This window comes from Cobetia sp. 3AK (genome assembly GCF_029846335.1).
In the GTDB taxonomy this organism is placed as follows: Bacteria; Pseudomonadota; Gammaproteobacteria; order Pseudomonadales; family Halomonadaceae; genus Cobetia; species Cobetia marina.
The window spans coordinates 1-227,264 of the sequence record NZ_JARWKR010000007.1; the positions used below are offsets into that span (position 1 = coordinate 1).

The following is a 227,264-nucleotide window of genomic DNA, read 5'->3' on the forward strand; positions in this document are numbered from 1 at the left end:
CAGCCCAGCTGCAGGGGCGGTTCTCTTTGTGCGCGGAAAAAGTCGTGCTCGGAGAGGTACACGCGCTGCGTGAGAAGGGCGAGTGAGAAGGGCGAGTGAGAAGGGCGAGATAGGAGATAGCTCTGCCTGGACGGTGTTTCTCCCTGTAAGAATCGCGGGTGGCCGCCCCACGACCGTCATGCAAGGCTCGTCAGGCACTTGTACCAAACCGCCCCTGTAGCCCCGCTGCAGGGGCGGTCTGCGTTGGGGCATCGAGGTGGGCAGAGTACGGTAAAGCGGGAGGGCGCTTCGTCGAGGTAGTGACGCAACGTTATGCAGAACCGCGGGGAGAGCGGTTGTGGACAGGTGGGCGCCAACCAGGAAGACAAGTTGTCCACACCCTCTGGCGGCGCGAGAGCGTCCCGACTTACGGGGCAACTGTCGCTGATACATGGCGCTGTCCCGGAAGAGCGGCAGGGTCTTGGCGGACATCGGACCCGCTAGAGGCTGACGCGAAGACGCCCTGCCACACAGTGCGTGGCAGGGCGTCTTGAGTTGCCTTCACTGATCAAATGAAGATGCTACGGATCGGTGGCAGAGCCGTGGTTCATGACCTGGCCAGCCAGAACCACCAGACGATGGCAGCGATCAGGCCAAGCCCTATCAGATTGACGAGTATGCAGATCATGCTGACTCTCCTTGTGGCATGGTGGAAGAATTTCCTGTGCTGTCCGTACGTGACCGAGCTGCCCCCGGGGGAGTGAACCCCCGCAGGCGGTTGGCGTTCGTCACGACCGTCACGGAAGACAGTGACATGGCCAGCCCGGCGATCACCGGCGACAACAGCATGCCGGTGAAGGGATAGAGAATGCCTGCCGCAATCGGAATGCCGATCAGGTTGTAGCCGAAGGCACCCACCAGGTTCTGCTTGATGTTGCGCAGCGTGGCCTGGCTGATCGCGATCGCGTCCGCGACCCCTGCCAGGGAGGGCTGCATCAGCGTGATGCCGGCCGTCTCGATGGCGACATCAGTACCTTCACCCATCGCGAAGCCGACATCGGCCAGCGCCAGCGCCGGCGCATCATTGATGCCGTCGCCGACCATTCCCACCACATGGCCTTCCTGTTGGAGGCGGGCGATCTCATCGTGCTTGTCATCCGGTGAGACGCCGGCACGATAGTCATCGATCCCGGTCTCACGGGCCACGGCAGCGGCCGTGTGCTGATTGTCACCGGTCAGCATGATCACCTTGAGGCCAACGGCATGCAGGCGAGCGATGGCGTCGCGGCTATCGTCACGCAGCGGGTCGGCCAGCCCGAAGACGGCGATCAATGCATTGTCACGTGCCATCAGGATCACGGTGCGGGCATTGTCTTCCAGCGACGTGATCTGCTCACTCAGCGGTGCAAGGCTGATACCTGCATCCTCCAGCATGGCAGCGTTGCCCATGCGCCAGGTGCGGCCTGCATCGTCCTGAGCCTGAATGCCGCGCCCGCTGATGGTCTGGTAGTCATTGAAGGCCTTGCTGCGCGAGGCCTCGGGACGCTGTGCTTCGATATGTGCCAGCAGCGCGGTGGCCAGGGGGTGCTCGGAGCCCCGCTCCAGGGCATGGGCGGCATCCAGCACCTCCTGCTCGCTTTCCCCCGAGACCCGATGCGTTTCAGTGACTTCCGGCTTGCCGCGCGTCAGGGTACCGGTCTTGTCGACCACGAGTGCGGTCAAGCGACTGGCGGTCTGCAGTGACTCACCGCTGCGTACCAGCACGCCATGTTCCGCTGCCTTGCCGACCCCGATCATGGTCGAGATCGGCGTCGCCAGACCCAGTGCACAGGGGCAGGCGATGACGAGAACCGCCGTCGCGACCACCAGCATATGCACGCCAGTCGGGGCGGGCCCGACGTTGAACCAGAGAAGCGCCGCGACGATGGCGATGATCATCACGCTGGGCACGAATACGCCGGAGATGGTATCGGCCAGCCGTCCGATCGGGGGGCGCGAGTTCTGCGCCTGACGCACCTGACTGATGATGCGGCCCAGGCGTGTCTCGCTGCCGATGCGCTCGACCTCGAAGACCAGACTGCCACGCGTGTTGAGCGTGCCGGCAGCCACGTCATCGCCGACACCACGTGAGACAGCCAGTGGCTCACCGCTCAACATCGATTCATCGATGTGGCTCTGTCCTTCGATCACCTTGCCATCCACCGGGATGCGCTCACCGGGGCGAATGCGCACGTGGTCACCGCTGCGTACGTCGTTGACATCGATCTCGCGCTCTTCGCCCTCGCGAATGACCCGAGCGGTACGGGTCTGCAGATCCAGCAGCGTGCGCAGTGCTTTCTGTGTACGCCCGCGGGCTCTGACCTCCAGTGCCTGACCAAGACTGATCAGGCCGATGATCATGGTCGAGGCTTCGAAGTAGAGGCCACGAGCCGCCTGAGGCACCGTCTCGGGGAAGATCAGCACGCCCATGGAATAGAGCCATGCCGCCCCGGTACCGAGTGCCACCAGCGTGTCCATGTTGGCCTGATGATGGGTGAAGGCCTTCCAGGCGCTGGTGAAGAAGCTGCGTCCTGCGGTGGCGAGCACACCCAGCACCGCGACCCCGATGGCCAGCCACACTCCACGTTCGAGACCTTCGAAGCCGGGATGATGGAAGAACATGCTGATCATCAGCGGGATACCGATGCCCAGTGACAGCGCGCTGTCACGGATGCGAGAGCGATATTCCTGGTCAGCCTCTTCCTGCTGTTGCGCGTCATTGGCGCCCGGGTCTTTCACCACGCTTGCCCCATATCCCACGTCTTCGATGGCCGCGATGATCTCGGTGGTCGCAAGCTGGCTTTTGACCTGTGCCGTGCGCGAAGCGAAGTTGACCTCGGCATGTTCCACGCCATCCAGGCCATCCAGTGTCTTCTGGATAGTGGCGACACAGCTGGCGCAGGTAATGCCGGACAGCGAGAGCTCAAGACTTCCGCTATCCGTCGGGCTGGCCGGAGAGGGTTCTGCTGCCGATGGAGCCGCCGTTGCGTGATCCTCCGTGGTGTCGTCGGACTCAGTGAGATCCGCTGATGTGTCGCCCTCGGCAGGAGGTTCCAATGCATAGCCCGCCTCGACGACAAGACGTTCAAGCAAGGCTTCCGGCAGCCAGCTGGAGACCTGCAGGACGTTGTCTGCCGGCGTACCGCTGACGGTCGCGGACGAATCCCAGTGCTGAATGGCATTGCGCAGCTTGGCGACGCATTTCTGGCAGTGCATGCCGTAGACGTTGATCTCGAGGTTCGCAGGGGTGGCCGGTGCTGCCGGGGTGAGCGGATAGCCGCTGTCCTGCGCCACCTTCGCCACTCCTTCCTCACCCAGCCTCGTGTGTACCAGCAGCAGCTGGGCCTGGGGAGCGCCGACCAGTTCGGCCTGATCATCCTGTGCCAGCAAGGCCTTGCGAATCCTGGTGACACACCCCTGGCAGCTGATGCCGTCAGTGTTCATCACGCTGATCGTGGCAATGGGGTCGTGGCTCATGAGGTCCTCCCGGTGTCAGGGGTGTACGTTCCGTTCTCTTCTGAGGGGGGCGGGAACGATTGCCCCTCGATCAGGCAGCACACGCTGTTGCCATCCGGCACGCCGTCCGGCATGTCCTGCCAGCTCTCCATGGCATGCTCCATGCGCTCTGCCAGGGCTTCCAGCTCGCGGATGCGCTCACGCACTCGGGGCAGATGTTCCTTGAGCAGGTCTCTCACCATGGGGCAGGGGGAGTCATGCTGGTCAGCCTGCTGCAGAATCTGCTTGATATCGGCAAGGCTGAAGCCCAGCTGGCGTGCCTGACTGATGAACTTGAGGCGTACCAGCGCCTGCTCATCGAAGCGCTGGTAGTTGTTGACGGGATCACGTCGGGCCGTGATCAGCCCCTGGCGCGTGTAATGGCGAACGGTTTCGGCGGTGACGTTTCCTTCGCGGGCCAGTTCAGCGACTTTCATTGCATCATCTCCTCGTGATCAAGAGTGGCGGAGAGAGCATTCGGCTGCCCTGAAGGTCTGTCGGCAGCCAATGTTCCGTGAATGATCCTCAGTGTAAGACCTATGTGCAGGACATAGGTCAAGCGACCCACTACATACGAAAAACCTGATGTTCGACCAATAGGCTAGAGAGGAAGGCGAGAGCCCCGCCATGTTTTAAACGCTGGCGAACAGACGCTAAATGATCGCCAGGACATGGGGTTAGCAACACGATGACAGTGCAGACATGAATGAAAGTTCCCCAAATACTAGAAATCTCCCTATTCAAACAAACGTTCGCCCTTGACTTGAGCGGGCGACTCGCCCAAAACGTAGGTGTCAGGGCTATGCATCAACGAACGATAACAACAACATGCAGCTCTCCAAGCCATCTGCAATGGGACGCCATCCATAATGAAAAACAAGATGAACAAACTCACCCTCGGGGTCGCGCTGGCAGCGGCTGCCACGGCTTATGCCGGTGGCGTTCACGCGGGGGCCTTCCAGCTCAACGAGCAGAGCGTCAGCACTCAGGGGACGTCCTTCGCCGGGCGCGCCTCGAATGCCAACGATGCTTCCACCGTCTTCGGCAACCCGGCTGGCATGTCCTTCCTGGATCGCGCCCAGATCACCGGTGGGGTGACCTATCTGGACGTCAATACCGATATCGATGTCGCCAGCGCGAATGATGCACTCGGTCGGCCAGTCTCTGGCGGAGATGACGGCGACATGGTGCCGGGGGCGGCAGTGCCTTCCTTCTATTATGTGCAACCGATGAACGATCAGGTCGCGCTGGGCTTCGGGGTCTATGCGCCCTTTGGTGTGATCACCGATTATGGCTCTGATTTCCGTGGCCGTTATTTCGCCAATTACAGTGAAGTCGAGGTGGTCACCGCCCAGCCGACCATCTCCTACCGCATCAATGACAAGTGGGCCATCGGCGCCGGTGTGACCTACAACAGCATCAAGGGTGAGCTGACGTCGAATACTGTCGATGTCGGCGCAGGGGATGGCAAGGTCAAGATCAAGGGCGACGATGCCGCCTGGGGCTACAACGTCGGGGTCATCTTCCAGCCGGTGGAAAGTACCCGTCTCGGTCTGTCCTATCGCTCCAAGGTCGACTACAGCCTGGAAGGCGAGGCCAAGTACAACAATGTCTTCACTGGCACGGGCTTCGCGAATACCGAGCAGGATGCGTCGCTGGACGTGACCTTGCCGGAAAGCATCGACTTCTCCGTGACGCACAAGCTGGATGATCGCTGGACGCTGATGGCGGGCGTGACCTGGGTGCACTGGAGCCGCTTCGACGAGATCGCGGTGGAAGTCGACAACATGAACGACATCGTCGAGGAGCAGGGCTACGAGGACAGCTGGCAGTATGCGGTCGGTCTGAGCTATCAGCTCAATCCGCAGTGGGTGCTGCGTACCGGCATGGCCTTCGATGACAGCCCGACCGTGGACGAGCATCGCAGCGCGCGTATCCCGTCCGGGGACCGCACCATCTTCTCGCTGGGGGCCGGCTGGACGCCGATGCCGGAGCTGACCATCGACATGGCCTACACCTACCTGTGGGAAGAGACGGCCACCGTCAGCCTGAGCGAGCCCAACCGTGGGACCTATGAAGCTGATTACGAGAATGAAGCGCATGGCTTCGGTCTCGGCGCGACCTATCGCTTCTGAGTACGTAAGCGGCTGAAACGCTGAGCGGATCTCAGGACAACCAATACAGAAACGCCCGGTCACATGACCGGGCGTTTTTTGTTGCCCCTGCCGGAGGCCATCCGGCAGGGGCGGGACCATCGCCTCAGCGCGAGCATCGGCGGTCCGTCACCAGCGCCTGACATGACGATCAGAAGTCGTAGCGTGCCAGGAACATCAGCTGGTCCCGGTCAGCGCTGTACTCGCTGCCGTCTGACTGGCGGCTGTTGTCGAAGCGGTACTCGGTGGCCAGCGTCAGGTCCTTGACTCGCCAGGCCGCGCCCAGGATCTGATAGGCGTAGCGGGCTTCGCTGTCGGTGTCTTCCAGGTGGTTCAGGCCGCCATAGAGCTCGACGCTGTCATCGCCCCAGATGACCTCCTTGAACTTGTAGTTGACCACGAATTCCGCGCCGCGCGCCTTGTCGACGAAGGCTTCCGAGGAGTCCAGAGTGCTGCCGGCGATGTGGTTGCGATATTCCCCGCCGACGAGCGCGATGTACCAGTTGCCCGGCGACCAGTGACCGCCGAGCAACCAGGCATCGACATCGCCGTTCTCGCTGTTGCCGCTCTCGTAGTCGCTCAGCTCCGTATGGTGGAAGACCCCGCCCACCGTGACGTCCTCGTTCGGATGCCAGTTGAGCGCGGCTTCATAGCTGTAGTCGCGCTCATAGCCTGAGTACTCGGTCTCGGTGGTGAAGACGCCGTCCTCGAAGAGCGAGGTCTCGTTGCTGTGCTGGCCATCATGACTGAGCTGGTAGAGCAGGCCGACGGTGAACTCTCCGAAACCCTTCTTCCAGTACAGCGAGTTGTCCGGGCGTCCCGTGCCATGCAGACCACCATCTCCGCTGCGGCCTTCGAAGGTACCGGACGCCTCGCCACCATTGATCCAGAACCAGTCGGTGTTGACGGCCACCATGTCGTACCAGGGGCCATACTGCTTGCCGACCGTGAAGCTGCCCCATTTCTCGTGTGCCGCCCCAGCGTAGAGCATGCGCTTGTAGTGAGCATCGGTGCCATCCTTGAACCAGGGGTCGAAGCCCCATTCGGCCCGGATGATCGAGCTCCAGCCTTGCTGGAACTGATGCTCGTGGATCAGGCGAATCCGCGAGCCACCGTTGTAGATCTCATCGTGTGCGCCATCCTGGATCACGGCAAACGCCGCCAGGCGGCCACTGAACTCGACGCGGTCGGTATCCGTCTTGTAGACCTCGATGGCCTGAGCCATGGGGCTCATGCTCAGCAGTCCCGTGCCGAGCAGGGCTGCGCCAATCGCGTGACGCAGACGAGGGTGAGTGAGAAGGGGGATGCTGGCTGTTGTTGTAGGTTGCATCGTCATCCTGTGCATGTCTTTCCATCGGTGTGGGGAATGCCGGAGCATCCTGCTCCGGCCTCGGTCGGGTGCACGCACCCGGTTGGCAGCCAATGTCGATTCGCGTGACCGACTCGGCTGTCCTTGCCTGAGCCTTTTCTCAGGCAAAGCGGGGTCTTGATGGGCGCCGAAGCGCCCATCAGGCATGTCGTCGTGTTCAGGGTGTCAGTGGTGCGCCTGGCCCAGGTCCGGGGCGAAGGCAGCCTGCATCAATTCACGGGTGTAACGCTCACGGGGCGCCTCGAAGATGGCGTGGGTACTGCCGCTTTCCACCACCTCGCCTTCCTTCATCACGATGAGGTGGTCTGACAGTGCACGCACGACCGCCAGGTCATGGCTGATGAACAGGTACGTCAGGCCATGACGCGCCTGCAGGTCGCGCAGCAGGTCGATCACCGTGACCTGTACCGAGCGATCCAGCGCCGAGGTCGGCTCATCCAGCAGCAGGAATTCCGGCTTGAGCACCAGGGCGCGAGCGATGGCGATACGCTGGCGCTGGCCGCCGGAGAATTCATGCGGATAGCGATTGCGCATGCCGGGGTCGAGGCTGACCTCACAGAGTGCCTCACAGACCTGTGCGTCGCGTTGGGCGCGATTGAGCTCTGGATGATGCACGCGCAGGCCTTCGCTGATGATCTCGCCCACGGTCAGGCGCGGCGACAGGGAGCCGAAGGGGTCCTGGAAGACGACCTGCATGCGCGAGCGCAGCGGTCGCATGCCGGACTTGTCCAGCGCGGCGATGTCCACGCCATCGAAGTCGATGTTGCCCTGGCTCTTGAGCAGGCGCAGCAGGGCACGACCCAGCGTGGACTTGCCGGAACCGGACTCGCCGACGATGCCGATGGTCTGGCCGCGTCGGACCTCGAGATCGATGCCGCGCACGGCCTCGAAGGCGACCTTGGGGCCGAACAGCGGCCGCTTGATGGTGAAGCTGACGCGCACATCGCGTGCCGAGAGCAGCACCGGCGCATCCGCCGCCACCGCGGCCTTCTCGCCGGCCGGTTCGGCATCGATCAGCATGCGGGTGTAGGCGTGCTGCGGGTTGTCGAAGACCTCGTGGGTGGTGCCGGTCTCCAGAAGCTCGCCGTGGCGCATCACGCAGACGCGGTCCGCGAAGTGGCGCACGATGCTCAGGTCGTGGGTGATGAACAGGATCGCCATGCCGTAGCGTTGCTGCAGCGACTTGAGAAGCCGCAGGATCTGCGCCTGCACCGTGACGTCCAGCGCGGTGGTCGGCTCATCGGCGATCAGCAGGTCCGGCTCGCAGGCCAGCGCGATGGCGATCATCACGCGCTGACGCTGGCCACCGGACAGCTCATGGGGATAGCTGTCGATACGCCGCGCCGGCTCCGGGATGCCGACCTGCTCCAGCAGTTCCAGCGCCTTGTGACGAGCCGCGCGGCCCTTGAGGTCACGATGCAGTGCCAGTACCTCGATGATCTGGCGCCCGATGCGATGCAGCGGGTTGAGCGAGGTCATCGGCTCCTGGAAGACGGTGGCGATGCGGTTGCCGCGCAGCTCGCGCATGCGCCGCGTCGAGGCACTCAGCAGGTCTTCGCCGCGCAGGCGGATGGCGCCCTTGATCTCGGCGAGTTCCGGCAGCAGGCGCAGGATGGCGGTCGAGGTCACCGACTTGCCGGAGCCGGACTCGCCGACCAGCGCCAGCGTCTCGCCCTTGTTGAGGGTGAAGCTGACGCCCTTGACGGCGGGTACCGCGCCATCCGGGAGCTGGAAGTCGACCTTGAGGTCATCGACTTCCATCAGCGGCGGTGTGCCCGGCGCCTCGGCCGCCAGTCCCAGGCGAGTCAGGGTGTCGGCGCGAGCCTGGTCGGCGGCGTTGCGCGCTGGCGGCAGGCTGGAGGCGGTGCCGGAGGGTGAAGGTGAAGAGGTCATGATCAGCGCTCCGGTTCAGCGAGTCTTGGGGTCGAGGGCGTCACGCAGGCCATCGCCGAGGAAGTTGAGGCAGAACAGGGTCGCGGCGAGGAAGGCCGAGGGCACCAGCAGCATCCAGGGCGCGGTCTCCATCATGTCCTTGCCTTCGGAGATCAACACGCCCCAGGAGGTCAGCGGTTCCTGCACGCCAAGCCCGAGGAATGACAGGAAGCTCTCCAGCAGGATGACCTTGGGCACCGTCAGCGTGACGTAGACGATCACCGGGCCCAGCGCGTTCGGAATCAGGTGACGCGTCACGACCTGCAGATCACGCACGCCGAGTGCATGCGCCGCCTCGACGAATTCGCGCTTCTTGAGTGCCAGCACCTGGCCGCGCACGATGCGCGACATGTCCAGCCACTCCACCGCACCGATGGCGGCGTAGATCAGGAAGATGTTGCGACCGAACACCACCATCAGCAGGATCACCAGGAACATGAACGGCAGCGAATACATGATGTCGACGAAGCGCATCATCAGGTTGTCGGTGCGTCCGCCGAAGTAGCCGGAGACAGCGCCGTAGAGCACGCCGATCACCAGACTGACGAAGGTGGCGACCAGCGCCACCGACAGCGAGATCTGACCGCCATGCAGGGTACGGGTCAGCAGATCACGCCCGTTGACGTCGGTGCCGAAGATGTGGCCGGAGGCCAGGTCCGGGCCGGTGCCGATGGCGTTCCAGTCGACCTCGTCGAGTTCGAAGGGCGTCAGCCATGGGCCGATCAGGCAGGCCAGCACGACGAGGGTCATCACCACCAGACTGCACATGGCGGCGCGGTTCTGCTTGAGACGACGCCAGGCATCGCGGGTCAGGCTGTCGCCTGCCGGTGCCGCAGGGGGCTGGCCGTCGAAGGCACTGGCAGCGCCGGTGCCGTGGGGGGCGGGAGTTGTCTGTGACATGTCAGGGCCTCGGGTCAGTCGTCGTAGCGGATCTGCGGGTCGAGCATGCTGTAGAGCAGATCGACGATCAGGTTGAGCAGCAGGATCAAGGCGCCATAGAAGACCACCGTGCCCATCACCAGGGTGTAGTCACGATTGAGCGCACCCTGCACGAAATAGCGCCCGATGCCGGGAATGCCGAATATCTGCTCGATCACCACCGAGCCGGTGATGATCCCGGCGATGGCCGGGCCGAGGTAGGAGACCACCGGCAGCATCGCCGGTCGCAAGGCATGGCGCAGAATCACCTTCCACTCGCTCAGCCCCTTGGCGCGGGCGGTGCGGATGTAGTGACTGCCCAGTACCTCGATCATGCTGGCGCGCATCATGCGGGCGATGTAGGCGATCTGCTGGATGGAGAGTGCCACCACCGGCAGCAGCAGGTTCTGCCAGGCGCCACCGTTCCAACCGCCGGCCGGCAACCAGCCGAGCAGCACGCCGAATACCAGCGCCAGCAGCGGGGCGATCACGAAGTTGGGCACCGCGATCCCCGCCAGCGCAGTACTCATCACCACGTAATCTGCCGTCGAATTGCGCCGGATGGCCGCGATCACCCCCAGCGGCACCCCGATCAGCAGCGCGGCCAGAATCGCCCACATGCCCAGCTCCAGACTGGCCGGGAAGCCCTGGCTGATCAGCTCGCTGACGTCGAAGTCCTTGTACTTGAAGGACGGGCCGAGATCGCCCTGTACCAGATCACCCAGATAGCGGATGTACTGCATCGGCAGCGGTTCATCCAGGTGATAGGCCGCGCGCAGGTTTTGCTCGATTTCCGGCGGCAGGCGGCGTTCGCCATCGAAGGGGCCGCCCGGGGCGACCCGCATCAGGAAGAACGACAGGGTGATCACGATCAGCAGGGTGGGAATCGCCTGCAGCAACCGTTTGAGGGTGTAGCTCAGCATCCAGTGCTCCGTTCGGGCCGCTGCCCGGGTGTGTCGTTGTTATGGGTGGCTGTCATCGGTCAGTGCGAGGTGTCGATATGCAGATAGCGACTCGGGTGCACGTCCAGCGCATTGGGCGCCCAGCCACTGATGGCGGGGTCGACAAGGCTGGAGGTGACATAGTCGTAGAGCGGCAGCACCACATCGTGGTCGAGCAGATACTGCTCGGCATCGTGCAGTTGTTGCCGGCGAGCATCGTCATCGCCCTCGCGCGCCGCCGCCTCGATCAGCGCATCGTAGGCCGGTGAGCTGAGCCCGGGTGCGTTGGAGGTGTTGTCGCTGCTGAAGGCGTTCAGGAAGTCGTAGGCATCGGCGATGGTCGCGATCATGCCGTAACGGCCGACCTCGAAATCGCCCAGCGCCAGATCCCGGTAATGCACCGCGGCCTCGGTATTGGTCAGCGTCACGTGCACGCCCAGCGGCTTCCACATCGCTCCGAGCGCCACGGCGATCTTCTTGTGGTCTTCCAGGGTGTTGTAGCGCAGGGTCAGCTCAAGCGGGTGGTCTGGCCCGTAGCCCGCGTCTGCCATCAGCTCGCGGGCCTTTGCCATGCGCCGGTCCATCGACCAGTCAGCGAAGTCGAAGCGCGCGCCCTGATGTTCACTCAACGCCTCGGGCACGAAATGCCAGGAGGGGATCTGGCCCATGCCGAGAATGCGCTCGGTGATCACCTCACGACGCGTGGCCAGATTCAGCGCGCGACGAATGCGCCGGTCCGCCACGGGCGAGCCCTCGCGCAGATTGAAGACATAGAAGTACTCGCCGAGGATCGGGTAGGTGTGCAGGGCCTCGGCCAGATTGTCCTGAATCCACGCGTAGTGGCTGGCGGGTACGCCATAGGCGATCTCGACTTCACCCGCACGGAAGCGATTGAGCGCGGCATGGCTCTCCTCGATGGGCAGGTAGACCACCTCGTCGAGAGTGACGTTCTGTGCGCCGTGATAGCGCGCGTTGGGTGTCAGCGTGATATGCGACTGCGGCGCCCATTCCTTGAGCACGAAGGCGCCCGAGGTGACCATGTTGGCCGGCCGCGTCCAGTCAGCGCCATTGGCCACGATGACATGGCGTGGCAGCGGGGCGGCTTCGCTCATCGCCAGCGTCTGCGCCAGTGTTGCCGACGGATGACTGAGCGTGATGGTGAGCGTCTGCGCATCGGGCGCGGCCACGCCGAGCTGATCCGGGGGCAGCGCGCCGGTATTCACCGCGCGGGCATTGACGATCGGGTAGTAGAGGGTGGCGTTGTGGGCCGCGGTAGCCGGTGTCAGCAGGCGGCGCAGCGCAAAGACTGCATCCTCGGCGGTCAACGGCGTGCCGTCTGACCACTCAAGCCCCGCGCGCAGATGGAAGGTCCAGATCCGTCCATCGGCGGACGACTCCCAGCGCTCTGCCAGCCCGGGAATCAGCTCGCCGTCGGCGGAGTAGGCGATCAGCGGCTCGAACAGATCACGCACGATGCGTGTCTCCCAGGTGCCGCTGGTCTGTTGCGGGTCCAGCGAGCCGGGTTCGGCGCCGTTGGCGATGCGCAGGATCTGTTCGTCCTGGCTTGCGGGGCTTGCGGGGCTTGTGGAGCTGGTGGATTGTGCGGCCATGGCGCTGCTGGAAGCGCTCATGGACACGGAGAGAACGGACAGCAGCAGGCCTGCGCCGAGGCTTGCCGCGCATTGCATCGAGGAAGTGGGGGACATGCGTCGACTCCTTGCCACGCCCGTGGGGCGCGACGGCATCTTCTGGTGCCATCCTTGGCAGATGCCACGCGGCTGCCCCGGTGGACAGCCGCGTGAACCCATGACATTCGAGAGAGCGGCGAGCCTGGTCAGAGGCTCAGCAGGCTCGCCTCACTCGGAGAACGAGACCCAGCGCGAGCGGTGGATATCCTCGATGTTGCCCTGCCAGCCGCTGAGCTTGGGATTCACCAGGTTGCGTGACACGTAGTAGTAGATCGGTAACACGGCGTAGTCATCCAGCGCCTTGCGCTCGGCGTCCTGCATCAGGGCCTCTCGGTCATCCATGTCGAGGGTATCGGCGGCCTTTTGCATGTCGTCATCCAGCGCCTTGTTGGAATAGGCGCCGTAATTGTTGGGCACGCCGGTTTCCAGCAGGTTGAGGAAGTTCTGGGCGTCGTTGTAATCGCCGATCCAGCCGGCGCGACCGACATCGAACTTGCCCTGGCGCATGTCCTCGTAGTGCACCGCGACCTCGGCATTCAGCAGATTGACCTTCACGCCCAGCGGCTTCCACATCGCGGCGGCGGCAATGGCCACCTTCTTGTGGTCTTCGCTGGTGTTGTAGCGCAGGGTCAGCTCCAGCGGGTTGTCCGGGCCGTAGCCGGCGTCTTCCATCAGAGACCTGGCCTTCTGCATGCGTTCATCCATCGACATGTCCTTGAAGGGCATCTCCTGGATGTCGTAGTGGTTCACGCCGGTGGGCACGAAGCTGTAGGCCGGCACTTCGCCGGTGCCGAGAATCTTGTCGGTGATGATGCTGCGGCGGATGGAGAGGTTGAGCGCCTCGCGCACCCGCGGGTCTGCCGTGGCATGGCCGTCGCGTGAATTGAGCACGTAGTAGTAGATGCCCAGGTAGGGCGCGACGTGGGTGGCGTCCGGCAGGTTGTCCTTCAGCCAGCCGTATTGCTGGGTGGGGAATTCGCGTGCGATGTCGATCTCGCCGGCGCGGAAGCGCTTCAGGGCGCTGTTGCGCTCCTCGATTGGGTAGTAGATCACCTCATCCAGCGCGACCTCCCTGGCATCGTGGAATTCAGGATTCTTGAGCGCGACGATGCGGGTCTGCGGCTGCCACTCGCTCAGCTCGAAGGCGCCGTTGGAGACCATCTTGCCGGGGTCGGTCCAGTCCTTGCCGTACTTCTCCACCACATGTTTCGGCAGCGGGTAGGCGGTGTAATGCGAGAGCTGGTCCAGGAAGTAGGGCGTCGGGCGCTCGAGGGTGATCTCGAGAGTGTGGTCATCCACGGCTCGCACGCCGAGGGTATCCGGCTCGGCCTCGCCGCTGTTGATGGCCTTGGCATTCTTGATCGGATACAGGATATAGGCGTAATCCGAGGCATTCTCGGGTGTCATGATGCGCTTGAGCGCGAACACGAAGTCCTCGGCGGTCACCGGCTCGCCGTCGGACCACTTGCCGTCCTGACGCAGCGTGAAGGTGTAGGTCTTGCCGTCCTCGGAGATGTTCCATGACTCGGCCGCGCCGGGGATGCGCTCGCCATCGGCGGCTTCGGTGACCAGCCCCTCGAAGAGATCGCCCACCACGTCATTTTCCCAGGTGCCGGAGATCTGCTGTGGGTCCAGCGAGGCCGGTTCCCCCATGATCGCCAGCTTGAGGGTGTCGGCCATGATGCCCGGGGAAGCGGCGATGCTCCCGGCCAGCAGCAGGGAGCTTGCCAGGCGTTTGAGCGCGAAGCGTTTGGGGAGCACCGGGGTGTGAGAGGGGGAGTGCAGTCGTGCCATGATAGGGAGGCTCGCTATTGTTGTTAGGGGTAATACGAGTGTCGCCTTCTACCATCGAATCTTTTGCTGCCCGCTGTCCATGTTAAAAAATGGATGGCTTATGCATGCATTCGATAAACGTCATGCAAGGCGTGGAAAATCGGGCCATTCGGGGCTGACGGACGTTTGAATGACTTTGGTCGTATTCGCCGCCTGCCCGCTGAGGGGCGGCATGCCTGACAGCCGAGAGCCATTGCTTGCCAGCTGCCCACGGATGATGGGCCGGGCATGGTCGCCACGCCGGGAAATGGCTACAATATCGGGCTTTGCGCGCTGTCGATCTGCACATCCACCTTCGGGTGGCATGTGGCGGAACCCGTCGCTTGCGACAGGATCGCCGCGCACCCATTCACGCATCATCGCCTCAAGACAGGACGAACATGCAAGAGATCAATCCGATCACCAACCTCATCAAGGACCTGTCCGAAAGGGCAGAAGTCCTGAGGGGGTACCTTTGACTATGCCGAAAAGCAGGATCGGCTAGAGGAAGTCACTCGCGAGCTCGAGAATCCGGATGTCTGGAATGACCCGGACTACGCGCAGAAGCTCGGCAAGGAACGTGCGTCGCTGGAGCTGGTCGTCAAGACCCTCGACGACATGAGCAACGGTCTGTCCGACTGCTCCGACCTGCTGGAAATGGCGGTCGAGGAAGAGGACGAAGGCACCGTGGACGAAGTCGTCCGCGAGCTGGACCAGCTCAAGGCCAGTCTCGAGAAGCTCGAGTTCCGCCGCATGTTCTCGGGTGAGATGGACGCCAACAACGCCTACCTCGACATCCAGGCAGGCTCCGGCGGTACCGAAGCGCAGGATTGGGGCAACATGTTGCTGCGCATGTACCTGCGCTGGGCCGAGCATCACGGTTTCAAGACCGAGATCGTCGAGGCGAGCGCCGGTGAAGTCGCCGGCATCAAGTCCGCGACCATCCACGTCGAGGGCGATTACGCCTTCGGTTGGCTGCGCACCGAGCTTGGCGTGCACCGTCTGGTCCGCAAGAGTCCCTTCGACTCCGGCGGCCGTCGTCACACCTCGTTCGCGTCCGTGTTCGTGTCGCCGGAAATCGATGACAACATCGAGATCGACATCAATCCGGCCGACCTGCGCACCGATACCTATCGCTCCTCCGGCGCCGGTGGTCAGCACGTCAACACCACCGACTCCGCGGTACGTATCACCCACGTGCCGACAGGCATCGTGGCGGCCTGCCAGACCGAGCGTAGCCAGCACTCCAACCGTGACCGCGCCATGAAGATGCTGAAGGCGCGTATCTACGAAGCCGAGATGCAGAAGCGCAACGCCGCCAAGCAGGAACTCGAGGACTCCAAGTCCGATATCGGCTGGGGCAGCCAGATCCGCTCCTACGTCCTCGATGACCAGCGCATCAAGGACCTGCGGACCAGCGTCCAGTCGAGCAACTGTGACAAGGTGCTCGACGGCGACCTCGATGACTTCATCGTCGCCAGCCTCAAGATGGGGCTCTGACCGCGAACAACCTCGCGGCCTAGCGCCTCTCGCCTCCGTCGGTACCGCCGGCGGAGGCCACGAATCCCCGTATCGCGGTCAGTACTGATGGTCACTATCGTCAGGCTGATCATGATCTGTCGTGGCCCAGGCCATGACCCTTTGACACGAGACAGGCCCCTCCATGTCGACAGAGCAGACCCCCGCCATTGATGAGCAGCAGGCCGCCGAACAGGCTCAGGAAGAGAACCGCCTGATCGCCGAACGTCGCGCCAAGCTGAACGCCCGCCGCGAGCAGGCCGCCGCCGAAGGCAAGAGTGCCTTCCCGAATGATTTCCGTCGTGACAGCCTCGCCGCTGACCTGATGGAAGAGCTGGGCGAGAAGGACAAGGCCGAGCTGGAGACGCTGGACCGCAAGGCCGCCGTCGCCGGGCGTATCATGCGCAAACGTGGCCCCTTCATCGTGCTGCAGGAAGTCTCCGGCCAGATTCAGCTCTACGTCGACAAGAAGGGCCTGCCGGAAGCGCTGCTCGAGGACATCAAGAGCTGGGACATCGGTGACATCGTCGGTGCCAGTGGCCCGGTGCACAAATCCGGCAAGGGCGATCTGTACGTCATGATCGAAAGCGCCCAGCTGATGACCAAGAACCTGCGCCCGCTGCCGGACAAGTTCCATGGTCTGTCCGATCAGGAAATGCGCTATCGCCAGCGTTATGTCGACCTGATCATGAACGAGCAGTCACGTCGCACCTTCGCGCTGCGTGCCGGCATCGTCGCCTCCATCCGTCGTTTCCTCAGCGATCGTGGCTTCATGGAAGTCGAGACGCCGATGCTGCAGCAGATTCCGGGTGGCGCGACCGCGCGTCCGTTCATCACGCACCACAATGCGCTGGACATGGAAATGTACCTGCGCATCGCGCCGGAGCTTTACCTCAAGCGTCTGGTGGTGGGTGGCTTCGAGCGCGTGTTCGAGATCAACCGCAACTTCCGCAACGAAGGGCTGTCGACGCGTCACAACCCCGAGTTCACCATGCTCGAGTTCTACTGGGCCTACGCGGACTACCGTGACCTGATCGCGCTGACCGAAGACATGATCCGCACCGCCGCCCAGGAAGTGCTCGGCACTACGCAGATCACCTGTCAGGGCAGCGAATACGACCTGAGCCAGCCGTTCATCCAGATGACCATGCGCGAGTCGATCATCAAGTACGGTGATGGCATCACCGAAGCCGACCTGGCCGATTACGAAGCCGCACGCGCCACGGCGGAGCGTCTCGGTATCCAGGTCAAGCCGATCTGGGGGCTGGGCAAGCTCGAGACCGAGATCTTCGAGGAAGTCGCCGAGCACCGTCTCGACCAGCCGACCTTCATCACCGAATATCCGGCCGAAGTCAGCCCGCTGGCGCGTCGCAACGATGCCAACCCGCACGTGACCGATCGCTTCGAGTTCTTCGTCGGTGGCCGCGAGATCGCCAATGGCTTCTCGGAGCTCAACGACGCCGAGGACCAGGCCGAGCGCTTCCAGGCTCAGGTGGCCGAGAAGGACGCCGGTGATGACGAAGCCATGTTCTACGACGCCGACTACGTGCGCGCGCTGGAATACGGCATGCCGCCGACCGCCGGTGAAGGCATCGGCATCGACCGTCTGGTGATGCTGCTGACCGACAGCGCCTCCATCCGCGACGTGCTGCTGTTCCCGGCGATGCGTCCGCAGCAGGGCTGAGCAGCAGGCCGCCAGCCCCTCATGATGCGTCAGCGTGATGCGCCATCGTGAGGGGCCACGCTGATGGCACCCACAACGCCTCCGATTTCTGATCGGGGGCGTTGTGGTCTCTGCCTCACACGAATGACTGATGATAAGTGCCTCGCGGGGCATGCTCGGGGTTGATGAGGTAAGGCGGCGCTTGGCTTTGTTGCCCGCGAGCGGCCATAATGGTCGGCGTCCAGTCTGCTGGCGCCCTGGCACTGCCAGAGTGGTGCGCTGGACACCTCGAGGCTCACCCGCATCGCGTGCCTGCTTCATGAGCGGCGCTGCCATCCACGGTGTGTCCTGTCTCGGAATTGTCCCTGAATGTCCTGGAGAGTGCAGAATGAAGCTGCTTAACCGTTCCGCCCTGAGCGTCAAGCCGACCCAGGCGTTTGTCGACTGGATCAACTCGCTGGAATCCGAAGGCGAGGGAGGCGAGGATCTGGCGCTGGAGGATGTCAATCAGGAGAGCACCGTCTACCTGATTCCCGAGATGGACACGCGTGAGGCGCTGGACGGCTTCGTCTCCGAGCGCTGGCTGGACGTGCTGGAAAGCGAGCTGCGCGCCTGGGAAGAAGACACCCGCCATTGGCCGGAGCCGATGGACAAGGCACTCTTCGAGCGCTTCCTGACCGTCGAGCACAGCTATCTGGCGGTCGACCTGGACGACGAGGCACCGCTGGAAGTCAGCGAAGTCGATGACGAGCTGCTGGCCGATCTTGACTGACTTTCCGGCATGATGGCCGCCGTCGCCGCACTTTCCGCAAGAGCTGTCAGCAAGCGCCGTCAGCAATGACTGTCAGTGATGGCGACAGACGCTACAATGGCCTCGGGCATAATGCCCGAGGCCATTTGCGTTGTGACGATCGCATCGTCACCCTCAATTTTCCGCATGTCCGTCGTGCGGCTTCCCCCCTTCAAGGAGATTGCGCATGAGCATCCAGACCCAGATAGACACCAAGCTCTCGACGCTTGACCCGTTGATGGTCGAAGTCGTCAACGAGAGCCATATGCATAGCGTGCCGGCCAATTCCGAGACCCACTTCAAGGTCACCCTGGTCAGCGACCGCTTCAGCGGCCTGTCGCGGGTCAAGCGTCACCAGCAGTTATATTCATTGCTCAGCGAAGAGCTGGATGGCCCGGTGCACGCACTGGCGCTGCACCTGTACACCGCGCAGGAGTGGGCGGCACGCGGCGGCGAGATTCCGGATTCCCCCAACTGTCTGGGCGGCGGCAAGCACTGACCATGACCCCTGAACCGCAACGCCTGCAATATCTGGACGCGATGGGACTGACCGCCTGGGTCGGTCGCTATCAGCTGCCCAATGCCTTGCCCACCCAGGCGTGTGACTGGCCCGAGCCGCAAGCGGCGGAGGCGGTCGCGCCTCAGGCGCGCCTGCACGCGCTGATCGATGAGGCGCCGCGTCCGGCTGCTGCCCACCAGGCGGCGAATGCCAGTCATGCCTCCTCCGCCCAGGCCGGCAGCGCAACGCCTCGCCCGGCAGGACCTTCTCCGGCCTCGAGTGCACGCGCCTTGCTGGGCATGGCGCCGGCCGAGGCCTCCGTGGCCACGGCCGTGGCGACGGGGGACGAGTCAAGCAGCACGGCCTCCTGGGGAACGCCACCTGCTCAGGCGACGACGGAGACAGTGGTCGAGGCGCAGGTCACGCCTCCGGCCGACCAGCCGCCGCTGCGATTCAGCGTACAGCTGGCAGCACTCGACGGACGCTGGTTGGTCATGTTGCCCGGTGATGAGGCGCCGCATCTGGAAGGCGAGGCGTTGCTGAAGGCATTGTGGCGGGCGGCAGGCATCACGCCGACGACAGACCTGACGTTCAGTCACTTCCGCTGGCCATTGCTCGCGAACCTCAAGGCCAGTGCACCGCTGGATGAGGCTCGGGAGGGATTGCGGGCCTTCCTGAATGGCCCCGCACGCCGTGATTGGCAGCCCGAGCGGGTCCTGATCTTCGGCAATCGCGAAGACTGCGCGACCCTGCGTGAGGTGCTGGGCATCACCTCCTCCTCGGGAGACGCCGAAACCTCAAGCCTGCTGGACATTCCCGTCTGGCAGGGGCCTGAGCTTGCCACGCTGGCGCGCTCCAGTGATGCCAAGCGCCAGCTGTGGCCGCTGCTGATTCGCTGGGGAAAGGCGTGGTCCCGCGGGATGACGGAAGGCACGTCGTCATGAGCGGGGCTGACGGCGAGACGGGCGCGGTGCGCAAGCTGGTGCTGGACGATGCGACGCTGGCGGCATTGCAGGCCATCGAGAGCACCCAGGCGCATGGGCTCTCCAGATGCCAGCTGGCGGATGTGCTCAGCGATGCCTCACGCTGCATTCTTGGCTGGCATGCGCCAGCCACGCCTGAGCGGTTGGCGGGATTCGTGGTACTGGCGCGCGGTCCTTTCGAGGCCGAGATCGAGGCGATCACCGTGCATGCTGACCTGCGCGGTCAGGGTATCGGGCGGGTCCTGTTGCAGGCGGCGATCGAGTGCGCCAGACAATGGCATCATGCCACTGGGCTGGAGCGCCTGTTGCTGGAGGTGCGCGCAGGCAATGACGCGGCGCGTGCGCTCTATGCGCATGCCGGGTTCCATGTGGATGGCGTGCGGCGCGGCTACTACCCGGCCTTGCCTCCTGCGCCCTCGGGAACTCGCGAAGATGCGCTGCTGATGTCGCTGTCACTGGAGTGAGGTGCCGGCAGGACGTCTCTTCAGAGGCTGGCCTTCTGGGGCACATCGCAAGCGACTGCTGACAGAGACGACAACGCCGCCGACAGGAGACTGTCGGCGGCGTTGTCGTGCAAGGCCAGAGTGATCAGGCGCTCTGGGTCTCGCTCTCGTTCTCGCTGAAGCGGGCGATCAGGCCTTCCAGACGGCTCGCCCACTGGTCGCGCTCTTCCTGCAGGCGCGCATTGGTCTGACGCAGCTGCTCCAGTTCCTCGCCCTGGCCTTGCTTGGCGTCGCTCAGACGCTGGTTTTCTTCCTTCAGCTCATCGACTTCCATCTTCAGCATCTCGATGGAGTCGATCGCCTGGCCGACTTTCTGCTCAAGCTGGGTAAAGAGTTCAGTGCTCATGCTATCTCCTTGTCGGGCCCCAAGGGCTCGAGGGTGTTCGTTGAGGGCGGTAAAAGTATGCGGTGAATGCTGGTGCGATGAAGATCGGCCACCCCGGCAGTCCCTGCCGGAACGGCGCAGCGATACCCGCCTGCAGGCAGACTACGATGCTGCCTTTATCGACACAAGCGCGAAAGGTGCTCAGGCCGGTTGCTGGCGTCGATAGAGGCGTCCGTGACTGTCGCCGGCGCGACTCTCGCGATGCAGCTGCCAGTTGGCGGGGACCTGAGGCGTCAGCTCCGCCTCGACTTCCAGGTAGATCATGGCGCCATCCTTCAACCAGCCCCGCGACTCGAGCAGCTCGCAGCTCTCGGCGGCGAGTCCGAGCCGGAAGGGCGGGTCGAGCAGGACCAGATCCACGCCCTCCTCGGGCGGGGTGCCGCTCTGTAGCCAGTGGATCACGTCGGCGGTGATGACCGTCGCCGGCAGCTGGCCTTCATTGCTCAGGGTCGTGATGTTGTCGGCCAGCGCCCGAGCGACACGGCTCTCGCGTTCCACGAAGGTGACCTGGGCTGCCTCCCGTGACAGCGCCTCGAGTCCCAGTGCGCCGCTGCCGGCGAACAGGTCCAGTACTCTGGCGCCACCGACATGAAAGCCGAGCCAGTTGTAGAGTGTCTCGCGAACGCGGTCTGGCGTCGGTCGCAGGCCGGGCGCCTCGATCACGGTCAGCAGGCGGCGCTTGAAACGTCCGCCGATGATTCGCAGACGCCCCGCTGGCCCTGCCTTGCCAGAGCGCGAGGGGGCTGAGGATTTGCCCCGTGCGGGGCCTTTGTGAGGTGCGCGTTTTTTCATGCCGCGAGTCTAGCATGTGCGACGCCGGATGCCGCGTGGTGCGTACCTTAAGGCCTGAAGGGATGGTAGGATGACGCCACTTTCACGAGTTCAGGACTGTCTCGCCATGTTCGGTTTTTTCAAGCGCAAGAAACACAAGGCTCAGGAGCAGCAAGCCTCCGAGCAGCAGGCCCTCGAGCAACAGGCTCTTGAACAGACACAAGATGCCACGCCCCACGAGCAGGACTCAGGCAAGCAGGACACTGCCGAGCAGGCAGCCCGGCTAGAGGCCGAAAAGGCGGAAGCCGAGCGCCTGGCCGCCGAGGAAGCCGCCCGTGTCGAGGTTGAAAAGGTTGCAGCTGAAAAGGCGGCAGCTGAGAAAGCCGAAACCGAGCGCCTGGCCGCCGAGGAAGCTGCCCGTGTCGAGGCTGAAAAGGCGGCAGCTGAGAAAGCCGAAGCCGAGCGCCTCGCCGCCGAGGAAGCCGCCCGTGTCGAGGCTGAAAAGGCGGCAGCTGAGAAGGCCGAAGCCGAGCGTCTCGCCGCCGAGGAAGCCGCCCGAGTTGAAGCTGAGAAGGCTGAAGCTGAGCGCCTCGCCGCCCGCGAAGAAGAAGAGCGCCTGGCTGCCGCGCAGCTGGCCGCCATCGAGGCCGAAGAACAGGCCGCGCTGGAGCAGGCTCGCCTGGAAGAAGAGGCCCGTGCTGCCGAAGTCGCCGTGGCGGAGGCTGATGCCACGGTGGACGATGAGGATGCCCGCGATACGGCGCGCGATGGACGTGAGAAGCCGCGTCGTGGCTTCTTCGCGCGCATCAAGGCAGGTCTAGGCAAGACGCGCGCCAACCTGACCGAGGGTGTCGCCAGTCTGTTCCTCGGCAAGAAGCAGATCGACGATGAGCTGATGGAAGACCTCGAGACCCAGCTGCTGATGGCAGATGTGGGCATCGAGGCCACCACCGAGATCATCGACAACCTGACCGCGCGCATCTCGCGCAAGGAATTGAAGGAGCCGCAGGCGCTCTATGAAGCGCTGCAGGAAGAGCTGCGCGTGATGCTGGCGCCGGTCGCGAAGGATCTCGAGCTGCCGGCCAAGGGCGATGGCCCCTTCGTGATCCTGATGATCGGGGTCAACGGGGTCGGCAAGACCACCACCATCGGCAAGCTGGCCAAGCGCTACCAGAGGCAGGGCCGCAGCGTGATGCTGGCGGCGGGCGATACCTTCCGTGCCGCAGCGGTGGAACAGCTCAAGGTCTGGGGCGAGCGCAACAAGGTGCCGGTCATCGCGCAGCACACCGGTGCTGACAGCGCCTCGGTCATCTATGACGCTCTGGAAGCCGCCAAGGCGCGTAACGTCGATATCCTGATCGCCGATACCGCGGGCCGTCTGCACAACAAGAGCCACCTGATGGAAGAGCTCAAGAAAGTGCAGCGCGTGATGGCCAAGCTGGACGTCGCCGCGCCCCACGAAGTGATGCTGGTGCTGGATGCCGGTACCGGCCAGAACGCGCTGTCACAGGCCTCCACCTTCCATGAAGCGGTCAACATCACCGGCCTGACGCTGACCAAGCTGGATGGTACCGCCAAGGGTGGCATCATCTTCGCGCTGGCCAAGCAGCTCAATCTGCCGATTCGCTACATCGGTGTCGGGGAGGGAGTGGATGATCTGCGGCCCTTCGCGGCGGACGATTTCGTCAACGCCCTGTTCGCGCGTGCCGGAGAGGAAGAGGATGCACGTCCGGCGGATGGCGCGGAGACACGCGAGGCATGATTGCCTTCGAGCATGTGGGCAAGCGCTATGGAGGGCGCTTCGATGCACTCGCCGGGCTCGATTTTCGCATCGAGCGTGGCGAGATGGCGTTCCTGACCGGGCATTCCGGGGCAGGGAAGAGCTCATTGCTCAAGCTGATCATGCTCCTCGAGCGTCCCTCGCGTGGCCGTATCCTGGTGGCCGGGCACGATATCGGACGCCTGCATGCCTCGCAGGTGCCTTACTACCGCCGCCAGATCGGTGTGGTCTTTCAGGACCATCAGCTGCTGAGCGATCGCAACATCTACCACAACGTGGCGCTGCCCCTGATGATCCAGGGGGTCACGCCGCGCGAGCAGGCGCGTCGCGTGCGTGCCGCTCTCGACAAGGTGGGCCTGCTGCATCGCGAGAAGGCGCTGCCCATCGAACTCTCCGGGGGGGAGCAGCAGCGCGTGGGCATCGCGCGTGCGGTGGTCAACAAGCCAGCCTTGCTGCTGGCGGATGAGCCGACCGGCAACCTGGACCCGAAACTCTCGACCGATATCATGCGTCTGTTCGAGGACTTCAATCGCATCGGTACCACGGTGATGATCGCCAGTCATGATCTGGCGCTGATCGCGCGTCTGCACCATCGCACGCTGGAGCTTTCCGACGGTCGCCTGATTGCCGACAAGGAGGCCCGATGAGCCCTCCCCGCACTCACCACGAGTCCTCGTCCGACAAGCGCCAGGCGGGAAGAGGTCGTTCCGGCAAGGCCGCCTCGGACGCTGTCGAATCCACGGAGTCTGTCGAGCGTCAGGCGCGCAAGGGCGCGCGCTCCAGCCGGATTTCCGTCGAGAGTCGCTATCGCAGCTGGCTGCGTCATCATGGCGCCATGGCGCGTGACAGCGCACGCCGTCTGCTGGTCACTCCGGTCGCCAGCTTGCTGACCATGCTGGCGATCGCCATCGCGCTGACACTGCCTGCCGCGCTGTGGCTGGCGCTGGACAGTGCGCGCCTGCTGGACAATGAGCTCAATGACAGCGCTCAGCTCACCCTCTATCTCGAGACGTCGGTCGACGAGAGCCAGGCACTGACGCTGTCGGACTCGCTGCGCGGCGCCCCGGGCGTCGGAGGCGTACGTCTGATCACTGCCGCCGAGGGCATGCAGGAATTCGCCCAGGCACTCGATCTCAAGCGCTCACTGAGCCTGCTGGACGACAACCCCTTGCCGGCCAGCATCGTCATCACGCCGCTGGATACCTCGCCGGAATCCGTCCGCGATCTTGCCGCACGCCTCGAGGGCGAGCCGGGCGTCGAGAGTGCACGACTGGATCTGGCATGGCTGGAGCGTCTGCGTCAATTGAGTGAGCTGGGTCAGAAAGTGACGCTGGGACTTGCGCTACTCTTCGGACTGGGAGTGCTGCTGGTGGTAGGCAATACCATCCGGCTGTCGGTGGAGAGCCGCCGGCAGGAGATCGAGGTCGTGACCCTGATCGGTGCGACCCACGCCTTCGTGCGGCGTCCCTTCCTTTATAGCGGTGCCTGGTATGGCCTGGGCGGCGGGTTGCTGGCGTGTGGCATTCTGGCGCTTGGCGGTAACTGGTTGGCGGCACCCGTGACGGCTCTTGTACAAAGTTATGGCGGCAACTATGTGTTGCCCGCACTGGGCATCACAGGGGGTACCACGCTGCTGTTTTCGAGTACAATACTGGGTTGGTTGGGGGCCTGGATCGCGGTCGGACGTCATCTGGCGAGTATTTCTCCGCGCTGATGCCGATCTTTTTTCGCGGTTTTCCGCCAGTGTTCCTCTCCAGAAAGGTCATCAGTTACGCTCCGGCAACAATTGCGCCGGGCGTCAGTGAAGGGGCTGGTGGGTGGTTAAACGTACCGCACACCCGCTGGCGTTACGAAGCGCTACTCGTCATGACAATTGTACACGTCATGTACAGCTATTGACGGGAACCTGTCGCAACCTTCACAGTCTCACTACTTGCATGCGTGTTAGGCAACCATGGAGACATCTGCATTATGAGCACCAGTCTTCAGCCACTTGGCCACCTGTCACCGGGTCAAGATCTAAACGGCTATATCCAGTCGGTGAACCGTATCGCTGTGCTTACTGCTGAAGAAGAGCATGAGCTTGCCCTGCGGTTGCATGAAGAGAATCATCTGGAGTCGGCCCGTCGACTCGTCATGTCGCACCTGCGTTTCGTGGTACATATCGCGCGCAGCTACAGCGGCTATGGCTTGCAGCAGGCGGACCTGATCCAGGAAGGCAATGTCGGCCTGATGAAAGCGGTCAAGCGCTTTGACCCCCATCAGGGCGTTCGCCTCGTGTCCTTTGCCGTGCATTGGATCAAGGCCGAGATTCACGAGTTCGTGCTGCGCAACTGGCGCATCGTGAAAGTCGCGACCACCAAGGCCCAGCGCAAGCTGTTCTTCAATCTTCGCGGTGCCAAGAAGCGTCTGGCATGGCTGAACAATGAAGAAGTGGACGCCATCGCAGGCGACCTGGACGTCAAGCCATCGGTGGTACGCGAGATGGAAAGTCGTCTCTCGGCACACGATGCCGGCTTCGATGCGGGTCCCAGTGATGACGAGAGCTCCGCTTACCAGGCGCCGGTCAATTATCTCGAGGACCACAGTCTCGATCCGGCGGCTCAGGTCGAGCAGCAGGATCTGGAAGATGACTCCCACGGGCGTCTGCTCAAGGCACTGGCAGCATTGGATGAGCGTTCGCGCGATATCCTCCAGCAGCGCTGGTTGAGCGACAACAAGGCGACGTTGCACGAGCTGGCAGACATCTACAGTGTCTCGGCAGAACGTATCCGTCAGCTGGAAAAGAACGCCATGAAGAAGCTGCGTGAATCGATGGGTGACATGAGCGAAGGGTTCGCTGCCTGACACTCCCTCGCTGACTTCCCGCAGTAGATGAAGCCCCGCCGGTGTTCCGGCGGGGCTTCTGTCGTTGAGGGACAGTGAAACGACCGGCTATGGCAGTAGACAGTTGTATCGTGCAACAGAATGTTTCATTCTGTTGCTCTACGCTAAGCGGTCATTTCCCTTCCTCATTGGTGGCTATGTGGACCCGATTACCTCGCGTCAACCAGGCACACATTCACTGTGGCGCATCCTTGGCATCAATGTCGCTTTGCTGGTGGTGTTGGGCGGGCTGTTTCTGGCGGGACAATGGTTTGATGTCCGCGAACAGGAGATGCAACGCCTCGAAGCGCTCGATACGCAACTGCACATCTCGACTGAACAGCTCGTGGCGGATGTCGCCCGCGAGATGATGGTGCTCGAGCGTGTGTTGCACGAGGAGACACCAAGGCAGTGGAGAGGCTCGCTCGAGAGTGCGCTGGGGCGTCATCCGGCGCTGGTCTCCCTGATGATGGTGCCGTTCGCCGATTATCGTGGCAGCAGCCTCAATCAGATCGGTGTCGGGCGCAGCTGCAAGTGGCAGCTCTCGCAGGCCGAGGCGCAATCCCTGCCCGGCAGAAGCAATCTGTTGTTCGGTTCGGCACTGCCTCTCGGGTCCGGACAGCCCGGCTTGCCTTTCTATCGCCATATGCAGCTCGAGGACAAGGCGTGGCTGCTGATCGGGTGCCTGGATTTCTCGGAGTCCAGAAGTCTGCTGGCCAATCCGGGGGCGGATGACGGGCAGCGCCTGCGCCTGTTCTCGACCAACGGACTGCTGCTGTTTTCCAGCCCCCAGGAGCACGCGCTGGGGGTGACGGGAAAGTTGCCGTTGCCGACGCTGGCCAACATGGGCAAGTACATCTCCGAGCGTGGCGTGCGGCGCTATCACGTGGACGGCTTTGATGGCCGTCCGCGCATGGCGGCGGGCAGTTTTATCGCACCACTCAAGCTGTTCAGCGTCGTCAGTCAGCCCGTCTCGAGCCTGTGGTGGGTCTGGTGGCAGCGTATCTGGTTCGGTCTGCTGCTGGGAGGCATCTTCCTGGTGGTGCTTGGCGTGATGATCGCGCGTGCCGAGCGGCAACGCAGTGAGCGCCACGATGAGCTGGAGGGCGAGCTCGAATCGATGGCGGCGCGCTCGCGTACTCTGGTGACCTTGATGGATAACCTGCCCGGTGTGGTGTATCGCATCGAGGTCAACACCGGCACGCTGACCTTCATCAGCAGTGGCGCCGCGGAATTGTTCGGACGTTCGGCCGAGTCTCTGGTCGGGGCCGGCATCACTCTCAATGAGCTGATCCATCCCGAGGATCGCCCGTCCGTCGCGTCGGCGCGTCACTGGGCGATGTGCGCTCAGATGCGTCATGAACAGGTGTTCAGAATCGTCGCGGATCACGAGCGCTGGGTGCTGGACCGCAGCGTGATGATCGAGGGAGAGGAGGTCGTACGTTACTGGGAAGGCCTGCTGCTGGACATCAGCGCCCACAAGGAGTCGGAGCGTCAGCTCGACTACCTGGCGCGCCACGATGCCTTGACGGGGCTCTACAACCGCAAGGCCTTCATGGCGGCGGCGGATGAGCGGGTCGCGATCGGAGGCGTGATGATCTATGCCGACATCGATCGCTTCTCGACGGTGAATGATGGCCTGGGGCATGAGGCGGGGGATCAGCTGCTGGTCTCGATCGGTGAGCGCCTGCGGCGCATCCTGCCGCCCGGTGGCCTGGTCGCGCGTCTCGGGGCGGATGAGTTCGGCCTCTACTTCCCTCAGGTCGGCGAGCAAGCCGAGCAGATCGTGGCCGATGTCCAGCAGAAGCTGGAGCGCCCCTTCACGATTCTCGGGCGCCCCTTGATCATCAGCCTGACGGCCGGCTACTCCCTGGCCGAGGCAGATGGTGACGCCCAGGCGTTGATGCTCAATGCGGACGTGGCGCTCTATCATGCCAAGTCGCGTGGCGATCATGCCCTGCGCTGGGAATCCTCGCTGGACAAGCATGTCGCCTCGCGCATGACGCTGGAGCAGGACCTGCGTCAGGCCATCGAGCGCCAGCAGCTCTTCCTTCACTACCAGCCGCAGCTGAACGCGGCGGGAGAGCTGTTGGGGGTCGAGGCGCTGCTGCGCTGGCACCATCCTGAGCTGGGCATGATCTCTCCGGCCCAGTTCATTCCGCTCGCGGAAGAGACGGGGCTCATCTTCCGGCTGGGGCGTTTCGTGCTGGAAGAGGCCTGCGCCCAGATGGTGCGCTGGCAGGAAAGCGGCCTTTACATGCCGCGCATGGCCGTCAACCTCTCGGCGCGTCAGCTGACTTCGGGCTATGAGCATGAAGTGATCAGCGTGCTCGAGAGTCAGAATCTCGCGCCGACGCGCCTGGAGGTCGAGGTCACGGAGACCCTGTTGATCCAGGACATGGAGGGTGGGCTCAGCGTGCTGAGAGCACTGCGGGAGCTCGGTGTGCGTGTGGCGCTGGATGACTTCGGGCAGGGATACTCGTCACTGTCCTATCTGTCTTCCCTGCCGCTGGATGTGCTCAAGGTCGACCGCAGCTTCGTGATGAAGATGGACGCCCTGGCGGAAGATGCGTCCGAGCAAGGGCGCGGCGGTCAGGTGGCCAGCGAGCAGGGAGCCAATGAGCAGGCCATCCAGCTGGTAGGTGCCATCATCAGTCTGGGGCATTCGATGGGGCACGAGATCGTGGCGGAAGGGGTCGAGACACAGGCCCAGTTCGAGGGGCTCAAGCGATTGCGCTGCGACAGTTATCAGGGCTACCTGCTGGCACGCCCGATGACGGCGACGGCCATCGTCGAGCGCTATGGGCCTGGCAACTGAGTCTGCACGTGAAGGTGGCATGAAAAAGCCCCCGTCTCTTCGAGGCGGGGGCTTTTCTTTTGCTCATGCGGAGGGCCGTCAGACGGCAATCCGCTCCTGGCTGCTCAGCAGCAGGTCGCGACTCAACAGTCTCCACTGTTCTTCCCAGTGCTCGGTGGGTCGCTTGCGATAGTCGCTGCGGACATACTGTCCGATGCGGCCTTCGGCACTGGCCAGCAGGAGATTGGCTGCGGCTGTCACGGTAATGGCAGGCCGCAGGCCTTCACGAGGCTCGGCCTCGCGCAGCACCTGCTTGAGCTGGGTCTCGAGACGTTCGAACAGCTGCGCCATGCGCACGCGCAGACGAGCCGTCTCCCCGGTCAGGGCATCGCCGTTGAGCAGGCGGCACAGTCCGGGATTCTTCTCGGCAAAGCCAAGCAGCAGGCTCAGGATATGGTGCACCCTGGCATGAGCCGTATCGTTGTCCTGCAGAATCAGCGCGATGCGCTCGAACAGGGTGCTCTCGATGAACTCGATCAGCCCTTCGAACATGCGCGCCTTGCTGGGAAAGTGACGATAGAGTGCAGCCTCGGAGACGCCGACCTGACGTGCCAATGCCGCGGTGGTGATACGTTTGCCGCTGTCCTCTTCCAGCATCAAGGCAAGTGCCTGGAGGATCTGTTCGCGACGTGATTGTTTTGGATTCGCCTGCGTCATGGAATCTTGTCATTTCTCGCGGCCTGCAGCGATGTGCTGCGGGCGGGTCCGTGTCCTGAGGCGTGTCGCTGGCCTCGCGCGAATCACCGGAAGTCTGGCCCCGGCTTTATGCTCTTCATGCCTTGGAGGTGTCCGGATCAGCATTGCTGATCAAGGTGCCGACACCGGCATTGGTGAAGATTTCCAGCAGGGTGGCATGCGGTACGCGACCATCGATGATGTGTGCACTGCGCACGCCCTGCTTGACGGCATCCAGCGCGCAGCTGATCTTGGGCAGCATGCCGCCATAGATGGTGCCGTCCTCGATGAGTCCATCCACCGCTTCGGTGGTCAGCCCCGTCATGACTTCGCCCTCGGCGTTCAGAAGGCCGGCGACGTTGGTCAGCAGCATCAGCTTCTCCGCCCCCAGCGCTTCTGCGACCTTGCCGGCGACCAGGTCGGCATTGATATTGTAGCTGCGTCCCTCATCGTCGACGCCGATCGGCGCTATCACCGGAATGAAGTCATTGCGGGTCAGCAGCTCGATCAGATCCGTCGAGACATGCTCGACTTCACCGACGTGACCGATATCGATGATTTCCGAGGCATTCATGCCCGGCATATGGCGGGTGACCTTGAGCTGGCGCGCGCGAATCTGGCCGCTGTCCTTGCCGGTGACGCCGATGGCCTTGCCGCCGCACTGGTTGATCAGATTGACGATGCCCTTGTTGACCAGGCCGCCCAGTACCATCTCGACCACATCCATGGTCTCTGAGTCGGTCACGCGCATGCCGTCAACGAAGCGTGATTCGATGTTCAGCTTCTTGAGCAGGGCGCCGATCTGAGGGCCGCCGCCGTGCACGACCACCGGATTGATGCCGACTTCCTTCATCAGCACCATGTCGCGGGCAAAGGAGTCGATCAGGGTATCTTCGGTCATGGCGTTGCCGCCGTATTTGACCACCACGGTCTTGCCCGAGAACTGCTGGATATAGGGCAGGGCTTCGGACAGGACCTCGACCACCTGGTGCGGGTCGCGGTTGGCGTGGCTCATCAACGTATCACTCCACAGAAATTGGGTCCGAAAGGAGAGTTCGGACACTGTCACTCGAGACTATCACTTGCGTTACGCCTGCGCGCACCACGTCATGGAAAGAGGTGATGGCAACCGGCGCTGCCATGGGGAAGAGTCACCCGGGCCGGGGAGTCAGCGGACCGGCACGGCGGTCATCCTGCTGCCGCGCCGGTCGTTGATCGCCTGCCCGGGCCGATCAGAACGCCTCGATCAGAACGGGGCGGTGATGCTTGGCTCGGCCTGCTTCAGTGCGGCGCGGAAGCTGTCCTTGATGCGCTCCAGCGCCGCCTCTGACTTGCCTTCGAAGCGCAGTACCAGCACCGGTGTGGTGTTGGAGGCGCGGCACAGGCCCCAGCCGTCGGCGTAGTCGACGCGAATGCCATCCAGCGTGGTCTTCACGCCGTCGTCACCGAAGTCACCTTCGCTGGCCAGTCGCTCGACGATAGCGAACTTGGTCTCATCGGTCACTTCCACGTTGATCTCGGGGGTGCCCAGATCCTGCGGATAGCGTGCGAAGAAGGTGTCGGCATCGACATCCTGCTTGGCGAGGATTTCCAGCAGGCGCGCCGCGCCGTAGAGGCCGTCGTCGAAGCCGAACCAGCGCTCCTTGAAGAAGATGTGGCCGCTCATCTCGCCGGCCAGGGCCGCGCCGGTTTCCTTCATGCGCGCCTTGATCAGGGAGTGGCCGGTGCGCCACATTTCCGGTGTGCCCCCCGCCTTCTCGATCACGGTGGCCAGGTTGCCGGTGCACTTGACGTCGAAGATGATGCGCGCGCCCGGTACACGTTCGATGAGGTCTTCCGACAGTGCCATCATCAGACGATCGGGATACAGGATCTCGCCCTTGGGCGTGACGACGCCGAGGCGATCGCCGTCGCCATCGAAGGCCAGACCGATATCCGCGCCGGTTTCCTGCATGGTTCTGATCAGGTCCTGCAGGTTTTCCGGCTTGCCCGGGTCCGGGTGATGGTTCGGGAAGTTGCCATCGATCTCCTCGAACAGCGGGATGGTCTCGACACCGAGGCGACGGATCAGCTCCGGGCCCAGCTCACCGGCCACGCCATTGCCGCAATCGACCACTGCCTTGAGCGGACGCTTGACGACCACGTCGCCGGTAATCTGATCCAGGTAGCGTTCGCGCACGTCTTCTTCACGCAGGCTACCTTCGCCTTGCGCCAGATCGCCTTCCTGCAGGCGGCGATAAAGGTCGGTGATGGTGTCGCCGGACAGGGTCTCACCCGCCAGCACGATCTTCAGACCGTTGTAGTTGGCCGGGTTGTGGCTGCCGGTCAGCATCACGCCGGAGCGGGTGCCTTCCAGGATGTTGGTGGCGTAGTAGAGCACCGGAGTCGGCACCATGCCGATGTCGATGACATCACGGCCGGCATCGCGCAGGCCGGCAATCAGCGCCTTGGACAGGCGCGGTCCGGAGAGGCGACCATCGCGGGCGACCACGACGGTGGACTCACCGCGTGCCGCGGCTTCGCTACCGATGGATTGGCCGATGGCGCGCACGCCGTCTTCGGTGAGGGTCTCATCCACGATGCCACGGATGTCGTAGGCGCGAAAAATTGAAGCGGGTACCTGACTCATGGTGCATCCCTGTCGGTTGAATCAATCGTGAGAAGTCATGGCCGGCATGCCGTGCGAACACTATCGCGGCATGCCGACGGGTGCGGCTAGCAAGCGGTTCCATCTGTCACGGAGCGCTGTCGGGTTTCGGTGGCGAGTCGTCTGCAATGAGCTGTCAGTGACGGCCTGTCAGTGACGACCCGTCAATGACGACCAGAATGGCCAAAGCCGCCTTCACCGCGCTGGCTGGCCTCGAATTCCGTGACCTCGACCAGTTCGGCCTGTACAACCGGGACTAGCACGTACTGTGCCAGTCGCTCACCGGGTTCCAGCACGAACTCGCTGTCGCCGCGGTTCCAGACCGAGATCATCAGTTCGCCCTGGTAGTCGGAATCGATCAGACCGACCAGATTGCCCAGCACGATGCCGTGTTTATGCCCCAGACCGGAGCGCGGCAGGATCATGCCGGCCAGCGCCGGGTCGGCGATATGGATCGCCAGGCCGGTACGCACCAGCTCACAGGCGCCCGGGGCCAGTGTCAGCGGGGCATCCAGCAGTGCGCGCAGGTCCATGCCGGCACTGCCGGGAGTCGCATGGTGGGGTAGCGGGTAATCGCGAACGCGCTCGTCGAGGATCTTGAGTTCGAGCCGGGGGCGGGTCATCTAAGGTGTTTCCTGGTCATCGATGGCGGAGGTCGCCATGTTCAAATTGGCGGCACCATGGAGGGCGCCGTCTTGATGCAGTGCCAGTGCGCGCTCGAGAATCGCACGCGCCAGCGCAATCTTGGGGCAGGCCGCGATGGCCTGTTCATGCAGTCTGTCATTTGCCTGGCCGGGGTGTCGCCACACCAGGGTGGCGGCATTGCTGTCACTGCCGAACCCCAGTCCCGGGGTGCTGACGTCATTGGCCACGATCATGTCGAGACGCTTGCGTGTCAGCTTGTCGCGGGCATAGCGAAGGACATCGCGAGTCTCGGCGGCGAAGCCGACCACCAGCGGAGCGGGCTGTCCGCTGGCGCGCCGCGCCTGACTCTGCTCGGCAATGCCGGCAATGATATCGGGATTGCGGATCAGATGGACCTGCATCTGTTCTTCGCCGGCCTGCTTCTTGAGCTTGTGCTCGGCGACATCGGCAGGTCGGAAGTCGGCGACGGCGGCGCAGCCGATGAAGACCTGGCTATCCTGCAGCGCCGCTTCGGCAGCGCCTTGCATCTGCAAGGCTGACTCGACATCGATGCGCTCGACGCCAGGCGGTGTGGGCAGGGCGACAGGCCCACTGATCAGGCGAACTCTTGCGCCCAGTGCCGCGGCTTCGCTGGCCAGGGCATACCCCATCTTTCCGGAGCTGTGATTGCTCAGATAGCGCACCGGATCCAGCGCTTCCCGGGTCGGACCGGCGGTGATGGTGATGGTCAGGCCCGCTGCCGGCAATGGTGCCGGCTCGCCCTCATCGAGCAGCGCGCTCAGACCGGCGACGATCTCCTCTGGCTCGAGCATGCGCCCGGCTCCCACGTCGCCACACGCCTGTTCGCCGCTGGCCGGGCCGAGCAGCGTCCAGCCATCGGCACTGAGCTGCCGGGCGTTGCGCTGGGTGGCGGGGTGCGCCCACATCGCCTGATTCATCGCCGGGGCCACGACCCAGCGTGCGCTGTTGGCCAGGCACAGGGTAGTGATCAGATCATCGGCACGGCCATGGGCCAGGCGGGCCATGAGGTCGGCAGTGGCGGGGGCGATGAGAATGACCTCCGCCCAGCGCGCCAGCTCGATATGTCCCATGCCGGCCTCTGCCTCAGGATCGAGCAGCGAGGTATGCACGGGATTGCCCGACAGCGCCTGCAGGGTCAACGGCGTGATGAAGGCCTGGGCACCTTCGGTCATGGCGACGCGTACCTCGCACCCGGCCTTTTTCAGCAGACGAGTGATGAGCGCCGCCTTGTACGCTGCGATACCGCCGCTGATGCCCAGCAGAATGCGCCGTCCGGCGAGTGAGTGCATGGTGTCCTGCATCCCTGATCCGTCAATGTCAAAGCTCTCGCGTTCGCCTCTACCATATCACCGTGATGCAACCTTGCGTAGCGTCGCTGGCCGGGCACGCCGTCTGTCGCGGGTGCGGACACTGACCTGTCGCGGTACGACGAGCCGCGAGCCAGGAAGGCTCAGCCAGCCAGAAAGCGCGCCAGGCATGCAAGCGTTGAGAGTGACGCTGGCGGCAGTGACGGGCGAAGACCACGCTTCTCAGTCCAAATGCTGATGTCGCGTCATGCTCCTTGGCGTGTCGGTGGGCCTGCCCTGAGGCAGGCGTGGCCACTCTCGTGGCGCGCCGGATGTCAGCATCACTGTCACGAGAGGAGAATGTGCATGGGCATCAGGGAGTGGCCAATCGGGGAGCGGCCCCGTGAGAAGCTTCTGTCATCGGGGGCTGCTGCGCTGTCAGATGCCGAGTTGCTGGCAATCTTCCTGCGAGTGGGAATCAAGGGGCGTTCGGCGGTGGACCTGGCGCGCGATCTGTTGACCACCTTCGGCGGGCTGCGCCCACTGCTGGAAGCCAGTCAGCAGGATTTCTGTGCCGCGCGAGGCCTGGGAGATGCCAAGTACGTACAGTTGCAGGCATCGCTGGAGCTGTCCCGTCGACATCTGGAAAGCCTGTTGATGCGCGGGGCGGCATTGACCTCACCGCTGCTGGTACGGCGCTACCTCTCCTCTCATCTGCGTGATCTGCCACATGAGGTCTTCGCCGCACTCTTCCTGGATAGTCAGCATCGCGTCATTCGCTTCGAGACACTCTTCACCGGCACGCTGGATGCTGCTGCCGTCTACCCGCGTGAAGTGGTCAAGCGGGCGCTGGCGCTCAACGCGGGCGCCTTGATACTCGCCCACAACCATCCCTCCGGAGTGGCGGAGCCCAGTGATGCCGATCGTCGTATCACCCAGCGCCTGGAAGAGGCGTTGGGACTTTTCGATATCCGGGTGCTGGATCACTTCGTGGTGGGGGACGGCGAGGTGATTTCCTTCGCCGAGCGTGGCTGGTTGTGAGCCAGGCATCGCCTCGGTCTTGCGCGACCTCTTTCGACAAGGCGCTGAGACGAGAGCAGGGGGTAAGAGAAGGAAGAAGAAGGAGCGGATGGGAAGGAGGCGCCCTGCGGATGTCCGGTCTGGTCAATTGTCGGGCCTGCCGGGTGACAGGGATTGCAAAACAGGGCGTCGATTGTGGTAATGTTGCGCCTCCCGTACCACCCACCACAGAATTCGCGACCACTCTGGCCGACATTGGCTGAGTGAAGCGTCTGGCTAAGCAAGCGTCTGTACCGATGTGACAGCTCGGGCGAAGCGTGTTGGCGAAAAAAATCCGTCTTGGGCGTGCTTTCGCGTTCCTCTTCGGGTAAAATGCTGCGCCTGCACGTTCCAGTACCCTGAAGCTTGTCTTCCGGAATGGACGTAACACACTTTGAAATCAGGGCATGAGGCGGCGCCTGCCACTTCCGGTTTGCCCGACAGGTTTTGAACAACTTAGCCAACGCAGCGGTTGGAGGCTCCAATGTCCAAAGTATGTCAGGTTACCGGCAAGCGCCCGGTGACTGGTAACAACGTTTCTCACTCCCAGCGCAAGACTCGTCGCCGGTTCCTGCCGAACCTGCACACCCACCGTTTCTGGGTTGAATCCCAGCAGCGCTTCGTCAAGCTGCGCGTCTCTACCAAGGGCATGCGCATCATCGACAAGAAGGGTATCGACGAAGTCCTCAAGGACCTCACTGCACGTGGCGAGCGCTTCTAAACACTAGAAGACAGCCCCTGTAGCAATGGCAACCGAGCCGAGGGCAACGCTCTCAATCGTTCGGTGAATGCGACTGTGGAAGGAAACTGAAAATGCGTGACAAGATCAAGTTGGTGTCAAGTGCCGGTACTGGCCACTTCTACACCACCGACAAGAACAAGCGTAACACTCCGGACAAGCTTGAATTCAAGAAGTACGATCCGGTCGTTCGCAAGCACGTGATGTACAAGGAAGCCAAGATCAAGTGATCTTGTCTCCCGCCAGCGTGCTGTCGGAACCCTCGAAAACCCGGTCCTGACCGGGTTTTCGAGTATCTGGATGTCGGAGTTCCGGCATCCTGCAACAGGGTGGCGGCTTCTGTCGTCACCCTGTTGTGCGTCTGGCGGTCAGTCGAGGAGGAAGCATGCCCGAATTACCGGAAGTCGAGACGACTCGCCGTGGTATCGCACCATTGGTCGAGGGCCAGGAGGTCACCGAGGTGATCGTGCGTCAGCCACGGCTGCGCACGCCAGTACCGAGTGAGCTGGCGGAGTGGCTGGTGGGGCAGCGTTTCGGTGAGCTCTCGCGCCGTGCCAAGTACCTGCTGTTGCCGATCGCCGATGGCCACCTGCTCTGGCATCTGGGCATGTCCGGCAGTCTGAGGCTGGTACCCATCGGCACGCCGCCCCGTACGCATGACCATGTCGATGTAGTGCTGGGCAATGGCCAGGTGTTGCGCTATCACGACCCGCGTCGCTTCGGTTTCGTCGACTTCGTGCGCGGTGACCCGCACGCTGACACACGTCTGGCGAGGCTCGGGCCGGAGCCCTTGTCGGACGCCTTCACCGGTGAGCTTCTCTTCGCGCGCTCGCGCAAGCGACGCGTGGCGATCAAGCCTTTCCTGATGGACAACGCCAATGTGGTCGGCGTGGGCAACATCTACGCCAGTGAGGCGCTCTTCATGGCCGGCATCGACCCGCGTCGTCCGGCGGGGGAGACCTCTCTGGAGGAATATGAGCGCCTCGCCGAGGCCTCGCGCAGCGTGCTGGCGGCTGCCATCGAGCAAGGCGGTACCACCTTGCGTGATTTCGTCGGTGGTGATGGCAAGCCCGGCTACTTCGCCCAGCGCCTCAACGTCTATGGGCGAGGGGGCGAGCCCTGCCGTGAGTGTGGCCATGAGATCATGAGCCTGGTGCTCGGGCAGCGTGCCAGCTGCTTCTGCCCTCATTGCCAGAGCTAGTGCCGTTCGTGCCGGCACGGGTCAGACATGTCTCGCTGGCCCTTGATGATCACTTGACCGGAGGCTCCGTGACCGGGGCCGCCATGACGACTAGAATGGCCCCATTCGGGCGCGCCCTGTCGTCGTCCTGTCCCTTTCCCTGTCTTATGGATGATTCCCGTGACTGAACGTCTGCGCCTGAAGAAGAATGCTGATCGCCGCCTCAAGGCTGGCCATCTGTGGCTGTACTCCAATGAAGTCGATACCGTCGCGACGCCGCTCAAGAACTTCGAACCGGGCGCCCAGGCGATCATCGAGGCCAGCAACGGCCGCGCGATGGGCGTTGCCTACGTCAACCCGAACTCGCTGATCTGCGCGCGTATCGTCTCGCGCAACCCGGAACAGCGTCTGGACCGCTCGCTGCTGGTGCATCGCTTCAACCAGGCGCTGTCGCTGCGCGAGAGCCTCTATGACAAGCCGTTCTACCGTCTGGTCCACGGCGAGGGCGACCTGCTGCCGGGTCTGATCGTCGATCGCTTCGGCGACGTGCTGGTCTGCCAGCTCAACACCTTCGGCATGGAGCGTCTGGCGGAAGTGATCGTCGATGCGCTCTTGAAGGTCGTCAAGCCGACCGCCATCGTGTTCAAGAACGATTCCAGCGGTCGCCGTCAGGAACAGCTCGAGCGCAACGTCGAAGTCGTCTATGGCGAGCTGCCGGAAAGCGTGCTGCTGGAAGAGAATGGGGTCCAGTTCAGCGCGCCGGTACTGGATGGCCAGAAGACCGGCTGGTTCTATGATCACCGCGACAACCGTGCCTGGCTGAATCGTCAGGTGGCAGGCAAGCGCGTGCTGGACCTGTTCAGCTACGTCGGTGGCTGGGGTGTGCAGGCGGCGGCGCATGGCGCCAGCGAAGTGCTGTGTGTCGACGCCTCCGGTGCGGCACTTGAGCGTGTCTCGGGCAACGCCGTGCTCAATGGTGTCGAGGATCGCGTCTCCATCGCGGAGTCGGATGTCTTCGAGGCACTGACGGCCCTGCGCGCGGAAGGCGAGCAGTTCGACGTCATCATCGCGGATCCGCCCGCCTTCATCCGCAAGCGCAAGGACATCACCAACGGTGAGCGCGCCTATGCACGCCTCAACCGTGAAGCCATGCGCCTGCTGGGCCGCGACGGTCTGCTGATGTCCGGCTCCTGCTCCATGCATCTCGCGCCGGAGCGCCTGATGGATGTGGTGCGTGGCGCCGTGCGTCACCAGGACCGCCACGGTCAGGTCATCTTCCAGGGCCATCAGGCCAGCGACCACCCGGTGCACCCGTCCATCCCCGAGACCTCCTACCTCAAGGCACTCGGTGTGCGCGTCTATCGCGACTGAGATCGAGTCTCGGGTCGCGACCAGGAGCGCGATCGGGATCGCGAGCGATGAACGCGTCCTTTGGCACGAACGACAACGCCGCCCTTCGGGGCGGCGTTGTCGTTGATGGCTTCCGTAGCGCCCGGACTCTGATAGTCTGACGGCATGTATCGACGACTGACATCCCATCACAATCTCGTGCTGCTGGATCACTGGCGCAACCTTCTGGAAAGCGAGGGTATCCCGTGCGAGCTGCGCAACCGTCTGCTGGGTTCGGCAGCCGGGGAGTTGCCCGTCAACGATTGCGAGCCGCAATTGTGGGTTGCCGAGCACAATCTCGCCCGCGCTCGCCAGCTGCTGGCACATATCGAGGCCGCGCCTGCGCAGCCGGATTGGCAGTGCGCCTGCGGGGAGCGTCTCGAAGGCAGCTTCAGTGAATGCTGGTCCTGCGGTGCCAGTGCGCCCATGCGTGATGATGCAGGGCCCCGCGAGCAGGATGATGACACGGAGTTCGTGGCATGACGGACGTACAGGCATCGGAGACCGTCATCGGCAACACGGCCCCCTTGCGGGAAACCTGTGAAGGGTGGGCGCTGCCGTCTCCCTTCCTGCTGCCGATCGCGGTAAGTGTCGAGGCGCTGGATGGCTATGGCCATGTCAACAATGCCGAATACGTGCGCTGGCTGGAGAGAATCAGCTGGGCACATTCCGAAGCGTTGGGGCTGGGCCTTGAGCACTATCGTGCCCAGGATCGTGGCATGGCGGTGCACCGCCACGAGATCGACTATCTGGCCAGCGCACGGCTTGGCGATTCGCTGATGCTGGCCACCTGGCTGGTGGCGTGCGATGGCCGCCTGAGCCTGACGCGCCGCTTTCAGCTGCGTCGTCGCTCGGATGGCCTGACGCTGTTGGAGGCGCACACGCGCTTCGTCTGCATCGAACTCTCGAGTGGGCGAGCCAGACGCATGCCTGAGGCTTACCGTGAATGCTATTCGGCGGCGCTGGTGAGCGAGGATGCTGCCAGCCAACGATGATTCCCTGCATTCCACTGCATTGCTGTCGTGTTTTGGTGAATCTTGCTGGCATCTGATTGGCGCGACACTGACGAGTCTGCTGTGCTTGTAGGAGGTGTCGAGGTGACATCGCCATATTCCGCCAGAAGTGCAAGGAGCTCGTCATGCAGATCGCCGTGCCGAAGGAAATCAAGAACCACGAATATCGTGTCGCTCTGACGCCCGCCGGGGTGCGAGAGCTGATTGCCCATGGCCATGACGTCATCGTCGAGCGTGGTGCGGGTGAGGGTAGTGGGTTCAGTGACGCCGAGTACCAGGGGGTCGGGGCTCGTCTTGAATCGGATGTCGAGCAGGTCTTTCGTGAGGCCGAGCTGATACTCAAGGTCAAGGAGCCTCAGCCGGCCGAGGTGGCACGTCTCACCAGCGGCCAGACATTGTTCACCTACCTGCATCTGGCCGCCGCCCGTGAGCTGACCGAAAGCCTGCTGGATAGCGGGGTGACCGCGATTGCCTACGAGACCATCACCGACACCGCCGGTGGTCTGCCGCTGCTGGCACCCATGAGTCGCGTTGCCGGGCGCATGGCGATCCAGGCCGGCGCGCATGCGCTGGAGAAGGCGCAAGGCGGGATGGGGGTGCTGTTGCCCGGTGTGCCTGGCGTGCCACCGGCGCGGGTCACGGTGATCGGCGGCGGCGTGGTGGGGGAGAATGCGGCGCGCATGGCGCTGGGGCTGGGCGCCGAGGTGGTGATTCTCGATACGTCATTGAACCGCCTCGAGACGCTGGATCACCGCTATCAGGGACAGATTCGTACGGTCTATTCGACATCCGAGGCGCTGGATGAGGCGGTACGCCATTCGGCATTGATCATCGGGGCCGTGCTCGTGCCCGGTGCCGCGGCTCCCAAGCTGATCCGTCGCGAGCATCTGCGCAACATGATGCCCGGTGCGGTACTGGTGGATGTCGCGATCGATCAGGGCGGATGTTTCGAGACCAGTCGCGCCACGACCCATGCGGAACCGACCTATCTCGTCGATGGTGTCGTGCATTATTGCGTGGCCAACATGCCGGGGGCCGTGGCGCGTACCTCGACCCAGGCACTCACCAGCGCGACGCTGCCTTATGTGGTGAAGCTCGCCAATGGCGGCTATCGCAAGGTATTGCGGGAAGATCGTCACTTCGCGGCAGGCCTCAACGTGCATGCCGGCCAGCTGACGATTGCGGAAGTCGGCGCTGCCTTCGGCATGCCGGTGATCTCGCTGGAAGATGCACTGGCAAAGGGCTGACACCTGCCGGTGGGCACATGGCGTGCATGGGGCGCTGGTCGTCTGTCCGGCCCTTACGAAGGCCATGCCCCTCAGGGTAAGATGAGTGCAATGCAGCGGCAGGACATGGCGGGTTCATCGCATCGTGATGCGCGCCGTCGTGCCCTGTCGTGATTCATTGTGAGCAGGTCCCGCCAAGTGGCACGCTCCCCGACTCAGACGCCCAAGAAGTGCATCCATGACCAAGACCCGCGTTCTTACCGGCATCACGACCACCGGCACCCCTCACCTCGGCAACTATGTCGGCGCCATCAAGCCCGCCATCGAGGCCAGCCAGGACCCGACGGTCCAGTCCTTCTATTTCCTCGCCGATTTCCATGCTCTGATCAAGTGTCAGGACCCGAAGCGCGTGCAGGAATCCCGCCGTGAGATCGCCGCCACCTGGCTGGCGCTGGGGCTGGACACCGACAACGCCATCTTCTATCGCCAGTCGGATGTGCCTGAGATTCCGGAGCTGATGTGGTTGCTCAACTGTGTCTGCGCCAAGGGCCTCATGAATCGTGCGCATGCCTACAAGGGCGCCGTGGCCGAGAACGAGGAAGCGGGCATCGAGGACGTGGATCGTGGCATCAGCATGGGGCTGTTCAGCTATCCGGTGCTGATGGCGGCGGACATCCTGATGTTCAATGCCCACAAGGTGCCGGTGGGGCGTGACCAGATCCAGCATATCGAGATGGCGCGTGACATGGCCGGGCGCTTCAACCACCTCTTCAAGGGCAACTACTTCACCATGCCCGAGGCGGTGACCGACGAGAAATCCCAGCTGCTGCTGGGCCTCGATGGCCGCAAGATGTCCAAGAGCTACAACAACACCATTCCGCTGTTCGGCACCGAGAAGCAGCTGCTCAAGAGCGTGCGCAAGATCAAGACCAATTCGCTGGAGCCGGGGGAGCCGAAGGACCCGGATACCTGTTCGCTGTTCCAGATCTATTCGGCCTTCGCCACCGAGGCGGAAGTCGCCGCCATGCGTGAGCAGTACGCCGCCGGCATTGGCTGGGGCGATGCCAAGAATCAGCTGTTCGAATACCTGAACGACCATCTCAAGGCGCCGCGTGAGCGTTACGTCGAGCTGATGGAAGATCCGGCACATGTCGAAGCCATCCTCAAGCGTGGTGCCGAGCGTGCGCGCGATGAGGCCGCGCCGATGATGGAGCGCCTGCGTCGTGCCGTCGGTCTGGGCAACTTCGTGTAATCTCGAGGACACCCCGCACAGCCCGGCACCAGACGCCCGCCATCGCTTTCGATGGCGGGCGTCGTCGTCTGGGAGGTGAGCTGACGGGGGTGACTTATATTCCATGGCGGAATGGATGGCGTGCTGAAAATTCGTTCACAGCTATAAGGCAACGCGTTAGGCTTGCCGCATTGATGAACGCGACATGACGACTTCGTTCAAGGAGCAAGACATGAGTCACGATGCGATACCCGGCAAGGCCAGCCAGTCCGGCCTGCCGACGACCGCCATCAACCCGAAGGCCATTCTGGCCGGAGGCTTGCTGGTGGTGGCTGCCATCCTGCTGGGGCTGGTGTCCGGCTGGCGCCAGGGCTTGCTGATGCTGGTAGGGGGCGCGCTGGGCGTGGTGCTCTACCACGCGGCCTTCGGCTTCACCTCCGCCTGGCGAGTCTTCATCACCGAGCGCCGAGGACGCGGCCTGCGTGCCCAGATGCTGATGCTGGCGATCGCCGTGGTGCTGTTCTTCCCGGTGCTGGCCTCGGGCAGCCTGTGGGGGCAGGAGGTGTCCGGCTTCGTCTCGCCGCTGGGTATCTCGGTGGTGGTCGGTGCCTTCCTGTTCGGGCTCGGCATGCAGCTGGGCGGCGGCTGCGCCTCGGGCACGCTGTTCACCGTCGGTGGCGGCAATGCGCGCATGGTGATCACCCTGATCTTCTTCTGCGTCGGCTCGGTGATCGGCACCGCGCACTTCAGCTGGTGGCAGAGCCTGCCGTCGCTGCCCGCCGTCTCGCTGGTGGACAGCTTCGGCGCGCTGGGTGGCATCATCGTCAGCCTGGTGCTGTTCGCCATCATCGTGGTGGTGACACGCACGCTGGAGAAGCGCCGTCACGGTGAGCTCGAGAAGGCCGCCGTGACCGACAGTCAGCCGCGTGGTCTGTCACGCTTTCTGCGGGGCCCCTGGCCGCTGCTGGCGGGTGCCGTGGCGCTGGCGCTGCTCAACTTCGTGACGCTGGCGCTGGCCGGTCGCCCGTGGGGCATCACCTCGGCCTTCGCGCTGTGGGGCACCAAGGCCTATACCGCGCTGGGCTTCGATGTCAGTGACTGGGGCTACTGGCAGGCGGCGGGCAATGCCAAGGCGCTGGCCGCACCGCTCTATCAAGACATCACCACGGTGATGAACATCGGTATCGTGGTGGGGGCGCTGGCGGCGGCGCTGCTGGCCGGCAAGTTCGCGCCGAAGTGGAACATTCCGCTGCGCTCGGTGGTGGCTGCCGTGCTGGGTGGTCTGCTGTTGGGCTACGGCGCGCGCCTGGCCTTCGGCTGCAACATCGGTGCCTACTTCGGCGGCATCTCCTCCGGCAGCCTGCATGGCTGGCTGTGGCTGGTGATGGCCTTCGCCGGCAACATGCTGGGCGTGAAGCTGCGCCCGTTCTTCGCGCTTGCGCCGCGCAAGCCGGCATCGCGTGCCGATCTGGCCTGAGCCATTCTCAGTACGTGATCGCGAACGCCTCGCTCCTTCCCCGTCAGGGGGATGTGCGGGGCGTTTCTCGTCATGCAGCACCCTTGTCTGCGCAACGCACGTCGACCCTGCACAGGCTGCCGGAGATAGCACTGCGCGTGCTATCATCATGCCTTGTTCGCACGTGGAAACTGCACGTCGAAAGGTCCCTCGGACGCCCGGTTGCCAGCAGGTCTTCTGCGGTGCTTCAGCGGGCATGCTGCGCGTGTCTGCCGGCATGCCGAGAAGCTTGCCGAGCGTGAGGTCGTCCCCACTGATTCAAGAGTCTCGCCATGACGGATACTTCCAAGCGCGCCCTGTACGTTCCCTATGCCGGCCCGAGCCTGCTCGAGATGCCGCTGCTCAACAAGGGCAGCGCCTTCAGCCTCGAGGAGCGTGTCAGCTTCAATCTGATGGGCCTGCTGCCGCAGAATGTCGAGAGCATCGAAGAGCAGGTCGCGCGCGTCTACAGCCAGTATCAGCAGTGCGCCACCGACCTCGACAAGCACATCCTGTTGCGCTCGGTGCAGGACGACAACGAGACCCTGTTCTTCCGCGTGATCGAGGAGCACCTCGAGGAGATGATGCCCATCATCTACACCCCGACCGTCGGTCAGGCGTGCGAGGAGTTCTCCAACATCTACCGCAACCACCGTGGCCTGTTCATCTCCTACCCGGACCGCGAGCACATGGATGACATCCTGCGCTCCGCGACCAAGGACAACGTCAAGGTCATCGTCGTCACCGATGGCGAGCGTATCCTGGGCCTGGGCGATCAGGGCATCGGCGGCATGGGCATCCCCATCGGCAAGCTGTCGCTGTACACCGCCTGTGGCGGCATCAGCCCGGCCTACACCCTGCCGATCTCGCTGGACCTGGGCACCAACAACCAGAAGCTGCTCGACGACCCGCGCTACATGGGCTGGCGTCACGAGCGTGTCACCGGTGATGACTACAACGCCTTCGTGGCCGAGTTCATCACTGCCGTGAAGCGTCGCTGGCCGAAGGCCATGATCCAGTTCGAGGACTTCGCGCAGGCCAACGCCATGCCGTTGCTCGAGCGTTACCGCGATGAAGTCTGTTGCTTCAATGACGACATCCAGGGCACCGCCTCCGTCGTGGTCGCGACCCTGATGGCGGCCTGCAAGGCCAAGGGCGAGAAGCTCTCCGACCAGCGCGTGACCTTCCTGGGTGCCGGCAGCGCCGGTTGTGGCATCGCCGAGATGATCGTGGTGGCGATGGTCAAGGAAGGCATGGACGAGGCCGAGGCCCGCAAGCGTGTCTTCATGGTCGATCGCTTCGGCCTGCTGACCAACGACATGGAAGGCCTCTACGACTTCCAGAGCCGTCTGGCTCACGACGTCGAGAGCGTGGCCGACTTCGGTGACCGCGGCCTGCTGGATGTGGTCAAGGCCGCCAGGCCGAGCGTGCTGATCGGTGTATCCGGCCAGCGTGGCCTGTTCAGCGAAGACGTGATCCGTGCCGTGCAGGCCGGTTGCGAGAGCCCGCTGGTGATGCCGCTGTCCAACCCGACCTCACGCGTCGAAGCGACACCGGCGGAAGTCATCGAGTGGACCGACGGCAAGGCACTGGTCGCCACCGGCAGCCCGTTCGCGCCGGTCGAGCACAACGGCCACACCCACGCGATTGCCCAGTGCAACAATGCCTACATCTTCCCGGGCATCGGTCTGGGTGTGCTGGCATCCAGCGCCTCACGCATCACCGACAACATGCTGATGGCCGCGGCCAATGCGCTGGCCAACAACGCTCCCATCGTCCTGAAGGGCGAGGGCGCGCTGCTGCCGTCACTGGGCGACATCCAGGACATCAGCCGTCAGATCGCCTTCGATGTAGCACGTCAGGCTCAGGCCGACGGCGTGGCGCTGACCTCCAGCGATGAGATCATCCAGGCCAACATCGAGAAGAACTTCTGGCAGCCGCGTTACCGCGCCTACCGTCGCAAGGCGTTCTGATCGCGCCTGCGCCGTCAGTGAGCGCATGAAGCAGATTGCCTGAAACAGAGTGTGCAAATGAAGAAGCCTCCGCAGGCCATGCCTGCGGGGGCTTTTGTATTGCGGTCAGCGCTGCGATCAGCGGCTGGCGGGTTACAGCATGCCGCGCAGCACGTAGTGGAGGATGCCGCCGTGGCGGTAGTACTCCAGCTCGTTGTCGGTATCGATGCGGCACAGCGCCTCGATCTTCTGCTCACCCTTGTCGCTCTTGAAGGTGACCTGGACCTTGCCGCCAGCCGTCAGGTCATTCAGACCGCTGATGCTGATTTCCTCATCACCGGTCAGGCCGAGAGACTGGCGACTCTCGCCTTCGGGGAACTGCAGTGGCACCACGCCCATGCCGATCAGGTTGGAGCGGTGGATGCGCTCATAGGACTCGGCAATCACCGCACGTACGCCCAGCAGCAGGGTGCCCTTGGCGGCCCAGTCACGTGAGGAGCCGGTGCCGTACTCCTTGCCCGCGACCACCACCAGTGGCGTGCCTTCCTCGGCATACTTCATGGCGGCATCGTAGATGGCCATCTGCTCGCCGGAGGGCACGTGGCGTGTCTCGCCGCCCTCGACGCCATCGAGCATCTCGTTGCGGATGCGCACGTTGGCGAAGGTGCCGCGCATCATCACCTCGTGGTTGCCGCGACGTGAGCCATAGGAGTTGAAGTCCTTGACCTCGACACCGTTCTCCTTGAGGTAGCGACCCGCCGGGCTGTCCGGCTTGATGGCACCGGCCGGTGAGATGTGGTCAGTGGTCACCGAGTCGCCGAGCATGGCCAGCACGCGAGCGTTCTCGACGTCCTGCACGGCCTTTGGCTCGCGCTCCATGCCTTCGAAGAACGGCGGATGCTGGATGTAGGTGGAATCCTTCCACTCATACACCTCGGCTTCCGGTACCTCGATGGCCTGCCAGGTCTCGTCGCCGTCGAAGACTTCAGCGTACTCCTTGCGGTACATCTCGGTGCGTACCTGTTCGACGGCCGTGGCGATTTCCGCCTGGGTGGGCCAGATGTCCTTGAGGAAGACATCGTTGCCGTCGTTGTCCTTGCCCAGCGGCTCCTTGGAGAGGTCGGTGCGCACGGTGCCGGCGAGGGCGTAGGCCACCACCAGGGGCGGTGACGCCAGCCAGTTGGTGCGCACGTTGGGGTGCACGCGACCCTCGAAGTTGCGGTTGCCCGACAGCACCGAGGCGACCGTCAGGTCACGCTCGTTGATGGCGGCTTCGACAGGGTCCGGCAGCGGGCCGGAGTTGCCGATGCAGGTCGTGCAGCCATAACCGACCAGATTGAAGCCCAGCTCGTTGAGGTCATCCTGAACCCCCGCCGAGGCGAGATAGTCGGTGACGACCTTGGAGCCCGGTGCCAGAGAGGTCTTGACCCATGGCTTGGTGCGCAGGCCTTTCTCGCGTGCCTTGCGGGCCACCAGGCCTGCCGCCAGCATCACGCTGGGGTTGGAGGTGTTGGTGCAGGACGTGATGGCGGCGATGACCACGTCCCCGTGATCGAGACGGAAGGTCTCGCCGTCCAGCTCGCTGTAGTCGGTATCCTTCTCGTAGCTCTGCTCGACATCGACGGCGGTCTGGCCACCCTCGGACAGCCACTTGCCGTCCTCGACCGCGGGAATCTGACCCAGCTGGTCATCGAGGATCTTCTCGAAGGTCTGCTTGATGTCGGTGAGCGCGACGCGATCCTGCGGACGCTTGGGGCCGGCCAGAGAGGCGACGACCTCACCCATGTCCAGCTCCAGGGTGTCGGAGAAGATCGGCTCGTGGCCCGGCTCACGCCACAGACCCTGCTCCTTGGCATAGGCTTCGACCAACGCGACCTGTTCATCGGAGCGGCCGGACAGACGCATGTAGTTGAGCGTCTCGTCATCCAGCGGGAAGAAGCCGCAGGTGGCACCATATTCCGGCGCCATGTTGGCGATGGTCGCGCGGTCCGCCAGTGGCAGGTCGTCCAGGCCATCACCGTAGAACTCGACGAACTTGCCGACCACGCCACGGCTTCTCAGCATCTGGGTGACGGTCAGCACCAGGTCCGTCGCGGTGATGCCTTCGTTGAGCTTGCCGGTCAGCTTGAAGCCGACCACTTCCGGAATCAGCATCGAGACCGGCTGGCCGAGCATCGCGGCTTCCGCCTCGATCCCGCCGACACCCCAGCCCAGCACGCCCAAGCCATTGATCATGGTGGTGTGGGAGTCGGTGCCGACCAGGGTGTCAGGGTAGGCGAGCGTCTTGCCATCTTCCTCGCGGGTGAAGACGGCGCGACCGAGATATTCCAGATTTACCTGGTGACAAATGCCGGTACCCGGCGGGACGACGGAGAAGTTGTCGAAGGCCTGCTGGCCCCAGCGCAGAAACTCGTAGCGCTCGCGGTTGCGCTCCATCTCGATGCGCACGTTGTCCTTGAAGGCGCTCGGGTCGCCGTAGTGATCCACCATCACCGAGTGGTCGATGACCAGATCCACCGGGGTCAGCGGATTGACCTTCTCGGGGTTCGCGCCCAGTGTCTTGACGGCGTCACGCATGGAGGCCAGGTCGACGACCCCGGGCACACCGGTGAAATCCTGCATCAGCACCCGGGCCGGGCGATAGCCGATCTCATGAGTGCTGGAGGCGGTCTTCTGCCAGTCGGCCAGCGCCTCGATGTCGTCCTTGGTGGCAGTGTCACCATCCTCGAAGCGCAGCTGGTTCTCCAGCAACACCTTGAGCGTGAAGGGCAGTCGCGTCAGGTCGCCAAGCGACTCGGCGGCCTTCTTGAGCGAGTAGTAGTGATATTGCCTGTCTCCGACCTGCAGTTCGGAGAGGGTATTGAGCGAATCCAGTGACTGAGAGCGCTGGGAACCCATGATTCTCCTCCTTGTCGTTGTCTTCACCGGCCAGACTGCTGATGTGTCATCCAACAGGTGCGTCAGGTGCCTTGGCCGGCTGCGACGCGTCGCCTGAGAGCGACTGCCAAATCGCGGGATACTGCCTATATAAGGCTATGGTCATCATCTGACCGGAATTCAAGCGCCTGCTTGCTTGAGGATAGTGCGCAGTGAGGAACCCCGCGTCGCGTTCGCTGCCATAGAGACGGATGAGAGACATCGTGAGGGAGGTGAGCATGGCGCTCATGGCTCGTGGACTGTCAGCCGCTGGCAAGGCCTTCGCCGCGATCAATCGCATCTCTCACATGACATGACGGAGGTTGGCATGAGTGATCAAGGGCGTGAGCCGGGTGAGTTGCCGGAAGATGACGAGGTACTGGATGCTGCCGTCGAGCAGTGGCTGGCGGAGCATTCCTCGGGGCAGTCCGATGAGTGGCCGGGACATGAGCTGCTCGAGGACAAGCATGAAGGCGTGACCAGTGAGGCGCTGCATGAGGCGGAAATCAACTGCCCCTACTGTGACACGCCCTTCACGGTGTTCCTGGATCTGGACGAGGGCAGTCTGACCAACATCATCGACTGCGAGCGCTGCTGTCAGCCGATTCAGGTGCGCCAGCAGGTGGACCCCGCCAGTGGTGAGCTGGACGGCCTGGATATCGGCCAGGACGATGACGTGCTCTGACCTCGGCGGGCGATCTCAGGTGCGATTCCAGACGCGATCTCAGGTGCCCTGATTCAGCGCATCTGCCCCGAATCACGCCGCAAGAGCGAGAATCCCGAGCAGTGCACAGGAGATACTGTATTCTGTTTCAGAGGTCACTTATGATTCCGGCGCAGCAGGCATCGTCATCGAGCTTTCATAGGCAAACTCTATGATGGTGATTGCGCCAAACATTTGGCATCTGCCACCTGAGGCGATTAGTCTGTGTGGCGATTCATCACGAAGGCGGCTTTGCGCCTTCCATCATCATTTCTCAGGAGATCACCATGAGCGTATTGGTCGGACGTCAGGCCCCGGATTTCGAAGCCGCAGCTGTGCTGGGCGACGGTACCATCGTCGACAACTACAAGCTGTCTGATTCCAACGGCAAGCTGCGTGTGCTGTTCTTCTGGCCGCTGGACTTCACCTTCGTTTGCCCGTCTGAAATCATCGCCCACGACAACCGTCTGGCGAAGTTCAAGGAACTCGGCGTTGAAGTCATCGGTGTTTCCATCGATTCCCAGTTCACTCACCACGCATGGCGCAAGACCTCTCCGGACGCTGGCGGCATCGGTGAAGTCGGCTTCCCGATCGTGGCTGACGTCAAGCACGAAATCGTGCAGGCCTTCGGTGTCGAGCACCCGGAAGCTGGCGTCGCACTGCGCGCGTCCTTCCTGATCGACGAAGACGGTGTCGTTCAGCACCAGGTCGTCAACAACCTGCCGCTGGGCCGCAACGTCGACGAGATGGTCCGCATGGTCAAGGCCCTGCAGTTCCACCAGACCAACGGCGAAGTCTGCCCGGCAGGCTGGGAAGAAGGTCAGGAAGGCATGAAGGACACCGCTGAAGGTGTCGCCAAGTACCTGGCAGGTCACTCCAGCAGCCTGTAAGTCGCTGCCTGGTCGCGATCAGCCGCGTCATCGCTGACTGATCGAGCGTCCGCCTTTCGACACCCTCCCATGAGTGGCTCGACTGGCAGGCGAACCGGAAGCCGTCGCCCCTGGCGGCGGCTTCCGTGTATCTGAGGCTAGCGTCATAAGCTTCTGCGATGCCGGTCTGAGCGCAGTGCTGAAAGCTCGGCGCGTCTGCGCTAATCTGCGCAGTCCCTGTTCACCATCCACTCCGTGTCCTGAGCCATGCCGATCGCAGACGCTGTCCGCATCGCTCAGTACATAGATCATCAGTCGTCACCCGGCGTCTGGTGAATTTTCCGCCTTCATCTGTCCTGAGGTCATCCATGAGCAATGTCCGTCACGAACGTCTGATCATCCTCGGCTCCGGCCCGGCGGGTTACACCGCTGCCGTCTATGCCGCGCGTGCCAACCTCAAGCCACTGCTGATCACCGGCATGCAGATGGGTGGCCAGCTGACCACCACCACCGATGTCGACAACTGGCCGGGCGATGATGCCGGCGTGCAGGGACCGGAGTTGATGGAGCGCATGCGCCGTCACGCTGAGCGCTTCGAGACCGAAGTCCTGTTCGATCACATCAACGAAGTGACTCTCGGCGAGCGTCCGTTCCTGCTCAAGGGTGACAACGGCAGCTACAGCTGTGACGCCCTGATCATCGCCACCGGTGCCAGTGCACAGTATCTGGGACTGCCGAGCGAGCAGCAGTTCATGGGCCAGGGCGTCTCGGCCTGCGCGACCTGTGACGGCTTCTTCTATCGCAATCAGGAAGTCGTGGTGGTCGGTGGCGGCAACACCGCGGTCGAGGAAGCGCTGTACCTGTCCAACATCGCCTCCAAGGTCACCCTGGTGCACCGTCGCGACAGCCTGCGCGCCGAGAAGATTCTGCAGGACAAGCTGTTCGACAAGGTCGAGAACGGCAACATGGCGGTGGAATGGCATCACACGCTGGATGAGGTGCTGGGTGACAACTCCGGCGTCACCGGCGTGCGTCTGCGTCATGTCGAGAGTGGCGCCACCAAGGAGCTGAGCTCGATGGGGGTGTTCATCGCCATCGGCCATCGTCCGAATACCAGCCTGTTCGAAGGCCAGCTGGAGATGCAGGGCGGCTATCTCAAGGTCCAGTCCGGCCTGGAAGGCAATGCCACCCAGACCAGCATCCCCGGTGTCTATGCCTGTGGTGACGTGATGGATCACGTCTATCGCCAGGCGATCACCTCTGCCGGTACTGGCTGCATGGCGGCGCTGGACGCCGAGCGCTATCTGGATGGCCTGACTGCCTGAATGGCCTGACTCTCCGCGCTCGCGTCTCCTGACAGGCCGTCAGGGAGGCACGCACAAGAACGGCCCCGTGGCATGCGCTGCGGGGCCGTTCTGCGTTTTGATCACAGGTGCCAGTGCTCGCTTCAGTAGTGAGGAGGAAGCTCGTCGGCAGGCGACAGTGAGTCGGTCTGTGTCCGTTCACTGCCAGATTCGCGCAATTGGCGCAGCTGCGCGCTCATCAGCGCGGTGAGGCGCTCGAGCGTCTCTATCTGGCGTTGCTGGGCAATCACGGTGCGATCCAGCGTCTCCAGCCAGTCATCCTGGTGGGCCAGGCGGCTTTCGAGCGCCTCCAGGCGTGCTTCCAGCCGAGCATCGCCGGGAAGATCGGTCGGGGTCGACATGCGCTATGAACTCCTGAAGAGAGGTGTCAGTCCCGGTGGGTGAGTCAGTGGCGTGAGGATATCACCAGCCACAAGCGGACCGACAAGGGTTGAGGGGAGGCACGTGGTGGCATCAGACGCATTCTGGTGAGGCGTGTTAGACTGATATCGGTGTGTTCTGCCTTCTTTTCGCGCAGTGCACCTGTTGACGGCACCTGCCAGTTTCGCCTCTGGCACTGACATGGCTGCCGGTTCCATCGACTGATGTGGGGAGACTCGCATCACGAGCCACGACGTGGCCAGGCTGACACCGAGTGTCAGTCACAGCCACGGGCATCGCCGTGAGGCGTTGCGTTCAGGCAGAGGTCCGACGACTGACGGTCGCATCGCGTGTCGTCATCCTCCCGGATTCTGCCCTTGCTGCGGCGTCTGGCAGAACATTCTGATATGGATCATCTGAAGTACCCCCTTCTGCCTTGTCGCGTTCCACCTTAATCCATTGCTTAGAGAGTTTATCTTGATGAGTTCCAAATCGTTCTTCCGTTGTTTCATCATCAGTCTGTTGCTGGCATTGCCGGCACCGTTGCTGATTGCCGTCTTCATCACCCTGACCGGCGGCGAGCTGGCCGACACGCTGTCCACTGCACTCAGCGTCGAGGGCTTTGAACTGGCCTACGCCGCTGCTGCCGTCGCCGTCTTCATTCTGCTGCTGGTCGCCACCCTGGCCATTCCGGTGCTGACACCGCGTTCCGCGGCGCTGGCCGAAGTCGAGGACGACGATCGTGAGATCGGCGAGGTCAAGTGGTTCAACGTCAACAAGGGCTATGGCTTCGTGACCCGCGAGAGCGGTGAAGATGTCTTCGTGCACTTCCGTGCCATCCGTGGCAAGGGCCATCGCACGCTGGCCGAAGGTCAGAAGGTGCGTTACCACGTCATCAGCAATGAGCGTGGCCTGCAGGCGGATGACGTGACGGTCATCACCTGATCGCTGACTCGCTCAGTGAAAGACGACAACGCCCCGCAGGCTAGCCTGCGGGGCGTTGTCGTTCATGGCCTGCACATTGGGGTGACGAGCGTCGCGTCACTCAGCCCTGGTCTGGCCAGGTGAAGGCCTCTTCGCTGCCATCGGCCATGACGCGGAAGAAGCGGTCCGGCTCATCACCTGGCTGCCAGCTGCCCAGCGAGCAGCGCGCCTCGACCTGCAGCCCTCGGGCGGCGGCGCGAGCACAGTCGACATCACGTGCCCAGGGAGTGCTGGCGCTGTCGAACCACAGGCTGGCGAACCCGTCAGCGACTTTCTCCACGACCAGTACCGCGATCTCGGCGCCGTCACGCGTGAGGCGGGTCCGGTGCTGCAGCTTGCCGGCCGGCTGGAAGACGACGACCTGCCCGAACTGCTCGCCCAGCCAGGCACCGAGCGCTTCCAGGCTCAAGGGCTTGAGGTAGATCTCGATGTCCGGGTATTGCTCATCGGCGTCAGTGTGCGGGGTCTCGCTCATGCCGTGGTCTCTCGGGTCGCGGGGACAAACAGATATTCCAGGATGTGTTCATAGGCGCTGGAGAGCTGATCCAGATCGCTGGCCATGACGCGTTCATCGATCTTGTGGATGGTCGCGTTGACCGGCCCCAGCTCGACGACCTGGGTGCCGAGCGTGGCGATGAAGCGTCCGTCCGAGGTGCCGCCGGAGGTGGACAGTACCGGCTTGCGGCCCAGCGCGCGTTCCACGCCGTGCACGGCGGCATCGACCAGCGCGCCTTCCGGTGTCAGGAAGGGCTCGCCGCTCAGGTTCCACTCGATCTCGACGTCCAGCCCGTGCTTCTCGAGGATCTCGTAGGTGCGACGCTTGAGGTCATCGGCGGTCAGCTCGGTGGAATAGCGGAAGTTGAACACCACTTCCAGCTCGCCGGGGATGACGTTGGTCGCGCCGGTACCGCCACGGATGTTGGAAATCTGGAAGCTGGTCGCCGGGAAGAAGTCGTTGCCGTCGTCCCAGTGTTCAGCGGCCATGGCGGCCAGTGCCGGGGCAGCCTCGTGGATCGGGTTGCGTGCCAGGTGCGGATAGGCCACGTGGCCCTGCACGCCTTTCACGTGCATGACGGCGCCGAGCGAGCCGCGACGGCCATTCTTGATCACGTCACCGGCGTAGTCGGTGGAGGACGGCTCGCCGACGATGCAGTAATCCAGGCGTTCGTGGTGCTCGCGCAGATACTCGACCACCGCGCGGGTACCGTGAACCGCCGGGCCTTCCTCATCGGAGGTGATCAGGAAGGCGATGCGGCCTTCGTGGTCCGGGTTGGCGGTCACGAAGCGCTCGGTGGCGGTCAGCATCGCGGCCAGCGAACCCTTCATGTCGGCGGCGCCACGGCCACACAGGAAGCCGGCATCGTCGATGCACGGCGAGAACGGCGGATACTGCCAGTTGGCTTCCGGACCCGTCGGCACGACATCGGTGTGACCGGCGAAGGCCAGCACCGGACCATGATGGCCGCGCACCGCCCAGAAGTTGTCGACATCGCCGAAGGGCAGCCGCGTGATCGTGAAGCCCAGCGCCTCGAGGCGTTCGATCATCAGGGTCTGGCAGTCCAGATCATCCGGCGTGACCGAGGGGCGTGAGATGAGATCGAAGGCCAGCTCCAGCGTCGGAGACAGATCGGCGGGGCGTGGCGGAAGCGGTGCGTGTGAATCAGTCATCATGGGCCATCGCTGCAGGCGTCATCGCGAGGAGCGACAGCGCGAAATTCGGGGGAGAGACGAAGTGTCTTCACGCCGGCTCGGACACTGCTGCCCGAGCCGGGAAATGCCACGACGGCCTGCCAGAGGTGCAGCCCCTGACAGGCCATCGTCACGCGCCTCAGTTGTGGGCGTGCAGGGCATCGTTGAGCGCGATGGCGCTCTTGTTTGTGCGGCACTCGACACGGCCGGTGACGGAGTTGCGACGCAGCAGCAGGTCGTCCTGGCTCGCCAGCTCACGGGCCGCGACCGTCTCGACTTCCTGGCCTTCGTTGTCGAAGACCATGACCTTGGTGCCGGCGGTGATGTAGAGGCCAGCTTCCACGGTGCAGCGATCGCCCAGCGGGATGCCGATACCGGCATTGGCGCCGATCAGGCAGCCTTCGCCGACCTTGATGACGATGTTGCCGCCACCGGACAGGGTGCCCATGGTGGAGCAACCGCCGCCCAGATCAGAGCCCTTGCCGACGAAGACGCCCGCGGAGATGCGGCCTTCGATCATGCCCGGGCCTTCGGTGCCGGCATTGAAGTTGCAGAAGCCTTCGTGCATCACGGTGGTGCCTTCGCCCAGGTAGGCGCCCAGACGCACACGCGCGGTGTCGGCGATACGAATGCCGGTCGGCACCACGTAGTCGGTCATCTTCGGAAACTTGTCGACGCAGTCCACGGATAGGGTGCGACCTTCCAGGCGGGCCTTGAGGCGACGCGCCGGCAGCTCCTCGATGTCGATGGCGCCTTCGCTGGTCCAGGCGACATTCTTGAGCAGACCGAACATGCCGGTCAGATCGATGCCGTGCGGACGCACCATGCGGTGAGACAGCAGGTGCAGCTTGAGGTAGACCTCCGGCACGCTCTGCGGGGCGGCGTCTTCCTCGAGGAACATCGCGACCAGCGGGCGCTGGGAGCTGGCCAGGCTTTCGGCCAGTTCGGCCTGGGCGCTGTCGCCGGCGTCGCGCAGGGCGCTTGCCAGGGCGGCACAGTGCTCCGGCAGGAAGCTGGTGGCAGTGGTGCCGGCCGGTGCGTCCAGTGCCTTGCGAGCGGCGTCAGCAACGGCAGCGGTCGGCTTGAACAGCGGGGCAGGATAGTAGACTTCCAGCCAGTCGCCGGTGGTGTTCTGGGTGCCGATTCCGAGGGCAAGGCTCAACATCGTGTCAATCTCCGGGGTGTCCAGTGGTGTAAGAGGTAACTCAGTCCTGCGGTTCGTAGACCGCCTTGTCATAGCCGATCACCAGATCCACCTCGTCCTCGGCCGGATGGCGTTCAAGGATAGGGCGCTTGATCAGGGTCGGGTGCTCCAGCATCAGTGCGCGTGCCGAGTTGGCATCGAGGCTGTCACGTTGTTCATCGCTCAGGTTGCGCCAGCTGGTGCTGCGCTTGTTGAGCAGGCTGCTCCAGGCGGTCTGCTCCAGCCAGGATTCCAGCAGGCTGGCGGAGAGGCCATCCTCACGCAGGTCATGCCAGCGGTAGGGCACGCCCCGGCCATCGAGGGCGCGGCGCGCCTTGCGGCAGGTATCGCAGGTCTTGATGCCGTAGAGCACGTGCATGGCGGTCTCCTTTAGCCAGTCCACCCCGCCGGGCGGGGCTGTCATCCAGTATTGGGCTGTTGTCAGCCCGTGCGGGTCTGGCGCTCAGCGCAGGCGTTTGACGAAGCGACGCAGGCGCCGGGCGGCTTCGACGGTCTGTTCCAGTTCGGCCACCAGCGCCAGACGAATGCGTCCGGCGCCCGGATTCACGCCGTCCACCTCACGCGCCATGTAGCTTGCCGGCAGCACGCCGACGGCCTCTTCACGCAGCAGCTCGCGGGTGAAGGCGGCGTCATCCCCGCCCGGCACGGCCGGGTAGAGATAGAAGCTGGCTTCCGGGGTCGGGAAGTCCATCACCGGCGCGAGGATCTCGGTCACGGCGGCAAACTTCTCGCGGTAGGCGTCGCGATTGGCCAGCACGTGGGCTTCATCATTCCAGGCGGCGATGGAGGCGTGCTGGTGGTGCAGCGGCATCGCGCAGCCGTGATAGGTGCGGTAGTGACGGAAGCGACGGATCACCTCGCCATCGCCGGCCACGAAGCCGGAGCGCAGGCCCGGCAGGTTGGAGCGCTTGGACAGCGAGTGGAAGACCACGCAGCGCGCGTAGTCATCACGACCCATGGCGGCACAGGCTTGCAGCAGGCCCGGCGGCGGTGTGGCTTCGTCGAGGTAAAGCTCCGAATAGCACTCGTCGGAGGCGATCAGGAAGTCGTGCTCGTCAGCGAGGCGAATCAGCTGCTGGAAGTCGGCCAGCGGCGTCACCGCGCCAGTGGGGTTGCCCGGCGAGCAGACGAAGACGATCTGGGTGTCACGCCATACCTCGGCCGGCACCGCGGCGTAGTCGGGGCGGAAGCCGTTCTCGGCAGGGCAGGGCAGGTAGGTGACCTCGCCGCCGGCCAGCAGCGTCGCGCCTTCGTAGATCTGATAGAAGGGGTTCGGCACCAGTACGCGTGCCGGACGCGTGCTGTCCAGCGAGGCCTGGATGAAGGCGAACAGTGCCTCGCGGGTGCCGGTGACCGGCAGGACCTGCTGGTCGATATCCGGCGTGGCGTTGAGCGAGAAGCGCTTCTCCAGCCAGCTGGCGATCGCGGAGCGCAATTCCGGCAGGCCGCCGGTGGCGGGATACTTGGCCACGCCCATGATGTGCTCGCGCAGGGTGTCGAGCACGAACTCGGGCGGCGCGTGACGCGGCTCGCCGATGGTCAGCGCAATCGGGTCCAGAGCGGGGTTGGGGACGACGCCCTCGCGCAGCTTGGCCAGGGTTTCAAACGGGTAGGGCTTGAGCTGGTCGAGATCCGGGTTCATGCACGTTCCATGGGTGATGGCCGTTGCCGGCCGAGCAGGAAGGAAGGCGTCCGCGAGTCCGCCGGACCGCCATGCAGGTCGACTCGCGATTATAGGGAAGGCGGCCGGTCCCCTCAATCGTGGGGTGCCGGCGGCCTCTCGCTGTTCATGCCTGCGCGACGCGTCAGCCGCGCTCGCCGACCTGGAGCACTTCGGTCAGGGCGTCACGCAGGCGCGTCTGGCGCTCTGGGTCGGTGATCGGCTCACCGGCGCGGTCAGTGATGAAGAAGATATCCTCGACGCGCTCGCCCAGGGTGACGATCTTGGCGGCATCGATGGCGATCTCGTGCTCCATGAACACGCGGCCGATGCGCGCCAGCAGACCCGGGCGGTCAGAGGCGATCACTTCCAGCACGCTGCGGCCATTGGTGTAGTCCTGGCTGAGCGTGATGCGTGGCGCGATGCGGAAATGCTTGAGCTGACGCGGCGTATGGCGATTGACGATCACCGAGTAGTCATCCGGGTCATCCAGCTCTTCGACCAGATGGGTGCGGATGTCGGCGAGACGTGCGGCGTCGCGGATCGGCTCACCGTCATCGTCGAGCAGGATGAAGGTGTTGAGCGTCCAGTTGTGGCTCGAGGTGGCGATGCGTGCATCGTGGATCGAGAGCCCCAGCTGCTCCAGTGCCGCCGCCGTGGCGGCAAACAGGTTGTCCACCGAGCGGGTATGGATGAAGACCTTGGTGCCGCCTTCGGTCATCTCTTCGGTGGGTGCACTGGTCAGCACCAGCGGCAGAGGTTCGCCATGCTCGTCCAGCTGGGGCGATGCCTGACGTGCCAGGATGCCCTGGGTGTGCCAGGCCACCTCGCTGGGCGCGTAGCGTACGAAGTAGTCGTCACCGAGGCTGGCCCACAGCGCTTCGGCGTCGCTGCGTGAGGTGCCCATGCCGGCCAGCAGTGACAGGGCTTCCTCGCGGGTCTCGGCGATCCATTCGTGGCGTTCCGGCGGATGCTCCAGGCCCCGTCGCAGCGCCCGGCGCGTCTCCATGTGCAGCTGACGCAGCAGCGCCGCTCGCCAGCCATTCCACAGCGAGGGGTTGGTGGCATTGATGTCGGCCACCGTCAGCACGTAGAGGTAGTCGAGATGCGTCTCGTCGCCGACGATCTCGGCGAAGCGCGTGATGATCTCGGGGTCGGCGATGTCCTGCTTCTGCGCGGTCATCGACATCAGCAGATGGTGACGCACCAGCCAGCTCAGGGTGCGAGTGTCGCGCTGACTGAGATCGTGACGGCGGGCGAAGTCCTCGATTTCCAGTGCGCCGATCTCGGAGTGATCGCCGCCGCGTCCCTTGCCGATGTCATGATAGAGCCCCGCGATCCACAGCAATTCCAGCTTGGGCAGTTCACGGATCAAGGCGGCGGCGACGGGGAATTCCTCTTCCGCGTCAGGGGCGCGGAATTCCTGGGCGACCTTGAGCAGGCGCAGGGTGTGGGCATCGACGGTGTAGACGTGGAACAGGTCATGCTGCATCAGGCCGACGGCACGACCGAAGGCCGGCAGGTACTTGCCGAGGATGCCGTAGCGCGCCATGCGCTTGAGGACGCGTGGCACGTTGCCGCCGGAGCGCATCAGCTCCATGAACAGGCTCTGGTGACGGACGTCGTCACGGAAGGCGTCATCGATCTGGTGACGATGGTCACGCAGTGCGCGGATGGTGTCGGCGCGCACGCCCTCGATCTCGGGGTGCTGGGCCATGAGCAGGAACAGCTCCAGCAGCGCGGCGGGGCGGCGGCGGAACACGCCTTCCTCGCGCAGGCTGATGTAGCCGCTGCGGATCTCGAAGCGCGGATTGAGCGGCACGATGTTGACCGGCTCGTCATGGCGCAGGATGGCCTCATCGAAGTGCTGCAGCAGCATGTCGTTGAGGCCCGCCAGGGCGGTGACGTGGCGATAGTAGCGCTTCATGAACTGCTCGACCGCCAGGTGCTCGGGCGTGTCCTGGAAGCCGAACAGCTCGGCGATGGTGCGCTGGTGGTCGAACAGCAGCCGGTCCTCGGCGCGCCCGGCCAGCATGTGCAGCGCGAAGCGCACCTGCCACAGGAAGGCCTGCCCCTGGCTTAGGATGCGCAGCTCGGCGTCATTCATGAAGCCCAGCTCGACGAGGTTGTCGTAGCGCTCGACCCCGAAGTGACGCTTGGCGACCCAGCCGATCATCTGGATATCGCGCAGGCCACCGGGGGATGACTTGATGTTGGGCTCGAGGTGATATTCGGTATTGGCGAACTTGTGGTGGCGAGCGATCTGCTCCTGCCACTTGGCCTCGAAGAAGGCCTCGGCCGGCCACAGACGGTCGGTACCCAGGCGCTCGCGCATGGCCTCGCGCAGCCGCTGCGGGCCGGCGATGACACGGGATTCCAACAGGTTGGTGATCACGGTGACGTCGGCACGGGCCTCACGTTCGCAGTCACTCAGCGAGCGCACCGACTGGCCGATCTCGAGCCCGATGTCCCACAGGAAGGTGATGAAGGCGGATAGCGCCTCACGGTAGGGCATGTCATCGTCCTGCTCCAGCAACAGCAGCAGGTCGATGTCGGAGTGCGGGTGCAGCTCACCACGGCCATAGCCGCCCACGGCGAGCAGGGCGATGCCATCATCCGGCCAGGCCTGGCGTTGCCAGGCGATGGCCAGCAGGCGATCGATGGCGCGGGCACGGCCATGGATGAGGTCGCGGATGTCGGCACCCGCCTTGAAGCGGGCCTCGAGACGCTCCTGTACCTGTGCCAGAGCCCGCTTGAACAGCGGGATGGGCGTCTTCGTCGTGGCCAGCTCGCCGTCGAAGGTGACGGCATCGTAGAGCGCTTCACGCTCGACGAAGTGGTAGTGGTGCAGGAGCATCGTGATCAACCCTCGAGGAAGGAGAGGTCCTCTTCCGTGCGACGTGTCAGCACCTCGACGCCGGTGGCGGTGACCAGCAGGGTGTGCTCCCACTGCGCGGACAGGCTCTTGTCCTTGGTCACGGCTGTCCAGTCGTCCTTGAGTACCTTCACCTTGTAACCACCGACATTGACCATCGGCTCGATGGTCAGGCACATGCCTTCCAGGAGCTCGGCGTCGGCACGGGCTTCGTAGCCGTCATAGTGCAGCACCTGCGGGTCCTCATGGAAGCCGGCACCGATACCGTGGCCGCAGAAGTCACGCACGACGCTGTAACCTGCCGCTTCGGCATGCTTCTGGATGGCGCGACCGATCTCGGAAAGACGTACGCCCGGGCGTACCAGCTCGATGCCCTTGTAGAGACATTCCTGGGTGATGCGGCACAGGCGCTCCGCCTGGATGGTCGGTTCCCCGACGATGTACATCTTCGAGGTGTCGCCGTGATAGCCGTCCTTGATCACGGTGATGTCGATGTTGAGGATGTCACCCTTCTTGAGCTTCTTGTTGTCATCGGGGATGCCGTGACAGACAACGTGATTGATCGAGGTGCAGATCGATTTCGGGAAGCCGTGGTAGTTGAGCGGTGCCGGAATGCAGCCCTGAACCTCGGTGATGTGATGGTGAGCGATGCGATTGAGCTCGCCCGTGGTGACACCGGGACGGACGTGCTCGTCGAGCAGCTCCAGCACTTCAGCCGCCAGACGGCCGGCGACGCGCATCTTGTCGATTTCTTCAGCTGTCTTGATGGGAATGTTCATGAGGACTCGAGGCAGGAGATAAGAGGGATGAAACGCCGCCAGGCCGCGCGTGGCGGGGGAATGGCGCGACGCATCGCGTGCCGTGTCGGGCAGTCGCGACTTCATATCGTGGTCGAGCTATGGTATAAAGCCGCGCGCTTTCCTGCAAATTCTCCTCGATCGGCCACCTCCGGGCATCTGGCCGAGGCGACATTGAAAGGACTGACGTACATAACCCCAATCCACACACGTTCCGTCACATGGTCCCGGGTGCCGCGCAAGCGGTCGGATCCATGGGGGACGTGGAGGCCCAACCCGATATCCAGGAGATATTCACATGGCGCAAGTCAACATGCGCGATCTGCTCAAGGCAGGCGCACACTTCGGTCACCAGACCAAGTACTGGAACCCGAAGATGTCCAAGTTCATCTTCGGCGCTCGCAACAAGATCCACATCATCAACCTCGAGCACACCCTGCCGGCGCTGAACGAAGCCGTGTCAGTGGTCGAGAAGATGGCTGCCAATGGCAACAAGATCATGTTCGTGGGCACCAAGCGCGCTGCCGGCAAGATCATCAAGGAAGAAGCTCGCAAGGCTGGCCAGCCGTACGTCAACCATCGCTGGTTGGGCGGCATGCTGACCAACTTCAAGACCATCCGTCAGTCCATCAAGCGCCTGCGCGAAATCGAGCAGATGCATGAAGACGGTACCTTCGCGAAGCTGACCAAGAAAGAAGTCCTGATGGCCACTCGTGAGCAGGACAAGCTCGAGCGTTCCATCGGCGGTATCAAGGAAATGGGCGGCCTGCCGGACGCCATGTTCGTGATCGACGTTGACCACGAGCGCATCGCGATCAACGAAGCCAACAAGCTGGGCATCCCGGTCATCGGCGTCGTCGATACCAACTCCAACCCGGACGGCGTGGACTACGTCATCCCGGGTAACGATGACTCCATCCGTGCCATCCAGATCTATGTCCAGGCAATTGCAGGCGCCTGTGGCAAGAACAAGGAAGAAGAGCTGGCCGGTGAGTTCGTCGAAACTGCGGCTGAAGAAGACGCAGCAGAGTGATCCTGGCGGCTTGATCTGACTGTCACACACGCTGCGCTACACTAAGTGCGGCATGGCCTAGCCAAGCGGCAGTCAGGTCAGGCAATGAGGGGGCCACGGCCCCCTCATTTGCGACCGCTCAAGCGGTCGTGACCGAATTCCCGTATTCAAAGACGTCGACACGACAGAGGTTTCATCCCATGGCAGCTATCAGCGCATCTATGGTCAAGGAACTGCGTGAGCGTACTGCGCTCGGCATGATGGAATGCAAGAAGGCTCTTACCGAAGCCGGTGGCGACATCGAGCTCGCGATCGAGAACCTGCGCAAGAACTCCGGCCTGAAGGCCGCCAAGAAAGCTGGCCGTGTGGCCGCTGAAGGCGCCATCGTCATCAAGGTCGCCGACGATGCCAGCTATGGCGTGATGGTCGAAGTCAACTCCGAGACCGACTTCGTCGCTCGCGATGACAACTTCCAGGCCTTCACCAAGCTGATCGCCGACCGCGTGTTCGAGACCAAGAACACCGATATCGCTTCCCTGATGGAAGGCGAGCTGGAAGACACTCGTGGTCAGCTGGTTCAGAAGATCGGTGAGAACATCTCCGTGCGTCGCGCCGAGCTGGTCGAAGCGCCGGCCGGTGGTGTCGTCGGTGGTTACGTCCACGGCGGTCGCATCGCGGCTCTGACCCTGCTGCAGGGCGGCACCGCTGACGCGGCCAAGGACGTTTCCATGCACGTCGCAGCCGTGAACCCGGTCTGTGCACGTCCGGCAGACATGCCGCAGGAACAGATGGACGCCGAGAAGGCCATCATCCTTGCTCAGCCGGACATGGCTGGCAAGCCGGCGGAAATCGCCGAGAAGATGTCCCAGGGCCGTCTGAAGAAGTACCTGGCTGAAAACAGCCTGACCGAACAGCCGTTCGTCAAGGACCCGAACCAGACCGTCGCCGAGTTCGTCAAGGCTGCCGGCGGTGAAGTGGTATCCTTCGTGCGCATGGAAGTCGGTGAAGGTATCGAGAAGGAAGAAGTGGACTTCGCAGCTGAAGTCCGTGAGCAGGCCAGCCGCGCGTAAGGGCTGACTGTTTTCGCTTCTCACGATGGCGTGCGCTTAGTCGCACGCCATCGTGTATCTGGCCCCCGCCTTCGGGCCGCCCCGTCCCCGTATGTCAGTATCAGGAGAAATTCGCATGGCCACCATTTCCGCTGAACGCAATGCCAAGTACAAGCGCATACTGCTCAAGCTTTCCGGTGAGGCCCTGATGGGCGATGGCGAGTTCGGCATCGACCCCAAGGTGCTGGATCGCATGGCGCTGGAAATCGGTCAGCTGGTGGGCATCGGTGTCCAGGTCGGCATCGTGATCGGCGGCGGTAACCTGTTCCGTGGTGCGGCCCTGCAGGAAGCCGGCATGGAACGCGTGACCGGCGACCACATGGGCATGCTGGCCACCGTCATGAACGGTCTGGCGCTGCGTGATGCACTGGAGCGTTCCAACATCCGCTCTCGCGTCATGTCTGCCATCCCGATGAGTGGCGTGGTAGAACATTACGACCGCCGTACCGCGATCCGTTATCTGACCTCGGGTGACGTCGTCATCTTCTCCGCCGGCACCGGCAACCCGTTCTTCACCACGGATTCCGCCGCCTGTCTGCGTGGCATCGAGATCGATGCCGATGCCGTCATCAAGGCGACCAAGGTGGATGGTGTCTACGACAAGGACCCGGTCAAGTTCCCGGATGCCGTGAAGTACGAGAGCCTCAGTTATGACGACGCGCTGGAGCAGAAGCTCGGCGTGATGGATTTGACCGCCATCTGCCTGGTGCGTGACCATGACATGCCGGTACGGGTGTTCAACATGAACAAGGTAGGCGCGCTGCTCAACCTGGTGGTGGGTGGCAAGGAAGGCACGCTGATTGATAGAGGGTAAGATTGTGATCAACGATATCAAGAAAGACGTCGAAGCACGCATGAAGAAGACCATCGAGTCCCTCGGTGCCGCCTTCAGCAAGATTCGTACCGGTCGTGCGCATCCGAGCATTCTCGATGCCGTGACGGTCGACTACTACGGTAGCCAGGTGCCGCTGAATCAGGTGGCCAACATCACCACCGAAGATGCGCGCACCCTGACTGTCGTGCCGTGGGAAAAGCCCATGGTGCCGAAGGTCGAGAAGGCCATCATGACTTCTGACCTGGGTCTCAACCCGTCCACCGCCGGTGACGTGATTCGCGTGCCGATGCCGATGCTGACGGAAGAGACGCGTCGTGGTTACACCAAGCAGGCGCGTGCAGAAGCGGAAAACGCCCGCGTGGCGCTTCGCAATGTGCGTCGTGACGCCAATGGCGACATCAAGAGCCTGCTCAAGGACAAGGACATCTCCGAAGACGATGCACGTCGCGGAGAAGACGAGATCCAGAAGCTGACCGACAAGTATGTGGCGGAAGTCGACAGTGCTCTGGAGCACAAGGAAACTGACCTGATGCAGGTCTGATCGGGTCTGCCGCCGGCACCCTGTCGGCGGCATCCGGTGCTCGTAGCGAGACCCCATGACGTCACCGAATTCCCTCTCCACGCCACGCCATGTGGCGATCATCATGGACGGCAACAACCGCTGGGCGAAATCCCGCGGCTGGGCTGGTATCCGTGGCCATCGTGCCGGTGCCGAGACCGTCCGCAGTACCATCCGTCGCGCTGCCGAGCAGGGCGTCGAGGTACTGACCCTGTTTGCTTTCTCCAGCGAGAACTGGAAGCGTCCGGCCAATGAGGTCAGTGCGCTGATGGAGCTGTTCCTCATGGCGCTCAAGCGTGAGGTCAAGAAGCTTCATCGACACGACATACGCCTCTCCGTGATCGGGGAGCGCAGCCGCTTCTCAAGCTCCATCCAGAAACATATCCGCAGTGCCGAAGAGATGACGCGCGACAATCGCGGCATGCATGTGGTCATCTGCGCCAACTACGGTGGCCGCTGGGACATTGCCGAGGCTGCCCGACGTCTGGCGACGCAGGTCGAGCGAGGCGAGCTCAAGGCCGCGGATATCGACGAGTCCCGCCTCGGGGCCGAGGTCTGTCTGAGTTCGCTCCCGGAAGTGGATCTGTGCATTCGCACCAGTGGCGAGCAGCGTATCTCCAACTTCCTGCTCTGGCAGCTGGCCTACGCCGAGTTCTACTTCTCGCCGGTGCTGTGGCCTGATTTCGACTCGGCGGCCTTCGATGAGGCGCTCGATGCCTATGCCCAGCGTCAACGGCGCTACGGCATGACCAGCGAACAACTCGACGCCGAGGGGCTCTAGTGCTCAAACAACGAATCATCACCGCGCTCATTCTCGCCCCGCTGGCGCTGTGGGGGCTGTTTGGCCTCGACGGTGCCGCCTTTGCGGTCATGACCGGGGGCGTGGTGGCACTGGCCGCCTGGGAGTGGGCCAATCTTGCCGGCGTGCGTGCCGGCGCGGCGCGTCTGCTGTTTCCTGCCTGCATGGCGCTGGCGATGCTGCTGGTGTGGTGGGCGGATGCCTCCCAGGCTCGCTGGCCGCTCTATCTGGCGGCGCTGGCATGGGCCGTCAATCTGCGCTGGGTGATGCATTACCCCGAAAAGCGTCAGGAATGGCATGCCACCGGCATGCGACTGGGTGTCGGGGTCCTGGCACTGTTGCCGACCTGGTTCGGCTTTCTCCAGCTCAAGACCAGCGGTGGCGAGTGGCTGCTGTACGTGCTGCTGATGGTGTGGGCGGCGGATATCGGCGCCTATTTCTCCGGCAAGCGATTCGGCAAGCGCAAGCTGGCGCCACGTGTCAGTCCGGGCAAGTCCTGGGAAGGTGTCTACGGCGGGCTGGTCGCCACCGGATTGCTGGCCACCGGCTATGCGCTGGCAGGGCAGGCCGACTGGCTGCCGCTGCTGGTGGTCACGCTGGGCGTCACTGGCGTCTCGGTGCTGGGAGACCTGCTGGAAAGCATGTTCAAGCGCGAGCGTGAGATGAAGGACTCCAGTCAGCTGTTGCCGGGGCACGGCGGCATCATGGACCGCATCGATAGTCTGACGGCGGCCGTGCCGTTGTTTGCGCTACTGTTGCCCTGGGTGCTGGGAGGTGGTGCGTGATGGCGGGTGACATGTCCTCCAATGCGCCGGTGCAGCGCATCACGATTCTGGGGGCCACCGGCTCCATCGGCTCCAGCACGCTGGATGTGATCTCGCGCCATCCGGAGCGTTATGTGGTGCATGCATTGAGTGCCGCCACGCGCCATGAGGCATTGCTGGAGCTGTGCCTGGTCCATCGACCTCAGGTGGCGGTGATCGCCTCCGCCGAGGCGGCGCTGTGGCTCGGTGAGGCGCTCGAGGGCGTCGAGAGCTACCAGGGCACGCCCATCGAGGTACGTCACGGTGAGCAGGCGCTGGTGGACATCAGCGAGGCCCCCGAGGTCGACAGCGTGATGGCGGCCATCGTGGGTGCTGCCGGGCTGCTGCCGACTCTGGCTGCGGTGCGTGCGGGAAAGCGCGTCCTGCTGGCCAACAAGGAGGCGCTGGTGTGTGCCGGCCAGTTGTTCATGGATGCGGTGAAGCAGCACGGTGCGACGCTGCTGCCCATCGATTCCGAGCACAACGCCATCTTCCAGTGCCTGCCGCCCGAGCATCGCGATGGGCTGGCCCCCATCGGGGTCGAGAAGCTGCTGTTGACTGCCTCGGGTGGCCCGTTCCGTGACGAGGCCGAGTGGCCTGCCGAGCGCCTGGCGACGGTGACGCCGGCCGAGGCCTGCGCGCATCCCAACTGGTCGATGGGGCGCAAGATCTCCGTCGACAGTGCCACCCTGATGAACAAGGGGCTGGAACTGATCGAGGCCTGCTGGCTGTTCGCCTGTGGGCCCAACGACATCCAGGTCGTCGTGCATCCCCAGAGTGTCATTCACTCGATGGCGGCTTACAGTGATGGTTCGGTGCTGGCCCAGATGGGCAATCCCGACATGCGCACGCCCATCGCCTACGCGCTGGCCTGGCCGGAGCGCATCGATGCCGGCGTCGAGCCGCTGGATCTTTTCCAGGTGGCGCGACTCGACTTCCGTGCCGCTGATGAGACGCGCTTCCCGTGTCTGCGTCTGGCGCGTGAAGCCATCGCGGCAGGCGGTACCTGGCCTGCAGTGATGAATGCCGCCAATGAGGTGGCAGTGGCAGCCTTTCTCGAGGGCCGCCTGGCCTTCGATCGTATCCCGGTGGTGGTGGAAGCCGTCATGCAGGCTCGCCCGCCCCTGGCGGTGGATGGTCTCGAGGTGATCCTGTCCGAAGATGCCGCGGCACGTGAGTTGGCAGCCGCCCAACTGGCCCTCGTCGGGCCCTGAAATCCTATCTTGCACTGTCTTGTCACTTTCCTTGTGGGCGTGACAGGGCAGGCTGCCCATCTCGGGCACCAATTTCCAGGAGCGCGTGATGGGTGTGATCCAGAATATTCTTGCCGTGATCGTCGTGCTGGGGGTGTTGATCACCATCCATGAGTACGGTCATTTCTGGGTCGCGCGTCGTTGCGGCATCAAGGTGCTGCGCTTCTCCATCGGTTTCGGCAAGCCGTTCTGGTCGTGGACGGACCGCCACGGCACGGAATACGGTGTCGCGGCCATTCCATTGGGCGGCTACGTCAAGATGCTGGATGAGCGCGAGGGGCCAGTCGACCCGTCGGAGCGCCATCTGGCCTTCAATACCAAGTCCGTCTGGAAGCGCATCGCCGTCGTCTCGGCAGGGCCGCTGGCCAATTTCCTGCTGGCGATTCTGGCGTACTGGGCGCTGTTCGTCGCCGGTACCACGACCGTGGTGCCGATGGTCGGAGCGGTGGCGCCGGACTCTCCTGCAGGGCGTGCCGGGCTGACGCCCGATGCGGAAATCGTCGCCATCAATGATCAGCCGACACAAAGCTGGGAGGCGATCAATCTGCGCCTCATCGGCGCGATAGGGGACGACCAGCTGACGATCACCACCCGTGCTCCGGGCACCAGTGCCTCGCGTGAACAGACACTGGATGTCGAGCGCTTCCTGGTGGATCAGGATCCGCCGCGTCCGCTGGTCACGCTGGGCATCACCGCCTGGCGGCCCCAGCTGCCGGCGGTGCTGGGGCGAGTGCTGGAGGACGGTGCGGCGCAGGCTGCCGGCTTGAAGGCGGGAGACCGTATCGTCAGCATTGATGGCGTGCTGGTGGTGGACTGGATCGACTTCGTCGAGCGTGTGCGCGGTGCGCCGGGCGAGACGCTGTCCGTGCTGGTGGCGCGTGATGGCAAGGAAGAGACGCTGTCACTGACGCCCGCGAGCAATGCGCTCGATGACGGGCGTGTCGTGGGGCAGGTCGGCGCCGGTGTCGAGAATGTCAGCTGGCCGGAAGAGTATCAGCGTGAGCTCAGCTATGGGCCCCTGGCTGCCGTAGGGCAGGCGGTGAGCAAGACCGGCGAGATGACGGTGCTGACGCTGGACTCCATCCGCAAGATGCTGGTGGGCCTGATCGCGCCCTCCAATCTGTCCGGACCGATCACCATCGCGCGGATCGCCGGTGATACGGCTCGCTCCGGGCTTGAAGCCTTCCTGGGCTTCATGGCGTATCTGTCCATCAGTCTCGGGGTATTGAATCTGCTGCCGATTCCGGTGCTGGATGGCGGGCATCTGCTGTTCTATCTGGTCGAGGCGGTGCGCGGCAAGCCACTGTCCGAGAAGGTGCAGAATGCCGGGCTCAGGATCGGCATGGCGCTGGTCGGGTCGTTGATGTTCATGGCGATCTATTTCGACCTCATGCGTCTGTGGTAACCACCAGGATGGCGAAGACGGGGTGCCTCAGGATTGCCTCGCGTTTCCTGCAAGATGAACCAGAGCTGAACTGTCGCCCCTCATGAGGGTCAATTCATTGCACGGGCTGGCCAACATGGCCAACTCCCGTCATCATGCCCACACGACTTCGGCCCCGATTGCCGACCCCCAGGGGTGCTGTCTTGTCAGTAGCCAGGGGTTGTGTATAAGGTGCCTGTTTATCCAAGCGGGCGGAATCCAGAGAAGCGAAGCGACTGCATGAAACTCAAGACCATTGGATTGGCAGCTGCGCTGCTCGGGGCCAGTCAAGGCGCCTTGGCCGCGTCTTTCAAAGTATCCGACATCCGGGTAGAAGGCCTTCAGCGCGTGTCTGCGGGCACCGTGTTCAACGCCTTCCCCGTCTCCGCTGATCAGACCGTCGAGGATGATGATCTGTCCTCCGCGGCGCGCCAGCTGTTCGACACTGGCCTGTTTGATGATATCCGCCTCAAGCGTGATGGCGATGTGTTGATCATCGACGTGGTCGAGCGCCCGACGATCTCCAAGATCGAGATCGACGGCAACTCGCAGATTCCCGACGAGGACCTGCGCAAGGGCCTCAAGGAAGCCGGGCTGGCCGAAGGTCAGGTGTTGCAGCGCTCCACCCTGGAAGAGATGCAGCGTGAGCTGGAGCGCGTCTACCAGGCGCAGGGCCGCTACAGCGCTCGCATCGAGACCTCGGTGGAAACCCTCGAGCGCAACCGTGTTCAGGTCAATATCGACGTCAAGGAAGGTGCGGTCGCCAAGATCCACCAGATCAACATCGTCGGCAACTCCGCCTTCGATGACGAGACCCTGCGTGAACAGCTCGAGCTGGAAGACCGCCCGAGCTGGTTCTTCGGCTGGTTCTCCGACGACGAATACTCGCGCGAGAAGCTGACCGGGGACATCGAGACGCTCAAGTCCTGGTATCTGGATCGTGGTTACGTGAACTTCCAGGTGCGCTCGACCCAGGTGTCCATCTCGCCGGACAAGTCCGAGATCTTCGTCACCATCAATGTCGACGAAGGCAAGCCGTACAAGATCGGTGAGATCGGTTTCGCCGGCGACATCAAGATGAAGGAAGAGCGGGCGCGTGATCTGGTCAAGCTCGCTCCGGATGCCCTTTATTCCCAGCGTGATGTGACGGCTTCCAGCGAGGCCCTGCGTCAGGCATTGGGAGCCGACGGCTTCGCCTTCGCCAAGGTCAACGCCGTGCCTGAGGTCAATGAAGAGAGCGAGACGGTGGATCTGACCTTTGCGGTCGACCCCGGCAAGCGCGCCTACGTGCGTCGCATCAACTTCAAGGGCAATACCACGACGGCGGACGAGGTGCTGCGTCGTGAGATGACCCAGCTCGAGGGTGCGCCTGCCTCGACGGACAAGATCAAGCAATCCAAGCAGAAGCTCGAGCGTCTCGGCTTCTTCAAGCAGGTCGATGTGGACACGCGTCCGGTCGCCGGCGAGCCGGATCAGCTGGACGTCAACTACAACGTCGAGGAACAGCCGTCGGGCTCGATCTCGGCGTCGGTCGGCTTCTCTCAGGGTGACGGGGTCATCTACGGGGTGGGGCTGTCGCAGAAGAACTTCCTGGGCACCGGCAACGAAGTCAACATCAATGCCCAGAAGTCCGATGACTACACCAATGTCAGCTTCGGCTATACCGACCCGTACTGGACACTGGATGGCATCTCGCGTGGCTACAACCTGTTCTACCGCAAGGTGGATTACGACGATGATGACGATGTCGCCAGCTACGCGACCGACAGCTTCGGCGGTGGCATCAACTTCGGTTACCCGATCAACGAACTGTCGCGCCTGAATTTCGGTGCCGGTTACGAGTTCGTGCGCGTCAAGGACTTCGATGACAGCCCCGCCGAGGTCACGCAGTACATCAGTGATGAGGGCGAGGATTTCAACCTCTACAAGCTGACCGCCAGCTGGTCGCGCAACAATCTCAACCGCGGCATCCTGCCCACGGCGGGCAGCTCGCAGCTGCTGTCACTGGAAGTGGCAGTGCCCGGCTCCGATGCGGACTATTACAAGTTCCGCTACAAGGGGCAGAAGCTGTTCGAACTGCATGATGACTGGTCGCTCAAGTTCCGGACCGAACTTGGCTATGCCAATTCGTTCTCCGGCGATACCTACCCGTTCTTCAAGAACTTCTATGCGGGTGGTCTGGGCAGCGTGCGTGGTTACAGCTCCAACACCCTGGGTCAGGCATCCACCGAGGTCGATGACGGTGATGACGATACCCTGGGCGGCAACATTCTGGTCGAGGGCGGGATCGATCTGATCTTCCCGATGCCCTTCGTCAAGGACAAGCGCAGCGTCCAGCCGTCGTTCTTCGTGGATGCGGGGAATACCTATCTGACGTCCTGCTACGATGTCGGCTCCAGCTATTCCAGTTCCTGCGAGAGTGGCGTGGACCTCGGCGATCTGAATTACAGTGCCGGTATCGGCCTGTCATGGATCACGCCGGTTGGCCCGCTGACCTTCAGTGTCGCGCAGCCCATTGGTGACGATGACGACGACGACACCGAGATCTTCCAGTTCTCACTGGGCCAGACCTTCTAAGGCGGACATGACGCCACACCGGTGGGCAACCGATGTGGCGTCATGTCCCCGCTGCCGGCGCCGCCGTTCCTGTTCTGGCGTCGGTCACCGAACAACAGGCCTACAAGGAGTTTTATGATGCGTAAATTGACCCGCGCACTGTGTCTGGCAGGCGGCCTCGCAGCCTTTGCGACCCCGATGATGGCCCAGGCCACGGAAGTGGCGGTCATGGACTGGCGCCAGGCGCTGTTGAGCTCCGATGCTGCCCAGCGCTCCATGAATCAGCTCAAGAATCAGCTGGCTGGCAAGCAGGATCAGGCCAAGGCGCTGGCCAAGGAGCTTGAGACCATGCAGAACAAGCTGCAGAAGGATGGTGCGGTGATGTCGGATTCCGAGCGCCAGTCACTGCAGCAGCAACTGCGCCAGAAGGGCGGGCAGTTCCAGCAGCTGCGCGGCCAGGTCCAGCAGCAGCAGCAGCAGGCCGAGCAGGCATTCCTCAAGCAATCCAAGCCCAAGCTGGACAAGGCCATTCAGCAGGTCGTCGACAAGCACGGTGTCGAGCTGCTGGTGGACCGCAGTGCCACGGTCTACAGCAAGGATGGTCTCGACCTGACCGATGAGGTCACCCAGGTCTTCAACTCGCTCAACTGATGTCGTCGCGCGTCACGGCGCGCGATGCCAGCATTGAGCATGCCTACGCGAATGCGAGCCAGCGGCGCCCGACGCCTAGAGACAGCATGAAAAAGCAACAATTCTCCTACACTCTCGAGGATCTGGCTCAGCGGCTGGGTGCTCGACTCGTTGGCGACCCGAACGTTCGGGTCTCTGGTCTGTCGACGCTGGTGGACGCGGCGCCAGGCGATATCGCCTTCCTCGCCAATCGCGCCTACCTCAAGTATCTCGCGGACTCTCAGGCCACGGCGGTGCTGCTGCACGAGAGTCATCTCGACGAGTGCAAGAGCCATGCGCTGGTGCTGGACAATCCTTACCTGGCCTATGCCGAGCTGTCACGGTTGTTCGATCCCATGGCACAGGCACCGCAGGCCAGCGTGCATCCCAGTGCGGTCGTCGATGAGACGGCCACGCTGGGCGCGAATGTCGAGATCGGCCCGCAGGTGGTGGTCGGCCCCGGTGTCAGTATCGGGGATGGCTCCCGTCTCCAGGCCGGGTGCGTCATTGGCGCTGACAGCGTGCTGGGCGAAGGGTGTCTGCTGCATCCCAATGTCACGCTCTATCACGGGGTGGTCATCGGGGCGCGGGCAGTCCTGCACAGTGGCTGCGTGATCGGTGCCGACGGCTTCGGTTTCGCCCACGACGGCAAGGGCTGGCACAAGATCGCCCAGCTGGGTGGCGTGATGATCGGTGATGATGTCGAGGTCGGCAGCTGCACCAGCATTGACCGAGGAGCACTCGGCGACACCATCATCGGCAATGACGTCAAGATCGACTCCCAGGTCCAGATCGCGCACAACGTGCAGATCGGAGATCACTCGGCGCTGGCCGGCTGTGTCGGCATCGCCGGTTCCACCAAGGTGGGTCGCTACTGTCTGATGGGCGGTGGCGTGGGGCTTGCCGGGCATCTGGAAATCTGTGATGGCGTGCAGGTCACCGGCATGAGTCTGGTGACCAATTCCATCACCAAGCCGGGCGTGTACTCGTCGGGTACCGGGGCGATGGACAATGGCCTGTGGCGCCGCAATGCCGTGCGTTTCAAGCAGCTGGATCAGCTCGCACGACGTCTGAACCAGGTCGAGAAGGACTTGAAGGACAGGTAGCGCTGCTCTGGCACCGCGGCAGGTGCCAGCAGGCGTTGTCCATGAGGCAGTGGTCGCTGGTTTTGTGCCTTGTGCCGAGCGCCTGTCCAGGCAGGTCATCTCGTCAGCCCGGCGACTCTGGGCAATGAGCGGCTGCCAGTCGCGCGCAAGGACGCTATAATGCGCGCCATTGCCAGAACGGCGGTCCGGACCGTCATTACATGCCTGCCCGAGTGCGGCAGGCATTTCGTTATTTCAGAGGTTGCAAGCCAATGGTTATGGACGTCAACGAGATCCGTGAGTATCTCCCGCACCGCTATCCTTTCCTGCTGATCGATCGGGTCATGGAACTGTCCCTTGGCGAGTTCATCGTCGCGCGCAAGAATGTGAGCATCAATGAGCCGTTCTTCAATGGCCACTTCCCGGGACACCCGATCATGCCGGGTGTGCTGATCGTTGAGGCCATGGCTCAGGCGGCAGGTATTCTGGGTTTCAAGACGGTCGACAAGCGTCCTGCCGATGGTTACATCTATTACCTCGTGGGCAGTGACAACGTGCGCTTCAAGCGTCCGGTCATGCCGGGCGACCAGCTCGAGATCAGCGCCCGCGTGCTGCGCGAGAAGCGTGGTATCTGGAAGTTCGCCTGTCAGGCCAAGGTCGACGGTGACGTGGTCTGTGAAGCCGAAATCATCTGTGCCGAGAGGAAGGTCGCTTGATACATCCTACTGCCATTGTCGATCCCGGCGCCCGCCTGGCCGACGATGTCGAGGTCGGTCCGTTTTGCGTGATCGGTGCCGACGTCGAGATCGGCGCTGGCACGGTGGTGGGGCCGCACGTCGTCATCAAGGGTACGACGGTCATCGGTGAGCGTAACCGCATCTTCCAGTTCGCCTCGGTCGGTGAGGATTGCCAGGACAAGAAGTACGCCGGTGAGCCGACACGCCTGGAGATCGGGGATGACAACGTCATTCGCGAGGGTGTGACCCTGCACCGGGGTACCGTCCAGGATGCCAGCCTGACACGCATCGGCAGTCGCAACCTGTTCATGGCCTACTCGCACGTGGGCCATGATTGCATCATCGGGGATGACTGCATCATGGCCAATCAGGCGACGCTGGGGGGGCATGTCCATCTGGGCAATCACGTCATTCTTGGCGGATTGTCGGCGGTGCACCAGTTCTGTCATGTCGGCGAGCACGCCATGGCGGGCGGTGGCTCCATCATCACCAAGGACATCGCGGCCTTCGTGATGGTCAATGGGCACCCTGCCGAGGCGCATGGCCTCAACAGCGTCGGCCTCAAGCGCCGTGGTTTCAGTCGCGAGACCATCTCCGCCCTGAACGCGGCCTACAAGACGGTCTTCCGTCAGGGGCTGACACTGGCGCAGGCACTCGAGAAGCTGGAAGGTGAGCCGCCTCTCGCCGAGCGCGATGTCTTCATCGCCTCGCTCAAGGCGTCCACTCGTGGCCTGACACGCTGAGCATGCGCATCTACCTGGTAGCCGGAGAGCTCTCCGGTGACATCCTCGGTGCCAGCTTGATGCGCGCGCTCAAGGCGCGTCATCCCGATGTCGAGTTTCGTGGCATCGGGGGGCCGCGCATGCAGGCCGAAGGCTTCGACAGCCTCTATCCGCTGGAAACTCTCTCCATCATGGGGCTGGTCGAGGTGCTCAAGCATCTGCCGGAGTTGATCAAGGTGCGTCGCCATCTGTTGCGCGACGCGCTTGAGTGGCAGCCTGACGTGATGATCGGTATCGATGCTCCCGACTTCAATCTGGGGCTCGAGCTGCGCCTGCGCAAGCGGGGCATCACTACGGCGCACTATGTCAGTCCCTCCGTCTGGGCCTGGCGTCAGGGCAGGGTGAAGACCATCCGCCGTGCCGTCGATCGCATGCTGACCTTCCTGCCCTTCGAGGCGGCCTTCTATCGCGAACATCAGGTGCCGGTGACCTTCGTCGGCCATCCGCTGGCGGATGAGTTGCCGCTCGAGGATGATCGCGATGCTGTTCGCCTGCAGCTGGGGATTGCCCCCGACGTGCAGTTGCTGGCGGTGTTGCCGGGATCCCGTGGCAACGAGATCCGTTTCCTCGGCGAGACCTTCCTGGCCGCCATTGAACGCCTTTGCCAGCGTTACCCTGCGCTTGAAGTGGTGATTCCGGCCGCCACGTCGCTGCGGCGTAGCGAGCTTGAGTCACTGATGCAGGGGCGCGAGGCGCTGGATCGCAGTCGCATTCACCTCATCGATGGCCAGTCGCGTGAAGCGATGACTGCCGCCGATGCCGTGCTGCTGGCCTCCGGTACGGCAGCGCTCGAATGTCTGCTGTGTCATCGTCCGATGGTGGTGGCCTATCGCATGGCGCCGATGACCCACCGCATCGCACGGCACATGGTCAAGACCGATTGGATTTCGCTACCCAACCTGATTGCCCGCGAGACATTGGTGCCGGAGCTGATCCAGGACGCAGCCACGCCGGAGTCCATCGAGGAAAGCCTCGCTCCCTTGCTGTCGCGTGCCGCCGGCGATGTCTGTCGCCAGCGTGAGCTGCGTGAGCGCTTCGTCGCCATGCATCGTGAGTTGACCTGTGATGCCAGCGCCGCGGCCGCCATTGCCATCGGTGAGCTGGCGGGGCGCTGATCACGATCGCCCGTGATGCCTTTACTGACTGATACCCCCTGATCGGCAGGCCGCAACAGTGGTCTGTCGGTTGTCTGACGCCCCGAGATACCATGACCGACTCTGCCGATCGACCCGCCACTCTGCCCGCCAGCCGCAAGCGCAAACCCGCCGATGATTTTCCGGCGCTGGTGATCCCCTATCACGGGGAGCTGCTGGCAGGTATCGATGAGGTCGGGCGTGGACCGCTGGTCGGGCCCGTGGTGGCGGCAGCGGTGATTCTTGACCCGAATGACCCCATCGAGGGCATCACCGACTCCAAGAAACTCAGCGAGAAGAAGCGCCTGGCACTGTACGAGCAGATTCGTGCGCGTGCCTGGGCCTGGGCGATCGCCGAGGCTACCAGTGAAGAGATCGATGAGCTGAACATCTATCAGGCCACGCACCTGGCGATGCGGCGTGCTGTCGATGCCCTGGGCGTACGCCCGGAATATCTGCTGGTGGATGGCAACCGCTTGCCGGGGCACGAGATTCCCGGCATGGCAGTGGTGAAGGGCGACCTGCGCCACGCCGCCATCGGCGCGGCTTCCATACTGGCCAAGGTATACCGCGATGCCCAGATGGCAGCGCTGGATGCCTGCTTCCCCGCCTACGGTTTCGCGCGTCACAAGGGCTACCCGACCCGCGAGCATCAGGCTGCCATCGAGACGCATGGCATCCTTACCCTGCATCGCAAGAGCTTCGGGCCGGTCAAGCGGCTTTACATGGCCGGGCATGTGCCGCAGGCCGTGCCGGAAGATGCATTGATCGCGCTGCCGGCCCCGGTTGAGCCAGCCGCTGAGCCGGACAAGGCTGTCGAGTCATCAGAGCAATCGTCGGGGCCGTCAGAGCGATCGTCGGGGCCGTCAGAGCAGGAAGCGGCCCTGGCGACGAGTGAGCCGAGCCAGTCTCCCGCTGAAAAAAAGCCGCCAGCCGTGGTCTGACTGATGCCAGTGAGACCACGGCATCCCCGTCAGTCGAGGTCGTCCTGACAGGCGAGGCGCCTTCAGACGATTCCTCCGACGCGCTATCCTTGGCAGCGGAGTCCCCGCCTTCAGCGTCCGAGGCGCCGGCAGCGTCAGCGCGGCCATCGTCACCCGCCGCGACTGAATCCTTTACCGTCACGCAGACTTCACGAGCCGATTCCATGACCACGCCCTTTGTTCACCTGCGCGTTCACACCGAGTTCTCTCTCGTCGATGGTCTGCCCGGCGTCAAGCCGCTGATCAAGGCGACCGCCACGGCAGGCCAGCCGGCTGTCGCGGTCACCGACGAGGCCAACCTGTTCGGGCTGGTCAAGTTCTACTCCAATGCCCGAGGGGCCGGGATCAAGCCGATCATCGGTTCCGATCTGTGGATGACCAATCCGCAGGACGTCACGCGTCCCTACCGCATCACGCTGCTGGCGATGAATGACATCGGCTATCGCCATCTGACCGAGCTGATCTCGCGCGGTTGGACCGACGGCCAGAAGCAGGGGCGTGCCTATCTCGAGAAGCAGTGGATCTTCGAGCAGGCCGAGGGGCTGATCGTGCTGTCCGGGGGTCGCGAGGGCGAGATCGGGCGTCATCTGCTCTCGGATCACGAAGACACCGCACGGACCCTGCTGAGCGAATGGAAGGCGGTCTTCGGGGATCGCTTCTATCTGGAGCTGACCCGTACCCAGCGCCAGTACGAGGAAGAGTGCCTGCACCTGTCGGTGGCGTTGGCTGAGGCGACCGATACTCCGGTGGTCGCCACCAATGACGTGCGCTTCCTCAAGCGTGAGGACTACTGGGCCCACGAGACGCGCGTGGCCATCGGGGAAGGCAAGGCGCTGGATGACCCGCGCCGCGAGACCCGCTACAGCGATGAGCAGTACCTGAAGACCGCCGAGGAAATGCACGAGCTGTTCGCCGACATTCCCGAAGCGCTCGAGAACAGCGTGCTGATCGCGGCGCGCTGTTCCGTGACGGTTCAGCTGGGGACCTACTTCCTGCCCGAGTTCCCGGTGCCGGAAGGCATGACGATGGATGAGTTCTTCCGCAAGGTTTCCCATGATGGCCTGACGGAACGCCTCGAGAAGCTCTATCCGCGCGACAGGCATCCCCGCGACAGCGAAGCCTGGGCTGACACCGAACAGCGCTATCGTTCCCGCCTGGACTTCGAGCTCGACATCATCCTGCAGATGGGCTTCCCCGGGTACTTCCTGATCGTCATGGACTTCATCCAGTGGGGCAAGGACAACGGCGTGCCGGTCGGCCCGGGGCGTGGTTCCGGTGCCGGCTCACTGGTGGCCTATGCCCAGAAGATCACCGATCTGGATCCGCTGGAATACGACCTGCTGTTCGAGCGCTTCCTGAACCCGGAACGTGTCTCCATGCCCGACTTCGACGTCGACTTCTGCATGGAGAAGCGCGATCGCGTCATCGATTACGTGGCCGAGCGCTACGGGCGCAATGCGGTCTCGCAGATCGTCACCTTCGGCACCATGGCCGCCAAGGCGGTGGTGCGTGACGTGGCGCGTGCCCAGGGGCGTCCCTACTCGCTGGGCGACAAGCTCTCCAAGCTGATTCCCTTTGAAGTCGGCATGACGCTGGAGAAGGCCATCGAGCAGGAGCCTCAGCTCAAGGAATTCATCGAGAACGATGAAGAGGCCCAGGAAATCTGGGAGATGGCGCTCAAGCTCGAGGGCACCACCCGCGGTACCGGCAAGCACGCCGGGGGCGTGGTGATCGCTCCCACCAAGCTGACCGATTTCTCGCCGCTGCTGTGTGAAGAGGATGGCAGCGGTCTGGTGGTGCAGTTCGACAAGAACGATGTCGAGGAAGCCGGGCTGGTCAAGTTCGACTTCCTGGGGCTGCGTACCCTGACCATCATCGACTGGGCGACCGAGATGGTCGACAAGGTCCGTGAGCGTGAAGGGCTGCCGCCGCTGGAGATCGATGACATTCCGCTGGACGACGCCAAGACCTTCGACATGCTGCAGAAGGCGGAGACGACGGCGGTCTTCCAGCTGGAATCCCGCGGCATGAAGGAGCTGATCAAGAAGCTCAAGCCTGACTGCCTGGAAGACATGATCGCCCTGGTGGCCCTGTTCCGTCCGGGCCCGCTGCAGTCCGGCATGGTGGATGACTTCATCAACCGCAAGCACGGTCGCTCAGAAGTGTCTTATCCACACCCGGATTATCAGCATGAGCTGCTCAAGCCGGTACTGGAGCCGACCTACGGCATCATCCTGTACCAGGAGCAGGTCATGCAGATCGCGCAGGTGCTGGCCGGCTACACGCTGGGCCAAGCCGACATGCTGCGCCGCGCGATGGGCAAGAAGAAGCCGGAAGAGATGGCCAAGCAGCGTGCCGGCTTCATGGAAGGGTGTGCCGAGAAGGGCATCGACAAGGACCTGGCGGGCAACATCTTCGACCTGGTGGAAAAGTTCGCCGGTTACGGCTTCAACAAGTCCCACTCGGCGGCCTATGGCCTCGTCTCCTACCAGACGGGCTGGCTGAAGGCGCACTATCCGGGGCCGTTCATGGCCGCGGTGATCTCGACCGAGATGCAGACCATCGAGAAGGTGGTACCGCTGATCGAGGAATGCCGCCATATCGGCCTGACGGTCACGCCACCGGACGTCAACATCGGTGGCTACAAGTTCACCGTCGACCTCGAAGGGCGCGTCGTCTACGGGCTGGGCGCGATCCGTGGCGTGGGCGAGGGCCCGATCGAGGCGATCGTCAGCGCACGTGCCGAGGGTGGGCCGTTCAGCGACATCTTCGACTTCTGCAAGCGCATCGATGCCAAGAAGATCAACAAGCGCACCCTGGAGGCGTTGATCCGCTCCGGGGCGCTGGACAACATCGGCCCGTCCCGTGCGGTGCTGATGCTGGCGGTGGAGGATGCGCTCAAGGCCGCCTCCCAGAATCATGCCAACAACGATGTCGGCATCACCGACATGTTCGGCGATGCCTTCAGCGAGCCGGAAACGGATGTCTACGCCGGCTATCGCAAGGCGCGTGAGTGGACCGACAAGGAGCGCCTCACCGGCGAGAAGGACACCTTGGGGCTCTATCTGACCGGCCATCCCATCGATGAATACGAAGGTGAGCTCAAGCGCTTCATCAATGCGCGCATCAGCGACCTGAAGCCGTCGCGGGAGCCGCAGCGCATCGCCGGGCTGGTGATCGCCATGCGCACCATGAAGTCCAAGCGTGGCGATACCATGGCCTTCGTGACCCTGGATGATCGCACCGGACGCATCGAGGCCTCGATGTTCGGCGAACTCTACGACCAGGTACGCAACAAGCTGGTACCTGACAGCGTGGTGATCGTCGAGGGGGAGGTCAGTCAGGATGATTATTCCGGCGGCCTGCGCCTGCGTGGCAAGGATGTCACGCCGATCATCGATGCGCGGGCGCGCTTCGGTGAGGCCGTCGAGATGAGCATCGCCGCCGAGGATATCGGCGGACGCTTCACCCAGCAGCTATCCACGCTGTTGACGCCGCACCTGGCCAGCGAAGGCCTGCCGATGCGGCTACGCTATCGCAATGCCGCCGCGGAGGCCTGGCTGGAGCTTGGTGAGCAATGGCGCGTCGCCCCCAGCGATGAACTGCTGATCCAGCTGGGTGAGGTGGAAGGCCAGCGCGGCGTGCGACTCAAGTACCGTGAGTGATTGTTGATCAAGGGGGAGGGACGCCATCCCTTCCCCTTGATGATGCAAGTGAAACGAGGTGGTGAAGGGCGTGGGGGAGAGGCAATCCCGCGCCGAACGGGCGGGCAAGGTTTGCACCTGTCGAACAGGGTGCGATAATGCCCCCCTATCTTTTCCGTACCCAATTCCATGCCGACTGTGACCGCCGTGAGCCACAGATCGCCTGAGCGCTTGCTCAGGGGGAGTGACCCGGCCGACTCGCTTTCCTGGCTGCCCGAGACGACGAACGAAACGCCTTATGAATCCCAATTATCTGGACTTTGAACAGCCGATCGCCGAGCTGCAGGCCAAGATCGAGGAACTCCGTCTGGTCGGTAACGACTCCCAGGTCAACCTGTCTGACGAGATCGCTCGTCTGCAGGACAAGAGCACCAAGCTCACCGAGTCCATCTTCAAGGACCTCGGTGCCTGGCAGGTATCTCAGCTGGCGCGTCATCCGCAGCGTCCGTATACCCTCGACTACCTCGAGAACCTGTTCACGGATTTCGATGAGCTGCACGGCGACCGTCACTACGCGGACGATGAAGCCCTGGTCGGTGGCATCGCGCGTCTCGACGACAAGCCGGTGATGGTGATCGGTCACCAGAAAGGCCGTGACGTGAAGGAAAAGGTGCGTCGCAACTTCGGCATGCCGCGTCCGGAAGGCTACCGCAAGGCCTGCCGTCTGATGGAGATGGCCGAGCGCTTCAAGATGCCGATCCTGACCTTCATCGACACCCCGGGTGCCTATCCGGGCATCGGTGCCGAGGAGCGCGGTCAGTCCGAGGCCATCGCCTACAATCTGGCAGTGATGTCGCGTCTCAAGACCCCGATCATCTCCACCGTCATTGGTGAGGGCGGTTCCGGTGGTGCACTGGCCATCGGCGTGTGTGACGAGCTCAACATGCTGCAGTACTCCACCTACTCGGTGATCTCGCCGGAAGGGTGTGCCTCCATCCTGTGGAAGAGCGCAGAGCGTGCCGCCGATGCCGCTGATGCCATGGGCATCACGGCCTCGCGCCTCAAGGAGCTGGGCTTCGTCGACAACTTGATCAAGGAGCCGCTGGGTGGCGCGCACCGCAATCCGCAAGCTGCTGCCGACAGCATCAAGGCCGCGCTGGGTGAAGGCCTGGAGCGTCTTGGCGCGCTGGATACCGACGCCCTGCTGGAGCGTCGTTACCAGCGCCTGATGAGCTACGGCGCACCGGCATGATCTCTGCACATCACGCTTGATGCGCATGCAGTTCACGCCTGAGTGACCAGGACGCCTCCGGAATCTTCCGGGGGCGTCCTTGCGTTCAGGGCCGCTTTTTCTCCGCTCACTTCATCCATCTGCTTTCGCGACGGGAGCCCGGCATGTCTCTGTCTTCTTCACTGGACTCGATGTCCTCGTCTCCGCAGTCTCTTGGCGAGATGGCGGAATCGCGCGCACTCGTTGCCGTCCGTGCGGCGTTGGCAGCAACGGATTCACGGCACACGGTATGGATCGCACTCTCGGGCGGACTGGATTCGGTGATGCTGGCGAGGCTGGCGGCGCGAGCGGCGCAGGAGTGCCCACGGCGACTGCGCCTGGTGCATGTGCACCATGGCCTGCAGGCGGCCAATGATGATTTCGAGCGTCTGGCGCGCAGGCTGGCCTCGCGGTTGGGGCTGCCGTTGAGTGTGCGCCATCTGGCGCTGGATGAGGCGGCATTCAAGTCGCGAGGCGTGGAGGCTGCCGCACGTGAGGCGCGGCTGGCGGCACTGACGGCTTGTCTGGCGGCGGGCGATAGCCTGTGGCTGGCGCAGCATCAGGATGATCAGGCCGAGACACTGTTGCTCAACGCGCTGCGCGGCAGTGGCGGGCGCGGGCTGGCGGCCATGCCGCCTGAGCGGGCGCTGACCGTGGGCAACTTGTCCACTGGGCGAGATCTGCCCCCCCATGCGCGTGCACGACTGGTACGCCCGCTGCTGGATGTCTCTCGCCGTGATCTCGAGACTCTGGCGAGTCAGCAGGGGCTGTGTGTCTCACGAGACTGGTGCGAGGACCCCAGCAATCTCAGTCAGCGTTTCGATCGCAATTATCTGCGTCACACGGTGCTGCCGGCACTCGAAGGGCGTTGGCCACAGGCTGCGGGCAGCCTTGCGCGCTCGGCGCAGCAGCTCCAGGAAGAGCAGTCATTGCTGGATGAGCTGGCGGCCGAGCTGCTGGCGAAGGTACGGCTGTCAGGCGCGGAGCGCGTCACGCCGGGGCAGGAGCTGGAGCAAGGGCAGGAGCAAGAGCAAGAGCAAGAGGTGCAGCTGTCGCTGGCACGTCTGGGCGAGTTGAGTGAGCCACGTCAGCGTCTGGTCCTGCGCCACCTGTGCCAATCACGCGGCTGGCCGGTGCCGCCGCGCGGGCGCCTGGCCAGTCTGCAGCAGTGGATCGTCACGCCGCCGGACTCGGTGGCGGAGGTGCGCTGGCACAGTCCGGTCTCAAGTCTGGTGGTGCGCCTCTGGCGCGGTCAGCTGTGGTGGCAGGCGAGTGATACCGTTACAAGGAATGGTCTTGGTGATGGGGTCAGTGACTGCCAACGGCGTGAACTGGATGATCGGGCGAGACAGAGCTGGCAGGCATTGGCCGCGCAGGAGGACGAAGTCGTGATCGGTCGGCGTCAGCCGGGTGATGTCATGCGTCTGGCTGACAGGGGCCGGCGGGACCTCAAGCGCCTGCTGCAGGAAGCCGACATCCCGCCCTGGCAGCGCCACCAGCTGCGGGTAGCGCGACGTGCCCGCGATCAAGCCATCGTGGCGCTATGGCATCCCGCGTGCGGGTGGTGGTTGCGAGCAAAGCCGAGTGGCTGACTGTGGGCCTCAGAAGTCGGCCCCGGGAGTCAGTCTCGACAGAGAGTCTCACGGGGCCCTGGGCGTAGTGGCGGGACAGCACGAGGCCAGGGCGGCGTCCGTTCTCAGTCGACGTCTTCGAGGGTGAGCGTCATGTCGGAGGCCTTCTGCAGACTGCTTTCCTGGGTCAGGTCATCACAGATCAGACTGTGATCCCGATATTCTTCTGCCAGGCTCAGTCGCAATTCGTCGCCCTTGGCGCTCAATTGCGTGCCGAGGACAGGCTGTTCAGGGCGTGAATGATTGAGCATCACGGCGATGCGCAGCAGGCGCGCCAGACGGGCGAGGCGTGGCTGGAGCGTCAGCGGCAGATTGGCAAGCTCCCGGCTGGCGAACTTGCGACGATGGGCGCGTACCAGGAAGGCGAGCGCCTTCTGCTCCGGTCGCGAGAACCCCTGCAGGTCGGAATGCTCGATCAGGTAGGCGCCATGACGATGGAACTGGCTATGCGAGATGGCCAGCCCGACTTCATGCAGTTCGGCCCCCCAGGCCAGCATCTGGCGGGAGGTTGCCCCCAGTGACCACGTATCCGCGACCTGGTCGAACAGCGCCAGCGCGGTATCGCGCACGTTGGCCGCATGGCGGGTGTCGATGCCATAGCGACGGCGCAGCAGATCGATGGCCGCGATGCGCGAGTCTTCCGCCGTATTGCGACCGATCAGATCAAACAGCACGCCTTCGCGCAACGCGCCATCGGAGTAGCGGATCTGCTCGAGTTCCAGGGCTTCGAAGATACCGCACAGGATCGCGACCCCGGCCGGGAAGACGCTGGCGCGGTCACTTTTCAGGCCTGGCAGGCTGACCTTGTCGAGACGCTTGAATCCCAAGAGAGCGGTGCGCAGCCGATGGAGTCCCTCGCGAGTCACCAGGCCGTGTGCTGCCCAGCCATGGGCTTCCATCACGCTGGCGGCTGCCTTGATGGTGCCGGAGGAGCCGACGGGGTCGTCCCAGCCCAGCTCGCGATAGCTGCGCTGTATGCTGGCCAGCTCCGAGCGAGCGGCCAGTTCGGCACGGCGCATGCGTTTCTCGCTGATCTCGCCGTCAGAGAAGAATGTCTTGGTATAGGCCACGCAGCCCATGTGCAGACTTTCCAGCAACAGCGGCTCGAACTGTTCACCGATGATGAATTCCGTCGAGCCGCCGCCGATGTCGATGATCAGACGCTTGCCATGCACATCGGCCAGGGCATGGGCGGCCCCCAGATAGATCAGGCGCGCTTCTTCACGGCCGGCGATGATCTCGATGGGATGCCCCAGCAATTCCTCGGCGCGATCGATCAATGTCTGGCTGTTGTGCGCGGCACGCAGCGCGTTGGTGCCGACGATGCGCAGATGCTCCGCCTCGATGCCATCCAGGAAGGGCGCGAACTGTGCGAGGCAGTTGAGCGCACGCTCCATGGCATCTTCACTGAGCATGCCGTCTTCATCCAGGCCAGCTGCCAGCTGGATCTTCTCGCCCTGCTTGGCCACGACCTGCAATTGTCCGGCCTGATGATTGGCCAGCAGCAGATGGAAACTGTTGGAGCCGAGATCGATGGCGGCCAGCTTCAACAGTGGTGCATCGTCACTGGTGTCCGTGGCAGCGGGGGAGCTGTCAGGTAGAGAGGAGGCTGAATCACTCAAATGCATGGTCCTTGTGGCAGGTCCTGCTGGCAGGCCTTGCGCGAACGGGCGCTGCTACATGCGCTGTCCTCGAGGGCAGGGCGCCATGTGCCAAGCCGTCCACGCTGCGGAGTATCACGGTAAAGAATGCAATGTCAGTCTGGATCAAGGTTGCGGCGACTTGTGTGAGGTGTCAAACCTCATGGCATGTCGTCGGCAGGATCGGTCGAGAGTGGGGCATGTCAGAGACAGGGCGTGGTAGTCTACTGGTGCGACATGACAGTCGTGCGAAGCGCCAGAGAGCGATGCCTCTCGTGCAAGGCGCTCGCGTGACACCGCTCGTCGCGGGGCTTGCCGTCATCGTCGTCACGCTGAAGCATCATCATTTACCTGCAGGAAGATCAGCAAGGCCGATGTGGCCTGGGAGATAACGTCGCGATGAGCGAACGTGTGGCACCGATTTCAGAAAGAGACTTTGAATCCGTGGTGTTGGAGAGCGAGCAGCCGGTACTGGTGGATTTCTGGGCCTCCTGGTGTGGGCCGTGCAAGACGGTGGCCCCGACACTCGAGTCGCTGGCGGAGGAATATGAAGGGCGGTTGAAGATCGTCAAGGTCGATGTCGATGAGGCCCCTGAACTGGCGTCCCGTTTCGGCGTTCGTGGCGTGCCGACCCTGATGCTGTTCCTGTCCGGAAATGTCGAGGCCAGCAAGGTCGGGGCGATGCCTCGTGCGCAATTGGCCGCCTTCCTGGATGCCAACCTGTGATGGGGGATGACGCCGTCAGTTGAGCGGCGGCCCAGTCCCCCGGGCTGCGCTGGCATGGCCTCTGAGCACGGGACTTGCGTTCGAGGTGAAGCTTGACTACCATCGAGGCGTTCGCCTGATTACACGCTCTCTGATTGCGTCATGTCGACCGTCCCACGGTCCCCCAGTTGTCAGCCAGCCCTCTGGTAATTCTGTCCTTCTATTCACAGGTCAGCCACCAGGCGATTCATACCGCTAGATTCCATATCGAGAAGACTTTTACGTCAGGAAGCACGACGCCCCATGTCCTTGCGGACGGGCTGCAGTCGCTCGACACTCCGTTGCCGAATCCGTTGTACGGCCGTGGTGAGTGATCTTTCCTGAACCTTTGGCACCTGTATTCTTTCCACTCAGGCGCTTGCCCCCGGGAATGCTGTCGAGATCAGCCTGCACTCACACAGTACAGTGTCAGTCTCTGCCTCCTGCTCGTCTTCTCGATTCCCTTCTTATCTTCAGCCCTGCTGACACGAGCTACGTTCAAACAAGCCGATGAATCTTACCCAACTCAAGCAAAATACCGTCCCGGAACTGCTGGAACTCGCCCAGACCATGGGGATCGACAACCTGGCACGTTCGCGCAAGCAGGACATCATCTTCGCCATCCTCAAGAAGCACGCGAAAAGCGGCGAGGATATCTATGGTGATGGTGTGCTGGAAATCCTGCAGGACGGCTTCGGCTTCCTGCGCAGTGCGGATTCTTCCTACCTTGCTGGCCCCGACGACATCTACGTTTCCCCGTCCCAGATTCGCCGCTTCAATCTGCGCAAGGGCGATACCATTTCCGGCAAGATTCGTCCGCCGAAGGAAGGGGAACGTTACTTCGCGCTGCTCAAGGTCAATCAGATCAACTTTGACCGTCCCGAGAACGCCAAGCACAAGATCCTGTTCGAGAACCTGACGCCGCTGTTCCCGCAATCGCGTCTGCTGATGGAAATCGGCAACGGTTCCACCGAGGACATCACCTCGCGCATCCTGGATCTCACGGCCCCGATCGGCAAGGGACAGCGTGGTCTGATCGTGTCACCGCCCAAGGCGGGCAAGACGATGATGCTGCAGAACATCGCCGCCTCCATCACTCGCAACAACCCCGAATGTCACCTCATCGTGCTGCTGATCGATGAGCGTCCCGAGGAAGTCACCGAAATGTCGCGCACCGTGCGCGGCGAAGTCGTGGCCTCCACCTTCGATGAGCCGCCGGCCCGTCACGTCCAGGTCGCCGAGATGGTGATCGAGAAGGCCAAGCGTCTGGTGGAGCACAAGAAGGATGTCGTCATCCTGCTCGATTCCATCACGCGTCTGGCGCGTGCCTACAACACCGTGGTGCCGTCTTCCGGCAAGGTGTTGACCGGTGGTGTCGATGCGCATGCCCTCGAGAAGCCGAAGCGCTTCTTCGGTGCCGCGCGCAACATCGAGGAAGGCGGCAGTCTGACCATCCTCGCCACGGCGTTGGTCGACACCGGTTCCAAGATGGACGAAGTCATCTTCGAGGAGTTCAAGGGCACCGGTAACATGGAAGCGCACCTCGATCGCAAGCTGGCCGAGCGTCGTGTCTTCCCGGCACTCAACATCCGTCGTTCCGGTACGCGTCGTGAAGACCTGATCGCGTCTGAAGATGAAATGCAGCGCATGTGGATCCTGCGCAAGCTGCTCAATCCGATGGAAGACGTGGCCGCGACCGAATTCCTGATCGACCGCCTGAAAGATACCAAGACCAACCTCGAGTTCTTCGAGGCCATGAAGCGCCGCTGAGCCGATGTCCTGAGTTGACGAGGCAATGCCATGGATTCCCCCACGTGATTCCGTTCAATGACGGAATCACGTGGGGAATCCGCACTTCCCGAGACGCCCATCTCCTGATCAGGAGATGGGCGTCTTGCGTTGTCGGCCTGCCGACTATCGGCTGGCAATGGTATGCTCGGAACCTGATCAAGCCGACCGGAAACTCCCATGCAGTATCGAGACTTGCGCGATTTCATCGCGGCGCTGGAAGAGAAGGGCGAACTCAAGCGCATTCGTGCCGAGGTGGACCCTTACCTGGAGATGACCGAGATCTGCGATCGCACCCTGAAGGCGGGTGGTCCGGCGTTGCTGTTCGAGAACGTCAAGGGCCACAGCATGCCGGTGCTGGGCAATCTGTTCGGCACGCCGCGTCGTGTGGCGCTGGGCATGGGGCAGGAGTCGGTCGAGGCACTGCGCGAAGTCGGCGAGCTGCTCGCCTTCCTCAAGGAGCCGGAGCCGCCCAGAGGCTTCCGTGATGCCTGGGACAAGCTGCCGATCTTCAAGCAGGTGATGAGCATGGGCCCCAAGCGGGTCAAGCGTGCGCCCTGTCAGGAAGTCGTGCTGGAAGGGGATGATGTCGATCTCGACATGATTCCGATTCAGCACTGCTGGCCCGGAGACGCCGCGCCGCTGGTGACCTGGCCGCTGGTGATTACCCGCGGGCCGCACAAGGAGCGTCAGAACCTCGGCATCTACCGTCAGCAGAAGCTTGGCAAGAATCGGCTGATCATGCGCTGGCTGGCGCACCGTGGCGGGGCTCTGGATTTCCGTGAGTGGCAGAAGGCCCATCCGGGTGAGCCCTTCCCGGTCGCCGTGGCGCTGGGGGCTGACCCGGCGACGATTCTGGGCGCTGTCACTCCGGTGCCGGATACGCTGTCAGAGTACGCCTTCGCGGGGCTGCTGCGCGGCTCGCGCACCGAGCTGGTCAAATGTGGCCTGTCGGAGCTCGAGGTGCCGGCCAGCGCCGAGATCATCCTCGAGGGCTACCTGTATCCGGATGACATGGCACCGGAAGGCCCCTACGGCGATCACACCGGCTATTACAACGAGGTCGAGAGCTTCCCCGTCTTCACCATCGAGCGCATCACCCATCGTCGCGATCCGATCTATCACTCGACCTATACCGGGCGTCCACCGGATGAGCCGGCGATTCTCGGTCTGGCCCTCAATGAGGTCTTCGTGCCGATTCTGCGCAAGCAGTTCCCGGAGATCGTCGACTTCTATCTGCCGCCGGAGGGATGCTCCTACCGCATGGCGGTGGTGACGATGAAGAAGCAGTACCCCGGCCACGCCAAGCGCGTGATGATGGGAGTCTGGAGCTTCCTGCGCCAGTTCATGTATACCAAGTTCGTGATCGTGCTGGATGATGATGTCGATGCCCGCAAGTGGGAAGATGTCATCTGGGCCATCACCACGCGGATGGACCCGAGCCGTGATACCGTTCTGGTCGACAATACGCCGATCGACTATCTCGATTTCGCCTCGCCAACGGCGGGGCTCGGCTCCAAGATGGGCATGGATGCCACCAACAAGTGGCCCGGCGAGACCGACCGCGAATGGGGCGAGCCCATCGTGATGAGCGACGAGATCGTCTCGCGGGTCGATGAGCGCTGGGACAGTCTGGGCATTCTGGATTGAGTCTCACCTGACCATCACCACTCATGCATTTACCCTGCCTCGGCGCCAGGCGTCGCGGCAGGCTTCAGACAACAAGAGGATACGATGACGGCGCGGACCCTGACCTGTCATGTCGAGAGTGTGGAAGACCTGACCCCGGACGTGTTTCGTGTGCGCTTTGCCGCACGTCCCGAGGCCTTGGCGCATGCGCCGGGCCAGTATCTCGAGATGAAGCTCGACGACACCACCTGGGTACCGTTCTCCATCGCCAACGCTGCCAAGGGAGATGGCGTGCTTGAGCTGCATATCCAGCACTGGCCGGAGCGCAGCAACTCGGCGCGTCTGCGCAGCCTGCTGGTCGCGGCCAATCAGCTGGAGTTGCGCCTGCCGAATGGCGAATGCGTGCTCGATCTCGACGACCCCAGTCCCATCGTGCTGATCTGTGCCGGTACCGGATTCTCGCAGATGCATGCCATGTTGCAGGCAGCGTTTGCACACGGCCTCAATCAGCCCATCGAACTGTGGTGGGCCGCGCGTGAGCGTCGGGATTTGTATCTGGAAAGCGCCGCGCTCCACTGGGCCGCCAGTCAGCCCAATTTCCGCTACGTGCCGGTACTGGAAGAAGCGCCTGAGGCGGGTGATGCCCACCATCAGGCACTGGAAGCGGCTGGGGTCGAGGCAAGCTTCAATGGCCATATCGGTCGTATCGATGATGCGCTGCGAGCGCATGCGGAGAGCATGGCAGGCAAGCGCGTCTATCTGTCGGGCTCGCCCGGCATGGTCTATGCCTGTGTCGATGCGCTGACGCCGCTGGGGGTCGAGGCCGGCGCGCTGAGCTCCGATGTCTTCAGTTATGCACCACGCGAGCCGCTGCTGGATCCGGCGCTGGTATCCGGCTGAAGCTGCCTGACGTTGCCTGAAGGAGTCGAGTGAATGAGTCAGTCCCCCATCCTGATCACCGGTGGCGCCCAGCGACTGGGGCGCTACTGCGCCGAACGTCTGGTGGATGATGGCCATCCCGTCATCATCAGTTACCGACGTGAGCGCGAAGAGCTCGATGCCCTGCGGGCGTTGGGTATCCGCACCGTCCAGGCGGATTTCTCCAGTGAGGCGGGCATCCAGGCCTTCATCGCGACGATTCGTGAGATGACGCCGACGCTGAGGGCCATCGTGCACAATGCCAGCGACTGGGCGCCGGATGGTGGGGCGGAGGAGCGCGGCGAGATGTTCGAGCATCTGTTTCGCGTCCACATGCAGGCGCCGTATCTGATCAATCTGGCGCTGCGTGATCTGCTGGAGGCAGGTATCGAGACTCAGGCCGACATCGTCCACATGAGTGATTTCGTGGTCCAGAAAGGCTCGCGCAAGCATGCGGCCTACGCGGCCAGCAAGGCGGGGCTCGAGAATCTGACCTTGTCGTTCGCGGCGCTGTTCGCCCCTCGTATCCAGGTCAACACCATCGCACCGGCACTGATCATGCTGCGCCCGGACGACGACGATGATTACGCCGAGCGTGCGCGGGCCAAGTCTGCGATGCAGAGTGTGCCGGGCCCAGGGGTGATCTGGCAGGCGCTGCGTTATCTGCTGGACAGTCCCTATGTCACGGGCACGACACTGCCGGTGGATGGCGGACGTCATCTCACGTGACGGGTGCTTCCTGCCGGTGTCCGGGTAGCCTCCAGGGATCGAGGCCCGGCAGAGCAGCATGAAAAAAGCCCCCGCTGAGAAGCGGGGGCTTTTCGTTGATGCGACGTCGTGTGGTGACGCAGCGTTTGCCGTCAGTGCTTGCAGGCAGTGCCTACAGAATGTGGCGGCCTTCGACGGCGGTGAACTGGCCTTTCTTGAGCGTTGGGCCCATGTTCTGACCGGAGGGAGCGCCGCCCGGATTTTCCAGCGTGATCACCAGATCGCTGTCGGGGAAGGCGGCCAGATATTCCTTCGGCACCTCCACCTTCATGGTGCCGGAGTGCGGCAGGATGCCCAGTGACATCGGCTCCTTGCCATCCTTGGCCATCAGCCACAGCTCGCAGACCTTGCCGGGGGCCGGGGCGTTGGGGCTGACGGCCTGGACCATCATCTCACCCGAGTGGGAGGCATTGACGATCCAGCCGGGGCTGCTGTCAGGGTTGCTGACCACGAACACGTAGTCGCTCTCCATGCTCTCGTTCTGACCCAGACTGAAGGTCAGGCTGACGGCGAGTGCGAGGCTGAACGCCGTGGCCGTCATGCCTTGCCACAGGCCCAGGCGACGCCACCACGGCTGCCGGGCGGTGCCCGTCGCCTCGGCGATGCCTTGCCAGACATCGGCGGGCGGCGCGACAGGGGGCAGCTGTTCATTGAACACGTTCAGGTGTTCGCGCCAGCGCTCCACATCGCGCTGCAGATCGTGACTCACGGAGAGCAGCGACTCGAAAGCGGCGCGCTCACTGCGTGTCAGGGTTCCGAGCGCGTACTCGCCCGCTGCGGTTTCGCGCAGTTCGGGATCGCTCAGATCAAATGACTCATGCATGTCTTTAACCTCTCGAGTCCACGTCGGACCCAGCTCTTGACGGTGCCCAAGGGCTGGTCCAGTTGGTTGGCCAGATCCTGGTGGGTGAGGCCTTCGAAGTAGGCCAGTTCCAGGGCGCGGCGTTGATCGTCATTCAGCTCGGCCAGACACTGGTGGAGTTCACCACTGTGCTGGGCCAGGTCGACATCTGCCTCGATATCACTTCGACCGGGCATGGCAGCGATCAATTCGTCGCTGTCGTGCTCGCTGGGTCGCTGTCGACGTATCCAGTCGATGGCGATGTTGCGGGTCATGGTGCCGAGCCAGGTCATCGGGCGGGCGCGGCCGGCGTCATACTGGCCGGCGGCGGCCCATACCCGGATGTAGACCTGCTGAAGACAATCCTGCGCGGATGCCTCATGTCTCAAGATACGCAGCAACTGAGCGTATAGATGCGCACTGGTTGCACGATAAAGTCGATCCAGTGCCTTGGCATCCTGCCGGGCACATCCCGACAGATACTCTATCAGTGCATCATTTCGGGAATCCTGCATGCATGCATTCCAAGCTGTGGGCGCGGTGTCAGGCACCGCTGGACGAATGCGCGTTGCCGATCATGTCGTTCGACAACCAAAGATTATACTGATGCCACTCCGGGCTGATAGTCCTTCTTTATACGTGCAGGCAACGGTTTGTTGCCCGATCACGCTTGCGTGCGACGTTTTGTAGTGCAAGGATAGAGTCATCGACGCTTCATCGTCATCACTGGACACCGGCCCGACCCATGAATCAATCCTCAAGCTCCCGCCTTCGCACTGCCGCTGCCTGCCCTTCGGGTCAGCTGGCGTCGGCTGCGTGTGCGGCTGGCTATTGGTATTGGTTTACACAGGGGCGCGCCTGAGGTTACGGCGTGCCTGTCTCGTACGGGCTGCCACCACCTTGAAGAACCCCCGGTCGCAGCCACGACCGGGGGTTCTTGCGTTTGGGCCCGGCAATCTCTCATGACGAGAGAGGCGTGCCACCCTAACGTGCCAACGATGATTGCAGCATGAATGACTGGAGGAATGACCATGCGTACCACGATCCCGACTACCCGCTTCTCTTTCGCTTCCGCTCGGGTCGTGCATGGTTATTGGCGCTGGCGATTTAGCGGCGTCCTGCCTCTTTCCGCTGTCACCGCGGGGCAGGGCGAGCAACATCGGGGTGACGATTCGCGAAGTCCCTGTCTGTCAGAGTGAATATTGCGTGATGAAGCCGAAGCTTCGTCACAGGAGAGAAGACCATGAACGCCAGCCTTGAACGCGTGTTGACGAATGACCCGCACACAGCCGATACCACTGTCGACACCATGACCGCCGAGACTACCCCCGTGACCCGCTTCGATGCCGCCCAGACACCGACCACTCCCGGACGCATCAGCCGTGAAGCCCTGCCCAGCGCCAGCGAATTGCGCGCGCAGCTGCCGGTGGATGCTGACCTGGCCGGCCAGATTCGCCAGCACCGCGCTGAGATCAACGCGATTCTTGCCGGGGAGGATGATCGTCTGCTGGTGGTGGTCGGCCCGTGTTCCATCCATGATCTCAAGGCCGCGCGTGAATACGCCCAGCGCCTTGCGGTGATCGAACCGCAGGTCCGTGATCGCCTCAAGCTGGTGATGCGTGTCTATGTCGAGAAGCCGCGCACGACGGTGGGCTGGAAGGGGCTGGCCTATGATCCGCATCTGGATGGCAGTGATGACATGGCCAGCGGCCTGCGTCAGGCGCGCGAGCTGATGCGCGAGATCAACCAGCTGGGCCTGCCGGTCGCGACCGAGCTGCTGCAGCCGCTGACCGCCGCCTACCTGGAAGACCTGCTCGGCTGGGCGGCCATCGGGGCACGCACCACCGAGTCACAGATCCACCGCGAGATGGCCTCCGGCCTTGGCTGCGCCGTAGGCTTCAAGAATGGAACCGATGGTGGGGTCGAGGTCGCCGTGCAGGCGATCGGTGCGGCAGCTCACGGGCATCGCCACTTCGGCATGGATGACAGCGGGCGCCCGGCGCTGATCGAGACCGCGGGCAATCCCCACACCCATGTGGTGCTGCGGGGCGGCCATGGTCAGCCCAACTACGATGCAGACTCGGTGGCCGCCTGCCGGCGAGAGCTGGAAGGGGCCGGTCTGACACCGCGACTGATGGTCGACTGCAGTCATGCCAACTCGCGCAAGGACCACCGTCGTCAGAGCGAAGTGATGCTGGATGTGCTCTCCCAGCGTCTGGCCGGTGATGACGCCTTGATCGGCGTGATGCTGGAAAGCCATCTCAACGAGGGCAAGCAGGCATTGCCGGCAGCGGACAAGCTCTCGCAGCTGCGCCATGGCGTTTCCGTGACCGATGCCTGTCTCGGGTGGGAGACGACGGAGCATCTGCTGAGTCTGGCGGCAGAGCGTCTGCGAGACGCCTGACCCAGACACCACCCTGCTGGTGAAGCCCTCTTTCCTCACGGCTGACGGAGCAGGTCTCGCGCTTGTGAATTCCCCGCGCCCGATGGTCATGCGACCGTCGGGCGCTGTCGTTTGCATGAGGCGTATCGTTCGCGTCATACGACTGTCATTTGGTTCGCGTATCACTCTTGTTGCCCTTGGCGGCCCCACAGGGGCCAGGCCTGAAAAGAACAACCCGCAACCTGACTACGGGGAAGCAGCATGAGCAAGGAAATTGAAGATCATCGCCTACTGAATGCCAGTCACAACGAGACATTCTCTTCCATCATCGACAAGCACCTTTCCCGTCGTCGCGTGTTGCAGGGTGGTCTGGGCATGGCGGCTGCCAGCATGCTGGGCGGCTTCGGGCTGGCGGGCCTGAGCGGTGCGGCCAATGCCGACAGCGGCAAGACCACAGGGACTCCGGCGAAGACACCGCTGGCGCTGGCCTTCGAGTCCATCAAGGGCTCTCGCACGGATGCCTTCGTGGTACCTGCAGGGTATACCGCCCATGTCCTGGCACCGTGGGGCACTCCGCTCAACGACAAGGCACCGCAGTGGAGTGAATCGCTGGCGATGACGCCGGAGGCCCAGCTCAACAGCATCGGCATGCATCACGACGGCATGCACAACTTCGCGCTGAGCGAAGACACCGCCTCCAGCAATTTCCTGCTGGTGATGAACAATGAGTACATCGATCAGGATGCCCTGTGGGCGCCCAAGGGCGGCGCGACCAATGCGGAGTCCGGCAAGCGCCCGGCCGATGAAGTGCGTACCGAGATCAATGCCCACGGCGTGACCGTCGTCGAAGTCAAGAAGGATGCCGGCGGCAAGTGGGATGTGGTGAGCAACTCCGGCTACAACCGTCGCTATACCAGCGCCAGCGAGATGGTGTTGAGTGGCCCGGTGGCAGGCAGTGATTACGTCAAGACTGCCTTCTCTCCGGATGGCACGCGCACGCGTGGTACCAACAACAACTGCGCCAACGGCTATACCCCCTGGGGCACCTACCTGACCTGTGAGGAGAACTGGCCGGGGTACTTCGTCAAGCGCAGTGATCGTCAGAGCGATGATGATCGCATCGGCATCGAGACCGAGCGTGGCCGCTACGGCTGGGAAACCGCCGCGGGAGATGCCAGCGAAGTCGATGGCGAATTCGCGCGCTTCGACAATACGCCGACGGCGGACAGTGCCGACAAGGATTATCGCAATGAGCCACGTACCTTCGGCTACATCGTCGAGATCGACCCCTACACCGGTGAGAAGGCCGTCAAGCGCACCGCGCTGGGACGTTTCCGCCATGAAGGCTGCTGGCCGGGCAAGCTGGTCGAAGGCGAGCCGGTGGTGTTCTATTCAGGCCATGACTCGCGCAACGAATACATCTACAAGTTCGTCTCCGATGCCAGATGGGAGGCCGCCGATGCGCACGTGCCGGGAGCCGACAAGAATCGCCTGACGATCGGTGACAAGTATCTGGACAAGGGCACGTTGTATGTTGCCCAGTTCTCCGCCGACGGTACTGGCAAGTGGCTGAAGCTGACGCCGGACGCCGTGACCAGGGATGGCCGGACGCTTGCCGCTGCGCTGGGCCTGGCGGCCGATGATCTGGCCGGCGTCATCATCCATACCGCGGACGCGGCGGATCTGATGGGCGCCACGCCGATGGACCGCCCGGAGTGGGGTGCCGTCGACCCGGCTTCCGGTGAGGTCTACATGACACTGACCAACAACTCCAAGCGCACCGAAGAGGGTACCGCGGCTGCCTTCACCAATGACGGCAAGGCCATCGAGGAGCCGGGAGTCGGTTACAAGACGGCGCCGACCAATGCCGCCAACCCGCGCGGTGGCAACGAGGCAGGACAGATCATCCGCTGGCGTGAGGCAGGGGATCACACCGCCTTCGATTGGGAGATCTTCGTGTTCGGCGCGGCGGCCAGTGACGCCGACAACCTGTCCGGCCTGACCGAGATGAATGAATTCGCCAGTCCGGATGGCCTCTACTTCGACGAACGTGAGGACGAGCAGGGTATCCTGTGGATCCAGACGGACAACGGCTACGCCGGTGTGGCGGACGCCACCAATGACCAGCTACTGGCGGTCGTGCCGGCCGCGCTTCAGCAGGCCGAAGGGGATGCTGCCGTGATCGGTGCCGATAACCAGGCACAGCTCAAGCGCTTCGCGGTTGGCCCGAACGGCTGTGAAGTGACCGGCATCTTCGCGACACCTGACAGGACGGCGTTGTTCGTCAATATCCAGCATCCCGGCAACTGGCCGCAGAGTGTGGATGCGACTGCCGAAACTGACGGCAGTGTGCGCCCGCGCGCCGCGACCGTCGTCATCCAGCGTGAAGATGGTGGTCAGATCGGCGTCTGATCCGTTGAGCGCTTGATCCGATCGTCAGCTGCCAGGCCCCCGCATCCAGGATGCGGGGGCCTTTTCATTGTCTGGTTGGGGGGCAGGCGTCATGGGCGGCTGATGTCGGCAATCAGGCGAAGGTAGAAGGGGGAGCGCAGAAGGAAAGAGTGGGGCAGAAGGATCGGGACAGGAGGGCTGGGACAAGGCTTGTCTGCTCAACGAAGACGGCCCCCACGCAAGCGTGAGGGCCGAGAGTCAGGTGATCTGGACTGCGCCGGATGAGGCGGGCCCGAGCGGGGCGCGATCAGGCCTTGGCAGCGTAGGCGAACAGCAGGGTTTCCTGCACGCTGATCGGCTCTGCATCGCCGGCATCCAGCTGGGTGTAGTGACCATCGCTTTCCAGGCGCCAGCTCTGGCAGTTGTCGACCAGATAGGTGTCCAGGTCCTTGCGGATGCGCTGCGCCAGCTTCTTGTCGAGCAACGGGAAGCAGGTCTCGACGCGATGGAACATGTTGCGCTCCATGAAGTCCGCGCTGGAACACCAGGTCTCCGGCTGGCCGGCATTGTGGAAGTGGAAGGTGCGAGTATGTTCCAGGAAGCGACCGATCACAGAGCGGACGCGGATATTGTCGGAGATGCCCGGAACGCCCGGGCGCAGACAGCAGACCCCGCGGATGATCAGATCGCACTGCACGCCCGCGCGTGAGGCGCGATACAGCGCGCGGATCAGCTTGGGTTCGGTCAGTGAGTTGCACTTGATGATGATGTGGGCGCGCTTGCCCTTCTCGGCGTTGCGCGCTTCCCGGTCGATCATCTCCACCAGTCGCTCATGCAGTGTGAAGGGGGCATGCAGCAACTTCTCGATATTGCGTTGCTTGCCCATGCCGGTCAGCTGCTGGAAGACCTTGTGCACGTCCTCGCACAAGGTCTCGTTGGACGTCAGCAGGCTGTAATCGGTGTACAGGCGCGCCGTCTTGGCGTGGTAGTTGCCGGTGCCGAGGTGCGCATAGTGGCGCAGTTCGCCATTTTCTCGCCGCACGATGTGCAGCATCTTGGCGTGGGTCTTGTAGGCCATCACCCCGTAGATGACGATGGCGCCTGCCTCCTGAAGGCGGGAGGCCAGCTGCAGGTTGTCGGCTTCATCGAAGCGGGCACGCAGCTCGATCACCACGGTGATCTCCTTGCCCTGGCGTGCAGCTTCCACCAGCGAGGAGACGATGTTGGAATCGGCTCCGGTGCGATAGAGCGTCTGCTTGATGGCCAGCACGTTCGGGTCGCGCGCTGCCTCGGCCAGCAGACTCTCGACCGGCGAGAACGACTGGAAGGGGTGATGCAGCAGGATGTCCTCGCGGCGAATGGCATCGAACAGGCTGTTGTCACTCTTGAGTGCCTTGGGCGTGCCGGGAGTGAACGGTGCGTAGAGCAGGTCCTCGCGGCCCACGTCGCCGATGACTTCCATCAGGCGATTGAGATTGACCGGTCCCTTCACCTGGTACAGGTCTCGCTTCTCCAGCTCGAACTGCTTGAGCAGGAAGGTGTAGAGCGCCTCCGGACAGTTGTCCGCCACTTCCAGGCGCACGCCATCGCCGTAACGCCGCGCCAGCAGCTCGCCGCGCAGCGCCGAGGCCAGATCCGAGACATCCTCGGCATCCACCGAGAGGTCGGCGTTGCGCGTCAGCCGGAACTGGTAGCAGCCCTTGATCTTCATCCCCGGGAACAGTTCCTGGGCATGGGCATGAATCATCGAGGACAGGAAGACGTACTCGGTATAGCCGCTCTCTGCGAGCGCTTCCGGCACGCGAATCAAGCGCGGCAGCGAGCGCGGAGCCGGAAGAATGGCCAGGCCGCCCTCGCGCCCGAAGGCGTCCTTGCCTTCCAGCTCGACGATGAAGTTGAGGCTCTTGTTGACCAGGCGCGGGAAGGGATGTGATGGATCAAGCCCGATCGGGCTGATGACCGGCTGAATCTCTTCCTCGAAGTATTCGCGAACCCAGGCTTTCTGGGCGTCGTTCCACTGATTGCGGCGACGGAAGCGGATGTGTTGCTCTTCAAGCGCCGGAATCAGTTCTTCGTTGAGGATGCGGTACTGGCGCTCCACTTGCTCGTGGGTGATGCGCGAGATCTCGTCGAGCACCTTGCCGGGCAGCATGCCATCCGGGCCGGGCTCGGTGCGGTCGAAGGCGATCTGATGCTTGAGACCCGCCACGCGGATCTCGAAGAACTCGTCCATGTTGGACGTGAAGATCAGCAGGAACATCAGCCGGTTGAGCAGCGGATGCGAAGTGTCCTGCGCCTGCTCCAGTACCCGGATGTTGAACTGCAGATTCGACAGCTCACGATTGAAATACAGGGCGGGGTCGGCCAGGTCGGCTTCGGGGGAGGGCGTGACCTTGGCGTGAATGCCCTTGCGCGTGCGATTGACGCGCAGGGGCGGAGGTTCAAGGGCTGGCGGCTCGTCGGTGACCAGCTCCATGTCGCCCTCTTTCCCCCGGGACGCCGCCGGGGCGGCAGCGTCCTGATGCGGTTGGGGAGCGGTGTCCAGCGAGGTGTCTGACGCGTCATCTATGGCGTTCTTGTGGGTCTGTTCCATCATCAACTCCATGACCCCGGTCAGACACGGTCGCCGGGGTAGTCAAAGGCGATTCTTCTCCGCCAGCAGTTCCGCGGCCCGGCGGGCAAAATAGGTGAGAATGCCGTCGGCACCCGCACGCTTGAAGCACATCAATGATTCGAGAATGACCTTGTCGGCATCCAGCCAGCCGTTCTGGAAGGCGGCCATGTGCATGGCGTACTCGCCGCTGACCTGGTAGGCGAAGGTCGGCACTTCCAGTTCACGCTTCACGCGGGACACCACATCCAGGTAGGGCATGCCCGGCTTGACCATCACCATGTCGGCGCCCTCGGCGAGATCCATGGCCACTTCATGCAGCGCTTCGTCGCTGTTGGCCGGATCCATCTGGTAGGTCTGCTTGTCGGCCTTGCCCAGATTGCCGCTCGAGCCCACCGCATCACGGAACGGGCCGTAGTAGTTGGAGGCGTACTTGGCCGAATAGGCCATGATGCGGGTATTGATCAGGCCTTCCTGTTCCAGCATGGCACGGATGGAGCCGATGCGGCCGTCCATCATGTCAGAAGGGGCCACGACATCGGCGCCCGCTTCCGCGTGTGACAGTGCCTGCTTGATCAGGGTGTCCACGGTGCGGTCGTTGAGCACGTAGCCGTCATCATCGAGGATGCCGTCCTGGCCATGCACGGTGTAGGGATCCAGCGCCACATCGGTGATCACGCCCAGCGTCGGGATGGCTTCCTTGAGGGCACGCACCGCGCGCTGCACCAGGCCATTGGCGTTGTAGGACTCCTCGGCCAGCAGGCTCTTGGCCTCGGCATCGATCACCGGGAACAGCGCGATGGCCGGCACGCCCAGCGCATGGACCTCACGGCATTCCTCGACCAGCAGGTCGATGGACAGGCGCTCGACCCCGGGCATGCTGGTCACGGCTTCACGACGCTGCGAACCTTCCAGCACGAAGACCGGCAGGATCAGATCATCGGCCGTCAGCTGGTTCTCACGCATCAGGCGGCGAGAGAAATCATCCTTGCGCATGCGGCGCATGCGAATCGCAGGAAACTGGCGTGGGGTACGTTGACTCAAGAGAGGCTCTCCGGATCTAAGGCTCCGGTTCCGTGAGGGACGCTGGAAGTCTAGGTCTATAATATTTCAATGATATTACAGGTCAGACGGCGCCCATACGACCGAAGGAGATGGGATTGGCCGAGCAAGCTGTCGGCACGATGCTTTCGAGTATATCAGTGCATGCAGGTCGGAACAGGGGCGCGGCATGGGGCAGGGTGTCGCGTCGTGTGCACTGTCATCCTGCCCGCCGAACCGCGAGGGGCGCCCTTGAGATGTGGTCATGCCGCCCATAGTCTTGGGGCATCGGAGTGACGAATACCCAGGTGCTGCAGGCCGCCGGCATCATCTGTCCTTTCCAGCCGGTACCTCTTCACATGGTGCTTGCCTGTAGCGGATTCCTGTACGAATCTGTCACTTCTGACCTGTCGGCAGCCGCCGAGCAGTTCACCGTCAATGGAGTAACACATGACCAAGCAGGTAGCCCTGATCCTATCCGGTTGCGGTGTCTATGATGGCTCCGAGATCTACGAAACGACCCTGACCATGCTTCGGCTTGATCAGCTGGGCATCCGCTACGAGTGCTTCGCTCCGGACATCGATCAACATCATGTGCTCAACCACGCCACCGGCGAGGAAATGGACGAGACACGCAATGTGCTGACCGAGTCGGCTCGCCTGGCGCGTGGCAAGGTGCGTCCGTTGCCGGAGCTGTCCGCCGAGGACTTCGACGCGCTGATTCTGCCCGGTGGCTTCGGTGCCGCCAAGAATCTCAGCAACTTTGCCGTCAAGGGCGCGGATCTGACGCTGGTGGATGGTCTGCGCGAGGTGGTGCAGCCCTTCCATGCGGCCGGCAAGCCGATCGGCGTGATGTGCATCGCGCCGGTGATGGTGCCGAAGCTGCTGGGCGAGGGGATCTCGGTCACCATCGGCACGGACCCTGAAGTCTCCGGCGCCATCAGTGCCCAGGGCGGTCTGCACAAGAGCTGTGAGGTGACGGATATCGTGATTGATGCCGCCAATCGCGTGATCACGACGCCAGCCTACATGCAGGCAGAGCGCATCTCCGAGGCTGCCGAAGGCATCTTCAAGCTGGTGGAGCGTCTGAACGGCTGGATCGAGGAAGACCAGGCCAAGGCCAGTCAACAGGATTGACACGGTCGCACGGCACCCAGCAGGAAACGACGAAGCCCTCGCCATTGGCGGGGGCTTCGTCGTTTCCTGCGTCATGATTCTTGCGCGTCATCGTTCAGGCGCTGTCTGCTCGAGTCTTCGCGTCAGGGGGCCTGCTGCGAGGCCTCATCATCGCTCGCCGGACGGCGGCGCTTGAAGGCGCGTGCGGCGAGAATCCCGACCTCGAACAGCAGCCACATCGGAATCGCCAGCAATGACTGCGAGATGACGTCAGGCGGTGTCAGCAGCATGCCGACCACGAAGCAGGCGATCACGATGTAGGGGCGTTTCTTGCTCAGCACCTCCACGGACGTGGCCCCCGTCCAGATCAGCAGGAAGGTGGCGATGGGAATCTCGAAGGCCACACCGAAGGCGAAGAACAGCTTGAGGACAAAATTCAGGTACTGATTGATGTCCGTCATGATCGCCACGTTCTCGGGGCCCGTGGTGGTGAAGAACTGGAACAGCAGCGGGAAGACGACATAGTAGGCAAACGCCGCGCCCGCATAGAACAGCAGGATGCTGGAGGCCAGCAGCGGCAACGCCAACGCCTTCTCGTTCTCGTAGAGTCCCGGCGCGATGAAGGCCCAGGCCTGATAGAGCACCGCCGGAATCGCCAGGAACAGCGCCACCACCAGTGTCAGCTTGAAGGGGGCCAGGAAGGGCGAGGCCACCTCGGTGGCGATCATCTGAGAGCCGGGAGGCAGCAGGGCCATCAGCGGCTCGGCCACATACAGATAGATCTGATTGGAGAAGCCATACAGCGCCGCGAATACCACGAGGACCACGACAGTCGCACGCAGCAGGCGGGAGCGCAGTTCGATCAGATGCTCGATGAGCGGGGCGTGGGCAGCCTCGCCGGAGGCGGAGGGCTGCGGGTCATGCGGATCACTCATCAGGAACGCGGCTCCCGTGACTCACTGGTGGGGGTGGCGGAGGTCTCTTGCTCGCCTGAGGTCGTCTCCGTGGTCGAGCGAGCACTGTCGGCGGCAGGCGAGGCGTTGGCATCCTCCTGTGACGCGGGCGAGGAACGCGTGATGGTGGTTTCCACCTCACGCGCCTCATTGCGGGCATGTGCCAGGGTCTCGTCGAGCTGCTTCTTCTGCTCATTGAGCGTCTGACGCAGTTCTTCGGCTTCCAGCTGGGCGCTGATTTCCTGCTGGATCCCCGAGACGCTGCGCTTGATGCGCCCCAGCCACAATCCCGCCGTACGCGCCGCCCGGGGCAGACGCTCCGGGCCGAGCACGATCAATGCCAGTAGCGAGATCAGTGCCAGTTCAAAAAAGCCGATGTCGAACATGCGGCTTACGAGCGCTTGTCAGCGGTATCGCGGCGCTCGGCCTCGACATCGATGGTATCGCCGCGGGATTCACCGTGGGAGACCTTCTGCTGAGGAGCCGTGTCTTCGGGGGCCTTTTCCTCTTCCTTCATGGCGCCCTTGAAGCCTTTGACCGCGCCACCGAGGTCTGATCCGACGTTGCGGAGCTTCTTGGTGCCGAAGATCAGGATGATGATGCCGAGCACGATGAGGAGCTGCCAGATACTGATGCCACCTAACATGGGAAGTTCTCCATTTTGGCCGATGGGACTAGGTCACGAGGCCTTGAGTCTTGCAGGGTGAGAGCACCACTGCCAGGGAAATCGGCTTGCGCTGCAAGTCGTCTGCTTGATCATCACTGACCGCGAGCGGCCTTTTCATCATGGCCGGAGACGCCGAAGCGTCGCGCCAGCTCATCCAGCACGTCCTGATGGTCCAGCCCGAGGTGAGAAAGCATCACCAGCGAGTGGAACCACAGGTCGGCGGTCTCACCGATCACTGCACGGTGGGAGTCCACGTCGTCCTGAGTGAAATCCTTGGCGGCCAGTACCGTTTCCGTGGCCTCTTCGCCAATCTTCTCCAATACCTTGTTGAGGCCCTTGTGATGCAGGCTCGCGACATAGGAGGACGTCGGATCAGCGTCGCGCCGCTCTGCCAGTACGTCTGACAGGCGGTTGAGAATATCACTCATGAATCATCATTCCTGAAAGCATGGGGTCTGGCATGAAAACCGTATCTTGCATGAGAACCGTTGCATGAGCGTCGCGGCCAGCCGGACAACCGGGCCCGAGCGAAGGCAGCGAGTCCAGCCCGAGGCTCCTGCCTCATCGAGCACCGCCGCGAGGCAAGGCCCGGCGACTCAGGATGCAAGGGTTACATGACAATCATATTGCACTGCGCCCCGAGGGGCGGCAAGTTTCGGTCAGCGCCGCGAGCGAAGCAGGGGCGCGGCTAGCGCCACAGCAACAGCACGATGCCCAGGCCCGCGCCGACCAGCACCATCATCGGCTGCGTCTCGGCCCAGGCGATCAGCGGTTGCCAGCCGAAGGCCACGGCGATCAGCAGTCCACCTGCGCGCAAGCGCCAGCCGGTGCTGGACGCATGATTGACACGATCGCGCAGCGTGGCGAGTGCCTCGGTCTGACGCTGTCGAGCGCGGTGTTCATCGTCGATGCGCTGCATGGCCTGGAAGGCCATCACCGGCAGCTGCGGCAGCTGATGTGACAGCTCCGGAGCCTGTTTGACCATCTCGGCCCAGAACGCCTTGGGGCCGGCGCGCTCCTTCATCCAGCGCTCCAGATAGGGGCGGGCGGTAGCCCACAGGTCGAGATCCGGATACAGCTGACGGCCGAGGCCCTCGATGTTGAGTAGCGTCTTCTGCAGCAGGACCAGCTGCGGCTGGACTTCCATGTTGAAGCGGCGCGCGGTCTGGAACAGGCCCAGCAGCACCTGGCCGAAGCTGATGTCCTTGAGCGGCTTCTCGAGAATCGGCTCGCAGACGGCCCGGATGGCCGCGGCGAACTCGTTGGCGCGCGTGCCTTCCCCGACCCAGCCGGACTCGATGTGCAGCGCCGCGACCTCGTAGTAATCCTGACGGAAGAAGGCCAGCAGATTGCGCGCCAGATAGTCCTGGTCCTCGCGGGTCAGGCTGCCGACGATACCGCAGTCGATGGCGATGAACTGCGGGTCATGGGCGTTCTCTCGCGAGACGAAGATGTTGCCGGGGTGCATGTCGGCGTGGAAGAAGTTGTCGCGGAACACCTGGGTGAAGAAGATCTCCACGCCGCGCTCGGCCAGCTTCTTCAAGTCGGTGCCCTGGGCTTCCAGCTCGTCGATGTCGGCGACCGGGATGCCGCGGATGCGCTCCTGCACCATTACCCGGCGCCGCGTCAGCGGCCAGTGGATGGTCGGCACGTAGAGCAGGGGCGAATCGAGGAAGTTGCGCTTGAGCTGGGAGGTGTTGGCGGCCTCCTTGTGCATGTCCAGCTCATCGAACAGCGTGGCCTCGTAGTCGGAGACCACTTCCACGGGGCGCAGACGCCGTGCTTCCGGCGAGAGCTTCATCAGCAGACGCGCGAGCAGATACAGCAGGCCGATATCCTTGCGCATCACCTCTTCGATGCGCGGGCGGATCACCTTGACCACCACGTCGGCACCATCGTGCAGGCGTGCCGCATGGACCTGGGCGATGGAAGCCGAGGCCAGCGGTTGCGCCTCAAATTCGGCGAAGGCTTCCTCGACCGGCATGCCCAGCTCCTGCTCGACCAGTTCGCGCGCCACCTCGTTCTCGAAGGGCGGCACCTGGTCCTGCAGGCGCTTGAGCTCATCGGCGACGTCCGGTGGCAGCAGGTCACGACGAGTCGAGAGCATCTGGCCGAACTTGATGAAGATCGGGCCCAGCGCTTCGAGTGCCAGCCGCAGGCGCTCACCACGCGAGCGCTTGCCGACAGGCAGCAGGCGCAGCGGTGAGAGCTTGACCAGCGGCCGCAGCAGCGCAGGTACGCGAGACAGCGGGATCAGATCATCCAGTCGATAGCGGGCGATGACCCACAGGATGCTCAGCAGGCGATAGAGTCTCACGACGGCTGGCACTCCCGATCAGCGGACTGTGGCGTGGTGACGGCCTCCAGATGGCGTCGCAGGCGCGCCAGGCGTGCCTCGGTGCGATCCAGGCACTGGGTCAGCTCGGTCAGCTCGTCCCGCGCGACCTGCAGCTGGGCATGGCCGGGCAGCCAGCGTGCTTCCTCGGTCAGATACTCGCGCAGATCCAGCTCCAGCTCACGACGGCTGGTCAGCCCGAAGCGACCGAGGCTGCGCAGGCCGGTGGCCAGACTATGACCGGGGGTCTCGCCGAACCATTCGCTCAAGGCCCCTTCCCAGTCGAGATCGAGATCCATCACCAGATCCCGTGCGCTTTCCAGCAGGTGCAGACGGCCACGCACGGCCAGGCGGCCCTCGAACATCAAGCGCTCGATGGGCTCACCGGACAGCAGTGCCGCGGCAGTTTCCATGTCCAGCTCCACCACCACGTCGCCGTCGCTCTCGTTGGCCTCGGGCAGGCGCAGCAGATGCAGCCCCTGCAGGTCGAAGTGCACCAGCAGGTCGAAGGCGGGGCGCTCCAGGCGCAGCAGCAGGCGTCTGCCGGCAAGCGCATTCAGGCGCATGGCGGAGGCGGGGTCACGGGCGAGCAGGCGGTTGAGCGTGCGTTCCACCGTCGCCACCAGCAGGGGGGTCAGCAATGCCATGACAGCCTCAAAGCTTGATACCACGGTGCAGCGCGACGATGCCACCGGTGAGATTGGTGAACTCGACACGCTCGAGACCTGCCTCTTCCATCATGCCGGCCAGGGTCTTCTGGTCGGGGTGCATGCGAATGGATTCGGCCAGATAGCGGTAGGAATCGGCGTCGCCAGCGACCATCTCGCCCATCTTTGGCAGCAGGCGGAAGCTGTACTGATCGTAGGCGGTGGAGAGCAGCGGATTGACCGGCTTGGAGAACTCCAGCACCAGCAGACGGCCTCCGGGCTTGAGGATGCGCTGCATGGAGCGCAGGGCCTTGGCCTGGTCGGTGACGTTGCGCAGCCCGAAGGCGATGGTGATGATGTCGAAGGTGTTGTCAGGGAAGGGCAGCGCCTCGGCATTGGCCTGCACATACTCGACATTGCCACCCACACCGCGGTCGAGCAGCTTGTCACGCCCGACGTTGAGCATCGAGGCGTTGATGTCGGCGAGCACCACGCGACCCTTCGGGCCGACCAGGCGCGAGAACTTCAGCGTCAGATCCCCGGTGCCACCGGCAATGTCCAGCACCGTCTGGCCCGGCCGGGCACCGGCACGCTCCAGGGTAATGCGCTTCCACAGACGGTGGATGCCGAAGGACATCAGGTCATTCATCACGTCGTACTTGGCGGCGACACTGTGGAAGACATCCGCGACGCGGCCTGCCTTCTCGTCCACGGCAACTTCCTGATAACCGAAGTGAGTCGTACGCTTGTCCATGACTTCCCCTGTTGTGACGCCACCCATGGGGGACGTCAGCGCAATATGGTGAGCTTTCGCAGTGGCTCGATTGTAACCGCTGGCCAGCGGGCTGTCTTTTGACAAGACGTCGAGTCGGACATCTTGCCGCGCCCCATTGGCATCAGTGGCTTACAGCTGATTGAGCGGAATGCCCAGCGGCTCACGCGAGGCACCGGCCTCTTCCAGCTGGCGCAGGTAGTAGGCCCACATGGCATCGCGGCGGTTGGCCAGTTCCCACAGGTATTCCCAGGTGTAGAGGCCGCTGTCGTGGCCATCATCGAAATGCAGCTTCAGCGCGTAGCGACCGCTCTGGGTGATGTTGGCCAGACCGACGTGGCGCATGCCGACCTGCAGCGTTTCCTGGCCGACACCGTGACCGCGCACTTCCGCGGAGGGGGACATCACGCGCAGGAATTCGGTGCTGAGGCGGAATGTCTGGCCATCCGCATAGCCCAGTTCCAGTTCACGCTCCGACTTGTGGTAGTGCACGCGCGTGGGGACCGGGGCCTCGTCGGCGTCACGGGCATGGCGCTCATTGAGTCGGTAGTCGCGCTGCTGGCTGCGGGGTTCGTCCTGCTCGGCAGCGTGGTCTTCAGGTGTGTCGTGGCTCATCAGGGCATCCTCGTGTCAGCCCGCCGTCCAGCATGACACCACGCTGTAAGGCGACCGAAGGAACAGGGGCGTCGAGCGACATCTCGGGCGCGTCGACGTATCTATGTCGCATGATGCACTGACGCCCGAACCGGGCCAAGCCGGATCGGGCGTCAGTGGCATCTCTCAAGGTGGCGATTGCCGCCATGAGGGCTTCTCGCGGGTCAGGCGCTGACGCCAGACGTCAGAGAATGTAGCGCGACAGGTCTTCGTCACACGCCAGGTCGCCCAGGCGAGCATCGACATAGGCGGCATCGACCTTGAGCTCACCCGCCTGATCGGCACCTTCGTAGGAAATCTCTTCCAGCAGGCGTTCCATCACGGTATGCAGACGACGCGCGCCGATGTTCTCGGTGCCTTCGTTGACCTGATAGGCGATCTGGGCGATACGCTCGATGGCGTCATCCGCGAAGCTCAGCTCGACGCCTTCGGTGGCCAGCAGCGCCTTGTACTGACGGATCAATGCCGCGGACGGCTCGGTCAGGATGCGCTTGAAGTCGTCCGGGGTCAGGGCATTGAGCTCGACGCGGATCGGCAGACGGCCCTGCAGCTCCGGAATCATGTCCGAGGGCTTGGACAGGTGGAAGGCGCCGGAAGCGATGAACAGGATGTGGTCCGTCTTGACCATGCCGTGCTTGGTGGAGACGGTGGAGCCCTCGATCAGCGGCAGCAGATCGCGCTGCACGCCTTCACGGGACACGTCGCCACCACTGCCGGACTCGCCACGCTTGGCGACCTTGTCGATCTCGTCGAGGAAGACGATACCGTTCTGTTCGACGGCCTCGATGGCACGGCTCTTGAGGTCTTCATCGCTGACCATTCTGGCCGCTTCTTCCTCGTGAACCAGCTTGAGGGCTTCCTTGACGCTGATGCGACGGCTTTCCTTCTGCTGCTTGCCCATGCTGGAGAACATGGACTGCAGCTGACTGGTCATCTCTTCCATCCCCGGCGGGGTGGCGAAATCCAGGCTCTGGCTGGCCGGGCTCAGCTCGATGTCGATTTCCTTGTCATCCAGCTGACCTTCGCGCAGCTTCTTGCGGAACATCTGACGCGTGCTGCTGTTGTTGGCCGCCGCATCATATTCCTCGCCACGGGCGCGCGGCAGCAGCGCATCGAGGATGCGATCCTCGGCGGCATCCTCGGCCTTGTCGCGCACTTCCTTCATGGCCTCTTCACGCACCAGCTTCATGGCGACCTCGACCAGGTCACGGATGATCGATTCCACGTCACGTCCGACGTAGCCGACCTCGGTGAACTTGGTCGCCTCGATCTTCAGGAAGGGCGCGCCGGCCAGCTTGGCCAGGCGACGGGCGATCTCGGTCTTGCCGACACCGGTCGGGCCGATCATCAGGATGTTCTTCGGGGTGACTTCCGGGCGCAGATCATCGTTGAGCTGCATGCGACGCCAGCGATTGCGCATGGCCACGGCCACGGCACGCTTGGCTTCCGGCTGACCGACGATGTGCTGATCGAGGGCGTTGACGATTTCCTTCGGGGTCATCTGGGACATCTCAGGACAGCTCCTCGATGATGGCATTGTGGTTGGTGAAGACGCAGATGTCGGCCGCGATGGAGATGGACTTCTCGGTGATCTCGCGGGCGGACAGCTCGGTGTTCTCGATCAGGGCGCGGGCGGCAGCTTCGGCGAAGTTGCCGCCGGAGCCGATGGCCAGCACGCCGTGTTCGGGCTCGACCACGTCACCGTTGCCGGTGATGATCAGCGAGGCATGCTTGTCGGCCACCACCAGCATGGCTTCCAGCTTGCGCAGGGCGCGGTCGGAGCGCCACTCCTTGGCCAGTTCCACGGCGGATTTCACCAGCTGGCCCTGATACTTCTCGAGCTGCGCTTCGAAGCGTTCGAACAGCGTGAAGGCATCGGCGGTACCGCCAGCGAAGCCGGCCAGCACCTGATTGCGATACAGGCGACGCACCTTGGCGGCGTTGCCTTTCATGACAGTGTTGCCAAGGGATACCTGGCCGTCACCAGCCAGGGCGACCTGGCCGTTGCGACGCACGGAGACGATCGTGGTCATGGATAACTCCTGAGAGAGCATGCCGGCGATTGGAATAAGGTGAACGGGGCCGGGCATGGCATTTCGGGGCAGACGAGGCCAGGGCCTCGTCGCGTAAAACGGGTGGTGGTCGTCAGTCTGGCAATTGCCACTGCTTGCCGCGACGTGTCACCGCCACCGTGGCGGATCGCGGTCTGATATCTCACCGGAATGCTGTAAATGGGGGCGCTGATGCGGGTTTCAAGTCATCGGCGACTCAGCGTTGACGCCCGTTGTGCAGAGGGCTGGCACCCTTTACGCAACGGGCCCGCTCAACTTGTGAGCGGGCCCGTTGACCTGTGGCGTCATGCCGAGGTCATTGCAGCTTGATCAGCAGAGGCTCGATGCCCTGGGTGTTCATCAGATCCTGTGCGCGGTTGAGCTCGCGGGTGTCCTTGTACGGGCCGACCTGAACGCGGTGCCAGACGGTACCGCCAGAAGCATTGACGTCACTGACCTTGGCCAGCAGGCCGAGATCCTTGAGCTTGCCGGCCAGCTTCCTGGCATCGGACATCTCGCGGAAGGAGGCCGCCTGCAGCATGTAGTTGGTCAGCGAAGCCTCGGACTTCTTGGTGCTCTCGGCGCTGCCCGGACGCGGAGTGGACTTGTACTCATCCACCTTGGGGGCGATCACCTCGGTTTCCGGCAACAGGGTGTAGAACTCGAAGGTCGGCATGCTGCCGCCGCTCTCTTCGGGAGTGTCCTTCTGCGATGCCTTGTCCTGCTGGCTACCCTGTTGTGCGGCCTGCTGACCATTCTGCTGAGTGTTGGCCTTGGGCACGATGGCAGCCACCGGCAGACGCGGCGCCTGTTGCTGGAAATACTGAGCCAGCACGAAGCCGGCGACCAGACCGACGATCCCCCACAGCCACCCCGGGAAGCCGCGGCTCTGACTGGCGGCGGGCTGCCGGCGGGGGCTGGCTCCCTGACGGGAAGCGGGCTTCTTGCTGGCGGGGCGGCGAGCAGCCATGGCTTACATCTCCTCGGGAGCGCTGACACCCAGCAGGGCCAGGCCGTTGCGGATGACCTGAGCGGTCGCCAGACCCAGCGCCAGGCGCGCGTTGCGGGTCGCGTCGTCCTCGACCATCACCTTCACCGCGTTGTAGCAGGTGTGGAAGTCAGAGGAGAGGTCCTGCAGATACTGAGCGACCTGCTGCGGTTCCCGCACCTTGGCGGCGTGGGTGACGACGTCCGGGAACTGGGCCATGCGATTCATCACGGCCTTTTCCTGATCGCTGGTCAGCAAGGACAGTTGCGCCATGGCCAGAGATTCATCGAAGGCCTTGTCTTCACGGCTGGCCTTGCGCAGCACGCTGTGCACGCGGGCGTGGGCATACTGGATGTAGTAGACCGGGTTGTCGTTGGACTGGGAGCGGGCCAGGTCGATGTCGAAGGTCAGCTGGGAGTCGGCACGTCGCGCCGCCAGGAAGTAGCGGGTCGCGTCGCGGCCGACTTCCTCGATCAGGTCACGCAGGGTCACGTAGCTGCCGGCACGCTTGGAGAGCTTCACTTCCTCACCGGAGCGCATCACGGTGACCATCTGGTGCAGCACGTAGTCCGGCCAGCCTTCCGGGATGCCGGCCTTGAGGGCCTGCAGGCCCGCACGCACGCGAGTCACGGTGGAGTGGTGGTCGGCACCCTGTTCATTGATGACCTGGGTGAAACCGCGCTGCCATTTGTCCAGGTGGTAGGCGACGTCCGGCAGAAAATAGGTGTAACCGCCGTCACGCTTGCGCATCACGCGGTCCTTGTCATCCCCGAAGTCGGTGGTGCGCAGCCACATGGCGCCATCGTCTTCGTAGGTATAGCCGTTGTCGACCAGGCGCTTGACGGTGTCTTCGACCTTGCCGTCACGGTAGAGCGAGGATTCGAGGAAGTAGACATCGAATTCGACGCCGAAGGCCTTGAGGTCCAGATCCTGTTCATGGCGCAGGTAGGCGACGGCGAAGACGCGGATGGCGTCGAGATCGTCAGGTTCCGCGGCGCCCGTGACCTGCTTGCCATCGGCTTCGACGGTATCGCCGGCCATGTAGGAGGCGGCCAGTTCGCGGATGTAGTCACCGCGATAGCCATCAGCCGGCCAGCTGGCGTCATCCGGGCCCAGGCCCTTGGCGCGTGCCTGAACGGAGAGCGCCAGATTGTTGATCTGGGCGCCGGCGTCGTTGTAGTAGAACTCGCGCGTGACGTCGTGGCCGGTGGCGGCCAGCAGGCGGCACAGCACGTCACCGACCGCAGCGCCACGCCCGTGACCGACATGCAGCGGCCCGGTCGGATTGGCGGAGACGAACTCGACCTGGACCTTCTCACCGGCGCCCACGTCGCTGTGCCCGAAGCGGTCGCCTTCGCTGAAGACGCGGCGCACGATGTCGGCCACCGCCCCGGTCTCGGCGAAGAAGTTCAGGAAGCCGGGGCCGGCGATCTCGACCTTGGAGACCGCGTCGGAGGCCGGCAGGGCGGCGACCAGCTTCTCGGCCAGCTCACGCGGCTTCATGCCGGCAGCCTTGGACGTCATCATCGCCAGGTTGCTGGCGTAGTCGCCGTGGGTCTTGTCCTTGGTCGGGTCGACCTTGATCTGCGGGCTGGCGTCGGCGGGCAGGGTGCCGTCGGCCTTGAGGGAATCCAGGGCCTGGCCCAGCAGTTCGATGATCGTCTCTTTCATGGAATATCGGTCTCTTCACGGCTCAGGTCGCACCGCGTGCTCTGGGGCAGGCGGTTGCAGGCATCAGGCCTGCGGGCAATGGGGGAGTGCGGATGTCGCTGCACGATGGCGGGCATTATCACCGATCCTGCGGCTTGCATAAACCGTCGTGATCAATCACGGCGCAATCCGTGTCCTGGCGGGATAGTGGTCAGTTCAGTATCGGAGCTGGCGACACCTGCCTGAGTCCCCCTGGCAGACTCAGGCCATGCCGATGGGATCGACATCCAGTGACCAGCGCAGGCGGCGCGCGTCACGATCCTGCTCGCAGAGCGTCACCAGCCAGGCGGCGGCTTCATGCAGCGGGCCGCGTTTCGCCGCGCGCAACAGCAATTGGGCGTGATAGCGATTCTGGCGGCGCTCCATCGGTGCCGGTACCGGGCCGAGGCAGTCCACCTTGAGGTCGGCGCTGTCGATGTGCTGACGCAGGGCGCTTCCTACCTTCAACAGCCACTGCTCGACCTGCTGCTGATCGGTGGCTTCGGCGCGCAGCAAGGCCAGATGGCTGAACGGCGGCAACTGCGCGATGCGGCGCTCCTCCAGCAGCTCGCCGGCCAGTTGTGGATAGCCGGCCTGGATCAGTGTCAGCAGATTGGGGTCTTCCGGGTGGCGGGTCTGGATCAGCACCTCACCGGGGCGCTCGGCGCGTCCGGCACGCCCCGCGACCTGCACCAGCAGCTGGGCGGATTGCTCCAGCGCACGGAAGTCGGCGGCGTAGAGTCCGCTGTCGGCATTGACCACCACCACCAGCGTGACGTGGGGGAAGTGGTGGCCCTTGGCCAGCATCTGGGTGCCGACCAGCAGGCAGGGTTCGCCACGGCGGATCACTGCCAGCGCTTCACTCATGGCGTCCTTGCGTTGGGTACTGTCGCGGTCGATGCGCAGCACCGGCACGTCGGGGAATTTCTCGCCGAGCAGCTCTTCGGTGCGCTCGGTGCCCGCGCCTTGCGGACGAACATCGCCGCTGCCACAGGCCGGACAGGCATCCGGCAGCGGGCGGGTGCGTTCGCAGTGATGGCAGGTCAGCTGCGGGGGATGGCGATGCAGGGTCATGCGTGCGTCGCAGTTGTCACATTCGGCGATCCAGCCGCAGGCATGGCAGGTCAGCGTCGGGGCGAAGCCGCGCCGATTGATGAATACCAGCACCTGATCGCCCTGGGCGAGGCGCTTCTCGATGGCGTCCAGACTCTGGGTGGAGAGTCCGCCCAGCGTCATGCGGCCGCGCAGGTCGATCGGGTGCAGGCGTGCCGGTTGGCTGCGCCCGGCACGCTGATGCAGATGCAGGTGAGTGAAGCGCCCTTCGCGGGCATGGCGCAGGCTTTCCAGAGACGGCGTGGCGCTGCCGAGCACCACCGGGATGCCTTCCTGCTTGCCACGTACCAGCGCCAGATCCCGGGCGTGATAGCGCAGGCCATCCTGCTGCTTGAAGGAGCCATCGTGCTCCTCGTCGACGATGATCACCCCGAGCTTTGCCATCGGCGTGAAGATGGCGGAGCGGGTGCCGATCACGATGCGCGCGCGGCCGCTGCGTGCCGCCTCGAAGCCATCGAGGCGCTCGCCATCGCTGACGCCGGAATGCAGCATCACCTGAGGGACGCGGAAACGTCTGCGGAAGCGCTCCAGCGTCTGGGGCGTCAGGCCGATCTCGGGCACCAGCACCAGTGCCTGGCCGCCGCGATCCAGCACCGCCTCGATCAGTTGCAGGTAGACCTCGGTCTTGCCGGAGCCGGTCACGCCCTCCAGCAGCGTGGGGGAGAAGCGACTCAGGCCTTCATGCAGGCGCGAGAGCGCGCGGCCCTGCTCGTCATTGAGTGCCAGGCTGGGCTCGGCCAGCACGCCCTTGCTGGCCTGCTCCGGGGTGGCGCCGGTGACAGGCTCTTCACGTGATTCGATGAAGCCACGACTGCGCAGGGTTTCCAGCTGCTGGCGGGTGAAGCCCTGGGCGGTGATCGCGCTGTGTACCAGGCCATGACGGTGCTGAGCGAGCAGCTCGAGCAGTGCGATCTGGCGGGTCGCGCGGCCGAGGCTGGCCGGCTCCGTGATACGCCCCTTGTCGGTGAGTGACCAGCGCTCACGGGTGCGTGCCTCGAGGGCACGTCCCTGGCGCAGCAGCGATGGCATTGCCTGCGCGAAGGTGTCGCCGAGCGAGTGCTGGTAATAGCGTGCGGTGAACTGACATATCCACAGCCAGTCGGCCGGCAATGGCGCTTCGTCGATCACCTCGCTGACGGGCTTGAGCTTCTCGATGGGAAAGGCTGAGTCGCTGCGCAGCTCCGCGATCACCCCGACCAGCTGGCGACGGCCGAACTCGACGCGCACGCGCAGACCGACCTGCCAGCCATGGCGAGGTGGCTGGCGTGCTGGCAGATAGTCAAACAGGTCGCGCAGGGGGCCGGGAATCGCGATGCCCAGTACACGTCCGGGCAGGTGAGTCGCAGTCTTGTCGCTGGTGTCAGGCACGCAAGGCATCCGAGGAAGAGAGAATGAGAAGACGAGAGGAAAACGCCACGCAGTCTACAGAGTGTTGCCGGCAATAAACGTCACAAAGTTTGGTCTTGTCGCAGATGGCTGGTAAAATGCGTCGCCTTCCGTCGGAGTCGGCGGAATGACCGGTTACATCCAAAACCCGTGTACGGTGCCTGGCAATCGATCAGGTGGCGGTGCACAGCGACCTGAGGTTACACACCATGAAACAGGGTATCCATCCGGACTACCAGCGCCAGACCGCAACCTGCTCCTGCGGCGCGCAGCACGAAATCGGTTCCACTTCCAAGCAGACCTTCGCGCTGGACGTGTGCTCCGAGTGCCACCCGTTCTACACCGGCAAGCAGAAGCAGGCTACCACCGGTGGCCGCGTCGAGCGCTTCAACAAGCGTTTCGGTGCTGCCATCAAGCGCTGATACCTTCAGCTGCTTGTCGCTTGCATGGCGCTGTGCATCGCGCAGCGCCATCAACGAAAAAACCCGCTTGCGAGCGGGTTTTTTTGTGTCTGTCATTCGATGCAGGTGAGGGGATTGGTGCCGAGCTGGCACTATTCCAGCGCCACCAACGCATCACCCCTCTGCGCAGGAGGCATTTCCATTTCCGGCGCCGGATGCGCGCAGTCATTGCACGGATTTTCATGAGATACGCGGGGCGAAACGCCACGCCGACCCGTCAGTGATAAGGAAAGGTTTATGACTGAGTGGGGCATCCATAACGTTAGACGAATGGCTAAAACAGTTTTTAAACATCCGTATTAATTCCTTTCATAACAACAAGTTGCGTTGGTTGTTCGCGAGGGGGTTTTTCTATATTCTGGTCACAGCCAACCCCCGCTAAAATACCGGATGACACGCATGTCTGATGCCATGAAGAAAGCAGCACTGCAATATCACGCCGAACCGATTCCCGGAAAGCTGTCCATCGAGCTGACCAAGCCGACAGAAACTGCCAAGGACCTCGCGCTGGCCTACAGCCCGGGTGTAGCCGAGCCGTGCCGCGAGATTGCTGCCGATCCGGAAAATGCCTACCTGTATACCGGCAAGGGCAACCTGGTCGCCGTCATCTCCGATGGCACCGCCATCCTGGGGCTGGGCAATCTCGGGCCGCTGGCTTCCAAGCCGGTCATGGAAGGCAAGGGCGTGCTGTTCAAGCGCTTCGCTGGCATCAACTCCGTCGACGTCGAGATCGATGCGGAAAGCCCGCAGGCCTTCATCGATACCGTGCGTCGCATCCACACCACCTACGGTGGCATCAACCTGGAAGACATCAAGGCACCGGAGTGCTTCGAAGTCGAGCAGGCGTTGATCGAACAGTGCAACATCCCGGTCTTCCATGATGACCAGCACGGCACGGCCATCGTCACCGCTGCCGGCATGCTCAACGCACTCGATATCGCCGGCAAGTCCCTGGAAGACGCGCGTATCGTCTGCCTGGGCGCCGGTGCTGCCGCGATTGCCTGCATGAAGCTGCTGGTCTCCAGTGGTGCCAAGGTCGAGAACATCTTCATGCTCGATCGCAAGGGCGTGATCCACAGCGGCCGTGATGACCTGAATCAGTACAAGGCGATGTTCGCCACCGAGACCGAGCTGCGTACGCTGGATGATGTCATCGAAGGTGCGGATGTCTTCGTCGGCCTGTCCGGCCCCAACCTCTTGAAGGCCGAGCAGCTCAAGAAGATGGCTGACACGCCGATCGTGTTCGCGTGCTCCAACCCGGATCCGGAAATCCATCCGGATACCGCTCGCGAAGCGCGTCCGGACGTCATCATGGCGACAGGTCGCTCCGATTACCCGAACCAGGTCAACAACGTGCTGGGCTTCCCGTTCATCTTCCGCGGTGCGCTGGACGTGCGAGCCACACGCATCAATGAAGAGATGAAGCTGGCGGCCGTTCACGCGCTGAAGGACCTTGCTCGCGAGCCGGTCAGCCAGGACGTGCTGGATGCCTACGAGATCGACAGCCTCGAATTCGGTCCGGGGTATATCATCCCGACGCCGATGGATGCGCGTCTGCTCGAGCGTCTGCCGGCTGCCGTGGCGCAAGCCGCCATCGATTCCGGTGTTGCGCGCAAGCCCTATCCGGCGCATTACCCGCTGACCAATGCGGATCAGGTCTACGGCTAAGCGTCATCGGGCCCCGCTTGCGGGGTGCTGAAAAAAAGCCCTCGTCGGAGATGTCCGGCGAGGGCTTTTTGCTGTCTGTCCAACAACTTTCAGTGGCGCACTAGAAGCTGTAGAGAATCGAGGCGGCGGTGGTGGTGTCGGTCTTGGCGTCCGTGTCATCCGGCGGGCTGGTGTTGTTCTTGATCTCGTGGGAGAGCTTCAAGGCCAGGCTGGAGTTGATGGAGACGGTCAGTGCGGTATAGCTGCGGCTGATGATGTTGTCCCGGGTACCTTCCACCGAGAACTGCTGCTCGAAATTCGAGGTATCAGACAGCTGCCAACGATAATCCATGGCCGTGTAGCCGAGGAGATAGTTCTCGTGATCCCCCTCGGTGATATTGTCGTAGCGATAGCCCGGGCCCGCCTCGACAGAGAGGTTGTGCTCAGGGCCTGACAGCAGGCGAATCCCGTACCCCCCGATGGAGGTGACTTGATCGTCATAGCCGGAGAAGCGCTCCTTCTCCCAGCGCAGCAGCCCGAAGGCATAGCGATCACGCCCCAGGTCATAGCGCTCACGCTGACCGATCAGGTACTGCTCGGTGGTGGTCTCGCCGCTGCTGGACACATGCTTGGCTTCCATGCGGAAGGTATGGGTCCAGGGCTTGAGGTGCCAGGACAGGCGGGCCTTGCCCAGCAAGGTTTCGCTGTTCGAGTTGCCGGAGAGCTTGGTAAAGCCCAGCTCGGCCTGACCGCTGAATGGCTCGGAATCCTCGCTGGCGGCGGGGGGAGCGTAGAAGAGGTCATCATCGGCACTGGCCTCGCGAAGCGGGCTCAGGGCCAGACACAGCAGCAGGGTCATGCGCAGTGTGGGCAATGGGTGAAGCATGCAGACTCCGGGCATGGTGAAAGGGGGCATTGAAGGACAGCGAGGCCAGATGGATGAAAGAAGAGCGACCATGGGCCGCTCTTCTTTCACCTCCCTGCGCGCGGTGTGGACGGGCGCAGGTGACCTGCTTCAGATCAGAAGATGGCCTCGAAAGTTCCAGTACCTTCTGAGCCGCTCTGTTGCTCCAGCTCCTTGCGGATGGTGCGTTCCTTGTAGGGCGGCAGATTGTCCTTGCGGAACAGCTCGCTGACGCCGCCGGATTGACCACTGTGCAGGCGCTTGCCGGACTCCGGGTCGATGGTCGCGCTCACGATGTCATCGGGGCGCTCCATCCTGGCGGATGGCATGCCCTTGAGGGCGCCACGCATGTAGTCGACCCAGATGGGCAGCGCGGCCTGGGCACCGTACTCGGCGAGGGTGTCATTGGAGTCCTTGCCGACCCAGACGGTCGCGACCAGCTTGCTGTTGAAGCCGGAGAACCAGGCATCACGCTGGTCATTGGTGGTCCCTGTCTTGCCGGCCAGGTCATCGCGACCAAGCGTCAGGGCCCCACGGCCGGTGCCGCGCTTGATGACGTCTTCCATCATGTCACGGATCAGGTACATGGATTCCGGCGAGGCGATGCGCTCGGCCAGCGGATACTGACGGCCATCACGATTGACGGTCACCATGCCCGGCGTGCAGTTGGCGCAGGCGACGGCCGGATGAGCTTCGTAGTCGGTCTCGTCGTCACCGCGCGTGACGGTGTCGATGTACCAGGGTTCGACACGGAAGCCGCCGTTCGAGAGTACGGCGTAGGCGCGGGCCATTTCCAGCGGTGTCAGTGAGGCGCTGCCCAGTGCCAGTGACAGACCGTTGGGCAGCTCTTCGCGCTTGAAGCCCACCTTGACGAGGAAGTCGAGCGTCTTCTCGAGACCGACGGTCTGCAGCAGTCGCACGGACACCAGGTTCAGGGAGCGATAGAGACCAACGCGGATCCGGGTCGGACCAGTGAACTTGCCGCCGGCGTTCTCCGGGCGCCATACCTTGTTGCCATCCTGCATGACCACCGGAGCATTGTTGATGATGGTCGCCGGTGACATGCCGCCCTGCTCGAGCCCCGAGAGGTAGATGAATGGCTTGAAGATGGAGCCGGCCTGACGACGTGCCTGAATCGCTCGATTGAACTTGCTGGCGGAATAGCTGAAGCCGCCCTGGAGTGCGAGGATGGCGCCACTTTCCGGGTCCAGTGAAACGATGGCCGACTGGGCATCCGGCAGCTGACCCAGGCGATAGCCATCATCTTCCTTGATGACGCGCACCAGATCGCCGACCTTGGCGATCTCGGCGGCAGAGCCGGGTACACCACCGCGCCAGCGGGAGCTCTTGTACTCGCGAGCCCATTTCAGGCCGTCCCAGCCAATCGTGGCCAGGCTGGCGTCTGCCAGCAGGACCTTCATCTGCTTGCCATCATTTTCCACCACGATGGCGGCTTCGAGCGGGCCATAGTCCGGCGTGCGATCCAGCACTTTCAGCCAGTTGGAGACATCGCGGTCGATGCCCTCGATGCGCTTCTCGCTCTTCTGGGCGGCCTGTCTGGCCGTTTCCAGCACTTCGGGAGAGCGAGAGATCTCTTCTTCGAGGCCGGCCTGATCGGTCTGGTCCTGAGCTTCCGCCAGTGACGCCGCGATACCGGATTCCTCCACGCCACGCCAGCCATGGCGGGTGTCATAGTCGATCAGGCCCTTGATCAAGGCATCGCGAGCCTGCGGCTGCAGCTTGCTGTCCAGCGTCGTGGTGATACGCACATTGTCGGTATATGCCTTGTCACCGAAACGATCGACCGCGAAGCTTCTGGCCATCTCTGCGACGTAGGGCGCCTCGACTTCCGGCCGCGTGTAATGGCGTGCCGCGGTGATCGGTGCCTTGACGGCCTCGTCATAGGCCTGAGGCTCGATGTAGCCCAGTTCCTTCATGCGCAGCAGGATCCAGTTGCGACGGATCAGGGCGCGCTGAGGGTTGGTGAGCGGGTTGAAGCTGGAGGGGGCCTTGGGCAGGCCTGCCAGCATGGCCTGCTCAGCCAGGGTCAGTTCATCGAGAGACTTGTCATAGTAGGTGCGTGCCGCAGCCGCGATCCCGTAGGCGCGATGGCCCAGGAAGATCTTGTTGACGTAGAGCTCGAGGATCTCCTGCTTGGAGAGGATCTGCTCCATCTGCAGTGACAGCAGGATTTCGCGAATCTTGCGCGTGAACGTCTGATCCAGCGTCAGCAGGTAGTTGCGCGCGACCTGCATGGTGATGGTGCTGCCGCCCGATTGGATGCTGCCGCTGGAAGCCAGCTGGACGGCGGCACGCGCGAGGCCCTTGGGGTCGATGCCCGGGTGCGAGAAGAAATTGCTGTCCTCGGCCGCGAGCAGGGCATCCACAAACGTCTCGGGGATCTCGTCGAAGGTGACCGGGATGCGGCGCTGGTCACCGTATTCGCCGATCAGCTTGCCGTCACGGGTGTAGATACGCAGCGGCGTCTGCAGCTTGGTATCCTGCAATTGATGAACATCGGGCAGGCCAGGTGCGAAATACAGGGAGGCGCCGACGATGGCCAGCAATCCCGCAGCACACAGTGACAGCAGCAGCCAGAACACTGGCGAAAGTAGTCGTCTCAATAGCTTCATGGGCAAGACAGGGTCCGTGGGTAATGAAAGGCGGGTGGCTGCGGGGGGATTGGCAATTCCATTGCTGGGGCATTATAAGTAGCGGGTCCAGATGCGGCCAGCGTTGAACCCTGTCTTGCGCGTCTGTTGTGTTATTCTGCGAAACATAATGTAACCTCTCAGCAGAAGAGGGTGCCGCGGCGGTGCCGCACGGGAAGCGGCGGCCCGCCAGTCAGACGGGGTCGTCATCAGAGCAGGGGAATGCCAATTGCTGGGACTCAAATCCGCCGGCAAGGGACTGATTGGCGTCGATATCACATCGGCGACCGTCAAGCTCCTGGAGCTGTCCAGACACGGAAATCGATACCAGATCGATAGCTACGCGGTGCGCCCCTTGAAGGAAGGCGCAGTCGTCGAGCGGCGCATCCGCGACATGGATGAAGTCGTGCTGGCGATCAAGCGCGCGGTCGAGCAGGCCCAGCCGCGCTCGCGACGAGCCGTCGTGGCGGTGCCGGCCAGTGCCGCCATCACCAAGACGTTGAGCTTTCCGACCAATCTGGCCGATGACGAGATCGAGCAGCGCATCGCGCTCGAATCCGAGAAGCATTTTCCCTTCCCGCTCAATGACGTGGCGTTCGACTTCCAGCATCTGGGGGTCAATGCCCGCAATCCTGATCAGCAGGATCTGCTGCTGGTGGCCTGTCGCAGCCTGGATGTCGATCAGCTCACCTCCGCGCTCGAGCAGGCCGGCCTTGAGCCGTCAGCGGTCGATGTCGAGACCTTTTCGCTGGAGCGTGCCTTCGGTGAATTGCGCCATCAGCTCCCCCCTACCTACGACAATGAAGAGTGCGTCGCGGTCGTCGATATCGGTGCCACCATGACGGCTTTTCATGTCATCCAGAATGGTCGCATCGTCTACAGCCGGGATGCCGTGTTCGGGGGGCGTCAGCTGACCGACGAGATCATGAACCGTTTCGATCTTTCCAATGACGAAGCGGGTCTGGCCAAGAAGCGCGGTGGTCTGCCGGACACCTATGACAGTGAAGTGCTGGATCCGTTCCGTGACACGCTCGTGCAGCAGATCGCGCGCTCCCTGCAGCTCTATTACACCGCCGGCAAGCGTCGTGAGGTCCAGCGCATTCTGCTGGGAGGAGGGACCGCCGCCATTCCCGGATTACGTGAGTCGCTGGCAGGGCACACCGGACTGGAAGTGATCATGGCCAATCCCTTTACGCACATGAGCGTCAACCCTCGAGTCGACATCCAGGCGCTGGCCGGTGATGCCCCTGCGATGTTGACGGCTTGCGGGCTTGCGATGAGGAAGCGCTCATGACCATCGAGATCAATCTGCTGTCGTGGCGTGAGGAGCGTCGCGAGAAGCGCAGCAAGCGCTTCTTCGGCATTCTGGCACTGGCCGCCGTGGTGGGGGTGGGAGCCGGGTTTGGCATGAGCGAGTATTACCAGAGCCAGCTCGAGGCGCAGAAGCAGCGGCATGCCTTCATCGAGAAGGAAATGGCGCGACTGAATCGCGATATCAAGGAAGTCGAGGATATCGAGAGTCGGCGTGACCAGATGCTGGCGCAGATCGAGCTGATTCGCAGTCTGCAGTTCTCGCGCCCGGAAACGGTACGTGTCTTCAATCAGCTCGTTGCGACGCTGGTCGAGGGTGCCTGGTACCAGAGCATCAGTCGCAGCGGACGTCAGATCAAGGCCAACGGCATCGCGGAGAATACGCGTCAGGTGTCCGGTCTGATGCGCACGCTTGCGGCATCGGATGTCTTCGGTACGCCGACACTGTCCGACGTACAGAGCAGCGACGATGATCGTCGCAGCTTCAATATCATGATTCCCGAGACACCGACGGCTGTCGCTACCAGTGCTGCCGATACGAAGGCCGCCAGGCAGGGAGGTCGGAAATGAGTTTCCTCAATGCCGAAGTGCGTCGTCTCAAGTCGACGGACTTCCAGGATCTCGACCTCAAGGAGGCGGGTATCTGGCCCGTCACCTTGCAGGTGGTATTGGTGCTGATCGTCTTTGGTGCCCTGTTCTGGGCGTCCCACTGGTTCCTTGCGGCGCCCAAGGCCGAGGATCTTGAGCGCCTGCAGGCCAAGGAGCGTCAGCTGCTGAGCCAGTTCGAGACCAAGGCCTTCAAGGCGGCCAATCTGCCCGTGATGCGTGAGCAGATGGCCGAGCTGGAGACGCGCATGGAACAGCTGCTCGAGATGCTCCCGACCGATGCCGAAGTGCCGGCTCTACTCGATGACATCAGCGAGACGGCCATCAACAATCAGCTGGAGGTGGAATACATTCGCCTCAAGCCGGCCCAGAATCGCGATTTCTACGTCGAACAGCCCTTCGATATCAAGGTGCGCGGCGATTACCACCGCATTGCCGCCTTCGTGTCAGGGGTCGCCGGGCTTTCGCGTATCGTGACGTTGCATGACTTCGTGCTGACACCGGTCTCGCAGGGTGAAGACCTGGAGTTGTCGCTGCTGGCCAAGACTTACAACTACCGCCAAGGCGCACCGTTGCCATCGGGAGGTAAATGATGAGTCTGACGACACGTCGCAAGCATGTCGTGCTGGGTGGTGCGATGTTGCTGACACTGCTGGCCGGTTGTGGTGATCCGCAGCTGCCTGCGCTGGAGAGCGAGCTCGAGTCGCTCAGAGGGCGGCCGACGGGGCAGGTCAAGGACCTGCCGCCTCAGCCCGAGTATCATCCCGTGACGTACGACATGGCAGATGCTCGCAGTCCTTTCCAGTCGCGACTGCCGGAGCCGGAGGAGGAGCTCGCCATGGTGGATAATGGCGTGCGGCCGGATCTGGATCGCCCCCGCGAGCCTCTTGAGGCCTGGCCGATGGAGCAGCTCAGCATGGTGGGGACCCTGGATGTGGACGGCAGTCGCTCGGCGTTGATCTTGACGCCGGAGCAGGAGGTGCAGCGTGTGAGTGTCGGCGGACACATGGGGAGCAATTTCGGCCGCATCATTCGCATCGGTGATACTCAGCTGGACCTGGTGGAAATCGTGCCCAACGGTCAGGGCGGTTGGATCGAACGAACCCGCGCCATGGCATTGACTCAACCGGCAGATGCCAGCGGTTAGCGCGTGCTGGCGGCGCTGTCTGCAGAATCGTCACGGAAGATGAGCGGTCGATGACCGACACCATAATGCTTCGACAAGAATAAGGCGCGATCAGCTTCAATGGCTGGGCGGAGCCGCAGCGAGACAGGGGACAAGGGAACATGACGCGATTGCAACGAATGAGTCTGCTGGGGTTGGCGGCTTTCGGCAGCCTGATGGCGAGTGTGGCGCAGGCGGCCTCCACGCTGCAGGATCTGGAATTCACTTCGCTGGGTGGCGATCGGATGGAGCTCAAGCTCGATTTCGCCGGCGGGGTGCCTGAGGTCAAGGGATACCGGATCGAGACACCGCCGCGTATCACCATCGATCTCATGGATACCAGCAGTCAGCTGGACAAGCGCCGCTTCGAGCTCGGCCTCAATGGGGTCGAGGAGCTGGTGGCGCTGGAGGCCGGCTCGCGTACGCGCCTGGTCATGAAGCTCAGCCAGACCCGTCCCTATGTGACGCGTACCGAAGGCAATAGCCTCTATGTCATCGTCGGTGAGCAGGGCGGTCCGGTGGCCGCCGCCGCGTCAGGCCAGTCCGCGCAGCCGCAGCAGCAGGGTGGCGGACTGGAAGTCGCGGCGGAGCCTTCCGTCAGTGGTATCGATTTCCGTCGGGGCAGTGAGGGGGAAGGGCGTGTCGTGGTCAACTTCAATCGCGCCAATGTCGAGTCTCGCGTGACCGAGCGTGGCCGCAAGATCTATATCGATCTCAAGGGTGTCGCCCTGCCGCCAGAGCTGAATCAGGTGCTGGATGTCGGTGATTTCGCGACTCCGGTCTCGAGGATCGATCCGCAGCGTACTCGTGATGGTGTGCGCCTGGTGGTGGATGCCAATGGTTACTATACCCAGTTGGCCACCCAGGCCGGCAACGAGCTGGTGCTTGAGGTCAAGCCGCTGACACGGGAAGAGCAGGCGGAGCGGATCAAGGACAAGTTCCCGTACACCGGCAAGAAGATCTCGCTGAACTTCCAGAATATCGAAGTGCGCTCGGTGCTGCAGATCATCGCGGACTTCACTGGGCTCAATCTGGTGGCCAGTGACAACGTCACCGGCAACGTGACCCTGAACCTCAAGGAAGTGCCCTGGGATCAGGCGCTGGACCTGGTGCTCAAGTCGAATGGCCTGGCCAGTCGCCGCATGGGCAACGTGCTGATGGTCGCGCCGGCGGAAGAGCTGGCGGCACTTGAGCGCAAGGAGCTGGAAGCCAATCAGCAGGTCAAGGAGCTGGCGCCCCTGACGACGGAGTACATTCAGGTGCGTTATGCCAAGGCGGCGGACCTGGCGGCATTGCTGCGCGGTGAAGGCGGTATCGGCCTGCTCTCCGAGCGCGGTCGTGTCATGGTGGATGAGCGTACCAACACCATGTTGATCCAGGACACGCGCGACACTCTGGAGTCCATTCGCGGTACCCTCGAGTATCTCGACATTCCGGTGCGTCAGGTCCAGATCGAGGCGCGCATCGTGATCGCGCGCAGCAGCGTGTCGAGTGAAATCGGTGTCAACTGGGGGCTTTCCAACAGCAGCAACGGCAAGTTCGGCCTGGAAGGTGCGTCGACCGGCACGACCAGTGACGGTGGCCTGAGCGTCAATCTGGGTGACGACAGTGATCCGGGCAGCACCTTCAGCTTCGGTTACCTGTCCGGCGACATCCTGCTGGATCTGGAGCTTTCGGCGCTGGAAAGCGAAGGCAAGAGCCAGACCATCTCCCAGCCCAAGATCATCACCGCCAACCAGAAGAAGGCCGTCATCAAGCAGGGTCAGGAAATTCCCTACGAGGAGGCGACCTCCAGCGGCGCGACCAACATCGAGTTCAAGGAGGCGGTGCTGGCGCTGGAGGTCACGCCGCAGATCACGCCTGACAACCGCATCATCATGGATCTGTTGATCAACAATGACGATGTGTCCGATGACAGCTTCAATGGCGAGCCGGCCATCGATACCAATGAAATCGAGACTCAGGTGCTGGTCAATGATGGCGAGACGGTGGTGCTGGGCGGTATTCTAACCTCCGAACAGATACGCAGCGTCTTCAAGACACCTTTCCTGGGGGATCTGCCGGTGATCGGGAATCTCTTCCGCTATACCGAAGAGTCCAACGAGAAGGTAGAATTGCTGGTATTCATTACCCCGAAGATCATCGAGGACGGCCTGGCGGTGCGCTGATGCATGTGATTCCCAACGTATTCCTTGTCGGCCCCATGGGGGCCGGCAAGAGCACTATCGGCCGCCTGCTGGCGGCCGACTTGCATCGTGAATTTTGCGATAGCGACCACGTGATCGAAGATCGCTGCGGTGCCAGCATCCCCTGGATCTTCGATGTCGAGGGCGAGGCGGGCTTTCGCGGGCGCGAGCAGGCCGTGATTGACGAGCTGACCTCGCTGTCCGATGTCGTGATGGCCACCGGTGGTGGTGCCATCATGGCCGAAGCCAACCGGCGTGTGCTGCGAGAGCGCGGCACGGTGGTCTATCTCTATGCTCCGGTCGAGCAGCAGCTCAAGCGTGCCGGACGTGACCGCAATCGTCCTCTGCTCCAGCAGGATGACCCGGGGCGGGTGCTCAAGCGTCTCTTCGAGCTGCGAGACCCTCTCTATCGCGACACCGCGGATATCATCGTGCGTACCGATCGACGCAGCCCGCGTGCGGTCACCAACGAGATCCGGCGCCGGCTCAAGGCATTGTCAGACCCGCTCCACGTGCATGGCTAGACTCCCCTGGGGAGTCTGGCTCTCGCTTACATTCAGGCGCCGTCATTCGTTTCGCCGCAAGGAGAATCATCATGTCCCTGGCTCCCGCTCATCGTCTCGATGTCGCACTTGGCGAGCGTAGTTACCCCATTCACATCGGCCCGGGCCTGACGGCGCGAGGAGACCTCATTCGTGAGCATCTCGCCGGTCGTCAGGTGATGATCGTCACCAACACCGTGGTGGCGCCACTGTATCTGGAGGCGCTCAAGGCATCACTTGGCGATGGTCTGGATATTCGAGAGGTGATTCTCGAGGATGGCGAACAGACCAAGCACATGGCCAGTATCGGTCTGATCTGGGATGCTCTGCTCGAGGCCGGCTTCAATCGTCGTTGCACCTTGATCGCCCTCGGTGGGGGAGTCATCGGCGACATGACCGGTTTTGCCGCCGCCTGTTATCAGCGGGGGGCGGCCTTCATCCAGGTGCCGACCACGCTGCTGTCGCAGGTGGATTCCTCGGTGGGTGGCAAGACCGGCGTCAATCATCCGCGCGGCAAGAACATGCTGGGTGCCTTCTGGCAGCCGAGACTGGTGTTGATCGATACCTCAAGCCTCAGGACATTGCCGCAGCGTGAGCTGTCGGCGGGCATGGCCGAGGTCATCAAGTATGGCCTGCTGTGGGATGAAAGCTTCCTGAGCTGGCTGGAAGACAACATGCAGGCCTTGATGGCGCTGGATGAAACCTTGCTCGGAGAGGCCATCCGCCGCAGTTGTGCGATCAAGGCGGATGTCGTGGCGCAGGACGAGACCGAGCAGGGCGTGCGCGCACTGCTCAACCTCGGCCACACCTTCGGGCATGCCATCGAGACGGACCAGGGCTATGGCGTCTGGCTGCACGGTGAAGCCGTCGGCACCGGCATGCTGATGGCCGCTGAACTTTCGGCGCGCATGGGGTGGCTGTCGAGTGCCGATGTCGAGCGTATCGCCAAGGTGATCGGCAAGGCCGGTCTGCCGCTGCAAGCGCCGGAGGACATGGGGGTCGAGGACTTCCTGCGTCACATGCAGCTGGACAAGAAGAATGTCGATGGCCGTCTGCGTCTGATCCTGCTCGAGCGTATCGGGCGTGCGGTGATTACCGAAGAGGCGCCTGCCGGCCTGCTGGCGGACATGCTGGAGCACTGGCCGCGCAGCAGCCACTGATCCCTCGACCAGGCGTTGGCTGGTGCACGGAATCTGCTGCAGAAGAAAAGCCGTCACCTCAGGGTGGCGGCTTTTCTTTTTGTCGAGCGTCAGTGGGCACTTCAGGTGGACGTGCCCAGGGCGCATGTCCTATGTACGGGTCGGGTGTGCCGGTGAGTGTGCAGGACAAGTGCATTAGCGGGGCGTGATTCCTGAATTGGTATGCCGTATGCGTAATCGGTATGGGGAGAATTGAATAAAAACGCTGTTTTTTATTCATCCAAGACTAAAGTTGCAAGGCGAAACCCGCGAGGCATGTCTACCCGCTAAGCGCTTGAGCCTACAGGGTTTTTTGGAATGAGGTGTCTCTAACCTTCGGTTTTGTCAGGTTTTTTTGCCCGATGGGCGACCTGTGGAGAATTGCGCGGTGGGGAAGCGCGGGGATATGCTCGAGGGAAATCTGGCGTCGTGTTGCGACACTGATGGCGCCACTATCGGCAGGCATAAAAATAAAGATAACCGATAACTATAACCTCGAAAATGCTTGTTGAAAAGCATCTGGACACATGATTTCTCCGTGAGGCACGCCCATGAATAAAGGTCTCCACCAACCGGGAGAGTTCCGCGACAACTGCGGCTTCGGCTTGATCGCCCATATGGAAGGGCAGGCAAGCCATGAGCTGCTGCAGACTGCCATTGAATCCCTGACGTGCATGACTCACCGCGGTGGTATCGCTGCCGACGGCAAGACCGGTGATGGCTGCGGCCTGCTGCTCAAGATGCCGGATGGCTTCATGCGCCAGATCGCCCGAGAGACGCTCGGGCTCGAGCTGGGCGAGCGCTATGCCGTCGGTACGCTCTTCCTGCCGAATGATGACGCGCGTGAACAGGCCGCGCGTGATGCTTTCGAGTCCGCTCTGACGGCACGCAACCTCGAGGTGCTCGGCTGGCGTGACATGCCGGTGGATGACAGCGTGTGCGGCCCGATGGCCCGCGACTGCCTGCCGCGCATTCGTCAGGTCTTCGTTGCAGCTTCCAGTGAACGTACCGATATCGCCTTCAATGTCGACCTGTTCATGGCGCGCAGATACGCCGAGCAGGCGCTGAAGGGCGAAGAGGACTTCTACGTCTGCTCGCTGTCCGGCAAGGTCATCTCCTTCAAGGGTCTGGTGATGCCGGAAGACCTTCCGCGCTTCTACAAGGACCTGGGCGACCCGCGCCTCGAGACCGCGATCTGTGTCTTCCACCAGCGCTTCTCGACCAACACCGCGCCGCGCTGGCCGCTGGCCCAGCCGTTCCGCTTCCTCGCCCACAACGGCGAGATCAACACCATCGAGGCCAACCGTGGCTGGGCAAACGCGCGCAAGGAGAACTTCGTCTCCGAGCAGCTGCCCGAGATCGCCGAGCTGGACGAGATCGTCAACACGGTCGGCTCCGATTCCTCCAGCATGGACAACATGCTGGAAGTGCTGCTGACCGGTGGCATGGATATCTATCGCGCCATCCGCATGATGGTGCCGCCGGCCTGGCAGAACGTCGAGCAGATGGATTCCGACCTGCGGGCCTTCTACGAATACAATTCCATGCACATGGAAGCCTGGGATGGTCCGGCGGGCATCGTGCTCACCGACGGTCGCCACGCCGTGTGCATGCTGGACCGCAACGGTCTGCGTCCGGCGCGTTGGGTCATCACCCGCAATGGCTTCATCACGCTGGCCTCCGAGATCGGTACCTACGATTACAAGCCGGAAGATGTCGTCGCCAAGGGGCGTGTCGGGCCGGGGCAGGTGCTGGGTGTCGATACCGAGACCGGTGAAGTGCTGCACACCGATCAGGTCAGCGAGCGCCTCAAGGGGGCCCATCCCTACAAGCGCTGGTTGCGTGAAAATGCCAATTACCTCGAGTCCGCGCTGACCGAGCTGGCGCGTTTCCAGCCGATGGAAGCGGACACGCTGGACGTCTATCAGAAGATGTTCCAGGTCAGCTTTGAAGAGCGTGATCAGCTGCTGCGCCCGCTGGCCGAGAGCGGTCAGGAGGCGGTCGGCTCCATGGGGGATGACACCCCGATGGCCGTGCTGTCGCGCCAGAACCGCGTACTGACCGACTATTTCCGTCAGAAGTTCGCCCAGGTCACCAATCCGCCGATCGATCCGCTGCGGGAAGCGATCGTGATGTCGCTGGAGACCTGCTGTGGCGCCGAGCTCAACATCTTCGACGCGACGCCGGAACACGCGCATCGTCTGATCCTGACCACGCCGGTGCTGTCACCGCGCAAGTTCAATGCGCTGGTCAATCATGAGGACCCGGCGTTCACCTCCCAGACGCTCAAGCTGCACTATGACCCGAGTCAGGACTCTCTGAAGCAGGCGCTTCAGGGCATCTGTCAGCAGGCCGAGGAAGCGGCGCGCAATGGCAAGGTGATCCTGGTGCTCAGCGACTGCGGGCTCGCCAAGGGACAATTGCCGATTCACGCGGCGCTGGCGACCGGTGCCATTCACCATCACCTCGGAGCACTGGCACTGCGTCCGCGCGTCAATCTGGTCATCGAGACCGGCTATGCGCGTGATGCACACCAGATGGCAGTGCTGTTCGGGGTGGGCGCCACGGCGGTCTACCCCTACCTTGCCTATCAGGTGATGGCCGACATGCATCGCACCGGCGAGCTGTCCGGCAACCCGGCCGATGCCCGCGAGAATTATCGCAAGGGCATGCAGAAGGGCCTCTACAAGATCCTGTCCAAGATGGGCATCTCGCACATCGGCTCCTACCGTGGCTCGCAGCTGTTCGAGGCCGTAGGGCTCAACAGTGAAGTCATGGACATGTGCTTCACCGGCATGGCCTCGCGCATCGAAGGCGCCGGCTTCGCCGAGCTGCAGTTCCAGCAGGAGCTGCTGGCGCGTGAAGCCTGGCTGCCGCGCAAGCGCATCAAGCAGGGCGGTCTGGTCAAGTACGTGCACGGTGGTGAGTACCACGCCTACAACCCTGACGTGGTGATGAAGCTGCAGCAGGCCGTCCAGCAGGGGGACTACGGCAAGTGGAAGGAATTCGCGCGCCTGGTCAACGAGCGTCCGGTCGCGACCATTCGCGATCTGTTGAGCCTCAAGCCCGTGGCCGAGCCGCTGCCGCTTGAGGAAGTCGAGTCCGTCGAATCACTGCTGCCGCGCTTCGACAGCGCCGGCATGTCTCTCGGCGCGCTGTCTCCCGAGGCACATGAGGCGCTGGCGCAGGCCATGAACGAGGCCGGCGGGCGCTCCAACTCCGGTGAGGGCGGTGAAGACCCGGCACGCTACGGCACCGTGCGCTCCTCCAAGATCAAGCAGATCGCGTCCGGGCGTTTCGGTGTCACGCCGGCGTACCTGGTCAATGCCGAGGTACTGCAGATCAAGGTCGCACAGGGCGCCAAGCCCGGTGAGGGCGGTCAGCTGCCGGGCGGCAAGGTCAACGACCTGATCGCACGTCTGCGCTACGCCGTGCCGGGGGTGACACTGATCTCGCCGCCGCCGCACCATGACATCTATTCCATCGAGGATCTGGCACAGCTGATCTTTGACCTGAAACAGGTCAATCCGTCAGCGCAGGTCTCGGTCAAGCTGGTCTCCGAGCCCGGTATCGGCACCATCGCCACCGGTGTCGCCAAGGCCTATGCCGACCTGATCACCGTCTCCGGCTACGACGGTGGTACCGCGGCCAGCCCGATCACCTCGATCAAGCATGCCGGTTCCCCGTGGGAGCTGGGGCTGCCCGAGGTGCACCAGGCGCTGCGCATCAATCAGTTGCGTCACAAGATTCGTCTGCAGACGGATGGCGGTCTCAAGACCGGTCTGGATGTGGTCAAGGCGGCGATTCTGGGGGCCGAGAGCTTCGGCTTCGGGACGGCACCGATGGTGGCGCTGGGCTGCAAGTACCTGCGTATCTGTCACCTGAACAACTGTGCCACCGGTGTCGCGACCCAGCACCAGGCGCTGCGTGATGAGCATTTCCGCGGCACCGTCGAGATGGTCAAGCACTACTTCCGCTTCATCGCTGAAGAGGTGCGCGAGCTGATGGCGCTGCTGGGCGTGCGCCAGATCACCGACCTGATCGGTCGTACCGATCTGCTCGAAGTGCTGGAAGGCGAGACCAACGCGCAGCGTCGTCTCGACCTCACGCCGTTGCTGGGCAATGACTTCGTGCCCAAGGACGCGCCGCAGTTCTGCCAGGTCAGCCGCAACGAGCCGCATGACCCCGGCGCCAAGAACCTCGAGATGCTGGCGGCGATGGAGTCCGCGATCGACAGCCGCAGCGGTGGCGAGTTCAGCTTCCATGTCACCAACTGCGATCGCTCCATCGGGGCGCGCGTCTCCGGTGAGATCGCCAAGCGGTATGGCGAGGCAGGACTGGCGGGCTCGCCGCTCAAGGTCAGCCTGACCGGCGTGGCAGGGCAGAGCTTCGGGGTCTGGAATGCGCATGGCCTCGAGATGCATCTGGAAGGCGATGCCAACGATTACGTCGGCAAGGGCATGAATGGCGGCAAGCTGACCATCGTGCCGCCGCGCGGCTCGCGCTTCGAGAGCCACAAGACGGCCATCATCGGCAACACCTGCCTGTATGGGGCGACCGGCGGCAAGTTGTACGCCGCGGGAACTGCCGGCGAGCGCTTCGCGGTGCGCAACTCCGGTGCGCATGCCGTCATCGAAGGGGCGGGCGATCACTGCTGTGAGTACATGACCGGCGGGCTGGTCTGCGTGCTGGGCGAAACCGGCGTCAACTTCGGTGCAGGCATGACCGGCGGCTTCGCCTATGTACTGGACGAGAGTCGAGACTTCGTCGACAAGTACAACCACGAGCTGGTGGAAATCCACCGTATCAATACCGAAGCCATGGAGGCCTATCGTCGCCATCTGCGCGAAGTGATCGAGGAATACGTGGCCGAGACCGGCTCCGAGCGCGGTCGCAACATCCTGCGTGATTTCCCTGACTTCGTGCGTCACTTCTGGTTGGTCAAGCCCAAGGCGGCAAGCCTGGGGGGATTGCTCGATCAGTCCCGGCGTCAGCCGGAGTGACCGCATCCCTCACCCTGGCAAGCCCCGGGTGAGGGCCCGCACCGCGACGGTGCCCGGATTTTGAGAGAGGATTCATCATGGCCAATCAGCTCGCCAACGACTTCCAGTTCATCGATGTGGGTCGTCAGGACCCGCAGAAGAAAGATGCTCGCGTGCGTGCCCGCGAGTTCAACGAGATATACGCCGAGTTCAAGCCGGTGGAAGCGGCCAGTCAGGCGCATCGCTGCCTGGGTTGCGGCAACCCCTACTGCGAGTGGAAGTGTCCGGTACACAACTATATCCCCAACTGGCTGAAGCTGGTCTCCGAGGGCAACATCCTCGAGGCTGCGGAGCTTTCGCACCAGACCAACTCGCTGCCCGAAGTCTGTGGGCGCGTCTGCCCGCAGGATCGTCTCTGTGAAGGCGACTGCACCCTGAATGATGGCTTCGGTGCCGTCACCATCGGTTCTGTCGAGAAGTACATCACCGACACCGCCTTCGCGATGGGCTGGCGTCCCGACATGTCCAAGGTCAGCTGGACGGACAAGCGCGTCGCCATCATCGGTGCCGGCCCGGCGGGTCTGGGAGCCGCCGATATCCTGGTGCGCAACGGTGTGCGTCCGGTGATCTATGATCGTCACCCGGAGATCGGTGGGCTGCTGACCTTCGGTATCCCGGAGTTCAAGCTCGAGAAGGGCGTGATGACGCGCCGCCGCGAGATCTTCGAAGAGATGGGCATGGAGTTCCGTCTCAATGTCGAGGTCGGTCGTGACATCGGCTTCGATGCCCTGCTCGAGGAATACGATGCCGTCTTCCTGGGAATGGGCACCTACAACGCCATGAGCGGCGGTTTCCCGGGCGAGGATCTTCCGGGAGTTCACAAGGCGCTCGACTTCCTGATCGCCAACGTCAATCACTGCCTGGGCTTCGAGAAGGACCCGGCCGATTATGTCTCGATGGAAGGCAAGAAGGTCGTGGTGCTCGGCGGTGGTGATACCGCGATGGACTGCAACCGCACCTCCATCCGTCAGGGCGCCGATACCGTGACCTGTGCCTACCGTCGCGACGAGGCCAACATGCCGGGCTCGCGTCGTGAGGTGACCAATGCTCGTGAGGAAGGCGTCGACTTCCTGTTCAATCGCCAGCCGGTGGCGGTGGTCGGTGAGGGCAAGGTCGAGGGCGTCAAGGTCGTGCGTACCCGCATGGGTGAACCGGACGCCAACGGGCGCCAGCGCCCGGAAGTGGTGCCGGGTTCCGAAGAGATCCTGCCGGCGGATGCCGTCATCGTCGCCTTCGGCTTCCAGGCCAGTCCTGCACCGTGGTTCACCGATTTCGATATCGGGGTCGATGAGCGTGGGCGCATCGCGACCAGTGCCGAGCGACTCGCCTTCCAGACCACCAATCCCAAGGTGTTCGCCGGTGGTGACATGGTGCGCGGTTCCGATCTGGTGGTGACCGCCATTGATGAAGGTCGCCGGGCCGCAGAAGGGATTCTCGATTTCCTGGAAGTGTAAGGAGATCGCAGTATCACGTATCAGGCCCGCCATGGCGGGCCTGATACGTTGGGCGGGTGCCCGTGGCGGCGTCACCAAGGATGGATGGAGTGGCAATCAAATTGAGCCGGAGCAGCCTTTCCGCTAGACTGGCGACCCATCCTGATCCGTTCCCCCGGATCTCTCCTACAGCTCACGTTTTCGGCAGGTTTCCATGACACGATTTATCTTCGTGACGGGCGGCGTTGTGTCCTCGCTTGGCAAGGGCATCGCATCCGCTTCGCTGGCGGCTATTCTCGAGGCCCGTGGCCTCAAGGTCACCATTCTCAAGCTGGATCCGTACATCAACGTCGATCCGGGCACCATGAGCCCGTTCCAGCACGGCGAAGTCTTTGTCACTGAAGATGGCGCGGAAACCGATCTGGACCTCGGTCACTACGAGCGTTTCATCCGCTCGCGCATGACCCAGGGCAACAACTTCACCACCGGCCGTGTCTATGAGCACGTGCTGCGCAAGGAGCGCCGCGGCGACTACCTGGGTGGAACGGTTCAGGTCATCCCGCACATCACCGACGAGATCAAGCGTCGCGTGATCGCTGGCGGTGAAGGCTATGACGTCGCGCTGGTCGAGATCGGTGGCACCGTCGGTGACATCGAGTCCCTGCCATTCCTGGAGTCGATCCGTCAGTTGCGCGCCCAGCTGGGTAGCGAGCGTGCCATCTTCATGCACCTCACGCTGGTGCCGTACATCAAGACGGCTGGTGAGACCAAGACCAAGCCGACCCAGCACAGCGTCAAGGAGCTGCGCTCCATCGGTATCCAGCCGGATATCCTGATCTGCCGCAGCGAAGTCGAGATCGAGGAAAGCGAGCGTCGCAAGATCTCGCTGTTCACCAATGTCGAGGAACGTGCTGTCGTGTCGCTGCAGGATGCCGACACCATCTATCGTATTCCGCTGATGTTGCATGAAGCCGGTCTCGATGAGATTGTCTGCGACAAGCTGCGCCTGGAGGCCAAAGAGGCTGACATGTCCGAGTGGGTGTCGGTACTGGATGCCAAGCTCAACCCGCTCAAGACCATCAACATCGCGATGGTCGGCAAGTACATGGAGCTGCTGGACGCCTACAAGTCCCTGAACGAGGCACTGATTCATGCCGGTATCCAGGGACGTGTGAAGGTCAACGTCGACTTCATCGATTCCGAAGAGATCGAGCGCAACGGTACCGATCGTCTGATCGGCAAGGACGCGGTTCTGGTGCCGGGCGGTTTCGGCGAGCGGGGTGTGGAAGGCAAGATCGCCACCGCACGCTTCGCACGTGAGAACAAGGTGCCGTATCTGGGTATCTGTCTGGGCATGCAGGTCGCGGTCATCGAGTTTGCCCGCAACGTGGCCGGCTGGACTGATGCGAACTCCACCGAGTTCACTCACGACACCCAGCACCCGGTGGTCGGTCTGATCACTGAATGGCTGACGCCGGAAGGCAAGATCGAGACTCGTGACGCGGCATCCGACCTGGGCGGCACCATGCGTCTGGGCGGTCAGGCCTGTCGTCTGCTCAACGGCTCCAAGGCGCATCAGGCCTATGGCAGCGATGAGATCGTCGAGCGTCACCGCCACCGCTATGAGGTCAACGACCAGTTCGTGCCGGCGCTGGAAGAAGCCGGTCTGATCTTCTCGGGCCGCAGCGTCGACAACTCGCTGGTCGAGATGGTCGAGCTGCCGGACCACCCGTGGTTCGTCGCGTGTCAGTTCCACCCGGAGTTCACCTCCACCCCGCGTGATGGCCACCCGCTGTTCTCCGGCTTCGTGAATGCGGCGCTCAATCACAAGGCGGCGCGGACTCGCGGCGAGTGATAGGGTGATCGCCGGGCGTCACGCCAGAGTGGCGCCCGTGGGTCTTTTCCGCGGCGGCTCATCAAGAATGTCCGGCAGGCAAGGGCATCGCGGCTGAGCCGCCGGTGGGCAACGTTTTTGATGGACGGTGCAGTGATGAGCAACGAACAACGCGTGATCGAATTTGCAGGCCTGCAAGTCGCCAATGATCGGCCGATGACGCTTTTCGGTGGCATGAACGTGCTGGAATCGCGTGAGCTGGCACTGGAGGTCGCCGAGCAATATGTCGAGGTGACATCGCGCCTCGGCATGCCGTACGTCTTCAAGGCCAGCTTCGACAAGGCCAATCGCAGCTCCATGCACTCCTATCGCGGGCCGGGGATGGAGAAGGGGCTCGAGATCCTCGCCGAGATCAAGTCGCGCTTTGGCGTGCCGATCATCACTGACGTCCACGAGCCTCATCAGGCAGCTGCCGTGGCCGAAGTGGCCGATGTCATCCAGCTGCCCGCCTTCCTGGCGCGCCAGACGGATCTGGTCGTGGCCATGGCGCGCACCGGTGCCGTCATCAACGTCAAGAAGCCGCAGTTCCTGGCCCCGCACGAAATGCGCCATATCGTCGCCAAGTGCGGTGAAGCGGGCAATGACCGGATTCTGCTGTGCGAGCGCGGCTCCAGCTTCGGCTACAACAATCTGGTGGTCGACATGCTCGGCATGGCCGAGATGAAGGATACGGGGCTGCCGGTGCTGTTCGATGTCACCCACTCGCTGCAACGCCCGGGTGGGCGGGCCGATTCTGCCGGTGGTCGTCGTGAGCAGGTCTTTGATCTGGCTCGTTCCGGCGTGGCGCTGGGGCTGGCAGGCCTGTTCCTCGAGGCACATCCGGACCCGGACAATGCCAAGTGTGACGGCCCCTGTGCATTGCCGCTGGATCAGCTCGAACCCTTCCTGCGCCAGCTGCAATCGCTGGATTCGCTGGTGAAGGGCTTTGCGCCGCTGGATATTCGCTGAACATGACTACTGGCCGTTCACTACCCTGTGAGCGGCCTTTTTGCGCTATGGGCAAGATGCCCGTCGTGGTGTTTCAATCCCCCGTGTAGAGGACGACACAAGATGGCCAATATCGTCGAAATCCGCGCCCTTGAGGTGCTCGATTCCCGTGGTAACCCGACCGTACAGGCCGAGGTCGTGCTGGAAGGTGGACAACGTGCCAGCGCCTGCGCGCCTTCCGGTGCCTCCACCGGTTCGCGCGAAGCGCTGGAATTGCGTGATGGCGACAAGAGCCGTTATCTGGGCAAGGGTGTGCTGAAGGCAGTCGAAGCCGTCAATGGCCCGATCCGCGAGCGTCTCGTGGGCATGGATGCACTGGACCAGCGTGCGCTGGATGACGCCATGCTGGCGCTGGATGGCACCGAGAACAAGGAATCTCTGGGTGCCAATGCGATCCTCGCGGTCTCCCTGGCCGCTGCCAAGGCAGCTGCCCAAGCCAAGGGCATCGAGCTCTACGCTCACATCGCCGAGCTCTACGGTCAGCCGGGCAAGTACTCCATGCCGGTGCCGATGATGAACATCATCAATGGCGGCGAGCATGCCGACAACAATGTCGACATCCAGGAGTTCATGGTCCAGCCGGTCGGCGCGCCGACCTTCCGTGAAGCGCTGCGCACCGGCGCCGAGATCTTCCACGCGCTCAAGAAGGTCCTGCAGGGCCGCGATCTGAGCACTTCCGTGGGCGACGAAGGTGGTTTCGCACCGAACCTTGCCTCCAATGCCGAAGCGCTGGCGGTCATCAAGCAGGCGGTCAGCGATGCGGGCTACACGCTGGGCACTGACGTGACCCTGGCGCTGGATTGTGCCTCCTCCGAGTTCTACAAGGATGGCCAGTACAATCTGTCTGGTGAAGGCAAGAGCTTCGATGCACGTGGTTTCGTCGACTACCTGGCCGAGCTGGCGGACGAATACCCCATCGTGTCCATCGAAGACGGCATGGACGAGTCTGACTGGGAAGGCTGGAAACTGCTGACCGACAAGCTCGGCGACAAGGTGCAGCTGGTCGGTGATGACCTGTTCGTCACCAACACGCGCATCCTGAGCCGTGGTATCGATGAAGGCATCGGCAACTCCATCCTGATCAAGTTCAACCAGATCGGTTCACTGTCCGAGACCCTGGATGCGATCAAGATGGCGCAGGCCGCTGGCTTCACTGCGGTCATCTCCCACCGCAGTGGCGAGACCGAAGACACCACCATCGCCGACCTCGCCGTGGGTACCTGTGCCGGGCAGATCAAGACCGGTTCTCTGTGCCGCTCTGACCGTGTCGCCAAGTACAACCGCCTGCTGGTGATCGAGCAGCAGCTGGGCGATGTCGCCTACAATGGCCTGAAAGAGATCAAGGGCCAGTAAGCAGGCGACAGGCTTGTGGATGCCGTCTTGGTCGTCGGCATCCACAACGCTTCCACATGACGGGGTCGCACCTTCGGGTACGGCCCCGTCGTGCGTTACACGTGCTGTCCGCGCAGGTTGCGTCTCAAGTACGTGGACTTTCCCCATCTCTGCAGTCAGTTCATGTAAGCCTTTTCCTACAAGATATGCAGGACATAGAGGATAACTGCTGCACTCCGGATACGTGTTCAATCGTATGTTTTTCTATAGATTACTGTTTTACAACAGTTTTATCTAAAAGCTTCCTTGTTTGTCTCGATGCGTCTGAGCGGTTTGGCTAGTTGCCTGATGACGGCTTGCTGACCAGAATAGCGTCATGGAAGCGGGATGCGGCGGGACACCGCACCCTTGAGCAGGATGCTCTTGATGATCTTCCAGGGAGTACGTCGGGCAGGATGCCCGACTCGTCTGAACAGGATGTTCAGCGAACAGGAACCGTCAAGGATGACGGAAGCAGCTGCACTGCATGGCATCTTGTCCGAGGAGCGGGCAGGAATTGGCCAGGGACCACGGATGAATGGCCAGGTACAGGAAGTACCGGATCAGGAAGATCCAGAGTGACGGTATCGTCATTGGCAGCGGACGCGCAATCACGACAGGGATGGTTGATGGGTCTCGACCCGATATGCAGTCAGGAAGCTCGCCTTCACAGGAGTGACGGATGACGGGACATCATCCGTGTCAGGCAGACGAGGCAATCAGCGGCAGAATCTCGACGGCAGGATGCCGAGGCAAGGATGTCAGATCACGGAACATCATGAGACTGTCAGCTGAGGCAGGTCAGGAGCGGCACGGGCAGGATGCCGGGCAATGCATCTGCGATGCAGTTGCATGAGCAGGACAGCAGGGCAGGCAATAAGCAGAAACGGGCATTGTGGTGGGACAGCTGCGCAAGCAGTGCCACAATGCCCCATGCGTGACGGTGCGCTCTGAATGGCAGGATGCCATGACGGGCAGGGACAGCACCCAGGAACACGATCCAGGACGGATCGACAGGGACACGCTTGGAGCGGGCGACCTTTCGGGGTTGCCCTTTTTTGTGCCTTTTTTTCGGCCCCACCCGCCGGGCTGGCTGACCATGAGCGCTCAAGACGAAGACGGCAGCCACCCCTGAGGGAGTGGCTGCCGTCTTGATGAGAACCTGGTGCTTGCCCGGTCAGGTCGGGCAGGGCATTTACTGCTCCAGGTATTCGAGCTTGCCTTCGACACCATCCCACTTCTCGGCGTCTTCCATGGCGTCCTTCTTCTCGCTGATGTTCGGCCACACTTCGGCCAGATCGGCATTCAGCTCGATGAATTCCTTCTGATTCTCCGGCACTTCGTCCTCGGAGAAGATGGCTTCCGCGGGACACTCCGGCTCGCACAGAGCGCAGTCGATGCACTCGTCCGGGTTGATGACCAGGAAGTTGGGGCCTTCATAGAAGCAATCGACCGGGCAGACCTCCACGCAGTCAGTGTATTTGCAGCGGATGCAGTTCTCGGTGACGATGAATGCCATCTGGGTCTCCTGACGCGGGTCGGCGTCTCTCGTAGGTCGTGGTCCAGCGCCACTCTGTGCCGTCTGAGCGGCATCTTGAGTTTCAGGTTATAAGCGGCGCGAGTGTTATAAGGCGTTATTCTAGTGGCGCTCTGCCGCCCTCGCAATCAGCGTGGGCGGATCGTTTTGGAATGGTGCTATGCCCATCGCGCACTGTCGAGTGTCGGCAGGCGCATGGTGTCATGCGACTTGTCAGTCGACTCACTCCGCCGCTTACTGGATCTTGCGCCATTCATAGATGAGTTCCAGTGCCCGCTTGGGGCTCAGGTCATCCGGGTCCAGCTGGGTCAAGGCTTCGACGATCGGGTGAGGCGGTGCCGCGAAGAGATCATTCTGCTGCGGTACTGGCTGGCCGAGTGCATCTTCACGGGCAACCTGCGGACGATCGACCTCCTGCTGCTCGAGACTGGTCAATTTCTCACGTGCACGCAGGATGACGTTCTGCGGGACCCCGGCCAGCTGGGCAACCTGCAGGCCATAACTCTGGCTTGCCGGCCCCTCCTCGACACGGTGCATGAAGACGATGCCATCGTCATGCTCTGCGGCGGTCAGGTGAACGTTGGCCACGCCATCGACGTGCTCGGGGAGTGCCGTCATCTCGAAATAATGGGTCGCGAACAGCGTGAAGGCGCGCGTGCGGGCCAGGTGCTCGGCGCTTGCCCAGGCCAATGACAGGCCATCGAAGGTCGAGGTGCCGCGACCGATCTCATCCATCAGCACCAGACTCTCGTCGGTGGCGTTGTGCAGGATGCTGGCAGTCTCGGTCATCTCGACCATGAAGGTCGAGCGGCCACCGGCCAGGTCATCCGAGGAGCCGATACGCGTGAAGATGCGATCCAGCGGGCCGATGCAGGCGCGAGCGGCGGGTACGAAGCTGCCGGTATGCGCGAGCAGTGCGATCAGCGCGGTCTGACGCATGTAGGTGGATTTACCGCCCATGTTGGGGCCGGTGATCACCAGCATGCGGCGCGCATCGTCAAAGCGCACGTCGTTGGGCACGAAGGGGTGGTCGCTGACATGTTCCACCACAGGGTGGCGGCCGCCTTCGATGTCGATTCCCGGCGTGTCGCTGAGCTGCGGGCGGACGAAGTCCAGTGCGGCGGCGCGATCAGCAAAGGCGGTGAGCACATCCAGTGACGCCAGGGCGCGTGCCGTCTGCTGCAGGCCATCCAGTTCGGTATTCAGGTCATCCAGAAGGTGCTCATACAGCAGCTTCTCGCGGGCCAGCGACTTGGACTTGGCCGACAGCGCCTTGTCCTCGAATTCCTTGAGTTCCGGGATGATGAAGCGCTCGGCATTCTTGAGCGTCTGGCGGCGGATGTATTCCGGCGGAGCTTCCGCTGACTGGGAGCGCGGCAGCTCGATGAAGTAACCATGCACGCGGTTGTAGCCGACCTTGAGGTTGCTGATGCCGGTGCGCTCACGCTCACGGGTCTCGAGGGCCACCAGATACTGACCGGCGTTCTCGGAGAGGCCGCGATACTCGTCCAGCTCATCGTCGTAGCCATCGGCGATCACCCCGCCATCGCGCAGCACGACCGGCGGATTCTCGATCAGCGCTTCGCTGAGCATGGCCGAGAGGGCGGGGAACAGGCGGATGCCATCGCGCAGGTCATCGATGGCACTGCCTTTCTCGACGCTGGCGAGCACGGCACGCAGCTCTGGCAGTGTATTGAGGCCATCACGCAGGCGCGCCATGTCCCGCGGGCGGGCGCTGCGCAGTGCAACACGCGCCAGGATGCGCTCCACATCGCCGATCCGCTTGAGCAGGCCTTGCAGTTCGAATGGGTAGTCGCCCTCCATCAAGCGCTGCACTGCCGCCTGGCGCTGGCCGATCTGGGTCTGATCGCGCAGCGGGCGGTTGAGCCAGCGCTTGAGCAGGCGTGAGCCCATCGCGGTGGCAGTCACGTCCAGCACACTGGCCAGCGTGTTGTCGCTGCTGCCGCCCAGGTTGGTGTCGATCTCGAGGTTGCGACGGCTGGCGGCATCGATCACGACCGAATCGTCGCGACTCTCCACGGCCAGCGCCGTCACGTGGGGCAGACCGGTGCGCTGCGTGTCACGCGCGTAGTCGAGCAGGGCACCAGCAGCGGTGACCGCGCAGGTCAGATGACTGCAACCGAAACCATTGAGGTCCTGAACGCCGAACTGATCGCACAGCAGGCGCAACGCGGTCTCATGGTCGAAATGCCAGTCGCTCTGACGGGTCAGGCCCGGGCGTGAGGCAAGACTGCTTGGCAGTTCACGACTCTCGCCGACCATCAGCTCGGCGGGTGACAGACGCTGGATCTCGGCCAGCAGTTCTTCATCGCCATTGACTTCCAGTACGCTGAAGCGTCCTGAGGAAAGCTCCAGTGCCGCCAGGCCCCAGGTCTCACCGTCTCGATGCAGCGCCACCAGCAGATTGTCACGGCTGGCATCCAGAAGCGCCTCGTCATGCAGGGTGCCCGGTGTGACGATGCGCACCACCTTGCGCTCGACGGGACCCTTGGTGGTCGCGGGGTCGCCGATCTGCTCGCAGATGGCCACGGATTCGCCCATTTTCACCAGGCGTGCCAGGTAACCCTCGGCGCTGTGATAAGGCACCCCTGCCATGGGAATGGGGGAGCCGCCGGAGCTGCCACGTGCCGTCAGGGTGATATCGAGCAATTGCGCGGCTCGCTTGGCGTCCTCATGGAACAGCTCATAGAAGTCGCCCATGCGATAGAACAGCAGCACACCGGGGTGCTCGCGTTTGATCTTCATGTACTGCGCCATCATCGGCGTCATCTGGGGCGCGCTGTTCTTGGCCATGGCCATGGACTTCCTTGACTGCACTGCAATGGGAAAAAGACGCACATGCGAGAACACGGCATGCGGGATGCGCGATATTCTACGGACTGGCGCGGCCGGCTCCAATGCCTGTGATGCCTCCTGCTCGCTTCCCTTTTCCTCAGACCACTTCTAGAAAGGAGTTCGTTCATGGCCCGATTGACGGATACGACGTCCGAGGCACCGGATGCGAATGCACTGGCCGAGCAGCTGCAGGCGCTGGCATTGGCGCGCGGAGTCCAGATCACTGCTGCAGAGTCATGCACCGGGGGTGGCGTGAGTGCCGCGATCACGGCGATTTCCGGTAGCTCCGGCTATTTCGAGGCGGGCTATGTGACGTACTCGAATGCTGCCAAGCGGCGTCTGCTCGGCGTCAGCGAAGCATCGCTCGCGGACTTCGGGGCAGTCTCCGAGGCCGTCGTGCGCGAGATGGTCAAGGGAGCGTGTCGTGACAGCGGTGCCGAATTGGGGGTGGCAATCAGTGGTGTGGCGGGTCCGGGAGGCGGCAGTGAAGAAAAGCCCGTGGGGACGGTGTGGCTGGCATGGGGCAGTGAGGCGCGACAGCAGGCGCGGTGTTTCCACTTTCCGGGAGACCGCCAGGCCGTGCGCGACGCCGCCGTGAGGGTGGCATTGCAAGGCTTGATCGAATGCGTGGAAGCCTGGCAGGGCTGAACTGGTGAGGCTCGAGACGCATGCAACCCTCTGCGTTGAGACTGCTGCCTGAAAAAGCGCATCACCGGACTGGCAGAACGATGAAACATGCGGCATCATACTGTCCATGTATACAGGGTTTTGCCATGACAGCCCAGCCGCTAGGCTGACAGTCTCTGCATCACCCGAAGCTTGAGAATTTCCTATTTCAGGTGGTTGCCCATGCGGCGCCGCCGTTCGACAGGAGGCCACATGGCACAGGACGACAATCGTACCAAGGCGCTGAACGCGGCGCTGTCCCAGATCGAGCGCCAGTTCGGCAAGGGCGCCGTCATGCGCATGGGCGATGCCCCGCGTGTGGCCATCCCGTCGGTATCCACCGGGTCTCTGGGCCTGGATATCGCGCTCGGCATCGGTGGCCTGCCTTTCGGTCGAGTGGTCGAGATCTACGGTCCGGAATCCTCGGGCAAGACGACACTGACGCTCTCGGTCATCGCCCAGGCCCAGAAGCAGGGCAAGGTGTGTGCCTTCATCGATGCCGAGCACGCGCTGGATCCGTCCTACGCCGAGAAGCTGGGCGTCAATCTGGACGAGATGCTGGTCTCCCAGCCGGATACCGGTGAGCAGGCACTCGAGATCGTCGACATGCTGGTGCGTTCCGGTGGTGTCGACGTCATCATCGTCGATTCCGTGGCAGCCCTGACGCCGCGTGCCGAGATCGAGGGTGAGATGGGTGACTCCCACGTCGGCCTGCAGGCGCGTCTGATGTCCCAGGCGCTGCGCAAGGTGACGGGCCACATCAAGAATGCCAACTGCATGGTAGTGTTCATCAACCAGATCCGCATGAAGATCGGGGTGATGTTCGGTAGCCCGGAAACCACCACCGGTGGTAACGCGCTGAAGTTCTACTCGAGTGTCCGTCTCGACATCCGTCGTACCGGCTCCGTGAAGTCCGGCGATGAAGTCACCGGTAACGAGACTCGCGTCAAGGTCGTGAAGAACAAGGTCGCGCCGCCGTTCCGCCAGGCCGAGTTCCAGATTCTCTACGGCAAGGGCATCTACCACGCCGGTGAGGTCATTGATCTGGGCGTGCAGTGTGGTCTGGTCGGCAAGGCAGGTGCCTGGTACAGCTACCAGGGCAGCAAGATCGGTCAGGGCAAGGCCAACTCCGCCCAGTATCTGGAGGACAACCCCGCGATCATGGAAGAGATCGAGAGCCAGATTCGCGCCCAGCTGCTGGCTTCTCCGGAAACCAAGGAAGAGGCCAAGGAAGAAGTGGTCGCCGAAAATGAAGATGATCTGGATCTCGATTGAGACCTGCTCGAGAACGTGTTCATTGAGCGCTGATTTCAGCGCCTTTCAGTGATCTGCAGCGCCCGCCCCGTTTTCGGTGGCGGGCGCTGTGCGTTTTGCACCGGGGATTTCGCCATCTCGGGTGCCCCTCCAGAAAGGAGCGCCAACATGCACGATCAGGAAAGAGAGACCGCCGGGCCAGACTATCAGCCCCTCGATGTCGGCGCGATGACGCCGCAACGGCGTGCCCGCAATGACGCCATCGCACGTCTGGCACGCCGCGAGCACAGCCGTCGCGAGCTGCACGACTATCTCAAGGAGCGCGACTACCTGCAGACCGTCAGCGATGATGCGCTGGCGGAGCAGTCCGCGAGTGGCGAGGAGGGCGCCGAGACGCGCTTGAGTCGTGATGAGGTCGAGCTGCTGATCGAGGAAGTGCTGGAGCGTCTGGTCGAGGAAGGCCTGCAATCCGATGAGCGCTTCGCCGCCAGCTTCCTGCGGACACGGGTGCTGAGGGGGCAGGGCCCCAGGCGTATCCAGCAGGAGTTGCGCCAGCGTGGCATCGACAACGAGACGTCAGGTGCCGTGATGCGTGCTGCCTGTGATCCGGTGCCTGATGCCTTCGGACATGTTGATGCGGTGGACTTCTTCGAGCTGGCGCGCGAGACGTTGGCAAGGCGCTTTTCCTCAGCGGGCGAGGGTCACAAGGAGCGTGCGCGCCGAGAGCGCTTCCTGCTCCAGCGCGGCTTCGACTACGAGCAGTTGCGCTACGCCATGGAGTCCGCCTGGACGGAAGACGAGGCGTGAGGCCAGCCATTGCCCAGGCAATGGCTCGGAACGCGCAAACCGGTCACTCAAGCCATTTCCCCCCCTTTAGCTTGCGCGAACAGGCGTTATACTAGGTCGTCTTGCGACGGCACGGGGCAGGCGCCTTCTTTCATGCTTTTCATTGCACCTCCATGCATTCCCACATGGATGAACATGCAAAAACCATGCGGAAGTCATGCAGAAGAAGACCCCCGGAGCGTCTTTACGCACATCGCTACGGAACCTCTATGAAAAGCGCAGAAATCAGAAACGCCTTCCTGACCTATTTCGAGAAGCAGGGGCATACCATCGTTCCCACCAGTTCTCTGGTGCCGAACAACGACCCGACCCTGCTGTTCACCAACGCCGGCATGGTGCCCTTCAAGGATGTCTTCCTGGGCCGTGATCCGCGTGGCTACAGCCGTGCCACCTCCGCACAGCGCTGCGTGCGCGCCGGCGGCAAGCACAATGACCTGGACAACGTCGGTTACACCGCACGTCACCACACTTTCTTCGAGATGCTGGGCAACTTCAGCTTCGGTGACTACTTCAAGCGCGAAGCCATCCAGTTCGCCTGGAAGTTCCTGACCGAAGAGCTGGGCCTGCCGAAGGAGAAGCTGTGGGTCACCGTGCACGTCAGTGATGACGAAGCCCGTGACATCTGGTTCAACGAGGTCGGCATCGATCAGAACCGCTTCTCGCGTCTCGACGAGGACAACTTCTGGCAGATGGGCGACACCGGCCCCTGTGGCCCGTCTTCCGAGATCTTCTATGATCACGGTGAAGACGTCGCCGGTGGCCCGCCGGGCAGCCCGGACGAAGATGGCGACCGCTACATCGAGATCTGGAACCTGGTCTTCATGCAGTTCGATCGTGATGCCGAAGGCACGCTGAACCCGCTGCCTAAGCCGTCCATCGATACCGGCATGGGGCTGGAGCGCGTCGCGGCCGTGATGCAGGGCGTGCACTCCAACTACGAGATCGACCTGTTCCAGAATCTGCTGGCGGCGGCGGCCGAGATCATCGGTCACGACAACATCACCACTCCCTCGCTGCGCGTGGTGGCGGATCACATCCGTTCGTGTGCCTTCCTGATCGCCGATGGCGTGCTGCCGTCCAACGAAGGGCGTGGCTACGTGCTGCGCCGCATCATTCGCCGTGCCGTGCGTCATGGTCACAAGCTGGGCGCGCGCGGCAGCTTCTTCTACAAGCTGGTCGCGGCGCTGGATGCCGAGATGGGCGATGCCTATCCGGAACTGCGCTCTGCGCGTGAGCAGATCGAGCGTGTGCTGCTCAAGGAAGAGGAGCAGTTCGCGCGTACGCTGGAGCACGGCATGAAGCTGCTCGAGGAGGCCATCGCCGAGCTGGATGGCAATACCCTCGACGGCGAAACCATCTTCAAGCTCTACGATACCTACGGCTTCCCCTACGACCTGACCGCCGACATCTGCCGCGAGCGCGAACTGATCCTCGATGAGGCCGGTTTCGAGGCCGCGCTGGAAGCTCAGCGTGAGCGTGCACGTGCTGCCAGCAATTTCGGGGGCGACTATTCCGCCAACCTGACGCTGGAAGGCGAGACGCAATTCACCGGCTATGATCACCTCGAGGGTGAGGCGACCGTCACCGCGCTGTTCGACAGCGAAGGCAATGCGCTCGAGCGTCTCGAGGCCGATACCAAGGGCATCGTGGTACTCGATACCACGCCGTTCTATGGCGAGTCCGGTGGTCAGGCGGGCGATACCGGTTATCTGCATCTGGAGGGCGGCCGTTTCCAGGTCAGCGATACCCAGAAGCAGGCCGGACATCATCTGCATCACGGTGTGCTGATCGAAGGTTCGCTCGCGGTGGGCGACGCGGTGCGTCCGCAGGTCGATGCAGACCTGCGTGCTGCCTCCGTGCGCAACCACTCCGCCACGCACCTGCTGCATGAAGCGCTGCGCCAGGTGCTGGGTGAGCACGTCCAGCAGAAGGGCTCGCTGGTGACGGCCGAGCGCCTGCGCTTCGACTTCAGTCACTTTGAGGCGATGACCGCAGAACAGCTCTCCGAGGTCGAGCGCATCGTCAATGTGCAGATTCTCGCCAACGCCGAGACCACCATCGAGTTCATGACTCTCGATGAAGCCAAGGCGCGCGGCGCGGCGGCACTCTTCGATGCCAAGTATGGTGAGCAGGTCCGCGTGCTGACCATCGGTCAGAATGCCTTCTCCATCGAGCTGTGTGGCGGGACTCACGTCAGGCGCAGTGGTGACATCGGTCAGATGCACATCATCGCCGAGACTGGCATCGCCTCCGGCGTGCGCCGTATCGAAGCCATCACTGGCCGTGCGGCACGTGATTTCCTGCTGGCGCAGGAAGCGACCCTGACTCGTCTGGGCGAGCGCCTCAAGGCCAAGCCGGAGCAGGTCGAGGAGCGTGTCACCAGTCTGCTTGAGCGCAACCGCGGTCTCGAGAAGGAGCTTGAGCGTCTGAAGGCCAAGCTGGCGTCCGCCTCTGCCAGTGACATGCTGAGCGACATCGCGGATGTCCAGGGGCTCAAGGTGCTGGCCAAGCAGGTCGAAGGCGTCTCCGGCAAGGAGTTGCGTGGCCTGATGGATGACCTGAAATCCAAGCTGGGTTCCGGCATTCTGGTGCTTGGCGTCGCGGATGGTGACAAGGTCAGCCTGATTGCGGGCGTCACCGATGATCTGACCTCGCGCATCAAGGCGGGTGATCTGGTGCGTCACGTGGCTGAGCAGGTCGGTGGCAAGGGCGGTGGTCGTGCTGACATGGCGCAGGCCGGTGGCAGTGATGCCGCATCGCTTCCCGGGGCACTGGCCGGCGTGCCAGCCTGGGTAGACGCCCAGCTGGGGTAAGAAGACAAGATGAAGGCCGGGCTTCTCGTGAGGAGACCCGGCCTCTTTTTGGGCCCGCATGAGTCTCATGTGGGGACAACGCAAACGGACACGGATAACGGAAACGCACATGGCGCTATACGTTCAGAAGTTCGGAGGCACTTCGGTCGGCTCGGTGGAGCGGATCAAGGCCGTCGCCGAGAAGGTCAAGCGATTCCGCGACGAAGGCCATCAGGTTGTCGTGGTCGTCTCAGCCATGAGTGGCGAGACGAACCGACTGATCGGTCTCGCCAGCGAGATCAACGATGACCCGACGCCGCGCGAAATGGACATGCTGGTCTCTACCGGTGAGCAGGTGACCATCTCCCTGCTGGCCATGGCACTGCAGAAGATCGGTGTCGACGCGACCTCCTATACCGGCGCTCAGGTAGGCATTCGTACCGATAGCGCGCACACCAAGGCGCGTATCCAGCGCATCGACACCGATGACCTGCGCGAAGACCTCGATGCTGGCAAGGTCGTGGTGGTCGCTGGCTTCCAGGGGGTCGATGATGAAGGCAATATCACGACACTGGGGCGCGGTGGCTCGGACACCACCGGCGTCGCCCTGGCGGCAGCCCTCAAGGCGGACGAGTGTCAGATCTATACCGATGTCGATGGTGTCTACACCACTGATCCACGTGTGTGCTCCAAGGCACGTCGTCTGGAAACGGTGACCGTCGAGGAAATGCTGGAAATGGCGAGCCTTGGCTCCAAGATCCTGCAGATCCGTTCGGTGGAATTCGCCGGCAAGTACAATGTTCCCCTGCGTGTGCTGTCTTCCTTCGAGGATGGCCCGGGTACCCTGATCGTCGCTGAGGAAGAAGACAACATGGAAGAACCGCTGATCTCCGGCATTGCCTTCAATGTCAACGAAGCCAAGCTGACCCTGCTCAACACGCCGGACATTCCGGGTGTCGCCTCCAAGATTCTGGGCCCGATCGCCGATTCCAACATCGAGATCGACATGATCGTCCAGAACGTCTCCCCGGACGGCAATACGACCGACTTCTCCTTCACGGTGGCCAAGAGCGACTTCAAGGCGACCCAACGCATCCTCAACGAGACGGTCATTCCGTCCGTCGGCGGTGGGGAGCTCAGAGGCGATGACAATATCGCCAAGGTCTCGCTGGTCGGTGTCGGCATGCGTTCCCATGCCGGTGTCGCCTCCAAGATGTTCCGCGTGCTGGCGGAAGAGGGCATCAACATCCGCATGGTGTCCACGTCCGAGATCAAGATCTCCGTTCTGATCGACGAGAAGTTCATGGAGCTGGCCGTGCGTGCACTGCACACCGCCTTCGGCCTGGATGCGGAAGCCGTCAGCGACGAGACTGCCTGATTTGCATTGAATGATCAGCACAATGGTGCTCAGATGAAGTGACTTGCCACCCGTGGGTGGCTCGTCCTTCCGCCAGGGACTGCACTGCATGGAAGTGAGGCCCGGCAAGGAGCGCCAGGGGCCCTGCCTCATGCACCCGATACATTGGCGATCGCACCTTCTGGGGGAGAGCCGGTGTGTCGGGTGCTTTCATTCAACGAGTCATTCAGTTGATATGAAGGGGTGGTGTTGGCCGTCGGAGCATGCATGACGCATAATCTCCAGGCCTCATGCACCTCGGTGGCCGGCTCGTCCCTGCCGGTCGCTGACTTCGAATCCTGTTGCCGTCCCGGCTGTATGAATTACTGACAAGGAGATCAGTCATGCTCATCCTGACCCGTAGAGTAGGTGAAACGCTGATGATTGGTGATGACATCACCGTCACCGTGCTCGGTGTGAAGGGAAATCAGGTGCGAATCGGTGTCAACGCACCCAAGGACGTCGCCGTCCATCGTGAAGAGATCTATCAGCGTATCCAGCGCGAGAAGGAAGACAACGGTGATGCCATCGCCTGATGGCATGTCATGCCCACCAGATGGCTCCGGATACTCTCGAGAGCACCACACGAACGCCAACCACGCTGTCCACCTGGTTGGCGTTCGTGTTTCTGGGATATGGTCTGTGCGGTCTGGGCGTTGCCCGGTCCTGGCGGCCTGAGTGACTCGATCCGTTCAGGCTCAGATGCATGCGTCGGAGGCATCAGACAGAGCTGAATGGGCGGCTGAGCGTCAAGTCAGTGTTCCATAAGGAAAAAATTCACTTTTTTCCTGGAAAGGGGGAGACAGACGACTTCTTCTTGGGTATTATTCCCGCTCCCTCGAACGAGACGCGACGACAGGCTAGCCATCGTCATGTTCTGGTTCATGCGGGGAGATTGCTTGGGGGCGCGCAGCCTCGAGCCTGTTGTCGAATGGTGATGAGATGTTCTGCATCGAAGCCAAAAAATCGACACAGGGGCTAGACAAAGCCCAATCAAATGAGTAAGATATGCGCCGTACCTGATGAGGAGAGGTGGCCGAGTGGCTGAAGGCGCTCCCCTGCTAAGGGAGTATAGGGTTTATAGCCCTATCGAGGGTTCGAATCCCTCTCTCTCCGCCATTAGGTACAAATGCAGTAAGATGCGCCCTTAGCTCAGCTGGATAGAGTACCTGACTACGAATCAGGCGGTCGGAGGTTCGAATCCTCCAGGGCGCGCCACTGCAATGCAAGACGGTGTTGGAAAGACACAATACTCGCAAGTCAAGTCCTGAAGACATTTGAAATGCTCAGGCCACAGATTTCAAGGTTTATGCGCCCTTAGCTCAGCTGGATAGAGTACCTGACTACGAATCAGGCGGTCGGAGGTTCGAATCCTCCAGGGCGCGCCAATTGAAAAACCCGCTTCACTGAAGCGGGTTTTTCTTCGTCTGAAGAAAAGTCAGGCATCTTCGGTCTCAGCCGGCATGGCCTCGATCCTTGCCTTCATGTCATGTCTGACAGTTCCCCGTTTTCCTTGACTGTGATGTCACGCCTTCGGGCGGACGATCGCTAGGGCGCCCTTTTCGCGAGGGGCGCCTTTTTTTGTTTCGGACGGATCAGGCGAGGGCGGGCAAGTCGGCGGATTCCGGCATGCGGGTCACCGATGTCAACAGACTCGGCGCCAATGCCAGCGAGGTACCTGCAACCAGACCGGTGAAGAATTCGGCGCGCCCCTTGTGGCGCTTGATGGCCTGGAAGCGACGTTCCGCTTCCTCGTTGCCGCTCTGGCGCATCATGTTCATCCACTGCTTGAGCAGCGGCACCATCACCTTGTCAGGCAGATGAGCGCAGCGTTCGGCGTGGGAGAGCAGCACCTGTGCACGCTGTGTCCAGTCCGTCTCGGGCAGCAACTCCCCGGTCATCTGCCAGTGCTTGATGCGCGCCGCGAGGAAGGGGTCGGCCAGGGCGGCACGCCCCAGCATCACATCGCGACAGCCGGACAGTGTGCGAGCCCGCCAGTAGCAGGGCATGTCCCAGATGTCCCCATTGGCAACGACCGGAATGGAGAGCTCGGACGTGATCTTGCCGATCCATTCCCAGTGCGCTGGCGGACGATAGCCTTCCTGTTTGGTGCGCCCATGCACGACCAGCTGCGTGGCGCCCCCGGCCTGGGCTGCCTGAGCGCATGCCAGTGCCAGGCGACGGTCGTTGAAGCCGAGGCGAATCTTGGCCGTGACGGGTACCCCGGTGCCCTTGAGGGCATCGCGCACGCCCTCCACCGCACGAAAGACGCGGTCCGGCGAGCGCAGCAGGGCTGCGCCTCCGTCGTGACGGTTGACGGTCTTGGCCGGGCAGCCGAAGTTGATGTCGACGCTGGGTGCCCCCAGGCGTGCCGCGACGCGAGCGTTGATGCCCAGCGCCTCGGGGTCAGCACCCAACAGCTGCAATGCGACCGGTGTGTCGTGTCGTGTGCGTGCCGTCCGTGTCGGGGAGGCTTCCAGCAGCTCCGGGCAGATACGCTTGAAGACGCGAGGCGGTAGCTTGACATGCGTCACGCGCACGAATTCCGTCACACACCAGTCATAGCCGCCAAGGCCGGTGAGACATTCGCGCGTGATGTCATCAATCACGCCTTCCATCGGCGCGATGCCGATGCGGCCAGCCCGCGCGAGGGCTTGTGGGGTCAACGATGGTGTCATTGCAATTGCCGTGGAATCAGGCACTTTAAAGCGATCAACAAGCACTGAATGCCGCTGCATGGGGTGTCGACAGTGGCCAGCGACGCAACGGCGTGAACGCTTGGACGTGTCGAGCATCATCGAAGGCATGGGCAATCATCGCTCATGCCGCACCCTGATTGGCGCGATGACGAGAATGACTCGAGGACACTGGCATGCAAGAGAATGATCTGCTCGGTGAAGGCTTGAACCTGATGGTGTTCGGGATGGGGTTCGTGTTCGTGTTTCTAAGTCTGCTGGTAGTCGCCATGATGGCGATGGCCAAGCTGGTGGACCGTTTTGCGCCCGCGCCGCTACCGGCTGCACCGCGCACGACGCGCGCGCCTGTCTCGGCGGCACCTGCAGCAGAGGATGACAGCGAACTGACGGCTGTCATGGCGGCGGCGATTCACCGCTTTCGCCAGGATCATCACAAGCACTGAGATCTCGCGGAAGTCGTCGGTGCTGCTGGTACTCTCGGAGCGCCGGAGCGACACCGCAGCGAGAAAGCGGCGATTCTATCATGAGCCGTCCGGTGGGGAGACCACCTCTCGAGTGCAATATTCTGTGTGGCAGGCGCAGTGAAAGGCAAGCCTGCCGCCACGGCAGAACTCGATATCCACATTATAAAGAACAAGGGATCACTCATGGACAAGCAACCGCTGGGCATCACGGATGTGGTACTGCGCGACGCGCATCAGTCATTGCTGGCCACGCGCATGCGCCTCGATGACATGCTGCCGATCGCCGCCAAGCTGGACGACATCGGCTTCTGGTCGCTGGAGAGCTGGGGCGGCGCGACCTTCGACGCCTGCATTCGCTACCTGGGCGAAGACCCCTGGGCGCGCATACGTGCCTTGAAGGAAGCGATGCCCAAGACTCAGCAGCAGATGCTGCTGCGCGCCCAGAACCTGCTCGGCTATCGTCATTACGCCGATGACGTGGTGGATGCCTTCGTCAAGCGTGCCGCGACCAGCGGTGTCGATGTCTTCCGTGTCTTCGACGCGATGAATGACCCGCGCAACCTCGAGCGTCCGCTCAAGGCAGTGCTGGATCAGGGCAAGCATGCCCAGGGCACCATCTCCTACACCGTGAGCCCCGTGCACACGCTGGAGATGTGGGTGGAGCTGGCGCAGAAGATCGAGTCCATGGGGGCCCAGTCGCTGGCGATCAAGGACATGGCGGGCCTGCTGACGCCGTATACCGCCTTCGAGCTGGTCTCGCGCCTCAAGGCGAGCCTGTCGATCCCGATCCACATGCAGTGCCATGCCACCACCGGGCTTTCCACCGCCACGGCTCTCAAGGCCATCGAGGCGGGCATCGACAACGTCGACACCTCCATCTCCTCGATGTCGATGACCTACGGCCACAGCCCGACCGAATCGGTCGTCGCGATGCTGGCAGGCACCGAGCGCGATACCGGACTGGACCTCGAGAAGCTCGAGGATATCGCGGCCTACTTCCGCGAAGTGCGCAAGAAATACGCGGCATTCGAGGGCAGTCTGCGCGGTATCGACTCGCGCATTCTGGTCGCCCAGGTGCCGGGTGGCATGCTCACCAACATGGAAGGCCAGCTCAAGGAGCAGGGCGCCGGTGACAAGCTGGATGACGTGCTCGCCGAGATACCACGCGTACGCAAGGACCTGGGCTATATCCCGCTGGTGACCCCGACCTCACAGATCGTCGGCACCCAGTCGGTGATGAACGTGATGATGGGTGAGCGCTACAAGTCGATCTCCAAGGAAGTGCAGGCGTTGCTCAAGGGTGAATATGGCGCGGCGCCGGCACCCTTCGACAGCGAACTTCAGTCCCGCGTGCTGGAAGGCGCCGAGCCGATCACCTGCCGCCCGGCAGACAACCTGACGCCGGAGATGGAGCGTCTGCGTGAGGAGCTCAAGGGCAAGGCCAAGGAGGAAGGTATCGCGCTGGAGAGCGGCGAACGCGAGACCGATGACGTGCTGACCTACGCGCTCTTCCCGCAGATCGGCCTCAAGTTCCTGCGCAACCGTGGCAACCCGGATGCCTTCGAGCCCGCCCCGCAGGCTGTCGATGACAAGGCATCCAAGGCCGCCGCAGCGCCGGTCTCTAGTGCTCCGGCCGTCAGTGCTCAAGGCGCGTCGAGCGGCCCGCAGACCTACACCCTGAACGTCAACGGCAAGCAGTATGTCGTCGAGGTCGCCGAAGGCGGAGACATCACCCAGGTGCAGGCCAGCGAGCCTGCGGCATCGGCTCCGGCAGCCGCGGCACCTGCCGCCCAGGCCGCCTCCGGTGAGCCGGTGAATGCGCCGTTGGCGGGCAACATCTTCAAGGTCAATGTCGCCGTCGGTGACAGCGTGGTGGAAGGAGATGTCGTGATCATTCTCGAGGCCATGAAGATGGAGACCGAGATCCGTGCCCACCAGGCCGGTACCGTCTCCGCGGTGAAGGTCAAGGAAGGCGACAGTGTCAGTGTCGGCGACGTTCTGATCACCCTCTGAGCCGGTGTGTCCGGCCCGTCGGCATGCACGACGGGCCGGTCGGTGATGCTCCTCTGCAAGGCGACACGACATGGACAAGATACTCAACCTCTGGCACGGCTCGGGGCTCTACAACATGAGCTTCGGCCAGCTGGCGATGATCGTCATCGGCCTTGGCCTGCTTTATCTGGCGATCCGCAAGAACTTCGAACCCCTGCTGCTGGTGCCGATCGGCTTCGGTGGCATTCTGGCCAACATTCCGGAAGCCGGACTGGCGCTGTCTGCTGCCGAGCAGGCGGCGCATCTCGGCAAGCCGGAGCTGCTGGCTTCGATGGCCAATCTGCTCAACGTCAACATCGCCAGCCTGCCGCTGGATGAGGCGCGCCACGCGGTGGAGCAGGCACTGCATGGCGAGATTCCCGCAGTGCTCAAGCAGCAGGCCAGCAACATGGCGCTGGATGGTGGCTTCTCCAACGGCATGCTGTACAGCTTCTACAGCGTGGCGATCGCTTCCGGCATCGCGCCGTTGGTGATCTTCATGGGCGTTGGGGCGATGACGGATTTCGGTCCGTTGCTGGCCAACCCCAAGACCCTGTTCCTCGGGGCGGCGGCGCAGTTCGGCATCTTCGCGACGCTGCTGGGCGCGGTGGCGTTGACCTCGATGGGGCTGATGGACTTCAGCCTGCAGCAATCGGCGGCCATCGGCATCATCGGCGGTGCGGACGGCCCGACCTCCATCTACGTCGCCAGTCTGCTGGCACCGGAGCTGCTGGGGGCGATCGCCGTGGCGTCCTACTCCTACATGGCACTGGTGCCGATGATCCAGCCGCCGATCATGCGCGCGCTGACCACCGCCAAGGAACGCAGCCTGGTGATGACGCAGCTGCGTCCGGTCTCCAAGACCGAGAAGATCCTGTTCCCGCTGGTGCTGTTGATCATGGTGGCGATGCTGCTGCCGGACGCCGCACCGCTGCTGGGCATGTTCTGCTTCGGTAACCTGATGCGCGAGTGCGGTGTGGTGGAGCGTCTGTCGGATACCGCCCAGAACGCGCTGATCAACATCACTACCATCTTCCTGGGACTGTCGGTGGGCTCCAAGCTGCAGGCCGACAAGTTTCTGGCGGTGGAGACGCTGGGCATTCTGGCCCTCGGCGTGGTCGCCTTCGGTATCGGCACGGCCTGCGGGGTACTGATGGCCAAGCTGATGAACAAGATCTCCAAGACTCCCATCAATCCGTTGATCGGTTCGGCGGGTGTCTCGGCGGTGCCGATGGCGGCACGTGTCTCCAACAAGGTCGGGCTCGAGTACAACCCGCACAACTTCCTGCTGATGCATGCCATGGGGCCGAACGTGGCCGGCGTGATCGGCTCGGCGGTAGCCGCGGGGGTGATGATCAAGTACCTCGGTTGATCGTCTTTGCAGTACTGAGACGACAACGCCCGCCATGGCTTCCATGGCGGGCGTTGTCGTCTCTCGGGCCTTCATCAGCGGCGCTTTATCTTGTCTCGGCCGAGGGGCTGGAGGGCGTGGCAGAGACGGTGCGCTGGCTTGGCTGCATGCGGGATGCCGGGTCATGGATGGCTTGCCAGAGGCTCAGCAAGGCAGCGCGATCGACACGCTGACTGGGCAGTCGCTGGCTGTCGTCCAGAGAATGCCATTCACGTGTGCTGGTCTGGCGGGCCAGCGCGAAACGGAAGGGGTGATAGCCGGGCGAGCCCAGGCGGGTATCGGTCACCGCCAGCAGCGTCTCACCCTCTGATGTCCGCTCGCGGCTCGCCCGCAGGTAGGGCGCGGCGAACCAGCGCAGACGCTGTCCATCCTCAAGCTTCCCGACCTCGGCATCCAGCGCTGGCTGGCGCGGGAAATCCCGTCGCGCCAGTGCCATCAATTGCTCGTCGGAATCGAAGACACCGACCATCCACTCGTGATCCGCCAGCGGCGTGACCACGCTGACCCGCCATAGCAGGCTGTTGAAGGGCGTGGGCTGCACCATGCGTGGGGCGTCCGTGAACCCCTGACTGGCCAATACCGGCGCCATGCGATGTTCCACCCAGCTCTTGGCGGCCAGCCCCCAGCCAAGATAGAGGCTCGAGAGCATCAGGCCAGTGGCCAGCAATCGTCCCGCGTGACCGCGTATGGCGACCCACAGGCCGGTGATCAGCAGCGGCAGGGTGTAGAGCGGGTCGATGATGAAGATGCTGGCCAGGCTCACCGGTCGGCTTGGCCATGGCCACAGCAGCTGGGTGCCATAGGTGGTGAAGGCATCCAGCAGCGGGTGCGTGACCAGGCACAGCAGGCAGTAGGCGATCAGGCGGCCACGCCCCAATGGTGCCAGGCGTGGAAGACGGGCGAGCAGCCAGCCGAGCAGAATGCCCAGCAGCCCCAGCACCGGCAGGGAATGGCTGAAGCCGCGATGATGGGTGTAATTGGCGACGGCGTCGCCGTAATCGATCATCACGTCGAGATCGGGCAGGGTGCCGAGTGCCGCTCCACCGAGCAATGCATGACGGATGGCAGCGCCGCGTCTTTCGACGGGCAAGTGTCGGATGGCGGGCGCCATGACGGCACCGCCCACGGCGGCTCCGAGGCAGATCTGGGTAAGGGAGTCCATCGGCGGGCTACCTGCGAGAGGGAAGGGGGAGTGAAGAGGACGAGCTGGTGTCAGGCATCCGCATGGATCGCCTCCAGGGCACCCGGCTCGGCCCAGCGCGGGCCGGCGTCCAGCACGCGAGCCTGAACCGGACAGTCGTCACGATGACAGCCCGGCAGATAGCCGCAGCTCATCAGCAGCTCGTTGACGATCTCGGGACCAGTGAAGCGGAAGGTCTTCTTGAACAGCTTGACCCAGGCGGACAAGGGTTGCGGATGATGGGCATCCAGCCACTGGAGAAAGCTGCCGTGCGAGTCCTTCATCTGCAGTACCACGCCCGCGTTGTGGATCACGGCATTGACCTTGAGGCGGTTGCGGATGATGCCGGCATCGCTCAACAGGCGCGCGCGCTCTTCATCTCCATAGGCGGCGATACGCGCGATATCGTAATTCTCGTAGGCCTCGCGAAAGGCCTCGCGCTTCTTGAGTACCGTCAGCCAGGAAAGGCCGGCCTGGTTGATCTCCAGCACGAAACGCTCGAACAGTACCCGGTCATCGCTGACCGGGAAGCCGTATTCGTGATCATGATAGGGACCATGAATCGGGTGCTGGGGAGCATTCTCGCAATAGGTGCTGGCAGTGACGACGTCGGCCATCAGTCCTCCTGCACCGCGAAGCGGCCACTGCCGAGAAAGACGACGGCCAGTGCGCTGGCGAGGAAGAAGCCTTGCAGTTCCAATGCCCAGCCACCGGACGATGACAGGCTCAGCAGCTGCCCCATGTGAGCCACCGCAATGGCGAACAGCATGTTGGCGACGACGATCAGGCCGGCGATGCGGGCGTGCACGCCGAGGATGAGCATGATGGGCGCAATGATCTCGCCGATGTAGACCCCATAGGCCACCACGCCTGGAATCCCCATCTTCTCCAGCTCGCCGGCGATCCAGCTCAGCGTGCCGCCATCACCGAGCAGTTTCGAGAGGCCGTGGAACAGCAACAGCAGTCCCAGAGTCAGGCGCAGGATCAACTTGCCGAGGTCGTCATTTTCGAGAAATTGCACGTCAGAGCTCCTTGCTCAGCGAGGGTTGCGGGAAATCAGCGAGAGAGGTCAGGCGTTGGGGTCGTCCACCAGCAGGCGCGAGAAGCGCACGATCTCGGCATTGCGATTCGCCCAGCCCAGACGCTCCCAGAAGCGGTGGGCCTCATGATTGTCATGCAGGGTATCCAGGTGCACCTTGTCGATGCCTTCCTGTGCCAGGGCGTCCAGGCAGCGCTCGACCAATGTTCTCGCGATCCCCTGGCCTCGCATGTCCGGGGCCGTCATCACATGTTGCAGGTAGCCGCGCTTGCCATCATGCCCGGACATGGCACATCCCACCAGCCGCACGCCGGAGAGGGCCAAGTGGCTCATGCCGGGGTTGCGGATCAGATAGCGCTCGACGGCGGCATACTCATCTGCCTTGCGGATCACCACCCCCGGGGTGGCCTCCATCATGTGCATGAAGGCCGAGTGGTCGGCGGGTGTCATGGGGCGATAGGTGACGGGTAGCATCGACGAGCCTGTCATGGAAGGTGAGCCGGTGGTCGCTGGGGCTGCCAGCTGGAGAAGATATCAGTCGCGCGGGATATCGAAATGGCCCGGGCGCGCCGCGACACGCGAGAGCCAGGCGCGCACGGCGGGATAGTCGTCCAGCTCGAAACCGCCTTCATCAGCGACATGCGTATAAGCATAAAGGGAAATGTCGGCGATCGTGAACTGATCCCCTACCAGCCAGTCATGTTCGGCGAGATGGTGCTCCATCACCCGCAGGGCACGCTTGCCGCCCTCCTGCTTGGCGGCGTACTCGTCACGGCGTTCCTCGGGCAAACCGAGGTAGCGATTGATGAAGCGGGCAGTGGCGATGTAGGGCTCATGGCTGTATTGCTCGAAGAACTGCCACTGCAGCACCTTGGCACGCAGGAAGGGGTCACTCGGCAGATAATCGCTGCCATCGGCGAGGTAGTTCAGGATGGCGTTGGACTCTGACAGTGTCTCACCGCGATGCAGCTCCAGCAGCGGGATCTTGCCATTGACGTTGCGGGTCAGGAATTCCGGCGTGCGAGTATCGCCGGCCAGAATGTCGACTTCGATGTAATGGTGATGGCGTTCGAGAAGGTGCAGCAGCAGCTCGACCTTGTAGCAGTTACCGGAGCGGCGATCACCATAGAGCGTCAGCATGGAGGAGCATCCTGTGCGGGCGTGTAAAAAGCGTCCTGACAGTCTAGCGAACATCGCGAGGGAAAACAGTGGTGATGCGAACAGTGTTCGATATCCGTGATGTACTGCCGTCCCTCGCAGGCCAGCGACGATCAGCCCAGGATGAAGATGACGCAGGAGGCCGTCAGTGCCCCCATCACGCGGTTGAAGATCCTCCAGGCGCGCTCGGTATTCAGCAGACGCCCGATGGCGGTGCCGAAGCCTGCCCACAGGGAGATGCAGGGCAGCGCCACCAGTTCCGCGAAGCTCGCCAGCAGAATCGCGTTGAGCCACACCGGCCCGTCTTCCGGGAGAAAGCCCGCCATCAGCGCGATACCCATGACCCAGGCCTTGGGGTTGGCGAACTGGAACAGCGCGGCTGCCAGAAAGCTCATCGGCCGTGCATCCTGTCGGCTCGACAGGTCGGGGGGTGGGGCCATGGCAATCTTCCAGGCCAGATAGAGCAGATAGCCACTCCCCAACACCTTGAGCAGTGTCTGCACGATGGGGTAGCGCTCGAAGACCAGTCCCAGTCCCAGCGCGATGCCGATGAACAGCACCAGGCAGCCGATCATGATGCCGAAGATATGCGGCAGGGTGCGCCAATAGCCATGATTGGCTCCGGAAGCCGTCAGCATGACGTTGTTGGGCCCCGGTGTCAGGGTCATCGACAGCATGTAGAGCGTGGCTGGGGCAAGAAAGGCGAGGGATTCCATGGGTGTCCTTCAGCGTGTGGGGCGTTGGCGTGATGCCGCATTATTGTATGGGTGCAATTGTGATGGATGTCGACACGTTCCAGCATTTTATGGCTTGTTGGTGCCATGTTTTGAGCATAATCTGATGACAATTACCGTCAACAGGTTTTTTGTCACCATGACAATGTGGACTCCGACACTTGATCCCACCCTGCCGCGCTATCGTGCGCTGGCGGAGGCCATCCGCCTCGATATCGCCTCAGGCCTGCTCAAGGAGGATGAGCGACTGCCGCCGCAACGCCGACTTGCGGATGCGCTGGGCGTGACGATCGGTACCGTGACACGCGGCTATGCCGAGGCCGAGCGACATGGGTTGGTCAGGGCGCGTGTGGGGAGCGGAACCTACGTCAATGCGCCGGTCAGCGCGGGGCCTGTGCCCGACAGGCGCTTCGGACATGCCTTGCATGCCAGGCCATCATTCGGGATCGCGGCGGAGTCGGATGACTCCCTTTCGGCATCCTCTGGTGTGATGGATCTCACCATGAGCCTGCCACCGCCGCATCCGGCGCGGCAGCAGGGGATGGCGGCGGCGCTGACCGCGATCAGCCACTCCCCCGAGGCATTGGTGCGGAGTGTCGAATACCAGAATGAATTCGGGGTGGGCAGTCATCGCCAATTGCTGGCGAGCTGGATGAGCGAGCTCGGCATGCCGGTCGACCCCGAGGAGCTGATGCTGACGCAGGGAGGGCAGAATGGCATTACTCTCGCGCTGTCGGCCTTGCTGGCCCCCGGAGAGGCGGTGGTCACGGGAGCGCTGACCTACCCCGGACTGATCGCCGCGAGTGCTGAGCGGGGCCTGAAGCTGCTGCGAGTACCGCTGGATGAGGAGGGCATGGATGTCGAGGCTCTGGCGCGGCTGTGTCGCCAGCAGGTGCCCAGGATGGTCTACGTGATGGCCGAGCAGAACAATCCGGGCGCGGCGCAGTTGTCTCATGCACGGCGCGAGGCCCTGGTCGCCCTCGCGCGCCATCATGACTTCTGGATTCTGGAAGATGGGGTGCAATATCTGCCCAACGAGGAGTGCGGCACGCGGCTCTATCAGATGGCTCCTGAGCGCACCCTGTATGTCTTCAGTACCTCCAAACTGCTGGCTGGCGGTCTGCGTCTGGGCGTATTGCGCGCCCCGGTGGAAGTGCTGTCCCGGATTGGCGCGGTGCTGCGCAGTCACAGCTGGATGGTGGCACCGCTGTTGATGGAAACGGTCTGCGCCTGGCTGACCAGTGGCAATGCGACACAACTGGTGGACTGGCAGGTGGAGGAGATGCGGGCGCGCCAGCGACTGGCACGTACTCTGCTGGGGGAGTGGACGCTCTCTTCGCGGCCTTCATCGTTCGATCTGTGGCTGGTGCTACCCGAAGGACAGCGTAGCCAGGCTGTGGTCGAGTCATTGGCTCGGCGCGGGGTACATGTCACCAGTGCCGAGCCTTTCTGTGTCGGCAATGAACCTCCACCACAGGCATTGCGGCTGTGCCTGAGTGCCGCCGAGAATCGTGAGGTCCTGACGCGGGCCCTGGAGATCGTCCGTGAGGTGCTGCATGCCCCGCCGCCGTTGCGTTGCACGACGCTCTAGCCGCTGTGCGCTGGCGGGCCTCATGATCTGTCGGAGGATTCGGCCTCCTGAGCCAGCCTTGCCTGCTTGAGTTCCACTCCCCAGCGATAGCCACCGAGACCACCATCACCCCGCACCACGCGGTGGCAGGGCGTCAGCAGGGCGAGGGGGTTGGCACCGCAGGCATTGGCGACGGCGCGGCTGGCAGTGGGTCGCCCCAGAGCTTCGGCCAGTTGCCGGTAGGTCAGGGTCTCGCCGCTCAGGGTGGTATTCAGTTGCTGCCAGACACGCAGCTGAAATGCGGTACCGCGGACATCCAGCGGCAGCTCGATGAAGAGCGTCTGGCTCGTCTGTGGAGTCTCGCAGAGTGCCAGCAGGCGTGCACCGAGCATTGCATGCAGTGATTGCCCTGCCTCGTCGTCGGGTGTCACCTGTTGCCAGTCAGCCTCTGGCAGACGAGCTTCCAGAGCACTCTGCCCAGCATCACGGCTATCCGTCAGCTGGATGGCCACCACTCCACGTTCACTGAGCGCGGCGCTCAGCCAGCAGTGATGCTCGGGCATACCGAAACTGCATGGCCAGTGCATCGCCAATAGTGTCTCGCCACTGCCTCCTTTCGAACGAGCGCTGGGTGTCATGCCGCCGGCGCGTGCATGGGCACGGCTGGTGGAGCGATAGCCTGCCGTGAGGATGGCGTCGGTGACACCGCGCCCTTGTTCGAGCAGATCATGAAAGCGCAGCTGGCGCAGTCCGCTGGCATAGTCGCTGGGCGACAGGCCGAGCCAGGCCTTGAAGCGGCGCTGAAGGTGAGAGCTGCCAAGGCCCGTGAGGATGGCCAGACGGCTCAGTGACGGTGTCGGCCGGCTCTCGGCGACGGCGGCTTCCAGTTGCCGACAGACGGCGATGAGCCAGTGTGGCATGTCGGGGATATCGCGGTTGTCCGAGGATGAATCCGTCTCTGGGTGACAGCGACGGCACGCGCGCAGCCCGGCTGCATGCGCGGCGCGGGTGTCAGGGAAGAACCTGACATTGTCACGCCGTGGAGGCGGTGAGGGACAGCCGATACGGCAGAAGATGCCGGTGGTGATCACGCCATAGCGCAATGACTCACCGGCAATCGACTGGCGAGCCAGCAGGCGTTGCCAGATGGCGTCTTGTGCCGCTCGTGAAGGAGTCATCGTTCGTCTCGCTGTGACGGAGTTCCGCCCAGTATCGCCACGTGGCGACTACCTCGCACTCCGCATCTTGCACTGGCTTTCGAGATCGGTGTCTCAGAATTCCATCGATTCCTGGCGCTTTTCCTCTTCCTCGGCCTGCTTGCGCAGCTTCTTGCGAATCGCGGCCTTGTGGAAGCGCAGTTTCTGCTCCTGGGTTTCCAGGTTCAGTGGCGGCACCGGAACCGGATTGCCGTCCGGATCCACCGCGACCATGGTCAGGTAGCAGCTGTTGGTATGACGAATCAGGCGACCCTGGATGGACTCGGCGACGACCTTGATGCCGATCTCCATCGAGGAGCGCCCGACATGATTGACGGAGGCCAGGAAGGTCACCAGCTCGCCGACGTGAATCGGCTGCTTGAAGCGCACCTGGTCCACCGACAGAGTGACGACGTAGCTGCCGCTGTAGCGGCTGGCACAGGCGTAGGCGACTTCATCCAGCTTCTTGAGAATGGCGCCACCGTGCACCTTGCCGCTGAAGTTGGCCATGTCCGGTGTCATCAACTCGGTCATGATCAACTGGTGCTGACCGGGGAGGGCGTCATTGAGGGTGGCCTGATCAGGCTGGGTGTCATTCATGCAGGAATCCTTGATGAGCGAGTCAGGGTCAGAAAGGCTCGAGTGACCCTGGGGACGGGTATCGGAGCGGGATGATTCTTGTCCCTGACAGTCTGAGGGATTCGGCGTCACTTGGCACCCTGTGAGCGGCATATCAGCACTCTCTGAACGACCTGGCCCCCGAGGAATCACTCCCCGGGGGCCAGGTGGCATGACGTTGTGAGGGGCCGGGAGTCGTGGCGTTCGAACGTCTCGTCAGAGATATTTCGTCACGGCGACCTTCTCATAGAAGGGTCAGCCCCAGTGAGATGATGATACCGGTCACCAGCAGCTGCACCAGACAGAACCCCATGATGTCCTTGGCCTTCAGGCCCGCGATGGCCAGGACAGGCAGTGCCCAGAAAGGCTGCAGCATGTTGGTCCAGGCATCGCCCCAGGCGACGGCCATCGCGACGCGTGGCAGGTCGGCACCCAATGCCTGGGCGGCAGGAATCATGACCGGTGCCTGAACCGCCCACTGCCCACCACCGGAAGGTACGAACAGATTGACGATACCGGCACTGATGAAGGACCAGAACGGCAGGCTCTCGGCGCTGGCGATCGACACGAATCCCTCGGAGAGGGTAGTCGCCAGTCCGGACTGCACCATGATGGCCATGATGCCGGCATAGAAGGGGAACTGGATGACGATACCGGCGCCGCCCTTGATGGCCTCGTTCAGACTGTCCAGCAGCTTGCGCGGCGTGCCATGCAGCACGATGGCCAGGAACAGGAAGCTGAAGTTGATCACGTTGAGATTCAGGCCTCCGCCACGAATCACGAAGTGATCCACCAGCCAGGCGAGGCCGAACAGCCCCACGACCCAGGCGAGGATCGGTGAGTTCTCGAGACGCTCGGCGGGACGAGGCTGGTCGCTGATCTCGGTGGGCTTTTCCTCCAGCAGGGCCGGATCCACGTACACGCTTTCCTTCTCGAAGGGCATCATGGCGCGATTGACCAGCGGCATGATGATCAGCAGCGCCGCGACGATGGCGATATTGAAGAAGGCAAAGATGGTGTCCGAGGTGGGCACGATGCCGATGCTCTCCTCGGTGAAGTGGCCCGCGGTGGCGATGGTCAGCGGAATCGAGCCCGAGATGCCCGCATGCCAGATCACGAAACCTGAGTAGGCGCTGGCGATCAGCAGCCGGTAATCCACCTTGATCATCTTGGCCAGCTGCTTGGCGAATAATGCACCGATCACCAGACCGAAGCCCCAGTTGATCCAGCTGGCGATCAGCGAGACGAAGGTGACCAGCATGATGGCACTGCCAGGCGTTCTGGCCAGCGAGGCGATGCTGGCCAGGCCCTTCTTCACCGGCGGCGTATTGGCGAGCATGAACCCCGAGATCAATACCAGCAGCATCTGCATGGAGAAGGTCAGCAGATTCCAGAAGCCATCGCCCCAGTAGCGCATTACCTCGGCGGGGGAGCGTTGCTCGATCAGCATGGCGGCTGCGGCCGCGACGACGGTCAACAGCAATACGAAAATATAGGGGTCAGGTAGATAGCGCTCGACCAGCTTGACGGCTGGCCGGGATAGCGATTGCAGCATGTGATGCTCCCTGTGGCTTTTTATCGGTATGGGAGTTGGGTTGGCATGCTCACATTAGTCTATCCGATAGCAGTAGAGTATCGCGCGATGGTCGAGGGGTAGGGCTCCGATGCGCCTGGCGAGCACTTCATCGCTGGATCAACACAGGGCGTGCTCTGCTCGATAGGGTTCAGCGCCAGTGGTGACGGCGATGATGCAGATAGTAGCCGCCGAGCACGACAGAACGAACGCTGGTAAACAGCAGGAACGCCAGCCACAGGCCATGATTTCCGAAGCTCTCGAGCAGGGGCCACAGTCCGATGAATGCCAGCAGGGAGACCACCAGCGTATTGCGCATTTCACGTGTCGCCGTGGCACCGATGAAGATCCCGTCCAGCAGGTAGCTCCATACGGCCACCAACGGCATGGCGACCATCCAGGGCAGATAGGTGATTGCCAGTTGTCGTACCTCGGGCAGGTCCGTCAGCAGGGCGATCATCTGCGGGCCAAGGAGCCATAGCAGCAGGCTTGCGGCGGCGGCAGTGACCAACGAGAAGCGCGTAGCCGCCCTGACGCTGCGAGTGAAGCGCTGCCAGTCTCCCTGTCCCACGGCGCGGCCGACCTCGGATTCAGCAGCCTGCGCGAAACCATCGAGCCCGTAGGACGTGATCATCACGAATTGCAGCAGCACGGCATTGGCCGCCAGAGTCTCGTCCCCGAAGCTGGCTCCCTGGGACGTGAAATAGGCCGTGGCGCCCAATAGACACAGGGTGCGCACGAAGAGGTGCTGATTGACGCGGATCAGTACGCTCCAGGCGGACAGTGACAAGAGGGCGGCGCGATCACTGTGACCCGGCATGCGGGAGAGTTGACGTGACACCAGCCACAGGCCGGCCGCCAACCCGCAGTAATCCGCGATCACGCTGGCCAGGGCCACGCCATCACTGGTCATCCCCAGGCCTGGGACGAAGGCGAGATCCAGCACGATATTGAGCACATTGGTCAGCACCAGGATACCCAGCGTCACCTGTGAATTCCCCAGGCCCAGAAACCAGCCCAGTATCACGTAATTGATCAGTACGGCGGGTGCCGACCACAGGCGAATGCTGGCGTAGTCATGGGCCAGTGCGCGAGTGGTCTCGCTGGCCTCCATCAAGCCCAGGCCCAGCGAAATGAGCGGTGAGCCGAGCAGCATCAGCAGCATGCCGATGGCCAGTGCCAGCAGAATGCCCTGTCCGAGCAGCGTTCGCAGCCGGTCGTGATCACCACGGCCATGTGCCTGGGCCGTCATGCCGGTCGTGCCCATGCGCAGGAAGCCGAAGCCCCAGTAAAGGAAGCTGAACAGCACCGCGCCCAGCGTGACGGCACCCAGATAGATCGCATCTTCCAGATGCCCGACCACGGCGGTATCCACCAGTCCGAGCATCGGCACCGAGATATTGGAAAGGATGATCGGCCAGGCGAGCTGCCAGAGATGGCGGTCGGTGCGAGCGGCCGATGGAGAAGAGGGGGCGGCTTGTCGTGAAGAATCGGTCATTGGGGATCGTTGCCGTAGTGGGTGATGCTGAATCAGTAAAAGGAGCAGCGCGGGTGACGCGGCGTGAGTCCGTTGGCGTTGACCACAGCATGAGGGTAGAGAGCTGGGCGTATGGCTTTCGGAGCGCTAATCTAGAGAACGTGAGATGGATGACACGGCTTGTCAGGCGCTGGTGGTGCTTGCCCCAGTGTATAGACTCATAACAGGGACGCTTGGAGCGTCCATACGCAAGGGACCTGAGCATGAAATCCATGATTTTTCAGTCGGGCATGTGGCTGCGCAACGGAATCGCGGCTGCGGGCATGACACTGATGCTGGCATCTCCCGCCTATGCCATCGAGTTGCCCAGCGAGCAGGGGGATGATACTCCGAGTGCCGGCATGATGGTGGCTGATGCGCTTGTCGGGCGCCCTCTGCTGTTGGCGACGACGGTCGTGGGGGCAGCGCTGTTTGTCGTTTCGGCTCCGTTCGCGGCCATGGGGCAGAATATCGATGAGACTGCTCGTGTGCTGGTGGCTACACCGGCGCAGGCAACCTTCGCGCGCTGCCTTGGCTGCAAGACGACGCGTGTTGACTGGGACTGACTCCCGCTGGGGGGCGACTTGAAGCATCGCCTGTCCAGAGCCATGCAGGAATGTGACAAGACCCCGCACACGACACCGCCGGCCATCATGGCCGGCGGTGTCGTGTGCGGGGTCAGCGGAAAGAGGCTGAACTCGAGCGCTGCAATATCACGAGGCCTCATCTGGGAGAGGACGTGACTCGACGGTCTTCGGTGGGGGGCAGATTGTTGAAGCACAGAACGCGTTGACGGCCCGAGCGCTTGGCCTGATAGAGCGCGTTGTCGGCCATGCTGAACAACGTGTCGGTCGATTGGCTGTCGTGGGGAGCATTGGCGACGCCGGCGGAGAAGCTCAGCCCTGTCAGCTGTCCCAGGGTGTCATGCTCGAAACTTTCTTCCCGGAAGGCTTCAAGGATGGCTTCGACGCGTGCGCGTGTCACGGCAGCGCTGGCCCCCGGCATCAGAATGACGAACTCTTCCCCACCATAACGGCAGGCTTCATCCGAGCTGCGCAGCGACTCGCGGATGATGCTGGCGAGGCGAGACAGAACCTGGTCCCCCATCTCATGACCGTAGGTATCGTTGACCTGTTTGAAGTTGTCCAGATCCAGAACTACCAGTGAAAGGGGGTTGCCGATGCTGGCTTCTGCCAGTTTCTGTGGCAGCACTTCATCCAGATGCCGGCGATTGTAGAGTCGAGTGAGTGTGTCCCGACGTGCCTCATGGGCCAGCCCCTGTTTCAGTTGCAGGTCAGCCAGCGCCAGCATGATCAATTGACAGACGTCCTCTGCCAGCGGGCGGAGGTGCTCCTGACTCTCGCTGTCAGAGGGGATCTGCAGCGTGAAGTTGCCGATCACCGTATCCCCGACGCTCAGTGAGTGATTGAGTACGCAGACTTCCGTGGGAGCCGTCCCCCACTGGATATGTGTCTTCTGCTGGTGATCCGCCGGATCTGCCAGTTGCAGCGTGCCCTCGCAGCCGGCGAACAGGCTGGGCAGGCGCACATTGAGCTGGGTGACGATCTCGTCCAGTCGTGAGCAGGTCAACAGGCGTTCCGAAAGATGATGGATCTGGGTGCGGCTCTCCGAGAGGCGCGACAGCTTGAGATTGGCGATCTGGAGGTCTCGTTGCGCGCGTTTGCGATCCGTGATGTCGTGCACGATCGAAAACAGCAGGGTGCGGCCATTGAGGTCAACCGGGCCTGTGAAGATCTCGACGTCACGCAGTTCGCCGTTGGCCAGCTGATGGCTGGCCTCAAAGTGGTTGTCAGTACGGTTGACTACCGAACGGATGCGCTTCGAGAGCGTCTGGCTTGCCAGCACGTTGATGCGTCCCAGGGGCATCCCACACATCTCACCGATGCTGTAGCCGTAGAAATCGGCGGCGACCGGGTTGGCATCGATGATTTCAGCCAGTTCCGGATCGATCAGCAGCTTGATGGCGTTGCCGGTACTGAAGACTTCCTGGTAGAGCGTCGCGTTCTCCTCCAGCAATTCGATGGCGCGGCGACGGTCCTCGATGTTGTTGACCAGCACCAGGGTGCGATCCTCGCCTTCAAGCGGAGTAAGGGTGACTTCCGCCCAGAACAGATGCCCGCGCGCGGTCTGCATGTGGTATTCGTCCTGGAAGTTGCCGCCCTCGCGCTGGAGCTGCCCCCAGGCACGCTTCAGGCGACTGACTTCCTCGAGGGAGAACAGCCCCCAGAGGGACTGCTGGAAGAGCTCGGCTTCACCTCTGCCCAGCAGGTTGTGCATGGCGGAGTTGGCATCGACGATGGTGCCGCTGCAATCTGCCACGATGATGCCCACGGGGGCCGAATGGTAGATGGAGCGCAGCCGTGCCCGACTGGTGATCAGGCGTTGCTGCTGTTCCTTGATCCAGTCGATATCGCTGTGAGTGCCGATCATGCGCAATGGTCGACCGTCCGGTGAGCGTTCGACGACTCTTCCCTGATCCAGAATCCACTTCCATTCGCCGCTGCGGGTCAGCATGCGATGCTCGTTGCGGTACTCGACGCTGTGCCCCTCGAAGTGTTGCTTGAGGTCTTCCAGCGTCCGCTGCATGTCGTCAGGGTGTATGCGCGATTTCCATTCGTCGAAGCTGCTGCCAATGTCCTCTTCTTCATAGCCCAGCGTCGCTTTCCACTGCGGAGAGTAGAAGACCTGATCGCTGTCCTGCTTCCAGTCCCAGACACCGGCGCCTGAACCTTCCAGCGCGAACTGCCAGCGCTGTTCCGCTTCTGCCAGCGCACTGCTCATGTCCTTGAGTCGCTGGTAGGGGTAGACCAGGCGTGAGGAATAGATGGCGTGGTAGAGCATGCCGTAGGCGGCCACCTTGTACAGGTGCCCCAGGAGATTGAAGACGTCGTGGGCAGTGGCATACAGGGTGAAGCAGAGCTCCGAGAGGCCAGTGGCAAGCGCGGCGACGGCCAGCCAGCTGATGTTGGTGCCCTCGGGCAGACGTCGGGAGCTGAGTAGCAGGATCGCGGCGATCAGGGATCCGATCGCCAGTACCCATTCGTAACCGATCTTCCACGCCGTCAGGCCGCTTCCGGGGATGAAGGTCGCGGGGAGGTAGTCAAGATGATAGAGCCCTACCCAGCTGACCAGCAGGCCAATGACAAGCGTCAAGACGAACGCCAGTGGCAGCCGGCGGCGCGTCATCGGGCGTGAGGTGATCAGGCAGGGTGCCAGCAGCGCCACGACGAAGGCCGTCCGCCCCGCCAGCCAGAAGTGGATGGCTTTCTGTACCGACGCCTCACTGACGAAGTTCGGCATGCCGTCATAGCTGAAGATATGAATCAGGTCGAAGAAGGCCGAGAGCAGAAAGGCACAGCCCATCACCACGAAGCTGACGGGGACCGTGCTGCGATGGCCCTGGAAGATGGAGATGGCCGCCATCGAGGCGACCAGTACCGCACCGATCTCAAGCAGTGAATGCGGGATGAGGTATTGCGCGACTGACGTGAAGATATCGGGGCGTGGCAGCAGGATCAGCAGCACCATCAAGACCAGCATTCCGGCCAGACCGACCAATCCCGAGGCGGGAAGTGGAGTATGGGCTTTTAAGGCTGGCATTTTCAGGGCTGACGGCAGTTGGCGTGATGACATGTGCATTCCGTGCGCGTGAAGGGCGATCGGTGACTGTATCCCTACAGGATAGAATACTTCTGTTACTGTGTACTAACAGAAATTAACCGATCGTCTCGCTATCAACCATCATATTCTTTATCGCTGATGAAAGTGCGAGGCGCCTGCCTCCCGGTGAGTCGCGCAAGCCGAGCCGTCCTGCACGGTGTCAGCGGCTGACCGTTGGCATTGAGACTCGTGCGGTCATCGCACATCGCGAAGCACGCAGGATGGAAGAGGTTGAAAAGAGAGAATAGAGAAGAGAGAAAACAATAGAAGAGAGACGAGCAAGCGGGAGGAGAAAGGAGAGGCGACAGGACAGGAGGGAGAGGAACGCTGCCAAGGAGGGAGTCAGGACATGGCTTCTACAGGCGTTGCCAGGAGTGCCAGGCCACCACGAGCGCCTGACAGGGGCAGGCGCTCGTGGTGGCGGGCAGGTGCAGGTCAGTTGCCCAGCGCTGCCGTGATGATCTGATACTTCTCCATCAACTCTTCCTGGCTTTCCTTGTTGGCCGGGTCGAGCGGGATGCAGTCAACCGGGCAGACCTGCTGGCATTGCGGCTCATCGAAGTGGCCGACGCACTCGGTGCACAGGTCCGGGTCGATGACATAGATCTCTTCACCCGGCGAGATGGCGCCATTGGGACATTCCGGCTCGCAGACGTCGCAGTTGATGCACTCATCAGTGATGATCAGGGCCATGGTGGTGTCCTCAGCTTGTGGCGGTGTCGGCGCCGGGCGGATTGAAGTGGCTGGCAAGAGCCTCGGCCACTATCGGGTGCACCAGACGCGACACATCACCCCCGTGTCGCGAGATTTCGCGCACGATGGTCGATGAAATATAGGAGTTCTGCAGTTCCGGGGTCAGGAACAGGCTGTCGACGTGCGGCGCCTGTGCCCGGTTCATGTTGGCCAGTTGCAGCTCGTACTCGAAGTCGGATACCGCGCGCAGGCCGCGCAGAATGATACGCGCATTCTGCTGTTCCAGCAGCTCCGTCAGCAGACAACTGAAGCCGATGACCTCGACATTGTCGAGATGCGAGAGAATCTGTCGGGCAAGCTCGATGCGCAGTTCCAGTGGAAGGGCGGGTTGCTTGCTCGGGCTGTAGGCGACCGCGACGATGACCTTGTCGAACAGGCGAGCTCCACGCTCGATCAGGTCGGTATGGCCATTGGTGATCGGATCGAAGGTGCCGGGGTAGACGGCAATGTTCTTGGGCATGACGAACTCGTGCTCTGTCAGCGGGCCATCGCGGACGGCCTTGCTGCAATGGACGACGAAGGGTGAGAAGCCTGCGCTCTGGTCTTGGTGCAAGACGCCTGCGGGCAACGAGCGAAAGCTGGTGGCCAGTCCGAGTGTAGAACCCCCAGCCTTGCTGTGGCCAGCAGGCTGGGGGAGCGCTCTTCACGGCAGTCGCTCACGAGGTGTCGCTAGAGTGACCCGAAGGGGTTGTCGACCTTGAGAGAGACGGCTTTCGCGTATCCCGGAATGCGGATCTCGCGATCAGTGATCTCAAGCTCCGGCCCTTCCAGCACACCCTCGCCGAAGCGGTAGGTCGGCGTGAATTCACCGCGCTGCGCCTTGTCCAGATAGTCCGCCCGACGCTGCTCACAGAGGCCGCTGCGCTCACGCCAGGCCGCCAGGGCGTCGTCACCATGTCGCGCTGTCAGCAGCTTCAGCGTGACATCGGCCGACAGCACCACGCCGCTGGCGTTGTTGCCACCGAATCCCTTGGCATTGATGAAGGCGACATCGGCCGAGAATTCGCGAGCTTCGCGTCGGATGTCGAGATGGCTGTGATGGACGTCATCGGCGATGGCATCCAGCGTCGGAATGCCCGGCAGAATGCCGGTGGTCATGCTGCCGAGTGCCGAGACCGTCTGATCACCCGCCGCGCTGCCCTGGCTGTGGCCGACGAAGGTCTTCACCGCCACGACAGGCCATGCTTCGATACCGTTGGCCCGCGCCACTTCGTTGAGCACATGGGATTCGGTCGTGCGGTTCTTCGGTGTGGAGGTGGCGTGCGCATGCACGAAACTGCGCTGGCGTACGCCTTCATCACCGACGATGTCTCGCGCCAGCGCCACCGCCTTGCTCAGCGTGATGTAATTGCCGACGCCCGGTGCCGAGATGGACCGCTTCCAGCCATCCGCATTGACGAAGACATCCGGGACACTGCCCAGGATGCGAGCGCCGGTCTCCAGCGCCAGCTCGTCCGCCATCAGAATCACGAACTGGGTCGCTTCGGCGATGGTGAAACCGCAGTTGCGCGCAAAGGGACGGCAGGCTTTCTGGTAATCGCTGTCAGTGAGGACTTCCAGCGCATCGAGGGCCTTGAGACTCTCGTCATCGGCCAGCGCTCCCATGCTGCGGAACCCTTCAATGACTTCCGGCGTGATGGGCGCATCCGCCGTGCCTACCATCACCACGCGACGGCGTCCGCTGCGGATGTCATTCAGGCCCAGCTTCAGGTTGTAGAGGAAACTGGCGCAGGCACCCATCGCGGCACCGGCTCCCCCGACATTGCCAAGCACATAGGCATTCAGGAAGTCGGCCGGCATCTGGGCATAGCCCAGCGGCATCTGCTTGGAGGTGGCGCGCTCGCCGGCCACGAAGGACTTCATCAGTCCGCCCCAGCCTTCAGTGTCCATCTGGCCGATCGAGTTGCCGGCATAGACGGCAATGTCGTCGGGGTCGAGGCTGTCGCGCAGCGAGTCCCAGTCAAGTCCGCTGTCGCCGAGGCAATCACTGGCGCCGAAGATGGTCATCGACAGGCCGCGAGGGTGATGCACGCTGCGGTAGAGCTGCTCCGGCGCGAAGCCGCTGGGCAGCTGACCGGCGGCGCGGACCAGTGCCCTGCGGTTGTCCGGCAGCAGGACATCGAATTCGCCTGCCGGCACCGTGACTTCGACGCGACGATTGTCCAGCTCGCGGATCTGCCACGCGGCGGGTGGCTGCTCCGGCAGCTGGCGGCTGCGCAGGGTGAAGCTCAGGGCCTCGGTCAACGTCAGGCGTGACTGGCGGTTGGCGGGAATCCCGGCGTCATTGAAGCGTTCGTCTTCGATGCGACGAATCAGGGAATGTGCCAGTACCTGCTCTTCCAGACGAGCCGCGAGTGCCTGTGCCTCGGCGGGCTGGCCTTCGGCATCGAACCACTGACCCTGCTCGTCGCAGCGGGCGAGATTCATGAGCGATGCAAGGCCCAGCAGGGTCTCCTGGCGGTCCGTCTCCGACAGAGTCTCGAGCACCGTGCGCCGGAAGGCTTGATGACCCGAAGTCCTGCCGGCGGCGTTGACTCCGCCCATGCCGACGATCACCGGTAAGTGTGACAAGCCGCTTTCCTCGTGAAAAATGCTGTGAGTCGTTGGTCTGGGCGACGCCTCTGCGGGCATTCGTCCAAATGATGCCGCGATGATAACACCCCCTCAATACAGGCGTCATGCACCCTGCTCTCAGGCTGCGGCGCTAGCGAGGACTCGCTGCGAACACTGTGCGATATCCTGCGTTGCAGGGTAGGCCATTCCACCGAGGTCCTGGGTCACGAAAAAAGATCAATCGTTTGTTTGATTATGGGCGTGACGGATGAGATGCTTCAGGGGCTGTTTGAGTCGCTAGAGTTGGTGTAGGCGCGTGCCGAGAGGCATGCGCCTTTTTTTGTGCGTTGCCTGCCGGCGATTGCCGCCAGACCGAGCGGGGCGCGGCGGATTCCCGAAAGAGGAATCTGCTAGAATTCCCTCGTCCATTTTCTGCTCGCCTGCCACCGGAATTCCGATGTACGCCAACTCCCGTCAGATCGACTCTCCCCAGACCGGCCCCCACGAGGACATCGAGCGGCGCGTACGCCGTGCGATGGCACATCCGCTTCGCAAGCCAGTCGCGGAGCACACGCGTGAGGCGTTTGAACAGGCGCAACGCTGGCTGGCGGAACAGGACAAGCCCTTGTGGCTGGACAGCGGCTGTGGCGTCGGGCGCTCGACCCGCCTGCTGGCACTGGCCCATCCGGATCATGCGGTGATCGGGGTCGATCGCAGCGAGGACCGCCTCACTCGCAAGCACGGCGAGCTTCCGGACAACGCGTTGCTGGTACGTGCTGATCTCGTTGATTTCTGGCGTCTCGCACTGGCGGCAGGCTGGGCGCCGGCTCATCACACCCTGCTGTATCCCAATCCCTATCCCAAGGCGCGTCACCTCAAGATGCGCTGGCAAGGCCATCCGGTATTTCCGATCATCATGGCATTGGGCGGTCGGCTCGAGCTGCGCACCAACTGGCAGATCTACGCACTGGAATTCGCTCAGGCCATCGGTCATGCCACCGGTGTCGAGGTGACGGCAGAGGCCTTTGTCCCGCACGGCGATTATCTGACCCACTTCGAGCGCAAGTATCATGAGTCCGGTCAGGCGCTGTGGCGCCTTGAATGCCAGCTCGAGCACACGCCTGAGCGTTACCCCCTGCAGGTGTGAGGCGTGTCATGCCGGCGGCAGGTTCTGGTTGGCGATGGCGGCGTGACTGTCACGGAAGGTGTCGCGCAGTGATTGGCGCAGCCAGCTGGCGGCAGGGCCGCGGGGGCTGTCACGTCGCGAGATCAATTCGATATCGATATCGGCGGTGGCGCCCAGTGCACTCAGGTCCAGTATCGTCAGCCGCTTCTGGAAGGGCGGGTAATGGGCGATGTGACGTGGCACCTGTGCCCAGCCCAGGCCACGTGTCGTCAGTTCCGCCATGGCATAGAAGCTGTTGAGCTGCCAGAAACGCTGTGAACGAGGAGCTTCCTGGCCGGGGCCCAGCTGCTGACGCTGACCGATCATCAATTGACGGTGATCCGCCAGATCGCTGTGGGTCGGGCTCTCGAGCTGTGCCAGGGGATGGTCGCGGGCGACGATCAGCACCTGCTCCAGTCGTCCCAGAGCCTCCCGCTCCAGTGCCATGGCACAGAGCGGCTGGCAGAACAGGATGCCGAGGTTGGCCTCGTGCTGCTCCACCCAGCGCGCCACTTCATCCTGAGCCCCATTGAGCAGATTCAGTGTCAGTGTCGGATACTGCACCGCCATCTTTTCCAGTACTTCCATCACGGGTGGCATCTCCACCAGCGCTTCATCGATCGCCAAAGTCAGGCTGGCTTCCAGGCCCTCGCTGAGGGTGCGTGCACGGGCCTCCAGGCGTTGGCATTGCACCAGCACGCTATTGGCTTCGTGCAGCAGTGCCTTGCCTGCAGGTGTCAGGATGGGGGTACGCGGGGTGCGATCGAACAGCTCGCAGCCCAGGTCCATCTCCAGATTGGCGATGGCGGTGCTGACGGCGGACTGCGCACGGCCCAGACGACGTGCCGCGGCGGAGAAAGACCCCGTTTCCGCCACGCAACGCAGCGTCGTCAGCTGTTCCAGTGTCCAGTTCATTGCCTTGCCTCTCGCCTCGATCCATCTGAATACTAGATGGATACTAACTTTTATCCATCTCCATGACCTCTAGAATGCCTGACATATCCACCTCGCACAGCCGCACGGCATCATGTGCGAAGTCTGAGCAGGAGTCTCGGTGATGCGTTCCAACAAAGAGCGATTGGCACAGGCTGGGTTGCTGGAGCTGGGCGGCATTCTGATCGTGGCCCCGCTGTCCGCCATGTTGACGGGGCATGATCTGGCGAGCATGGGGAGCCTGGCCGTGGTGATGTCCACGCTGGCCGTGATCTGGAGTACGGTCTGGAACTGGATGTTCGACCGCTGGGTACCGACTCGCCAGCGCAATATGCTTCAGCGCATCACCCAGGCACTCGGCTTCGAGCTGGGACTGGTGCTGGTGACGGTCTTCCTCGTCGCGGCCTGGCTGGAGATCGGGCTATGGCAGGCACTGTTGCTGGACCTTGGTTTCGTGGCCTTCTTCCTTGTCTGGGCCATGATCTTCAATCCACTGTTCGACGCGGTCATGACCCGCCTGCTGGCACGCAAGGCTGCCCGTGAGCGGAAGCACCCGTCACCACATTCCATGAGGTGAGTCGATGAGTTATGTCTTTCTGGCGCTGGCAATACTGGCAGAGGTCATCGCGACCAGTGCGCTCAAGGCCTCCGAGTCCTTTTCGCGACTCGGCCCCAGCCTGATCGTGGTGGTGGGGTACGGCATCGCCTTCTATCTTCTGACGCTGGTGCTGCGGGACCTGCCGCTGGGCGTCACCTATGCGGTGTGGTCTGGACTGGGGATCGTGCTGGTCACCCTGTTCGGCGCGGTGGTCTATCGCGAGATGCCGGACCTGCCGGCGATCCTGGGTCTGGCGATGATCGTGGGGGGAGTTGCCGTCCTGCATCTGTTTTCCAGCGCCACTCCTCATTAAGCTAGAGGCATCACGGCGCCAATCCGGCTGTGACATGGATGCTCACCGACGACGTCACTGGATGCCTCATGCCTCTACTTCGCACTGCACCAACCTCTGCGCGACCTGCGTTGCTGCCCACGTTGCTCTCTTCGCTGCTTCGCCCGTTCAAGGCAGCGGCACACCCCGCGGTGTCGGGAATGCCGCTGCGCTTCACGCGCTCGCTGCGCGGACTGGCCATCGCCGCCGGCGCTACCCTGGTGGCGACCGGGCCGGCGCAGGCAGCCGGGTTCGACAACCTCACTCGCCTGGCTGACAAGGGCTTCATCGTCAGTGCCCAGGCTCGCATGCTGGACACCGGCGAGACGCTGGCCTCGGTCAATCCCGACCAGCAACTGACGCCGGCTTCGCTGTCCAAGCTCTATATCGCCGGCGCGGCGCTGGACCGTTTCGGGCCGCAGTATCGCTTCTCCACACGTCTGCGCAGCACGGGCTCGATCAATGACGGCGTGTTGACCGGCGATCTGGTGCTCGAGGGCAGTGGTGACCCGGCATTGACCAGTGAAGAACTGTGGCGTCTGACCGAAGAGCTGCGCTTCAGAGGCATCCGGCGTATCGAGGGACGCCTGCTGGTCAGTCAGTGGCGTTTCGGGCCGGTGCCATGCATCAGTACCGATCGCTGCAATGCCTCGCGTCGCTCGAGCAACGCCTATGATGCGCTGCTGTCGTCCGCGGCCAGCAACTATGCCAGCTGGTGCGTGAAGGTGATGCCGGGGGCGGGCAGTCAGGCGCCGGCGCGACTTGCCAGCTGTGACACGACCCAGCCCACCGAGATCTTCGACAATCAGGTCACCACCGTCGCGGCCGGCGGAAAGAATGCCCTCAATGCGCGGCGTACCACCAGCAACGGGCGCGATACGCTGGTCGTCAGTGGCACCATCGCCGCCGACAGCCAGCCGCGCAGCATCTACCGTGCCGTGTCCAATCCGGCGCTGTATACCGGCGAGCTGATGCGCGACATGCTGGCGCGTGCCGGCATCGCGGTCACGGGCGGCGTGGACATCACCACCACGGCACCGCCTTCCAGTGCGGTACAGCTGGGGAGTGTCGAGGGCAAGCCGATGCAGGAGCTGTTGACGCGGATGCTCAACTACTCCAACAACTTCATGGCCGACCAGCTGACATTGGCACTGGTCGGTGGCAGTCAGGCCACGCTGCGTCAGGGAGGTGCCAAGCTTGAGACCTTCGCCAGCGCGATCCCGGGTCACGGTCCGCTGACGCTGTATTCAGGTAGTGGTCTGACCTCGCAGAACCGTACCAGCGTCAATGGTCTGATCGCGTTGCTCGACAGCATGTACCACCGTCCGGCCCTGTTCCCCACTTTCGTTGCTGGGCTTCAGGCACCGGCCAATGGTCCGATGCGCTTCATTCGGCGCGGCAGCGAGACCTTCCGCAACCACGTGATGGTCAAGACGGGAACGCTCAACAATCCTGTGCCGGTGCGCGCCATCTCGGGCTACTTCCGCACCCAGACAGGCCGCTGGGGAGCCTTTGCCGTGATGGTCAACGGGCGTGCCGCCGTACCGTATCTTTCCTGGCCGCAGGTGCTGGATCCGGTCGCGGAGGACCTGACCGCGATGATCGAGCGCAATTGATCCATCGGCCGTGACTGCATGACACGAAAGCCCCCGCCAGCTGGCGGGGGCTTTCGTCTTCATGGCCTGTGTGACAGGCACAAAAAACCCCGCCCGAAGGCGGGGTGATCCTCCACACGCCCGGCATGGCTGAGGGGAGGGCACTCGGGACGCTCGACAGGGCGTAACGAGATGCCTAGAGCATAGCGTCGTGAGGCCGCCTTGGCTAACCTCAAACGGCGTATTGCACCGCAACAATCAATGACTTGGCGCAATTTTCGAGGCAATGGCGCATTTTTTCCGTGATCGGCTGCGATTCGTGGTGCGCGCTGGCATGTCAGCGGGCGGGATCCAGCAGTACGCGGCCACTGATGTTGCCGTCGATCATGGCCTCGGCACGTGCCGCGATGTCATCCAGTCCCACCGTCTCCAGCTGCATCCGCGCATGCAGCTCGCTGGAGACCTCGGCCAGGCGTTGCCACACCTGCTGGCGACGCTCGGCATTGATCATCACGCTGTCGACGCCGAGCAATGAGACGCCGCGCAGGATGAATGGCATCACGCTGGTGGGCAGGTCCGCGCCCGCCGCGAGTCCCACGGCCGCCACCTTGCCATCGTAATGCATCTGCGCCAGCAGGTTGGCCAGTACCTGGCCACCGGCGGTATCCACGGCACCGGCCCAGCGGCTCTTCTCCAGCGGACGGCCCTTCTCCTCGAAATCGCTGCGCAGATGGACCTCGCTCGCGCCCAGTGACTCGAGCCACTCACGCTGCTCGGCCTTGCCGCTGACCGCGTGGACCTCGAAGCCCTGCTCGGCCAGCATCTGCACTGCCCAGCTGCCGACCCCGCCAGTGGCACCGGTGACGATCACCGGGCCTTGCTGGGGCGTCAGGCCGGCCTCTTCGAGACGCATCACGCACAGCATGGCAGTCAGGCCCGCCGTGCCGAAGGCCATGGCCTGTTCGGCGCTCAGGTTCGCGGGGCGCTTGACCAGCCACTCGGGCTTGACGCGCATGCGCTCGGCCAGTCCGCCCCAATGACGCTCGCCCACGCCCCAGCCGGTCAGGATGACCTCGTCGCCTGGCTGGAAGTCCGGCGAATCGGAGGCCTCGACACGACCCGCGAAATCGATGCCCGGCACGAAGGGCAGCTCGCGCACGATCTTGCCACGGCCGGTGATGGCCAGCGCATCCTTGTAATTGAGGCCGGAACGCTCGATGGCCACCGTGACAGGCAGGTCGGGTAGCTGATCATCGGAGAGTTCGACGACTCGGGCGCGTGGGGTCTCGTCGTGCAGCATCAGTGCGCGGGACATGGCAGTCTCCTCGTGATTGGCGTTGGTGTTGGCGCTCTTCCTGCGTGAAGGTGTCAGGGCGTCTGGCGTGAGACGCTCGGTCTCACAGTGCCTGCAAGCGACGCCGCGGGGAAGTCCCGAGACCTCGACATTGGGATGAGACTGACGCAACCGGGGCCGCTGATCAGATGAAGCTGCGCACGGTGGCCAGGCCGACAAGGGTCATCAGCACGGTATAGGGCAGCGCCATCCATACCATGCGCCCGTAGGACAGCCGGACCAGCGGGGCGATGGCCGAGGTCAGCAGGAACAGGAACGCCGCCTGACCATTGGGGGTCGCCACGCTTGGCAGGTTGGTGCCGGTGTTGACCGCCACCGCCAGCGCGTGGAAATGCTCACGACTGATGTTGCCCGCCAGGTACTCGTTCTTTACCTGAGTGATGTATACCGTCGCCACGAAGACATTGTCCGAGATGGCGGACAGCAGTCCGTTGGCGAGGAACAGCGCCCCCGCCTGGTCCTCCATCGGCAGACTGAGCACCCATTGGATGAAGGGCTGGAACAGATGCTGCTCGTGGATGACGGCGACGATGGTGAAGAACACTACCAGCAGTGACGTGAAGGGCAGCGCTTCCTGGAAGGCGCGTCCGATCTGATGCTCATCGGTGATGCCGTTGACGGCGGTCAACAGGATGATCACCGCCAGCCCGATCAGCCCGACCTCGGCCAGATGCAGCGCCAGTGACAGGACCAGCAGGATGGCCACCACCCCCTGCACGATCAACGCTGCGCGCTCGCGCGGGGTGCGGCGCGCATCCTGATGGCGATCATAGTCCTCGAGAATCCGGCGGACGCTGGCAGGCAGGCGTTGGCCATAGCCGAACCAGCGGCCGCGTTCCAGCAGCACGCACAGCGCAAGTCCGGCGAAGAAGGTGGGAAGGGTGACGGGGGCCATCTGCAGGAAGAAGGACAGGAAATCCCACTCGGCGGCCTTGGCGATCACCAGATTCTGCGGCTCGCCGATCATGGTGCTGACGCCCCCCAGCGCGGTACCGACGGCACCATGCATCAACAGCGAGCGCAGGAAGCCGCGGAAGTCCTCGAGATCTTCGCTGTGGATCGCCTCGACACTGATGTCGTTGGCGTGATCATGCTGGGTATCGAAATTCTTGCCTGACGCCACCTTGTGATAGACGGAGTAGAAGCCCACCGCGATACCGATGATCACCGCGGTCACGGTCAAGGCATCCAGGAAGGCGGACAGCAGGGCGCTGGCCAGACAGAACATCAGCGACAGCCAGGTCTTGGAGCGCACGCCGAGAATGATCTTGGTGAAGGTATAGAGCAGCAACGGCTTCATGAAGTAGATGCCTGCCACCATGAACATCAACAGCAGGATCACCGGCAGATTGCGCTCCATCTCCTGCATGATGGCATCCGGGGAGGCCATGCCGATGGCGACGGCCTCGATCGCCAGCAGGCCGCCGGGTTGCAGCGGGTAGCACTTGAGCGCCATGGCCAGCGTGAAGATGAATTCGCCCAGCAACAGCCAGCCGACGATCACCCCACCCTGAGGGCCGCTGAACCACAGCAGCAGCGGATTGGTGATCAGGAACAGGCACATCAACTGCTTGTACCAGCGCGGCGATTGGCCGAGGAAGTTGCGCGCCAGTCCGTGACCGAGTGTCTGGCGTGTGTCGTGAGATGAGGAAGGCATGGCAGTTCCCGGGCGTTGACTTGTTGTTGTTGGATGACAGTATCGGCAATGCCGCAACATCGCGGGCTTTGCTATCATCGCCGCCGTCATCGAGCGCCTGGCGGTATTAGAGCATGCTCGGCGATGAGGTCTCGGGTAGCCTTTGGTCGTGAAAACCGCGCAGCTAGCGCTGCGAGGTCGCCAGCCGGTGTGCTGGCAGCTCTTCCCGAGACGTGTTTCTGGTAAACGTCATCGTCCGATTGAAAGATCGGCCTCTGCAGCCACCGTGCTGCGTCTGCACGAGACCCGAAGATGAAATCACGGCATACCGGCCTGACCCACCTCAAGCACTCCGCGCGTTACTCTCTCAAGGGGCTCAAGGCGGCCTGGCGCAATGAAGAAGCCTTCCGCCAGGAATTGATCCTGTGCGCGCTACTCTTGCCGTTCGCCTGGTGGATCGGGGAATCGCACATCGAGTGGCTGCTGCTGGTCGGCTCCATCCTGATCGTGTTGATGGTCGAGCTGCTCAATTCCGCGGTGGAGTGCGCGATCGATCGCATCGGCCCGGAGTTTCATGAACTGTCCGGGCGCGCCAAGGACATGGGCTCGGCAGCGGTGATGCTCGGTCTGATCTTCGCGGGCCTGACCTGGGGCACGCTGCTCTACGACAAGCTGTTCGGATAGGGCATATCGCCTGTGGGGCATGGCCGTGTCATGTCCCCTCTGCCTCCGTTATGCTGAAGGTCGGATCGAAGGAGACGACCATGCCCGACAACGCCCCCGCCTCATCACCTCACTCTTCCTGTCCGTCAGCGGTTTTCCCGCTGCCGGCAGACTTCCTGCCGCTGGAGGCGCTGCTCGGCCAGCAATCCGAGCACAGTCGCCAGACACTGGAGGAGGCTGCCGGCGCCGCACGGGAGCGTCTGAACGAGAGCCTGATGCAGGCCCGGAGTCTCAGCGAGATGCGCGGCGATGCCAGCTCGCCCGTGGCGACGTTTCTGGCGCTGGGGGCACAGCAACGTCTCGAGCTCGCCCGTCTGGTCACGCTGTCGGACTTCGCTCTCGATACCCTGTGCCGTCGCCCTGAACTTCTGGCCGAACTGATCGAGAGCGGCGAGCTTGAACGCGCCTTGCCGCCACGGGAATTGAGCGCACGGCTGGCGGAGGGGCTGTCGGCCGCCGAGGATGAAAAGGCGATGCAGCAGGTGCTGCGGCGTTTCCGCCAGCTGCGCATGCTGGGCATCATCTGGCGTGATCTCAATGGCACGGGCATGTGGGACACGGCGGGCGCGGTCTCGCGACTGGCCGAGGTCTCGCTTGAAGGTGCGCTGGGATGGCTGGAGGCCTTTCTTGAACCGCGCTATGGCCGCCCGGCAGCGGATCGCTTCGGAGAGCCGCAGCGGTTGGTGGTGCTCGGCATGGGCAAGCTGGGGGCCGGAGAGCTCAACCTGTCCTCCGATATCGACTTGATCTTCGCCTTCCCCGACAAGGGCGAGACGACGGGCGGACGCAAGTCGCTGGATCACCAGGAATATTTCACGCGCCTGGGCCAGAAGTTGATCGCGGCGCTGGATGCGATGACCGCCGATGGCTTCGTGTTCCGCGTCGACATGCGCCTGCGGCCGCTGGGGGACGGCGGCCCACTGGTGGGCAGCTTCTCGATGCTGGCCAGCTACTATCAGGATCAGGGGCGTGAATGGGAGCGCTACGCGATGCTCAAGGCGCGTCCAGTGGCCGGCAGCATCACCGCGGGCGAGCGACTGATCGCGCATCTGCGACCCTTCGTCTACCGCAAGTATCTGGACTTCGGCGCCATCGAATCCCTGCGCGAGATGAAGGGGATGATCAATCGCGAGGTCAAGCGCCGCGGGCTCTCTGACAACATCAAGCTGGGGTCCGGTGGCATTCGCGAAGTGGAATTCGTCGCCCAGGCCTTCCAGTTGATCCGCGGTGGCCGCGAGTCGGAACTGCAGGTCACCTCACTCAAGACAGCCTTCGCGCGACTGCCCGAGCTTGGCCTGCTGCCACAGGCGGTCGTGGATGAGCTGGTGCCGGATTACGTCTTCCTGCGTGATCTTGAGCATGCCCTGCAGGCGCAGGCCGACCGCCAGACCCAGACATTGCCGCTGGACCCGCTGGGGCGCGAGCGTCTCGCCCTGGCGATGCAGCTGCCGGACTGGGAGGCGCTCACCGAGCGACTCGAAGAGGTGCGCGCTCGCATCCGGCTGCACTTCGACAACGTGATCGCCGCGCCGGAAGACGAGGAAACCGAACCGCCCGAAGGGCAGCAGGCACTCGATGAGTGGCGTGCCCTGTGGCGTGATGAGCTGACGGTGGAAGAGGGTCGGGAGCTGCTCGCCGAAAGCGGATTCGAGGCACCCGACGAGAGTCTGCGGCGCCTGAACAGCCTGCGTCGCTCACGGGCAGTGCAGGGGATGCAGCGCATCGGTTTTGATCGTCTGGATGCCTTGATGCCCTCACTGCTGCAGGCGCTGGGCTCGGCGGCGGGCGATCCGGAAAAGCCCGGCGAGCATGATGCCAGTCGCGTGCTGGAGCGTGTGCTGCCGCTGATCGAGGCCGTGTTGCGTCGCACGGCCTACCTGGCGCTGCTGCGCGAGAATCCTGATGCACTGACGCAGTTGATGCGCCTGTGTGCGGCGAGCCCCTGGATTGCCGAGCAGCTGGCGCGCTATCCGGTGCTGCTGGACGAGCTGCTGCACCCGCACAATCTCTACTCGCCCGCCGACAAGGTGCGTCTGGCCGATGAGCTGCGCATCGCGCTGTCACGCATCCCCGAAGATGATGAAGAGGCGTTGCTCGAGGCGCTGCGCGTCTTCCGGCACGCCCAGGTGCTGCACGTCGCGGCCTCCGACATCGCGGGGGCGCGCCCGCTGATGAAGGTGAGCGATTATCTGACCTTCATCGCCGAGGTGATCCTCGAGCAGGTGCTGGCGATGGCCTGGAAGACCCTGACCCGCAAGCACGGCTTTCCGCTGGGGCGGGATGGCCAGCCGATCACCGGGGACAGTCTGAGCGGCTGCTTCGTGATCGTCGGCTACGGCAAGCTGGGGGGCATTGAGCTGGGCTATGGCTCGGATCTGGATCTGGTCTTCCTGCACGATGCCGCCAGCAAGGGCCAGACGGATGGCCCGCGCCCCCTCGACAACCCGCTGTTCTTCACCCGGCTGGGTCAGCGCATCATTCATCTGCTGACCGCGGTGACTCCGGCCGGTGCCCTCTACGAAGTCGACATGCGCCTGCGGCCTTCCGGCAACTCCGGACTGCTGGTCTCGAGCCTGGCTTCCTTCCGTGATTACCAGCTTTCCCAGGCCTGGACCTGGGAGCATCAGGCGCTGGTGCGGGCACGTGCCGTGGCGGGGGATCCGGCGCTGGCGCTGGCGTTTGAGCAGACACGTCGGGAGGTGCTGGGGCAGGCCCGAGAGGCCGATGCCCTGGGCAAGGAAGTCGTCGCCATGCGCCACAAGATGCGGGATCACCTGGGGAGTTCCGCCAAGGACCGGGATGCAGGCCAGTTCCACCTCAAGCAGGATGCGGGAGGCATCGTCGATATCGAGTTTCTGGCCCAGTACTGCGTGTTGTCGATGAGCCATCAGGAGCCTGAGCTTCTGAGATGGAGTGACAACATGCGACTGCTCGAGACGCTGGAGGCCTGTGGGCGCCTGCCGGGTGAACAGGCCAGTGAGCTGCGCGAGGCCTATCTGGCCTATCGCAATACCAGCCACCGCCTCGCGCTGGAAAAGCGTGGCAGCCTCATCAATCTCGAGCAGGTGCCGCTCATCGCCATGCACCGCGAGCGTGTCATCACCATCTGGCAATCCTTGCTGGGGGAGTGATCTTGACTCAGACATTTCGTGTCCGGCTCAGGCATTCCCTGTCCCGATGACTCGCACGGCGTGATTAAACGCCATATCAATGCTCGCAATCCCCTGTCGCCATCCCCAAGAAAGGGAGCACCAGACAACGTTGACAGGGGAGGTCAGCATGATGGAGTGGATCGCGAATCACTCGAAAACCATCTCGGCGATTGCCAGTATCGGCTCGTTCTTCATCTGGCTGGTCTACGCACAGCTGCTGTATCACAACTTCCGTCGCCAGCGGCGCCCGCGCGTGCTGATCAATCGCGGCAAGTCCAAGGGGATCGACAGCCTGTGCATCGTCAGCAACATGAGTGCCGAATCGATCTTCATCGAGCACATCATCGCCCGGCTGGATACCAGTCATGGCAGCCTGCTGATGGATGTCACCGAGTTCGAACGCAGCTATCAGGAAGGTGACGAGCAGAGTGGCAATCAGCAGGATGGCGACAGCGAGCAGTCCGCGAAGGAGGCTTCCAGCAGCAGTGAATGGCGTATCTCCGATACCACGCGTCAGGGGCCGCTGGGCTCGGGCGACTTCCTGCATATCGGGACGTTCTCTGAAGTCATCGAGCGCATGGCGCGCCGCAATGGCATCTCGCTCGACGGTCACTGGCCCAGCAATGAGCAGCTGAAATTCCAGCGCCTGACGCTGCGCATCATCGGCATCTATGGCAGTGAGGACCACCCGATCGGCGTCGAGCGTGCCTTCCGTCTGCACGATGCCAATGGAGAATGTGCGCTGGTACCGGAGCGCTGGGATTCCAATCGCCTGTCATCACGCCGTCAGCGTCACAAGTTGCGCAAGCTTCTGAATCGCATCAGTGGGGAAGACATCAGCGAGCAGTCTACCTTCCAGCCTCCGAGTGACGACGAGTCGCGCGACAAGACGTCATGAGCGCGGGCGCATGAGGCTAACGCATGAACCACCGGACGCATGAACTACCGGACGCATGAAGCTCCGGTCGCATGAATCATCGCAAGCACGACAGCGGTGTCTTCACACTGTCAGGGCGTCGAGGATGGGGTAGGCTTTCCTGAGCCCCATTTACGGAGATCCTCGGATGCAGGAACGCGTCACGCCCTTTCAGCTGTTCATTCTGGTGCTGTCACTGTATGTCATCGGTGCGATGGTCGTGGATCTGATCTTCGAACTGTCGCCTCCGGTCCAGCGACTGCTGCAGTACATGGACTACGTGGTCTGCCTGTTCTTCTTCGTCGATTTCTGCAAGCGGTTCGCCAGTGCGAAGAGCAAGCGCGAGTACATGAAGTGGGGCTGGATCGACCTGCTGGCCTGTATTCCGGCAGGCCTCTTCCAGGGGGCGAGGCTGTTTCGCGTGGTGCAGATACTGCGGGTGCTGCGCGCCATCAAGTCGATGGAGATGATCTGGAAGCTGCTGTTCCGCAATCGCGCCGAGGGGGTGTTCGCCTCTGCGGCCACTGCCACGGTGCTGCTGGTGGTCTTCGGCGCACTCACCATGCTGATGGTGGAGACTCCCAACCCCGACAGCCCCATCAACACTGCCGAGGAGGCGCTGTGGTGGGCCGTCGTGACGGTGACCACCGTCGGCTATGGGGACTATTATCCCATCACCACCCTGGGGCGGGTCGTGGCCGTGCTGTTGATGGTGGGAGGCGTGGGGCTGTTCGGGAGCTTCGCGGCCTACATCAGTTCGATCTTCATCGAGGATGACAGTGAGCAGGAGGCGCGCGCGGCGCGTGCCCAGCGCGACATGACCCGCGCGCTCTATCACCAGATCAGCGAGCTGACGACCGAGGTGCGTGAATTGCGCACCCGGCTTGATGAAGTGGCGGTGATGCAGGGGGAGTCGCTGGCGGAGCGCGAACAGCGCCGTGAGGCGCTCCAGCGTGAGGTCAATGACGAGATGGCCCGGCGTCTGGACGAGGCCGGCACCACTGCGCCGCAACGCAAGACGGACCCCGGGCCTGACGGAAAGCGTTGAGTCGTGGTCGGGCCAGAAAAAAGCCCCTGACACCCAAAGGTGTCAGGGGCTTTTGCATGCCTCGAGGCGTGCCCGGCTCAGTCGAAGTTGCGCGAGTAGAAGATCTCGAGCATTTCGCGACGCAGACGGCTTTCGATGTTGGTGGCTTCCTCGAAGGTCAGCTCGCGACGCGAGGTGCCGAAGAGGTAGTTGTCCAGCTCGAAGTCCTTGAGCAGCATCTTGGTGTGGAACATGTTTTCCTGATACACGTTCACATCGACCATCTGGTAGGCACACTTGGTGTCTTCCGCCAGGTAATCCTGGATCGAGGTGATGTCGTGATCGATGAACAGCTTCTTGCCATCCACGTCGCGGGTGAAGCCGCGCACGCGGTAATCCATGGTCACGATGTCGGAGTCGAAACTGTGGATCAGGTAGTTCAGCGCCTTCAGCGGGCTGATCATGCCACAGGTCGAGACATCGATATCCAGACGGAAGGTGCTGATGCCGTTGTCCGGGTGGGACTCAGGGTAGGTGTGCACCGTGACGTGTGACTTGTCCAGATGGCCGACGACCGTCTCGGGCAGCGGGCCAGGACCCGGCTCCGTCTGGGCGGGGTCCGTCTCTTCCAGCTCATGCTCGGCGATCAGGATGGTCACGCTGGCACCATGCGGCTCGTAGTCCTGACGCGCGATGTTCAGCACGTGGGCACCAATGATGTTGGTGACATCCTTGAGTATCTGGGTCAGACGCTCGGCGTTGTAGAGTTCATCGATATAATCGATATACGCCGTACGCTGTTCTTCGGTCTGCGCGTAGCAGATGTCGTAGATATTGAAGCTCAACGAACTGGTGAGGTTGTTGAACCCGTGAAGGCGGAGTTGATCGCTCACGTCCAGGCCTCCTTGAGATGGGAGGGTGGTATGACATCCGATGCCTCTATCACGCCCGTGTGGCGTTGCCATCCAGGGGTGAACATCGGGCCGAAGAAGGTGTCCTGCGGCGCTCGTTTCGTGGCCGATGGCCGAGGAGCGACCGGGAAGACAACCGGTTTGAGGGGCGTATTATGCACAGGCAGGGCTGACACGCCAGCGTCAATTCCCGTCGAGCGTCGCTCGCTGGCGTGAGCCCCCCTCTGCCACCCGCCGTCAGATCGCTCATGGCGGCGGGTGGCAGAGGGGGAGTGCCGGGAGATGATCAGGCGGCGCTGTCGATGACTTCGTAGGAGTGCGTGATCTCGACGCCACCGGCGCTGAGCATCAATGACGCGCTGCAGTACTTTTCGGCGGACAGCTCCACGGCGCGTTTTACCTGTGCTTCCTTGAGGTTGTAGCCCGTGACCACGAAGTTGACGTGAATGCTGGTGAAGACGCTGGGCACGCCATCGGCGCGCTCGGCCGTGAGGTCTGCGCGGCAGTCCGTGACCTGTTGGCGGGCCTTCTCGAGAATCTGGATGACGTCAAAGCTGGTGCAGCCGCCCAGCCCCATCAGCAGCATCTCCATCGGGCGCGGGCCGGTGTTGCGTCCGCCATTTTCCGGATTGCCATCCATGACGACGCTGTGGCCGCTGCCGGATTCCGCGAGGAACTGGCGACCATCGGTCCACTTGATGCTGGTGTTCATTGCCATGACGAATTCTCTCCCTTCGGTGAATCAATGAGTCAGTGAGGTGCACCGGTGCGCAGGCGGGACCGCACGAAGGCGCACAGAATAGCATTGCCGCGCCCGCGGCCGGAGGAACGTCCGGCGCTGAGCTTATGCCTGCGAGCTCATGCCTTTGGATGTGCCGGGCGATCGCTGAGCAGCCTGTCCAGCTCGTCCAGTCTTTCCGGCGTTCCGACGTCGATCCATTCGCCACGGTGATGCAGTCCGCGTGCCTCCCCGCGCTGCATGGCATCGCGCAGCAGCGGTGCCAGCTTGAACACGCCATCACCCTCTCGCAGAGCCGGCGTCTCGTGCAGGGCGCGCCGGATCAGGCGTGGGGACAGCCATGACACGCCGGAGAAGGTCAGGCGGTCTGCGTTGTCCATGCGCTCGTCCGTTCCATTCACGGGGTCGTCGCGCACTTCGCCATCCTGCATCAGCAGGAAGTCGCCGCTCGGATGGTGTGGCGGGTTGTCCACCAGTACCAGGCCCGCCAACGGCCTTGGCGGCAGGCACTGAGTCTGGCTGGCCAGTGCCTGAGCCATCAGCGCCCCGAGATCCACATCGCACCAGACATCACCATTGATCAGCAGGAAGGGTGTCTCGTCGGTATCATCGGCCGTCAAAGCGCCGGGCAGTGTCAGTGCGCGTGCGATGCCGCCACCGGTCTCCAGTGGCGTCGTCTCATGGGAGAACGTCAGCGTCAGTTCGCGCCCGCGACCCTGCCAGCGCGCCTGCAGCAAGCCGCAGGGAGAGCGAGCAGCGGCGAAATGCTCCAGGATCTTCTGCGCAAGATGGCCGACGTTGATGACGATGTCATCCACGCCTGCGGCTTCCAGCCTGAGCAGGTGATGCTCCAGCAGCGGGCGTCCTGCGACGTTCAGCAGCGGCTTGGGTGTGTGGTCAGTCAATGGACGCATGCGAGTCCCGAAGCCCGCGGCCAGAATCATCGCGCGCATCAGCCTTTCTCCTGCGTGACATCTGTCTGACGTGCCTCGGCGTTGCGCATCAGGCGTGCCGCGCGATCGGCCAGTGCAGCCAGCTCATCGTAGTCGTCAAGGTTGATCTCCGGCGTCTCGCCATTGGCCAGTCGCAGGCCTCGTGCCTCGCACTCGGAGGCCAGACGCAGTGACAGCGCCGGGGTCAGCACCTCATCCAGCCAGTGGGTGAAGGAGATCAGTTCGGGGCAGAAGGCCAGACCTTCACGCAGATGGCCGAGGAAGCGTGGCATCAGCGTCAGATAGCGTGGCTTGGCGTCGCGCAGGGTCAGACGCGCGAAGATGCCGAGAATCTTGAGATTGCGCTGCACCCCCATGCGCTCGACGCTCTGACGATACGCGAGCGGGCTGGGGGCCGGCAGGCCAGCGGCGTCATAGCGTGGCAGGGCGGCAAGGCGGGCCTGTTCGATCCAGCGCGCCATGGCGGGCTCCGGCCAGCGCCAGTGGCGGTCACGCAGCAGCGAGATCAGGTCGTAGTTCTCGGGACCGATGACGGCATCCTGGAAATCGATGATCCATAGTGCCTCCCGCGACTGGCCGGCATCGGCATGCAGGAACAGGTTCTGGGCATGGAAGTCGCGGTGCACGGTGACGAGAGGTTGCGCGCGCGCGGCCGTCAGCAGCTGTCCGCAGAGCGTTTCCCAGGCGGCGTAGCGGCGGTCATGTGGCATGTCGAGCAGCTGCTCCAGACACCATTCGGGGAAGAGGTCCATCTCGGCCTTGAGGCGCGCATCGTCATAGGCGGGCAGGTCGGCCAGCGGCAGTTCATGCAACTGCTCGAGCAGGCCGATGGCCTCGCCATAGTAGTGGTCGGCGTGTTCGGTGCTGGTCAGGGCCGTCATCAATGGCGTATCACCGAGATCCTCAAGCTCCAGAAAGCCTCGGGCGTCATCGAAGGCGAAGACCTCGGGCAGGGGCAGGCCGGCCTCTCGCCACTGGCGGGCGATGGCGACGAAGCCATGGCTGTCCTCCTTTTCCGGCGGTGCATCCATCAGGATGCGGGGCGACATGCCGGGGGCGCTCTCATCGAGATGCAGGCGGAAGTAGCGACGAAAGCTGGCGTCGTCGGCCACCGCGCTCATGCGGACGGTGTCGGGGGCGAGGTCGTGGCGTGCGGCAGCCCAGGCGTGGAGGGCCTGACGGCGGGCGTCGGATGTCATGGGGCGGGGCTCCTGTCGGCGGATACGGGGGCCGGCTGTCAGTTGACGCCTGTGCCGCGGCCCCGCATGCTGGGGTGTGGTGACCACAGGACAGGCGGAACCGGCAAGCAGGAAGGCCGGTTGCTGGGCCTGTATAATACCGATTCCCCCAGCCAAGGACACAGAGCAGCCATGGCCCAGCGCAGCCATTCAATACACACGGGCAAGCCGGTGTCCGCCCTCGGGCGGCCGCATCGTCGTCTTGCGTCTTCCACGACGGCGACGCGTCTCCCCGTCAGCCAGCCGGCGACATGGCGGCTCAAGCCGCTGGTGCTGCGTCTCCTGTGGACGCTGGCCCCGCTGGCCGCCGGCGCGCCGCTGATGGCGCAAGCCGCCCCGCCGGAGCCGCTGTCGGCAAGCCAGCTCGACTGGCAGCCTTATGATGAGGTGCCGCAGGGGCAGCTGTGCAGCGGTCGCTACGTGACACCGGCCTACCGGATCGATGCGGGCGACACGCCCGAGCAGGTCGCGACCTCCGCCGACAAGGCCAATTATGGCAATGACGGCGTCGCGACCCTGATGGGCGAGGTAGTGCTCAGACGGGGTGATTCCCAGCTGGAATCGCCTGAGGTCAGCGTCAACGAGGCGCGAGACACCGCGACGGCCAAGGGCCCGGTGACCTACCGTCAGCCCGGCGTGCTGCTGCGCGGAGATGATGCCCGCGTCTCGCTCAACAGCGACGCGGCCAGCGTCGACAATGGTCACTACGTCTTCCACAAGCAGCGTATCCGGGGGGATGCGGTGCAGTTGGCGCGTCTGGAAGATGGCCGTTATCGCCTGAAGGATGCCAGCTTCACCTCCTGTGAGCCGGGCAACAGCCTGTGGCGTCTGGTCGGCAGCGATATCACCATCGACCGGGAGTCCGGTTGGGGGGAGGCGACCCACGCGCGCATGGAAATGGGCGGCGTGCCGGTCTTCTATTGGCCCTATGTGCGTTTCCCGGTCGATGACCGCCGCCACACCGGGTTGCTGTGGCCGCAGCTCAGCTACACCAGCTCCAGCGGCTTCGATTATGCCCAGCCCATCTATCTGAACCTGGCCCCGAATTACGATGCCACCATCACGCCTCGCTACATTTCAGAGCGTGGTGAGATGCTGGAAGGTGAGTTCCGTTACCTGCTGCCGCGTGGCGACGAAGGCACGCTGGAAGGCGCCTGGTTGGCCGATGACGATGGCGGCAGTGATCCGGATGACGATGAAGAGGATCTCATCGGCGAGGATCGCTGGTACATCAATTACCAGCACTCTGGTCGCTATGACGCGCGCACGGCCTATCAGCTCAAGTATGGCGCGGCATCCGACGGCAATTACTTCGATGACTTCGGGCGCAACTTCGGCGAGACCGAGACGGACAGCCTCGAGCGTCTCGCGCGACTGAATTACCGTGGCGACGTCTGGGATCTCGAGTTCAAGGCGCAGGGGTATCAGCGGATGGACTTTCCGCTGGATGACGAGGACAAGCCGTTCTATCGCCTGCCGAGCCTGACTGCCAACGCGCGCTGGAGCCAGGCCAGCGGCTTCTATGAAGAATGGAATTCCAACGCCACCTACTTCTGGCGTGATGTGGACGAGACCGACACGGACATCGACGACGATGAAGCCGCCAACGGCACCCGTCTGCGTCTGGCGCCGGCCGTGGGCTGGCGCAGTGATCAGAGCTGGAGCTTCATCGAGCCGCGTGCCCAGCTGATCAGTCTGAGCTACGACCTGGACTACGGGGATCGCGAGACCGATCGTGACAGCAGTACCTCGGCGACCATTCCGGTGCTGTCACTGGACAGCGGCTTGATCTTCGACCGTGATACCGAGTGGTTCGGCGAAGGTTACAAGCAGACGCTGGAGCCGCGTCTGTACTACGCCTATGTCCCTGAGGTCGATCAGTCCGACTTCCCGGACTTCGACACCTCCGAGGATGCCTTCAGCTGGAATCAGCTGTGGTCTCCCTACCGCTTCAGCGGTGGCGACCGAGTGGGCGACACCAACAAGATCTCCTACGGCGTCTCCTCGCGCTTCATCAGTGACGAGAGCGGTCGTGAACGCCTCAAGCTGGGCGTTGGCCAGTCCAGCTACCTGTCGGACCGCAACATCGACATGGATGGGGATCCGGACAAGACGTCGCGCTCCGACTTCGACAGCTACTCCGATTACTATCGGGCGACGCGTGACCGCTCGCCGGTGGTCTTCCAGGCCGATGTGGTCCTCAACGACCAGTGGACCGCGTCCCAGGCCGTGTTCCAGGACTTCGATCGCGGTGTCACCGAAAGCGCCCAGACATCACTGCGTTATCGCGCCAAACAGGGCACGGTACTGAACTTTGGCTTCAATCGTGAGATCGAAGGGTTCGTGCCTTACGATGATGAGGACGATGAAGACGTGCTGGGCTATACCCGCAACGAGTGGGATTTCTCGTTCGCGACGCCGGTCAGCGCAAGCTGGTCGCTGCTGGGCCGCTATCAGTACGACAGCACCAATTCCCGCTCGCTGGAGAAGGTGCTGGGTGTCCAGTACAACGACTGCTGCTATGGCGTCCAGGTCACCTGGCGGGAATGGCAGGATGACAACGACACCGCCAATACCATCTCGGATGATGAAGAGAAGAACGGTATCTTCCTGACCTTCGAGTTCAAGGGACTGGGTGGCGTCGGCCAGAGCGCGGACAGCTATCTGGAGCAGGCGGTGCCGGGCTATCGCAACGCCGGTTTCTGACCCCCGGGATGCGTCACGCACGCTGACGACAGGGCGCCGCTGCAAGGCGGCGCCATCAACATTTTTACGTCGAGAGAACACCCGATGCGCAAGACCCTGATTGCCCCGCTGGGGCTGGCATTCGCGCTGGCAAGCCTGCCGGTGAGTGCCGCCGAGTTGCTCGACCGTGTGGTTGCCGTGGTCAACAAGGACGCCATCATGCAAAGCGACATGGAGCGGCGTGTCTCCCAGGCCAGCCAACAGCTGCAGAGTCGCGGTATCAACCTGCCGCCGCGCAATGTGCTGGAGCGCCAGGTGCTCGACCGCATGGTCAATGAGCAGATTCAGCTGCAGATGGCGGAGCAGGCCAATCTGAGCATCGATGACACCCAGCTCAATGCCACCCTGCGGGGAATCGCCAAGGACAATGGTCTGAGCCTGGAGGCCTTTGCCGACAAGCTCGAGCAGGATGGCATGTCGCTGGCCGATGTGCGTGATCAGGTGCGTCGTGAACTGCTGGTGCAACAGATCCAGCAGCGTCGCGTGGCCAGCAAGGTGCGCATCTCCGATCGCGAGATCGACCGGTATCTCAATCAGCAGGACGTCGGCAGTGATATCCAGTATCACCTGGCGCACCTGCTGGTCGCCCTGCCGCAGGAGCCGACACCGGCTCAGGTCAAGGCGGCGCGCGAGCGTGCCGATGGTCTGCGTCAGCAGATCGCCGATGGGACGGACTTCGCCCAGGTGGCAGCGGCGGAATCCGCTGGCAGCCAGGCGCTGAGTGGCGGGGATCTCGGCTGGCGCGCCGGCGGTGAGCTGCCGAGCGTATTCGCCGATGTGGTGCCGGACATGCAGGCAGGTGAGGTGTCCCAGCCGTTGCGCAGTGCCAGCGGCTATCACCTGGTCAAGCTGATCGAGAAGCGTGGCGCAGGCAAGTCATTGATTTCCCAGACTCAGGCGCGTCACATCCTGATCCAGCCCAACCCGAACATGAGTGATCAGCAGGCGCTTGAGCGTGCCGAGTCCATCCGCCGTCGCGTGCTGGGAGGCGAGGACTTCGCCGCGCTGGCCCAGGAGTTCAGCGACGACAAGGGCAGCTCTCTCAAGGGTGGCGAGCTGGGGTGGGTCAGCCCGGGGCAGACGGTGTCGTCCTTCGAGACTGCCATGAACGCCCTGAAGGTGGGGGAGGTCAGCCAGCCCATCAAGACGCGCTTCGGTTATCACATCATCGAGGTCGAGAATCGTCGTCAGCAGGATGTCACCAATTCCAGCCAGCGTGACAAGGTCCGCAAGACCCTGTTCCAGCGCAAGCTCAATGACGAACTGGAAGCCTGGCAGCAGCAGATCCGCGCCGAGGCCTATGTCGACAACCGCCTTGATGAGCAGTGAGCGCGCCATGTCGTCCGAGGTGATCGCGCTGACCGCCGGGGAGCCGGCGGGCATCGGTCCCGAGCTGCTGGTGATGCTGGCGGCTCAGGCCGAGGACTTCCCGGCGCAGCTGGTCGCGGTCGCCGATCCCGACCTGCTGGCCAGTCGTGCCCGGCTGCTGGGGCTTTCGCTTGAATTGCATGAGCTGAGCCCCGGCGACCCCCTGCCACCGGCCCGCAATGGTCATCTGGCCGTATGGCCGGTGCCGCTGGCGGTGCCCAGTGAGCCGGGGGTGATCGATGCGCGCAACGGTGATCATGTCCTGCAGATGCTCGACGTGGCCATCGCCGCCTGTCAGGCCGGACACGCCAGTGCCATGGTGACGGCGCCGCTGTCCAAGGCGGCCGTGATCGAGGCCGGCCACGCCGGTTTCACGGGGCATACCGAGTATCTGCGCGACGTCTGCGGTGTCGAGGAAGTGGTCATGATGCTGGCCTGCCCGGGACTGCGTGTCGCGCTGGCCACCACCCATCTGCCGCTGCGTGAGGTGGCTGACGCCATCACGCCGCAGGGGCTGACACGAGTGCTCACTATCCTGGCGGAAGATCTCAAACGCTACTTCGGGCGTGAGACGCCGCGCATCGCGGTGTGCGGACTCAACCCCCATGCCGGCGAAGGTGGGCATCTCGGCGTCGAGGAGATCGAGGTGATCTCACCGACGCTCGAGGCACTGCGCGCCACGGGCATGCAGCTGGCGGGGCCGCTGCCGGCAGATACCCTGTTCACGCCACGTCATCTCGATGGCGTGGATGCCGTGCTGGCGATGTATCACGATCAGGGGCTGCCGGTGCTCAAGTACGCCGGATTCGGTCAGGCGGCCAACATCACGCTGGGCCTGCCCATCGTGCGTACCTCGGTCGATCACGGTACCGCGCTGGATCTCGCGGGCACGGGTCGGGCCGATGTCGGAAGTCTCGTGCAGGCCGTGCAGGTGGCCATCGAGATGGCAGCCGCCGCGCGAGCCTGAGATAATCCCCCATCATCTGGCGTGGCCGTCCATGCGGCACGCCGAGCGCGCACCTCAAGCAGGCGTCGCCGCTACCCCAGTCATTCGACCATCCAGGATGGTCTCGCCGTCCTTTCCATGTCCCTCGATGCCTCTGCATCGATTCCACAGGTGAAGGATGGCGTCTTGTTGTCGGGAGTCCACAGGGCTCCCCGGAGGAAAGTCAGTCCCATGTCCCAACATTTCCCGGCGCATCGTGCGCGCAAGCGTTTCGGCCAGAACTTCCTGCAGGATCTTGGCGTCATCTCCCGTATCGTCAGGGCCATTCGTCCGGCAGAGGGGGAGCGGCTGGTCGAGATCGGTCCGGGGCAGGGGGCGCTGACCGGTCCGTTGCTGGAAGCGGCGGGCAAGCTGGAGGTCATCGAGCTGGACCGTGACCTGATCCCCGGGCTGCGCGTGCAGTTCTTCAACTATCCCGATTTCGTCATCCACGAGGGCGATGCCCTGCGCTTCGATTTTCCGGCGCTGGTGGGCGATGGCCCGGCACTGCGCGTGGTCGGCAACCTGCCGTACAACATCTCCACGCCACTGATCTTCCACCTGCTGGAAGCGCGTGGCGCGATTGCCGACATGCACTTCATGCTGCAGAAGGAAGTGGTCGAGCGTCTGGCGGCTGAGCCGGGTGGTACGGACTGGGGCCGTCTGTCGGTGATGACCCAGTATTACTGTGCGGTCGAGAACCTCTTCCTGGTGCCGCCCAGTGCCTTCTTCCCGGCGCCAAAGGTGGACTCGGCCATCGTGCGTCTGGTGCCGCATGCCGAGCTGCCGCATCCGGCGACTGACGAGAAGCTGCTGGCCATCATCGTGCGGGAAGCCTTCTCCCAGCGTCGCAAGACCCTGCGCAACAACTTCAAGGGGCGTATCGATGCCGAACAGCTGACGGCGCTGGGCATTGATCCCTCGCGTCGCCCGCAGACGCTGACGGTCGCGGAGCTGGTGATGATCACCAACCATCTGAGCGCCCAGGGCATGACCGCCAGCCAGGCGGACAGCGCGCCCCGCAAGCGCCCCCGCAGCAATGTCGGTCACGGTGAGGTCACGACCTCGCAGGCCGCCACTGACAGCGATCACGACGCATGAGCGGCGTGGCGGACATTCATGTCGACGCCGTACCGGAGTACTGCGCCGACGAGAGTCGTCCGAGCGAGAACCGCTTCGTGTTCCGCTACACCATCACGGTGCACAATGGCAGCGACGAGACGATCCAGCTGCTGGCGCGTTACTGGAAGATCACCCAGGGAAGCGGCAACGAGCAGGAAGTCCGCGGCAAGGGGGTGGTCGGCAAGCAGCCGCTGATCGCCCCGGGGGAAAGCTTCCGCTATACCTCGCGGGCCGTCCTCGACATGCCGGTCGGCGTGATGCAGGGGGCCTATACCTTCTCCGATGCCACCCATGCGCGCACCTTCGAAGTCGCCATCGCGCCATTTCGTCTGGCCGGGCCGCATCAGGTGCATTGATGCCTGCCGAGTCTCGGGCCAGGTCGGGACATGGCCCATTGGTCTGTCGCCGTCCTGAACGAAATCATCAGCAAGTCATTCACGTAGCAGGCCGCCAGGCGGCCGGGGGAGCAGCATGACGCAGTGGGCGATTGGCGATCTGCAGGGATGTCACGTTGAGTTCGAACGCCTGTTGCAGCGTCTGGAGTTCACGCCCGGACGTGATGTGATGTGGTTGGCCGGAGATCTGGTCAATCGCGGGCCGGGCTCGCTTGAATGCCTGCGCCATGCCAAGGCTCTCGGGGACAGTGCGCGCATCGTGCTGGGCAACCATGATCTGCATCTGCTGGCGGTCGCGCATGGCTTCGGGCGCCTCAAGCGTTCCGATACGCTTCAGCCCATTCTGGACGCGCCGGATCGCGACGAGCTGCTTGACTGGCTGCGTCGCCAGCCGTTGATGGTGGAAGAGACCATCGATGCGCGGCGCACGGTGATGACGCATGCCGGCGTTCTGCCCGGCTGGACCTTGAATCAGGCGGCAGCGCTGGCCCGCGAGGCGGAAGCTGCACTGGCGGGGGACGCCTATCGCGAGTTTCTCGGCGAGATGTATGGCGACACGCCCGATCTCTGGCGGGAGGATCTCAGCGGCATCGCGCGGCTGCGTTGCATCGTGAATGTCTTCACCCGCATGCGTTTCGTGGACCGCGAGGGTCGCATGGACTTTGCGGCCAAGGAGGGGCTGGATTCCGCGCCCGAGGGCTATCGTCCCTGGTTCCAGTTTCCGCGTCCCGAGGGGGCCTGGGATGACTCTCCGCGCCTGCTGTTCGGCCATTGGGCGGCGCTGGAAGGCGAGACTCCAGCGGCGCGCCAGGATGTCGCGGCACTGGATACCGGCTGTGTATGGGGTGGCGGGCTGACAGCGCTCGATCTCGAGACGGGGCAGCGCGTGTTCGAACCGGCGGTGACATCGCGCGACTGACTCTGCAAGGCGCCTCCCCTGCGCGGCGCACGTCCATTTTCCTGTCCCTATCTTCAGCGGAGTTCCCATGAGTTTCGAACATCTTGATCTGGCGTCACTGGCGCAATGGCGCGACGGCGAACAACCCTTCGTGCTGCTGGACATCCGTGATCCGCTCAGCTTCACCCAGGGGCGCATTCCCGGCAGCCGGCATCTGGACAACGCCAGTGCGGGGGCGATCCTGGAAGAGACACCTCGCGACACACCGCTGGTAGTGGTGTGCTATCACGGGCACTCCAGTCAGCAGGCAGCGGCCTGGCTTGCCGGGCAGGGCTTCGAGAAGGTCTACTCTCTCGATGGCGGTTTCACCCAGTATCAGCTCACCCATGGCGACGATGTCGAAAGCGGTAGCTGATCCCACCTTTGCCTGATTGTCTCATCTCCCTTCTGCCAAGGAGTCCCCATGACTCGTAGTGCCCCTCATCGACTTGATGCGTCATCGGACCGCCTGCTGCAAGGGCTCGAGGTCTATCGGGTGGGGGGCGCCGTGCGCGATGCGCGCCTGGGCTGGCCATGGCATGAGTGCGATTTCGTAGTGGTGGGCGCGACGGTCGAGGACATGCAGGCGCGTGGTTTCCGCCCGGTGGGGCGCGACTTTCCGGTCTTCCTGCACCCGCAGACGCAGGAGGAATATGCGCTGGCACGCACCGAGCGCAAGTCCGGACATGGCTACGTTGGCTTCACCGTGCATGCCAGCCCCGACGTGACCCTGGAAGAGGATCTCGTGCGTCGTGATCTGACCATCAATGCCATGGCCGAGCCGCTGGACAGTCCGCCCGGCGAGGGCGAACTGGTGGACCCCTACGGCGGACTTGCGGATCTCGAGGCACGACTGTTGCGCCACGTCTCCGACGCCTTCAGTGAAGACCCGCTACGCGTGCTGCGCGTGGCACGCTTCCTGGCACGTTATCAGGGGCTGGGTTTCACGGTCGCCGAGGAGACTCGCGCGTTGATGCAGGGGATGGTCGAGAGCGGCGAAGTCTCGCATCTGGTCGCTGAGCGTGTCTGGAAGGAAACCGAGAAGGCGCTGGGGGAAGCCAGTCCTGAGGCCTACTTCCAGCTGCTGGATGAGCTGGGTGCCCTGAGCGTGCTGATGCCGGCACTGGCGAGGGAGGCCCGTGCGCTTGAGTCAGCGCTGGAGCGGCTGGATCGCCTGCCGCGACAGCTGGTCGATGAGGCGGAGATGGTCTGCTGGCGCATGGCACGGCTGGTGGAGCACCTGTCGCGTGAGGAGATCGATACCCTGGCGCAGGAGCTGCGTCTGCCCAGTGCCGTGCGCGATGCGGCTCAGCAGGCGCGTCTGTGCCGAGAGCTGAATGATGCGTCGCATCGAGAGGGTGGCGTGCAGGCGGAAGATCTCAAGGTCTGGCTGGATGGCGTCGATGCGTGGCGTCGTGGTGAGCGTCAGTCGGTGCTGGTGGCCTTGCTGGCAGTGGAAGACAAGGGGCTGGCGCGGCTGGGCAATGCCGCCTGGCAGGCCGCGACGGCGGTCTCGCCGCAATCCCTGGTCGCTCAGGGGCTCAAGGGTGCCGAGATCGGGCGGGCGATGGGCGAGCAGCGTCAGCAGGCGATTGCCGAGGCGTTGCGTGAGTGGCGAGCCACGCCAGAGGTCCATGCGCCGCACTGTGGTTGTGGCCACGCTCACTGAGAGGACGATGCACGCAGAGGCAAGGGTCGGGCTGCGGAGTGAGGGTCTACAGGCGCGGTTCGCTGCCATCGCTCAGGCGGCGCAGATTGAGCGCGTGACGCACCACGATCAGACTGGCGAAGACGAGTATCACGCCGCTCATTTCCGGCGCCAGCCACAGGCTGAAGAGCGGGGCGGCAAGCCCTGAGACGAGTGAGGCAATGGCGGCGGTGCGCAGGCGCCACGCCAGTCCGATCCACAGGGCGGCACAGCTCAGGGCCACGCCCGGCGCCAGCATCAACAGCACGCCGAAGGCGGCAGCGACAGCCTTGCCGCCTCGATGTCCGCGATGCCATAGCGGCAGGCTGTGGCCGATCAGCACCGCCAGTCCGATCAGTCCCAGCGCCCAGGCGGGCAGGGCGATCTCGCCACCCAGCCACAGGGCAGGCATGCCCTTGGTGGCATCGAAGGTCAGGACCAGCGCGGCAGGCATGGCACCGTGCAGTCGCAGTACATTCGAGAAGCCCGGATTGAAGGAGCCGGCCAGCCGCGGGTCGGTCAGGCCCAGGCGCTGGCAGATCCACACCGCTCCCAGAACCGACCCTCCCCCATAGGCCAGTGCCAGCAGCAGGCTCAGCTGCTGCCAGTGTGCCAGCGTGGCCACCCAGCCGATGATGTCGCTCAGCATGCCTCCCCCGCACATGACCCGCTGCGCGCCGTCAGCCATGTCGCTTGCGGACAGGCGCATCGCGCGGCTCGGTTTGGCCAAGCAGGGGCCGGGTGCAGTAGAATCTCGGGCATGATGGCGGGGCCTTTGGCGGCGTCGTTTTACTGGTTCATCCGACAAGCATAGAGGTAACGCCATGGATCGTGTGCTGATCGAGGCTCTGGCAGTTGAGACCGTGATAGGAGTCTATGACTGGGAGCGTACCATTCGCCAGCGTCTGGTGATCGATCTGGAGATGGCGACGGACATCCGTCCTGCCGCGACGGGGGATGATCTGACGCATACCCTTGATTATGCTGCCATCAGCGCTCGTATCCAGACCTACGCAGACGACAGCCAGTTCGAGCTGGTGGAGACCTTCGCGGAGCGTCTCGCCGCGCTGCTGCGGGAAGAATTCGGGATTCCCTGGCTCAGGATGACGGTGCGCAAGCCGGGGGCGGTCCCGGAGGCGCAAGCGGTGGGCGTGCGCATCGAGCGTGGCACGCTCGTGGATGTCAGCGCATGAGTCTGGTGCTTGTCTCCATCGGCAGCAACATCGAGCGTGATCATCACGTGCGAGTCTGCCTGGATGCCCTGGAGGCGACCTTCGGGGAGCTCACGCTGTCTTCCGTCTACGAAAGCGAGCCGGTGGGGTTCGTCGACGGGCGCAATTTCTACAATCTGGTGGCGGGATTCCACAGTGACTGGAGCGTCGGTGAGCTGCAAGCCTGGTGCAAGCAGGTCGAGTTCGCCAACGGACGCCTCGAGGGCAGCCCCAAGTTCAGTCCGCGTACGCTGGATATCGACATCCTGACGGTCGGTGAGCTGACCGGCGAGATCGACGGTGTCCTGCTGCCGCGCGAGGAAGTGGATCGCAATGCCTTCGTGCTGCTGCCACTGGCGGAAGCCTTCGCCGAGCAGCGCCACCCGGTGCGTGGGGTCGACTATGCCAGCCTGTGGCAGTCATTCGTCGAGCATGGGCATGCCGAGTCGCAGCCCTTGTGGCCGGTGGAGTTCAGCTGGCGTTGCCGGAGGATCTCCCGCACCGGCGTCGCGCCGTGATGAGGCGGCATTCTGCGCGGTCTGATCACGTCGCTGAATGACGCTCGAGCCATGACCTGCGCCACATGAAGCACGAACGCCCTGCCGGGTAGCCCGGCAGGGCGTTGCTGTTTTCATCGGAACCGTTTTCATCGTAGCCGTTTCATCGCAGCTACGCCTTTTCACGGCCGCCGAGACGCGCCGGGAGCGGCAGTGATCAGTCGTGATGCCCCTGCGGCGCGGACAGGCTATCGAGAGGCCAGCGTGGTACGGCCTTCATCGGGCCAGTGTCCTGCTCACCGGCGTTCAGTCGTTGTGCCCCCACGTAGGCGATCATGGCGCCATTGTCGGTACAGAAGCGACCGCGCGGATAGTAGGCGCGGGCGTTGCGCTTGGCCAGTTCATGGCTCAGGCGCTCGCGCAGGCGGGTATTGGCACTGACGCCGCCCGCCACGACCAGACGCTTGAGGCCGGTCTGATCCAGCGCGCGGCGGCACTTGATGACCAGGGTGTCGACCACGGCTTCCTCGAAGGCGCGCGCGATGTCGGCGCGATGCTGTGCGTCCGGCTCGCCACTGGCCTTTGCCTTCTTGAGGGTGACCATGGTGTGGGTCTTGAGGCCCGAGAAGCTGAAATCCAGTCCGGGGCGATCCGTCATCGGGCGCGGAAAGCGGTAGCGCTTCGGATCGCCCTGCTCGGCCAGCTTGGCAACCTGCGGCCCGCCGGGGTAGGGCAGTTCCAGCATCTTGGCGGCCTTGTCGAAGGCCTCGCCTGCGGCATCATCCACGGACTCGCCCAGCAGCTCGTACTCGCCCAGCCCGCGTACCGCCACCAGCTGTGTGTGACCACCGGAGACCAGCAGCGCCACGAAGGGGAATTCCGGTGCGTCGTCTTCCAGCATCGGGGCCAGCAGGTGGCCTTCCATGTGATGCACCCCGAGCACCGGAATCTGCCAGGCTCTGGCCAGGCCATGGGCCGTCGAGGCGCCGACCATCAAGGCGCCCACCAGCCCCGGGCCTGCGGTATAGGTGATGGCATCGATGTCAGCGGCTTTCAGATTCGCCTCGTCCATCACCTGCTGGATCAACGGCAGCAGCTTGCGGGTATGATCGCGAGAGGCCAGCTCCGGCACCACACCGCCGAATTCGGCGTGCATGGCGATCTGGCTGTAGAGGGCGTCTGCAAGCAGGCCCTGGTCCGTGTCGTAGATGGCGACGCCGGTCTCGTCGCAGGAAGTCTCGATGCCGAGCACACGCATGGCTGACTCTCAGGAAATATCAGAAGTAGAGGGCGGCACGGCCAGCGAGGCTGCCTGAGCGAGCCCGAGAGGCGAGGGTGCCGTGAATGCGCGATATTCTACTGGCTGTGAGCACGGGTGTCGCGCCAGCTGGCGTTATGCGAGAGACGATTTCCGGTTTCCGCGTTTGCAAAGGCGGGGACGGGTGTCTAGAATATGGCACTCTGCAAGACTGGGTCGTGCATCCGACCACCCCGCAAAAGCTCCCCGAATCATGATTCCAGCCAGCGACGGCTACCCTCACCGGTGGTGTCGCAGGCGACTGATTGATGCTGGATCGACCTGCAGGTGGCGGTTTACCGTCGCTGGCTGGTGGCTCCTGAGGAGTGGCTGCACCGGATGTGCGTTCAAACCGAACTCATGATCTCAAGGTAGGTGAGTGTTTAATGCCTTCAGTTAAAGTACGTGACAACGAGCCGTTCGACGTCGCCCTGCGCCGTTTCAAGCGCTCCTGCGAAAAAGCCGGTGTTCTTTCCGAAGTGCGTCGTCGTGAGCACTACGAGAAGCCGACCGCTGTTCGCAAGCGTCAGCAGGCGGCCGCTGTAAAGCGCCACGCCAAGAAGGTTCAGCGTGAGCGCAAGCGTTTCGAGCGTCTCTACTGATCCGTACTTTTGGGGAGTGATCCACTGCTCTCTGGAAGGACACCAAGCGGCTGCCTCACGGTGGCCGCTTGTTTTTGTCTCTGGTGATCCGTTTGTTCCCGAGTCGTGTGTCAGTTCACTGCACACGTTGCTGTTTCTCGAGGGATGGCCTGACCCGAGCGCTGTCGTCGATGTGATCGCCCGTTGGCGTGAGGTCGACTCACTGCGTTGGGGTCAGTCCGTTTTTCCATGACTTCTGGCGAACCATGGCTGGTCTCATCCCGCAAGGCTTCATAGACGATCTGCTGGCCCGTACCGATGTGGTCGAGGTGGTAGGTGAGCGTGTCCAGTTGAAGAAGGCTGGCAAGAGCTATGTCGGCCTGTGCCCCTTCCATCAGGAAAACTCTCCCTCGTTCAACGTCATTCCGGACAAGCAGTTCTATCACTGCTTCGGGTGCGGGGCGAGCGGCAGTGCCCTCAAGTTTCTGATGGAATTCGATCGTCTGCCGTTTCCGGAAGCGGTCGAGCAGCTCGCCTCGCGTCTGGCGCTCGAGGTGCCCCGTGAAGGCGGCAATCAGAGCCCCCATGAACGTCGCGAGCGCCAGCGCCGCGAGCAGGCCCGTGAAGAGGGTGTCAATCTGCTTGAGGCGGCGGCTGACTTCTATCGCCAGCGCCTGACGGAACCTGCCGCACAGCCCGCCCGTGAGTATCTTGAGGGGCGTGGGCTGTCGCGTGAGGTGATGCGCGATTTCGGTATCGGCTTTGCGCCCCAGGGCTGGGAACATCTCAAGCACCACCTGAGCAAGCTGGGTGTCAGCGAAGAGGTGCAGATCGAGTACGGCCTGCTGATCCATCACGAGGAGAGTGGGCGGCGCTATGACCGCTTCCGCGATCGCGTGATGTTCCCGATCCGTAACTGGAAGGGGCGCACCATCGCCTTCGGTGGTCGCGTGATGGGCGATGCAAAACCCAAATACCTGAATTCCCCCGAGACGCCTGTCTTCCACAAGGGGCGTGAGCTCTACGGCCTGTATGAGGCCCGCGAGGCGAATCGCAAGCTTGAGCGCATGCTGATCGTCGAGGGCTACATGGACGTCGTGGCGCTGGCGCAGTATGGCATTCGCAATGCCTGCGCCACCCTGGGCACCGCGACCAGTGAGGAACACCTCAAGCGCCTCTATCGGCTGGTCGATGAAGTGGTGTTCTGCTTCGACGGTGACAAGGCTGGCCGTCAGGCCGCGCGCCGGGCACTGGAGACGGTGCTGGACGTCATGATCGATGGCCGTCAGGCACGTTTCCTGTTCCTGCCTGAGGGTGAAGACCCGGATTCGCTGGTGCGCAGTGAAGGGCAGGAAGCCTTCGAGAAGCGGGTGACCTGCGCCTCGGGGCTCTCCGAGTTCCTGTTCGAGCAGGCGGCGGAAGGGCGCGACCTCAAGCGCATGGAGCAGCTGGAGCGCTTCGTGACCCAGGCACTGGAATGGATCTCCCGGGTGCCCGAGGGGGTGCTGCGTTCACTGCTGCTCAAGGAGCTGGAGCGCCGCAGTGGTCTGGAGCGTGAGCGGCTGGATGCCATGCTGGTGGAGCGTGCCGCGGCGCGTGATGCCCAGCAGGCGCGTCTCCGGCAGCATCAGCAGCTGCGTCAGTCGCACTCCGCCGCTCCGGCGGGGAATCGCCTGGAAGGTGGCAGTCTGAATGAACCGCAGGGTGGCGACTGGTCATCGCTGGATGCGATGGCAGATGCCGGCTTCGGTGAGCAGGATGCAGAGGGCTGGCAGCCGGAGGACTGGGCGCCACCCCCGGAGGCTGGTGGTGCCTCGGGTGGGCGGTCTCGTCCGGCCGCTGCCTCGCATGGCGCGGCGCGCAAGACGTCACCGCGTCACTCGGTCAGCATGCTGACGCGCCTGCTGCACCTTCTGGTGCATGAGCCGCAGCTGGTGGCGGAGCTGCCGGCCAGCGATGAATGGATCGAAGGCGCCGGCGAGCCGGCAGACAGTGAGGATGTCCGTCTGCTGGTCGAGGTGGTGAGATTGCTCAAGGCTGGCCAGTATCGTTCGCCTCAGGTGCTGCTGGCGCACTTTCTGGGCACTGCTCAGGGGCCGCGCCTCGAGCAGTTGGCCGCGCGTGAGTTGCTCATCCCGCGTGAAGTGCGCAGCGAGGAGCTGAAGGGGCTGGTGGAGCATTGCCAGCATCAGCTGGCGCGCACGTCACCCGAGGCGGAATACCAGGCCTTGCTGGCCAAGGAAAAGCAGGGCGAGAAGCTGTCGGCTGAGGAGAAGCAGCGGCTGATGGCCCTGCTGATGCAGCTGGCAACGCGGCGCTGAAACTCACGGAGCCTTTCGGTGACCGCATGTGGGAGATGGGCCGTCCTCGCGGATGAAAAAGCGTTGGCTGACCTTGAAAGACGCTCTCACACACACTATCTAATGGGGTAGTTCCCGATGCGGACTGCCGCAACGTAACCGATAACGCTAACACACCTGGATGGTCCGGCAAATACGCCGCTGGCAGCATCTCCCGATGGCACGCTATACTGGTGCGCTTGATGCTCTCTTCGTCCCTAACCGGCGCTTACTCGCTGAGCAGCGTCGCGTCCAGGTGCTTCATTCTTCTTCGTCGAGATTAGGGGTTCTATGGCTGGTAATGCGCAGCAGCAGTCGCGTCTCAAGGAGTTGATCGCGCGCGGCAAGGAACAGGGTTACCTGACCTATGCCGAGGTCAACGATCACCTGCCCGAGGATATCGCTGATCCAGAACAGGTGGAAGACATCATCAGCATGATCAACGATATGGGCATCAAGGTCGCTGAAGAAGCGCCTGATGCCGATACCTTGATGATGTCTGATTCCTCCACTGACGAGTCCGCCGCCGAAGAAGCCGTCGCTGCTCTCGCCGCGGTGGAAAGCGATGTGGGACGCACGACCGACCCGGTCCGCATGTACATGCGTGAAATGGGTACCGTCGAACTCCTGACCCGTGAAGGCGAGATCAAGATCGCCAAGCGGATCGAGGAAGGCACGCGTGAGGTCATGTCGTCTCTGGCCTTCCTGCCGGGAGCGGTCGACTCCATTCTCGAAGCCTACGATGGCACGCTCGGCGAGGACGGCGGACGTCTGTCCGACCTGTTCTCCGGTTTCATCGATCCGGATGAAGGCGTACCGGGTGTCGCTGAAGTCGAGGTCGAGGAAGTCGAGGAAGTCGAGGAAGGCGAGGAGTCTGAAGGCGAGGACGACGACGAGGACGACTCCGCTTCCGAGGGTGGTCCGGACCCTGAGCTTGCACGCGTGCGCTTCGAGCAGATTCGCGAGCAGAATGATCTGACCAAGGCCGCCATCGAGAAGTACGGTTCAGGTTCTCCCGAGGCCAAGGCCGAGCAGGAGCGTCTTGCCGAGCTGTTCTCGCCGATCAAGCTGGTGCCCAAGCACTTCGAGCGCCTCGTCGGTCAGGTTCGCGTGTCCGTCGAGCAGGTGCGCGAGCAGGAAAAGGTCATCCTGCAGATCTTCGTCAAGCGCGGCAAGGTGCCTCGCAAGAGCTTCATCAAGGCCTTCCCGGGCCACGAGTCCGACATGGACTGGTTCGACAGCTTCATCGGCGGCAGCAAGAAGTACGCCGACAAGCTCGAGCCGTTCCGTGCCGACGTGCTGCGTGCCCAGCGCAAGATCGCCTTCGAGCAGGACATGGTCCAGCTGCCGGTCAGCGAGCTCAAGGAAGTCAATCGTCGCCTGTCGATCGGTGAAGCCAAGGCGCGGCGTGCCAAGAAGGAAATGGTCGAGGCCAACCTGCGTCTGGTCATCTCCATCGCCAAGAAGTACACCAATCGTGGCCTGCAGTTCCTGGATCTCATCCAGGAAGGCAACATCGGCCTGATGAAGGCCGTGGACAAGTTCGAGTACCGTCGTGGTTACAAGTTCTCGACCTACGCCACCTGGTGGATCCGTCAGGCGATCACGCGCTCCATCGCGGATCAGGCGCGCACCATCCGTATTCCGGTGCACATGATCGAGACCATCAACAAGCTGAACCGTGTCTCGCGTCAGATGCTGCAGGAAATGGGTCGCGAGCCGACGCCGGAAGAGCTGGGTGAACGCCTCGAGATGCCGGAAGACAAGGTGCGTCGCGTGCTCAAGATCGCCAAGGAGCCCATCTCCATGGAGACGCCGATCGGTGACGACGATGATTCGCACCTGGGTGACTTCATCGAGGACGGCACCATGGTCTCACCGATCGACTCCGCCACCGGCGAAGGTCTGATCGAAGCGACCCGCGGCATCCTGTCCGGTCTGACCGCACGTGAAGCCAAGGTGCTGCGCATGCGTTTCGGTATCGACATGAACACCGACCACACCCTCGAGGAAGTCGGCAAGCAGTTCGATGTCACCCGTGAGCGTATCCGTCAGATCGAAGCGAAAGCGCTGCGCAAGCTGCGTCACCCGTCACGCTCCGAGTCACTGCGTTCCTTCATGGAAGAGTGATCTGAAGCGTTCGGGGCCACGGTTCAGCCGCTGGCCCCGCTGACAGCACAACGCCCGCCTCCCATGCGAATGGGAGGCGGGCGTTGTCGTTTCTGGACGCGAGTGAATGGCGTGGATGGCAGGCGGACATGATCGTCTTGCGATGCGCTGAGTGGTGGTTCCGTCAGGCTCCATGCCCCAGCTGATGCGAGGAAGAGGTCGCGGCCACGCTGAAGATGACGCGCCCCTTGACGCACTGGCGGGACACCGGGCCCATCTGCTCACTGCTCAAGCCATCGGGGTGCTCTCCGTACAGCCAGAGGCGGCCGTGGTGGTCGATGCGATCTACATGCTTGATCAGCCGTCCCAGCGTCGGGTGTTCCACCACGATGGTGGTACCCGGTGCCAGGGGCCAGTGTCCAGGCCAGCGCATGCTGATGACCAGACTGTGCTGCGGGAGGCGGGGGGCAAGACTATGACCGTGCAGGCGGTAGCTGTTGAACCAGCGCATGTGAGGCTCCTTGAAGGTGAGGGCATGACACGGTCGGGGTCTTGTCGGTGTCTTTCCTGAGCAGTGGTGATAGTTGTAGGGTATCCACTGCTTGGTAAAATATAATCATTCTCATTTGATGTCCAGGCATTCTCATCCCCGGACGGAGGGATGGTGCCGGGCAAGGGCCGAAAAAAAGCCGCGGCTCATGGTGAGCAGCGGCTTCTTCGGTATCACGAACGTGCGGGATTCTCGGGGTTCCAGCGGCGCTGGAGAGGGACTGGAGCGATGTGCGTCAGAGTGCGGCGTCGAGTTCGCGCAGTCGGGCACGGCGCTGGCGACCCATGCGAATGGCCAGCAGCACGATTTCGGCCACGGCGATCGCCATCAAGGTGTAGCCGAACAGTTCGGTGACTTCCTCGGCAGCATTCTTGACCGAGCGCAGGTAGGCGCTGCCCATCAGGGTTTCCCAGAACTCCGAGCGACCATAGAGGCGCGAGAAGACATAGGTGGCCAGGAAGCCGGCGCCAAACAATCCGAAGGCGAAGCTGCGACCGAAGTGTTCGAACTCGGCCACGAAGCGGGTGCGATGGCGCCATACGCCGATGATGACCGGAATCGCGACCACGCTGACCAGGATCTGCCAGCTGCCATCACCGAGCATGCCATCGAGCATGGCGTCCTGTTCACGGATCAATGACGCTGCGAACAGGCCGAACAGCAGCAGGCTGACGGTGCGCAGATCCGGCAGGCGTGAATGTACCAGCCACATGGTGGCGGCACTCAGCGCCAGCAGGGTGCTCTGCATGTGTTCCGTCCAGCTGGCTTCGCTGAAGCCGACATCGCCGAAGTGATGGGCATCATGCATTACCAGCGACATCATCGCTGCCACCACGGGGGCATAGATGGCCAGGCGCAGGCAGGCCTGCATGAACAGCGAGGTCGGCTTGCGACCATAAAGAGGCTGTTCGGCGCTGATGGGCAGCGGGACGGTATGGTGGTGTCGTGTCTGTGAGGTCAGGCGAGACAAGGGACTCTCCGGACAGTCCATGGACTGCCTGTCAGGGTGAGGGTGTCGTTTGCCTGCTCATTATAACGATGCAAAGGTGGCGGGTTAATATTGCCTTAAGAAAACTGTGAGGTGCCATTTGAGCATCGATGTCGCGTCATCAATCACTCATCCCTGTCTCAGTCGGTCGCGCTCGGCCTCTTCGACGATCCAGTCATGCACGGCCTGGATACGGCCATCGTCCAGAGTGCCGTGGGGATGGACGATGACGTAACGCTTGCCGGTCAGCACGCGCTCCGCGAACGGGGCAATCAGGATGCCGCTGTTCAGTTCATGGGTGATCAGGGTGCGTCTTGCCATGGCGACGCCCATGCCGGCGATGGCCGCTTCCATCGAGAGATGATTGCGATTGAAGGTATAGCCACGCTGAACGTTGACCTCCGGTGCGGCGATGCTCGCCAGGTAGAATTCCCATTCGGCATGGTCGTGGCTGCCGCGCCACGCAGTGACGTCATGCAGGAGGGGGTACCAGGCGAGATCCTGAGCATTGCGCAGTGGGGGGCGGCCGCGCATCAGGCCGGGGTGGCAGACGGGGAAGATCTCTTCTTCCATCAGCTCCGTGACCTGCATGCCGGGGTAGTGGCCATCGTTGAGGTCGACCGCCAGCTCGAAATCCCCCTCGCGCAAGGGTGAGTCACTGTCCTCGGCACGTACGTGCAGCTCGATGTCCGGGAAGCGTGCCTGCAGGCGGGGCAGGCGTGGTGCCAGCCATTTCGAGAGGAAAGACGGCACCGAGCGCAGGCGCAGCACGCCGCTCATCAGGCCGCTGCGCAGCCGCTTGACCTCCAGCCCCACTGCGCCGTAGGACTGCTCCACCACGCGTGCCAGACGCGCACCTTCCCCCGTCAGTTCCAGCCCGCGTGAACGGCGTAGAAACAGCTTGAAGCCCAGCCGCTCCTCCAGCTGCTTGATCTGCTGGCTGACTGCACCCGTGGTGACATGCAGTTCCTCGGCGGCACGCGTGAAGGAAGCGTGGCGCGCCGCACAGGCGAATACCTGAAGCCAGGCGTGGGTCTGGCCATTGAGATGGCGTGGGCTGATGGGGTGAGGCGTGGCGAGTGGCGAGTCGGAGGGCTTGGGCATGCTGGAACTCGTGCTGGCAAGAAACGACAGATGGATGCTGACTGAACAGGGGTGACGCTTATGACACAGTCTACGCCGTTTTTGTCTCGTATAGTTTAGTAAAACTAAAGCCATGGGCAATTTTTATGGTTTGTGACTGTGGTGCCCCTCCCTCATCATGGCGTCATTCACTCGCACGGCCACTGGCTCGGCGGGAACTCGAGATGAGGTGTCGTCATGTCCATCAGCGTATTTGATCTCTTCAAGGTCGGTGTCGGTCCGTCCAGCTCGCATACCGTGGGCCCGATGCGCGCTGCCGCACAATTCGTGGAAACGCTGCGCGCAAGGGATCTGCTCGAGCGTGTGGCGCGCATCGAGGTGCAGCTGCATGGCTCGCTGTCCGCGACCGGTGTCGGGCATGGCACCGACAAGGCTGCCATCCTCGGGTTGATGGGCGAGCTGCCCGAGACCATCGACCCGACCATCATCGAGCCCTGCGTCGAGGAGCTGCTGGAATCCCAGACGCTGCTGCTCGACAACCGCATCGCGGTGCCCTTCGTGTGGGTGCGCGACATGCAGTGGCACGACGAGCCCTTGCCCTATCACCCGAATGCCATGCGTCTGGTGGCGCATGGCTACCGTGAGGAGCTGTACCGCAATGTCTACTACTCGGTAGGCGGCGGCTTCGTGGTCGATGAGGTGGAAGCGGCGCGTGATCCGTTGCTGGAAGACGAAACCCTGCGCCTTCCCTATGAGTTCAATACCGCCAATGAGCTGCTGGCGCTGTGTCGCATGCACAAGATGCGCATCAGTGAGCTGATGATGGCCAATGAGTGCTCGTTGCGCAGCGAAGCTCAGGTGCGTCGCGGTCTGTGGCGCATCTGGGAGGTGATGAACGAATGCATCGACAACGGCCTCAGCCATGAGGGCATTCTGCCCGGCGGGCTCAACGTCAAGCGGCGTGCCAAGCGGCTGCACGCGCGCCTTCTGGATGTGGAGTCCAGCAAGTCGATCATCACCTCGACCTTCTCGGCGATGGATTGGGTCAACCTGTTCGCGCTGGCGGTCAATGAAGAGAATGCCGCTGGTGGTCGCATGGTCACCGCGCCGACCAATGGCGCGGCGGGCATCATTCCGGCGGTGCTCAGCTATTACATGAAATTCCAGGAGGATGCGCGCGAGGAGGATGTGGTCGATTTCCTGCTCACGGCGGCCTCGGTGGGCATCCTGTGCAAGAAGAACGCGTCCATCTCCGGGGCGGAAGTCGGCTGTCAGGGCGAGGTGGGTTCCGCCTGCGCGATGGCGGCGGCTGGCCTTGCCGAGCTGATGGGCGCGACGCCGGAGCAGGTCGAGAACGCCGCGGAAATCGGTCTCGAGCACAACCTGGGGCTGACCTGTGACCCGATCGGCGGCCTGGTGCAGATTCCCTGCATCGAGCGCAATGCGATTGCCTCGGTCAAGGCGATCAACGCCGCCCAGATGGCGATGTGTGGCGATGGGGATCATTTCGTCTCGCTGGACAAGGCGATCCGCACCATGCGCGACACCGGCCGCGACATGCAGGACAAGTACAAGGAAACCTCCAAGGGCGGGCTCGCCGTCAACGCCATCGAGTGCTGATGCGGCTCCCTGTTCCGACGCTCTCTTTTCTCTTCTGAAGTCTTGCCATCTTCGGAGGCTAACGCATGGTCTCCGGCCAGAGATCATGTGCTCGGCAACCCTCATTGACGCCTCTCGGCACGGATTTCCGTGACCGGGATGGCGTCTTTTTTGTGCGTCTCTTTCACCGACCGTCACCACCCGACGCCTGATATCTGGCAAGGAATCGTCCCCTTGCGCGTGCCCTGGCGGCAATCACCTGCCGCTGGCATCGCCATGCCCGATATTTCGCGCCTGTCGATGATCAAGCAGAAACTGATATATCGGCTATTGGTCGAGTGACGTGGGATGAGGCTGGCAGCGTGAGTGGCAGTGTTCTAGTTTACGTTAACGTTAATTGCGCTGAGTGCAACGCCCCTGTCGGGCGGCGTCAGCGCCTCTTCACTCAGCCTTGTCGCCACAGACACTGCCGGCTTGCCGGACAGGGACGGAGACCCGACATGCCATCACCTCCCATTCAGGGACCGTGCGCCAGTGGAGGTGCCTCTGCCACGGCGCCCATTCTCGAGACACGTGGCCTGAGCAAGGATTTTCGTGGTTTCACCGCCGTCGATGATGTCGATCTGCAGATTCAGGAAGGCCACATCCATGCGCTCATCGGACCGAATGGCGCAGGCAAGACCACGGTCTTCAACCTGCTGACCCGGTTCCTGCCCGCGACCCGTGGCGAGATTCTCTATCGTGGCAAGTCGATCACCCGCATGCGCTCGCATGAGATCGCGCGTCTCGGGCTGGTGCGTTCCTTCCAGATATCCGCAGTCTTCGCGCAGATGACGGTACTCGAGAATGTGCGGGTGGCACTGCAGCGCTCACAGGGCACCTCGTTTCACTTCTGGAAGTCCGAGCGCAGCCTCGACAGCCTCAATGAGCAGGCGTTGCATCTGCTGGAAGAGGTGGGGCTGCGCGAGGACGCCAACCGAGTGACGGCCAGTCTGCCCTATGGCCGCAAGCGTGCGCTGGAGCTCGCCACCACGCTGGCACTGGAGCCGACGGTGATGCTGCTGGATGAGCCGACCCAGGGCATGGGCGCCGAGGATGTAGACCGTGTGGTCGAGCTGATTCGCGTCGCGGCACGTGGGCGCACGGTGTTGATGGTCGAGCACAACCTGAGCGTGGTCAGTCGTCTGTGTGACCGCATCAGTGTGCTGGCGCGCGGACGCGTGCTGGCGGAAGGCGACTACGCCAGCGTATCGGCCGACCCCGAGGTGCGCGAGGCGTATCTGGGCAGCGAGGTGACCGATGTCACAGCGGATCAGCGCGAGGAAGTTTCATGACCGAGATTCTGGAAAGCCCGGCCAAGCGTCAGGCCCCTGCGAGTGACTCCGCCACGCCGCAAGAGCAGCTCTGCCTGCGCGAGCTGAACGCCTGGTATGGCGAGTCCCATGTGCTGCATGGCGTCAACATGACGGTGCGGCGCGGCGAGCTGGTGACCTTGCTGGGTCGCAATGGTGCCGGCCGCAGCAGCACGCTGCGCGCGATCATGAACATGGTCGGGCGGCGCAGTGGCGGGATCTTTCTCAAGGGTCGCGACACCATGAAGCTGGCACCGCATCACATCGCCCATCTCGGTGTGGGCTACTGTCCCGAGGAGCGTGGCATCTTCTCGAGTCTGAGCGTCGAGGAAAACCTGCTGTTGCCACCGATAGTCAAGGGCGCAGGGCATGGCCAGGGTCAGAGCCAGCGTCAGGGTCAGGGTCAGAATCAGGGCATGTCGCTGGATGAGCTCTACGCGCTGTTTCCCAATCTGCATGAGCGGCGCAACAGCCAGGGCACGCGCCTCTCCGGTGGCGAGCAGCAGATGCTGGCGCTGGCGCGCATCCTGAGAACCGGGGCCGACCTGCTGTTGCTGGATGAGATCACCGAGGGCCTCGCGCCGGTCATCAATCAGAAGCTGGGTGAGGTGCTGATGCTGCTGAAGGCGCGCGGCATGACCATCGTGCTGGTCGAGCAGAATTTCCGCTTTGCCGCACCGCTGGCCGACCGCCATTACCTGATGGAGCACGGCACCATTCTTGAGGAGATCACCGCCGCTGAGCTGCCGGCACGCCACGAATATCTGCACAAGGTACTGGGGGTCTGAACTCCCGGTCGGGGTGAGCTGCACCGGGCTTGCCGCCATGCACCGCCGTTGCATTCGCCAATCTGAAGTCCGTACGTCTCACCACAACAATCACAATATTGCCGGGTAAACCGGTCTGGAGATGTCATGCACGCCACCGTTTCATCCAACGCCACTCCTGTCGCATCACCGTTGTCACGCCGCATCACGGCGGCCACACGCCGGCGCCTGTGGCCGCTGTCCGCGCTCATGATGGGGTCACTGCTGTCGGCGGGAATCGCGCAGGCCGATATCAGTGACGGCGTGATCAAGATCGGCTATCTGGCCGACATGTCGGGTACCTATCGTGACCTGGCAGGCCCGGGCGGCCTGGATGCGCTCAAGATGGCGGTCGAGGACTTCGGCGGCAGCGTCAACGGCATGCCGATCGAGGTATTGAGTGCCGATGACCGCAACAGCGCCGATGTCGGTGCCAATACGGTGCGCGGCTGGATCGATCAGCAGAATGTCGACATGGTCGCAGGCCTGGTGGCCTCATCGGTGAGCATCGCGGTGACGCGGATTCTCGCCGAACAGGACACGCTGGGAATCGTCTCTGGCTCGGCGGCCTCCAGCATCACCAATGAGCATTGCACGCCCAATCATGTCCACTGGGTGTATGACACCTATCCGCTGGCGCATGGCACGGCCAAGGCCATCGTCGATGAAGGCGGCGACAGCTGGTTCCTGCTGACTGCGGATTATGCCTTCGGTCATGCCCTGGAAGGGGATGTGGAAAAGGTGGTGACCGAGAACGGCGGGAGCATCGTCGGCAAGGTGCGTCATCCGTTCCCGACCAGTGATTTCTCCTCCTACATCCTGCAGGCGCAGGGTTCCGGCGCCAAGATCGTCGGGCTGGCCAACGCCGGGGCGGACACCGTCAATGCGTTGACCACGGCGAGTCAGTTCGGCGTGGTGCAGTCGGGGCAGTCGCTGGCCGGGCTGTTGATCTTCCTCAACGACGTGCACGCGCTGGGGCTTGAGGTCGCGCAGGGGCTGCAGCTCACCACCGGCTGGTACTGGGACCTCAATGACGAGACGCGTGCCTGGTCCCAGCGCTATCACGAGCGCAATGCGCGCATGCCGACCATGGTCCAGGCCGGCATCTACTCAAGCACCCTGCATTACCTGAATGCGGTGGCAGCCACCGGCAGTGATGACACCGCCACCGTACGGGCGAAGATGGGCGAGACGCCGGTCAATGACATGTTCGCCAACAACGGCACCATCCGTGCCGATGGGCGCATGGTGCACGACATGTACCTGGTCAAGGTCAAGACGCCCGCCGAGTCCCAAGGCGAGTGGGACGTCTATGACGTGATCCGCACTATTCCCGGCGCTGAGGCCTACCGACCGCTGGCGGACAGCCAGTGCGAGCTGGTCAAGGGCTGAAGCCGAACGTCAGTCGAGTCGCTGAGACGTATGGCATGGCGCTGCCGGTCAGATGATCGGCAGCGCCGAGCGGCTGACGCGAATGGGCGCTGAAAAGGAATGTGCGGATGACCATGATTTTTGGAATACCCCTGATGGTGCTGTTCGGTCAGCTGATGCTGGGGCTGATCAACGGTGCCTTCTATGCATTGCTGAGTCTTGGGCTGGCGGTGATCTTCGGTCTGTTGCGCATCATCAACTTCGCGCATGGTGCCCAGTACATGCTGGGCGCCTTCGCGGCGCTGCTGGGAGCGCAATATCTGGGGCTCAACTACTGGACGGCGCTGATCGTGGTGCCGCTGGTGGTGGGTGCGCTGGGCATTGTTGTCGAGCGCTTCCTGCTGCGCCGCATCCAGCATCTTGATCACCTCTATGGCCTGCTGCTGACCTTCGGGCTGGCGCTGATCCTCGAGGGCACGCTGGTGAATCTGTTCGGTGTCTCGGGGTCGAGCTACCCGATTCCCGAGGCGCTGAGTGGCGGCTTCAAGCTGAGCTTCATGTTCCTGCCCACCTATCGCGCTTGGGTGCTGGTGGCGGCACTGGTGGTCTGCTTCGGAGTCTGGTTCCTGATCGAGCGCACGCGTCTCGGTGCCTATCTGCGCGCGGGAACCGAGAATCCTGAGCTGGTGCAGGCCTTCGGCATCAATGTGCCCTTGATGGTGTCACTGACCTACGGACTCGGCGTGGCGCTGGCCGCCTTCGCCGGCGTGCTGGCCGCACCCTTGTATCCTGTCTCGCCGACCATGGGCTCGAGCTTGCTGATCGTGGTGTTCGCGGTGGTGGTCATCGGCGGAATGGGCTCGATTCTCGGTGCCATCCTCACCGGGCTCGCGATGGGGCTGATCGAGGGGCTGACCAAGGTGTTCTATCCCGAGGCCGCCAATACCGTGATCTTCGTGGTGATGGTGATGGTCTTGATGCTTCGCCCCGCCGGGCTGTTCGGAAAGGAGGCCTGACATGGCCGTACTGCAACAGGACCACCAGGCCGCGCGTGCAGGCAGCGCGCCGCGCAGAATCACCCCGCTGGGCGTGCTGTATCTCATGCTGTTCCTGCTCGGGTTGCTGGCGCCCTGGGTCGCCTATCCCGTCTTTCTGATGAAGATTCTGTGCTTCGCGCTGTTCGCGAGCGCCTTCAATCTGCTGCTCGGCTTCGTGGGGCTGCTGTCCTTCGGGCACGCCGCCTTCCTGGCCACGGGCGCCTATATCACCGGCTTCTTGCTCGCGGAATACCCGGGCCTGAGTCCGGCACTGGGCATCATGGCCGGTACGCTCGGCGCGGTAGTGCTGGGTACGCTGTTCGGGGCGCTGGCCATCCGACGACAGGGCATCTACTTCGCGATGATCACGCTGGCCCTGGCCCAGATGATGTTCTTCTTCTTCATCCAGGCGCCGTTCACCCATGGGGAAGATGGCCTGCATGGCGTGCCGCGCGGTGAGCTGTTCGGCGTGTTCGATCTGGCGGACAACCACACGCTCTATTACGTCGTGTTCGCGATCTTCGTGGCGGCCTTTGCCCTGATCCGCCGTGTGGTGCATTCCCCCTTCGGTCAGGTGCTGAAGGCGATTCGCGAGAACGAGCCGCGTGCCATCTCGCTGGGCTATCACACCGATGCCTACAAGCTGGTCGCCTTCGTGCTGTCGGCGGGGCTGGCGGGCCTTGCGGGAGCGACCAAGACGCTGGTGTTCCAGCTCGCCTCGCTGGGCGATGCCAGCTGGCACATGTCGGGGGAGGTGATCCTGATGACATTGCTGGGCGGCGTCGGCACGCTGCTCGGACCACTGGTGGGTTCCGGGCTGGTCATCGGGCTGCAGCATCAGCTGGCGCAGTCCGCGCTGGGGGATTGGGTCAGCGTGATACTGGGCGCCATCTTCGTGGTCTGCGTGCTCAGCTTCCGCAGCGGCATCATCGGGGAATGCCAACGCTGGATCGCGCGTCGTCAGCAGCGGGAAGAAAAATGAGCGGCGAGGGTAGGGATGAGAAGCATGGTCAGCAAGAAGGTGCGGGTGGCGCGTACTGCTCTTAAGCAAAGAAAATCAATGGCTTGCCGATGACTTCAGGCATAAAAAAAGTCCACCCAAGTGGGTGGACTTAAATGCCATTGTATATCGAGGGGGATACGCCGGTCCCGGATCCTCGACTCAGCAATGAGCACGCCATGCGAGATAGCCGCCATTTGCCATCTCGCTTTATAGATTGCATACCTGGTGCCAGCTTTCTAGCAAGTTATTCAAAATCAATAGCTTGAGTGTTTTCTCTTCGCCAGATGCCTGCCAGGTGGCGGTCAGGCGAGTCGAGGCGTGCGCATTGCCGGGCGGATCATGGTGCGTTGCAGCATGGTTGTGCACCAAATATGTGCCATTTTTCGAGCATATCCGTACGTCATCAATAGCTTATGTGCTTTTCAGGCATCGGCCTGTCCGCTAGCACTGTATCTGCACGGCATCCCCCTCGAGGCGAACCGGCCACACCTGAAGCGAGAGCGTCTCGTCATCCAGGCATTGGCCATCCTTGAGTCGATAGCGCTGCTTGTAGAGCGGCGAGATCACCAGTGGCTCACCGGCATGATCGCCCAGCAGACCGCGGGCGATCACGTTGGCGCCGGATACCGGATCATGATGGTCGATGGCGAACAGCGTGAGGGCGTCGCTGTCCGCGCTGGAGGGTAGCGTGAACAGCGCGATCTGGAAGTCCTGGCCGGCCTGTTCCAGCCAGGCGGCCACCCCGGAGCCCGGCACCAGGTCCCCGCGCTGACAGAGTGTCACCCAGCGAAGTGGCGACTCCTCCTTGGTTGAGGTGTCAGGTGCCGTGTCCTGTGCCGTGTGGCACGTTGTGGAGAGCGGTGTGGAAGCGAGTGCAGGCGATGTCATGAGCGCACCTCCGTGGCCAGGTTGGCCGTCAGTTCTGTTGCCAGGCTGATGCCTGAGTCCGTTCCCTCATCGAGAGAGCCGCCGTCACTGGTGATCAGCTCGCCGCGGCTTGCCGGGCGTATCTGGTCACGCTCGATGATGTTGACCACGGCCGGGTCGGGTCGCTGGTCATTCACGTAGTGGCGGAAGCGCTTGAGCTTCTCGGGACTCTTGAGGGCATTGGCCCATTCGCACTCGTAGCGGTCCACCACCTGTTGCATCTGCTCCTCGAGGGTCTCGCCAAGCCCCAGACTGTCCTCGAGAATCACCTCCTTCAGATAGTCGAGCCCGCCTTCGAGGCCCTCGCGCCAGACAGAGGTGCGCTGCAGGCGATCGGCGGTGCGAATGTAGAACATCAGGAAGCGGTCGATGGTGCGGATCAGTGTCTCGTCATCCAGATCGGTCGCGAACAGCTCCGCGTGACGCGGGCGCATGCCGCCGTTGCCGCAGACGTAGAGGTTCCAGCCGTTCTCGGTGGCGATCACGCCGACATCCTTGCTCTGGGCCTCGGCGCATTCGCGGGTACAGCCGGAGACGGCGAACTTGAGCTTGTGCGGTGAACGCAGGCCCTTGTAGCGGTCTTCCAGCGTCAGCGCCATCGCCATGCTGTCCTGCACGCCATAGCGACACCAGGTGCTGCCGATGCAGGATTTCACCGTACGGGTGGACTTGCCGTAGGCGTGGCCGGTCTCGAAGCCGGCGGCGATCAATTCACCCCAGATATCCGGCAGTTCATGCAGCTGGGCGCCGAAGAGGTCGATGCGTTGCCCGCCGGTGATCTTGGTATAGAGGTTGTAGCGCTTGCCGATCTCGCCGATGGCGATCAGCTTGTCCGGCGTGATCTCGCCGCCGGGAATGCGTGGCACCACGGAGTAGGTGCCGTTCTTCTGCATGTTGGCCATGAAGGTGTCATTGGTGTCCTGCAGCGGAATGTGCGAGGCCTCGGTGATCGGCGCATTCCAGCACGAGGCCAGAATCGAGCCCACTGCGGGCTTGCAGACCTCGCAGCCCAGGGCATCGGGATGGCGACCGTGGCTGGCCATCAGCTCGGCGAAGGTCTGGATGCCTTCGACGCGCACCAGCGAGTAGAGCTCCTGACGGGTATGCGCGAAGTGCTCGCACAGCGAGCGATCGACCTCGACGCCACGACTTTCCAGCTCGGCATCCACCACCTTCTTGAGCAGCGCCGCACAGCCCCCGCAGCCGGTACTGGCCTTGGTGCAGGCCTTGATGGCGCCCAGATCGCTGTTGCCGGCGTCGATGGCGCTGCACACATCCCCCTTGGAAACGTTGTGGCAGGAGCACAGGGTGGCGCTGTCAGGCAGGGCATCCGCGCCCAGGGTGATGGACTCGCCACTGGCATTCGGCAGGATGAGTGCCGCTGGGTCCTTGGGCGCCGCGATGCCATTGGTGACGTACTGCAGCAGGGTGTCGTAGCGCGAGTTGTCACCGATCAGCACCGCGCCCAGTACCTGCTTGCGGTCCTGCGAGACGACAAGGCGTCGATAGACGCCGTCGGCCTCGTCACAGTAACGATAGCTGATCGCGCCTTCGCTCTTGCCGTGGGCGTCACCGATGGAGCCGACATCCACCCCCAGCAGCTTGAGCTTGGTGGACATGTCGGCGCCCTGGAAGCGGAAGCGCTCCTGCGCATCGCTTGTGGCATCGCCTGTGCTGGCGGCCAGCAGGGACGCCACGCCGCGGGCCATCTGATAGCCTGGCGCGACCAGCCCGAAGATGCGCGATTGCCACAGAGCGCACTCGCCGATGGCGAAGATTTCCGGGTCCGAGGTGCGGCATTCGTCATCGATGATGATGCCGCCGCGCTCGCCGATCTCGAGGCTGGCGCTGCGTGCCAGTGCATCCTGAGGACGGATGCCGGCGGAAAACACGATCAGATCCGCTTCCAGATGCTCACCGTCGGAGAAATTCATCCGCCACTGGTATTCCTCGCCGGGCACGATGTCGGTGGTGGCGCGATTGAGGTGCACTCCCACGCCCAGCGCAGTGATGTGTTGCTTGAGTGCCAGGCCGCCATCCTCATCCAGCTGCACCGGCATCAGGCGTGGCGCGAATTCGACCACATGCGCCTCCAGGCCGAGTGACTTGAGGGCGTTGGCGGCCTCAAGTCCCAGCAGGCCGCCACCGACCACCACGCCTCGTGTCTTGCCGTCGGCAGCGGCGCGTATCTGGTCGAGGTCTTCCAGGGTGCGGTAGACCAGCCGATTGCTGGCGGCAGCCTCGCTGCCTGGCTCGCCAAGGCCCTGGATGGGCGGCACGAAAGGCGTGGAGCCGGTGGCCAGCACCAGGCTGTCGTAGGGATAGCGCCCTTGGGGAGTGATGACATGGCCGCCGTCGCGATCGATCGCCGTGACGCACTCGTCGAGGTGCAGCGTGATACCGGCGCTGGCGTAATCCTCCACGCTGCCGAGCGCGAGAGATTCGGCATCGCGTCCGGTGAAGTACTCCGAGAGATGTACGCGGTCGTAGGCGATGTGGCGCTCTTCGCCGAAGACATGAATCTGGTAGTGCGCGGTGGCGCCCAGCGCGATCAGCTGCTCGACGCAATGATGGCCTACCATGCCATTGCCGATGATGATCAGGTGTTTCATGCGGCCTCCTCGAAGGTGTCAGGGGTGGTGTCGCGATCAGGATGTTGAGATGCAGTGTTCTGGTGGGTCGCTCTGCCGCCGGGGTCATTCGGTGGGCCAGAGGGTGTCTCGTCCAGTTGTGCCAGCGCTTGTGCGGGCATGAGCAGCAGGTCGTCACGAATCGCTGTCAGTGGCGTGCCTGCCTTGAGGGCTTCGAACAGCGCGTTGCCGGCACTGACATCGCCGTAGAGCACCACGCCGACCAGACGCTCATCGCGCAGCAATAGTCGGCGGTAGTCACCCAGGGCGTGGTCCTGATAGACCAGCACCTCGTCAGTGGGATGTGGCATCAGCTCGCCGCAGCTGTAGAGGTCGATACCGCTGACCTTGAGACGCGTCGCCAGGGGGGCATTGCGATAGGGAGGGGTCGCTTGCTCAAGAAGATGGCGTGCGAGCACCTCGATCTGTGCCCAGATGGGCTCGATCAGACCGAAGGTCTCGCCCTCCACCTCACAGCATTCGCCCAGCGCGTGAATGTGCGGATCGCTCGTGAGCAGGTGGCCATCGACCTGGATGGCGCGCTGGCAGGCCAGCCCCGCAGCACGCGCAAGCTCGATCTCGGGGCGAATGCCGGTGGCGGCGATGGTCAGTCCGGCGTGCAGTTCACGGCCATCCTTGAGACGCACGCCAGTGATGCGGCCCGCCGGCGTCTCGAGCCATTGCTCAAGATGCGCGTCGGTGATGATCTCGAGGCCGCGCTCGCTCAGCTCCTGCTCCAGCAAGCCAGCGGCCACGTCATCCAGCTGACGGTTCATCAGGCGCTCGCTGCGCTGTAGTAGCGTCACCTCAAGGCCACCCTTGCGCAGGCCCTCGGCGGCCTCGAGCCCCAGCAGGCCGCCGCCGATCACCAGGGCATTGCCGTCGTGACCGGCTCCGGTGCGACAGGCGGCCTGCATCTGCTCGACATCCCTGAGGTCACGAAAGCCCATCAGTCCCGGTGGCCAGTCATTGGCATCCAGTGCCTGAGGCAGGTGAGCGGGGAGCGGCAGTGGCAGCGCCGGGCGTGACCCCGTGGCGATCACCAGACGCTGATAGGGAATGCGGCGACCGCTGGCGGTCTCGACACAGCGGGCGGCGCGGTCGATCTGACAGGCGGGATCACCGCTGATCCGTGTGATGCCATGCAGCGAGAACCAGTCGGCCTGCTGGCTGATCAGGTCATCGGCTTGCGTCTCGCCCGCCAATAGTGGGGAGAGCTGAATGCGGTTGTAGGGCAGGTGAGGCTCTTCACCGATCACCGTGACTGTCCAGGGGAGCTGGCGATCAGGTGACAGCGCGACCAGTTGCTCCAGCAGCTTCTGCGCCGCCATGCCATGACCGATGATGATCAGGGACGGGGTCGTGTCGCCGGTGGAAGATGACGGATGCATGCTGCCTCCTTGCGATGGGATATCGAGTGCAAAAAAAAAGCGCCTGCTTGCCGCCGTGAAGTTCACGACGTCAAGCAGGCGCCTTTGCCTGGAAGATGAGGGCTAAGCATTGGATAGCGAGTTGCAGTGCTGCGCGACGATACGGCTGTCACTCGGGACTGCGGCAGGTCTGACGGACCGTTGGCTGCCGTGCATCCACATGGATGCGCGGCGAGACCTGCGATTCGGGGTCGTCATTGACCCAACCTGTCAGGAATACAGCGAATTTGGTGCCGCCTGAGGAAAAACCACCAACTTTCATTGGTTTGTGAGTATTTCGATGTCGAGGGTCAGGTGTTTTCGAGTGGCTTGAGGCGCCATGGGAGCCGCCTGTCGTGAGGGAATGGTGCAGGAAGTCTCAAGGATGCACAGGGCTGGTGCGACAAGGCGGAGAGAGCGGCAGGGTCTTGCGGCTCCTGTCGACAGACTGGTGAGGCTGAATTGTGCAAGTTGCTGTTATCAAAGAGAAAGAGAAAGGGTTGGTCTGGTATCTGCCTCTTTTACCGCATTCATGTGCAGACATGACTGAGGGATCCATGTTCGCGTCAGCAATGACGTCGGGCATTACATCCGGCCAATGGCGGCTTGATCAGTCAGTCCGCGCGATGACCCGAACCGGGTCAGATACCTAGTCAGTGAACAGATATCAGCAACAGGCAAAGGCGCCTGATGACCGCACGCTTCGTGCTCGGTCGTCAGGCGCCTTTTTCGTGGTCAACGTTCTGTGCTCAATGCACCAGGGAGTGATGTCGATGCAAGTCAGGAATCCCCCAGACGCCCCGCAACCTGCTAGATGTCGTGCCACCACCACCTGCCCGTATTGCGGTGTCGGATGTGGTGTGGCGGTCGAGCTTGAGCAGGACCAGGATAGTGTGCGCATCGTGTCGTTGAGTGGTGATGTCGCGCATCCGGCCAACCATGGCCGGCTCTGCGTCAAGGGCTCCGCGCTTGCCGAGACGCTGTCGGCCGATGGGCGTCTGACGATGCCGCAGGTGCGTGATGAGGCCGGGGTATTGCGAGAGGTGAGCTGGGAGACGGCGCTGAACCTGATCGCCGCACGCTTTGCTGATCTGAGCAGGACGCATGGCGGAGAAAGCATCGCCGCCTATCTCTCGGGGCAGCTGCTGACCGAGGACTATTACGTCGCCAACAAGCTGTTCAAGGGCTTCATCGGTACCCCTCATCTGGATACCAATTCGCGACTGTGCATGGCCTCGGCCGTCGTGGCTCACAAGCGTGCCTTCGGAGCGGACGCCGTGCCCTGCAGTTACGAGGACCTCGAGCGTGCCGAGCTGGTCGTGCTGGTCGGCAGCAATCTGGCCTGGAACCATCCGGTGCTGTTTCAGCGGCTCAAGCAGGCGCGTATCGACAATCCGTTGCTGCGAATCGTGGTGATCGACCCCCGGGTGACCGACAGCTGCGAGATCGCCGATCTCTATCTTGGCCTGCGTCCCGGCAGTGATGCGCGTCTCTTCAATGGTCTGCTGGCCTACATGGCAGATCGCGGACGCCTGGATCGCCTCTATCTGAAGGCGCACACCCAGGGCTTCGATGCGGCGCTCAAGGCGGCAAGGCGGGAAGACTGCTCGCTGGCGGCAATCGCGCGTGACTGTGATGTCGATGTGGAGCGTCTCGAGACTTTCTATTACTGGTTCGCGACCCAGTTGCATGTGGTGACGCTGTTCTCCCAGGGCGTAAACCAATCGACCAGCGGTACCGACAAGGGCAATGCGATCATCAATTGCCATCTGGCCGGGGGCAAGCTCGGGCTGCCGGGGGCGGGACCGTTCTCGATCACCGGACAGCCCAACGCGATGGGCGGCCGGGAAGTCGGTGGGCTGGCCAATCAGCTGGCGGCACACATGGACTACGAGACGCCGGGCGCGCGGGAGCTGGTCGGTGAATTCTGGAACGCCCCGAATATCCCTCAGGGGCCGGGGCACAAGGCGGTCGAACTGTTCGCGGCGATCGAGCGTGGAGAGATACAGGCGCTATGGATCATGGCGACCAATCCGGCGGTCAGTCTGCCGGACAGTACGCGCGTACGTGCGGCGCTGGCGGCCTGTCCGCTGGTGATCGTCTCCGAGTGCATGGCGGACAGCGACACCCTGGCGTATGCCGATGTGGTGTTGCCGGCCAGCAGCTGGAGCGAGAAGGATGGCACCGTCACCAATTCCGAGCGCTGCATCTCGCGTCAGCGTGGGTTGCTCGCACCGCCGGGCGAGGCACGTCACGACTGGTGGCAGCTGGCGGAGGTCGGCAAGCGCATGGGGTACCAGGCGGCATTTGGCTACTCGGGGCCCCACGCGATCTTCCGTGAGCACGCCAGGTTGTCCGGCTTCCGCAACGTCGCGCCACGTCACAAGGCGGGCAGCAAGCCTCTGGCGGCTTCCTCGATCAGGCGGCTGTTCAACATCGCGCCGCTGGCCGAGCTGGATCGCGAGGGCTATGACGCGCTCAGACCGATTCAATGGCCGGTACGGCGTGGTGAGAAGGGGGAGCTCATCGGCACATTGCGGTTGTTCGAGGATGCCACCTTCAATACGCCCAATGGTCGCGCACGGCTGGTGCCCGTGACCCCGCAATTGCCGCATCAGGCGCTGAGTGATGCGACACCGCTGCGCCTCAATACCGGTCGCATTCGTGATCAGTGGCACACCATGACACGGACTGCGCGCAGCGCGCGCCTGATGAATCATCGCGCCGAACCCTTCGTGGAGCTTCACCCGCAGGATGCCGCGGCTCGCGGCCTGCAAGACGGGGCTCTGGCGCAGCTTGCAGGGCGTGATGAGCAGGGGAGCGTGCGTGGCGACTATCGTGCGCGTGTGCGTATCAGTCATGGCCAGCGTCAGGGTGAGGTGTTCATCCCCATGCACTGGAATGATCACTTCGCCAGTCACGGGCGTGCCGGGGCGTTGCTGGCCGGCCTGGTCGATCCTCTCTCCGGTCAGCCGGAATCCAAGCATGGCGCGGTCGATGTCATGCCACTGCCCTGTGAATGGCAGGCCACCTTGCTGATCGCCCCTGGCGTATGGGGTGGGCATGAAGATCTTGCAGGCGCGATGGCAGAGCTCGAGGGATGCTATTGGGCGCGCATCCCGCAGGCGACATTGGTGCGCTGTCAGCTGGCAGGGGAAGGGCAGCCGGATTGGGCGCTCTGGTGTGAAAGGCATCTGAGTGTTCAGGCGGGGCTCTGGGCACAGGATGTGGCACAGGGAGGCATCAGTGCCGCAGGTTTTCGTGAGGGACGGCTGATCTGGTGGTTGAAGGTCACCGCTGGCGCGGCACGCTCCGACCGACAGCCCAACATTGCCTGGCTGGGGGAATGTTTCGCCTCTGACCAGCTTTCTGCACTTGAGCGTCGCAGTCTCCTCGCCGGACGCCTCTCTGGTCAGGCGGATGTCGGGACGATGGTATGCGCCTGCCATCAGGTCGGCGAACTCACGATTCGGCAGGCTATCCAGTCGGGTGACCGTTGCGTGGAAGCATTGGGGGCGCGATTGGCCTGCGGCACTCGCTGTGGCTCCTGCCTGCCTGAACTCAAACGTCTTGTGGAAGAGGAGCGATCCGATGAGCGGACTGATTCGTTGGAAATGGCGTGATCTGATGGCATCGAGCATCAATTCAGCAACCCTCGGCATCTCCATGGCACGGCTGACGGAAGGCTTGCTGTCGCGTCGCGAGTGGCGTGCCATTGGCGGGCAGGCACGATCACGGGCTGATGCCGGGGCCATCACGCCTGCCTGGGGCGGGCTTCTTCCGGGGCAGGTCGCGTTGGTCGGAGCCGGCCCGGGGGATCCGGATCTGATGACGCTCAAGGCCTGGAGAATGCTCAATGCAGCGGATGCCGTGGTCTATGATCGCCTGGTCGGTGACGAGATTCTGGCTCAGCTCCCGATGCACTGTGAGCGCTATTACGTCGGCAAGGCCTGCGGCAATCACAGCGTACCCCAGGACGAGATCGGCGCGCTGATGGTGCGTCTGGCCAAGGAGGGTATGCGTGTGGTCAGGCTCAAGGGCGGGGATCCCGGTATCTTCGGTCGCATGGGAGAAGAGCTGGCGGCACTTGATGAGGCTGGCATCACCCGTCATGTCGTTCCCGGCATCACCGCGGCCGCCGGTGCGGCAGCTTCGCTGGGCATGCCGCTCACCGACAGGGCTCATGCTCAGCGGCTGCGATTCGTGACCGCCCAGCTGTGCAGTCGGAATGACCAGCCCGAATGGCAGCAGCTGGCACGCCGGGATGAAACGTTGCTCTTCTATATGGGGCTGAATCGCCTCGACACCATCTGTGATGAGCTGCAGCGCCATGGTCTGCCGTCAGACTGGCCGATGATGCTGGTGGCCAATGCGAGCCTCCCCGAGCAGCAGGCCTTGCACGGCACCCTGGGTGACATGGTGGCTCGTCTGGCAGAACGCCCGCTGCCGACACCCTGCCTGATCATCGTGGGCAGCGTATGCGAGATGGCAGCGGGGCGAGACCTCGTGATGGCTGCGGCCATGGCACATTCCTCAGAGCGCGAAGCGCGTGTCGCCTGACAAGATCAGCCGCGCCGAGGCGGCTGCAAGGTGGCCAGTCTTGTCACGGGGTCAGAAGGGGAGTCGTCCTGGAGGGCATGTGGATGAATCTTTTAACCACAGGGCCTTGAAATCAGGCCGGTGAATGCGTAAAGTACGCATCCGCTGCCGGGGACGCATGGCGTTACCAGCGGTGAAAGA

The 227,264-nt window shown here is 63.1% G+C and carries 182 protein-coding genes, 3 tRNA genes and 1 pseudogene; 110 read left to right on the plus strand and 76 right to left on the minus strand.

Annotated features, from left to right (window positions below):
- Positions 1 to 663: 663 nt before the first annotated feature.
- Positions 664 to 3,495 carry a heavy metal translocating P-type ATPase gene (locus QD228_RS11335; RefSeq protein WP_279875609.1) on the minus strand — a complete coding sequence of 944 codons (2,832 nt, stop codon included), beginning with the start codon at positions 3,493 to 3,495 and terminating at the stop codon, positions 664 to 666.
- On the minus strand, positions 3,492 to 3,950 hold the full coding sequence (locus QD228_RS11340) for a MerR family DNA-binding protein (protein ID WP_077377703.1): 459 nt from the start codon (positions 3,948 to 3,950) through the stop codon (positions 3,492 to 3,494). The genes QD228_RS11335 and QD228_RS11340 overlap by 4 nt, the downstream gene beginning before the upstream one ends.
- 444 nt (positions 3,951 to 4,394) lie before the next feature.
- Between QD228_RS11340 and QD228_RS11345 the strand changes: the two genes are divergently transcribed.
- Positions 4,395 to 5,648 (plus strand): outer membrane protein transport protein, encoded by a 1,254-nt coding sequence (locus tag QD228_RS11345; RefSeq protein WP_240499638.1) that lies wholly within the window; start codon positions 4,395 to 4,397, stop codon positions 5,646 to 5,648.
- 169 nt (positions 5,649 to 5,817) lie between these two features.
- Here the strand turns inward: QD228_RS11345 and QD228_RS11350 are convergent, their stop codons facing one another.
- From QD228_RS11350 to QD228_RS11375, 6 genes are all read right to left on the minus strand, one after another.
- Positions 5,818 to 6,900 carry a porin gene (locus QD228_RS11350; RefSeq protein WP_169477284.1) on the minus strand — a complete coding sequence of 361 codons (1,083 nt, stop codon included), beginning with the start codon at positions 6,898 to 6,900 and terminating at the stop codon, positions 5,818 to 5,820.
- A gap of 300 nt (positions 6,901 to 7,200) precedes the next feature.
- A complete protein-coding gene (locus QD228_RS11355; protein ID WP_218015172.1) occupies positions 7,201 to 8,796 on the minus strand; it encodes an ABC transporter ATP-binding protein in 1,596 nt (531 codons plus the stop codon).
- A 147-nt stretch (positions 8,797 to 8,943) separates the two neighbouring features.
- Entirely contained in the window at positions 8,944 to 9,867 is a 924-nt protein-coding gene (locus tag QD228_RS11360; protein ID WP_084207794.1) for an ABC transporter permease subunit, read from the minus strand.
- Between the two features lie 14 nt (positions 9,868 to 9,881).
- A complete protein-coding gene (oppB, locus tag QD228_RS11365) occupies positions 9,882 to 10,808 on the minus strand; it encodes an oligopeptide ABC transporter permease OppB (RefSeq protein ID WP_077377715.1) in 927 nt (308 codons plus the stop codon).
- Positions 10,809 to 10,867: 59 nt separating this feature from the next.
- A complete protein-coding gene (locus QD228_RS11370) occupies positions 10,868 to 12,532 on the minus strand; it encodes a peptide ABC transporter substrate-binding protein (protein ID WP_279875612.1) in 1,665 nt (554 codons plus the stop codon).
- A 150-nt stretch (positions 12,533 to 12,682) separates the two neighbouring features.
- Positions 12,683 to 14,308 (minus strand): peptide ABC transporter substrate-binding protein, encoded by a 1,626-nt coding sequence (locus tag QD228_RS11375; protein ID WP_279875614.1) that lies wholly within the window; start codon positions 14,306 to 14,308, stop codon positions 12,683 to 12,685.
- Positions 14,309 to 14,727: 419 nt separating this feature from the next.
- On the opposite strand from QD228_RS11375, the gene prfB reads away from it, so the two are divergent.
- The 6 genes from prfB (at position 14,728) to QD228_RS11405 (ending at position 20,243) form a co-directional block, all read left to right on the plus strand.
- A protein-coding gene (prfB, locus tag QD228_RS11380; protein ID WP_107335890.1) for a peptide chain release factor 2 occupies positions 14,728 to 15,826 on the plus strand; the annotation gives its coding sequence in 2 pieces (ribosomal slippage) (positions 14,728 to 14,802 and positions 14,804 to 15,826; 1,098 coding nt in all).
- 163 nt (positions 15,827 to 15,989) lie between these two features.
- The gene (lysS, locus tag QD228_RS11385) at positions 15,990 to 17,528 is read left to right on the plus strand and encodes a lysine--tRNA ligase (RefSeq protein ID WP_279875616.1); all 1,539 of its coding nucleotides are present in this window, start codon (positions 15,990 to 15,992) and stop codon (positions 17,526 to 17,528) included.
- Positions 17,529 to 17,895: 367 nt separating this feature from the next.
- The gene (locus QD228_RS11390) at positions 17,896 to 18,279 is read left to right on the plus strand and encodes a hypothetical protein (RefSeq protein WP_043336300.1); all 384 of its coding nucleotides are present in this window, start codon (positions 17,896 to 17,898) and stop codon (positions 18,277 to 18,279) included.
- 205 nt (positions 18,280 to 18,484) lie between these two features.
- The gene (locus QD228_RS11395) at positions 18,485 to 18,796 is read left to right on the plus strand and encodes a BolA/IbaG family iron-sulfur metabolism protein (RefSeq protein WP_279875618.1); all 312 of its coding nucleotides are present in this window, start codon (positions 18,485 to 18,487) and stop codon (positions 18,794 to 18,796) included.
- Between the two features lie 2 nt (positions 18,797 to 18,798).
- Positions 18,799 to 19,740, plus strand: coding sequence for a hypothetical protein (locus QD228_RS11400; RefSeq protein WP_279875620.1), 942 nt, complete (start codon positions 18,799 to 18,801; stop codon positions 19,738 to 19,740).
- Positions 19,737 to 20,243: a GNAT family N-acetyltransferase gene (locus tag QD228_RS11405; RefSeq protein ID WP_279875622.1), complete on the plus strand. Its 507-nt coding sequence runs from the start codon at positions 19,737 to 19,739 to the stop codon at positions 20,241 to 20,243. Before QD228_RS11400 ends, QD228_RS11405 begins: the two co-directional genes overlap by 4 nt.
- A 124-nt stretch (positions 20,244 to 20,367) precedes the next feature.
- On the opposite strand, the gene QD228_RS11410 is transcribed toward QD228_RS11405, so the two are convergent.
- Both QD228_RS11410 and rsmD read right to left on the minus strand, forming a co-directional pair.
- Positions 20,368 to 20,628 (minus strand): cell division protein ZapB, encoded by a 261-nt coding sequence (locus QD228_RS11410; RefSeq protein WP_279875623.1) that lies wholly within the window; start codon positions 20,626 to 20,628, stop codon positions 20,368 to 20,370.
- A gap of 180 nt (positions 20,629 to 20,808) precedes the next feature.
- Positions 20,809 to 21,459, minus strand: a complete 651-nt coding sequence (rsmD, locus tag QD228_RS11415) for a 16S rRNA (guanine(966)-N(2))-methyltransferase RsmD (RefSeq protein ID WP_084207800.1) — start codon at positions 21,457 to 21,459, stop codon at positions 20,809 to 20,811.
- A gap of 106 nt (positions 21,460 to 21,565) precedes the next feature.
- Between rsmD and ftsY the strand changes: the two genes are divergently transcribed.
- The 5 genes from ftsY to QD228_RS11440 all read left to right on the plus strand — a co-directional run bounded on the left by ftsY (position 21,566) and on the right by QD228_RS11440 (position 28,901).
- On the plus strand, positions 21,566 to 23,200 hold the full coding sequence (ftsY, locus tag QD228_RS11420) for a signal recognition particle-docking protein FtsY (RefSeq protein WP_279875625.1): 1,635 nt from the start codon (positions 21,566 to 21,568) through the stop codon (positions 23,198 to 23,200).
- The gene (gene ftsE / locus QD228_RS11425; protein WP_279875626.1) at positions 23,197 to 23,865 is read left to right on the plus strand and encodes a cell division ATP-binding protein FtsE; all 669 of its coding nucleotides are present in this window, start codon (positions 23,197 to 23,199) and stop codon (positions 23,863 to 23,865) included. Before ftsY ends, ftsE begins: the two co-directional genes overlap by 4 nt.
- Entirely contained in the window at positions 23,862 to 24,932 is a 1,071-nt protein-coding gene (gene ftsX / locus QD228_RS11430; RefSeq protein ID WP_279875628.1) for a permease-like cell division protein FtsX, read from the plus strand. Before ftsE ends, ftsX begins: the two co-directional genes overlap by 4 nt.
- Positions 24,933 to 25,189: 257 nt before the next feature.
- Entirely contained in the window at positions 25,190 to 26,065 is an 876-nt protein-coding gene (gene rpoH / locus QD228_RS11435; RefSeq protein ID WP_084207803.1) for an RNA polymerase sigma factor RpoH, read from the plus strand.
- Between the two features lie 178 nt (positions 26,066 to 26,243).
- The gene (locus QD228_RS11440; RefSeq protein WP_279875629.1) at positions 26,244 to 28,901 is read left to right on the plus strand and encodes a GGDEF and EAL domain-containing protein; all 2,658 of its coding nucleotides are present in this window, start codon (positions 26,244 to 26,246) and stop codon (positions 28,899 to 28,901) included.
- 78 nt (positions 28,902 to 28,979) lie between these two features.
- Here the strand turns inward: QD228_RS11440 and slmA are convergent, their stop codons facing one another.
- The 5 genes from slmA to coaBC form a co-directional block, all read right to left on the minus strand.
- The gene (slmA, locus tag QD228_RS11445) at positions 28,980 to 29,597 is read right to left on the minus strand and encodes a nucleoid occlusion factor SlmA (protein WP_077377757.1); all 618 of its coding nucleotides are present in this window, start codon (positions 29,595 to 29,597) and stop codon (positions 28,980 to 28,982) included.
- Between the two features lie 115 nt (positions 29,598 to 29,712).
- Positions 29,713 to 30,630: an acetylglutamate kinase gene (gene argB / locus QD228_RS11450; RefSeq protein ID WP_084207805.1), complete on the minus strand. Its 918-nt coding sequence runs from the start codon at positions 30,628 to 30,630 to the stop codon at positions 29,713 to 29,715.
- Positions 30,631 to 30,861: 231 nt separating this feature from the next.
- Positions 30,862 to 32,244 carry a phosphomannomutase/phosphoglucomutase gene (locus QD228_RS11455; protein WP_084207806.1) on the minus strand — a complete coding sequence of 461 codons (1,383 nt, stop codon included), beginning with the start codon at positions 32,242 to 32,244 and terminating at the stop codon, positions 30,862 to 30,864.
- A gap of 182 nt (positions 32,245 to 32,426) precedes the next feature.
- On the minus strand, positions 32,427 to 32,885 hold the full coding sequence (gene dut / locus QD228_RS11460; RefSeq protein WP_077377766.1) for a dUTP diphosphatase: 459 nt from the start codon (positions 32,883 to 32,885) through the stop codon (positions 32,427 to 32,429).
- Positions 32,886 to 34,217 carry a bifunctional phosphopantothenoylcysteine decarboxylase/phosphopantothenate--cysteine ligase CoaBC gene (coaBC, locus tag QD228_RS11465; RefSeq protein WP_279875631.1) on the minus strand — a complete coding sequence of 444 codons (1,332 nt, stop codon included), beginning with the start codon at positions 34,215 to 34,217 and terminating at the stop codon, positions 32,886 to 32,888. It abuts the gene before it with no gap.
- Positions 34,218 to 34,580: 363 nt separating this feature from the next.
- Here coaBC and radC point away from each other — a divergent pair, with 363 nt between their 5' ends.
- The 11 genes from radC (at position 34,581) to QD228_RS11520 (ending at position 45,519) form a co-directional block, all read left to right on the plus strand.
- A complete protein-coding gene (radC, locus tag QD228_RS11470) occupies positions 34,581 to 35,255 on the plus strand; it encodes a DNA repair protein RadC (RefSeq protein WP_077377769.1) in 675 nt (224 codons plus the stop codon).
- Between the two features lie 502 nt (positions 35,256 to 35,757).
- A complete protein-coding gene (rpmB, locus tag QD228_RS11475) occupies positions 35,758 to 35,994 on the plus strand; it encodes a 50S ribosomal protein L28 (RefSeq protein ID WP_043336270.1) in 237 nt (78 codons plus the stop codon).
- A 92-nt stretch (positions 35,995 to 36,086) separates the two neighbouring features.
- Entirely contained in the window at positions 36,087 to 36,242 is a 156-nt protein-coding gene (gene rpmG, locus QD228_RS11480; RefSeq protein WP_016417370.1) for a 50S ribosomal protein L33, read from the plus strand.
- A 155-nt stretch (positions 36,243 to 36,397) separates the two neighbouring features.
- The gene (gene mutM / locus QD228_RS11485; protein ID WP_054556537.1) at positions 36,398 to 37,213 is read left to right on the plus strand and encodes a bifunctional DNA-formamidopyrimidine glycosylase/DNA-(apurinic or apyrimidinic site) lyase; all 816 of its coding nucleotides are present in this window, start codon (positions 36,398 to 36,400) and stop codon (positions 37,211 to 37,213) included.
- A 150-nt stretch (positions 37,214 to 37,363) separates the two neighbouring features.
- Positions 37,364 to 38,563, plus strand: a complete 1,200-nt coding sequence (locus QD228_RS11490) for a class I SAM-dependent rRNA methyltransferase (protein ID WP_205700541.1) — start codon at positions 37,364 to 37,366, stop codon at positions 38,561 to 38,563.
- A 144-nt stretch (positions 38,564 to 38,707) separates the two neighbouring features.
- Positions 38,708 to 39,064, plus strand: a complete 357-nt coding sequence (locus QD228_RS11495; protein WP_077377775.1) for a DUF2007 domain-containing protein — start codon at positions 38,708 to 38,710, stop codon at positions 39,062 to 39,064.
- Positions 39,061 to 39,576 (plus strand): thioesterase family protein, encoded by a 516-nt coding sequence (locus QD228_RS11500; protein ID WP_279875633.1) that lies wholly within the window; start codon positions 39,061 to 39,063, stop codon positions 39,574 to 39,576. Before QD228_RS11495 ends, QD228_RS11500 begins: the two co-directional genes overlap by 4 nt.
- A gap of 143 nt (positions 39,577 to 39,719) precedes the next feature.
- On the plus strand, positions 39,720 to 40,841 hold the full coding sequence (gene ald / locus QD228_RS11505) for an alanine dehydrogenase (protein ID WP_077377781.1): 1,122 nt from the start codon (positions 39,720 to 39,722) through the stop codon (positions 40,839 to 40,841).
- A gap of 217 nt (positions 40,842 to 41,058) precedes the next feature.
- The gene (locus tag QD228_RS11510; RefSeq protein WP_084207810.1) at positions 41,059 to 42,072 is read left to right on the plus strand and encodes a tryptophan--tRNA ligase; all 1,014 of its coding nucleotides are present in this window, start codon (positions 41,059 to 41,061) and stop codon (positions 42,070 to 42,072) included.
- A gap of 211 nt (positions 42,073 to 42,283) precedes the next feature.
- Complete coding sequence (locus tag QD228_RS11515; protein WP_279875635.1) at positions 42,284 to 43,528, plus strand: YeeE/YedE family protein; 1,245 nt, start codon at positions 42,284 to 42,286, stop codon at positions 43,526 to 43,528.
- A gap of 311 nt (positions 43,529 to 43,839) precedes the next feature.
- Complete coding sequence (locus QD228_RS11520) at positions 43,840 to 45,519, plus strand: NAD-dependent malic enzyme (protein ID WP_279875637.1); 1,680 nt, start codon at positions 43,840 to 43,842, stop codon at positions 45,517 to 45,519.
- A 132-nt stretch (positions 45,520 to 45,651) separates the two neighbouring features.
- Here QD228_RS11520 and acnA read toward each other — a convergent pair whose 3' ends face one another.
- Complete coding sequence (gene acnA / locus QD228_RS11525; protein ID WP_279875639.1) at positions 45,652 to 48,396, minus strand: aconitate hydratase AcnA; 2,745 nt, start codon at positions 48,394 to 48,396, stop codon at positions 45,652 to 45,654.
- A gap of 346 nt (positions 48,397 to 48,742) precedes the next feature.
- Between acnA and QD228_RS17160 the strand changes: the two genes are divergently transcribed.
- From QD228_RS17160 to trxB, 3 genes are all read left to right on the plus strand, one after another.
- Entirely contained in the window at positions 48,743 to 49,099 is a 357-nt protein-coding gene (locus QD228_RS17160; protein ID WP_347882132.1) for a CPXCG motif-containing cysteine-rich protein, read from the plus strand.
- A gap of 305 nt (positions 49,100 to 49,404) precedes the next feature.
- Positions 49,405 to 50,007 carry a peroxiredoxin gene (locus QD228_RS11535; protein WP_065392448.1) on the plus strand — a complete coding sequence of 201 codons (603 nt, stop codon included), beginning with the start codon at positions 49,405 to 49,407 and terminating at the stop codon, positions 50,005 to 50,007.
- Positions 50,008 to 50,354: 347 nt separating this feature from the next.
- Positions 50,355 to 51,311, plus strand: coding sequence for a thioredoxin-disulfide reductase (trxB, locus tag QD228_RS11540; protein WP_077377802.1), 957 nt, complete (start codon positions 50,355 to 50,357; stop codon positions 51,309 to 51,311).
- A gap of 122 nt (positions 51,312 to 51,433) precedes the next feature.
- On the opposite strand, the gene QD228_RS11545 is transcribed toward trxB, so the two are convergent.
- Positions 51,434 to 51,691, minus strand: coding sequence for a SlyX family protein (locus QD228_RS11545; RefSeq protein WP_077377805.1), 258 nt, complete (start codon positions 51,689 to 51,691; stop codon positions 51,434 to 51,436).
- 499 nt (positions 51,692 to 52,190) lie between these two features.
- On the opposite strand from QD228_RS11545, the gene QD228_RS11550 reads away from it, so the two are divergent.
- A complete protein-coding gene (locus QD228_RS11550) occupies positions 52,191 to 52,655 on the plus strand; it encodes a cold-shock protein (protein WP_077377808.1) in 465 nt (154 codons plus the stop codon).
- A 100-nt stretch (positions 52,656 to 52,755) separates the two neighbouring features.
- Here the strand turns inward: QD228_RS11550 and QD228_RS11555 are convergent, their stop codons facing one another.
- From QD228_RS11555 to map, 7 genes are all read right to left on the minus strand, one after another.
- Positions 52,756 to 53,169 carry a hypothetical protein gene (locus QD228_RS11555; RefSeq protein WP_077377811.1) on the minus strand — a complete coding sequence of 138 codons (414 nt, stop codon included), beginning with the start codon at positions 53,167 to 53,169 and terminating at the stop codon, positions 52,756 to 52,758.
- Positions 53,166 to 54,362 (minus strand): succinyl-diaminopimelate desuccinylase, encoded by a 1,197-nt coding sequence (dapE, locus tag QD228_RS11560; protein WP_279875641.1) that lies wholly within the window; start codon positions 54,360 to 54,362, stop codon positions 53,166 to 53,168. The genes QD228_RS11555 and dapE overlap by 4 nt, the downstream gene beginning before the upstream one ends.
- Before the next feature lie 160 nt (positions 54,363 to 54,522).
- A complete protein-coding gene (dapD, locus tag QD228_RS11565) occupies positions 54,523 to 55,548 on the minus strand; it encodes a 2,3,4,5-tetrahydropyridine-2,6-dicarboxylate N-succinyltransferase (protein WP_279855995.1) in 1,026 nt (341 codons plus the stop codon).
- Positions 55,549 to 55,588: 40 nt separating this feature from the next.
- A complete protein-coding gene (locus QD228_RS11570; RefSeq protein WP_136939639.1) occupies positions 55,589 to 55,945 on the minus strand; it encodes an ArsC family reductase in 357 nt (118 codons plus the stop codon).
- A gap of 84 nt (positions 55,946 to 56,029) precedes the next feature.
- Positions 56,030 to 57,229: a succinyldiaminopimelate transaminase gene (gene dapC / locus QD228_RS11575; protein ID WP_279875644.1), complete on the minus strand. Its 1,200-nt coding sequence runs from the start codon at positions 57,227 to 57,229 to the stop codon at positions 56,030 to 56,032.
- 163 nt (positions 57,230 to 57,392) lie between these two features.
- Positions 57,393 to 60,104, minus strand: coding sequence for a [protein-PII] uridylyltransferase (locus QD228_RS11580; RefSeq protein WP_077377823.1), 2,712 nt, complete (start codon positions 60,102 to 60,104; stop codon positions 57,393 to 57,395).
- A gap of 5 nt (positions 60,105 to 60,109) precedes the next feature.
- Positions 60,110 to 60,901 carry a type I methionyl aminopeptidase gene (map, locus tag QD228_RS11585; RefSeq protein ID WP_077378170.1) on the minus strand — a complete coding sequence of 264 codons (792 nt, stop codon included), beginning with the start codon at positions 60,899 to 60,901 and terminating at the stop codon, positions 60,110 to 60,112.
- Positions 60,902 to 61,217: 316 nt separating this feature from the next.
- On the opposite strand from map, the gene rpsB reads away from it, so the two are divergent.
- From rpsB to tilS, 18 genes and pseudogenes are all read left to right on the plus strand, one after another.
- Positions 61,218 to 61,952 carry a 30S ribosomal protein S2 gene (gene rpsB / locus QD228_RS11590; RefSeq protein ID WP_065392491.1) on the plus strand — a complete coding sequence of 245 codons (735 nt, stop codon included), beginning with the start codon at positions 61,218 to 61,220 and terminating at the stop codon, positions 61,950 to 61,952.
- A 179-nt stretch (positions 61,953 to 62,131) separates the two neighbouring features.
- Positions 62,132 to 63,001, plus strand: coding sequence for a translation elongation factor Ts (tsf, locus tag QD228_RS11595; protein ID WP_065392492.1), 870 nt, complete (start codon positions 62,132 to 62,134; stop codon positions 62,999 to 63,001).
- Between the two features lie 115 nt (positions 63,002 to 63,116).
- Entirely contained in the window at positions 63,117 to 63,854 is a 738-nt protein-coding gene (gene pyrH, locus QD228_RS11600; RefSeq protein WP_240499639.1) for a UMP kinase, read from the plus strand.
- Positions 63,855 to 63,858: 4 nt separating this feature from the next.
- A complete protein-coding gene (frr, locus tag QD228_RS11605) occupies positions 63,859 to 64,416 on the plus strand; it encodes a ribosome recycling factor (RefSeq protein WP_077377825.1) in 558 nt (185 codons plus the stop codon).
- A gap of 55 nt (positions 64,417 to 64,471) precedes the next feature.
- Complete coding sequence (gene uppS, locus QD228_RS11610) at positions 64,472 to 65,215, plus strand: polyprenyl diphosphate synthase (protein ID WP_084207816.1); 744 nt, start codon at positions 64,472 to 64,474, stop codon at positions 65,213 to 65,215.
- Complete coding sequence (locus QD228_RS11615) at positions 65,215 to 66,018, plus strand: phosphatidate cytidylyltransferase (protein WP_191237717.1); 804 nt, start codon at positions 65,215 to 65,217, stop codon at positions 66,016 to 66,018. The genes uppS and QD228_RS11615 overlap by 1 nt, the downstream gene beginning before the upstream one ends.
- 11 nt (positions 66,019 to 66,029) lie before the next feature.
- A complete protein-coding gene (gene ispC, locus QD228_RS11620; protein WP_077378177.1) occupies positions 66,030 to 67,250 on the plus strand; it encodes a 1-deoxy-D-xylulose-5-phosphate reductoisomerase in 1,221 nt (406 codons plus the stop codon).
- A gap of 88 nt (positions 67,251 to 67,338) precedes the next feature.
- Entirely contained in the window at positions 67,339 to 68,694 is a 1,356-nt protein-coding gene (gene rseP / locus QD228_RS11625) for a sigma E protease regulator RseP (RefSeq protein WP_279875647.1), read from the plus strand.
- Between the two features lie 258 nt (positions 68,695 to 68,952).
- Positions 68,953 to 71,289, plus strand: a complete 2,337-nt coding sequence (gene bamA / locus QD228_RS11630; protein WP_170877460.1) for an outer membrane protein assembly factor BamA — start codon at positions 68,953 to 68,955, stop codon at positions 71,287 to 71,289.
- A 117-nt stretch (positions 71,290 to 71,406) separates the two neighbouring features.
- Positions 71,407 to 71,919 carry an OmpH family outer membrane protein gene (locus QD228_RS11635; RefSeq protein ID WP_077377836.1) on the plus strand — a complete coding sequence of 171 codons (513 nt, stop codon included), beginning with the start codon at positions 71,407 to 71,409 and terminating at the stop codon, positions 71,917 to 71,919.
- 86 nt (positions 71,920 to 72,005) lie between these two features.
- Positions 72,006 to 73,043 carry a UDP-3-O-(3-hydroxymyristoyl)glucosamine N-acyltransferase gene (gene lpxD / locus QD228_RS11640; protein WP_077378183.1) on the plus strand — a complete coding sequence of 346 codons (1,038 nt, stop codon included), beginning with the start codon at positions 72,006 to 72,008 and terminating at the stop codon, positions 73,041 to 73,043.
- 251 nt (positions 73,044 to 73,294) lie between these two features.
- Complete coding sequence (gene fabZ / locus QD228_RS11645) at positions 73,295 to 73,738, plus strand: 3-hydroxyacyl-ACP dehydratase FabZ (RefSeq protein ID WP_077377839.1); 444 nt, start codon at positions 73,295 to 73,297, stop codon at positions 73,736 to 73,738.
- A complete protein-coding gene (lpxA, locus tag QD228_RS11650) occupies positions 73,735 to 74,502 on the plus strand; it encodes an acyl-ACP--UDP-N-acetylglucosamine O-acyltransferase (protein ID WP_077377842.1) in 768 nt (255 codons plus the stop codon). Before fabZ ends, lpxA begins: the two co-directional genes overlap by 4 nt.
- 2 nt (positions 74,503 to 74,504) lie before the next feature.
- A complete protein-coding gene (lpxB, locus tag QD228_RS11655) occupies positions 74,505 to 75,656 on the plus strand; it encodes a lipid-A-disaccharide synthase (protein ID WP_279875649.1) in 1,152 nt (383 codons plus the stop codon).
- A 92-nt stretch (positions 75,657 to 75,748) separates the two neighbouring features.
- Positions 75,749 to 76,393, plus strand: a pseudogene (gene rnhB, locus QD228_RS11660) (ribonuclease HII); the annotation flags it as partial.
- Between the two features lie 428 nt (positions 76,394 to 76,821).
- Positions 76,822 to 80,322 (plus strand): DNA polymerase III subunit alpha, encoded by a 3,501-nt coding sequence (gene dnaE / locus QD228_RS11665; protein ID WP_077377851.1) that lies wholly within the window; start codon positions 76,822 to 76,824, stop codon positions 80,320 to 80,322.
- 277 nt (positions 80,323 to 80,599) lie between these two features.
- Positions 80,600 to 81,553, plus strand: a complete 954-nt coding sequence (gene accA, locus QD228_RS11670) for an acetyl-CoA carboxylase carboxyl transferase subunit alpha (RefSeq protein WP_084207821.1) — start codon at positions 80,600 to 80,602, stop codon at positions 81,551 to 81,553.
- A gap of 143 nt (positions 81,554 to 81,696) precedes the next feature.
- On the plus strand, positions 81,697 to 83,163 hold the full coding sequence (gene tilS, locus QD228_RS11675; RefSeq protein WP_279875652.1) for a tRNA lysidine(34) synthetase TilS: 1,467 nt from the start codon (positions 81,697 to 81,699) through the stop codon (positions 83,161 to 83,163).
- 104 nt (positions 83,164 to 83,267) lie between these two features.
- Here tilS and ppx read toward each other — a convergent pair whose 3' ends face one another.
- The gene (gene ppx, locus QD228_RS11680; RefSeq protein WP_279875703.1) at positions 83,268 to 84,752 is read right to left on the minus strand and encodes an exopolyphosphatase; all 1,485 of its coding nucleotides are present in this window, start codon (positions 84,750 to 84,752) and stop codon (positions 83,268 to 83,270) included.
- A gap of 489 nt (positions 84,753 to 85,241) precedes the next feature.
- Here ppx and trxA point away from each other — a divergent pair, with 489 nt between their 5' ends.
- From trxA to folM, 5 genes are all read left to right on the plus strand, one after another.
- On the plus strand, positions 85,242 to 85,568 hold the full coding sequence (gene trxA / locus QD228_RS11685) for a thioredoxin (RefSeq protein WP_077377859.1): 327 nt from the start codon (positions 85,242 to 85,244) through the stop codon (positions 85,566 to 85,568).
- 528 nt (positions 85,569 to 86,096) lie between these two features.
- A complete protein-coding gene (rho, locus tag QD228_RS11690) occupies positions 86,097 to 87,356 on the plus strand; it encodes a transcription termination factor Rho (protein WP_077377862.1) in 1,260 nt (419 codons plus the stop codon).
- Positions 87,357 to 87,554: 198 nt separating this feature from the next.
- Complete coding sequence (gene ubiD, locus QD228_RS11695) at positions 87,555 to 89,024, plus strand: 4-hydroxy-3-polyprenylbenzoate decarboxylase (RefSeq protein WP_077377865.1); 1,470 nt, start codon at positions 87,555 to 87,557, stop codon at positions 89,022 to 89,024.
- A gap of 84 nt (positions 89,025 to 89,108) precedes the next feature.
- A complete protein-coding gene (locus QD228_RS11700) occupies positions 89,109 to 89,903 on the plus strand; it encodes an FAD-binding oxidoreductase (protein WP_077377867.1) in 795 nt (264 codons plus the stop codon).
- 33 nt (positions 89,904 to 89,936) lie between these two features.
- Entirely contained in the window at positions 89,937 to 90,650 is a 714-nt protein-coding gene (folM, locus tag QD228_RS11705; RefSeq protein ID WP_136939604.1) for a dihydromonapterin reductase, read from the plus strand.
- A gap of 151 nt (positions 90,651 to 90,801) precedes the next feature.
- Here the strand turns inward: folM and QD228_RS11710 are convergent, their stop codons facing one another.
- Together QD228_RS11710 and QD228_RS11715 are read right to left on the minus strand one after the other, a co-directional pair.
- The gene (locus QD228_RS11710) at positions 90,802 to 91,512 is read right to left on the minus strand and encodes an anti-sigma factor (RefSeq protein WP_077377873.1); all 711 of its coding nucleotides are present in this window, start codon (positions 91,510 to 91,512) and stop codon (positions 90,802 to 90,804) included.
- Entirely contained in the window at positions 91,491 to 92,045 is a 555-nt protein-coding gene (locus QD228_RS11715) for a sigma-70 family RNA polymerase sigma factor (protein ID WP_084207827.1), read from the minus strand. The genes QD228_RS11710 and QD228_RS11715 overlap by 22 nt, the downstream gene beginning before the upstream one ends.
- A gap of 728 nt (positions 92,046 to 92,773) precedes the next feature.
- Here QD228_RS11715 and QD228_RS11720 point away from each other — a divergent pair.
- Together QD228_RS11720 and QD228_RS11725 are read left to right on the plus strand one after the other, a co-directional pair.
- Positions 92,774 to 93,934, plus strand: a complete 1,161-nt coding sequence (locus QD228_RS11720) for a 3-deoxy-7-phosphoheptulonate synthase (protein ID WP_170877461.1) — start codon at positions 92,774 to 92,776, stop codon at positions 93,932 to 93,934.
- Between the two features lie 240 nt (positions 93,935 to 94,174).
- Entirely contained in the window at positions 94,175 to 96,325 is a 2,151-nt protein-coding gene (locus QD228_RS11725) for a PhoX family phosphatase (RefSeq protein ID WP_279875656.1), read from the plus strand.
- Positions 96,326 to 96,611: 286 nt separating this feature from the next.
- Here QD228_RS11725 and ppk1 read toward each other — a convergent pair whose 3' ends face one another.
- Positions 96,612 to 98,780 carry a polyphosphate kinase 1 gene (ppk1, locus tag QD228_RS11730; protein WP_077377882.1) on the minus strand — a complete coding sequence of 723 codons (2,169 nt, stop codon included), beginning with the start codon at positions 98,778 to 98,780 and terminating at the stop codon, positions 96,612 to 96,614.
- Positions 98,781 to 98,939: 159 nt separating this feature from the next.
- Positions 98,940 to 99,959: a porphobilinogen synthase gene (gene hemB, locus QD228_RS11735; RefSeq protein ID WP_136939602.1), complete on the minus strand. Its 1,020-nt coding sequence runs from the start codon at positions 99,957 to 99,959 to the stop codon at positions 98,940 to 98,942.
- A gap of 447 nt (positions 99,960 to 100,406) precedes the next feature.
- Between hemB and elbB the strand changes: the two genes are divergently transcribed.
- A complete protein-coding gene (gene elbB / locus QD228_RS11740; protein ID WP_077377888.1) occupies positions 100,407 to 101,093 on the plus strand; it encodes an isoprenoid biosynthesis glyoxalase ElbB in 687 nt (228 codons plus the stop codon).
- Between the two features lie 122 nt (positions 101,094 to 101,215).
- Here the strand turns inward: elbB and tatC are convergent, their stop codons facing one another.
- The 13 genes from tatC to QD228_RS11805 all read right to left on the minus strand — a co-directional run bounded on the left by tatC (position 101,216) and on the right by QD228_RS11805 (position 114,309).
- The gene (gene tatC, locus QD228_RS11745; protein WP_077377891.1) at positions 101,216 to 102,007 is read right to left on the minus strand and encodes a twin-arginine translocase subunit TatC; all 792 of its coding nucleotides are present in this window, start codon (positions 102,005 to 102,007) and stop codon (positions 101,216 to 101,218) included.
- The gene (gene tatB / locus QD228_RS11750; RefSeq protein WP_077377894.1) at positions 102,007 to 102,411 is read right to left on the minus strand and encodes a Sec-independent protein translocase protein TatB; all 405 of its coding nucleotides are present in this window, start codon (positions 102,409 to 102,411) and stop codon (positions 102,007 to 102,009) included. Before tatB ends, tatC begins: the two co-directional genes overlap by 1 nt.
- A gap of 5 nt (positions 102,412 to 102,416) precedes the next feature.
- Entirely contained in the window at positions 102,417 to 102,671 is a 255-nt protein-coding gene (gene tatA, locus QD228_RS11755) for a Sec-independent protein translocase subunit TatA (protein WP_084207831.1), read from the minus strand.
- A gap of 113 nt (positions 102,672 to 102,784) precedes the next feature.
- The gene (locus QD228_RS11760; RefSeq protein ID WP_077377900.1) at positions 102,785 to 103,120 is read right to left on the minus strand and encodes a phosphoribosyl-ATP diphosphatase; all 336 of its coding nucleotides are present in this window, start codon (positions 103,118 to 103,120) and stop codon (positions 102,785 to 102,787) included.
- 260 nt (positions 103,121 to 103,380) lie between these two features.
- Positions 103,381 to 105,009, minus strand: a complete 1,629-nt coding sequence (ubiB, locus tag QD228_RS11765) for a ubiquinone biosynthesis regulatory protein kinase UbiB (RefSeq protein WP_084207832.1) — start codon at positions 105,007 to 105,009, stop codon at positions 103,381 to 103,383.
- Complete coding sequence (locus QD228_RS11770) at positions 105,006 to 105,674, minus strand: SCP2 sterol-binding domain-containing protein (RefSeq protein ID WP_279875659.1); 669 nt, start codon at positions 105,672 to 105,674, stop codon at positions 105,006 to 105,008. Before QD228_RS11770 ends, ubiB begins: the two co-directional genes overlap by 4 nt.
- A gap of 7 nt (positions 105,675 to 105,681) precedes the next feature.
- Positions 105,682 to 106,428 (minus strand): bifunctional demethylmenaquinone methyltransferase/2-methoxy-6-polyprenyl-1,4-benzoquinol methylase UbiE, encoded by a 747-nt coding sequence (gene ubiE, locus QD228_RS11775; RefSeq protein WP_077377909.1) that lies wholly within the window; start codon positions 106,426 to 106,428, stop codon positions 105,682 to 105,684.
- Between the two features lie 150 nt (positions 106,429 to 106,578).
- The gene (locus QD228_RS11780; protein WP_240499733.1) at positions 106,579 to 106,938 is read right to left on the minus strand and encodes a DUF971 domain-containing protein; all 360 of its coding nucleotides are present in this window, start codon (positions 106,936 to 106,938) and stop codon (positions 106,579 to 106,581) included.
- Positions 106,939 to 107,284: 346 nt separating this feature from the next.
- Positions 107,285 to 108,610 (minus strand): ATP-dependent protease ATPase subunit HslU, encoded by a 1,326-nt coding sequence (hslU, locus tag QD228_RS11785; RefSeq protein ID WP_077377915.1) that lies wholly within the window; start codon positions 108,608 to 108,610, stop codon positions 107,285 to 107,287.
- Position 108,611: 1 nt separating this feature from the next.
- A complete protein-coding gene (gene hslV / locus QD228_RS11790; protein ID WP_077377918.1) occupies positions 108,612 to 109,133 on the minus strand; it encodes an ATP-dependent protease subunit HslV in 522 nt (173 codons plus the stop codon).
- A 334-nt stretch (positions 109,134 to 109,467) separates the two neighbouring features.
- Complete coding sequence (locus QD228_RS11795) at positions 109,468 to 110,121, minus strand: SPOR domain-containing protein (RefSeq protein WP_077377921.1); 654 nt, start codon at positions 110,119 to 110,121, stop codon at positions 109,468 to 109,470.
- A 3-nt stretch (positions 110,122 to 110,124) separates the two neighbouring features.
- Positions 110,125 to 111,810 (minus strand): arginine--tRNA ligase, encoded by a 1,686-nt coding sequence (gene argS / locus QD228_RS11800; RefSeq protein ID WP_077377924.1) that lies wholly within the window; start codon positions 111,808 to 111,810, stop codon positions 110,125 to 110,127.
- A gap of 240 nt (positions 111,811 to 112,050) precedes the next feature.
- Positions 112,051 to 114,309 carry a primosomal protein N' gene (locus QD228_RS11805; RefSeq protein WP_240499640.1) on the minus strand — a complete coding sequence of 753 codons (2,259 nt, stop codon included), beginning with the start codon at positions 114,307 to 114,309 and terminating at the stop codon, positions 112,051 to 112,053.
- Positions 114,310 to 114,536: 227 nt separating this feature from the next.
- Here QD228_RS11805 and rpmE point away from each other — a divergent pair, with 227 nt between their 5' ends.
- A complete protein-coding gene (rpmE, locus tag QD228_RS11810) occupies positions 114,537 to 114,749 on the plus strand; it encodes a 50S ribosomal protein L31 (protein ID WP_077377930.1) in 213 nt (70 codons plus the stop codon).
- A gap of 438 nt (positions 114,750 to 115,187) precedes the next feature.
- Positions 115,188 to 116,456: a malic enzyme-like NAD(P)-binding protein gene (locus QD228_RS11815; protein WP_077377933.1), complete on the plus strand. Its 1,269-nt coding sequence runs from the start codon at positions 115,188 to 115,190 to the stop codon at positions 116,454 to 116,456.
- 100 nt (positions 116,457 to 116,556) lie between these two features.
- On the opposite strand, the gene QD228_RS11820 is transcribed toward QD228_RS11815, so the two are convergent.
- Together QD228_RS11820 and QD228_RS11825 are read right to left on the minus strand one after the other, a co-directional pair.
- Complete coding sequence (locus tag QD228_RS11820) at positions 116,557 to 117,321, minus strand: DUF481 domain-containing protein (protein WP_103751453.1); 765 nt, start codon at positions 117,319 to 117,321, stop codon at positions 116,557 to 116,559.
- Between the two features lie 134 nt (positions 117,322 to 117,455).
- Positions 117,456 to 119,972, minus strand: coding sequence for a penicillin-binding protein 1A (locus tag QD228_RS11825; RefSeq protein WP_077377936.1), 2,517 nt, complete (start codon positions 119,970 to 119,972; stop codon positions 117,456 to 117,458).
- Between the two features lie 247 nt (positions 119,973 to 120,219).
- Here QD228_RS11825 and pilM point away from each other — a divergent pair, with 247 nt between their 5' ends.
- From pilM to eno, 12 genes are all read left to right on the plus strand, one after another.
- Positions 120,220 to 121,284, plus strand: a complete 1,065-nt coding sequence (gene pilM, locus QD228_RS11830; RefSeq protein WP_103751454.1) for a type IV pilus assembly protein PilM — start codon at positions 120,220 to 120,222, stop codon at positions 121,282 to 121,284.
- On the plus strand, positions 121,281 to 121,871 hold the full coding sequence (locus QD228_RS11835; protein WP_271303231.1) for a PilN domain-containing protein: 591 nt from the start codon (positions 121,281 to 121,283) through the stop codon (positions 121,869 to 121,871). The genes pilM and QD228_RS11835 overlap by 4 nt, the downstream gene beginning before the upstream one ends.
- Positions 121,868 to 122,500 (plus strand): type 4a pilus biogenesis protein PilO, encoded by a 633-nt coding sequence (locus tag QD228_RS11840; protein ID WP_077377942.1) that lies wholly within the window; start codon positions 121,868 to 121,870, stop codon positions 122,498 to 122,500. Before QD228_RS11835 ends, QD228_RS11840 begins: the two co-directional genes overlap by 4 nt.
- On the plus strand, positions 122,500 to 123,054 hold the full coding sequence (locus QD228_RS11845; protein ID WP_167592959.1) for a pilus assembly protein PilP: 555 nt from the start codon (positions 122,500 to 122,502) through the stop codon (positions 123,052 to 123,054). The genes QD228_RS11840 and QD228_RS11845 overlap by 1 nt, the downstream gene beginning before the upstream one ends.
- Before the next feature lie 140 nt (positions 123,055 to 123,194).
- Positions 123,195 to 125,240: a type IV pilus secretin PilQ family protein gene (locus QD228_RS11850; protein WP_077377948.1), complete on the plus strand. Its 2,046-nt coding sequence runs from the start codon at positions 123,195 to 123,197 to the stop codon at positions 125,238 to 125,240.
- Positions 125,240 to 125,782 (plus strand): shikimate kinase AroK, encoded by a 543-nt coding sequence (gene aroK / locus QD228_RS11855; protein ID WP_077377951.1) that lies wholly within the window; start codon positions 125,240 to 125,242, stop codon positions 125,780 to 125,782. The genes QD228_RS11850 and aroK overlap by 1 nt, the downstream gene beginning before the upstream one ends.
- 71 nt (positions 125,783 to 125,853) lie before the next feature.
- Entirely contained in the window at positions 125,854 to 126,960 is a 1,107-nt protein-coding gene (gene aroB, locus QD228_RS11860) for a 3-dehydroquinate synthase (RefSeq protein WP_084207838.1), read from the plus strand.
- A 569-nt stretch (positions 126,961 to 127,529) separates the two neighbouring features.
- Positions 127,530 to 131,981 (plus strand): glutamate synthase large subunit, encoded by a 4,452-nt coding sequence (gene gltB, locus QD228_RS11865; protein ID WP_279875664.1) that lies wholly within the window; start codon positions 127,530 to 127,532, stop codon positions 131,979 to 131,981.
- Positions 131,982 to 132,058: 77 nt separating this feature from the next.
- On the plus strand, positions 132,059 to 133,474 hold the full coding sequence (locus tag QD228_RS11870) for an FAD-dependent oxidoreductase (RefSeq protein WP_084207840.1): 1,416 nt from the start codon (positions 132,059 to 132,061) through the stop codon (positions 133,472 to 133,474).
- A 193-nt stretch (positions 133,475 to 133,667) separates the two neighbouring features.
- Positions 133,668 to 135,308 (plus strand): CTP synthase, encoded by a 1,641-nt coding sequence (locus QD228_RS11875; RefSeq protein WP_077377963.1) that lies wholly within the window; start codon positions 133,668 to 133,670, stop codon positions 135,306 to 135,308.
- A gap of 135 nt (positions 135,309 to 135,443) precedes the next feature.
- Positions 135,444 to 136,295: a 3-deoxy-8-phosphooctulonate synthase gene (gene kdsA, locus QD228_RS11880; protein ID WP_077377966.1), complete on the plus strand. Its 852-nt coding sequence runs from the start codon at positions 135,444 to 135,446 to the stop codon at positions 136,293 to 136,295.
- A 102-nt stretch (positions 136,296 to 136,397) separates the two neighbouring features.
- Positions 136,398 to 137,687: a phosphopyruvate hydratase gene (gene eno, locus QD228_RS11885; RefSeq protein ID WP_077377968.1), complete on the plus strand. Its 1,290-nt coding sequence runs from the start codon at positions 136,398 to 136,400 to the stop codon at positions 137,685 to 137,687.
- A 1,213-nt stretch (positions 137,688 to 138,900) separates the two neighbouring features.
- Here eno and fdxA read toward each other — a convergent pair.
- Together fdxA and mutS are read right to left on the minus strand one after the other, a co-directional pair.
- Positions 138,901 to 139,224, minus strand: a complete 324-nt coding sequence (gene fdxA / locus QD228_RS11890) for a ferredoxin FdxA (protein WP_077377971.1) — start codon at positions 139,222 to 139,224, stop codon at positions 138,901 to 138,903.
- A gap of 252 nt (positions 139,225 to 139,476) precedes the next feature.
- On the minus strand, positions 139,477 to 142,056 hold the full coding sequence (gene mutS, locus QD228_RS11895) for a DNA mismatch repair protein MutS (RefSeq protein ID WP_279875666.1): 2,580 nt from the start codon (positions 142,054 to 142,056) through the stop codon (positions 139,477 to 139,479).
- Between the two features lie 168 nt (positions 142,057 to 142,224).
- Here mutS and QD228_RS11900 point away from each other — a divergent pair, with 168 nt between their 5' ends.
- From QD228_RS11900 to QD228_RS11940, 9 genes are all read left to right on the plus strand, one after another.
- Positions 142,225 to 142,746 (plus strand): CinA family protein, encoded by a 522-nt coding sequence (locus QD228_RS11900; RefSeq protein WP_084207843.1) that lies wholly within the window; start codon positions 142,225 to 142,227, stop codon positions 142,744 to 142,746.
- Between the two features lie 231 nt (positions 142,747 to 142,977).
- Positions 142,978 to 144,039: a recombinase RecA gene (gene recA, locus QD228_RS11905; protein WP_077377977.1), complete on the plus strand. Its 1,062-nt coding sequence runs from the start codon at positions 142,978 to 142,980 to the stop codon at positions 144,037 to 144,039.
- A 147-nt stretch (positions 144,040 to 144,186) separates the two neighbouring features.
- Positions 144,187 to 144,825 (plus strand): regulatory protein RecX, encoded by a 639-nt coding sequence (locus tag QD228_RS11910; protein ID WP_254696568.1) that lies wholly within the window; start codon positions 144,187 to 144,189, stop codon positions 144,823 to 144,825.
- Between the two features lie 248 nt (positions 144,826 to 145,073).
- Positions 145,074 to 147,677, plus strand: a complete 2,604-nt coding sequence (gene alaS / locus QD228_RS11915) for an alanine--tRNA ligase (protein ID WP_279875667.1) — start codon at positions 145,074 to 145,076, stop codon at positions 147,675 to 147,677.
- Positions 147,678 to 147,786: 109 nt separating this feature from the next.
- Positions 147,787 to 149,034 carry an aspartate kinase gene (locus tag QD228_RS11920; RefSeq protein WP_077377982.1) on the plus strand — a complete coding sequence of 416 codons (1,248 nt, stop codon included), beginning with the start codon at positions 147,787 to 147,789 and terminating at the stop codon, positions 149,032 to 149,034.
- 362 nt (positions 149,035 to 149,396) lie between these two features.
- The gene (csrA, locus tag QD228_RS11925) at positions 149,397 to 149,588 is read left to right on the plus strand and encodes a carbon storage regulator CsrA (protein ID WP_043332937.1); all 192 of its coding nucleotides are present in this window, start codon (positions 149,397 to 149,399) and stop codon (positions 149,586 to 149,588) included.
- 490 nt (positions 149,589 to 150,078) lie between these two features.
- Positions 150,079 to 150,171: transfer RNA gene (locus QD228_RS11930), tRNA-Ser, on the plus strand.
- Between the two features lie 22 nt (positions 150,172 to 150,193).
- Positions 150,194 to 150,270: transfer RNA gene (locus tag QD228_RS11935), tRNA-Arg, on the plus strand.
- 93 nt (positions 150,271 to 150,363) lie between these two features.
- Positions 150,364 to 150,440: transfer RNA gene (locus tag QD228_RS11940), tRNA-Arg, on the plus strand.
- 207 nt (positions 150,441 to 150,647) lie between these two features.
- Here QD228_RS11940 and QD228_RS11945 read toward each other — a convergent pair.
- Positions 150,648 to 151,670 (minus strand): tRNA-dihydrouridine synthase family protein, encoded by a 1,023-nt coding sequence (locus QD228_RS11945; RefSeq protein ID WP_279875704.1) that lies wholly within the window; start codon positions 151,668 to 151,670, stop codon positions 150,648 to 150,650.
- A 254-nt stretch (positions 151,671 to 151,924) separates the two neighbouring features.
- Here QD228_RS11945 and QD228_RS11950 point away from each other — a divergent pair, with 254 nt between their 5' ends.
- From QD228_RS11950 to QD228_RS11960, 3 genes are all read left to right on the plus strand, one after another.
- Positions 151,925 to 152,191 carry an OadG family protein gene (locus QD228_RS11950; protein ID WP_084207845.1) on the plus strand — a complete coding sequence of 89 codons (267 nt, stop codon included), beginning with the start codon at positions 151,925 to 151,927 and terminating at the stop codon, positions 152,189 to 152,191.
- 204 nt (positions 152,192 to 152,395) lie between these two features.
- Positions 152,396 to 154,225: a sodium-extruding oxaloacetate decarboxylase subunit alpha gene (oadA, locus tag QD228_RS11955; RefSeq protein WP_279875668.1), complete on the plus strand. Its 1,830-nt coding sequence runs from the start codon at positions 152,396 to 152,398 to the stop codon at positions 154,223 to 154,225.
- Between the two features lie 70 nt (positions 154,226 to 154,295).
- On the plus strand, positions 154,296 to 155,615 hold the full coding sequence (locus QD228_RS11960; RefSeq protein WP_279875669.1) for a sodium ion-translocating decarboxylase subunit beta: 1,320 nt from the start codon (positions 154,296 to 154,298) through the stop codon (positions 155,613 to 155,615).
- A gap of 85 nt (positions 155,616 to 155,700) precedes the next feature.
- Here QD228_RS11960 and QD228_RS11965 read toward each other — a convergent pair whose 3' ends face one another.
- From QD228_RS11965 to QD228_RS11990, 6 genes are all read right to left on the minus strand, one after another.
- Positions 155,701 to 156,816: a metal-dependent hydrolase gene (locus QD228_RS11965; RefSeq protein ID WP_279875671.1), complete on the minus strand. Its 1,116-nt coding sequence runs from the start codon at positions 156,814 to 156,816 to the stop codon at positions 155,701 to 155,703.
- 50 nt (positions 156,817 to 156,866) lie between these two features.
- Positions 156,867 to 157,451, minus strand: a complete 585-nt coding sequence (locus QD228_RS11970; protein ID WP_084207848.1) for a DNA-3-methyladenine glycosylase I — start codon at positions 157,449 to 157,451, stop codon at positions 156,867 to 156,869.
- Positions 157,451 to 157,855 carry a DoxX family protein gene (locus QD228_RS11975; RefSeq protein WP_077378001.1) on the minus strand — a complete coding sequence of 135 codons (405 nt, stop codon included), beginning with the start codon at positions 157,853 to 157,855 and terminating at the stop codon, positions 157,451 to 157,453. The genes QD228_RS11970 and QD228_RS11975 overlap by 1 nt, the downstream gene beginning before the upstream one ends.
- A gap of 48 nt (positions 157,856 to 157,903) precedes the next feature.
- Positions 157,904 to 158,347 carry a GNAT family N-acetyltransferase gene (locus QD228_RS11980; RefSeq protein WP_279875673.1) on the minus strand — a complete coding sequence of 148 codons (444 nt, stop codon included), beginning with the start codon at positions 158,345 to 158,347 and terminating at the stop codon, positions 157,904 to 157,906.
- A gap of 60 nt (positions 158,348 to 158,407) precedes the next feature.
- Positions 158,408 to 159,013, minus strand: a complete 606-nt coding sequence (locus QD228_RS11985; protein WP_279875675.1) for a glutathione S-transferase family protein — start codon at positions 159,011 to 159,013, stop codon at positions 158,408 to 158,410.
- A 131-nt stretch (positions 159,014 to 159,144) separates the two neighbouring features.
- A complete protein-coding gene (locus QD228_RS11990) occupies positions 159,145 to 159,747 on the minus strand; it encodes a LysE family translocator (protein WP_141391943.1) in 603 nt (200 codons plus the stop codon).
- A 157-nt stretch (positions 159,748 to 159,904) separates the two neighbouring features.
- Here QD228_RS11990 and QD228_RS11995 point away from each other — a divergent pair, with 157 nt between their 5' ends.
- The gene (locus QD228_RS11995; protein WP_279875677.1) at positions 159,905 to 161,356 is read left to right on the plus strand and encodes a PLP-dependent aminotransferase family protein; all 1,452 of its coding nucleotides are present in this window, start codon (positions 159,905 to 159,907) and stop codon (positions 161,354 to 161,356) included.
- A gap of 20 nt (positions 161,357 to 161,376) precedes the next feature.
- Here QD228_RS11995 and QD228_RS12000 read toward each other — a convergent pair whose 3' ends face one another.
- From QD228_RS12000 to QD228_RS12015, 4 genes are all read right to left on the minus strand, one after another.
- Positions 161,377 to 162,513: a methylated-DNA--[protein]-cysteine S-methyltransferase gene (locus QD228_RS12000; protein ID WP_279875679.1), complete on the minus strand. Its 1,137-nt coding sequence runs from the start codon at positions 162,511 to 162,513 to the stop codon at positions 161,377 to 161,379.
- Positions 162,514 to 162,606: 93 nt separating this feature from the next.
- Complete coding sequence (locus QD228_RS12005) at positions 162,607 to 163,131, minus strand: acyl-CoA thioesterase (protein ID WP_077378016.1); 525 nt, start codon at positions 163,129 to 163,131, stop codon at positions 162,607 to 162,609.
- A 262-nt stretch (positions 163,132 to 163,393) separates the two neighbouring features.
- The gene (locus tag QD228_RS12010; protein WP_077378019.1) at positions 163,394 to 164,704 is read right to left on the minus strand and encodes a short-chain fatty acid transporter; all 1,311 of its coding nucleotides are present in this window, start codon (positions 164,702 to 164,704) and stop codon (positions 163,394 to 163,396) included.
- Between the two features lie 169 nt (positions 164,705 to 164,873).
- Entirely contained in the window at positions 164,874 to 166,220 is a 1,347-nt protein-coding gene (locus tag QD228_RS12015) for an MATE family efflux transporter (protein WP_279875681.1), read from the minus strand.
- A 242-nt stretch (positions 166,221 to 166,462) separates the two neighbouring features.
- Between QD228_RS12015 and QD228_RS12020 the strand changes: the two genes are divergently transcribed.
- Positions 166,463 to 166,804 (plus strand): hypothetical protein, encoded by a 342-nt coding sequence (locus QD228_RS12020; RefSeq protein ID WP_205632724.1) that lies wholly within the window; start codon positions 166,463 to 166,465, stop codon positions 166,802 to 166,804.
- A gap of 157 nt (positions 166,805 to 166,961) precedes the next feature.
- On the opposite strand, the gene QD228_RS12025 is transcribed toward QD228_RS12020, so the two are convergent.
- From QD228_RS12025 to QD228_RS12040, 4 genes are all read right to left on the minus strand, one after another.
- Positions 166,962 to 169,892 carry an MASE3 domain-containing protein gene (locus QD228_RS12025; RefSeq protein ID WP_279875683.1) on the minus strand — a complete coding sequence of 977 codons (2,931 nt, stop codon included), beginning with the start codon at positions 169,890 to 169,892 and terminating at the stop codon, positions 166,962 to 166,964.
- Between the two features lie 462 nt (positions 169,893 to 170,354).
- The gene (locus QD228_RS12030; RefSeq protein ID WP_077378030.1) at positions 170,355 to 170,612 is read right to left on the minus strand and encodes a YfhL family 4Fe-4S dicluster ferredoxin; all 258 of its coding nucleotides are present in this window, start codon (positions 170,610 to 170,612) and stop codon (positions 170,355 to 170,357) included.
- Between the two features lie 10 nt (positions 170,613 to 170,622).
- Positions 170,623 to 171,132 carry a pantetheine-phosphate adenylyltransferase gene (coaD, locus tag QD228_RS12035; RefSeq protein WP_077378212.1) on the minus strand — a complete coding sequence of 170 codons (510 nt, stop codon included), beginning with the start codon at positions 171,130 to 171,132 and terminating at the stop codon, positions 170,623 to 170,625.
- Between the two features lie 209 nt (positions 171,133 to 171,341).
- The gene (locus QD228_RS12040; protein ID WP_279875705.1) at positions 171,342 to 173,216 is read right to left on the minus strand and encodes a beta-ketoacyl synthase; all 1,875 of its coding nucleotides are present in this window, start codon (positions 173,214 to 173,216) and stop codon (positions 171,342 to 171,344) included.
- 466 nt (positions 173,217 to 173,682) lie between these two features.
- Between QD228_RS12040 and QD228_RS12045 the strand changes: the two genes are divergently transcribed.
- Positions 173,683 to 174,372, plus strand: a complete 690-nt coding sequence (locus QD228_RS12045) for an SAM-dependent methyltransferase (RefSeq protein ID WP_176494265.1) — start codon at positions 173,683 to 173,685, stop codon at positions 174,370 to 174,372.
- Between the two features lie 6 nt (positions 174,373 to 174,378).
- Here the strand turns inward: QD228_RS12045 and QD228_RS12050 are convergent, their stop codons facing one another.
- Positions 174,379 to 175,305: a LysR family transcriptional regulator gene (locus tag QD228_RS12050; RefSeq protein WP_077378039.1), complete on the minus strand. Its 927-nt coding sequence runs from the start codon at positions 175,303 to 175,305 to the stop codon at positions 174,379 to 174,381.
- Between the two features lie 142 nt (positions 175,306 to 175,447).
- Here QD228_RS12050 and QD228_RS12055 point away from each other — a divergent pair, with 142 nt between their 5' ends.
- From QD228_RS12055 to dacB, 3 genes are all read left to right on the plus strand, one after another.
- On the plus strand, positions 175,448 to 175,900 hold the full coding sequence (locus QD228_RS12055; RefSeq protein ID WP_077378043.1) for a PACE efflux transporter: 453 nt from the start codon (positions 175,448 to 175,450) through the stop codon (positions 175,898 to 175,900).
- 4 nt (positions 175,901 to 175,904) lie between these two features.
- Positions 175,905 to 176,234, plus strand: a complete 330-nt coding sequence (locus QD228_RS12060) for a multidrug efflux SMR transporter (protein ID WP_077378046.1) — start codon at positions 175,905 to 175,907, stop codon at positions 176,232 to 176,234.
- Positions 176,235 to 176,413: 179 nt separating this feature from the next.
- On the plus strand, positions 176,414 to 177,868 hold the full coding sequence (gene dacB, locus QD228_RS12065; RefSeq protein ID WP_077378049.1) for a D-alanyl-D-alanine carboxypeptidase/D-alanyl-D-alanine-endopeptidase: 1,455 nt from the start codon (positions 176,414 to 176,416) through the stop codon (positions 177,866 to 177,868).
- Positions 177,869 to 178,184: 316 nt separating this feature from the next.
- On the opposite strand, the gene QD228_RS12070 is transcribed toward dacB, so the two are convergent.
- Positions 178,185 to 179,162: an MDR family oxidoreductase gene (locus tag QD228_RS12070; protein WP_077378051.1), complete on the minus strand. Its 978-nt coding sequence runs from the start codon at positions 179,160 to 179,162 to the stop codon at positions 178,185 to 178,187.
- Between the two features lie 163 nt (positions 179,163 to 179,325).
- Complete coding sequence (gene nhaB, locus QD228_RS12075) at positions 179,326 to 180,858, minus strand: sodium/proton antiporter NhaB (RefSeq protein WP_279875684.1); 1,533 nt, start codon at positions 180,856 to 180,858, stop codon at positions 179,326 to 179,328.
- A 291-nt stretch (positions 180,859 to 181,149) separates the two neighbouring features.
- Here nhaB and QD228_RS12080 point away from each other — a divergent pair, with 291 nt between their 5' ends.
- From QD228_RS12080 to QD228_RS12095, 4 genes are all read left to right on the plus strand, one after another.
- Positions 181,150 to 181,521, plus strand: a complete 372-nt coding sequence (locus QD228_RS12080; protein ID WP_077378057.1) for a diacylglycerol kinase — start codon at positions 181,150 to 181,152, stop codon at positions 181,519 to 181,521.
- 80 nt (positions 181,522 to 181,601) lie between these two features.
- A complete protein-coding gene (gene glnE / locus QD228_RS12085; RefSeq protein WP_279875685.1) occupies positions 181,602 to 184,691 on the plus strand; it encodes a bifunctional [glutamate--ammonia ligase]-adenylyl-L-tyrosine phosphorylase/[glutamate--ammonia-ligase] adenylyltransferase in 3,090 nt (1,029 codons plus the stop codon).
- A 148-nt stretch (positions 184,692 to 184,839) separates the two neighbouring features.
- A complete protein-coding gene (locus QD228_RS12090) occupies positions 184,840 to 185,610 on the plus strand; it encodes a hypothetical protein (RefSeq protein WP_279875686.1) in 771 nt (256 codons plus the stop codon).
- A gap of 166 nt (positions 185,611 to 185,776) precedes the next feature.
- Positions 185,777 to 186,676: an ion transporter gene (locus tag QD228_RS12095; protein WP_077378068.1), complete on the plus strand. Its 900-nt coding sequence runs from the start codon at positions 185,777 to 185,779 to the stop codon at positions 186,674 to 186,676.
- A gap of 77 nt (positions 186,677 to 186,753) precedes the next feature.
- On the opposite strand, the gene speD is transcribed toward QD228_RS12095, so the two are convergent.
- The 4 genes from speD to QD228_RS12115 all read right to left on the minus strand — a co-directional run bounded on the left by speD (position 186,754) and on the right by QD228_RS12115 (position 190,457).
- Positions 186,754 to 187,548, minus strand: coding sequence for an adenosylmethionine decarboxylase (gene speD, locus QD228_RS12100; RefSeq protein ID WP_077378071.1), 795 nt, complete (start codon positions 187,546 to 187,548; stop codon positions 186,754 to 186,756).
- 304 nt (positions 187,549 to 187,852) lie between these two features.
- On the minus strand, positions 187,853 to 188,278 hold the full coding sequence (locus QD228_RS12105; protein WP_077378074.1) for an OsmC family protein: 426 nt from the start codon (positions 188,276 to 188,278) through the stop codon (positions 187,853 to 187,855).
- Positions 188,279 to 188,424: 146 nt separating this feature from the next.
- The gene (locus tag QD228_RS12110) at positions 188,425 to 189,258 is read right to left on the minus strand and encodes a nucleotidyltransferase family protein (protein WP_279875687.1); all 834 of its coding nucleotides are present in this window, start codon (positions 189,256 to 189,258) and stop codon (positions 188,425 to 188,427) included.
- Complete coding sequence (locus QD228_RS12115) at positions 189,258 to 190,457, minus strand: phosphotransferase (RefSeq protein ID WP_279875688.1); 1,200 nt, start codon at positions 190,455 to 190,457, stop codon at positions 189,258 to 189,260. The genes QD228_RS12110 and QD228_RS12115 overlap by 1 nt, the downstream gene beginning before the upstream one ends.
- A gap of 171 nt (positions 190,458 to 190,628) precedes the next feature.
- Here QD228_RS12115 and QD228_RS12120 point away from each other — a divergent pair, with 171 nt between their 5' ends.
- The 8 genes from QD228_RS12120 to QD228_RS12155 all read left to right on the plus strand — a co-directional run bounded on the left by QD228_RS12120 (position 190,629) and on the right by QD228_RS12155 (position 199,717).
- The gene (locus QD228_RS12120) at positions 190,629 to 193,202 is read left to right on the plus strand and encodes an LPS-assembly protein LptD (RefSeq protein WP_279875689.1); all 2,574 of its coding nucleotides are present in this window, start codon (positions 190,629 to 190,631) and stop codon (positions 193,200 to 193,202) included.
- Positions 193,203 to 193,286: 84 nt separating this feature from the next.
- Positions 193,287 to 194,570: a peptidylprolyl isomerase gene (locus QD228_RS12125; protein ID WP_077378083.1), complete on the plus strand. Its 1,284-nt coding sequence runs from the start codon at positions 193,287 to 193,289 to the stop codon at positions 194,568 to 194,570.
- 7 nt (positions 194,571 to 194,577) lie between these two features.
- Positions 194,578 to 195,576: a 4-hydroxythreonine-4-phosphate dehydrogenase PdxA gene (gene pdxA / locus QD228_RS12130; protein WP_084207861.1), complete on the plus strand. Its 999-nt coding sequence runs from the start codon at positions 194,578 to 194,580 to the stop codon at positions 195,574 to 195,576.
- A gap of 210 nt (positions 195,577 to 195,786) precedes the next feature.
- Positions 195,787 to 196,695, plus strand: coding sequence for a 16S rRNA (adenine(1518)-N(6)/adenine(1519)-N(6))-dimethyltransferase RsmA (gene rsmA / locus QD228_RS12135; protein ID WP_077378089.1), 909 nt, complete (start codon positions 195,787 to 195,789; stop codon positions 196,693 to 196,695).
- A complete protein-coding gene (gene apaG, locus QD228_RS12140; RefSeq protein WP_077378092.1) occupies positions 196,692 to 197,072 on the plus strand; it encodes a Co2+/Mg2+ efflux protein ApaG in 381 nt (126 codons plus the stop codon). Before rsmA ends, apaG begins: the two co-directional genes overlap by 4 nt.
- 115 nt (positions 197,073 to 197,187) lie before the next feature.
- Positions 197,188 to 198,030 carry a symmetrical bis(5'-nucleosyl)-tetraphosphatase gene (locus QD228_RS12145; RefSeq protein ID WP_141392525.1) on the plus strand — a complete coding sequence of 281 codons (843 nt, stop codon included), beginning with the start codon at positions 197,188 to 197,190 and terminating at the stop codon, positions 198,028 to 198,030.
- A 67-nt stretch (positions 198,031 to 198,097) separates the two neighbouring features.
- A complete protein-coding gene (gene glpE / locus QD228_RS12150; RefSeq protein WP_077378098.1) occupies positions 198,098 to 198,424 on the plus strand; it encodes a thiosulfate sulfurtransferase GlpE in 327 nt (108 codons plus the stop codon).
- 48 nt (positions 198,425 to 198,472) lie between these two features.
- On the plus strand, positions 198,473 to 199,717 hold the full coding sequence (locus QD228_RS12155) for a polynucleotide adenylyltransferase (RefSeq protein ID WP_279855963.1): 1,245 nt from the start codon (positions 198,473 to 198,475) through the stop codon (positions 199,715 to 199,717).
- Positions 199,718 to 199,763: 46 nt separating this feature from the next.
- On the opposite strand, the gene QD228_RS12160 is transcribed toward QD228_RS12155, so the two are convergent.
- Complete coding sequence (locus tag QD228_RS12160; RefSeq protein WP_279875690.1) at positions 199,764 to 200,444, minus strand: glycerol-3-phosphate acyltransferase; 681 nt, start codon at positions 200,442 to 200,444, stop codon at positions 199,764 to 199,766.
- A gap of 115 nt (positions 200,445 to 200,559) precedes the next feature.
- On the opposite strand from QD228_RS12160, the gene folB reads away from it, so the two are divergent.
- Together folB and folK are read left to right on the plus strand one after the other, a co-directional pair.
- Positions 200,560 to 200,928 carry a dihydroneopterin aldolase gene (gene folB / locus QD228_RS12165; protein ID WP_176503628.1) on the plus strand — a complete coding sequence of 123 codons (369 nt, stop codon included), beginning with the start codon at positions 200,560 to 200,562 and terminating at the stop codon, positions 200,926 to 200,928.
- Positions 200,925 to 201,464: a 2-amino-4-hydroxy-6-hydroxymethyldihydropteridine diphosphokinase gene (gene folK / locus QD228_RS12170; protein ID WP_279875691.1), complete on the plus strand. Its 540-nt coding sequence runs from the start codon at positions 200,925 to 200,927 to the stop codon at positions 201,462 to 201,464. Before folB ends, folK begins: the two co-directional genes overlap by 4 nt.
- A 196-nt stretch (positions 201,465 to 201,660) precedes the next feature.
- Here the strand turns inward: folK and tsaD are convergent, their stop codons facing one another.
- Positions 201,661 to 202,701, minus strand: a complete 1,041-nt coding sequence (gene tsaD, locus QD228_RS12175) for a tRNA (adenosine(37)-N6)-threonylcarbamoyltransferase complex transferase subunit TsaD (RefSeq protein ID WP_191237685.1) — start codon at positions 202,699 to 202,701, stop codon at positions 201,661 to 201,663.
- A gap of 425 nt (positions 202,702 to 203,126) precedes the next feature.
- Between tsaD and rpsU the strand changes: the two genes are divergently transcribed.
- The 3 genes from rpsU to rpoD all read left to right on the plus strand — a co-directional run bounded on the left by rpsU (position 203,127) and on the right by rpoD (position 207,790).
- Positions 203,127 to 203,342, plus strand: a complete 216-nt coding sequence (rpsU, locus tag QD228_RS12180) for a 30S ribosomal protein S21 (protein WP_024951433.1) — start codon at positions 203,127 to 203,129, stop codon at positions 203,340 to 203,342.
- A gap of 245 nt (positions 203,343 to 203,587) precedes the next feature.
- Positions 203,588 to 205,642 carry a DNA primase gene (gene dnaG, locus QD228_RS12185; protein ID WP_279875692.1) on the plus strand — a complete coding sequence of 685 codons (2,055 nt, stop codon included), beginning with the start codon at positions 203,588 to 203,590 and terminating at the stop codon, positions 205,640 to 205,642.
- A 309-nt stretch (positions 205,643 to 205,951) separates the two neighbouring features.
- Positions 205,952 to 207,790 (plus strand): RNA polymerase sigma factor RpoD, encoded by a 1,839-nt coding sequence (rpoD, locus tag QD228_RS12190; RefSeq protein WP_077378116.1) that lies wholly within the window; start codon positions 205,952 to 205,954, stop codon positions 207,788 to 207,790.
- 163 nt (positions 207,791 to 207,953) lie between these two features.
- On the opposite strand, the gene QD228_RS12195 is transcribed toward rpoD, so the two are convergent.
- From QD228_RS12195 to QD228_RS12205, 3 genes are all read right to left on the minus strand, one after another.
- The gene (locus QD228_RS12195) at positions 207,954 to 208,280 is read right to left on the minus strand and encodes a S24/S26 family peptidase (protein ID WP_077378119.1); all 327 of its coding nucleotides are present in this window, start codon (positions 208,278 to 208,280) and stop codon (positions 207,954 to 207,956) included.
- A 274-nt stretch (positions 208,281 to 208,554) separates the two neighbouring features.
- The gene (locus QD228_RS12200) at positions 208,555 to 209,289 is read right to left on the minus strand and encodes a hypothetical protein (RefSeq protein WP_103751455.1); all 735 of its coding nucleotides are present in this window, start codon (positions 209,287 to 209,289) and stop codon (positions 208,555 to 208,557) included.
- A gap of 147 nt (positions 209,290 to 209,436) precedes the next feature.
- Entirely contained in the window at positions 209,437 to 210,411 is a 975-nt protein-coding gene (locus tag QD228_RS12205) for a LysR substrate-binding domain-containing protein (RefSeq protein WP_279875693.1), read from the minus strand.
- A 216-nt stretch (positions 210,412 to 210,627) separates the two neighbouring features.
- Between QD228_RS12205 and QD228_RS12210 the strand changes: the two genes are divergently transcribed.
- The 6 genes from QD228_RS12210 (at position 210,628) to QD228_RS12235 (ending at position 217,537) form a co-directional block, all read left to right on the plus strand.
- Entirely contained in the window at positions 210,628 to 212,010 is a 1,383-nt protein-coding gene (locus QD228_RS12210; RefSeq protein WP_077378125.1) for an L-serine ammonia-lyase, read from the plus strand.
- Between the two features lie 479 nt (positions 212,011 to 212,489).
- On the plus strand, positions 212,490 to 213,323 hold the full coding sequence (locus tag QD228_RS12215; RefSeq protein WP_279875694.1) for an ABC transporter ATP-binding protein: 834 nt from the start codon (positions 212,490 to 212,492) through the stop codon (positions 213,321 to 213,323).
- Positions 213,320 to 214,129, plus strand: coding sequence for an ABC transporter ATP-binding protein (locus QD228_RS12220; RefSeq protein WP_279875695.1), 810 nt, complete (start codon positions 213,320 to 213,322; stop codon positions 214,127 to 214,129). Before QD228_RS12215 ends, QD228_RS12220 begins: the two co-directional genes overlap by 4 nt.
- Positions 214,130 to 214,357: 228 nt before the next feature.
- A complete protein-coding gene (locus tag QD228_RS12225; RefSeq protein ID WP_103751461.1) occupies positions 214,358 to 215,539 on the plus strand; it encodes an ABC transporter substrate-binding protein in 1,182 nt (393 codons plus the stop codon).
- A 107-nt stretch (positions 215,540 to 215,646) separates the two neighbouring features.
- Positions 215,647 to 216,534 carry a branched-chain amino acid ABC transporter permease gene (locus QD228_RS12230; RefSeq protein WP_279875696.1) on the plus strand — a complete coding sequence of 296 codons (888 nt, stop codon included), beginning with the start codon at positions 215,647 to 215,649 and terminating at the stop codon, positions 216,532 to 216,534.
- A gap of 85 nt (positions 216,535 to 216,619) precedes the next feature.
- Complete coding sequence (locus QD228_RS12235; RefSeq protein WP_279875706.1) at positions 216,620 to 217,537, plus strand: branched-chain amino acid ABC transporter permease; 918 nt, start codon at positions 216,620 to 216,622, stop codon at positions 217,535 to 217,537.
- Between the two features lie 462 nt (positions 217,538 to 217,999).
- Here the strand turns inward: QD228_RS12235 and nirD are convergent, their stop codons facing one another.
- From nirD to QD228_RS12250, 3 genes are read right to left on the minus strand one after another with little or no spacing between them, the layout of a single operon-like run.
- Complete coding sequence (gene nirD / locus QD228_RS12240; RefSeq protein ID WP_279875697.1) at positions 218,000 to 218,446, minus strand: nitrite reductase small subunit NirD; 447 nt, start codon at positions 218,444 to 218,446, stop codon at positions 218,000 to 218,002.
- Entirely contained in the window at positions 218,443 to 221,097 is a 2,655-nt protein-coding gene (nirB, locus tag QD228_RS12245; protein WP_279875698.1) for a nitrite reductase large subunit NirB, read from the minus strand. The genes nirD and nirB overlap by 4 nt, the downstream gene beginning before the upstream one ends.
- Complete coding sequence (locus QD228_RS12250; protein ID WP_279875699.1) at positions 221,094 to 222,506, minus strand: FAD-dependent oxidoreductase; 1,413 nt, start codon at positions 222,504 to 222,506, stop codon at positions 221,094 to 221,096. Before QD228_RS12250 ends, nirB begins: the two co-directional genes overlap by 4 nt.
- Before the next feature lie 791 nt (positions 222,507 to 223,297).
- On the opposite strand from QD228_RS12250, the gene QD228_RS12255 reads away from it, so the two are divergent.
- Together QD228_RS12255 and cobA are read left to right on the plus strand one after the other, a co-directional pair.
- A complete protein-coding gene (locus QD228_RS12255) occupies positions 223,298 to 226,147 on the plus strand; it encodes a nitrate reductase (protein WP_279875700.1) in 2,850 nt (949 codons plus the stop codon).
- The gene (gene cobA / locus QD228_RS12260; protein ID WP_279875701.1) at positions 226,116 to 227,084 is read left to right on the plus strand and encodes a uroporphyrinogen-III C-methyltransferase; all 969 of its coding nucleotides are present in this window, start codon (positions 226,116 to 226,118) and stop codon (positions 227,082 to 227,084) included. Before QD228_RS12255 ends, cobA begins: the two co-directional genes overlap by 32 nt.
- The last annotated feature ends 180 nt before the right edge of the window (positions 227,085 to 227,264 follow it).

Bases quoted from the DNA above. Each gene is read 5' to 3' on its own strand.
- QD228_RS11335 (WP_279875609.1), bottom strand. From the start codon at position 3,495: ATGAGCCACGACCCCATTGCCACGATCAGCGTGATGAACACTGACGGC.
- QD228_RS11340 (WP_077377703.1), bottom strand. From the start codon at position 3,950: ATGAAAGTCGCTGAACTGGCCCGCGAAGGAAACGTCACCGCCGAAACC.
- QD228_RS11345 (WP_240499638.1), top strand. From the start codon at position 4,395: ATGAACAAACTCACCCTCGGGGTCGCGCTGGCAGCGGCTGCCACGGCT.
- QD228_RS11350 (WP_169477284.1), bottom strand. From the start codon at position 6,900: ATGAGCCCCATGGCTCAGGCCATCGAGGTCTACAAGACGGATACCGAC.
- QD228_RS11355 (WP_218015172.1), bottom strand. From the start codon at position 8,796: ATGGAAGTCGATGACCTCAAGGTCGACTTCCAGCTCCCGGATGGCGCG.
- QD228_RS11360 (WP_084207794.1), bottom strand. From the start codon at position 9,867: ATGTCACAGACAACTCCCGCCCCCCACGGCACCGGCGCTGCCAGTGCC.
- oppB (WP_077377715.1), bottom strand. From the start codon at position 10,808: ATGCTGAGCTACACCCTCAAACGGTTGCTGCAGGCGATTCCCACCCTG.
- QD228_RS11370 (WP_279875612.1), bottom strand. From the start codon at position 12,532: ATGTCCCCCACTTCCTCGATGCAATGCGCGGCAAGCCTCGGCGCAGGC.
- QD228_RS11375 (WP_279875614.1), bottom strand. From the start codon at position 14,308: ATGGCACGACTGCACTCCCCCTCTCACACCCCGGTGCTCCCCAAACGC.
- lysS (WP_279875616.1), top strand. From the start codon at position 15,990: ATGTCGACAGAGCAGACCCCCGCCATTGATGAGCAGCAGGCCGCCGAA.
- QD228_RS11390 (WP_043336300.1), top strand. From the start codon at position 17,896: ATGAAGCTGCTTAACCGTTCCGCCCTGAGCGTCAAGCCGACCCAGGCG.
- QD228_RS11395 (WP_279875618.1), top strand. From the start codon at position 18,485: ATGAGCATCCAGACCCAGATAGACACCAAGCTCTCGACGCTTGACCCG.
- QD228_RS11400 (WP_279875620.1), top strand. From the start codon at position 18,799: ATGACCCCTGAACCGCAACGCCTGCAATATCTGGACGCGATGGGACTG.
- QD228_RS11405 (WP_279875622.1), top strand. From the start codon at position 19,737: ATGAGCGGGGCTGACGGCGAGACGGGCGCGGTGCGCAAGCTGGTGCTG.
- QD228_RS11410 (WP_279875623.1), bottom strand. From the start codon at position 20,628: ATGAGCACTGAACTCTTTACCCAGCTTGAGCAGAAAGTCGGCCAGGCG.
- rsmD (WP_084207800.1), bottom strand. From the start codon at position 21,459: ATGAAAAAACGCGCACCTCACAAAGGCCCCGCACGGGGCAAATCCTCA.
- ftsY (WP_279875625.1), top strand. From the start codon at position 21,566: ATGTTCGGTTTTTTCAAGCGCAAGAAACACAAGGCTCAGGAGCAGCAA.
- ftsE (WP_279875626.1), top strand. From the start codon at position 23,197: ATGATTGCCTTCGAGCATGTGGGCAAGCGCTATGGAGGGCGCTTCGAT.
- ftsX (WP_279875628.1), top strand. From the start codon at position 23,862: ATGAGCCCTCCCCGCACTCACCACGAGTCCTCGTCCGACAAGCGCCAG.
- rpoH (WP_084207803.1), top strand. From the start codon at position 25,190: ATGAGCACCAGTCTTCAGCCACTTGGCCACCTGTCACCGGGTCAAGAT.
- slmA (WP_077377757.1), bottom strand. From the start codon at position 29,597: ATGACGCAGGCGAATCCAAAACAATCACGTCGCGAACAGATCCTCCAG.
- argB (WP_084207805.1), bottom strand. From the start codon at position 30,630: ATGAGCCACGCCAACCGCGACCCGCACCAGGTGGTCGAGGTCCTGTCC.
- QD228_RS11455 (WP_084207806.1), bottom strand. From the start codon at position 32,244: ATGAGTCAGGTACCCGCTTCAATTTTTCGCGCCTACGACATCCGTGGC.
- dut (WP_077377766.1), bottom strand. From the start codon at position 32,885: ATGACCCGCCCCCGGCTCGAACTCAAGATCCTCGACGAGCGCGTTCGC.
- coaBC (WP_279875631.1), bottom strand. From the start codon at position 34,217: ATGCACTCACTCGCCGGACGGCGCATTCTGCTGGGCATCAGCGGCGGT.
- radC (WP_077377769.1), top strand. From the start codon at position 34,581: ATGGGCATCAGGGAGTGGCCAATCGGGGAGCGGCCCCGTGAGAAGCTT.
- rpmB (WP_043336270.1), top strand. From the start codon at position 35,758: ATGTCCAAAGTATGTCAGGTTACCGGCAAGCGCCCGGTGACTGGTAAC.
- rpmG (WP_016417370.1), top strand. From the start codon at position 36,087: ATGCGTGACAAGATCAAGTTGGTGTCAAGTGCCGGTACTGGCCACTTC.
- mutM (WP_054556537.1), top strand. From the start codon at position 36,398: ATGCCCGAATTACCGGAAGTCGAGACGACTCGCCGTGGTATCGCACCA.
- QD228_RS11490 (WP_205700541.1), top strand. From the start codon at position 37,364: ATGATTCCCGTGACTGAACGTCTGCGCCTGAAGAAGAATGCTGATCGC.
- QD228_RS11495 (WP_077377775.1), top strand. From the start codon at position 38,708: ATGTATCGACGACTGACATCCCATCACAATCTCGTGCTGCTGGATCAC.
- QD228_RS11500 (WP_279875633.1), top strand. From the start codon at position 39,061: ATGACGGACGTACAGGCATCGGAGACCGTCATCGGCAACACGGCCCCC.
- ald (WP_077377781.1), top strand. From the start codon at position 39,720: ATGCAGATCGCCGTGCCGAAGGAAATCAAGAACCACGAATATCGTGTC.
- QD228_RS11510 (WP_084207810.1), top strand. From the start codon at position 41,059: ATGACCAAGACCCGCGTTCTTACCGGCATCACGACCACCGGCACCCCT.
- QD228_RS11515 (WP_279875635.1), top strand. From the start codon at position 42,284: ATGAGTCACGATGCGATACCCGGCAAGGCCAGCCAGTCCGGCCTGCCG.
- QD228_RS11520 (WP_279875637.1), top strand. From the start codon at position 43,840: ATGACGGATACTTCCAAGCGCGCCCTGTACGTTCCCTATGCCGGCCCG.
- acnA (WP_279875639.1), bottom strand. From the start codon at position 48,396: ATGGGTTCCCAGCGCTCTCAGTCACTGGATTCGCTCAATACCCTCTCC.
- QD228_RS17160 (WP_347882132.1), top strand. From the start codon at position 48,743: ATGAGTGATCAAGGGCGTGAGCCGGGTGAGTTGCCGGAAGATGACGAG.
- QD228_RS11535 (WP_065392448.1), top strand. From the start codon at position 49,405: ATGAGCGTATTGGTCGGACGTCAGGCCCCGGATTTCGAAGCCGCAGCT.
- trxB (WP_077377802.1), top strand. From the start codon at position 50,355: ATGAGCAATGTCCGTCACGAACGTCTGATCATCCTCGGCTCCGGCCCG.
- QD228_RS11545 (WP_077377805.1), bottom strand. From the start codon at position 51,691: ATGTCGACCCCGACCGATCTTCCCGGCGATGCTCGGCTGGAAGCACGC.
- QD228_RS11550 (WP_077377808.1), top strand. From the start codon at position 52,191: ATGAGTTCCAAATCGTTCTTCCGTTGTTTCATCATCAGTCTGTTGCTG.
- QD228_RS11555 (WP_077377811.1), bottom strand. From the start codon at position 53,169: ATGAGCGAGACCCCGCACACTGACGCCGATGAGCAATACCCGGACATC.
- dapE (WP_279875641.1), bottom strand. From the start codon at position 54,362: ATGACTGATTCACACGCACCGCTTCCGCCACGCCCCGCCGATCTGTCT.
- dapD (WP_279855995.1), bottom strand. From the start codon at position 55,548: ATGTTGAGCCTTGCCCTCGGAATCGGCACCCAGAACACCACCGGCGAC.
- QD228_RS11570 (WP_136939639.1), bottom strand. From the start codon at position 55,945: ATGCACGTGCTCTACGGCATCAAGACCTGCGATACCTGCCGCAAGGCG.
- dapC (WP_279875644.1), bottom strand. From the start codon at position 57,229: ATGAACCCGGATCTCGACCAGCTCAAGCCCTACCCGTTTGAAACCCTG.
- QD228_RS11580 (WP_077377823.1), bottom strand. From the start codon at position 60,104: ATGCTCCTGCACCACTACCACTTCGTCGAGCGTGAAGCGCTCTACGAT.
- map (WP_077378170.1), bottom strand. From the start codon at position 60,901: ATGAACATTCCCATCAAGACAGCTGAAGAAATCGACAAGATGCGCGTC.
- rpsB (WP_065392491.1), top strand. From the start codon at position 61,218: ATGGCGCAAGTCAACATGCGCGATCTGCTCAAGGCAGGCGCACACTTC.
- tsf (WP_065392492.1), top strand. From the start codon at position 62,132: ATGGCAGCTATCAGCGCATCTATGGTCAAGGAACTGCGTGAGCGTACT.
- pyrH (WP_240499639.1), top strand. From the start codon at position 63,117: ATGGCCACCATTTCCGCTGAACGCAATGCCAAGTACAAGCGCATACTG.
- uppS (WP_084207816.1), top strand. From the start codon at position 64,472: ATGACGTCACCGAATTCCCTCTCCACGCCACGCCATGTGGCGATCATC.
- ispC (WP_077378177.1), top strand. From the start codon at position 66,030: ATGTCCTCCAATGCGCCGGTGCAGCGCATCACGATTCTGGGGGCCACC.
- rseP (WP_279875647.1), top strand. From the start codon at position 67,339: ATGGGTGTGATCCAGAATATTCTTGCCGTGATCGTCGTGCTGGGGGTG.
- bamA (WP_170877460.1), top strand. From the start codon at position 68,953: ATGAAACTCAAGACCATTGGATTGGCAGCTGCGCTGCTCGGGGCCAGT.
- QD228_RS11635 (WP_077377836.1), top strand. From the start codon at position 71,407: ATGCGTAAATTGACCCGCGCACTGTGTCTGGCAGGCGGCCTCGCAGCC.
- lpxD (WP_077378183.1), top strand. From the start codon at position 72,006: ATGAAAAAGCAACAATTCTCCTACACTCTCGAGGATCTGGCTCAGCGG.
- fabZ (WP_077377839.1), top strand. From the start codon at position 73,295: ATGGTTATGGACGTCAACGAGATCCGTGAGTATCTCCCGCACCGCTAT.
- lpxB (WP_279875649.1), top strand. From the start codon at position 74,505: ATGCGCATCTACCTGGTAGCCGGAGAGCTCTCCGGTGACATCCTCGGT.
- dnaE (WP_077377851.1), top strand. From the start codon at position 76,822: ATGACCACGCCCTTTGTTCACCTGCGCGTTCACACCGAGTTCTCTCTC.
- accA (WP_084207821.1), top strand. From the start codon at position 80,600: ATGAATCCCAATTATCTGGACTTTGAACAGCCGATCGCCGAGCTGCAG.
- tilS (WP_279875652.1), top strand. From the start codon at position 81,697: ATGTCTCTGTCTTCTTCACTGGACTCGATGTCCTCGTCTCCGCAGTCT.
- trxA (WP_077377859.1), top strand. From the start codon at position 85,242: ATGAGCGAACGTGTGGCACCGATTTCAGAAAGAGACTTTGAATCCGTG.
- rho (WP_077377862.1), top strand. From the start codon at position 86,097: ATGAATCTTACCCAACTCAAGCAAAATACCGTCCCGGAACTGCTGGAA.
- ubiD (WP_077377865.1), top strand. From the start codon at position 87,555: ATGCAGTATCGAGACTTGCGCGATTTCATCGCGGCGCTGGAAGAGAAG.
- QD228_RS11700 (WP_077377867.1), top strand. From the start codon at position 89,109: ATGACGGCGCGGACCCTGACCTGTCATGTCGAGAGTGTGGAAGACCTG.
- folM (WP_136939604.1), top strand. From the start codon at position 89,937: ATGAGTCAGTCCCCCATCCTGATCACCGGTGGCGCCCAGCGACTGGGG.
- QD228_RS11710 (WP_077377873.1), bottom strand. From the start codon at position 91,512: ATGCATGAGTCATTTGATCTGAGCGATCCCGAACTGCGCGAAACCGCA.
- QD228_RS11715 (WP_084207827.1), bottom strand. From the start codon at position 92,045: ATGCAGGATTCCCGAAATGATGCACTGATAGAGTATCTGTCGGGATGT.
- QD228_RS11720 (WP_170877461.1), top strand. From the start codon at position 92,774: ATGAACGCCAGCCTTGAACGCGTGTTGACGAATGACCCGCACACAGCC.
- QD228_RS11725 (WP_279875656.1), top strand. From the start codon at position 94,175: ATGAGCAAGGAAATTGAAGATCATCGCCTACTGAATGCCAGTCACAAC.
- ppk1 (WP_077377882.1), bottom strand. From the start codon at position 98,780: ATGGAGCTGGTCACCGACGAGCCGCCAGCCCTTGAACCTCCGCCCCTG.
- elbB (WP_077377888.1), top strand. From the start codon at position 100,407: ATGACCAAGCAGGTAGCCCTGATCCTATCCGGTTGCGGTGTCTATGAT.
- tatC (WP_077377891.1), bottom strand. From the start codon at position 102,007: ATGAGTGATCCGCATGACCCGCAGCCCTCCGCCTCCGGCGAGGCTGCC.
- tatB (WP_077377894.1), bottom strand. From the start codon at position 102,411: ATGTTCGACATCGGCTTTTTTGAACTGGCACTGATCTCGCTACTGGCA.
- tatA (WP_084207831.1), bottom strand. From the start codon at position 102,671: ATGTTAGGTGGCATCAGTATCTGGCAGCTCCTCATCGTGCTCGGCATC.
- QD228_RS11760 (WP_077377900.1), bottom strand. From the start codon at position 103,120: ATGAGTGATATTCTCAACCGCCTGTCAGACGTACTGGCAGAGCGGCGC.
- QD228_RS11770 (WP_279875659.1), bottom strand. From the start codon at position 105,674: ATGGCATTGCTGACCCCCCTGCTGGTGGCGACGGTGGAACGCACGCTC.
- ubiE (WP_077377909.1), bottom strand. From the start codon at position 106,428: ATGGACAAGCGTACGACTCACTTCGGTTATCAGGAAGTTGCCGTGGAC.
- hslU (WP_077377915.1), bottom strand. From the start codon at position 108,610: ATGTCCCAGATGACCCCGAAGGAAATCGTCAACGCCCTCGATCAGCAC.
- hslV (WP_077377918.1), bottom strand. From the start codon at position 109,133: ATGACCACGATCGTCTCCGTGCGTCGCAACGGCCAGGTCGCCCTGGCT.
- QD228_RS11795 (WP_077377921.1), bottom strand. From the start codon at position 110,121: ATGGCTGCTCGCCGCCCCGCCAGCAAGAAGCCCGCTTCCCGTCAGGGA.
- argS (WP_077377924.1), bottom strand. From the start codon at position 111,810: ATGAAAGAGACGATCATCGAACTGCTGGGCCAGGCCCTGGATTCCCTC.
- rpmE (WP_077377930.1), top strand. From the start codon at position 114,537: ATGAAACAGGGTATCCATCCGGACTACCAGCGCCAGACCGCAACCTGC.
- QD228_RS11815 (WP_077377933.1), top strand. From the start codon at position 115,188: ATGTCTGATGCCATGAAGAAAGCAGCACTGCAATATCACGCCGAACCG.
- QD228_RS11820 (WP_103751453.1), bottom strand. From the start codon at position 117,321: ATGCTTCACCCATTGCCCACACTGCGCATGACCCTGCTGCTGTGTCTG.
- QD228_RS11825 (WP_077377936.1), bottom strand. From the start codon at position 119,972: ATGAAGCTATTGAGACGACTACTTTCGCCAGTGTTCTGGCTGCTGCTG.
- QD228_RS11835 (WP_271303231.1), top strand. From the start codon at position 121,281: ATGACCATCGAGATCAATCTGCTGTCGTGGCGTGAGGAGCGTCGCGAG.
- QD228_RS11840 (WP_077377942.1), top strand. From the start codon at position 121,868: ATGAGTTTCCTCAATGCCGAAGTGCGTCGTCTCAAGTCGACGGACTTC.
- QD228_RS11845 (WP_167592959.1), top strand. From the start codon at position 122,500: ATGAGTCTGACGACACGTCGCAAGCATGTCGTGCTGGGTGGTGCGATG.
- QD228_RS11850 (WP_077377948.1), top strand. From the start codon at position 123,195: ATGACGCGATTGCAACGAATGAGTCTGCTGGGGTTGGCGGCTTTCGGC.
- aroK (WP_077377951.1), top strand. From the start codon at position 125,240: ATGCATGTGATTCCCAACGTATTCCTTGTCGGCCCCATGGGGGCCGGC.
- aroB (WP_084207838.1), top strand. From the start codon at position 125,854: ATGTCCCTGGCTCCCGCTCATCGTCTCGATGTCGCACTTGGCGAGCGT.
- gltB (WP_279875664.1), top strand. From the start codon at position 127,530: ATGAATAAAGGTCTCCACCAACCGGGAGAGTTCCGCGACAACTGCGGC.
- QD228_RS11870 (WP_084207840.1), top strand. From the start codon at position 132,059: ATGGCCAATCAGCTCGCCAACGACTTCCAGTTCATCGATGTGGGTCGT.
- QD228_RS11875 (WP_077377963.1), top strand. From the start codon at position 133,668: ATGACACGATTTATCTTCGTGACGGGCGGCGTTGTGTCCTCGCTTGGC.
- kdsA (WP_077377966.1), top strand. From the start codon at position 135,444: ATGAGCAACGAACAACGCGTGATCGAATTTGCAGGCCTGCAAGTCGCC.
- eno (WP_077377968.1), top strand. From the start codon at position 136,398: ATGGCCAATATCGTCGAAATCCGCGCCCTTGAGGTGCTCGATTCCCGT.
- fdxA (WP_077377971.1), bottom strand. From the start codon at position 139,224: ATGGCATTCATCGTCACCGAGAACTGCATCCGCTGCAAATACACTGAC.
- mutS (WP_279875666.1), bottom strand. From the start codon at position 142,056: ATGGCCAAGAACAGCGCGCCCCAGATGACGCCGATGATGGCGCAGTAC.
- QD228_RS11900 (WP_084207843.1), top strand. From the start codon at position 142,225: ATGGCCCGATTGACGGATACGACGTCCGAGGCACCGGATGCGAATGCA.
- recA (WP_077377977.1), top strand. From the start codon at position 142,978: ATGGCACAGGACGACAATCGTACCAAGGCGCTGAACGCGGCGCTGTCC.
- QD228_RS11910 (WP_254696568.1), top strand. From the start codon at position 144,187: ATGCACGATCAGGAAAGAGAGACCGCCGGGCCAGACTATCAGCCCCTC.
- alaS (WP_279875667.1), top strand. From the start codon at position 145,074: ATGAAAAGCGCAGAAATCAGAAACGCCTTCCTGACCTATTTCGAGAAG.
- QD228_RS11920 (WP_077377982.1), top strand. From the start codon at position 147,787: ATGGCGCTATACGTTCAGAAGTTCGGAGGCACTTCGGTCGGCTCGGTG.
- csrA (WP_043332937.1), top strand. From the start codon at position 149,397: ATGCTCATCCTGACCCGTAGAGTAGGTGAAACGCTGATGATTGGTGAT.
- QD228_RS11945 (WP_279875704.1), bottom strand. From the start codon at position 151,670: ATGGAAGGCGTGATTGATGACATCACGCGCGAATGTCTCACCGGCCTT.
- QD228_RS11950 (WP_084207845.1), top strand. From the start codon at position 151,925: ATGCAAGAGAATGATCTGCTCGGTGAAGGCTTGAACCTGATGGTGTTC.
- oadA (WP_279875668.1), top strand. From the start codon at position 152,396: ATGGACAAGCAACCGCTGGGCATCACGGATGTGGTACTGCGCGACGCG.
- QD228_RS11960 (WP_279875669.1), top strand. From the start codon at position 154,296: ATGGACAAGATACTCAACCTCTGGCACGGCTCGGGGCTCTACAACATG.
- QD228_RS11965 (WP_279875671.1), bottom strand. From the start codon at position 156,816: ATGGACTCCCTTACCCAGATCTGCCTCGGAGCCGCCGTGGGCGGTGCC.
- QD228_RS11970 (WP_084207848.1), bottom strand. From the start codon at position 157,451: ATGGCCGACGTCGTCACTGCCAGCACCTATTGCGAGAATGCTCCCCAG.
- QD228_RS11980 (WP_279875673.1), bottom strand. From the start codon at position 158,347: ATGCTACCCGTCACCTATCGCCCCATGACACCCGCCGACCACTCGGCC.
- QD228_RS11985 (WP_279875675.1), bottom strand. From the start codon at position 159,013: ATGCTGACGCTCTATGGTGATCGCCGCTCCGGTAACTGCTACAAGGTC.
- QD228_RS11990 (WP_141391943.1), bottom strand. From the start codon at position 159,747: ATGGAATCCCTCGCCTTTCTTGCCCCAGCCACGCTCTACATGCTGTCG.
- QD228_RS11995 (WP_279875677.1), top strand. From the start codon at position 159,905: ATGACAATGTGGACTCCGACACTTGATCCCACCCTGCCGCGCTATCGT.
- QD228_RS12000 (WP_279875679.1), bottom strand. From the start codon at position 162,513: ATGACTCCTTCACGAGCGGCACAAGACGCCATCTGGCAACGCCTGCTG.
- QD228_RS12005 (WP_077378016.1), bottom strand. From the start codon at position 163,131: ATGAATGACACCCAGCCTGATCAGGCCACCCTCAATGACGCCCTCCCC.
- QD228_RS12010 (WP_077378019.1), bottom strand. From the start codon at position 164,704: ATGCTGCAATCGCTATCCCGGCCAGCCGTCAAGCTGGTCGAGCGCTAT.
- QD228_RS12015 (WP_279875681.1), bottom strand. From the start codon at position 166,220: ATGACCGATTCTTCACGACAAGCCGCCCCCTCTTCTCCATCGGCCGCT.
- QD228_RS12020 (WP_205632724.1), top strand. From the start codon at position 166,463: ATGAAATCCATGATTTTTCAGTCGGGCATGTGGCTGCGCAACGGAATC.
- QD228_RS12025 (WP_279875683.1), bottom strand. From the start codon at position 169,892: ATGTCATCACGCCAACTGCCGTCAGCCCTGAAAATGCCAGCCTTAAAA.
- QD228_RS12030 (WP_077378030.1), bottom strand. From the start codon at position 170,612: ATGGCCCTGATCATCACTGATGAGTGCATCAACTGCGACGTCTGCGAG.
- coaD (WP_077378212.1), bottom strand. From the start codon at position 171,132: ATGCCCAAGAACATTGCCGTCTACCCCGGCACCTTCGATCCGATCACC.
- QD228_RS12040 (WP_279875705.1), bottom strand. From the start codon at position 173,216: ATGGGCGGAGTCAACGCCGCCGGCAGGACTTCGGGTCATCAAGCCTTC.
- QD228_RS12045 (WP_176494265.1), top strand. From the start codon at position 173,683: ATGTACGCCAACTCCCGTCAGATCGACTCTCCCCAGACCGGCCCCCAC.
- QD228_RS12050 (WP_077378039.1), bottom strand. From the start codon at position 175,305: ATGAACTGGACACTGGAACAGCTGACGACGCTGCGTTGCGTGGCGGAA.
- QD228_RS12055 (WP_077378043.1), top strand. From the start codon at position 175,448: ATGCGTTCCAACAAAGAGCGATTGGCACAGGCTGGGTTGCTGGAGCTG.
- QD228_RS12060 (WP_077378046.1), top strand. From the start codon at position 175,905: ATGAGTTATGTCTTTCTGGCGCTGGCAATACTGGCAGAGGTCATCGCG.
- dacB (WP_077378049.1), top strand. From the start codon at position 176,414: ATGCCGCTGCGCTTCACGCGCTCGCTGCGCGGACTGGCCATCGCCGCC.
- QD228_RS12070 (WP_077378051.1), bottom strand. From the start codon at position 179,162: ATGTCCCGCGCACTGATGCTGCACGACGAGACCCCACGCGCCCGAGTC.
- nhaB (WP_279875684.1), bottom strand. From the start codon at position 180,858: ATGCCTTCCTCATCTCACGACACACGCCAGACACTCGGTCACGGACTG.
- QD228_RS12080 (WP_077378057.1), top strand. From the start codon at position 181,150: ATGAAATCACGGCATACCGGCCTGACCCACCTCAAGCACTCCGCGCGT.
- glnE (WP_279875685.1), top strand. From the start codon at position 181,602: ATGCCCGACAACGCCCCCGCCTCATCACCTCACTCTTCCTGTCCGTCA.
- QD228_RS12090 (WP_279875686.1), top strand. From the start codon at position 184,840: ATGATGGAGTGGATCGCGAATCACTCGAAAACCATCTCGGCGATTGCC.
- QD228_RS12095 (WP_077378068.1), top strand. From the start codon at position 185,777: ATGCAGGAACGCGTCACGCCCTTTCAGCTGTTCATTCTGGTGCTGTCA.
- QD228_RS12105 (WP_077378074.1), bottom strand. From the start codon at position 188,278: ATGAACACCAGCATCAAGTGGACCGATGGTCGCCAGTTCCTCGCGGAA.
- QD228_RS12110 (WP_279875687.1), bottom strand. From the start codon at position 189,258: ATGCGCGCGATGATTCTGGCCGCGGGCTTCGGGACTCGCATGCGTCCA.
- QD228_RS12115 (WP_279875688.1), bottom strand. From the start codon at position 190,457: ATGACATCCGACGCCCGCCGTCAGGCCCTCCACGCCTGGGCTGCCGCA.
- QD228_RS12120 (WP_279875689.1), top strand. From the start codon at position 190,629: ATGGCCCAGCGCAGCCATTCAATACACACGGGCAAGCCGGTGTCCGCC.
- QD228_RS12125 (WP_077378083.1), top strand. From the start codon at position 193,287: ATGCGCAAGACCCTGATTGCCCCGCTGGGGCTGGCATTCGCGCTGGCA.
- pdxA (WP_084207861.1), top strand. From the start codon at position 194,578: ATGTCGTCCGAGGTGATCGCGCTGACCGCCGGGGAGCCGGCGGGCATC.
- rsmA (WP_077378089.1), top strand. From the start codon at position 195,787: ATGTCCCAACATTTCCCGGCGCATCGTGCGCGCAAGCGTTTCGGCCAG.
- apaG (WP_077378092.1), top strand. From the start codon at position 196,692: ATGAGCGGCGTGGCGGACATTCATGTCGACGCCGTACCGGAGTACTGC.
- QD228_RS12145 (WP_141392525.1), top strand. From the start codon at position 197,188: ATGACGCAGTGGGCGATTGGCGATCTGCAGGGATGTCACGTTGAGTTC.
- glpE (WP_077378098.1), top strand. From the start codon at position 198,098: ATGAGTTTCGAACATCTTGATCTGGCGTCACTGGCGCAATGGCGCGAC.
- QD228_RS12155 (WP_279855963.1), top strand. From the start codon at position 198,473: ATGACTCGTAGTGCCCCTCATCGACTTGATGCGTCATCGGACCGCCTG.
- QD228_RS12160 (WP_279875690.1), bottom strand. From the start codon at position 200,444: ATGCGCCTGTCCGCAAGCGACATGGCTGACGGCGCGCAGCGGGTCATG.
- folB (WP_176503628.1), top strand. From the start codon at position 200,560: ATGGATCGTGTGCTGATCGAGGCTCTGGCAGTTGAGACCGTGATAGGA.
- folK (WP_279875691.1), top strand. From the start codon at position 200,925: ATGAGTCTGGTGCTTGTCTCCATCGGCAGCAACATCGAGCGTGATCAT.
- tsaD (WP_191237685.1), bottom strand. From the start codon at position 202,701: ATGCGTGTGCTCGGCATCGAGACTTCCTGCGACGAGACCGGCGTCGCC.
- rpsU (WP_024951433.1), top strand. From the start codon at position 203,127: ATGCCTTCAGTTAAAGTACGTGACAACGAGCCGTTCGACGTCGCCCTG.
- dnaG (WP_279875692.1), top strand. From the start codon at position 203,588: ATGGCTGGTCTCATCCCGCAAGGCTTCATAGACGATCTGCTGGCCCGT.
- rpoD (WP_077378116.1), top strand. From the start codon at position 205,952: ATGGCTGGTAATGCGCAGCAGCAGTCGCGTCTCAAGGAGTTGATCGCG.
- QD228_RS12195 (WP_077378119.1), bottom strand. From the start codon at position 208,280: ATGCGCTGGTTCAACAGCTACCGCCTGCACGGTCATAGTCTTGCCCCC.
- QD228_RS12205 (WP_279875693.1), bottom strand. From the start codon at position 210,411: ATGCCCAAGCCCTCCGACTCGCCACTCGCCACGCCTCACCCCATCAGC.
- QD228_RS12210 (WP_077378125.1), top strand. From the start codon at position 210,628: ATGTCCATCAGCGTATTTGATCTCTTCAAGGTCGGTGTCGGTCCGTCC.
- QD228_RS12215 (WP_279875694.1), top strand. From the start codon at position 212,490: ATGCCATCACCTCCCATTCAGGGACCGTGCGCCAGTGGAGGTGCCTCT.
- QD228_RS12220 (WP_279875695.1), top strand. From the start codon at position 213,320: ATGACCGAGATTCTGGAAAGCCCGGCCAAGCGTCAGGCCCCTGCGAGT.
- QD228_RS12225 (WP_103751461.1), top strand. From the start codon at position 214,358: ATGATGGGGTCACTGCTGTCGGCGGGAATCGCGCAGGCCGATATCAGT.
- QD228_RS12230 (WP_279875696.1), top strand. From the start codon at position 215,647: ATGACCATGATTTTTGGAATACCCCTGATGGTGCTGTTCGGTCAGCTG.
- QD228_RS12235 (WP_279875706.1), top strand. From the start codon at position 216,620: ATGCTGTTCCTGCTCGGGTTGCTGGCGCCCTGGGTCGCCTATCCCGTC.
- nirD (WP_279875697.1), bottom strand. From the start codon at position 218,446: ATGACATCGCCTGCACTCGCTTCCACACCGCTCTCCACAACGTGCCAC.
- nirB (WP_279875698.1), bottom strand. From the start codon at position 221,097: ATGAAACACCTGATCATCATCGGCAATGGCATGGTAGGCCATCATTGC.
- QD228_RS12250 (WP_279875699.1), bottom strand. From the start codon at position 222,506: ATGCATCCGTCATCTTCCACCGGCGACACGACCCCGTCCCTGATCATC.
- QD228_RS12255 (WP_279875700.1), top strand. From the start codon at position 223,298: ATGCAAGTCAGGAATCCCCCAGACGCCCCGCAACCTGCTAGATGTCGT.
- cobA (WP_279875701.1), top strand. From the start codon at position 226,116: ATGAGCGGACTGATTCGTTGGAAATGGCGTGATCTGATGGCATCGAGC.